The 230,686-nt window shown below is 27.3% G+C and carries 260 protein-coding genes, 4 riboswitches and 2 other annotated features; of the genes, 47 read left to right on the top strand and 213 right to left on the bottom strand.

Features of this window, described 5'->3' with window-relative positions:
- Nucleotides 1–41 precede the first annotated feature (41 nt).
- Nucleotides 42–929, bottom strand: a complete 888-nt coding sequence (locus tag Q3223_RS05325; RefSeq protein WP_231300850.1) for a LysR family transcriptional regulator — start codon at nucleotides 927–929, stop codon at nucleotides 42–44.
- A 118-nt stretch (nucleotides 930–1,047) separates the two neighbouring features.
- Here Q3223_RS05325 and Q3223_RS05320 point away from each other — a divergent pair, with 118 nt between their 5' ends.
- On the top strand, nucleotides 1,048–2,247 hold the full coding sequence (locus Q3223_RS05320) for a coenzyme F420-0:L-glutamate ligase (protein ID WP_167640351.1): 1,200 nt from the start codon (nucleotides 1,048–1,050) through the stop codon (nucleotides 2,245–2,247).
- Between the two features lie 172 nt (nucleotides 2,248–2,419).
- Here Q3223_RS05320 and Q3223_RS05315 read toward each other — a convergent pair whose 3' ends face one another.
- The 5 genes from Q3223_RS05315 to Q3223_RS05295 form a co-directional block, all read right to left on the bottom strand.
- Nucleotides 2,420–4,975 carry an FtsX-like permease family protein gene (locus Q3223_RS05315; RefSeq protein ID WP_407811736.1) on the bottom strand — a complete coding sequence of 852 codons (2,556 nt, stop codon included), beginning with the start codon at nucleotides 4,973–4,975 and terminating at the stop codon, nucleotides 2,420–2,422.
- Nucleotides 4,972–5,658: an ABC transporter ATP-binding protein gene (locus Q3223_RS05310; protein ID WP_054270384.1), complete on the bottom strand. Its 687-nt coding sequence runs from the start codon at nucleotides 5,656–5,658 to the stop codon at nucleotides 4,972–4,974. Before Q3223_RS05310 ends, Q3223_RS05315 begins: the two co-directional genes overlap by 4 nt.
- A gap of 77 nt (nucleotides 5,659–5,735) precedes the next feature.
- Nucleotides 5,736–6,644 (bottom strand): sensor histidine kinase KdpD, encoded by a 909-nt coding sequence (locus tag Q3223_RS05305; RefSeq protein ID WP_054270385.1) that lies wholly within the window; start codon nucleotides 6,642–6,644, stop codon nucleotides 5,736–5,738.
- Between the two features lies 1 nt (nucleotide 6,645).
- Nucleotides 6,646–7,317, bottom strand: coding sequence for a response regulator transcription factor (locus Q3223_RS05300; protein WP_054270386.1), 672 nt, complete (start codon nucleotides 7,315–7,317; stop codon nucleotides 6,646–6,648).
- A gap of 123 nt (nucleotides 7,318–7,440) precedes the next feature.
- The gene (locus tag Q3223_RS05295) at nucleotides 7,441–8,088 is read right to left on the bottom strand and encodes a TetR/AcrR family transcriptional regulator (protein ID WP_074178190.1); all 648 of its coding nucleotides are present in this window, start codon (nucleotides 8,086–8,088) and stop codon (nucleotides 7,441–7,443) included.
- Nucleotides 8,089–8,380: 292 nt separating this feature from the next.
- On the opposite strand from Q3223_RS05295, the gene Q3223_RS05290 reads away from it, so the two are divergent.
- The 5 genes from Q3223_RS05290 (at nucleotide 8,381) to Q3223_RS05270 (ending at nucleotide 14,488) form a co-directional block, all read left to right on the top strand.
- Complete coding sequence (locus tag Q3223_RS05290; RefSeq protein ID WP_054270388.1) at nucleotides 8,381–9,445, top strand: 4Fe-4S dicluster domain-containing protein; 1,065 nt, start codon at nucleotides 8,381–8,383, stop codon at nucleotides 9,443–9,445.
- Between the two features lie 158 nt (nucleotides 9,446–9,603).
- Complete coding sequence (locus Q3223_RS05285) at nucleotides 9,604–10,290, top strand: response regulator transcription factor (RefSeq protein WP_407811735.1); 687 nt, start codon at nucleotides 9,604–9,606, stop codon at nucleotides 10,288–10,290.
- A complete protein-coding gene (locus tag Q3223_RS05280; RefSeq protein ID WP_407811734.1) occupies nucleotides 10,280–11,311 on the top strand; it encodes a sensor histidine kinase in 1,032 nt (343 codons plus the stop codon). Before Q3223_RS05285 ends, Q3223_RS05280 begins: the two co-directional genes overlap by 11 nt.
- Nucleotides 11,312–11,392: 81 nt before the next feature.
- Nucleotides 11,393–12,058 (top strand): ABC transporter ATP-binding protein, encoded by a 666-nt coding sequence (locus Q3223_RS05275; protein ID WP_074178191.1) that lies wholly within the window; start codon nucleotides 11,393–11,395, stop codon nucleotides 12,056–12,058.
- Between the two features lie 12 nt (nucleotides 12,059–12,070).
- On the top strand, nucleotides 12,071–14,488 hold the full coding sequence (locus tag Q3223_RS05270; protein ID WP_407811733.1) for an ABC transporter permease: 2,418 nt from the start codon (nucleotides 12,071–12,073) through the stop codon (nucleotides 14,486–14,488).
- A gap of 56 nt (nucleotides 14,489–14,544) precedes the next feature.
- Here Q3223_RS05270 and Q3223_RS05265 read toward each other — a convergent pair whose 3' ends face one another.
- The 17 genes from Q3223_RS05265 to Q3223_RS05185 all read right to left on the bottom strand — a co-directional run bounded on the left by Q3223_RS05265 (nucleotide 14,545) and on the right by Q3223_RS05185 (nucleotide 33,959).
- Entirely contained in the window at nucleotides 14,545–15,936 is a 1,392-nt protein-coding gene (locus Q3223_RS05265) for a hypothetical protein (RefSeq protein ID WP_407811732.1), read from the bottom strand.
- Nucleotides 15,937–16,102: 166 nt separating this feature from the next.
- Nucleotides 16,103–17,401 (bottom strand): acyl-CoA thioesterase/bile acid-CoA:amino acid N-acyltransferase family protein, encoded by a 1,299-nt coding sequence (locus tag Q3223_RS05260; RefSeq protein ID WP_167640345.1) that lies wholly within the window; start codon nucleotides 17,399–17,401, stop codon nucleotides 16,103–16,105.
- 310 nt (nucleotides 17,402–17,711) lie between these two features.
- A complete protein-coding gene (locus tag Q3223_RS05255; RefSeq protein WP_054270395.1) occupies nucleotides 17,712–18,587 on the bottom strand; it encodes a hypothetical protein in 876 nt (291 codons plus the stop codon).
- 181 nt (nucleotides 18,588–18,768) lie between these two features.
- On the bottom strand, nucleotides 18,769–19,455 hold the full coding sequence (locus Q3223_RS05250; RefSeq protein WP_223153028.1) for a DUF554 domain-containing protein: 687 nt from the start codon (nucleotides 19,453–19,455) through the stop codon (nucleotides 18,769–18,771).
- A gap of 49 nt (nucleotides 19,456–19,504) precedes the next feature.
- Entirely contained in the window at nucleotides 19,505–20,044 is a 540-nt protein-coding gene (locus Q3223_RS05245) for a prolyl-tRNA synthetase associated domain-containing protein (RefSeq protein WP_054270397.1), read from the bottom strand.
- A 52-nt stretch (nucleotides 20,045–20,096) separates the two neighbouring features.
- On the bottom strand, nucleotides 20,097–20,729 hold the full coding sequence (locus Q3223_RS05240; protein WP_054270398.1) for a cyclase family protein: 633 nt from the start codon (nucleotides 20,727–20,729) through the stop codon (nucleotides 20,097–20,099).
- Between the two features lie 86 nt (nucleotides 20,730–20,815).
- Entirely contained in the window at nucleotides 20,816–21,898 is a 1,083-nt protein-coding gene (locus Q3223_RS05235) for an SIR2 family protein (protein WP_074178196.1), read from the bottom strand.
- Nucleotides 21,899–22,032: 134 nt separating this feature from the next.
- Nucleotides 22,033–23,379: a M20 family metallopeptidase gene (locus tag Q3223_RS05230; RefSeq protein WP_407811731.1), complete on the bottom strand. Its 1,347-nt coding sequence runs from the start codon at nucleotides 23,377–23,379 to the stop codon at nucleotides 22,033–22,035.
- Between the two features lie 68 nt (nucleotides 23,380–23,447).
- Nucleotides 23,448–24,728, bottom strand: a complete 1,281-nt coding sequence (locus Q3223_RS05225) for a methionine gamma-lyase family protein (protein ID WP_054270401.1) — start codon at nucleotides 24,726–24,728, stop codon at nucleotides 23,448–23,450.
- A 126-nt stretch (nucleotides 24,729–24,854) separates the two neighbouring features.
- Complete coding sequence (gene hfq / locus Q3223_RS05220; protein WP_003428780.1) at nucleotides 24,855–25,115, bottom strand: RNA chaperone Hfq; 261 nt, start codon at nucleotides 25,113–25,115, stop codon at nucleotides 24,855–24,857.
- 113 nt (nucleotides 25,116–25,228) lie between these two features.
- A complete protein-coding gene (miaA, locus tag Q3223_RS05215) occupies nucleotides 25,229–26,164 on the bottom strand; it encodes a tRNA (adenosine(37)-N6)-dimethylallyltransferase MiaA (RefSeq protein WP_054270402.1) in 936 nt (311 codons plus the stop codon).
- A 37-nt stretch (nucleotides 26,165–26,201) separates the two neighbouring features.
- A complete protein-coding gene (mutL, locus tag Q3223_RS05210) occupies nucleotides 26,202–28,166 on the bottom strand; it encodes a DNA mismatch repair endonuclease MutL (protein ID WP_407811730.1) in 1,965 nt (654 codons plus the stop codon).
- A 10-nt stretch (nucleotides 28,167–28,176) separates the two neighbouring features.
- On the bottom strand, nucleotides 28,177–31,020 hold the full coding sequence (mutS, locus tag Q3223_RS05205; RefSeq protein ID WP_407811729.1) for a DNA mismatch repair protein MutS: 2,844 nt from the start codon (nucleotides 31,018–31,020) through the stop codon (nucleotides 28,177–28,179).
- Between the two features lie 165 nt (nucleotides 31,021–31,185).
- Complete coding sequence (locus Q3223_RS05200) at nucleotides 31,186–31,920, bottom strand: ABC transporter ATP-binding protein (protein ID WP_200908109.1); 735 nt, start codon at nucleotides 31,918–31,920, stop codon at nucleotides 31,186–31,188.
- A complete protein-coding gene (locus Q3223_RS05195; protein ID WP_167640341.1) occupies nucleotides 31,889–32,902 on the bottom strand; it encodes an ABC transporter substrate-binding protein in 1,014 nt (337 codons plus the stop codon). The genes Q3223_RS05200 and Q3223_RS05195 overlap by 32 nt, the downstream gene beginning before the upstream one ends.
- A 21-nt stretch (nucleotides 32,903–32,923) precedes the next feature.
- Entirely contained in the window at nucleotides 32,924–33,694 is a 771-nt protein-coding gene (locus Q3223_RS05190; protein WP_407811728.1) for an ABC transporter permease, read from the bottom strand.
- Nucleotides 33,669–33,959 (bottom strand): MTH1187 family thiamine-binding protein, encoded by a 291-nt coding sequence (locus tag Q3223_RS05185; protein ID WP_003424145.1) that lies wholly within the window; start codon nucleotides 33,957–33,959, stop codon nucleotides 33,669–33,671. The genes Q3223_RS05190 and Q3223_RS05185 overlap by 26 nt, the downstream gene beginning before the upstream one ends.
- A 128-nt stretch (nucleotides 33,960–34,087) precedes the next feature.
- A riboswitch (TPP riboswitch) is annotated at nucleotides 34,088–34,187 on the bottom strand.
- A gap of 449 nt (nucleotides 34,188–34,636) precedes the next feature.
- Nucleotides 34,637–34,726: riboswitch (cyclic di-GMP riboswitch) on the top strand.
- Nucleotides 34,727–34,778: 52 nt separating this feature from the next.
- Between Q3223_RS05185 and Q3223_RS05180 the strand changes: the two genes are divergently transcribed.
- Complete coding sequence (locus Q3223_RS05180; protein WP_054270407.1) at nucleotides 34,779–34,955, top strand: hypothetical protein; 177 nt, start codon at nucleotides 34,779–34,781, stop codon at nucleotides 34,953–34,955.
- Nucleotides 34,956–35,069: 114 nt separating this feature from the next.
- Here Q3223_RS05180 and Q3223_RS05175 read toward each other — a convergent pair whose 3' ends face one another.
- Complete coding sequence (locus Q3223_RS05175; protein ID WP_003428797.1) at nucleotides 35,070–35,426, bottom strand: helix-turn-helix domain-containing protein; 357 nt, start codon at nucleotides 35,424–35,426, stop codon at nucleotides 35,070–35,072.
- Nucleotides 35,427–35,681: 255 nt separating this feature from the next.
- Here Q3223_RS05175 and Q3223_RS05170 point away from each other — a divergent pair, with 255 nt between their 5' ends.
- From Q3223_RS05170 to Q3223_RS05160, 3 genes are all read left to right on the top strand, one after another.
- Nucleotides 35,682–36,602 carry a PhzF family isomerase gene (locus tag Q3223_RS05170; RefSeq protein WP_167641083.1) on the top strand — a complete coding sequence of 307 codons (921 nt, stop codon included), beginning with the start codon at nucleotides 35,682–35,684 and terminating at the stop codon, nucleotides 36,600–36,602.
- A gap of 229 nt (nucleotides 36,603–36,831) precedes the next feature.
- Complete coding sequence (locus Q3223_RS05165; protein WP_021384775.1) at nucleotides 36,832–37,443, top strand: CoA pyrophosphatase; 612 nt, start codon at nucleotides 36,832–36,834, stop codon at nucleotides 37,441–37,443.
- Between the two features lie 96 nt (nucleotides 37,444–37,539).
- Nucleotides 37,540–37,878, top strand: a complete 339-nt coding sequence (locus Q3223_RS05160; RefSeq protein WP_407811727.1) for a DUF3784 domain-containing protein — start codon at nucleotides 37,540–37,542, stop codon at nucleotides 37,876–37,878.
- A gap of 278 nt (nucleotides 37,879–38,156) precedes the next feature.
- On the opposite strand, the gene miaB is transcribed toward Q3223_RS05160, so the two are convergent.
- From miaB to Q3223_RS04890, 54 genes are all read right to left on the bottom strand, one after another.
- Complete coding sequence (miaB, locus tag Q3223_RS05155; RefSeq protein ID WP_167641081.1) at nucleotides 38,157–39,593, bottom strand: tRNA (N6-isopentenyl adenosine(37)-C2)-methylthiotransferase MiaB; 1,437 nt, start codon at nucleotides 39,591–39,593, stop codon at nucleotides 38,157–38,159.
- Between the two features lie 161 nt (nucleotides 39,594–39,754).
- A complete protein-coding gene (locus Q3223_RS05150) occupies nucleotides 39,755–40,030 on the bottom strand; it encodes a hypothetical protein (RefSeq protein ID WP_407811726.1) in 276 nt (91 codons plus the stop codon).
- Nucleotides 40,017–41,279, bottom strand: a complete 1,263-nt coding sequence (locus tag Q3223_RS05145; RefSeq protein ID WP_407811725.1) for a hypothetical protein — start codon at nucleotides 41,277–41,279, stop codon at nucleotides 40,017–40,019. The genes Q3223_RS05150 and Q3223_RS05145 overlap by 14 nt, the downstream gene beginning before the upstream one ends.
- Nucleotides 41,280–41,292: 13 nt before the next feature.
- The gene (locus Q3223_RS05140) at nucleotides 41,293–42,273 is read right to left on the bottom strand and encodes a phage tail protein (protein WP_243193798.1); all 981 of its coding nucleotides are present in this window, start codon (nucleotides 42,271–42,273) and stop codon (nucleotides 41,293–41,295) included.
- Between the two features lie 83 nt (nucleotides 42,274–42,356).
- Nucleotides 42,357–42,611, bottom strand: a complete 255-nt coding sequence (locus tag Q3223_RS05135) for a hypothetical protein (RefSeq protein ID WP_243193799.1) — start codon at nucleotides 42,609–42,611, stop codon at nucleotides 42,357–42,359.
- Between the two features lie 9 nt (nucleotides 42,612–42,620).
- A complete protein-coding gene (locus Q3223_RS05130; RefSeq protein WP_223153021.1) occupies nucleotides 42,621–43,259 on the bottom strand; it encodes a discoidin domain-containing protein in 639 nt (212 codons plus the stop codon).
- 69 nt (nucleotides 43,260–43,328) lie between these two features.
- On the bottom strand, nucleotides 43,329–44,591 hold the full coding sequence (locus Q3223_RS05125; protein ID WP_407811724.1) for a hypothetical protein: 1,263 nt from the start codon (nucleotides 44,589–44,591) through the stop codon (nucleotides 43,329–43,331).
- Nucleotides 44,592–44,604: 13 nt separating this feature from the next.
- The gene (locus Q3223_RS05120; RefSeq protein WP_243193801.1) at nucleotides 44,605–44,979 is read right to left on the bottom strand and encodes a hypothetical protein; all 375 of its coding nucleotides are present in this window, start codon (nucleotides 44,977–44,979) and stop codon (nucleotides 44,605–44,607) included.
- Nucleotides 44,980–44,983: 4 nt separating this feature from the next.
- The gene (locus Q3223_RS05115) at nucleotides 44,984–46,126 is read right to left on the bottom strand and encodes a hypothetical protein (protein WP_407811723.1); all 1,143 of its coding nucleotides are present in this window, start codon (nucleotides 46,124–46,126) and stop codon (nucleotides 44,984–44,986) included.
- Nucleotides 46,127–46,145: 19 nt separating this feature from the next.
- On the bottom strand, nucleotides 46,146–48,449 hold the full coding sequence (locus Q3223_RS05110) for a hypothetical protein (RefSeq protein WP_407811722.1): 2,304 nt from the start codon (nucleotides 48,447–48,449) through the stop codon (nucleotides 46,146–46,148).
- A complete protein-coding gene (locus tag Q3223_RS05105) occupies nucleotides 48,436–48,612 on the bottom strand; it encodes a hypothetical protein (RefSeq protein ID WP_407811721.1) in 177 nt (58 codons plus the stop codon). Before Q3223_RS05105 ends, Q3223_RS05110 begins: the two co-directional genes overlap by 14 nt.
- A 12-nt stretch (nucleotides 48,613–48,624) precedes the next feature.
- Nucleotides 48,625–48,972 carry a DUF6711 family protein gene (locus tag Q3223_RS05100; protein ID WP_223153016.1) on the bottom strand — a complete coding sequence of 116 codons (348 nt, stop codon included), beginning with the start codon at nucleotides 48,970–48,972 and terminating at the stop codon, nucleotides 48,625–48,627.
- 11 nt (nucleotides 48,973–48,983) lie between these two features.
- Nucleotides 48,984–52,184 carry a hypothetical protein gene (locus Q3223_RS05095; protein ID WP_407811720.1) on the bottom strand — a complete coding sequence of 1,067 codons (3,201 nt, stop codon included), beginning with the start codon at nucleotides 52,182–52,184 and terminating at the stop codon, nucleotides 48,984–48,986.
- A 15-nt stretch (nucleotides 52,185–52,199) separates the two neighbouring features.
- The gene (locus Q3223_RS05090; protein ID WP_235626737.1) at nucleotides 52,200–52,565 is read right to left on the bottom strand and encodes a Gp15 family bacteriophage protein; all 366 of its coding nucleotides are present in this window, start codon (nucleotides 52,563–52,565) and stop codon (nucleotides 52,200–52,202) included.
- Nucleotides 52,534–52,854: a hypothetical protein gene (locus Q3223_RS05085; RefSeq protein ID WP_223153014.1), complete on the bottom strand. Its 321-nt coding sequence runs from the start codon at nucleotides 52,852–52,854 to the stop codon at nucleotides 52,534–52,536. The genes Q3223_RS05090 and Q3223_RS05085 overlap by 32 nt, the downstream gene beginning before the upstream one ends.
- Nucleotides 52,855–52,879: 25 nt before the next feature.
- The gene (locus tag Q3223_RS05080; protein WP_021384770.1) at nucleotides 52,880–53,332 is read right to left on the bottom strand and encodes a phage tail tube protein; all 453 of its coding nucleotides are present in this window, start codon (nucleotides 53,330–53,332) and stop codon (nucleotides 52,880–52,882) included.
- A 7-nt stretch (nucleotides 53,333–53,339) separates the two neighbouring features.
- Nucleotides 53,340–53,729 carry a minor capsid protein gene (locus Q3223_RS05075; protein WP_219673962.1) on the bottom strand — a complete coding sequence of 130 codons (390 nt, stop codon included), beginning with the start codon at nucleotides 53,727–53,729 and terminating at the stop codon, nucleotides 53,340–53,342.
- 1 nt (nucleotide 53,730) lies between these two features.
- The gene (locus Q3223_RS05070) at nucleotides 53,731–54,138 is read right to left on the bottom strand and encodes a minor capsid protein (RefSeq protein WP_407811719.1); all 408 of its coding nucleotides are present in this window, start codon (nucleotides 54,136–54,138) and stop codon (nucleotides 53,731–53,733) included.
- 42 nt (nucleotides 54,139–54,180) lie between these two features.
- Nucleotides 54,181–55,125 (bottom strand): hypothetical protein, encoded by a 945-nt coding sequence (locus Q3223_RS05065; RefSeq protein ID WP_407811718.1) that lies wholly within the window; start codon nucleotides 55,123–55,125, stop codon nucleotides 54,181–54,183.
- Between the two features lie 59 nt (nucleotides 55,126–55,184).
- The gene (locus tag Q3223_RS05060) at nucleotides 55,185–55,505 is read right to left on the bottom strand and encodes a hypothetical protein (RefSeq protein WP_407811717.1); all 321 of its coding nucleotides are present in this window, start codon (nucleotides 55,503–55,505) and stop codon (nucleotides 55,185–55,187) included.
- Complete coding sequence (locus tag Q3223_RS05055; protein ID WP_021384765.1) at nucleotides 55,506–55,868, bottom strand: hypothetical protein; 363 nt, start codon at nucleotides 55,866–55,868, stop codon at nucleotides 55,506–55,508. It lies immediately after the preceding gene.
- A gap of 11 nt (nucleotides 55,869–55,879) precedes the next feature.
- On the bottom strand, nucleotides 55,880–56,056 hold the full coding sequence (locus Q3223_RS05050) for a hypothetical protein (protein ID WP_021384768.1): 177 nt from the start codon (nucleotides 56,054–56,056) through the stop codon (nucleotides 55,880–55,882).
- A 10-nt stretch (nucleotides 56,057–56,066) separates the two neighbouring features.
- Nucleotides 56,067–57,026, bottom strand: coding sequence for a major capsid protein (locus Q3223_RS05045; RefSeq protein ID WP_407811716.1), 960 nt, complete (start codon nucleotides 57,024–57,026; stop codon nucleotides 56,067–56,069).
- 21 nt (nucleotides 57,027–57,047) lie between these two features.
- Entirely contained in the window at nucleotides 57,048–57,644 is a 597-nt protein-coding gene (locus tag Q3223_RS05040; RefSeq protein WP_407811715.1) for a phage scaffolding protein, read from the bottom strand.
- A 124-nt stretch (nucleotides 57,645–57,768) separates the two neighbouring features.
- Nucleotides 57,769–58,089: a hypothetical protein gene (locus Q3223_RS05035; protein ID WP_223153008.1), complete on the bottom strand. Its 321-nt coding sequence runs from the start codon at nucleotides 58,087–58,089 to the stop codon at nucleotides 57,769–57,771.
- A 102-nt stretch (nucleotides 58,090–58,191) separates the two neighbouring features.
- Nucleotides 58,192–58,506: a hypothetical protein gene (locus Q3223_RS05030; RefSeq protein WP_223153007.1), complete on the bottom strand. Its 315-nt coding sequence runs from the start codon at nucleotides 58,504–58,506 to the stop codon at nucleotides 58,192–58,194.
- Between the two features lie 553 nt (nucleotides 58,507–59,059).
- Nucleotides 59,060–59,305, bottom strand: coding sequence for a hypothetical protein (locus Q3223_RS05025; RefSeq protein WP_407811714.1), 246 nt, complete (start codon nucleotides 59,303–59,305; stop codon nucleotides 59,060–59,062).
- Nucleotides 59,306–59,713: 408 nt separating this feature from the next.
- Nucleotides 59,714–59,971, bottom strand: a complete 258-nt coding sequence (locus tag Q3223_RS05020) for a hypothetical protein (RefSeq protein WP_223153005.1) — start codon at nucleotides 59,969–59,971, stop codon at nucleotides 59,714–59,716.
- A 30-nt stretch (nucleotides 59,972–60,001) separates the two neighbouring features.
- A complete protein-coding gene (locus Q3223_RS05015) occupies nucleotides 60,002–60,289 on the bottom strand; it encodes a scaffold protein involved in DNA repair (protein WP_223153004.1) in 288 nt (95 codons plus the stop codon).
- On the bottom strand, nucleotides 60,286–61,980 hold the full coding sequence (locus Q3223_RS05010; protein WP_407811713.1) for a phage minor capsid protein: 1,695 nt from the start codon (nucleotides 61,978–61,980) through the stop codon (nucleotides 60,286–60,288). The genes Q3223_RS05015 and Q3223_RS05010 overlap by 4 nt, the downstream gene beginning before the upstream one ends.
- Nucleotides 61,981–63,486, bottom strand: coding sequence for a capsid protein (locus Q3223_RS05005; protein WP_223153002.1), 1,506 nt, complete (start codon nucleotides 63,484–63,486; stop codon nucleotides 61,981–61,983).
- Between the two features lie 4 nt (nucleotides 63,487–63,490).
- On the bottom strand, nucleotides 63,491–64,816 hold the full coding sequence (locus Q3223_RS05000) for a phage terminase large subunit (RefSeq protein WP_223153001.1): 1,326 nt from the start codon (nucleotides 64,814–64,816) through the stop codon (nucleotides 63,491–63,493).
- The gene (terS, locus tag Q3223_RS04995) at nucleotides 64,809–65,519 is read right to left on the bottom strand and encodes a phage terminase small subunit (RefSeq protein ID WP_223153000.1); all 711 of its coding nucleotides are present in this window, start codon (nucleotides 65,517–65,519) and stop codon (nucleotides 64,809–64,811) included. Before terS ends, Q3223_RS05000 begins: the two co-directional genes overlap by 8 nt.
- A 45-nt stretch (nucleotides 65,520–65,564) precedes the next feature.
- Nucleotides 65,565–66,449: a hypothetical protein gene (locus Q3223_RS04990; RefSeq protein WP_223152999.1), complete on the bottom strand. Its 885-nt coding sequence runs from the start codon at nucleotides 66,447–66,449 to the stop codon at nucleotides 65,565–65,567.
- An 87-nt stretch (nucleotides 66,450–66,536) separates the two neighbouring features.
- Nucleotides 66,537–67,241 (bottom strand): hypothetical protein, encoded by a 705-nt coding sequence (locus Q3223_RS04985; RefSeq protein ID WP_407811712.1) that lies wholly within the window; start codon nucleotides 67,239–67,241, stop codon nucleotides 66,537–66,539.
- Nucleotides 67,242–67,863: 622 nt separating this feature from the next.
- Nucleotides 67,864–68,070, bottom strand: a complete 207-nt coding sequence (locus Q3223_RS04980; RefSeq protein WP_227482460.1) for a helix-turn-helix domain-containing protein — start codon at nucleotides 68,068–68,070, stop codon at nucleotides 67,864–67,866.
- A 420-nt stretch (nucleotides 68,071–68,490) separates the two neighbouring features.
- Entirely contained in the window at nucleotides 68,491–68,991 is a 501-nt protein-coding gene (locus Q3223_RS04975; RefSeq protein WP_407811711.1) for a hypothetical protein, read from the bottom strand.
- Between the two features lie 18 nt (nucleotides 68,992–69,009).
- Nucleotides 69,010–69,426 (bottom strand): DUF1064 domain-containing protein, encoded by a 417-nt coding sequence (locus Q3223_RS04970; protein WP_407811710.1) that lies wholly within the window; start codon nucleotides 69,424–69,426, stop codon nucleotides 69,010–69,012.
- A 26-nt stretch (nucleotides 69,427–69,452) separates the two neighbouring features.
- On the bottom strand, nucleotides 69,453–69,620 hold the full coding sequence (locus Q3223_RS04965) for a hypothetical protein (protein ID WP_407811709.1): 168 nt from the start codon (nucleotides 69,618–69,620) through the stop codon (nucleotides 69,453–69,455).
- A gap of 22 nt (nucleotides 69,621–69,642) precedes the next feature.
- A complete protein-coding gene (locus Q3223_RS04960) occupies nucleotides 69,643–69,768 on the bottom strand; it encodes a hypothetical protein (RefSeq protein ID WP_407811708.1) in 126 nt (41 codons plus the stop codon).
- Between the two features lie 4 nt (nucleotides 69,769–69,772).
- Complete coding sequence (locus Q3223_RS04955; RefSeq protein WP_407811707.1) at nucleotides 69,773–70,012, bottom strand: hypothetical protein; 240 nt, start codon at nucleotides 70,010–70,012, stop codon at nucleotides 69,773–69,775.
- 108 nt (nucleotides 70,013–70,120) lie between these two features.
- A complete protein-coding gene (locus Q3223_RS04950; protein WP_243193333.1) occupies nucleotides 70,121–70,453 on the bottom strand; it encodes a hypothetical protein in 333 nt (110 codons plus the stop codon).
- The gene (locus Q3223_RS04945) at nucleotides 70,437–70,571 is read right to left on the bottom strand and encodes a hypothetical protein (protein ID WP_285891509.1); all 135 of its coding nucleotides are present in this window, start codon (nucleotides 70,569–70,571) and stop codon (nucleotides 70,437–70,439) included. Before Q3223_RS04945 ends, Q3223_RS04950 begins: the two co-directional genes overlap by 17 nt.
- The gene (locus Q3223_RS04940; protein ID WP_243193334.1) at nucleotides 70,571–70,936 is read right to left on the bottom strand and encodes a hypothetical protein; all 366 of its coding nucleotides are present in this window, start codon (nucleotides 70,934–70,936) and stop codon (nucleotides 70,571–70,573) included. The genes Q3223_RS04945 and Q3223_RS04940 overlap by 1 nt, the downstream gene beginning before the upstream one ends.
- Before the next feature lie 23 nt (nucleotides 70,937–70,959).
- On the bottom strand, nucleotides 70,960–71,763 hold the full coding sequence (locus tag Q3223_RS04935; protein WP_021386654.1) for a hypothetical protein: 804 nt from the start codon (nucleotides 71,761–71,763) through the stop codon (nucleotides 70,960–70,962).
- Nucleotides 71,764–71,776: 13 nt separating this feature from the next.
- Complete coding sequence (locus Q3223_RS04930; protein ID WP_243193335.1) at nucleotides 71,777–71,974, bottom strand: hypothetical protein; 198 nt, start codon at nucleotides 71,972–71,974, stop codon at nucleotides 71,777–71,779.
- Between the two features lies 1 nt (nucleotide 71,975).
- Nucleotides 71,976–72,608: an ERF family protein gene (locus tag Q3223_RS04925; RefSeq protein WP_021386652.1), complete on the bottom strand. Its 633-nt coding sequence runs from the start codon at nucleotides 72,606–72,608 to the stop codon at nucleotides 71,976–71,978.
- Nucleotides 72,608–72,874, bottom strand: a complete 267-nt coding sequence (locus tag Q3223_RS04920) for a hypothetical protein (protein WP_243193336.1) — start codon at nucleotides 72,872–72,874, stop codon at nucleotides 72,608–72,610. Before Q3223_RS04920 ends, Q3223_RS04925 begins: the two co-directional genes overlap by 1 nt.
- Nucleotides 72,875–72,950: 76 nt before the next feature.
- Complete coding sequence (locus Q3223_RS04915; RefSeq protein WP_021386650.1) at nucleotides 72,951–73,202, bottom strand: hypothetical protein; 252 nt, start codon at nucleotides 73,200–73,202, stop codon at nucleotides 72,951–72,953.
- A gap of 19 nt (nucleotides 73,203–73,221) precedes the next feature.
- Nucleotides 73,222–73,449: a hypothetical protein gene (locus Q3223_RS04910; RefSeq protein WP_021386649.1), complete on the bottom strand. Its 228-nt coding sequence runs from the start codon at nucleotides 73,447–73,449 to the stop codon at nucleotides 73,222–73,224.
- Nucleotides 73,450–73,467: 18 nt separating this feature from the next.
- The gene (locus Q3223_RS04905; protein WP_021386648.1) at nucleotides 73,468–73,668 is read right to left on the bottom strand and encodes a hypothetical protein; all 201 of its coding nucleotides are present in this window, start codon (nucleotides 73,666–73,668) and stop codon (nucleotides 73,468–73,470) included.
- A 16-nt stretch (nucleotides 73,669–73,684) separates the two neighbouring features.
- A complete protein-coding gene (locus tag Q3223_RS04900; protein WP_407811706.1) occupies nucleotides 73,685–74,164 on the bottom strand; it encodes a hypothetical protein in 480 nt (159 codons plus the stop codon).
- Between the two features lie 46 nt (nucleotides 74,165–74,210).
- A complete protein-coding gene (locus tag Q3223_RS04895; protein ID WP_223152984.1) occupies nucleotides 74,211–75,014 on the bottom strand; it encodes a phage antirepressor KilAC domain-containing protein in 804 nt (267 codons plus the stop codon).
- A complete protein-coding gene (locus Q3223_RS04890) occupies nucleotides 75,007–75,174 on the bottom strand; it encodes a hypothetical protein (RefSeq protein WP_223152983.1) in 168 nt (55 codons plus the stop codon). The genes Q3223_RS04895 and Q3223_RS04890 overlap by 8 nt, the downstream gene beginning before the upstream one ends.
- 154 nt (nucleotides 75,175–75,328) lie before the next feature.
- On the opposite strand from Q3223_RS04890, the gene Q3223_RS04885 reads away from it, so the two are divergent.
- Entirely contained in the window at nucleotides 75,329–75,517 is a 189-nt protein-coding gene (locus tag Q3223_RS04885) for an Arc family DNA-binding protein (RefSeq protein WP_223152982.1), read from the top strand.
- Here Q3223_RS04885 and Q3223_RS04880 read toward each other — a convergent pair.
- The 3 genes from Q3223_RS04880 to Q3223_RS04870 all read right to left on the bottom strand — a co-directional run bounded on the left by Q3223_RS04880 (nucleotide 75,495) and on the right by Q3223_RS04870 (nucleotide 76,839).
- Nucleotides 75,495–75,635 carry an Arc family DNA-binding protein gene (locus Q3223_RS04880; RefSeq protein ID WP_223152981.1) on the bottom strand — a complete coding sequence of 47 codons (141 nt, stop codon included), beginning with the start codon at nucleotides 75,633–75,635 and terminating at the stop codon, nucleotides 75,495–75,497. The two genes, Q3223_RS04885 and Q3223_RS04880, sit on opposite strands and share 23 nt — an antisense overlap.
- Nucleotides 75,636–75,793: 158 nt before the next feature.
- Nucleotides 75,794–76,615 carry a phage antirepressor KilAC domain-containing protein gene (locus tag Q3223_RS04875; protein WP_131066228.1) on the bottom strand — a complete coding sequence of 274 codons (822 nt, stop codon included), beginning with the start codon at nucleotides 76,613–76,615 and terminating at the stop codon, nucleotides 75,794–75,796.
- A gap of 26 nt (nucleotides 76,616–76,641) precedes the next feature.
- Nucleotides 76,642–76,839, bottom strand: a complete 198-nt coding sequence (locus tag Q3223_RS04870) for a helix-turn-helix transcriptional regulator (RefSeq protein WP_131066229.1) — start codon at nucleotides 76,837–76,839, stop codon at nucleotides 76,642–76,644.
- Between the two features lie 153 nt (nucleotides 76,840–76,992).
- Between Q3223_RS04870 and Q3223_RS04865 the strand changes: the two genes are divergently transcribed.
- Nucleotides 76,993–77,340 (top strand): helix-turn-helix transcriptional regulator, encoded by a 348-nt coding sequence (locus Q3223_RS04865; RefSeq protein WP_223152980.1) that lies wholly within the window; start codon nucleotides 76,993–76,995, stop codon nucleotides 77,338–77,340.
- Nucleotides 77,341–77,456: 116 nt separating this feature from the next.
- On the opposite strand, the gene Q3223_RS04860 is transcribed toward Q3223_RS04865, so the two are convergent.
- Nucleotides 77,457–77,582 (bottom strand): hypothetical protein, encoded by a 126-nt coding sequence (locus Q3223_RS04860; RefSeq protein WP_284959378.1) that lies wholly within the window; start codon nucleotides 77,580–77,582, stop codon nucleotides 77,457–77,459.
- 189 nt (nucleotides 77,583–77,771) lie between these two features.
- On the opposite strand from Q3223_RS04860, the gene Q3223_RS04855 reads away from it, so the two are divergent.
- From Q3223_RS04855 to Q3223_RS04845, 3 genes are all read left to right on the top strand, one after another.
- Nucleotides 77,772–77,987, top strand: coding sequence for a helix-turn-helix domain-containing protein (locus Q3223_RS04855; RefSeq protein WP_021386639.1), 216 nt, complete (start codon nucleotides 77,772–77,774; stop codon nucleotides 77,985–77,987).
- 206 nt (nucleotides 77,988–78,193) lie between these two features.
- Nucleotides 78,194–79,324 (top strand): type I restriction endonuclease, encoded by a 1,131-nt coding sequence (locus Q3223_RS04850; protein ID WP_021386638.1) that lies wholly within the window; start codon nucleotides 78,194–78,196, stop codon nucleotides 79,322–79,324.
- Between the two features lie 396 nt (nucleotides 79,325–79,720).
- A complete protein-coding gene (locus Q3223_RS04845) occupies nucleotides 79,721–81,400 on the top strand; it encodes a recombinase family protein (RefSeq protein ID WP_407811705.1) in 1,680 nt (559 codons plus the stop codon).
- Between the two features lie 79 nt (nucleotides 81,401–81,479).
- On the opposite strand, the gene Q3223_RS04840 is transcribed toward Q3223_RS04845, so the two are convergent.
- The 6 genes from Q3223_RS04840 to Q3223_RS04815 all read right to left on the bottom strand — a co-directional run bounded on the left by Q3223_RS04840 (nucleotide 81,480) and on the right by Q3223_RS04815 (nucleotide 87,324).
- A complete protein-coding gene (locus tag Q3223_RS04840) occupies nucleotides 81,480–81,653 on the bottom strand; it encodes a hypothetical protein (protein ID WP_407811704.1) in 174 nt (57 codons plus the stop codon).
- A gap of 216 nt (nucleotides 81,654–81,869) precedes the next feature.
- Nucleotides 81,870–83,309 (bottom strand): cell wall-binding repeat-containing protein, encoded by a 1,440-nt coding sequence (locus Q3223_RS04835; RefSeq protein WP_054270411.1) that lies wholly within the window; start codon nucleotides 83,307–83,309, stop codon nucleotides 81,870–81,872.
- A gap of 848 nt (nucleotides 83,310–84,157) precedes the next feature.
- The gene (locus tag Q3223_RS04830) at nucleotides 84,158–84,709 is read right to left on the bottom strand and encodes a tryptophan transporter (protein WP_054270412.1); all 552 of its coding nucleotides are present in this window, start codon (nucleotides 84,707–84,709) and stop codon (nucleotides 84,158–84,160) included.
- Between the two features lie 149 nt (nucleotides 84,710–84,858).
- Nucleotides 84,859–85,122, bottom strand: a binding site (T-box leader).
- Nucleotides 85,123–85,234: 112 nt separating this feature from the next.
- Entirely contained in the window at nucleotides 85,235–85,837 is a 603-nt protein-coding gene (locus Q3223_RS04825; protein WP_167641152.1) for a TetR/AcrR family transcriptional regulator, read from the bottom strand.
- 248 nt (nucleotides 85,838–86,085) lie between these two features.
- Nucleotides 86,086–86,484: a hypothetical protein gene (locus Q3223_RS04820; RefSeq protein WP_167641164.1), complete on the bottom strand. Its 399-nt coding sequence runs from the start codon at nucleotides 86,482–86,484 to the stop codon at nucleotides 86,086–86,088.
- A gap of 351 nt (nucleotides 86,485–86,835) precedes the next feature.
- On the bottom strand, nucleotides 86,836–87,324 hold the full coding sequence (locus Q3223_RS04815) for an SH3 domain-containing protein (protein ID WP_054270415.1): 489 nt from the start codon (nucleotides 87,322–87,324) through the stop codon (nucleotides 86,836–86,838).
- A gap of 84 nt (nucleotides 87,325–87,408) precedes the next feature.
- A riboswitch (cyclic di-GMP riboswitch) is annotated at nucleotides 87,409–87,502 on the bottom strand.
- Nucleotides 87,503–88,016: 514 nt separating this feature from the next.
- Between Q3223_RS04815 and Q3223_RS04810 the strand changes: the two genes are divergently transcribed.
- The 3 genes from Q3223_RS04810 (at nucleotide 88,017) to Q3223_RS04800 (ending at nucleotide 92,066) form a co-directional block, all read left to right on the top strand.
- The gene (locus tag Q3223_RS04810) at nucleotides 88,017–90,347 is read left to right on the top strand and encodes an FtsX-like permease family protein (RefSeq protein WP_407811703.1); all 2,331 of its coding nucleotides are present in this window, start codon (nucleotides 88,017–88,019) and stop codon (nucleotides 90,345–90,347) included.
- A gap of 10 nt (nucleotides 90,348–90,357) precedes the next feature.
- Nucleotides 90,358–91,119, top strand: a complete 762-nt coding sequence (locus Q3223_RS04805; protein ID WP_167641025.1) for an ABC transporter ATP-binding protein — start codon at nucleotides 90,358–90,360, stop codon at nucleotides 91,117–91,119.
- Nucleotides 91,120–91,220: 101 nt separating this feature from the next.
- The gene (locus Q3223_RS04800; protein ID WP_223195912.1) at nucleotides 91,221–92,066 is read left to right on the top strand and encodes a DUF3887 domain-containing protein; all 846 of its coding nucleotides are present in this window, start codon (nucleotides 91,221–91,223) and stop codon (nucleotides 92,064–92,066) included.
- Nucleotides 92,067–92,470: 404 nt separating this feature from the next.
- On the opposite strand, the gene Q3223_RS04795 is transcribed toward Q3223_RS04800, so the two are convergent.
- The 6 genes from Q3223_RS04795 to Q3223_RS04770 all read right to left on the bottom strand — a co-directional run bounded on the left by Q3223_RS04795 (nucleotide 92,471) and on the right by Q3223_RS04770 (nucleotide 96,027).
- Entirely contained in the window at nucleotides 92,471–92,635 is a 165-nt protein-coding gene (locus tag Q3223_RS04795; RefSeq protein ID WP_054270419.1) for a hypothetical protein, read from the bottom strand.
- 523 nt (nucleotides 92,636–93,158) lie between these two features.
- Nucleotides 93,159–93,374, bottom strand: a complete 216-nt coding sequence (locus Q3223_RS04790; protein ID WP_243193722.1) for a carboxymuconolactone decarboxylase family protein — start codon at nucleotides 93,372–93,374, stop codon at nucleotides 93,159–93,161.
- Nucleotides 93,375–93,750: 376 nt separating this feature from the next.
- Nucleotides 93,751–94,392, bottom strand: coding sequence for an SdpI family protein (locus Q3223_RS04785; RefSeq protein WP_407811702.1), 642 nt, complete (start codon nucleotides 94,390–94,392; stop codon nucleotides 93,751–93,753).
- Nucleotides 94,373–94,666: an autorepressor SdpR family transcription factor gene (locus Q3223_RS04780; protein ID WP_021384784.1), complete on the bottom strand. Its 294-nt coding sequence runs from the start codon at nucleotides 94,664–94,666 to the stop codon at nucleotides 94,373–94,375. The genes Q3223_RS04785 and Q3223_RS04780 overlap by 20 nt, the downstream gene beginning before the upstream one ends.
- Nucleotides 94,667–94,927: 261 nt before the next feature.
- Nucleotides 94,928–95,062 (bottom strand): hypothetical protein, encoded by a 135-nt coding sequence (locus tag Q3223_RS04775; RefSeq protein WP_407811701.1) that lies wholly within the window; start codon nucleotides 95,060–95,062, stop codon nucleotides 94,928–94,930.
- A gap of 212 nt (nucleotides 95,063–95,274) precedes the next feature.
- Nucleotides 95,275–96,027 carry a TSUP family transporter gene (locus Q3223_RS04770; RefSeq protein WP_284181951.1) on the bottom strand — a complete coding sequence of 251 codons (753 nt, stop codon included), beginning with the start codon at nucleotides 96,025–96,027 and terminating at the stop codon, nucleotides 95,275–95,277.
- 628 nt (nucleotides 96,028–96,655) lie between these two features.
- Between Q3223_RS04770 and Q3223_RS04765 the strand changes: the two genes are divergently transcribed.
- From Q3223_RS04765 to Q3223_RS04755, 3 genes are all read left to right on the top strand, one after another.
- Entirely contained in the window at nucleotides 96,656–96,802 is a 147-nt protein-coding gene (locus Q3223_RS04765) for a hypothetical protein (protein WP_243193344.1), read from the top strand.
- 190 nt (nucleotides 96,803–96,992) lie between these two features.
- Complete coding sequence (locus Q3223_RS04760; protein ID WP_255615882.1) at nucleotides 96,993–97,121, top strand: hypothetical protein; 129 nt, start codon at nucleotides 96,993–96,995, stop codon at nucleotides 97,119–97,121.
- 244 nt (nucleotides 97,122–97,365) lie between these two features.
- Nucleotides 97,366–97,542: an AbrB/MazE/SpoVT family DNA-binding domain-containing protein gene (locus Q3223_RS04755; RefSeq protein ID WP_054276791.1), complete on the top strand. Its 177-nt coding sequence runs from the start codon at nucleotides 97,366–97,368 to the stop codon at nucleotides 97,540–97,542.
- 44 nt (nucleotides 97,543–97,586) lie between these two features.
- On the opposite strand, the gene Q3223_RS04750 is transcribed toward Q3223_RS04755, so the two are convergent.
- The 45 genes from Q3223_RS04750 to Q3223_RS04530 form a co-directional block, all read right to left on the bottom strand.
- Entirely contained in the window at nucleotides 97,587–98,381 is a 795-nt protein-coding gene (locus Q3223_RS04750) for an N-acetylmuramoyl-L-alanine amidase (RefSeq protein WP_054276798.1), read from the bottom strand.
- Nucleotides 98,381–98,647, bottom strand: coding sequence for a hypothetical protein (locus tag Q3223_RS04745; protein WP_021426475.1), 267 nt, complete (start codon nucleotides 98,645–98,647; stop codon nucleotides 98,381–98,383). Before Q3223_RS04745 ends, Q3223_RS04750 begins: the two co-directional genes overlap by 1 nt.
- A 45-nt stretch (nucleotides 98,648–98,692) precedes the next feature.
- Nucleotides 98,693–98,863: a hypothetical protein gene (locus tag Q3223_RS04740; protein ID WP_227434936.1), complete on the bottom strand. Its 171-nt coding sequence runs from the start codon at nucleotides 98,861–98,863 to the stop codon at nucleotides 98,693–98,695.
- A gap of 26 nt (nucleotides 98,864–98,889) precedes the next feature.
- Nucleotides 98,890–99,207, bottom strand: coding sequence for a hypothetical protein (locus Q3223_RS04735; protein WP_407811700.1), 318 nt, complete (start codon nucleotides 99,205–99,207; stop codon nucleotides 98,890–98,892).
- 3 nt (nucleotides 99,208–99,210) lie between these two features.
- Nucleotides 99,211–101,547 (bottom strand): hypothetical protein, encoded by a 2,337-nt coding sequence (locus Q3223_RS04730; protein ID WP_407811699.1) that lies wholly within the window; start codon nucleotides 101,545–101,547, stop codon nucleotides 99,211–99,213.
- Nucleotides 101,548–101,581: 34 nt separating this feature from the next.
- Nucleotides 101,582–103,552, bottom strand: a complete 1,971-nt coding sequence (locus tag Q3223_RS04725) for a phage tail protein (protein ID WP_407811698.1) — start codon at nucleotides 103,550–103,552, stop codon at nucleotides 101,582–101,584.
- A complete protein-coding gene (locus Q3223_RS04720; RefSeq protein ID WP_407811697.1) occupies nucleotides 103,552–105,771 on the bottom strand; it encodes a hypothetical protein in 2,220 nt (739 codons plus the stop codon). The genes Q3223_RS04725 and Q3223_RS04720 overlap by 1 nt, the downstream gene beginning before the upstream one ends.
- Nucleotides 105,772–105,788: 17 nt before the next feature.
- Nucleotides 105,789–106,094 carry a hypothetical protein gene (locus Q3223_RS04715; RefSeq protein ID WP_021426484.1) on the bottom strand — a complete coding sequence of 102 codons (306 nt, stop codon included), beginning with the start codon at nucleotides 106,092–106,094 and terminating at the stop codon, nucleotides 105,789–105,791.
- Nucleotides 106,081–108,840: a phage tail spike protein gene (locus Q3223_RS04710; protein ID WP_407811696.1), complete on the bottom strand. Its 2,760-nt coding sequence runs from the start codon at nucleotides 108,838–108,840 to the stop codon at nucleotides 106,081–106,083. The genes Q3223_RS04715 and Q3223_RS04710 overlap by 14 nt, the downstream gene beginning before the upstream one ends.
- Before the next feature lies 1 nt (nucleotide 108,841).
- A complete protein-coding gene (locus Q3223_RS04705) occupies nucleotides 108,842–109,597 on the bottom strand; it encodes a distal tail protein Dit (protein ID WP_054276802.1) in 756 nt (251 codons plus the stop codon).
- 157 nt (nucleotides 109,598–109,754) lie between these two features.
- Nucleotides 109,755–109,913: a type I toxin-antitoxin system toxin gene (locus tag Q3223_RS04700; protein ID WP_054276803.1), complete on the bottom strand. Its 159-nt coding sequence runs from the start codon at nucleotides 109,911–109,913 to the stop codon at nucleotides 109,755–109,757.
- 134 nt (nucleotides 109,914–110,047) lie between these two features.
- The gene (locus Q3223_RS04695) at nucleotides 110,048–115,801 is read right to left on the bottom strand and encodes a phage tail tape measure protein (RefSeq protein ID WP_407811695.1); all 5,754 of its coding nucleotides are present in this window, start codon (nucleotides 115,799–115,801) and stop codon (nucleotides 110,048–110,050) included.
- A gap of 70 nt (nucleotides 115,802–115,871) precedes the next feature.
- Nucleotides 115,872–116,243 carry a hypothetical protein gene (locus Q3223_RS04690; protein ID WP_407811694.1) on the bottom strand — a complete coding sequence of 124 codons (372 nt, stop codon included), beginning with the start codon at nucleotides 116,241–116,243 and terminating at the stop codon, nucleotides 115,872–115,874.
- A gap of 483 nt (nucleotides 116,244–116,726) precedes the next feature.
- The gene (locus Q3223_RS04685) at nucleotides 116,727–116,942 is read right to left on the bottom strand and encodes a hypothetical protein (protein ID WP_407811693.1); all 216 of its coding nucleotides are present in this window, start codon (nucleotides 116,940–116,942) and stop codon (nucleotides 116,727–116,729) included.
- Nucleotides 116,917–117,393: a hypothetical protein gene (locus tag Q3223_RS04680; RefSeq protein WP_054276806.1), complete on the bottom strand. Its 477-nt coding sequence runs from the start codon at nucleotides 117,391–117,393 to the stop codon at nucleotides 116,917–116,919. The genes Q3223_RS04685 and Q3223_RS04680 overlap by 26 nt, the downstream gene beginning before the upstream one ends.
- Nucleotides 117,394–117,448: 55 nt before the next feature.
- Nucleotides 117,449–118,255, bottom strand: coding sequence for a hypothetical protein (locus Q3223_RS04675; protein ID WP_021365403.1), 807 nt, complete (start codon nucleotides 118,253–118,255; stop codon nucleotides 117,449–117,451).
- A 5-nt stretch (nucleotides 118,256–118,260) separates the two neighbouring features.
- Complete coding sequence (locus tag Q3223_RS04670; RefSeq protein ID WP_021408083.1) at nucleotides 118,261–118,605, bottom strand: hypothetical protein; 345 nt, start codon at nucleotides 118,603–118,605, stop codon at nucleotides 118,261–118,263.
- 7 nt (nucleotides 118,606–118,612) lie between these two features.
- A complete protein-coding gene (locus tag Q3223_RS04665) occupies nucleotides 118,613–119,047 on the bottom strand; it encodes a hypothetical protein (RefSeq protein WP_021426494.1) in 435 nt (144 codons plus the stop codon).
- Nucleotide 119,048: 1 nt separating this feature from the next.
- Nucleotides 119,049–119,411 carry a hypothetical protein gene (locus tag Q3223_RS04660; protein ID WP_021426495.1) on the bottom strand — a complete coding sequence of 121 codons (363 nt, stop codon included), beginning with the start codon at nucleotides 119,409–119,411 and terminating at the stop codon, nucleotides 119,049–119,051.
- Nucleotides 119,408–119,662, bottom strand: coding sequence for a hypothetical protein (locus tag Q3223_RS04655; RefSeq protein ID WP_021408084.1), 255 nt, complete (start codon nucleotides 119,660–119,662; stop codon nucleotides 119,408–119,410). The genes Q3223_RS04660 and Q3223_RS04655 overlap by 4 nt, the downstream gene beginning before the upstream one ends.
- Before the next feature lie 24 nt (nucleotides 119,663–119,686).
- Complete coding sequence (locus tag Q3223_RS04650) at nucleotides 119,687–120,655, bottom strand: major capsid protein (RefSeq protein ID WP_021408108.1); 969 nt, start codon at nucleotides 120,653–120,655, stop codon at nucleotides 119,687–119,689.
- A 17-nt stretch (nucleotides 120,656–120,672) separates the two neighbouring features.
- Nucleotides 120,673–121,308 carry a phage scaffolding protein gene (locus Q3223_RS04645; protein WP_054276809.1) on the bottom strand — a complete coding sequence of 212 codons (636 nt, stop codon included), beginning with the start codon at nucleotides 121,306–121,308 and terminating at the stop codon, nucleotides 120,673–120,675.
- 135 nt (nucleotides 121,309–121,443) lie between these two features.
- Nucleotides 121,444–121,620: a hypothetical protein gene (locus Q3223_RS04640; RefSeq protein WP_407811691.1), complete on the bottom strand. Its 177-nt coding sequence runs from the start codon at nucleotides 121,618–121,620 to the stop codon at nucleotides 121,444–121,446.
- 29 nt (nucleotides 121,621–121,649) lie between these two features.
- Nucleotides 121,650–121,865 (bottom strand): hypothetical protein, encoded by a 216-nt coding sequence (locus tag Q3223_RS04635; protein ID WP_407811690.1) that lies wholly within the window; start codon nucleotides 121,863–121,865, stop codon nucleotides 121,650–121,652.
- Complete coding sequence (locus Q3223_RS04630) at nucleotides 121,866–122,105, bottom strand: hypothetical protein (protein WP_262052576.1); 240 nt, start codon at nucleotides 122,103–122,105, stop codon at nucleotides 121,866–121,868.
- 31 nt (nucleotides 122,106–122,136) lie between these two features.
- Nucleotides 122,137–122,313, bottom strand: coding sequence for a hypothetical protein (locus Q3223_RS04625; RefSeq protein ID WP_021365393.1), 177 nt, complete (start codon nucleotides 122,311–122,313; stop codon nucleotides 122,137–122,139).
- Entirely contained in the window at nucleotides 122,306–123,724 is a 1,419-nt protein-coding gene (locus tag Q3223_RS04620; RefSeq protein ID WP_407811689.1) for an ADP-ribosyltransferase, read from the bottom strand. The genes Q3223_RS04625 and Q3223_RS04620 overlap by 8 nt, the downstream gene beginning before the upstream one ends.
- The gene (locus Q3223_RS04615; RefSeq protein WP_243193360.1) at nucleotides 123,724–125,205 is read right to left on the bottom strand and encodes a phage portal protein; all 1,482 of its coding nucleotides are present in this window, start codon (nucleotides 125,203–125,205) and stop codon (nucleotides 123,724–123,726) included. The genes Q3223_RS04620 and Q3223_RS04615 overlap by 1 nt, the downstream gene beginning before the upstream one ends.
- Before the next feature lie 10 nt (nucleotides 125,206–125,215).
- Complete coding sequence (locus tag Q3223_RS04610; RefSeq protein ID WP_194687215.1) at nucleotides 125,216–126,478, bottom strand: PBSX family phage terminase large subunit; 1,263 nt, start codon at nucleotides 126,476–126,478, stop codon at nucleotides 125,216–125,218.
- Complete coding sequence (locus tag Q3223_RS04605; protein WP_054276814.1) at nucleotides 126,471–126,911, bottom strand: terminase small subunit; 441 nt, start codon at nucleotides 126,909–126,911, stop codon at nucleotides 126,471–126,473. The genes Q3223_RS04610 and Q3223_RS04605 overlap by 8 nt, the downstream gene beginning before the upstream one ends.
- Nucleotides 126,912–126,984: 73 nt before the next feature.
- Complete coding sequence (locus Q3223_RS04600) at nucleotides 126,985–127,497, bottom strand: hypothetical protein (protein ID WP_054276815.1); 513 nt, start codon at nucleotides 127,495–127,497, stop codon at nucleotides 126,985–126,987.
- Between the two features lie 39 nt (nucleotides 127,498–127,536).
- Entirely contained in the window at nucleotides 127,537–128,484 is a 948-nt protein-coding gene (locus Q3223_RS04595; RefSeq protein WP_054276816.1) for a DUF6731 family protein, read from the bottom strand.
- Nucleotides 128,485–129,075: 591 nt separating this feature from the next.
- The gene (locus Q3223_RS04590) at nucleotides 129,076–129,252 is read right to left on the bottom strand and encodes a hypothetical protein (protein ID WP_021365388.1); all 177 of its coding nucleotides are present in this window, start codon (nucleotides 129,250–129,252) and stop codon (nucleotides 129,076–129,078) included.
- 408 nt (nucleotides 129,253–129,660) lie between these two features.
- Nucleotides 129,661–130,161, bottom strand: a complete 501-nt coding sequence (locus Q3223_RS04585) for a hypothetical protein (protein ID WP_288769782.1) — start codon at nucleotides 130,159–130,161, stop codon at nucleotides 129,661–129,663.
- Nucleotides 130,162–130,179: 18 nt separating this feature from the next.
- On the bottom strand, nucleotides 130,180–130,596 hold the full coding sequence (locus tag Q3223_RS04580; RefSeq protein ID WP_407811688.1) for a DUF1064 domain-containing protein: 417 nt from the start codon (nucleotides 130,594–130,596) through the stop codon (nucleotides 130,180–130,182).
- A gap of 30 nt (nucleotides 130,597–130,626) precedes the next feature.
- The gene (locus tag Q3223_RS04575) at nucleotides 130,627–130,821 is read right to left on the bottom strand and encodes a hypothetical protein (protein WP_021426507.1); all 195 of its coding nucleotides are present in this window, start codon (nucleotides 130,819–130,821) and stop codon (nucleotides 130,627–130,629) included.
- 279 nt (nucleotides 130,822–131,100) lie between these two features.
- Complete coding sequence (locus Q3223_RS04570; protein ID WP_255612772.1) at nucleotides 131,101–131,235, bottom strand: hypothetical protein; 135 nt, start codon at nucleotides 131,233–131,235, stop codon at nucleotides 131,101–131,103.
- Nucleotides 131,235–131,597 (bottom strand): hypothetical protein, encoded by a 363-nt coding sequence (locus Q3223_RS04565; RefSeq protein WP_054276819.1) that lies wholly within the window; start codon nucleotides 131,595–131,597, stop codon nucleotides 131,235–131,237. The genes Q3223_RS04570 and Q3223_RS04565 overlap by 1 nt, the downstream gene beginning before the upstream one ends.
- Nucleotides 131,598–131,626: 29 nt before the next feature.
- A complete protein-coding gene (locus Q3223_RS04560) occupies nucleotides 131,627–132,046 on the bottom strand; it encodes a single-stranded DNA-binding protein (RefSeq protein WP_169469000.1) in 420 nt (139 codons plus the stop codon).
- A 19-nt stretch (nucleotides 132,047–132,065) separates the two neighbouring features.
- On the bottom strand, nucleotides 132,066–132,956 hold the full coding sequence (locus Q3223_RS04555; protein ID WP_407811782.1) for a DnaD domain protein: 891 nt from the start codon (nucleotides 132,954–132,956) through the stop codon (nucleotides 132,066–132,068).
- 18 nt (nucleotides 132,957–132,974) lie between these two features.
- Nucleotides 132,975–133,613, bottom strand: a complete 639-nt coding sequence (locus tag Q3223_RS04550; RefSeq protein WP_169468996.1) for an ERF family protein — start codon at nucleotides 133,611–133,613, stop codon at nucleotides 132,975–132,977.
- Nucleotides 133,600–133,866 (bottom strand): hypothetical protein, encoded by a 267-nt coding sequence (locus Q3223_RS04545; RefSeq protein ID WP_407811687.1) that lies wholly within the window; start codon nucleotides 133,864–133,866, stop codon nucleotides 133,600–133,602. Before Q3223_RS04545 ends, Q3223_RS04550 begins: the two co-directional genes overlap by 14 nt.
- 86 nt (nucleotides 133,867–133,952) lie before the next feature.
- A complete protein-coding gene (locus Q3223_RS04540; RefSeq protein ID WP_407811686.1) occupies nucleotides 133,953–134,201 on the bottom strand; it encodes a hypothetical protein in 249 nt (82 codons plus the stop codon).
- Nucleotides 134,202–134,363: 162 nt separating this feature from the next.
- On the bottom strand, nucleotides 134,364–134,507 hold the full coding sequence (locus tag Q3223_RS04535) for a hypothetical protein (RefSeq protein WP_021419503.1): 144 nt from the start codon (nucleotides 134,505–134,507) through the stop codon (nucleotides 134,364–134,366).
- Nucleotides 134,494–134,886: a helix-turn-helix domain-containing protein gene (locus Q3223_RS04530; protein ID WP_095903886.1), complete on the bottom strand. Its 393-nt coding sequence runs from the start codon at nucleotides 134,884–134,886 to the stop codon at nucleotides 134,494–134,496. The genes Q3223_RS04535 and Q3223_RS04530 overlap by 14 nt, the downstream gene beginning before the upstream one ends.
- Before the next feature lie 170 nt (nucleotides 134,887–135,056).
- Between Q3223_RS04530 and Q3223_RS04525 the strand changes: the two genes are divergently transcribed.
- Complete coding sequence (locus Q3223_RS04525; protein WP_021365377.1) at nucleotides 135,057–135,293, top strand: hypothetical protein; 237 nt, start codon at nucleotides 135,057–135,059, stop codon at nucleotides 135,291–135,293.
- Here Q3223_RS04525 and Q3223_RS04520 read toward each other — a convergent pair.
- The 3 genes from Q3223_RS04520 to Q3223_RS04510 form a co-directional block, all read right to left on the bottom strand.
- Nucleotides 135,251–135,433, bottom strand: a complete 183-nt coding sequence (locus Q3223_RS04520; RefSeq protein ID WP_021365376.1) for a hypothetical protein — start codon at nucleotides 135,431–135,433, stop codon at nucleotides 135,251–135,253. The genes Q3223_RS04525 and Q3223_RS04520 overlap by 43 nt on opposite strands.
- 47 nt (nucleotides 135,434–135,480) lie before the next feature.
- Nucleotides 135,481–136,260: a phage regulatory protein/antirepressor Ant gene (locus Q3223_RS04515; protein ID WP_407811685.1), complete on the bottom strand. Its 780-nt coding sequence runs from the start codon at nucleotides 136,258–136,260 to the stop codon at nucleotides 135,481–135,483.
- A 188-nt stretch (nucleotides 136,261–136,448) separates the two neighbouring features.
- Nucleotides 136,449–136,658: a helix-turn-helix transcriptional regulator gene (locus tag Q3223_RS04510; protein WP_332851075.1), complete on the bottom strand. Its 210-nt coding sequence runs from the start codon at nucleotides 136,656–136,658 to the stop codon at nucleotides 136,449–136,451.
- 150 nt (nucleotides 136,659–136,808) lie between these two features.
- On the opposite strand from Q3223_RS04510, the gene Q3223_RS04505 reads away from it, so the two are divergent.
- Nucleotides 136,809–137,045, top strand: coding sequence for a helix-turn-helix domain-containing protein (locus Q3223_RS04505; RefSeq protein ID WP_263346982.1), 237 nt, complete (start codon nucleotides 136,809–136,811; stop codon nucleotides 137,043–137,045).
- A gap of 202 nt (nucleotides 137,046–137,247) precedes the next feature.
- On the opposite strand, the gene Q3223_RS04500 is transcribed toward Q3223_RS04505, so the two are convergent.
- Entirely contained in the window at nucleotides 137,248–137,463 is a 216-nt protein-coding gene (locus Q3223_RS04500) for a helix-turn-helix domain-containing protein (RefSeq protein WP_074073292.1), read from the bottom strand.
- Between the two features lie 180 nt (nucleotides 137,464–137,643).
- Here Q3223_RS04500 and Q3223_RS04495 point away from each other — a divergent pair, with 180 nt between their 5' ends.
- The 5 genes from Q3223_RS04495 (at nucleotide 137,644) to Q3223_RS04475 (ending at nucleotide 141,468) form a co-directional block, all read left to right on the top strand.
- A complete protein-coding gene (locus Q3223_RS04495) occupies nucleotides 137,644–138,189 on the top strand; it encodes a helix-turn-helix domain-containing protein (protein ID WP_407811684.1) in 546 nt (181 codons plus the stop codon).
- 97 nt (nucleotides 138,190–138,286) lie between these two features.
- Nucleotides 138,287–138,850, top strand: coding sequence for a helix-turn-helix domain-containing protein (locus tag Q3223_RS04490; protein WP_407811683.1), 564 nt, complete (start codon nucleotides 138,287–138,289; stop codon nucleotides 138,848–138,850).
- A gap of 55 nt (nucleotides 138,851–138,905) precedes the next feature.
- Nucleotides 138,906–139,517, top strand: a complete 612-nt coding sequence (locus tag Q3223_RS04485) for a helix-turn-helix domain-containing protein (protein WP_407811682.1) — start codon at nucleotides 138,906–138,908, stop codon at nucleotides 139,515–139,517.
- Between the two features lie 75 nt (nucleotides 139,518–139,592).
- Nucleotides 139,593–140,099, top strand: coding sequence for an ImmA/IrrE family metallo-endopeptidase (locus Q3223_RS04480; protein ID WP_243193373.1), 507 nt, complete (start codon nucleotides 139,593–139,595; stop codon nucleotides 140,097–140,099).
- A 238-nt stretch (nucleotides 140,100–140,337) separates the two neighbouring features.
- A complete protein-coding gene (locus tag Q3223_RS04475) occupies nucleotides 140,338–141,468 on the top strand; it encodes a tyrosine-type recombinase/integrase (RefSeq protein ID WP_407811681.1) in 1,131 nt (376 codons plus the stop codon).
- Nucleotides 141,469–141,669: 201 nt separating this feature from the next.
- Here the strand turns inward: Q3223_RS04475 and Q3223_RS04470 are convergent, their stop codons facing one another.
- The 3 genes from Q3223_RS04470 to Q3223_RS04460 all read right to left on the bottom strand — a co-directional run bounded on the left by Q3223_RS04470 (nucleotide 141,670) and on the right by Q3223_RS04460 (nucleotide 144,313).
- Nucleotides 141,670–143,325 carry a helix-turn-helix domain-containing protein gene (locus tag Q3223_RS04470; protein ID WP_223195910.1) on the bottom strand — a complete coding sequence of 552 codons (1,656 nt, stop codon included), beginning with the start codon at nucleotides 143,323–143,325 and terminating at the stop codon, nucleotides 141,670–141,672.
- 11 nt (nucleotides 143,326–143,336) lie between these two features.
- Complete coding sequence (locus Q3223_RS04465) at nucleotides 143,337–143,699, bottom strand: metal-dependent transcriptional regulator (protein ID WP_223195909.1); 363 nt, start codon at nucleotides 143,697–143,699, stop codon at nucleotides 143,337–143,339.
- 299 nt (nucleotides 143,700–143,998) lie between these two features.
- The gene (locus Q3223_RS04460) at nucleotides 143,999–144,313 is read right to left on the bottom strand and encodes a MerR family transcriptional regulator (protein WP_223195911.1); all 315 of its coding nucleotides are present in this window, start codon (nucleotides 144,311–144,313) and stop codon (nucleotides 143,999–144,001) included.
- A 203-nt stretch (nucleotides 144,314–144,516) separates the two neighbouring features.
- Here Q3223_RS04460 and Q3223_RS04455 point away from each other — a divergent pair, with 203 nt between their 5' ends.
- Nucleotides 144,517–144,933: an aldolase/citrate lyase family protein gene (locus tag Q3223_RS04455; RefSeq protein WP_231300832.1), complete on the top strand. Its 417-nt coding sequence runs from the start codon at nucleotides 144,517–144,519 to the stop codon at nucleotides 144,931–144,933.
- A complete protein-coding gene (locus tag Q3223_RS04450) occupies nucleotides 144,911–145,312 on the top strand; it encodes an aldolase/citrate lyase family protein (RefSeq protein ID WP_231300831.1) in 402 nt (133 codons plus the stop codon). The genes Q3223_RS04455 and Q3223_RS04450 overlap by 23 nt, the downstream gene beginning before the upstream one ends.
- A 146-nt stretch (nucleotides 145,313–145,458) precedes the next feature.
- Here the strand turns inward: Q3223_RS04450 and Q3223_RS04445 are convergent, their stop codons facing one another.
- The 4 genes from Q3223_RS04445 to Q3223_RS04430 all read right to left on the bottom strand — a co-directional run bounded on the left by Q3223_RS04445 (nucleotide 145,459) and on the right by Q3223_RS04430 (nucleotide 150,165).
- Nucleotides 145,459–145,887, bottom strand: coding sequence for a flavodoxin (locus Q3223_RS04445; protein ID WP_231300830.1), 429 nt, complete (start codon nucleotides 145,885–145,887; stop codon nucleotides 145,459–145,461).
- A gap of 520 nt (nucleotides 145,888–146,407) precedes the next feature.
- The gene (locus Q3223_RS04440; protein WP_054270465.1) at nucleotides 146,408–147,346 is read right to left on the bottom strand and encodes a S8 family peptidase; all 939 of its coding nucleotides are present in this window, start codon (nucleotides 147,344–147,346) and stop codon (nucleotides 146,408–146,410) included.
- Between the two features lie 335 nt (nucleotides 147,347–147,681).
- The gene (gene ilvD, locus Q3223_RS04435; RefSeq protein ID WP_219673942.1) at nucleotides 147,682–149,337 is read right to left on the bottom strand and encodes a dihydroxy-acid dehydratase; all 1,656 of its coding nucleotides are present in this window, start codon (nucleotides 149,335–149,337) and stop codon (nucleotides 147,682–147,684) included.
- A gap of 528 nt (nucleotides 149,338–149,865) precedes the next feature.
- The gene (locus tag Q3223_RS04430; RefSeq protein ID WP_407811680.1) at nucleotides 149,866–150,165 is read right to left on the bottom strand and encodes a hypothetical protein; all 300 of its coding nucleotides are present in this window, start codon (nucleotides 150,163–150,165) and stop codon (nucleotides 149,866–149,868) included.
- 262 nt (nucleotides 150,166–150,427) lie between these two features.
- On the opposite strand from Q3223_RS04430, the gene Q3223_RS04425 reads away from it, so the two are divergent.
- The gene (locus tag Q3223_RS04425) at nucleotides 150,428–151,105 is read left to right on the top strand and encodes a VanZ family protein (protein ID WP_222153466.1); all 678 of its coding nucleotides are present in this window, start codon (nucleotides 150,428–150,430) and stop codon (nucleotides 151,103–151,105) included.
- A gap of 116 nt (nucleotides 151,106–151,221) precedes the next feature.
- Here the strand turns inward: Q3223_RS04425 and Q3223_RS04420 are convergent, their stop codons facing one another.
- Complete coding sequence (locus tag Q3223_RS04420; RefSeq protein ID WP_054270469.1) at nucleotides 151,222–151,476, bottom strand: hypothetical protein; 255 nt, start codon at nucleotides 151,474–151,476, stop codon at nucleotides 151,222–151,224.
- Between the two features lie 391 nt (nucleotides 151,477–151,867).
- Between Q3223_RS04420 and Q3223_RS04415 the strand changes: the two genes are divergently transcribed.
- Nucleotides 151,868–152,239, top strand: coding sequence for a helix-turn-helix domain-containing protein (locus Q3223_RS04415; RefSeq protein ID WP_054270470.1), 372 nt, complete (start codon nucleotides 151,868–151,870; stop codon nucleotides 152,237–152,239).
- On the opposite strand, the gene Q3223_RS04410 is transcribed toward Q3223_RS04415, so the two are convergent.
- The 3 genes from Q3223_RS04410 to Q3223_RS04400 all read right to left on the bottom strand — a co-directional run bounded on the left by Q3223_RS04410 (nucleotide 152,236) and on the right by Q3223_RS04400 (nucleotide 154,259).
- On the bottom strand, nucleotides 152,236–152,376 hold the full coding sequence (locus Q3223_RS04410) for a hypothetical protein (RefSeq protein ID WP_065388392.1): 141 nt from the start codon (nucleotides 152,374–152,376) through the stop codon (nucleotides 152,236–152,238). The genes Q3223_RS04415 and Q3223_RS04410 overlap by 4 nt on opposite strands.
- 376 nt (nucleotides 152,377–152,752) lie before the next feature.
- Nucleotides 152,753–153,223, bottom strand: a complete 471-nt coding sequence (locus tag Q3223_RS04405; RefSeq protein ID WP_054270472.1) for a methylated-DNA--[protein]-cysteine S-methyltransferase — start codon at nucleotides 153,221–153,223, stop codon at nucleotides 152,753–152,755.
- A 139-nt stretch (nucleotides 153,224–153,362) separates the two neighbouring features.
- Nucleotides 153,363–154,259 carry an AraC family transcriptional regulator gene (locus tag Q3223_RS04400; RefSeq protein ID WP_167640970.1) on the bottom strand — a complete coding sequence of 299 codons (897 nt, stop codon included), beginning with the start codon at nucleotides 154,257–154,259 and terminating at the stop codon, nucleotides 153,363–153,365.
- 141 nt (nucleotides 154,260–154,400) lie between these two features.
- On the opposite strand from Q3223_RS04400, the gene Q3223_RS04395 reads away from it, so the two are divergent.
- Nucleotides 154,401–155,825, top strand: coding sequence for an MFS transporter (locus Q3223_RS04395; protein WP_407811679.1), 1,425 nt, complete (start codon nucleotides 154,401–154,403; stop codon nucleotides 155,823–155,825).
- Between the two features lie 218 nt (nucleotides 155,826–156,043).
- On the opposite strand, the gene clpB is transcribed toward Q3223_RS04395, so the two are convergent.
- The 3 genes from clpB to Q3223_RS04380 are packed head-to-tail and all read right to left on the bottom strand — an operon-like array spanning nucleotide 156,044 to nucleotide 159,632.
- Nucleotides 156,044–158,638 carry an ATP-dependent chaperone ClpB gene (clpB, locus tag Q3223_RS04390; protein ID WP_054270475.1) on the bottom strand — a complete coding sequence of 865 codons (2,595 nt, stop codon included), beginning with the start codon at nucleotides 158,636–158,638 and terminating at the stop codon, nucleotides 156,044–156,046.
- Between the two features lie 36 nt (nucleotides 158,639–158,674).
- The gene (locus Q3223_RS04385; protein WP_054270476.1) at nucleotides 158,675–159,271 is read right to left on the bottom strand and encodes a hypothetical protein; all 597 of its coding nucleotides are present in this window, start codon (nucleotides 159,269–159,271) and stop codon (nucleotides 158,675–158,677) included.
- Nucleotides 159,272–159,287: 16 nt separating this feature from the next.
- Nucleotides 159,288–159,632, bottom strand: coding sequence for a replication/maintenance protein RepL (locus Q3223_RS04380; RefSeq protein WP_054270477.1), 345 nt, complete (start codon nucleotides 159,630–159,632; stop codon nucleotides 159,288–159,290).
- A gap of 421 nt (nucleotides 159,633–160,053) precedes the next feature.
- On the opposite strand from Q3223_RS04380, the gene Q3223_RS04375 reads away from it, so the two are divergent.
- The 5 genes from Q3223_RS04375 (at nucleotide 160,054) to Q3223_RS04355 (ending at nucleotide 164,625) form a co-directional block, all read left to right on the top strand.
- On the top strand, nucleotides 160,054–160,428 hold the full coding sequence (locus Q3223_RS04375; protein ID WP_021384840.1) for a GntR family transcriptional regulator: 375 nt from the start codon (nucleotides 160,054–160,056) through the stop codon (nucleotides 160,426–160,428).
- Nucleotides 160,425–161,288, top strand: coding sequence for an ABC transporter ATP-binding protein (locus Q3223_RS04370; protein ID WP_407811678.1), 864 nt, complete (start codon nucleotides 160,425–160,427; stop codon nucleotides 161,286–161,288). The genes Q3223_RS04375 and Q3223_RS04370 overlap by 4 nt, the downstream gene beginning before the upstream one ends.
- Nucleotides 161,288–161,926 (top strand): ABC-2 transporter permease, encoded by a 639-nt coding sequence (locus Q3223_RS04365; protein WP_407811677.1) that lies wholly within the window; start codon nucleotides 161,288–161,290, stop codon nucleotides 161,924–161,926. Before Q3223_RS04370 ends, Q3223_RS04365 begins: the two co-directional genes overlap by 1 nt.
- 616 nt (nucleotides 161,927–162,542) lie before the next feature.
- Nucleotides 162,543–163,760, top strand: coding sequence for a M20 family metallo-hydrolase (locus Q3223_RS04360; protein WP_054270480.1), 1,218 nt, complete (start codon nucleotides 162,543–162,545; stop codon nucleotides 163,758–163,760).
- A gap of 166 nt (nucleotides 163,761–163,926) precedes the next feature.
- Nucleotides 163,927–164,625 (top strand): amino acid racemase, encoded by a 699-nt coding sequence (locus Q3223_RS04355; protein ID WP_167640667.1) that lies wholly within the window; start codon nucleotides 163,927–163,929, stop codon nucleotides 164,623–164,625.
- A gap of 191 nt (nucleotides 164,626–164,816) precedes the next feature.
- Here the strand turns inward: Q3223_RS04355 and Q3223_RS04350 are convergent, their stop codons facing one another.
- From Q3223_RS04350 to Q3223_RS04315, 8 genes are all read right to left on the bottom strand, one after another.
- Nucleotides 164,817–165,434 (bottom strand): hypothetical protein, encoded by a 618-nt coding sequence (locus tag Q3223_RS04350; RefSeq protein WP_407811676.1) that lies wholly within the window; start codon nucleotides 165,432–165,434, stop codon nucleotides 164,817–164,819.
- 125 nt (nucleotides 165,435–165,559) lie between these two features.
- Nucleotides 165,560–166,582 (bottom strand): ornithine carbamoyltransferase, encoded by a 1,023-nt coding sequence (gene argF, locus Q3223_RS04345; RefSeq protein WP_054270482.1) that lies wholly within the window; start codon nucleotides 166,580–166,582, stop codon nucleotides 165,560–165,562.
- Nucleotides 166,583–166,683: 101 nt separating this feature from the next.
- Nucleotides 166,684–167,871 carry an aspartate aminotransferase family protein gene (locus Q3223_RS04340; RefSeq protein WP_054270483.1) on the bottom strand — a complete coding sequence of 396 codons (1,188 nt, stop codon included), beginning with the start codon at nucleotides 167,869–167,871 and terminating at the stop codon, nucleotides 166,684–166,686.
- Nucleotides 167,872–167,922: 51 nt separating this feature from the next.
- The gene (gene argB, locus Q3223_RS04335) at nucleotides 167,923–168,783 is read right to left on the bottom strand and encodes an acetylglutamate kinase (RefSeq protein WP_054270484.1); all 861 of its coding nucleotides are present in this window, start codon (nucleotides 168,781–168,783) and stop codon (nucleotides 167,923–167,925) included.
- 14 nt (nucleotides 168,784–168,797) lie between these two features.
- The gene (argJ, locus tag Q3223_RS04330; protein WP_074178217.1) at nucleotides 168,798–170,015 is read right to left on the bottom strand and encodes a bifunctional glutamate N-acetyltransferase/amino-acid acetyltransferase ArgJ; all 1,218 of its coding nucleotides are present in this window, start codon (nucleotides 170,013–170,015) and stop codon (nucleotides 168,798–168,800) included.
- Nucleotides 170,016–170,055: 40 nt separating this feature from the next.
- Complete coding sequence (argC, locus tag Q3223_RS04325) at nucleotides 170,056–171,090, bottom strand: N-acetyl-gamma-glutamyl-phosphate reductase (protein ID WP_407811675.1); 1,035 nt, start codon at nucleotides 171,088–171,090, stop codon at nucleotides 170,056–170,058.
- Between the two features lie 250 nt (nucleotides 171,091–171,340).
- Nucleotides 171,341–171,554 (bottom strand) — a binding site (T-box leader).
- 80 nt (nucleotides 171,555–171,634) lie between these two features.
- Complete coding sequence (locus tag Q3223_RS04320; RefSeq protein ID WP_054270487.1) at nucleotides 171,635–172,135, bottom strand: GNAT family N-acetyltransferase; 501 nt, start codon at nucleotides 172,133–172,135, stop codon at nucleotides 171,635–171,637.
- Nucleotides 172,136–172,375: 240 nt separating this feature from the next.
- The gene (locus tag Q3223_RS04315) at nucleotides 172,376–173,140 is read right to left on the bottom strand and encodes an N-acetyltransferase (RefSeq protein WP_074178218.1); all 765 of its coding nucleotides are present in this window, start codon (nucleotides 173,138–173,140) and stop codon (nucleotides 172,376–172,378) included.
- A 294-nt stretch (nucleotides 173,141–173,434) separates the two neighbouring features.
- On the opposite strand from Q3223_RS04315, the gene Q3223_RS04310 reads away from it, so the two are divergent.
- Nucleotides 173,435–173,911 carry a GNAT family N-acetyltransferase gene (locus Q3223_RS04310; protein WP_407811674.1) on the top strand — a complete coding sequence of 159 codons (477 nt, stop codon included), beginning with the start codon at nucleotides 173,435–173,437 and terminating at the stop codon, nucleotides 173,909–173,911.
- 298 nt (nucleotides 173,912–174,209) lie between these two features.
- On the opposite strand, the gene Q3223_RS04305 is transcribed toward Q3223_RS04310, so the two are convergent.
- Nucleotides 174,210–174,767, bottom strand: coding sequence for a TetR/AcrR family transcriptional regulator (locus tag Q3223_RS04305; protein WP_074178219.1), 558 nt, complete (start codon nucleotides 174,765–174,767; stop codon nucleotides 174,210–174,212).
- 325 nt (nucleotides 174,768–175,092) lie between these two features.
- On the opposite strand from Q3223_RS04305, the gene Q3223_RS04300 reads away from it, so the two are divergent.
- On the top strand, nucleotides 175,093–175,725 hold the full coding sequence (locus tag Q3223_RS04300; RefSeq protein WP_227832538.1) for an alpha/beta hydrolase: 633 nt from the start codon (nucleotides 175,093–175,095) through the stop codon (nucleotides 175,723–175,725).
- 380 nt (nucleotides 175,726–176,105) lie between these two features.
- Here Q3223_RS04300 and Q3223_RS04295 read toward each other — a convergent pair whose 3' ends face one another.
- A complete protein-coding gene (locus tag Q3223_RS04295; RefSeq protein ID WP_284182018.1) occupies nucleotides 176,106–176,594 on the bottom strand; it encodes a DUF2975 domain-containing protein in 489 nt (162 codons plus the stop codon).
- A 143-nt stretch (nucleotides 176,595–176,737) separates the two neighbouring features.
- Here Q3223_RS04295 and Q3223_RS04290 point away from each other — a divergent pair, with 143 nt between their 5' ends.
- Nucleotides 176,738–177,205, top strand: a complete 468-nt coding sequence (locus Q3223_RS04290; protein WP_054270492.1) for a DUF2975 domain-containing protein — start codon at nucleotides 176,738–176,740, stop codon at nucleotides 177,203–177,205.
- 10 nt (nucleotides 177,206–177,215) lie between these two features.
- Nucleotides 177,216–177,431, top strand: a complete 216-nt coding sequence (locus Q3223_RS04285) for a helix-turn-helix transcriptional regulator (protein ID WP_054270493.1) — start codon at nucleotides 177,216–177,218, stop codon at nucleotides 177,429–177,431.
- Between the two features lie 48 nt (nucleotides 177,432–177,479).
- On the opposite strand, the gene hcp is transcribed toward Q3223_RS04285, so the two are convergent.
- Nucleotides 177,480–179,138, bottom strand: a complete 1,659-nt coding sequence (gene hcp, locus Q3223_RS04280; protein ID WP_074178220.1) for a hydroxylamine reductase — start codon at nucleotides 179,136–179,138, stop codon at nucleotides 177,480–177,482.
- Nucleotides 179,139–179,731: 593 nt separating this feature from the next.
- Between hcp and Q3223_RS04275 the strand changes: the two genes are divergently transcribed.
- Nucleotides 179,732–180,049, top strand: a complete 318-nt coding sequence (locus Q3223_RS04275) for a hypothetical protein (RefSeq protein WP_074178221.1) — start codon at nucleotides 179,732–179,734, stop codon at nucleotides 180,047–180,049.
- Nucleotides 180,050–180,159: 110 nt separating this feature from the next.
- Here Q3223_RS04275 and Q3223_RS04270 read toward each other — a convergent pair whose 3' ends face one another.
- The 15 genes from Q3223_RS04270 to Q3223_RS04200 form a co-directional block, all read right to left on the bottom strand.
- On the bottom strand, nucleotides 180,160–180,387 hold the full coding sequence (locus Q3223_RS04270) for a hypothetical protein (protein WP_054270496.1): 228 nt from the start codon (nucleotides 180,385–180,387) through the stop codon (nucleotides 180,160–180,162).
- A 285-nt stretch (nucleotides 180,388–180,672) separates the two neighbouring features.
- A complete protein-coding gene (locus Q3223_RS04265; RefSeq protein WP_021384859.1) occupies nucleotides 180,673–180,948 on the bottom strand; it encodes a heavy metal-binding domain-containing protein in 276 nt (91 codons plus the stop codon).
- Nucleotides 180,949–181,113: 165 nt separating this feature from the next.
- Nucleotides 181,114–181,905 carry a bifunctional 2-polyprenyl-6-hydroxyphenol methylase/3-demethylubiquinol 3-O-methyltransferase UbiG gene (locus tag Q3223_RS04260; RefSeq protein ID WP_054270497.1) on the bottom strand — a complete coding sequence of 264 codons (792 nt, stop codon included), beginning with the start codon at nucleotides 181,903–181,905 and terminating at the stop codon, nucleotides 181,114–181,116.
- Between the two features lie 31 nt (nucleotides 181,906–181,936).
- On the bottom strand, nucleotides 181,937–182,524 hold the full coding sequence (locus Q3223_RS04255) for a TetR/AcrR family transcriptional regulator (protein WP_054270498.1): 588 nt from the start codon (nucleotides 182,522–182,524) through the stop codon (nucleotides 181,937–181,939).
- 253 nt (nucleotides 182,525–182,777) lie between these two features.
- On the bottom strand, nucleotides 182,778–183,125 hold the full coding sequence (locus Q3223_RS04250; RefSeq protein WP_054270499.1) for a DUF6054 family protein: 348 nt from the start codon (nucleotides 183,123–183,125) through the stop codon (nucleotides 182,778–182,780).
- A 57-nt stretch (nucleotides 183,126–183,182) separates the two neighbouring features.
- Nucleotides 183,183–183,437 carry a hypothetical protein gene (locus Q3223_RS04245; RefSeq protein WP_223153391.1) on the bottom strand — a complete coding sequence of 85 codons (255 nt, stop codon included), beginning with the start codon at nucleotides 183,435–183,437 and terminating at the stop codon, nucleotides 183,183–183,185.
- A 160-nt stretch (nucleotides 183,438–183,597) separates the two neighbouring features.
- Nucleotides 183,598–183,744 carry a phage tail assembly chaperone gene (locus Q3223_RS04240; RefSeq protein ID WP_265327126.1) on the bottom strand — a complete coding sequence of 49 codons (147 nt, stop codon included), beginning with the start codon at nucleotides 183,742–183,744 and terminating at the stop codon, nucleotides 183,598–183,600.
- Entirely contained in the window at nucleotides 183,741–183,995 is a 255-nt protein-coding gene (locus tag Q3223_RS04235; RefSeq protein ID WP_407811781.1) for a phage tail assembly chaperone, read from the bottom strand. The genes Q3223_RS04240 and Q3223_RS04235 overlap by 4 nt, the downstream gene beginning before the upstream one ends.
- A gap of 534 nt (nucleotides 183,996–184,529) precedes the next feature.
- Nucleotides 184,530–184,655, bottom strand: coding sequence for a hypothetical protein (locus Q3223_RS04230; RefSeq protein ID WP_284182020.1), 126 nt, complete (start codon nucleotides 184,653–184,655; stop codon nucleotides 184,530–184,532).
- Between the two features lie 49 nt (nucleotides 184,656–184,704).
- A complete protein-coding gene (locus tag Q3223_RS04225; protein WP_074178224.1) occupies nucleotides 184,705–185,106 on the bottom strand; it encodes a hypothetical protein in 402 nt (133 codons plus the stop codon).
- Nucleotides 185,107–185,385: 279 nt separating this feature from the next.
- Nucleotides 185,386–185,952, bottom strand: a complete 567-nt coding sequence (locus Q3223_RS04220; RefSeq protein WP_219673932.1) for a hypothetical protein — start codon at nucleotides 185,950–185,952, stop codon at nucleotides 185,386–185,388.
- Between the two features lie 469 nt (nucleotides 185,953–186,421).
- A complete protein-coding gene (locus Q3223_RS04215; RefSeq protein ID WP_255646262.1) occupies nucleotides 186,422–186,553 on the bottom strand; it encodes a hypothetical protein in 132 nt (43 codons plus the stop codon).
- A gap of 313 nt (nucleotides 186,554–186,866) precedes the next feature.
- Nucleotides 186,867–187,739, bottom strand: a complete 873-nt coding sequence (locus Q3223_RS04210; protein WP_021384902.1) for a MurR/RpiR family transcriptional regulator — start codon at nucleotides 187,737–187,739, stop codon at nucleotides 186,867–186,869.
- Between the two features lie 400 nt (nucleotides 187,740–188,139).
- A complete protein-coding gene (locus tag Q3223_RS04205) occupies nucleotides 188,140–188,721 on the bottom strand; it encodes a class I SAM-dependent methyltransferase (protein WP_054270503.1) in 582 nt (193 codons plus the stop codon).
- 42 nt (nucleotides 188,722–188,763) lie between these two features.
- Nucleotides 188,764–189,480 carry a pseudouridine synthase gene (locus Q3223_RS04200; protein ID WP_074178226.1) on the bottom strand — a complete coding sequence of 239 codons (717 nt, stop codon included), beginning with the start codon at nucleotides 189,478–189,480 and terminating at the stop codon, nucleotides 188,764–188,766.
- A 191-nt stretch (nucleotides 189,481–189,671) separates the two neighbouring features.
- Between Q3223_RS04200 and Q3223_RS04195 the strand changes: the two genes are divergently transcribed.
- On the top strand, nucleotides 189,672–190,757 hold the full coding sequence (locus tag Q3223_RS04195; protein WP_054270505.1) for an AI-2E family transporter: 1,086 nt from the start codon (nucleotides 189,672–189,674) through the stop codon (nucleotides 190,755–190,757).
- 161 nt (nucleotides 190,758–190,918) lie between these two features.
- Here the strand turns inward: Q3223_RS04195 and Q3223_RS04190 are convergent, their stop codons facing one another.
- The 7 genes from Q3223_RS04190 to Q3223_RS04160 form a co-directional block, all read right to left on the bottom strand.
- A complete protein-coding gene (locus Q3223_RS04190; protein ID WP_054270506.1) occupies nucleotides 190,919–191,575 on the bottom strand; it encodes a tetratricopeptide repeat protein in 657 nt (218 codons plus the stop codon).
- Nucleotides 191,576–191,779: 204 nt separating this feature from the next.
- Nucleotides 191,780–193,072, bottom strand: coding sequence for a diaminopimelate decarboxylase (lysA, locus tag Q3223_RS04185; protein WP_054270507.1), 1,293 nt, complete (start codon nucleotides 193,070–193,072; stop codon nucleotides 191,780–191,782).
- A 17-nt stretch (nucleotides 193,073–193,089) separates the two neighbouring features.
- Nucleotides 193,090–194,283 carry an aspartate kinase gene (locus Q3223_RS04180; RefSeq protein WP_054270508.1) on the bottom strand — a complete coding sequence of 398 codons (1,194 nt, stop codon included), beginning with the start codon at nucleotides 194,281–194,283 and terminating at the stop codon, nucleotides 193,090–193,092.
- Between the two features lie 81 nt (nucleotides 194,284–194,364).
- Nucleotides 194,365–194,533, bottom strand: a riboswitch (Lysine riboswitch).
- Nucleotides 194,534–194,643: 110 nt separating this feature from the next.
- Nucleotides 194,644–195,261, bottom strand: a complete 618-nt coding sequence (locus tag Q3223_RS04175; RefSeq protein ID WP_054270510.1) for a hypothetical protein — start codon at nucleotides 195,259–195,261, stop codon at nucleotides 194,644–194,646.
- Nucleotides 195,262–195,431: 170 nt separating this feature from the next.
- The gene (locus Q3223_RS04170; RefSeq protein WP_223153390.1) at nucleotides 195,432–197,132 is read right to left on the bottom strand and encodes a hypothetical protein; all 1,701 of its coding nucleotides are present in this window, start codon (nucleotides 197,130–197,132) and stop codon (nucleotides 195,432–195,434) included.
- Nucleotides 197,133–197,439: 307 nt separating this feature from the next.
- Nucleotides 197,440–198,003, bottom strand: coding sequence for a hypothetical protein (locus Q3223_RS04165; protein ID WP_223153389.1), 564 nt, complete (start codon nucleotides 198,001–198,003; stop codon nucleotides 197,440–197,442).
- Between the two features lie 160 nt (nucleotides 198,004–198,163).
- Nucleotides 198,164–198,877, bottom strand: a complete 714-nt coding sequence (locus Q3223_RS04160) for a DUF2140 domain-containing protein (RefSeq protein WP_223153388.1) — start codon at nucleotides 198,875–198,877, stop codon at nucleotides 198,164–198,166.
- A gap of 292 nt (nucleotides 198,878–199,169) precedes the next feature.
- Between Q3223_RS04160 and Q3223_RS04155 the strand changes: the two genes are divergently transcribed.
- The gene (locus tag Q3223_RS04155) at nucleotides 199,170–200,834 is read left to right on the top strand and encodes a glutamine--tRNA ligase/YqeY domain fusion protein (RefSeq protein ID WP_054270514.1); all 1,665 of its coding nucleotides are present in this window, start codon (nucleotides 199,170–199,172) and stop codon (nucleotides 200,832–200,834) included.
- 106 nt (nucleotides 200,835–200,940) lie between these two features.
- Here the strand turns inward: Q3223_RS04155 and Q3223_RS04150 are convergent, their stop codons facing one another.
- The 4 genes from Q3223_RS04150 to Q3223_RS04135 form a co-directional block, all read right to left on the bottom strand.
- Nucleotides 200,941–201,840, bottom strand: coding sequence for a YegS/Rv2252/BmrU family lipid kinase (locus Q3223_RS04150; protein ID WP_054270515.1), 900 nt, complete (start codon nucleotides 201,838–201,840; stop codon nucleotides 200,941–200,943).
- 26 nt (nucleotides 201,841–201,866) lie between these two features.
- The gene (locus Q3223_RS04145; RefSeq protein WP_054270516.1) at nucleotides 201,867–202,505 is read right to left on the bottom strand and encodes a lactate utilization protein; all 639 of its coding nucleotides are present in this window, start codon (nucleotides 202,503–202,505) and stop codon (nucleotides 201,867–201,869) included.
- Between the two features lie 334 nt (nucleotides 202,506–202,839).
- Complete coding sequence (locus tag Q3223_RS04140) at nucleotides 202,840–203,838, bottom strand: DUF4003 domain-containing protein (RefSeq protein WP_054270517.1); 999 nt, start codon at nucleotides 203,836–203,838, stop codon at nucleotides 202,840–202,842.
- A 97-nt stretch (nucleotides 203,839–203,935) separates the two neighbouring features.
- The gene (locus Q3223_RS04135) at nucleotides 203,936–204,511 is read right to left on the bottom strand and encodes a hypothetical protein (RefSeq protein WP_054270518.1); all 576 of its coding nucleotides are present in this window, start codon (nucleotides 204,509–204,511) and stop codon (nucleotides 203,936–203,938) included.
- Between the two features lie 317 nt (nucleotides 204,512–204,828).
- On the opposite strand from Q3223_RS04135, the gene Q3223_RS04130 reads away from it, so the two are divergent.
- Entirely contained in the window at nucleotides 204,829–205,092 is a 264-nt protein-coding gene (locus Q3223_RS04130; RefSeq protein WP_054270519.1) for a hypothetical protein, read from the top strand.
- A gap of 593 nt (nucleotides 205,093–205,685) precedes the next feature.
- Here the strand turns inward: Q3223_RS04130 and Q3223_RS04125 are convergent.
- On the bottom strand, nucleotides 205,686–206,063 hold the full coding sequence (locus tag Q3223_RS04125) for a BlaI/MecI/CopY family transcriptional regulator (RefSeq protein WP_054270520.1): 378 nt from the start codon (nucleotides 206,061–206,063) through the stop codon (nucleotides 205,686–205,688).
- A 343-nt stretch (nucleotides 206,064–206,406) separates the two neighbouring features.
- On the opposite strand from Q3223_RS04125, the gene Q3223_RS04120 reads away from it, so the two are divergent.
- Nucleotides 206,407–207,519 carry a site-specific integrase gene (locus Q3223_RS04120; protein ID WP_054270521.1) on the top strand — a complete coding sequence of 371 codons (1,113 nt, stop codon included), beginning with the start codon at nucleotides 206,407–206,409 and terminating at the stop codon, nucleotides 207,517–207,519.
- A 241-nt stretch (nucleotides 207,520–207,760) separates the two neighbouring features.
- Here Q3223_RS04120 and Q3223_RS04115 read toward each other — a convergent pair whose 3' ends face one another.
- The 18 genes from Q3223_RS04115 to Q3223_RS04030 all read right to left on the bottom strand — a co-directional run.
- A complete protein-coding gene (locus Q3223_RS04115) occupies nucleotides 207,761–208,237 on the bottom strand; it encodes a hypothetical protein (RefSeq protein WP_223153387.1) in 477 nt (158 codons plus the stop codon).
- Nucleotides 208,238–208,548: 311 nt separating this feature from the next.
- The gene (locus Q3223_RS04110) at nucleotides 208,549–210,174 is read right to left on the bottom strand and encodes an ABC-F family ATP-binding cassette domain-containing protein (protein WP_407811673.1); all 1,626 of its coding nucleotides are present in this window, start codon (nucleotides 210,172–210,174) and stop codon (nucleotides 208,549–208,551) included.
- 336 nt (nucleotides 210,175–210,510) lie between these two features.
- Nucleotides 210,511–211,530 (bottom strand): molybdopterin-binding protein, encoded by a 1,020-nt coding sequence (locus tag Q3223_RS04105; RefSeq protein ID WP_054270524.1) that lies wholly within the window; start codon nucleotides 211,528–211,530, stop codon nucleotides 210,511–210,513.
- On the bottom strand, nucleotides 211,527–212,096 hold the full coding sequence (mocA, locus tag Q3223_RS04100) for a molybdenum cofactor cytidylyltransferase (protein ID WP_054270525.1): 570 nt from the start codon (nucleotides 212,094–212,096) through the stop codon (nucleotides 211,527–211,529). Before mocA ends, Q3223_RS04105 begins: the two co-directional genes overlap by 4 nt.
- A 105-nt stretch (nucleotides 212,097–212,201) precedes the next feature.
- The gene (gene yqeC, locus Q3223_RS04095) at nucleotides 212,202–212,924 is read right to left on the bottom strand and encodes a selenium cofactor biosynthesis protein YqeC (RefSeq protein ID WP_054270526.1); all 723 of its coding nucleotides are present in this window, start codon (nucleotides 212,922–212,924) and stop codon (nucleotides 212,202–212,204) included.
- 183 nt (nucleotides 212,925–213,107) lie between these two features.
- Nucleotides 213,108–214,385 (bottom strand): RNA-guided endonuclease TnpB family protein, encoded by a 1,278-nt coding sequence (locus Q3223_RS04090; protein WP_054270527.1) that lies wholly within the window; start codon nucleotides 214,383–214,385, stop codon nucleotides 213,108–213,110.
- A 138-nt stretch (nucleotides 214,386–214,523) separates the two neighbouring features.
- Nucleotides 214,524–216,830, bottom strand: coding sequence for a xanthine dehydrogenase family protein molybdopterin-binding subunit (locus Q3223_RS04085; protein ID WP_054270528.1), 2,307 nt, complete (start codon nucleotides 216,828–216,830; stop codon nucleotides 214,524–214,526).
- Between the two features lie 2 nt (nucleotides 216,831–216,832).
- On the bottom strand, nucleotides 216,833–217,618 hold the full coding sequence (locus tag Q3223_RS04080; protein ID WP_054270529.1) for an FAD binding domain-containing protein: 786 nt from the start codon (nucleotides 217,616–217,618) through the stop codon (nucleotides 216,833–216,835).
- A 108-nt stretch (nucleotides 217,619–217,726) separates the two neighbouring features.
- Nucleotides 217,727–219,085, bottom strand: a complete 1,359-nt coding sequence (locus Q3223_RS04075) for a uracil-xanthine permease family protein (protein WP_054270530.1) — start codon at nucleotides 219,083–219,085, stop codon at nucleotides 217,727–217,729.
- Nucleotides 219,086–220,438: 1,353 nt separating this feature from the next.
- Entirely contained in the window at nucleotides 220,439–221,224 is a 786-nt protein-coding gene (locus Q3223_RS04070) for a hypothetical protein (protein WP_223153386.1), read from the bottom strand.
- Between the two features lie 258 nt (nucleotides 221,225–221,482).
- A complete protein-coding gene (locus Q3223_RS04065) occupies nucleotides 221,483–222,568 on the bottom strand; it encodes a dihydroorotate dehydrogenase (RefSeq protein WP_054276878.1) in 1,086 nt (361 codons plus the stop codon).
- 35 nt (nucleotides 222,569–222,603) lie between these two features.
- Nucleotides 222,604–223,917 (bottom strand): amidohydrolase family protein, encoded by a 1,314-nt coding sequence (locus Q3223_RS04060; RefSeq protein ID WP_223153385.1) that lies wholly within the window; start codon nucleotides 223,915–223,917, stop codon nucleotides 222,604–222,606.
- Complete coding sequence (locus Q3223_RS04055) at nucleotides 223,918–226,209, bottom strand: xanthine dehydrogenase family protein molybdopterin-binding subunit (protein ID WP_054276880.1); 2,292 nt, start codon at nucleotides 226,207–226,209, stop codon at nucleotides 223,918–223,920.
- Nucleotides 226,199–226,993 (bottom strand): FAD binding domain-containing protein, encoded by a 795-nt coding sequence (locus tag Q3223_RS04050; protein WP_223153384.1) that lies wholly within the window; start codon nucleotides 226,991–226,993, stop codon nucleotides 226,199–226,201. Before Q3223_RS04050 ends, Q3223_RS04055 begins: the two co-directional genes overlap by 11 nt.
- Nucleotides 226,994–227,031: 38 nt before the next feature.
- The gene (locus Q3223_RS04045) at nucleotides 227,032–227,478 is read right to left on the bottom strand and encodes a 2Fe-2S iron-sulfur cluster-binding protein (RefSeq protein ID WP_219673789.1); all 447 of its coding nucleotides are present in this window, start codon (nucleotides 227,476–227,478) and stop codon (nucleotides 227,032–227,034) included.
- A gap of 73 nt (nucleotides 227,479–227,551) precedes the next feature.
- Complete coding sequence (locus Q3223_RS04040; RefSeq protein WP_054270537.1) at nucleotides 227,552–228,958, bottom strand: amidohydrolase family protein; 1,407 nt, start codon at nucleotides 228,956–228,958, stop codon at nucleotides 227,552–227,554.
- Nucleotides 228,959–228,975: 17 nt separating this feature from the next.
- Nucleotides 228,976–230,346: a dihydropyrimidinase gene (gene hydA / locus Q3223_RS04035; RefSeq protein ID WP_223153383.1), complete on the bottom strand. Its 1,371-nt coding sequence runs from the start codon at nucleotides 230,344–230,346 to the stop codon at nucleotides 228,976–228,978.
- A gap of 96 nt (nucleotides 230,347–230,442) precedes the next feature.
- The coding region (locus Q3223_RS04030; RefSeq protein ID WP_131067128.1) for a M20/M25/M40 family metallo-hydrolase at nucleotides 230,443–230,686 on the bottom strand (244 nt) is incomplete at its 5' end.

Raw genomic sequence — 230,686 nt, 5'->3', positions numbered from 1 at the left:
TCCACTTTGTATATCAACACACTTGTTATATACATTCTAAATTACATATTATTTGAAATCATACTTAAAAATTCTTTCGTTGCTAAAGACAAGGAGATATCCTTTAAATGACAGTACCCTATACTTCTCTTAGGTATTGGCTCTTTTATATCCAATTTAAATAATTTTTCGCTTTCCAAATAATCTATACTGAATTCTTCTATAACACAAGATACGCCAAGATTTATGTACGCAAATTCTAAAAGTAATTCATGAGAACCCAATTCTATATCTGGGTTTAGTTTTATACCTTTTGATAAAAAATATTCATTTACATACAACCTTGAATTTGCTTTATTTTCCAACATTATCAAAGGCAATGTATTTAATTCTTCTAAGGATATTTTTTTACCTTTATATTCTATGTAATCATCTGCACATACAAATATATCATGTATTTCAATACACTCAACAATATTTAGTGAATCATCTTCTATTGGCATATTTATAATTGCTATATCTATATTTCCATCTTTAAGTAGGGATATAAGTTCTCTACTCGTTCTATTTATTGTAGATACATGTATATGTGGATACTTCTTATGAAAGATTTCTAAATACTTTAATAAGAAAAAACGTGCAGCAGTATCTCCTACTCCTATTTTTAAAGAACCATATTCTAATTTTTTAAATTTATTTATTCTATCTTCTCCAGATGCTATTAGCTTTAATGCAGTAGTTACATGTTCACTTAAAATCTTTCCCTCTGGTGTTAATTTTACACCTTTATTATTTCTATAAAACAGTATAGTGTTCAATTGTTCTTCTAATTGTTTTATTGACTGGCTTACAGCTGGCTGTGACATAAATAATTCTTTGGCAGCAAGAGAAAAACTCTTATTACTTGCAACTGCATTAAAAATCCTATATAGTTCAAGTTTTATATTCATATATAATTACTCCTTATGTCAAATATTAGTATTATTTATTTTACTTATAATCATATTTGAATTATAATATACATGGTACTAATATGACAATATTAATTCTTTAGGAGGATTTTGAATAATGAATAGATTAGTTGGGACTGTTTCAAGAGGGGTTAGAGCGCCTATCATAAGACAAGGAGATGACTTAGTCAAAATAGTTGTTGATTCTGTTTTAAATGCGTCAAAAAGTGAAAACTTTGAAGTTAGAGACAAAGATGTAATTGCAGTTACAGAAGCTGTTGTAGCTAGAGCACAAGGAAATTATGCTCATGTTGATAATATTGCGGCAGATGTAAAAGATAAATTTGGAGATGATACTGTTGGTGTTATATTCCCAATTTTAAGTAGAAACCGTTTTGCAATATGTTTAAAAGGAATTGCAAAAGGATGTAGAAAAGTTGTATTAATGTTAAGCTACCCTTCTGATGAAGTTGGAAACCATTTAATAAGTATTGATGAACTTGATGATAAAGGAATAAATCCTTGGTCAGATGTTTTAACAGAGGAAAAATATAGAGAGTTATTTGGATATAACAAACATACATTTACTGGCGTAGATTATGTTGATTATTATAAGAATTTAATTAAAGATTGTGGTGCAGAAGTAGAAATTATATTTGCCAATAATCCAAAAACTATTCTTGACTACACAACAAGTATTTTAACTTGTGATATACATACAAGACAAAGAACAAAGAGAATTTTAAAGCAAAATGGTGCTAAGAAAGTGTATTCTCTTGATGATATAATGACATCAAGTGTAGATGGTAGTGGGTATAATGACCAATACGGACTTTTAGGTTCAAACAAAGCTACAGAAGAAACAGTAAAATTATTCCCTATAAATTGTGATGAGGTTGTAAACAAAATTCAAGGTGACATAAAAGAAATCACAGGTAAAAATGTAGAAGTAATGGTTTATGGAGATGGAGCTTTTAAAGACCCTGTAGGGAAAATATGGGAGTTAGCTGACCCAGTAGTATCTCCTGCTTATACAAAAGGTTTAGAAGGAACTCCAAATGAAGTGAAATTAAAATATTTAGCAGATAATGATTTTGCTGACTTATCTGGTGATGAATTAAAAGAAGCTATTTCTAAATACATAGTTGAAAAAGATAATAAATCTGATGATTTAACAGGAAATATGGTTTCTCAAGGTACTACTCCAAGAAGATTAACAGACCTTATAGGTTCTTTAGCAGATTTAACATCTGGAAGTGGAGATAAAGGTACTCCTATTATTTACATACAAGGATACTTTGACAATTATACAAAATAATTTTTTTAAAGAGGATTTTATTTCTCTATATTAAATTTAAAATTTATTAAAACCTCTTAATTGATACATTTTACTATGTATCAATTAAGAGGTTTATTTAATGACTCTAGAAATGACTAACTCTAAGGCATTTTTAGATTATATAAACATTCTTATTTAGATTTATACAATTCTAGCTCTTGCTTATTTCTGATATAATATCATTTTTTAAAATTTGCTTTACTGGAATAATAACTGCAACGATGCTGATAATAATATTTAAAACAATCATGCCTATATAGAGAGGTGCATTTACTTCAAAGATTGGATTTATATATAAATATATGCGTTTTACCATAAAATAAATCATAAATTGTCCAATAATACTTCCAATTATCATTATAATACTTGCATATAATCCATATAAGAAACCTTCTCTCATCATCATAAGTAAAAACCTATTATCCGTAATACCCATAGCTCTTAAAATCCCAAATTCATGTCTTCTTGAAAAAACTAAGTAACTTACTGTATTGATAATATGAAACAGACTTATTGCTAGAAGTACAAATACAATACCATATATAAATAAAAGTTTTTGATTTAAATAGGTATTATTTTTTTCAATAGCTATGGTATAGTCTGTTACTATACATCTCTTTATATTATTTACAACACTTTTTATATTTTCAGACAACTCTACGCTATTACTTTCTTTTGTCTTTTTTATACTTACTGAATTGTAATTTTCAATATTAAAGTTATTCTTCATTTGTTCATTTGTCATAACTATATCCATACCATAGTCGCCAATAAAATATATGTTATTAGCCATTACACGTTTTACAGTAGCAGCAACTACAAATTCTTTTGTTACATAATCATCCTTATTTTCTTCTTTAAATTTAACAATTTCACCTGTTGGTTTCATTGTTTTTGGTACTTTAACCTTTATTGTATTTCCTGGTTTTATATCCACTGCATCATACATACCAGTCCCATCCATAGGTAATCTAACTATAACTTTATTATTTTTGACCATATCATCATGATTAACTTTTCCATCTATGACATAAGAATTTAGCCCTTCTAACATTCCATTGTTATATCCATATATATTGGTTTTTAAAAGGTATCCACCTTCACTTTGTTTTGTACAAATACCATTAAAAAAATTCTTTATTCTATAATCTTTCTCAAGAGGTTTAAAGAAGTCTTTCCAAAATAATTGTTTTTCTTTAATTTTTATAGCTCCAAACAAATACTTTACTGGATAAACTCGTGATAATCCCTCAACCTCATTGAGTCTTGAAATTTTACCTTTAGGTATACCTATATCAAAATCGGTTGTTTGCATAGTTACTTGGTAGTCAGAATTTAAACCATCATCAGCTTTCATTGTAAGTTCATTATTATTTTTAGTAAGCTGTATAGAGTAACTGGAACATAGGAAAATAATCCCACCAAGTGACAATGAAAATAAAATACCCACAAACATTCCCTTTTTTTGAGTCATGTATTTATGAGATAGTACCTTTGTCATATTAGAATGTCTTACACTTTCTAAAGTCCTTTTTTGCTTATTAGTGACCTTAAAATTTTTCATGGATTCTATACTAGAATATTTATTTAATTGATGCACAACACGCACAGTAATTAAAATTAACAGTAATAAAATAAATAAGAATCCCAAATAAATAGATTTTTCGCTTATAAAAAATGCTCCTGGAGTAATATCACTGCTCAAAAATATATGTGGAAATCGTTCATATATTGTAGATGCTACTCCAATACCCAATATACAACCTATAGGAAATCCAATAATAAAAAGTAAAAATAACTCTAAAAATAGTAAGAATAAGAGTTGTTTATTATTGGCACCTAATACTTCTAAAACTCCATATTGTGATATTCTCTGAAGTATTGAAACGTGGAAAATACTATATACTGCTGCTGTGCCAAATACTCCAACAAGTAAGATAATTGCATTTGTATTTAGCTCTAGATTTTTTAAGAACTCAAATATATTATATTTTTCTATGCCTTTTGGAGGCTTTACTCCAAATTCAATTGATAAGTGCCAATTTACACGAGCGTTTTCTTTTGATATATTGAATTTTTTTATAAATTTAGAGTTTTGCTTATTTATATTTTTATTTTCATCATACTTTACATAAACTAAATAAGAATTATTTTCTTTAGGTTGTGAATAATCATTTACAAATCCTTGCATATCAGTTTTGGGATTTGTAAGATTTGATAAAATACCACATAATTTATAAGTTTTACCATCTAATTTAATTGTCGTTCCAATCTCTTTTTTTACATTTAAATTATTTAGTGAATATGTGTCAAAAGCTATCTCTCCATCTTTACTAGGAAGACTTCCTTGCAATAATTTTCTACCTGTCATATCTAGGTATGATGAATCTGCATTTAAAAATTCTATAATAAAAGGTTCATCTATATGAGATTTAGCATTTGTAACTCCAAGTTTATCTATAGTGTATTTTTTTGATTTTTTATTTTCTTTAATTTTTTTTAGTTGTTTCTCGTTTACTTTATAGTAAAAATGATAATTTCCACTATCTTCCCTTATTTTTTCGATTGCACTTTTATTTGCACTATGAACTAGAGAACCAATTCCTGTCAAGAGTGCTACTGATAATACTATGCTTAAAAATATAGATATAGATTGTTTTTTATAATGTTTAATATATTGAATTGCAAACTTTATCAAAGACATCATAGTACTCCACCACCATTATTTACTACAATTCCATCTTCAATATGTATAATTGAATCACATACTTGTGCTATATTTTCATTATGTGTTACCATCAGTATCGTTTGATGAAATTTTGCACTACTTTCTTTTAATAAACATACTACTTCCATTGTGGTTTTACTATCAAGATTTCCAGTTGGTTCATCTGCTAATATAAGTGCAGGTTTATTTGCTAAAGCCCTAGCAATTGCTACTCTTTGTTGCTGTCCACCAGAAAGCTCATTTGGAAACTTTAGACGCTTATCCCAAATCCCCAATGTATTCATCAACATTTCAATATATTCATGGTCTACATTATTTCCTCTATCTAATGTAACAGGAAGAGTTATATTATCATAAGTGTTCAGTACTGGTATTAAACTGTAGTTTTGAAATATAAACCCTATATTTCTTCTTCTAAATACTGTTAAATCTTTTTTTCCTATTTTAGATATATTCTTTCCTTTAATTATTACATCACCTGATGTTGGATTATCTAATCCACCTATAATGTTTAATAATGTGCTTTTACCAGAACCAGAAGTTCCAACTATAGCAGTAAACGTAGCTCGTTCAATTTCTATACTTACTCCATTTAAAGCTTTGACTTTAGTCTCATCTTTTCCATAGTGTTTTACTAAATTATTCGTCATTAATATACTCATTTAATTTCTCCTTTCAGTACAGATATATGTTCTTATAAGATATTGTAAATGACGATAATTACACTCATCCTACAAAGTTAATTTAAACTCTTACAGTTTTGTAAGAAGATACTAAAACAACTTCCATTTCCTAACTTAGATTCTACTATAATATTCCCATTTTCTTTTTCTAAAATTAACCTTGCAAGATATAGACCAATCCCTGTTCCATTTTGATTTTCTACATTCTTGCTTCTATAAAACCTTTTAAAAATATCATTTAACTCTTTACTATCAATGCCTATTCCTTCATCTTTAATAGTGATTTTAGTATACAATTCCATTTTTATTATAGAGACAGTAATTACACTATTTGATGGTGAGTATTTTATTGCATTTTCTAATACATTTACAATTGCTTCTATAGTCCATTTTTTATTATGGACTAGCTTTACATCTGAAAATGGTTCTAGACTTATCCTTATATTTTTAGCCTCTGCTTTATTAAAAACAGTACTAATACTTTGCAGAATAGTATCTTTTATTAACAGTTCCTCTACCTCAAAATTAATGACTCCATCTTCTAATTTAGTCATCTTAAATAGAGATTGTAATAACCAATCAATCTTAAAGGTTTCATTTTTCATCTTTTGTAAAAACTCCTTTTTCTGTGATGTAGAAATATTCATATTCTCCAGAAGTTCGCAATAAATAGTTATATTTGAAAGTGGAGTTTTTAATTGATGTGACATATTTGAGATTAAACTTTTAATTGCTTCTTTTTCTAATTTTGACTGTTCTACTTCTATTTCTATCATATCTTTAACTTTTTTTACTTGGTGAGAAATTTTTGATAATCTTGTATCTTTAGTATCTGAATAAGTAATTTCTTTACCTTCCAATATTTGATTTAACATTAAGCTCAATTCATCATATCTATTTTGATTTTTTTTAGTGATTATGATACATATAGCTACTATACATATCATAAAAGCTAATACCATCATCTTATTCTACCTCGTTCCATAGATACCCCATTCCATAAGCTGTTTTTATATATTTTGGATTAGATGGATTATCTTCTACTTTTATTCTAAGTCTTCTTATATTTACAGATACAATATTCTCATCAACATAATTTTCTTCACTATCCCAAATATGATGTAAAATTTGTTCCTTTAATAATATCTGACCTTTATTTTCAATTAGGTAACTTAGAAGCTTATATTCTACAGAGCTAAGTTCTAAACATTCTTCATTTTTATATACTCTAAGTAAGTTTTGGTCCAATTTTATTCCATTAGAATATATTACTTTATTATTTAATTTTTTTCTTATTGCTACTTTAACCCTTGCCTTTAATACAGATAAAGAGAATGGCTTTGTAATGTAATCATCAAGTCCTATTTCTAATCCTTTTACCTCATCAATTTCTGAATCTCTTGCAGTAAGCATTATAATTGGTGTATCTGACTTTTCTCTTATTAACTTACACACATCAAATCCATTTCCATCTGGGAGATTACAGTCCAAAATTATAAGGTCTATATTTTTATTATTAAATACATGCAATCCTTCTTGTACTGTGTAAGCCTTAAATACATTAAATCCATCACTTTCAAACGCATAAAAAAGGCCTTCGTTTAAGTTTATATCATCCTCAATAATTAATAAGTTCAATTTTACACTCCTTTAAATTTTAATTATTTTTGTCTTGTTATAGTTTTAATATACATTTATTTCACTAAAAAGACTGTAATTAAATTTGTTTTTCAAATCTAGTTACAGTCTTATATCTTGTACTTACTCTTCATTCTTAGAATATGCCTCATAAAATATTTTGATTGAATCTAAATTATCATCAGTTATAATAGGTACGCCACTTGCACTTAAAAACTCAGATAAAAATTCAATACGCTTGAAATATTTTTCTGTACTATCTCTAAATAATATTGGGTCTAGCCAAATATTAATTAAAATTATGAATACTTCAGATACTTCATCTGGATAATCTGTTTTAAAAATACCTTCTTCTACGCCTTGCTTTATTAGACAAGATAATAAAGGAGTTATTTCAATAGTAGATGCTCGTATATTCTTTATAAAAAAAGTTGGTTTTTTTTGACTGCACATATAATCAATCAATTTTTTTCTTATTTCTGAACTAGATATATATAAAATAAATTCAGATATTTTTTCTCTAACAGTTAACTTAGGATTGTTTAATAATGACTTTAGATTTTCAACTTCTACTCTTAAACTATTTAATACTATCTCTTCAAATAGCATTTCCTTGTCTTTAAAATGATAATACACAGCCTCTTTAGATATATCAAGAGTATCAACGATTTGTTGCATAGTTACATCATCATAATCTTGCTCTTCAAATATTTTCCATGCGACTTCTAGTATCTGATTTTTTATTTTATCAGAGTATTTATTTCTTGACATATAAATTCACTTCTTTCTTTATTAGTTTATACTAATCATTAGTACATTAATTATAATAAGATTCTTTACAATATGTCAACACACTCCATTTAAAGACAACAAAACGTATTTGCTCCTAATTTTTTTAATATTAATATAATTTCCTTATAAAAATATTATAATTAATTATGTAGTTATACATTTCTCAATTTAACTACACTTAAATTGAAAATACAACGTTGTTCTTATATAATTAAATTATACAACAATAATGATATATTTTTTAAGTATATTTTTACTAGGGGGAATAGAGATGAAAAGGGTTGATGAAAGAAATACTATGTTTGCAAGGGCAAATTATAAAAAGGATAGTACTGCTTATAATGACTATTATAAGCAAAATCCTGAGAAAAAAGAAATTGATGATAGTATAAGAAGCAGACCAAACTTATGTAGCGAAGGAACAATGACTTACAACAAAGTAAACTCTCCAATGGCAAGTAGTGCATTTGATTTTTTATCTGATATAAAGTCCTTATGTGAAGGAAACGTTTCTGACACAAAAGTAGATGTAGATGCAAAATCAATGACAAAAAAAATAAAAGGTTTTGCAAAGCAATATGGTGCTTCTGTAGTTGGTATAACTAAATTAAAAGACTATCATATTTATACAAATAGGGGAAGACATGAAGAAAATTATGGAGAAGAAGTTAATCTGACTCACAAGTATGCTATTGTATTTGGATGTGAAATGGATAAAGAAATGATAAATAGAGCACCAATGATATGTGAAGTTATAGAAACATCAAAGTGTTATGTAGATGCTTCTATTGTTGGAATGATTTTAAGTTACTACATAAGAAACTTAGGATATGATGCCAGAAATCATATGGATGCTAACTATTTAGTAATGCCTGTTTTTATAGCTCGTGATGCTGGTCTGGGCGATATAGGAAGAAATGCTATTCTTACAAATAAAGATTATGGTTCTAGACTTAGATTAGGTGTTGTTACTACAGATATTCCACTTTTAGAAGATGAATATGTTGATTTTGGATTAGAAGATTTTTGCAAGGTCTGTAAAAAATGTTCTTTTAACTGTCCTTCTCACTCACTTTCTAATGATATTAAGATTAGTGATGATGGAAAGTATAATTGGGTAATTGAACATGAAACATGTTATATTAAATGGAGATATTTAGGTACAGATTGTGGTATGTGTATATCTGCTTGCCCATTCAGCCAAAATCTTGAAACTATAAAAAATACCACTTCTTTTAAGGGTAATAATGAACTTATTGAAAAAGCTTTAGATGAGTATACTTCAAAATTTGGTAAAAGAATATTTGTACCTGGCAACCCTTCTTGGTTAAAATAGTTCTACTTAGTCAAGAGTCTGTCCTATGATGAATTATAGGACAGATTTTTTATTAAATACATAGATTATAAAGGATTTTTTCTTGATTATAACAATTCAGCAATATTTTAAATTTATAATTGACCTTATAAAATGTCAAACATAAAGGGAGTATATATATGGAAAAGATATTGATTGTGGAAGATGATACTATATTAAATAAAACTCTGTCATATAACCTAACAGAAGATGGATATTTGATTACTTCAAAATTTACAGCTATTTCTGCATTAAAGTCTATTATGGAGTATAAATTCGACTTAATCATTTTAGATGTTAATTTACCAGATAAGAGTGGATTTGAATTATGTAAAGAAATTAAGATGAATTGTGATATACCAATAATTTTTTTAACAGCTAATGATATGGAATACGATATGATTAAAGGTTATGAGCTTGGAGCTTTAGATTATATAACAAAACCCTTTAATATAAATGTATTTAAGCAGAAAGTAAAAGCTCTTTTAAATCATATTACAATAAAAACAAAACAAGATTGCTATGATGATGGATATCTTGAAATTAACTTTTCTGAGCTATCAGCCAACATAAATGGAAATCAAATTATATTTACTCCATTAGAATTTCGTACATTGAAGCTATTTACTGAAAATCCTAAAAACATATTAACAAGAAAAATACTTTTAGAAAAACTCTGGGATATAGATGCTAACTTTGTAGATGAACATACCTTAACATCTGTTATAAGTAGAATTAGAAGTAAGATTGAAAAGGATAATTTTCAATATATTAAAACAGTATATGGTATGGGGTATATGTGGTTGGGTGAAAGAAATGAAATTTAAAAAATTTTCTTTTAGCTCTATTTATTTAACAATTGCCATTGGTCTAATTTTTACAGCCATTCTATTTAATATAGTAATTTATGTAATAACTGATGATATAAAACTAGTTGTATTATTATTAATATATACAGTAATACTTTGTGGATTTATGGCCCTAATAGTATTTTTACTTCATAAAAAAATAACTATGTTTTGTTCTGAAATATGTCATACTTTAGATAGTATGATGAATAGTGAAGACAATATTGAAATTGTATTAGAAGAAGAAACTATTTTATCACGTATCAATCATAGATTAGTTAGAATGTATGAAGTTATTCAAGAAAATCGTCATAATGTTGCTATGGAAAAAGCTAACTTACAAGAATTAGTTTCTGATATATCTCACCAAATTAAAACTCCTATTGCAAATTTAAAGATGATTAATACTACTCTACTCAATCAAAAATTTAAAACAGAAATTCAAAATGAGTTTTTGATGGATATGGAAGGTCAATTAGATAAATTAGATTTTTTGATGCAGTCTATGGTGAAAACATCTAGATTAGAAACAGGTATAATCACACTATCTAAAAAGAAAACTTTAATTTATGAAACAATTGCTATAGCACTTAGTGGAATTTTATTTGATGCTGAAAAAAAGAACATTGAAGTTACAGTCGATTGTGACCCTAATTTATATATAGTTCATGATAAAAAATGGACTTCTGAAGCTATTTTTAATATATTGGATAATGCAGTAAAATACACGAATGCTAATGGGAAAATACATGTATCTACAGAATGTTGGGTTATGTACACCAAAATAGATATCACTGATAATGGAAAAGGAATATCAGAAAGTCATCAAGCAGAAATATTTAAAAGATTCTATCGTGAGGAAGATGTACATGATATAGATGGTATTGGAATAGGTCTATATCTTTCAAGAAAAATTATATCTCTTCAAGGTGGATACATTAAAGTTACATCAGATATTGGAAAAGGGGCTACATTTTCTATATTCTTACCAAATAAATAGCTCTTTAAATATTTTATTTGTGATAATTCTGCAACATTTTGATTTTATACTGTTCTTATAATATATTAAGGAGGTTTTATGATGAGTATTTTACAAGTAATTGATTTGAAGAAATATTATGGTGAAAATTCAAATATTACAAAAGCTCTCGATGGTGTAAGTTTATCTATTGAGAAAGGTGAGTTTATCTCTATTGTAGGTACATCTGGAAGTGGTAAATCAACATTATTAAATATGATGGGAGGATTAGATAATCCTACATCTGGAAAGGTTGTTATAAGAGATAAAGAATTATCAAATATGACTGACGAACAACTTACAATTTTTAGACGTAGAAACATAGGTTTTATATTTCAAAATTATAATCTTGTTCCTTTGCTTAATGTATATGAGAATATTATTTTACCAATAGGATTAGATGGAGAGACCATAGATAAAGATTTTATACACGAAATTATAAGTATGCTTTCTCTAGAAGAAAAACTATATGATATACCAAGCAATCTTTCTGGAGGACAACAACAACGTGTTGCTATAGCTAGGGCACTTGTAACAAAACCTGCTATTATACTAGCAGACGAACCAACAGGTAATCTTGATAGTAAAACGAGTACAGATGTGTTAGCTTTACTGAAAATGACAAGTGAAAAATTCAATCAAACAATTGTAATGATTACTCACAATAATGAAATTGCTCAACTAACTGATAGAATTATTCGCATTGAAGATGGAAAAATTGATAATTAGGAGGTGTAATATATGTTTAAAAATAACAATCGTGCTTTTATAAGAAAAATAGCTTTAAATGATTTGAAAATTAATAAACTCAAAACATCTCTTTCAGGTATTATTATAATGATTTCTACATGTTTACTGTTAACAGTAGCCTTAGTTTCATATAATGGTTCTGTAGATTTAGTTAATTCATCTCCATATCATGCTATATATAAGTCTGTAAATGAAAAATCAAAAAACATATTATATCGAGATAAAAATTTTAGTGATGTAGGAACATACAAGTTAATTGGCAGTAACAAGAAGACAGATTATATGATGTCAACTATTTATGCAGATAATATAGCAATCAAACTTATGAATTTTCAACCAATGAAAGGTACTATGCCTACAAATAAAAATGAGATTGCTATTTCAGAAAAATACTTACAGCAACTTTCTTTAAATAAAGACATTGGAGACAGTATTAAATTAACTTATCGTGATAATATGACGAATAAAGAAATACAAAGAGATTTTGTTATTGTTGGCCTTTTAGAAAATTATTATCAAGATAATGCTAAACAATATTATACAGTTGTTTCAAATGACTATTTTAAGAACACAATTTCTACATCTTTACAAAACAAAAGTAGCAATTTTGATGATACAAGACCTAACGATGTAGATGTATTAGTAAAATTATCAGAAGAAAATACAAAGAAAGATTCAGCTTCAATTAAGGCACAATTAAAAGATATTGGCTTTTCTTTAGGGATTAAAAAACATAATATATACTTAAATGATAAATATATTGAATCAAATTTAATCGATAGTGAACAGGTTGTTACAGTTTTGGCAGTTGGAATAGTTATTCTTTTTTCTAGTATTTTTGTTATATACAGTATTTTTTATGTTTCAGTTGTTAATTCGGTTCATGTGTATGCTAAGTTGAAATCTTTAGGAATGACTTCTTTTCAGTTAAAAAAGATTATTTCTCTACAAGGAAATTTTTTATCGATTGTTTTTATTCCATTAGGTATCATTATATCGTGTATAATTGCTTACATAATTCAACCATTGGCATGGCAGATAATAGATGATTCATTTATAATCTTAATTTTATCACTAGTAATGTACTTAACTGTTAGAATTTCTCTACATAAACCTGCTAGAATTATTTCCAAAATATCTGCTATTGAAGCTATGCAATACACAGAAATTAAATTTAGAAAAAAAATAAAAAACTTTAATTATATAAATATTAAAAATTTAGCCTTAAAAAATATTGAGTCAAATAAAAAGAAGAACTTAATTGCATTAATCTCACTAAGTATTAGTGGAATTTTATTTATTTCAATTGCTAATCTTGCTAATTCGATAAATTTTAAGAAACAGTTGTCACAACAATTTGTATATAACGAAAATTACCTTGTTAGCATTAAGAGTGATAATTTATATGAACGCATTACACAAATTCAACAAAACAACCCATTAACAGATTCCCTTAAAAATGAGATTGAATCTATTCATGGAGTAAAAAAAGTAATTGAATCTAAATCAATTAAAGGTAATCTTATAGAGCCTTCTATCAAAGATAAAGATGAAAAACAATTTACTACTTTAATTAAAGGTCTTACACCTGAACTTTTAAAATCATTTGAAGAATATATTGTAAGTGGAAAATCAGATTATAAAAAACTTAACTCAGATGATTTAATTGTAAATAAGTATAGAGCAAAATCCTATGGATTAGATTTAAAACTTGGAGATACAGTTACATTTGATATTTTTAGTGGAAATAATATTATTAAAAAACAAATGAAAATTAAAGGAATTATTGATAATTCTAATACAGGTAGTATGTTTTTTGCTTTGGATAAAACCTTAGAATCTCTAACTCCATATAATACAAGCTTAGATTTTTCTATTTTGGTAGATAAAAAATATTCTAAAGAAGTTGAAGAAAAGTTGCTAAGTATCATTCAGGAACATTCTAGTTTAATGCTTTATTCATATGAGGATGATTATAAAATGATTACTAGAGCATTTAAGTATATAGTTGTAACTTCATACATTTTTGTTGGTTTAATTTCTTGTTTTGGTATACTAAATATGACCAATATTCTAATAAATAGTGTTTTAATCAGAAAAAGAGAATTTGCTTTACTTCAAGCTGTTGGAATGACAAAAAAGCAACTTCGAAATATGCTTTACAGAGAAGGTTTAAATATAAGTATTAAAGCTGTATGTATTTCAAGTTTATTAGGTTATTTGGGTTCAAGTTTACTTTGTACTTTTATAAAAGATGTAGTTAGAGTAGATTTTATTAATTTTAACTTTTCTATATTTACTATTTTAATTTTTTCTTTTGTATTAATTGGAATACAAGTTTTAACAACTGAATTACTTGTAAGAAATATAGAAAAAAAATCACTTACAGAACGCTTGCGCTCTCAATAAAAAAATAGGAGTTACAATTAATCTATCAGTAGATAGTTGCAACTCCTATTTTAACTTTAAATACTTTTCTTTTTTTCTAATATTTCATATATACAATCTTCTGTTGAGTTACTATCTTTTTCTCTTCTCTTTTTAGAATCGATTAAAACAAAATACAGTATAAATCCTACAACAAGTCCCCATGTTCCACCTTTAGCAGCAATCACACCTCCCATAAGCCCAATTAATCCCTTCTCTACACCAGTATTACATAGTTCCATTGACAACTTTGTACATAAATAACCTTGAACTAAGAGTGTCACTGAAAGTGCTAATGGTATAAGAGGAGTAGCAATCTGAGCAACTGGATAAAAACATATAAAAATAGCTGAAACCCACACTAATGTACCCATACCACTAAAAATGGACTGCATTGATTCCTTTCCAACCTTATATCTTTGAGCAACACTTCCAGTAAGTGTCGCAGCTAATGGACCACACATTGGTATATATGGAGAAATAACTGCCATAACAATATTTCTTATACCACTTATAATATTAGACCTATTTGAATTGAAATCTATATATTCATCTTTTCTGTTTTCACTTTCAGAAAGTACTAAATTTTCACCTGTTATAAAATCACCAAATGCAATTATATATATCATAAAAGCCATTGGTAACCCTTGTATAAATAACATCATGTTTGGAAAACCTATTCCAAGAGGAGATACTGTATTTATTAAATTTTTTAAGTCTACTATGTAAATTATTTTATCAAAACTCAAACTAGGAATTCCTATTTCTTTGCTAAATATACCTACAATTAAACTCACTAAAATAGCTGATACTACTCCATATTCTCCTAAATGAAATAGAAATTTATTTTTAACTTTTAAAGTGTCAAATCTTTCAGAAAACATTACAAAACAGGCAACCAAAATTCCTACTGTTATAGCTATTGGATAAGAATCAAATCTACCTTTAGGACTAAATTCTGATATTACAGTAGAGATACCAACACCCATTAATATCCCACCTTTAATAGAATTTGGTATTTTACTAACTAACTTTCCAGCTACTCCAGTTATTCCCATCAAAATAAATATGATTCCTAAATCTATTTGTAAAGCTGTTAATGCTTGTATTCTTTCAATGCCCATGCTAAACTTTAACAAATATGCAGTTGTAAGAGTTATAGAAGCCGTAATCCAACCAGGTACAACTGGGTCTCCCATAAAAACATGTAAGCAGTATAATATGGAGTTGATTATAGCCATACTCCATGCTACTTCATAAGGTAATCCCAAAATTTGTGTACTAAGACCAATAGTTCCTAAACTTGTCATACTTGATATTATTCCTTGAATAGCTTCTGGTTTCTCAAACCTGTAATGTATAAATGGAATTCGTATCTTGAACAATCCAAATTTTATATGAGGTTGCTCTATTCTAGTGAGTCTTTCCATAATTTCACTCCACCTTTCGATAACTCTTATAAATTTACAACCTTATAATTGTTTATAAATTATCAATGTCGTTAAAACTAGTATATAACATGCAAATTGCATAAACAATAAATTAAATTTATAAAATTGATAGATTTTGTGCATATATGGAAAGACATCTTCATTTTTATTTGTTTATATCACTTGATAAAGGCTCTTTATAAAACTCAATGGTTCTTTTCCATGATTCAAATTGCCCTTGTGTATTTCCTTCTATCGTTCCTCCTGAAGAAAAGATACCTCCACCTACATTCATACATAAGGTCTCTTTTAAAGGTATAACATATGGAATTGGTAATGGATGCCCCATATTATTATATGTTAATAATTCTACTTTACATGGATAATTGTTTTCTTTAAGTATTTCTAATGCCTCTAAACAAGCATCATAACTATTCCATATATTATCTTTTTTCCCAGCAATCATAAGTATGTCTGCTTTGGAATTTTCTATTCTTATTCTAGCTTCATTTCTATTATTCGCTCTTTCAAGATTTTTTTTATAAGAATTGGCAAATCCAAATGGAATTCCTTTTGAGATATCTTTCTTTTGTTCTTCAAGAAAGATATCATCATCTAAGTGGATATATGAAAATGGTTCCCCTTTATACGACCATGATGAAGTATCTTTTCCATTCTCCAATCCATTAAGAGCTTGGAAACAATAAGTATGTGGAGCTGATACTACAACTTTTTTAATCTGTTCATATTTTGAGGCAAGTAAAAGTGCTAACTCTCCACCCTTTGATGTTCCATGAATAAAGATTTCTTTAGTATTAGTAATTTCATTTTCACTAATCCATTTAAATACTTTTTCAAAATATTCTAATGGAACTTCTTCTAATTTATCTGGTAGACCCTCTAAGGCAAAATAAGCAACTGTTAGTACATTGAATCCCCTAGATGCAAGTGGAGCTGCTAAAAGGTCTAGAGCATCTAAACTTCCATCAGAACCACCCAACATTAGAATTGTTTTATTATTAGAATTTTGTTTATAAAATAATTTTCCTATAAATTCATCAGATATGTATTTTGTAGTAATATCATGTGATTTAAATAGTCTTTTCAGTTTAACTTCTTTTCTTTCATTAGAAGATTCAAATATCATATTCATGATTATTGGCTTATCTATAGATATATTTTCTGCAAAATTATTACCTTCAGTTTTAGATTTTTCCAGCGAATAAATTAATCCCATACAGTCAGGATTTTTATAAGTACCTTCTATAGGTTCAACTGAATCTAAATCTACTTCTCCCTTTTCATTTGAAGAAAATACTCCATAAGAAGAGAATTCTTCTCCCTTACACCATGGAAATTCCATTTTCATACTTACTTTAAGTTTAGTATTTGGAGTCAAATCTGAAACTATAATCTTAAGTCTTTCATCTACAAACGATTCTAAATTGTATACATTTACTTTCATAATCCATTTCTCCTTATAATATTAGTGATTTATATATTTAAAATAACTTTATCCAATGTAATATGAATCCTCTAAATTAAGACATCATATTGACTATTTTATTGTATCAACTCATCAACTTTTTGTCAATATGATGTCTTTTTATTCATTTTAAATTATCACTAATATACTCTCTCTATTTAATATCATCATAAATAAAAACCACTCTTTCTAAAGAATGGTTTTTGATAAATGTTATTTTATATTGACAAGTTTATCTTTTAATTTAAATTTATATAATTAGATATTTTTTATTTAATATCTAATTATATCATGCATTTGCAAAAGTATATATGGCATTAATTCTTGCTATATATAAATTTTCATCGCTACATCCAATATATTTAGCATATTTCTCTATCTTTTCTTTTGCATTTTCAACATCACTTTCATCACTCTCCATTAACTCATTTATATAAATATCCATTAATGAAGCTTTATAATCTTTTATATCATAACCTAAAAATTCAGTTAATCTCTCAATTTCCTTATTGAAATCTCCATCTTCTTTCACCAAAAATTCGTATACATCTTCTCTATATGGATTTAAGGTTATTATTTGTTTTACAACCTTACATTCATCAGCTTTTCCAATAAAGCCATCTTTATAATTATTAAATAATGCATTAGATTTTTTTATAGATTCTTCATCAATATAAGAATGTACCTCAGTTACCCTATTTTCTATAAGAGCATCCACTACAGCATAATGAATTTTAAAACAATCATTATATAAATAATTACTCATTTTTTTTACTGTTGATTCTATTTCTAAAAAACTAGCATGACCATTTTTTTTATTTTTATTTGGAATGATAAAAGTTTTATTCAAATTATTAAAAAGTCTCTTAAAATCCAAGTATTTTTCGCAATAAACACTTTTAAAGGTATCGATATCTATAGTTATAATTCCAAAACTTACTATAGTCTCAATGCCTTTCTTAAAAGATTCCTCTATATATTTTTCTCCTAAATTTAAACCTCTATCTGATATTTGTTTTAAATTTTGAAAATTATTTAAACAATCTCTTTCAAAGTTTTTAGAAATTTCCAAAGCGTATAGTTTAAAGATTTTCCTTATCTTATTATAATTATTTTTCGTATCATCAAATCTGATAATAGCTCCATTTACATCAAAAGTAATCATTGAGTTTTAACCTCCCCATTAGTTTCATCAATAAAATAAATTTAATATAAACTTTATAATCATAATATTAAACTTATTTATACTATAATTATTAATTTGATGATAAAAGCTATTTTCCTTCTAAATAAAAAATTTGTCTAAAGTTTTTAAAAAAATTAGACAAATCTTAGACTATTATTCTTTAAATTATTCCAAATACTCCAAATAATATTGGTATAAATATAGCTGGCAACAAATTTGCTACTTTTATATTTGTTAGTTTAAGTACATTTAAACCGAGACCTATAATCAGTAAGCTTCCAGCTGCTGTCATCTCTGTAACTACAGGGTCACTTAAGAATCCATTTAAAAACGATGCACCTAAACATATAATACCTTCATATAAAAATACGGATATTGCAGAAAACATTACACCTATACCTAAAGAAGCAGTGAATATAATAGAAGCTATTCCATCTATTACAGATTTTACAAATAATGTATCATGACTTCCTGTAAGTCCACTTTCTAGTGCTCCAACTACTGCCATAGCTCCTATACAAAATAATAAACTAGATGATATAAAACCTTCCGCAATAGAATCTTTTTTATTTCCTTTAGAGAATTTACTTTGTAAAAAAACTCCTAGTTTGTTTACCCATTTATCTATATCTATTAACTCTCCTATTAAAGCACCTATAGATATAGATGTTATTGTTACTAACGTATTTTTCCCCTCTAAAGCTCCTGATATACCGATATACAATACACATAAAGCAATTCCATTCATTATAGTATCACTTACTCTTTGAGGTAGTCCTCCTTTAATTATAAGACCTACTATACATCCACCTGCAATTGCTAGACTATTTGCTATTACTCCAAACATTTTTTCTCCCCTCGATTAGCTAATTAAAATTTACTCATATTATCAAAACTTAAACATCAATAGTTTGTAGTGGATATTTTAAATATTCCAAAAATTCTTCAAATCCTTTTCTAGATATATTTACAGTTTTAGTATTTATATTTGGATGAAAATTTAAGAAATCTTCTTTAATTACATCCTTGTCTATGTAAAGCTCCACTTTTCTTTCTGTGTCATTTATCAATGAAAAAGGATTTACACTTCCTGGAAGAAGTTTAAGTACATTGTATAATCTTTCAGGCGAAGCAAATGATAACCTAGAACTTCCTATCTTATCTTTAAGTGAGTTTAAATCAACCTGCTTTTCTCCTTTAACTACAATAAGGTAATACTTATTTCCTTTAGCATTTCTTAAAAATAAATTTTTACATTGGCATCCTTTTGTTATTTCATCCAAAATTACTAGTTGTTCTGCTGTATATACAGCTTCATGCTCTACTACATCATATTCAATATTTAATTTGTCCAAGACACTATATATTTTAGTTTCATTAATTCTCACTTCATTTTCGTCTTCTTCTTTCATAACTTTATCTTTCAAATCATTCATATTTCTCTTTTCTCCTTAAACACTTTGTTATTTCTATACCCTCTTTAAGATATTACTCTACAATAGCTATTGCTCTTACTGGAGCACCATCAGCGTCATTATACTTAAATGGAGCTGCTATAAATAGAAATTTTTCTGGAACATTTTCTAGATTTGTAAGATTTTCTATTATTATTTTACCTTTTTCAAATAGAATATGATGCACTTTAAAAACTGATGTATCATATCTATCAACTGATAGCATGTCTATGCCTATACCTTTTATATTAGTATCAGCTATATAATTTGCAGCTTCTTCTGTTAATGTAGGATAACCTACATAGTACTGCTTTTTATCCCAAAACTTTGACCAACCTGATTTAAATATTATAAAATCACTACGTTTTATTTCATCTTCATATTTTTTTAGATATTCTAGCTCTATATTCTTATTTCCTTTTTCAAGTTCCAATACATAAGCTTTTCCAACAAAATTTTCTATATCCAATTTGTCTAGGGTCTCACCTTTAGTATACATATGTCTTGGTGAATCCATATGAGTTCCATTATGAGAAAATACACTAATAAGTGTTTCTTGATAACCATTTTCTTCAATAATTGCTACTTTTTTGATATCTGGTCTGTTAGGCTCTGCATATACAGGCATGTCGTTATGTGTTACATGAGTTAAATCAAAAACCTTCATTTTTATATACCCCCCTATGTTTTATTTTCTATTATATACCTAAATTCACTTTATTTCTATCAGTTTTTATTCCATTATATACCATACTAATATATAGTTTTTATAAATTTCAAGGGATTTACAGAAAAATCTTGAAAAGAATTATCAGTAAATATAACATCTTCTCCTAAAAAACGTTTGTATCTTCCTTCTTCTTTTTTCAATGTAATTCTTTGTTTCTGTGAATGATTGTTAAAAACCATTATTTTAAGTGGAGCTTTTTTTCTATTTGTCTGAACTCTTTTTAACATGTATTTTATATGCATATCAGCTTCAGGAAATGAATATCCACAAAATATTAAAAGGTCAGTATCTCTTAACGTTTTTTCTGTTTCATTCCAAACATTACTTAAAAATATATTTGACATATTCTTAAAATATGTTGGTGGGACTATAATAGGTTCTGTCAATTCACCACATTCTAGACATTTTGTTTCTGAACTATTTTCAATAAGTTTCATGACACCACCTTCATGCGGGGTAAGAGTTACACTATTACAAATAGGGCAATAAAGCCAATTTAGTGACCCATGTACCTTATATAATTTTATTAGTGGTTCTTTTGGTTTTCTCCAATTTATTTCTTCCTTAAAATTAGTAAATTCCACACCATAATCAAGCATAATTGGAGAATCATTTTTGTCCCTTAAACCAGTGACTGTATTGTCTATATGTATATCATAATTTGCACTAATAAAAGTGGTATCAAGAAGTAAATCATTTTCTAAAAGGTTTTCAACTAAAAGTTTATGATATTTATTATCTGTTCTAGGTGTATTATGAATTGCTTCAGCCATTAATAATATTAAGTATTGTCTCAAAAAACGTATACTATCACTTCTATTATTTAGATTTTCTAGACCAAAGTTTCTAAAGGCCTCTCTTCTTTGTTCTGCTAAATCCAAAAGACCTAGAACTTCCTCAAATGTAGGAAAGTTTGCATTATCTAGATTATCTTTTACTATATCAATGTTGAACATCTGTTTAAAAAAATTGTATAATTCTCTATTCATATTGGTATTATAGTTTTTAGGATTTAGTTTTTTAAAATATTCACTAAAAAGTTCATTTTGAATAGGTAGATTTTCTGCTGCTGAAGCTCCTGCTCCTAAAAATATAGCTATTTTCATATGATTCCTCCTAATATAAATATTACTACTGTTTTTTATATCTATTAAATATTCATATCATATCTTTAATAATACAACAATAAAGCTGTCCCTTCCTAGAAAAAATCCTATTACAAGACAGCCTTATATTTATATTAAATCTTTAATAATTCATAAATAGAAAGAGCATATATTTGAGTAGCCTTTACAATATCCTCTACTATTAAATATTCATTAGCTTGATGTTCTGTTTCTGGTTTTCCTGGGAAAATAGCTCCAAATGCAACACAATTATCTAAAGCTCTTGCATAAGTTGCTCCTCCAGATGAAAGTGGTGTTCCATCAAGACCAGTTTCTTCTTCGTATACTTTTCTAAGTGTTTTTACAAGAAGTGTATCTTCTGGAACATAGATTGAATCTAAGAAATCATACTCCTTATAAGTTAAATTGTACTTATCTGTCATTTTCTTTAATTCTTTTACAAAGTCATCTTTTTTGTATGTTACTGGAATTCTTATATCTATTCCAGCAAATTCTTTTTCACTATCAATACTTACTCTACCTATATTTACTGTTAGCTTGCCAGATACATCATCCTTACAATTAGGAATTATATTATTACCATTAGCATCCTCTCCAATGACTTCTGCTAAGAACTTAATTATATTAGAATCTATACCTATATTATTAAGAGCTATACAAAGTCTAGCTACTGCATTTATACCAGTATCACTTGCTGCTGAATGGACACTTTTTCCTATTATACATATTTTATTTCCTTCAACAGTATATTCAAAATTTAACTTATCAAGTTCTTTTTTTAATTTATCAGAATATTTTCCAATATAAATCGCTTTTCCCGGAACCGCATTTAAGGCTTTTCCAACTGACAATTCTATATCACTTTTACTATCACAAGTTAAGTGAACTTGTAAAAGACCTTTTTCTGCATTTGTTATTGGAAATCTAGAATCTGGAGTAAATCCGTAATTTGGTATTTCTTCATTATTTTCTTTATATTTATTTATACATCTCCAAAGATTTTCTTCATCAGCTCCAAAAATAAATCTTATTCTCTTATTAAAGTCTACCTTTAAATCCATAAGAGCTTTTACTGCATAAATTGCTGATATTGTAGGACCTTTATCATCTTGTGTTCCTCTTCCATATAAATTACCATTTTCTAGGACAGCTTCAAATGGAGGATGATTCCAACTTTCCAAATCACCTTCTGGAACTACATCAACATGACCAAGTATACCTATCATCTTTTCGCCTTGTCCAATTTCAGCATATCCATAATATCCATCCTTATATACTGTCTTAAATCCTAGAGATTTACATAAGTCTAATATACCTCTTAAAGCCTTATCTACATTTTCACCAAATGGACAGTTTTCAGTTGCGTCAGATATAACACTAGGTATTTTTACACTTTCTTGTATAGAAGAAATCATTTCATCTTGTAGAGAATTTACTTTTTCTTTAATTTGCTCTTTCATATTATCACCCTTCAATTTTCATCATAATATACTAATAAATATTTTGACCTTTTTAAAAAAAAATATGCTTATTTTTTCAGTTTTTTTATAAATTCAATCGCTTTTAAAGTCCCCATTTTAGAATGGTCAAATGTAAGTCCACCTTGGAAATAGACGTTATAAGGAGGTCTTATTGGAGCATCTGCACTTAACTCTATAGAAGAACCTTGGATAAAAGCTCCTGCTGCCATTATGACTTCACTTTCATATCCAGGCATGTCCCAAGGAACAGGTTTTACATAAGAATCAACTGGTGCAGCTTCTTGTATCCCTTCACAAAAACTTATTACCTCATCAGCATCATTAAGTCTAATACATTGAATAATATCACTTCTTAAATCATCGTATTTTGGCAATACATTATAACCTAACTTTTCAAAAGCTCTTGAACAAAATATGGCTCCCATTACAGCCTGAGACACTATATAAGGTGCCAAGAAGAATCCTTGAAGTACATTTCTAGTAGTTCCAAAAGTAAGACCACATTCTTTTCCTATTCCAGGAGAAGTCATTCTATAAGATATAAGTTCAATTAAATCTTTTTTACCAGCAATATATCCACCTGTTAATGCAAGACCACCACCAGGATTTTTTATTAGAGAACCAGCCATAACATCTGCTCCAACATCAGTAGGTTCTTTAGTATCTAAAAACTCACCATAACAATTATCAACCATTACGATAACTTCTGGTTTAACAGATTTTATTACATCAATAGCTTCTTTTATATCACTAATTGAAAGCGATTTTCTCCAAGAATATCCTTTTGACCTTTGTATCATAACAAGTTTAGTTCTATCATTTATTTTATTTCTAATTCCTTCTAAATCTAAATTCCCATTTTCTAAAAAATCTACATCATCATATGTAACACCATACTCTTTTAATGAACCTTTTTCTTCTCTTATCCCTATAACACCTTCTAAAGTATCATATGGTCTACCAGTAACAGACAAAATCTCATCTCCTGGTCTAACTATACCTTGTATGCACAAAGTAAGTGCATGTGTTCCATTTACAATTATTGGTCTTACAAGAGCATCTTCTGTATTAAAAACTTTAGAATAAATTTCTTCTATTTTTTCACGACCAATATCATTATATCCATATCCTGTAGTCCAGTTAAAGTGCATATCACTTAGTTTAGACTCTTGCATAGCTTTTAAAACTTTATATTGATTATATTCTCTTATTTCCTTTATTTCTTCAAACTTGTCCTTTATTTCTTCCATTACTTCTTGCGATAGTTTAAAAGTATCATCATCTATCCCATAGTAATCTTTTAATAATTCTTTTGTCTCATTAAGCATTTTATCACCTGTCTCTTTATTATTTTATTTAAACATGTCAAAGGAGACTATTTTACTAAAACAAATAAATCATAGTTTATAGGTTAGTATAAGTCTCCTCTCAATCATCTTAAATTAAATTATTATCTATCTGTTGTTATTATTGTTATTGTTTTGATTTTGATTTGTTAGATTAATATACTTTCCAGGTTGTATAGTTGAAACAGCATGTTTATAAATCATGTTTTGCTGTCTATTATCTCCTTCTATTAATATTATATAACTATCAAATCCTTTTACAAGCCCTTTAACTTGTACTCCATTAACTAAGTATATAGTAACAGGTATCCTTTCTTTCCTAGCATTATTTAAAAACAAATCTTGTAAATTTAAAACTGTATTTTTCATTAGATTTGTACCCTCCCAAGATTAAATTGAACTTCTAAAATATTCCTACCTTATATTCTATATAAGTTATGATAAATTTTCAATATTAAGTTGTATACTTAAAAAATTATATATTATTTTATAGAATCTTTAATATATAAGATTATTTCATTTTTTAATGTATCTATGCTTTCATATTTATCTAAATCAAACCATTTTGCTATTTCATATCTTTTAAACCAAGTTATCTGACGCTTTGCATACCTTCTAGAATCTCTTTTGATTATTTCGATAGCTTCTTCGTATGTATATTCTCCATCTAGATACTTTAATATCTCTTTATAGCCTATACCTTGCATGGATATCATGTCTTTTTTAAATCCCATACTTAAAAGTTTTTTGACTTCTTCAACCAACCCATTTTCAAGCATGATGTCAACTCTCATATTTATTCTTTCATATAAGTGTTCTCTATTTCTATTTAATACAATTATTATTGGTTCATACTCTTCATTAAATTTTAAATCACTTGAAAAGTCATTCATTTTCTTACCGCTTAGACAAACTTCAAGTGCCCTTATAACTCTTTTAGTATTGTTCTTATGAATTCTATTAGCAGCTTCTTCATCGAGTGATTTCAATCTATCATGCATGTAATCTATTCCCTTTTCAGCAAGCTGATTTTGAAGTTCATCTCTCAATTCATTATTGGCATCAGATTTTGCAAAATCCATATTATATATTAAAGAATTTAAATAAAGCCCTGTACCTCCAGTTACTAATACAGATTTTCCTTTTTGATTTATTTCATATATATACTTTTTTGCCCTTTGTTGAAACTCTGAGACTGAAAATGGATAGTCAGGCTTAACTTCATCTATAAGATAGTGCTTTACTCCCTGCATCTCTTCTTCTGTAACTTTTGCACTTCCAATATCCATATATTTATATATTTGCATAGAATCTGCTGAAATTATCTCTGCATTCATGTCTTTTGCTAATTTTATTGACAAATCTGTCTTTCCAACAGCAGTTGGACCTGTAAGTATTATAAGTGGTATTTTTTTCATAATATTCCTTTCCATATATTTTAACTATCCAAATATTTTACATGATTCTTTTAAACATTTTTTCTATTTCTGTCTTAGATATTTCGACCATTATAGGTCTTCCATGAGGACATGTAAATGGATTTTCACAATCTTCTAATTGTTTTAACAGACTTTTTATTTCAATATCATATATTTTATCATTTGCTTTTATAGCAGACCTACATGCCATAGATGCAAATCTTTCTCCCTTTAAATCATAATTACTTGTAATCTCTTCTATATTATCAACTATCTGAAGAATGAACTTTTCAGTTTCAGGAACTCCAAATATAGTTGGCACACATCTTATCATTATATGATTATTACCAAATACTTCTAATTCAAAACCAAATTTCATAAATAACTCTAAATTATTTTCAATTTGAAGCATATCTACATTTGATACTTCAATTACCACTGGGTCTAAAAGTATTTGCATATTGATATCTTGTCTATAAAACTTTTCCATATATCTCTCATATAATATTCTTTCATGTGCAGCATGTTGGTCCAACAAATACATAGAATCATCTTTGCTTAAAATTATATAAGTATTAAACACAACACCAATTACAGAATATCCATATAGAGAAAATTTATCTTTTGAACTATATAAATACTCTTCTTCACACTCTCTAATGCTATCAATATAACAGTTACCATCGCTTCTTGAACCATCAACTTGAAATTCTTCTTGTATATTGTCATTTACAGTATCTTCACTTAGATACTTAGTGTTTTTTAATTCATCCTCTACACTTTCATTTAATACTTCACTTACCGATTGAAATTCATTTATTGGTCTTTCACTCGATAAAGTTATAACCTCAATAGCTTCATCTTTTTCTTTAGTAATATTGTTATTTTTAGAATCATCTTCTAATAAATTATTATTTTTCAATTCAAAACCTGTACTTTTTTCTCTATTATTAATAGCAATTCTAGGTTGTGTTTTTTTATCTGAATAAGTAGCATACTTTCCAATAAGATTTGAATGTATCAGTTTAACCTTTAGAAAATCTCTAAGTTCTATATAGACTTCTTGTTCTTTTTCAAATTTAATTTCGAGTTTATTAGGATGTATATTTACATCGATACATGATGGTTCCACTTCTATATTTAAGAAACAAACTGCATGTTTACCTATTGGAATTATAGACTTATAACTTTCTGTTATTGCATCTATGATTATTTTGCTTTTTACAAATCTTTTATTTATATAGATATGTTGTAAATTTTTATTGGAACGATATATATTGTTATTACCTATATATCCATTCATTTTAAAGTGATTACATTTAAACTCCACATCTATTATATTTTCTGTTATTTCTTTTCCATATATGCTTCTAATGGTATTTACGAGTTTACCATCTCCTGGAGTATTTAACATTTGTTTGTTATTATTTGTATATTTAAATTGAACACTTGGATTACCTATTGCAAGTTTATTTATTAAATCACTTATATTTATAGTTTCTGCATGAGTAGACTTTAAAAACTTCTGTCTTGCTGGTGTATTAAAGAAAATATCTTTTATAATGATTGTAGTCCCATTAGTAGAACCAATTGGTTCTTTTGATATTATTTTTCCACCCTCAACGTATATTTTAGTTCCTATAATCTCATCCTTTGTTTTAGTAGTCATCTCTAATTTGGATACAGCTGAAATAGATGCTAATGCCTCCCCTCTAAAACCAAGAGAATATAAGTCGTACAAATCATCAATTTCTTTAATTTTACTAGTAGCATGTCTTAAAAATGATTTCTCAACTTCACTTGAAGGTATCCCTATTCCATTATCTGTAATCTTAATTAAACTCTTGCCTCCATCAACTATATCTATAGAAATTTTGCTTGCACCTGCATCGATAGAGTTTTCAATAAGTTCTTTCACTACAGAAGAAGGTCTTTCTACAACTTCACCTGCTGCTATCTTATTTATAGTTAAATCATCTAGGATGTTAATTATATTTTTCATTTGCACACCTCTAAGATTTTATTTCTTTTGCTTTTTTTTGAAGATTATAAAGAGAATTTATCGCATCCAATGGAGTCATATTTAGGATATCTAGATTTAAAATTTCTTCTGATAGTATGTCTCTCTTTACACTGTCAAAAGATATTTGAGTTAATGCTACTTCTTTTACAGAATCTTCTTTATTGGTTTTCTCCATATCATCATTTTCCTTTATTAAAGCAACTTCATCATTTAGTAACTTAAATTTAGAATTTAATTTATCATAATCCTTTTTTATATGCTTATAGTCTTTTACTATAAGTTCATGTTCTATTTTTAGAGATTCATATTTATTCTTAAAATTGCTTTGATTTACCTTAAGCAATTCTTCATCTAAATTAATGCTAGTCGCATTAGTTTTTTCTTTATCACCATTTATCGCTACACTGTTATAGACATGATTTTTTTCCAAGTCTTTAAGTATATATTTTGCTCTTTCTATGACTTCATCTGGTAGTTTAGCTAATTTAGCAACATATATTCCATAACTCTTATCTGCCCCTTGAGGAATTATTTTTCTTAAAAAGATTATTCCTTCTCCATCTTCTTTGACTGCTATTGAATAATTCTTAACCTCTTTAAACTCCTCTTCTAAATCAGTAAGTTCATGATAATGTGTTGCAAATAATGTTTTGCATCTAATATTCTTCTGAATATATTCCACTATTGACCATGCTAAACTTATACCATCATAAGTGCTGGTTCCACGACCTATTTCATCTAATATAACTAGACTTCTCTCTGTAGCATTTTTTAGTATAAGAGATACTTCATTCATTTCCACCATAAAAGTAGACTGCCCTTGAGATAAGTCATCACTAGCTCCAACTCTAGTAAATATTCTATCTAAGATTGGAATATCAGCATATTCTGCTGGTACAAATGAACCTATATGTGCCATAAGTGCTATTATAGCAGTTTGTCTCATATAGGTTGATTTCCCAGACATATTAGGACCAGTTATTATGTTAATAATGTTTTCTCCACGGTTTAGATATGTATCATTTGGAACGAAATTTTCCTCACCTACTATATTTTCAACAACTGGATGTCTACCATTTCTTATATCAAGTTTATTATTTTCATTTATTGCTGGCTTTACATAATTATTTATGTGTGCAACTGTTGCCAGAGATACAAAAACATCTATATTAGCTATAGTTTTAGCTACTTTTTGTATTCTATCTATATTTTTGTATATAGTATCTCTTATACCTACAAATATCTCGTATTCTAGAGACTTAATTTTTTCTTCAGCATGTAATATCTTTTCTTCTATTTCCTTTAATTCTGGAGTTATATATCTTTCTGCATTACTAAGTGTCTGCTTTCTTATATATGTCTCATCTAGTTTTGCCTGTTTAAAGTTGGCTTTTGTTATTTCTATATAGTAACCAAAAACTTTATTAAAACCTATTTTTAATGATTTAACTCCTGTCTTTTCTCTTTCTCTATTTTCTATTTCTTTTACAAGAAAAGCTCCATTTTTAGAAATATCTCTTAATTCTTTAAGCTCATCACTAAAATCAGACTTAATTATATTTCCATCTTTTATAGTTATTGTAGGTTCTTCTAAAATAGCTTCATCTATTAAATTGTATATATCATCCAATTTATCCATTTCTGAAACATACTCTTTTAGTATTGTTGCATCTGATAAATCTATTGTGTCTTTTAAATTTGGTAATTTTTCTATTGAATTTTTTAAGTGAACTAATTCTTTTGGTGTAACCCTTTCAAATGCTATCTTTCCACATATCCTTTCTATATCGTATATATTTTTAAGTATATCATTTAAATCTTCTCTTAATATAAAATCATCTTTTATCTCTTCTATTACATCTAATCTATTTTCAATTTTAGATTTATTTATCAAAGGTTCTTCAACATATTTTCTTAAAAGTCTACCTCCCATTGCTGTAGAAGTTTTATCAAGAACATGCAATAATGAACCTTTCTTCTTATTGCCTCTTATAGTTTGAGTAAGCTCTAAGTTAGTTCTAGTAAACATATCTAAAACCATGTATTCTGATGAATTGTATATATTTATATTATTTATATTAGATGTTATTTGTTTTTGAGTATTATATATATAATTCAGAAGAATTGATAAGCTTGACTTTATAAGACCTTTATCATCAAACTTTAGTTTTTGTAGATAAACCTCTGGAAAATATTCTCTTAATATGTTTATATCCAAATAGTTATCGCTAAAACTTTCATTTATGTATATATTACTTACAGTAGCTATATCTCTAAGCTTTTCTATAAAGTCTAAATCATTTATAATTATTTCTGTAGGATGGATTTTTGCAATCTCTTCAATTACTTTATCTTCATTTAAACAAGTTGCATTAGTTTCTCCAGTACTTATATCGACATAAGTTAGCCCTATATTAGAACCATCCTTATATAAAGACAACAAATAATTATTTTTTTTATTTTCAAGTAAATTTCCATCTAAAACAGTTCCAGGAGTGATGACTCTTATAACCTCTCTTCTAACAATTCCTTTTGCAGTAGATGGGTCTTCCATTTGTTCACCTATTGCTACTTTATATCCATTTTCAACTAATTTTGATATATATGAATTGGCTGAGTGGAAAGGCACACCACACATAGGAGCACGTTCTTCTAAACCACAAGCTTTTCCTGTTAATGCTATTTCAAGAGCTTTTGAAGCTACTAATGCATCTTCAAAAAACATTTCATAAAAATCTCCCAATCTAAAAAACAGTATACAATCTTTATATCGGTTTTTTACTTCAAGGTACTGCTTCATCATAGGAGTCAATTTATTCATATCTATTTGCATTATCAAACCTCCTTCTTTTCTAATTAAATATTATATCATAGTAGATGATTATTATTAACATAATATATAAAATTTTGACGTATAACTAAAAAACAATCCAAAATGTATAATTGCATTTTGGATTGCTAGGTTTAATACTCTTTGAATAAAGCATATATATAATTTTTACAACAAAGATATTATTTCTTTCTTAAGTTTAATGACATTTTCAAGGTTATCTTCATTCAGTTTTTTACTATCAATAATAAATTCTTTTTTTATTATTGATGGCTTTTTTGAAATGACATAAATTCTATTTGATAGCATTATAGCTTCATCAATATCATGGGTTATAAGAAGTATTGTTGAATTTACCTTTTTCTTAACATCTAAAAGCCATTTTTGCATAGATGTCTTAGTCAACGAGTCGAGTGCTCCAAAAGGCTCATCTAAAAGCATTATGTCATTAGAATTTACAAAGGTTCTCAGGAAATTTGCTCTCTGTCTCATTCCTCCAGAAAGTTCAGATGGATATTTATTTTCATATCCATTTAAACCAAAAACCTCAAAATAATGTTTTACCATTTCCCTTGCTTTACTCTTTTTTTCTTTTTTTAAGACTAGTGGTAGTGACACGTTATCTATTATAGTTTTATATGGTAAAAGTAAGTCTTTTTGGTACATGTAACTGTATTTTCCATTTATATCTACTTTACCACTATTATAATCTGTAAGTTTAGTTATAATATTAAAGATAGTACTTTTACCACATCCACTTGGTCCTAATATAGAAACAAATTCGCCTTCATATACATCAATACTTATATCTTTTAAAACTTCAACTTCTTTATATGTTTTTGATACATTTTCTATAGATACTTTTATTTTTTTATTGTGGTAAGAATTCATTTGTGTAAGCATCACTTGCCTTCATATCCTTATCTATTAATTTATATTCTTTTAAGAATGATGTGTAGTTATTCCATACACTGTCTTTCATTTCTCCCCATCTAGGTGCATCGTCTTTATATTTACTTGCTAGATATTCTTGACTCTTTAATGCTAATTTTTCATCTACCTCAGGTGCATGTTTTACTAATATTTTTGCTGCATCTTCTGGATTTTTAATTGCATATTCGTAACCTTTTGTTGTAGCCTTTAAGAATTTCTTAGCTAGTTCTGGATTATCTTTTAGTACAGTTTCATTAGAAATTATAAGTGGTGTATAATAATCTAATCTTTCATCTAAATCTTTTACTGGTATAAAGTTCAAATCATAGTCAATTAAACTTGCCTTAACTGCATCCCAACCTTCAAATATCCATGCAAAATCTACAGTTTTCATAGCTGCAAAGAAATCATCTTGACCAGTATTAACTATTTTTAATTTGTTAAAGTCGGCTCCATTTTTCTTCATAACTGCTTTAAAAACAGCTTCTTCTGATGGAGAACCCCAACCGCCATAAGTTTTTCCCTCAAAATCCTTAGCTGTAGTTATATTTTTTTCTTTTGGTGATGCAAACCCGGAAGTATTATGTTGTATAACAGCTGCTACAGCTTTTATTGGAAGTGGATCTTCACTAGTCTTTGCATAGGTAACTTGTTCTTGATAACTTATACCAAAGTCCGCTTTGCCTGTTGCAACTAAAGTCTCAGCTCCACTTTCAGGTGGTTGCACTATTTCAACATCTAAACCTTCTTCTTTATAATAACCTTTATCAAGTGCTACAAATAATCCAGTATGATTTGTATTTGGTGTCCAATCAAGCACCATAGTCACTTTTTTAGAAGAATCATCTTTAGTACTACTTTTATCCTTATCATTATTTGAAGAACATCCAGTTATTGTCACTAATGTAAAAACACTTACTAAACCTAATATTCCTAATTTTTTGAAATTCATAATTTCCTCCCTCAAATACAATTAATCTGCTAATCTATGTCTTATAACAATTTTTTTTACTACTTGTACAACTCCTACAAATATTAAACTAAATATAACTACCAATATAGTAGATGCAAATACTTTATCAAGAGCATATGCACTTTTTGACCTTAGCATATAAACACCAAGACCTTCGGTTCCACCTAACCACTCTGCAACAGTCGCTGCCATTACAGCATAGGTCGCAGATATTTTAAGCCCAGAAAAAAATTTATCCATTGCCATAGGAAATTTAAGATGAATAAATGTATTAATTTTATTTGAATCCATAGTCTTAAATAAATTTAAATAATCTTTATCAATATTCTCGATTCCATCTACAAAACTTATTAATATAGGAAAAAAACAAGTAAGCGTTACCATCAATATTTTTGGCATTGTCCCAAAGCCAAACCATATCATAAAAAGTGGAGCTATAATTATTGTAGGTATCATTTGAGTGACCAACATAATAGGATAAAGACACTTTTTTATTATCGACACAAAATCCATCAATACACCAATTATTAATGATATTATAATTGCAACTATAAAACCAAGTATTGCTTCTCCTATAGTAACTACAGCATGCATGGATAAATTTTGAGAGTCTTTAAAAAATACATTAAGTATATCTACCGGCGTGGGTAGTATATACTGTGGGACTTTTAAAACTTCTACCACAGATTGCCAAAGAATAAGTATAAACAAAAATGTTGCTATTGGATATATACTATCTTTAACTTTATCTATGATTTCTAAGTTTTTCATCTATAGTCAAACCCCCAGCTTTTTCATCTACTCTAGCTACTGTTATAACTCTTTCACATCCAAGGTTAAAAGGGATTTTATGTACTTTCTTCAATAATTCAAAAACTTCATCAAAATCACCTTCAACAGTCGTACTCATTGCACCTATTTCACATTTAAGACCACTTTTTTCAATTTCAGCAATACAAGCATCTACTACTTTATACATTTCTTCTTCACCTTTGTAAGGTCTTAGTGGCATTACTGCTATGTCTGCGATTACCATTTAAATCACTCCTTTAAAAATAATTAATACCTACTAGGTATATTTTGCTTTTTATTAAAAATTTTACTTCTAAAAGATAATATATTTAAATAAAATAAAAGTCTTATCCACAATAGGATAAGACTTATTTTCATCTTTACTGGTCTCCCTACACTGGCATTATCCAAACAGGTTCAAAGGGTCGAGATAAAATCTCCTCTCAGCACATTAGCTCCCCGAAATATATTATATCTTTTCTACTTGATTATACTACACTTATCATATTTTAACAAATTTTTTATTCATATTATATATTTTATCTATTTTAAAATATATAATACCAAAATAGTATTTTTTAGTATTTTTAAAAAAGTATATTGCCACAATACCTACTCATCATAATTTATTAGAGTTTGATTAAATTTTAAAACTTAGTTATAAAAATATACTATTATAATGATTTTTCTTTATTTTATTAACCATTTGACTTTATTTAGCTTTATTCTACTGCCTCAAATTAGTTCAATTTAGGTTAATAATAAAAACCTCTTATTCTGATTTGTATATATAAACTATATAATGTAATTATTTTACCTAATTTATTTTTGAAAAATAAATTATTTTTTTTAATTTTTAAATTTTTTAATATGTACCTTGAAAAATCAAACGTTTTCCTATATGATTGTAATTGTAGAATAAAACTAAATAGGCAAAACTAGAGAAATTTAGTGACGCAAAGCTATAGGGACTAAGACTTATGAAACGAGTTATGTCAGCCAGTTGCCAAAAAGATATTTTCTTTTTGTTTTTATGAAAGTTTTTTAGGGGGATAAATGATATATGTTTATAGATAAAATGGATAGATGTACGCATATACTAACTGCATATATATGCAGTTCATACGATTACTGCAATTTTATAGATACACAATTAAATGACTTTATACTAGAATATGGAGAGAACGTGGTAGAATCTTGTTTGCATCAAGTGATGGTATTGGTAAGCAGATATAATTAAAGAAATTTTATTTTCTAGAAAACCCTTTTTAGTTTTATCTACGTTTTATAATACATTAAAGAACTAATTAAAATAAGCTTCATTATCTATTTTTCATGAAGTAAACAGTTGAGTTTATCTCATATACTGTTTACCCCAATTACATAATTCTAATAATATCGATTCCAATGATTTACCACGTTTAGTAGACAAATATTCAACTTTTGGAGGAATAGTCGGATAAGAAATCCTCTTAATAAGTCCATCTCTTTCAAGATACTTTAATTCTTGTGACAGTATCTTATGACTTATATGAACAACTTCTTTTTTTAATTGACTGTAACGTATTGGCTCTTGTTTTAAAATATGCCATAAAATAATTGCCCTCCATTTACTTCCTATCACAGTCATGGTAAAACCAATTGAACAATTAAAATCTTTTTGTCTTTCTTCAATATTTGGAAATTCTTCAAAATTATTATCTATATCCATCCCAATCCTCTCTTTCAAAATAGTAAGTATCTAACTAAAAAGTGCATTCTTGTTTAGCATACTAATTCGTAATATAATCTTGATTGTAACATAGAGCCTTACATAATACTACTTTTTTAGATGTATACGTTTAAATTTTAATATAGACATATACTGTTTTATTAATTTTATTTAAATAGATAATAATAAGTAATAACTTATCTAAAGTTTTCTATGTACACAAACTACTCTAATATTTAGAAAGGATTATATAATATGAATAAAACATTTCGTCTTTATCAAGTTGACTCATTTACAAAAGAAAAATTTACAGGTAATCCAGCTGGTGTAATTACAAATGCTGATGGCTTATCTGAATCACAAATGCAAAAAATAGCAAGAGAATTAAATAATTCAGAAACTGCTTTTATTTTCAATAAATTTATTAAAAATCATCAAGAAAATTATGATGTACATATCAGATTTTTTACACCAACTAATGAGGTTCCTATATGTGGTCATGCTACTATTGCTGCCCATTATGCTAGAGCAGTAGAAAACCAACTCAATAGCACAACAGTATTTCAAAAAACTGGTGCTGGAATATTGCCAGTTGATATTATAAAAAAAGATAATGATTATGAAATAATTATGACACAAGGAAAAATTGAAGTATCTCCACCATTAAAACAAACATATCAAGAAAGATTACTTAATGCATTTGGTATTTTAAAGGAAGATATTCATACAGATTGTCCTATTGCCATAGCATCTACAGGACATTCAAAGGTTATGATTGGAATAAAGAGATTATCAACATTAAATAATTTATCTCCAAATTTATATGAATTATCGAAAATAAGTCAAGAAATAAAATGTAATGGATATTATATTTTTACATTAAATAATAAAGAAATGCTACAGGTTCATGGAAGGATGTTTGCTCCTGCAATTGGTATTTCAGAAGACCCTGTTACAGGAAATGCTAATGGGCCTTTAGGTGCGTATATTGTACATTATAAAGTAATACCTATACCTAACACACAGTTTATATTTGAAGCAGTTCAAGGAGAAGCAATAAAACGCAAAGGAAAGATGTTAGTAAAAGTAATTATTTCAGATAATAAGCCCGTTGAAGTAAAAATAATTGGAAAAGCTATAATTGCATTCTCAACAAACATAGAAATTGAATTATAGAATACATCTAAGTAAAATTTTGAACTTTTTAATTCTAATTAATACTAATTTAATAACAAACTAATTTATATACAAATTAATTTTTTTATTATTTGTTAATATATATTTATCATTATATTATATAATAATATAGATAGTTACTATATCTTAAATTAGATAAATCATAATTATATATTATTGTCAAAACTCAATTATATAATTTTTAATAATATTATTTTAGGAGGAAAAAATGATAAACGATATTAAAAATAAGTTCAAAGATTACAAACCATATATAAATGGATATAAAAATATGAAAAGAGCATCTGTTTTAATTCCAATAGTAGAAATAAATAACATACATCATATATTATTTGAAGTTCGCTCAAAGAATTTAAAGCATCAACCTAATGAGATTTCTTTTCCTGGTGGCAAAATAGAATCCAATGAAACTCCATATAATGCTGCTATCAGAGAAACTTGTGAAGAACTAGGCACTTTTAGTGACAATATAGAAATCATATCTAGTCTAGACCTACTTATAACACCTGTAAAATTTATAATACATCCTTATTTAGGATATATAAAAAACATTAACAATTTAAATATAAATAAAGATGAAGTTGACCATACTTTTTTGGTGCCTATAAAATATCTTTTAGAAAATCCTCCAAATACTTATAATAATACTGTAAAAGTTTTTCCTGATGAAAATCTACCCTATGGATCAATTCCAAACCAAAAAGATTACAAGTTTGAAAGTGGAAGTTACCCTATTCTATTCTATAAATATAAAGATTATGTAATATGGGGTATGACAGCAAAAATACTAGAAAACTTTTTAAACTTCTTATCAGAATAATACTTGTAAGTGAATATTCAAAATTTTAAATGTAATAATTCTAAAAAATATAAGAAATTAGTAAACTGTAAGTCAAAGTATATGGAGGTGCTTATAATGTTTGCAGTAGGATTTATAGTTATATCCGCAATTGCCCTTTTCATTTTAAGTATATTGTTATTTAATGGAAAAGCAAGTATGCTATTAGCAGGTTATAATACTATGAGTGATAAAGAGAAAGCTAGGTATGATAAAAAAAAATTATGTAGAAGTTCTAGCATTGTTACTTTTATTGTATCTATAATGTTGTTTATTATGGCATTTCTTGGTTATAAAGTAGAGAGTGGACAAATGGGTGAAAAAGAAATGCTTACATTTGCTGTGATATTTATAATCGTTATACTTGCTAGTGTGTTTTTCAATATCTATTATTCTAATAAGAAATGTAAAAAATAATATTTAGTAAGCTAAGCAGTTAATTAAAGATTAACTGCTTTTTATGTTTATTCTATAATATATTAGTATATAATAAGGAAATATTAATATATAGTTGGGTAAAACTTGATAAAATAGAAATAGATGTACTATCAATTTACATTTTATATCAAATTTATTTATAATAAAAACTGAAATTAACATAACATATGTAATGTATGTTTTTAAAATTTGATATATTTTGTTTTATAGTACATCTATTTTAATAAGTTTACATAATTTTATTATATTGTACAATATTAATCATTTATTAGTACTCCATTTAATGAAAAAGTTCTAGGTTCAGTAATTCTAACCATAACTAATTCCCCAATTAAATTATCATTTCCGCCTTCGAAATTTACAAGTTTATTTTGTCTAGTTCTACCAGCAAATTTATTTTCATTATTTTTACTTCTTCCTTCAACTAAAACTTCAACTATTCTATTTTTATATCCATTATTTATATCTGCTGAAATCCTATTTACAGCTTCTAACACTCTATTAAATCTCTCATGTTTTATTTCTTCTGGTATTTGATTTTCCATTTTGGCAGCAGGTGTTCCCTGTCTTTTGGAATAAATAAACGTAAAAGCTGAATCATATTTTACTTTTTCAATTACATCTAAAGTATCTAATAAATCTTCTTCTGTTTCTCCTGGAAAACCTATCATTAAATCTGTTGAAAAAGCAATGTCTGGTACTTCTTTTTTAGCCTTTTCTATTATTTCTAAATAATATTCTTTTGTATAATGTCTATTCATTTTTTTCAAAAGACTACTACTTCCACATTGTATTGGTAAGTGTAAAAATTCACATACCTTATCACAGTCTCTAATTGCATATATTACTTCATCAGATATATCTTTGGGATGAGATGTCATAAATCTAACCCTTTCAATTCCTTCTATATCATTTACTTTTCTTAGAAGTTCTGCAAATGTAACTGGATTTTCAAGTGTCTTACCATAAGAGTCAACATTTTGTCCAAGTAAAGTTATTTCTTTTGTTCCATTTGCTACAAGTTCTTTTATCTCATCAATTATATCTTCAGGTGTTCTACTTCTTTCTCTGCCTCTTGTATATGGAACTATACAGTATGTGCAGAAATTATTGCATCCATACATTATATTTACAAATGCTTTTAATTCAAATTTTCTATTACTTCTAAGCCCTTCTATTACCTCTCCATCTACATCCCAAACATCTACCAACATTTTGTCAGAATCCATTGACTCTGTAAGTAATTGTGGAAATTTATATAGATTATGTGTTCCAAATATAAGGTCTACATGTTTGTATTTTTTTCTTAGTTCTTCTACAACATGTGGTTGTTGCATCATACACCCACATACAGCTATTTTCATATTTGGATTTTTTCCTTTTAAATGCTTTAATTGTCCTAAGTTGCCATATACTTTTAGTTCTGCATTTTCTCTAACTGCACATGTGTTATATATTATTAAATCACTTTCTTCAACCATCATTGACATTTTGTATCCCATTTCTTCTAGCATTGAACATAATTTTTCTGAATCATGTTCATTCATTTGGCATCCAAAGGTTTGAGTAAACACGAGTTTTCTCTTTCCAGTTCTGTTAAAGTATTCTTCATTTTGTCTGTGTATTTGTTCTATATATTTATCTTGTTCTTGTATTTTCTCTATAGGTATTGTTACTTGTTTTCTTTTGCTCACTTCTATTCCTCCTAGTTAATTTCTTATATTACACATAACCTTAATTATATCAAATAAGAAAAATCTTTTAAAGTTTTAAAATAAATATAATTATTAATAATTTGGACAATAAAAAAATACGATAAATAGCATATATAGACACTTCTTCATTTATCTACTCTTTATGGTGTTGTATTTATGTCTACCAAGACTTCATTTATACAATTATTATTTTTATCATAAACATACTTTAAACCTTTACTCTTTGTAATTTCTCCTTCAAAGTTATTTATATCATTAAACAATATACCTATATTAGTCAACTCTTTTTCAGTTTTACCAAATCCTTCAATAACATCAAATGGAAAATGATAAATTGATTCTATCTCTCCATTTTTAATAACTGCAAATTTTCTTTTATCTTCTTCATATCCTTTTATATTTTTATTCAAAGTCATACTTTTCATCTCCTGTAATTGAATATGTTAGTGCTGCACTTTCAGAAAAATCTGTTGGTTGTGCATTTTTGGATATTTTATAATCATTAGGTTTTTCATTATAAAAATAGAATTTATCTCCATGTGCTCTATCGATTTCTAATGAGTCGAAAGAGCCTAAATCAATATTTTCTACTATATATTTAACTATCTTACTTCCATCATTTAAAATTTTATAAATGGAATCATTTACACCTACATAAATATCATCTTTACTATCTACCCTTAACACACATGGAGTTGTATTAATTTTTATTTTCCAAACAAGTTCCCCCTCTGGTGTTAGCTTTGTAATGGTTCTATCCCAACATCCTACACATACATAATCTTGACTATCTGTTACAATACTATAAATTGGACTTTTAAAATACCCCTGATAGTGCCACAACATTTTACCTTGTGGAGATATTTTTACCACTCCCATAGGAGGAGTAGATCTATAGCCATATCCAGCTATAATAGTATTTTGCTTACTATCTATATATATTGCAGTTATATAGTTTGTAAATCCTGTGTATTCCCAAATTAATCTTCCATCTGGAGAAATTCTTTGAGCTATTTTATCATATCCACCAGATGATATATAACCTAAATCATCTGTAGCGATGCATTGAATCGGTTGAGAACCCTTAATACTTAATTTCCATATTTCATCTCCATTTGCATTCAGTTTTCTAATAGATGGGTCATTGTTAACATCATTTTTTATTATGATTCCTTTATCTTTTTTATCATATTTAAGATAGGTATAAGCGTATTTTACGCCTGTTTTCTCAAAGATTAAATTACCTGAGGAATTATATTTTCTCAAACAATTATAGTTTGGACATACATACAAGTTTTCATTTTCATCTATAACCATCCCTATTACAGCATTTCCATTTTCTGTAATTGTTAATGGATAAGTTTTTAGAACATTGTCTTTTGCAACTGCTTCTATTTTTTTATTATTATAAACTAAATATATACAAGACTCTTCTTTTGAGATTAATATTTCATCAGCTTCTCCAAAATACTCTTTTATAGTCTTTATTGACATTATTTTTTCAGATAGCTCACTTAATAAACTTTGTTGTGTTACTTTTGCACCCTTTAATATCAATGCTTCTATTATATCTTTTTTTACGTTTTCAATCTCTACAACTCCATTTTCAAATGCAGTTATTAATTGTTTAAGATTTGAATCGCTTTCTAATTTTTCAATTGCCATTTAATAGCCTCCTTTATAACATATCTGCTAGTTTATTAAATGTATCTACACCTTTTGATATTTCACCAGTTAGTAATTCTTCAACTTTTCCAACTTCTTCTTTTATTGTGTTTTGTATTTTTTCAGAAGACCATGTAGTATTTTTTCCTATTCTACCATCATCTACAGTAGCATTAATAAAATGAGTTTCAGCATTTCCATTTATGACATATACATCAATTTCTGATTTAGATTCATTTCTAATTTCTATATTATTATCATCAATAATCTTATACTTTTGTGCTATATTTTCTTTAGTTAATGCATCTATAAGATTTACAACAATTCTTTGTGTCAAAAGATTATGATTTATTATCGCTTTATAATTTCCATTCTCTGTTTCTGTCCAATCATCAACTTTTGTTCTATATGTATATGCTACATTAAAACCTCCTGCAGTTAATTGGTCGATTTTTATGTTTTGCTTATTATTCTCTTCGTCAATTTTAGTATTTAAATCTTCCTCAATTTCTTCTACTTTATCATCTAGATTTTGAATATCCTTAAGTGTAGCTAATATTACACTTGGATCAACTTTCAATTCCACACTTGATGTATTAGAAACAGCTAAAATAATTCTTATAATTAAATCCTTTACACTACCAGAATTAACAGCAGGTTTATATGTCTCTGGATATTTAGATATTGCAATCATATTATTTTCTGAATCAAATATACCAACTTCTCTTATCATAAATCCACCAATATTTCCAGGTACTATTGTTTCTATAACTATCCAATTTGGATTATCTTTGTCGACCTTTACATTACTTATGGGGCATTCCCAAACAACTTTTTTAAGTTCAGCTTGATTTTCTGTTGGATTATACTCTGCCCCTGCACCATCGCCTAATTGAAGCTTTACTAAATTAACTTTGTTACCAAGAGCAGCTGCATTTGCGACAGATGCTTTACCTATTTTAGTTAAGATAGTATAATATTTTTGTTCTTCCACTGAATTACCTCCTATTTACAAGTTTATATTTTATAATTTGATATATAATCAACTTTTTAAGGTAGCATTTTAAGTTGTATATATTATTTTTGTAACATGCCTTCGATATCTAATACCTTTTCTTTTATTTCTTGTACATCTATCTTCATTATTCCCATTTCTATTAATACATTTTTATTAATTTCTTGTTGTTGTGTAGATAATTCGATAAAGTTTTCCACTGTCTTTTTATACATATCTCTATCTTCTTTCTTCTCTTGCATTGTGTTTTTGAATAAAAGGGCACATAGTATTCCTATTGCTCCCAAACTACTTAATTCTGTTACTAGCTGTTCCATAGTGTCCTCCTATTCTAACTGATATAAATTTAATAAGGTTATTTTAACTTCTGTTGCTTCTGTACTAGTTACTATTCCTTTTGATATGGTTTGTGTATTAAAAAACTCAATTCTATAATATTGGTATTTATTATTACAAGTTACCTCTATAAATTCAGCATCTGAAAAATCATACTTAGAAATATCATTCTTCCACTTGCAGAACAAATCTGGATTACAACTTTCACAATTATATAATTCTGTAAAACTAGAACCATCATTTGAGCCTAGCAGTTTAAATTTAAATGGAACTTGTGCAGTATCTTGATTTGATATTGTTGTTCTAAAATGCATTTTAATAGCCCATATTCTTATATCTTTATCTAGTTTTATTTGAACCCACTGACTTGAGTTTTGTTTTAGACCAGTTAAGTTTAAGTCATCTTCTAAAGTTTCAGTAAATGCTCTATATGCTCCCCAAGTGCTTTGACTTGATGTTGCTTCAAAAGGTTCTGGTTTATTATTAGCTGTTAGATATACTCCATAACGTTCAGTATGTTTAATTTCTGTATTATTAGAATAAACGACTATACTACCTAAGTGAATTTTATCTACATTCCTTTCACCTAAATATATTTTATTTAATTTTCTATTTTCCAATTCTATCATGCTATTTATCCTTTTATAAAATTCTCTTAGACAAAAAAAGACTATATTATAATAGTCCTACTCTTTGTCTTACATATCTGTTATTGTATATATTATTTTCATTGTTTTATCAGAAGTTTTTTCAATTGGTATAGTTAAATTATTTATTGTTGTTAACATAGCATTCAAATGATATACACTCATATATGTGTTATTTCCTGTATAAAAAGTTACAAAATAATTATTATATGTGTAAGTTGTATTATCAATATTAACACCATAAGGTTCTCCAATATATTTTTTTATTTTATCATTAATTACAACCACTTTTTTAGAGTATAAACTTCCTCCATTAGAAGAAAATTTTAGATATCCATTGTTATCAAATTTAACAACTCTATCACTTTCCAATAATTTAATAGTCTTATCTAAAAAATTATATTTATAAAATGAATATGCATCTTTTGTAACTAGGTATACAGAACTATTATTTACAGGAAAAAAACTTACTGCTCCTATAGAAGCATATAAAAATGTATTTTCTAGAACAACACTTTCTTCTGTATAACTAAAGTCTTTTTCTGATATTTTAATTATATTAAGAGTTGCATTTCCTGTACTATTTCCTAAAGTACTAAAACCATATATATAACCATCTCCACCACTTGAAAAATTTATTGATCTTTTTATCATACCTATTTCAGTTCCAGATAAGACTTTAGTTTCTAATAATTTAAAAGAATTAGGCTCATCATTAATACCAAATTCTAAAAAGTTATGTTTATACCTTGATATTTTTATATCTCCAGTTGAATTATTATTTTCACATGTATATACATACCCTTTCTCAAAATCTGCAGAAACTATAGTAGGTATATTTTCAAAAGACCTATAAGATGAATAGCAAGATGTCATTACTGAATTAAGTAAACCATAATTTCCAGCATCCTTATGAGTTAAACAAATACACTTTATAGTCCCATTCGCTTGTGTCTTGTCAAATTCCCAAACAAATTTATACCCATTATCTAATTGTTCACATTCTTGTAAAATTGGTGACCCTCTTAAAATATTATTAGCATCTTCATTAACTTCTTCTCCTGCATGGCCTATTAAATTTGCTCCAAGTGGCAAAGCAGTAATTTCAGGATTTTCTTCTATATTGTTGTCAAATAATAATATTCCTTTAAAAAAAATATTCAAAGGAAAAAATTCATTTGGTAATATTTGAGCATTTAAATTTACACTAATCAAATCTTTAACTGCATTTGTAACTATATTATTTTCTTCATATATTTCTAAATTTCCTGAACTATCTATAAGTTCTATTTTAGCATGACCTTTTGCTGGCACTTTATCACCTCTTTTATTTTACCTTTATTCCTAATGTAGTACTTTTCGTATAAATACCTGTAAATCCTGTACTTTTTGAATTTAATTCATCTGAAATATATTCATCATCAAGATTTTTAACATCCATCCTTGAAATAAGAATTTTATTCATTCCTTCTAAGAACTCTACAATGTTTTTATTATTAACATCTATTATGAACTTATCATTCATAGTTTTTACATTATTCCCTATTCCATTTGTTGATTTAAATTTACCATTTAATTCTACTTTAATAAGTGAAGTAATTTGATTTTTAGAATAAATTAAGTAGTCTCCTAAATAAATCTTATTTAATTCTTTATCACCTAGAAATATATTTTTTGCCTCTCTATTGTTTATATTAAGCATCTTATCACCCATTTATTATGTATAAGGTATTAGAATCTTTTGTCACTATATTATCATATTGTGCTTGCGTTCCAGTCCAAAAATTTAATCCTGTTATTGCTTTTGAAGTTAAATTTGGCTTATTTGTTAAATTATTATAATCACCATTAAATAGAATTGGTTTATTTGTTAAACTCTCATAATTACCATCAAAGCTTGTTTTAGAATCCCAACTTATCACTTTTTCCTGTGTAATTTCATCTAAGACAGTTTTATTGTTATGAGCATGATTTTGTGATATGTCTATGTCTGAATTTGTTATATATCCTGCATCATTTTCAAAATCAGATACTTTAGTTGGCTTATTTGTTAAGCTATTATAATTTCCATCGAAATTTGATTTAGAATCCCAACTTATCACTTTATCTTGTGTAATTCCATCTAAAACTACCTTATTTGTATGAACATGATTTTGTGAACTATCTATGTCTGAACTTGTTATATACCCTACATCATTTTCAAAATCAGATACTTTAGTTGGCCTATTAATTAAGCTATTATAATCTCCATTAAATATCTCCAGTGCTACACGTTCATCTACTTTTGTAGCTAACTCTGATATATCATCTACTAGATTCTCCTTAGCAATATTAATATCTTGAGTCATTAAATCTACAGAACTATCAATCTTACTAGTTAAGGTACTTATATTAGTATTTATATCATTTATTAAATTTTCTTTAGTGTCATTTATATCATTTATTGAATTTGTAATATCAACAATTGCTTGGCCTAATACATCCCATTGAGGAGTTGATTCTATAGCATTATCTTTGTCTAATGATTCTTCGACTTGTATTTTCATCTGAAAAGTAGTTACTATCTCTTGATTTTTTCTAAATTGAAATTCTACCTTAATTAATCCAGGCAATGCAAGAATATTGTTATCTAAAATAGCCTTTACAATGTTACTATTTATAATACAATTCTTTTGAATTAGTACTTTATCATTCTGAAAAAATGCTAATGCTGTATATCCCTCCAAATCTACCTCCTTGCCATCTTCAACCAATCTTATTGAAAAAGGTATTAGATTATCAAATTGTTTATATATTGGAACAGAATATACTTTCGTATTCAAATCAACTGTATAAGTTTTATCTCTCACTTTTTACTCACCTACCTTTTTATAATGATTGTATCCAAAAATCTTTTACATATAGATTACATTCAATATTTCCATAAAAGGTTAAACGATTACGAAAATATATACCTGTATTTGAGTATCCAGATGATTCTAGTTCAAGAACAACATTTTTCCTTTGAAATGTACCAAAATCGAATGTTAAATTTTTTTTAGCAATTTCTTGACCTACATATACTCGTATCTCGGGGGCAAATGTATTCGTCCAATCAGAAGAAGGTGGTAAATATCCGCCAGTTGCATATGCACAAGCTATATCAAAAATAATAACTAATTTAAATTTTTGATATTTTAACAAATTTAAGCTAAAATATACGTAAGGTACAATCTCAGTACCACTAGAACGCCCGTCATAATAAGAATCACAAATATTTTTGCCATTATCTGTTAACCAGAAATATCTTGAATCCTGATTAGTGATTAATCTTTCACGATTTTTTACTATATAAAGAGCATCAGCGGGTGGCTCGACTACTTCGCCACCAGAACCGCCACCAGAACCGCCACCGCCACCAGAATCACCCTCTAATAATATTCTCTTTTTAACTCCTGCATTTTCATAATATATTCTATCTTTTTCAAAAGAGATTTTCCCATTTACAGTATCTATAAAACAAGAATTTCCATTATTACTAAATTTGAATACTTCGTATTCTGGATAACCACTCTGATACAGTCCGAAAGAATTTTCTCTAATACATAGATAATTTTCATCGTCTCTTTTATACCTTAAAGCGTTGCCTATTCCTTCGTTAAAACTCGCTGTAGCATCTATTGCACATTTTATGCCTTTTTCTTCATTTACAAATAGATGAATAATTGGATTATCTGTGCTTGATTTTAACTTATCAACAGACAAAGTATCTGTTATTATATTGCTACCATTTATTCTAGTTTCTCCCTCATCTTCAAGAGAATTGAAAGTAACATATCCTTCTAAATCAATATTTATTGCAGACATCTCTATCTTTTCTGCTGATTGATTAATAGTTGATACTATGTACTCACCATCTATTTTTTTAGTTACTTCCATGACTATTTTTTCAGTATCAATAACAATTTTTGATACTGCTTCATCAACTGTACTTTGTACTATAGCTTCTATACTACCAGACAATATCTCAAACTTAGATTCTAAAGTTTCTTGTTTATCTGTAATTTCTTTTACATAGAGTTCTATGCTTTCATTTGTCTGAATAAAACCACTCTCAAGTTTTTTTAAATTACTATCAAGCCTTTGTATAGTCCTTGATGCACTTCTTACTTCCTCTTTATCTATCTTTGCTTTAACTGTAGAACTAAGGCCACCATTGTAATTTATCTTATTATCACTTATAAATGTAGCCTGTGGTATATCATCTTTATCATAGATAATTAATTTATCACCTACATCAAGTCCAAAATCACCCTGCCAATCCATACTAAAACCAGTATAAACAAAATTCTTGTATTTATTTAAAATGCTTTGTGCGACTTTTCTTATCTCACTTTCCTTATTGTAATCAAGTAATAAAATACTTAATTGTAATCCATTTTCAAAAGGGTCTCCAGCAACTACTCCATTTATGCCAACAAAATTTATTTTATTAGATTCACTACCTATAGTTACATCAAACCAATTATTACCTGTGATTTGTACATCTGTTTCTATTAAGTCTAAAAATTCTATTTTACCATATTTAACAATCAAAAAAGACCCTGCAATGACTGCACAGTCCATCAAAACTTGTCTATATGTAGCTTCATCTGAATTTGGTTTATATTCTATAAGTAAGTCATTATTATCGAATCTACGTTTTACTATCTTGTCACTTAATTTTAGATTTAAAATGTTCGCTATATCTGCGACTATATCATAAACAGTTGCTGGAAATCCTATATTTGGTTTGTAGGCTTTATCAGTTAATATAAGGGTATCATAACATTCAAGTTTTATTATTTTTCCACTTAACTCTGTTTCAAATATATAGTATTTTCCAAAGTAAATTTCTTCTATTCTTGATTGATATTCATTTATTGCTATTTCTATATAAAAATACAGGTCAAACCATTTATTTTTAAATTTATAGTCTTTAAATTTGTTAGAATAGTTATTTATTTCTACGTTTACTGATGTAGCTATTCCTCCACCAAGTTCAAACTTTTCATTATTTAAAATAGATTCTTCTATATTTATAGATATTATATCTTCATCAGTATATTTTTCATCATTTATTATAATTCTAGAACTTATAATCCTTGAATTTTCCAATATTGCTTTTTTATATTCTTGACTAGTTTCTTTCATTATTATCACATTCTTCAAACTCAGCTAATTTTTCTTGTAGTTCAATAATATAAGTATCTTTTTCATCATTAATAGCTTTTTGTATAATTAAATCGTTTTGAAGTTTTACAACCTCATTTAAAGCCTTTTGATAAAGTAATTTATCACTTATTTTTATATCCATGAATATACCTCCTTACTTTTCTATAAAATTCATTTTTAGACTTTGCCAAAATATATTATTATCTTTTTTTAATGCAACAGGCATAGACCTATCTCCTACATAAAAAGTCTTTGTCTCTATGTGCCCTAAAACAGGATCTGGATATGTTATTTTAAAAAACACATCTTTTACTTGATTTAGAAGTATAGATATTTCACTTGAATCTAAAATACCCCATTCACAACTTAACTTTCTTTTAGTTGCTATTCTATCTCGACACATCTCTCCTTTTGCATTTCTATTACTTTCTCCATCTATATCAGTTAAATCTACTTGAAAAACTGTAGGAGCAATTATGTCTACACCATTTATAGATAACATATCACCACTCCTTATAATTCTAATATTGTTTTGCCTGTTTTTCTTTCCATTTGTCTAAACGCTTTTATTACAACTTCACCCATTTTATTTCCATCCATTTTTAATTCTACTGTCAAATCTCCACTGGTATTATTATTTTTTCCTAATCCATTCATTCTTTCCATAATTTTGTTAGCTAATAAATCAAGTCCTTGCGTATTATTTTCAAGTGGTACTACAGCTTCTGTTCCTCTTTCTCCAACCATACTTAATGTTGGTTGTTCAATGATACCTCCTTTTGCAAGAAGAGGTATTTTAGGTATTCCAAAAGAATTACCTCCAAGACCAGGAACCCAATCTGGAATATCAAATTTAAGACTTCCTAAGCTACTATTAAATAATTTTATAACGGCATTAAGTGGTGCTTTTACTATATTTACAAGACCATTAAATGATTTTTTAAATACACCTGGTATGGCATCTATGACTGATTTTATCTTAGTTCCCATTGAATTAAAAAATCCACCAATGTTACTACATACTCCACTTATAAAATTCTTCATATAACCAAATATTTCTGAAGCTTTCTTTTTTATTGTGTCCCAGTTTTTATATAAAAGCACTCCTATTGCTATAAGTGCTCCTATTGCTATTACAACTATACCTATTGGACTTGTTAAAAAAGTTATTGCTGCTCCAAATGCAGTTGTCAAACCAGTTGCAACTATACATATAGCATTCCATGCACCAGTTGCAACAGTTAATGCAACTTGAGCTCCAGTATTAATTACAAATTGTGCAGCTTGTTTTACAAGCTCTAATGTTCCTCTAGCTATATTTACTATAAAATCTTTTGCATAAAGTGCAGTTATTGCCATAGTTTCTATTTTATCTGCTATCTTAGCAAGTGTACAAGCTTTTAGAGCACTTCCTATATTTCCTATAACACTTATAAGTCCACCTGACATTTCTATAAAACCTAATAATTTAGTAATTTCCCATGCAACAAAAAATGATGTTACCAATGCGATTATAGTATCTAAAACAGGTTTACCATCATTTAGTAACCAGTCAATTATATTTGTTAAAGTATCTAGTAAATATCCTAAATTATCTAGAATAAAAGAAATTGCTGGACCCAATATATTTATTAATCCATTTGCAAAAGGTGCTATAAATTCTGTTATTATGTAACCAATTAATTCAAATAACTTTGCACCTAATTCTATTAGCCCTTGAAATAAATGACTTCCACCTTCATCCCAAACTAATACAAATTTTGATGATAAATTTTCAAGAACCCCTATAACCGAATTAATTACTTCAAATGTATTTGCTACATCTGTACCATTATTCCAAGCTTCTCTAAAAGACTCTCCTATATGCTTTATCAGTGTTAATAAATTACTTATAGTATTACAAATACCTTGAATAATCTGATTACCAATATCTCCATTTTGCCATGCTGTTCCAAAAGCATTTGCTATATCTCCTATAATACCAAAGATGTCTGTTAGTATTTGAAGTATCAATGTATTTATTTCTACCCCTGTGCCATTATTCCATACCTCAACAAAAGTTTGACCTATATTATTTATCAACTCTAAAATAGAATTTAGCATATCAAATGTGGTTTGTATTAATATTGTTCCTGTTTCATTACTCTTCCAAGCTATATCAAATGCACCTGCAATACTTCCTATAATATCAAATATTGTTCTAAGTAAATTAAGTATATTTGTACAAAATTCAATACCTGTACCATTATTCCAGACTTCTATAAAAGAGTTACCTATATCCCTAATAATCCTTAAAACATTTAATAAAGCATCTGATATACTTTGAATTAATTGAGTTCCTAAATTGTTAGATTCCCAAGCTACTATAAAAGCATTGTTAATATCTCCTATAATATTAAATATGTTTTGAAGTATCTGAAGAGTAGTAGTCAATATTTCTGTTCCTGTACCATTTGTCCATACTTCTTTAAATGAGGAACCTATTGATTTTATTACATCTTTTATACTTGTAAATGCATATTTCATGCTATCAATAGTTGCTTGACCCTCTTTACTCCAAGCATCTTGAAATGGTTTAAACATATCAGCTAACATTTTATTTAGTTCTTGATTTACTTTTGATAAATTTCCTGTATCTATATTAGGGCTAATAGGGGAAGTTACATTTCCCATATCTCCTAAGCCCTCAGTATCTGAATTTTTAGTTAGTGTATTTATCTCATCAAAACCACTTATTAATCCTTTTATTTTTTTTGCTGCATCTTTTGATGCATCACCAATACCATTTATTGAATCACTTGCACCATCAGAGTTATTTCCAATTGATTCAATATCTTTGGGTATAGAGCCAAAACTACCAGATGATGCATTATCTCCAAAAACAGATTCTGTGAAAGCTTTAAATTGTTGTGCTGCAACTTGTAGTTTAAGTATAAGTGTATTTAACATTTTTACAACTGGTGTAAGCATATTAATAAGAGCTTGACCTAATGTAGCTTTTAAAACATTGAATTGCTCTGAAAGTATTCTAGTCTGATTTGCCCAAGCTCCTTGAGTCCTGACAAAATCGCCCTGTGCATCTTTTGTAACACTTAGTAAGTAATTGTATCTGAGTAAAGTTTGTTCTGATTGACTCATATTTTGATATGCTTTAGTTATTCCTTTTGACATTGCATATGCCTCTAAGTTAGCAACTGACATATTAATACCTAATTGTCTTAATGGTTCTATCTCTCCTGCTATACCACTTCTTATTTTATTAAAAGATTCTTCTGAATCAAGATTATAAAATGAAGACATATCTGCAGATAATTGTGTTATAGTTTTAGACATATCAGCAGCTTGCTTAGTTGATAATCCAGAACTTTTAAGCATAGCTCCCATAGTTCCAGTATATCTTTTAGCAGCTGTTTCTGACATACCCATTTGAGTTATAGAAGTTTTAGCAAAATCATTAATATCCTGTGCCATACTTCCAAAGGTAACATCTACCACGTTCTGTACTTCGTTTAAATCAGAGCCTAAATCAATACATGATTTACCAAATGCAGCTATTGCAGTTACACTTAAAGCTACTCCTACCATTTTACCTACTCCACCAAAAGCACTTCCAATTGTTGATTTAGCTCCATTTGCTATACCACTTAATTGCTTATTAAAAGTTCCCTGATTTATATTTAAGCCTAAATTTATAGTACCTACACTAATACTCATCTATGCACCTCCCTTCTAACTAAAGGTTTCCTTACACCAATTTTGAAAGTTATTTATATAAGAAGAATAATTATTTTTATCTTCTCTAAGCTTTTTATTACGTTTTAATATCCAATCATTTCTTATCTTTCTCTGTTCTTTAGTAAAACCTTTTAATATTTTAGGGTCTTTTTCAGCTCTAATTGATACAATTTGACCAAGAGGTGTTTCTGGCATAATTCCAGATAATAAAGAACAAAACTCCGACCAAGACATATCAATCTCAGTTCGGAGTCTTATTCCATATTGTTTTGCAAAACTTGATTCTATTAATTCCCAATCTTCATATAAATCATAAAATCCATCAGATTTATTTTGAGTTTTGAAATCGACTTTCTGTATCTTCGTAAGTTTCTCCTGATATAGCAGCCATAACTGCTATAAATATAGTTTTGTAATCTACAAATGAAAGCTGCATTGAATCTATTTCCTTAAATGCCTTTTCCCCAAGTAATAGTTTCAAAGCATCATCTATAAGCTCAATTTCATTTGAATTATTCTCAGACATTCTCTGATTTACTATAAGAACAGTATTTTTACTGTTATTTACAGTATATATTTTACCTTCTGATATTTTTATTTTTGGTTTTTCGTTTGTTAATTTCGTTGATATATCTATTATATTTGACATACTTTAACTCCTCTTATTAATATTTCTAACTTTCACTAGAACCTGATGCAGGTGTATATATTGGTTTCCCATCACTTAAGGCTTCCCACTCTAATGCATCTGTAGCAGTAGAATCTCCACCCATGCTAGTTACATTTATTATACAATCAAACTTAAGAGTTGCTCCATCTGGAAAATTAATTGAAAAGACACTATTACAATCTTGTCCATTTTTAAAAGCAAGTCCTGCTATATAATCATTGCCAGGGTCTCCATAATTTCTTTTTCCTCCCATAGATACTGATAAAGACTTAGATGTCATTAACCTTCTTGTCCATCCGCCTTGATCCATAGGATTCCATTCTTCTATATTTCCATCAATACTAACACTTAATGATTCTGCATCCTTAACAATAGTATCTGCATCACCAGTTCTACCAGTTGTATTGACTCCAAATGTTAAGTCATACACAGGTACTACTCCACTTTTTCCTGCCATTTAATCACTACCTTTCGTAAATTATATCTAAATCAATTACATATTCATAAATTCCATTTTCATCAGTACCTAAAAATACTGGTTCATCATTTTTCATAATAAAAAAAGCACTTACTTTATTAATGACAACGGTTTGTCCATTAAATAAATCATAAATGCATCTAGAGATCTTTTCAGTTGTGTCACAATTTTTATCCCAATGAATTAAAATTGTGATAGCTTTAGTAGATGTTGATGTACTTGCAAGTCCACCTACAGCTATTGTGTTATTGTTACTATTTTTATTATATATACCTATTACTTTTTCTTTATTAGCATCTATCTTACCAATATAAAATGCAATGTTTTTATCACTTATGGTCTTCTTTAACCATTCTTTAATATCCTTAAGATACATTTTACACTCCAGTTAACTTTTTATAGCATTTATAATATGCTTTTTCTGAGAAATCTTTTTTATTTCCTTCTGTAAAAACTTCTAACCATCTACCTTGTGCGTTCTTATTTTTGTCTTTTCTAAAATTATACTCAGGATGATAATATAAACGTCTAGCATATGGTGTATCATATGTTATTTTAAGCTGTCCCTTATTAAGTAACTTCAAATTTATGCTTACAGATTCTTCAAGTACTCCTGTTTGTTTTGGCACAACTTGCATTGTATTAATTTCTGTTTTTAAAGCTTCTGCTGTCATTTTAGCAGCTTGTCTTTGAGCTTTTTTAAGTTTATTAATTTTAGTATTATTTATTTTTATATCAATACTTAATTTACTTCTAAATGGATTTTTAATTATAATCAACTCCAAAATAAAAAAGTACTTGATATAACAAGTACTCTTTAATAATTATTATGCCCAAAACTGTTTACCACATTTTAGACATGTAACTCTAACTTTTTTAGCATTTGCATTTCCAGCAATAAGACCAATCCCTCCAACTGCCCATGCTCCAACTACTGCTTTTCCTATACCAAAACCCTTTTTATGTGCTGATAGAGATGTTGATCCACACTTAGGGCAACGAGCTGTTTTTTTGTCCTGTTTCATAGCCTTTTTTTGTTGTTTTATATTTAGTTTTGTATTTTTAATTTCAAGTTTGAGTTGTTCTTCTTGAAGTTTTTTCATTTTATTATTATATTTCTTTTCATCATCAATTTTTTTGATTGATTCATATTTTTGTATACTACCTAAACTATTATTTCTAAAATAATCATCAACTATCTTTTTACACTGAGTTAAACTCAAATTGGTTAATTGATTTATTCTTTTTATAGAATTAACCTTATTATATTCACATTCTTCTATAATAGAAGCTATATCTAAATCTGCTATTAATAACTCTTCCAATGCATTTTCTTCTTCTATATCCTCTTCTAACTCAGATATAATATCTAGATCATTTTGATATTTTTCTTCATTCTTAAAATGCTCTAACTTCAACACATCTAAATTTTCATTAGTTATTCTTTTTATTGAATCAACTAATTTATTTATATTTTTTTTACTTTTTATTTTTAAACTCACACTGTACTTATATTCATTTTCTTTAAATTCTATTAATATTCTATCTTCTGATGTATAAATTTTTAATATGTTTTCTTTTGGAATAAAAAGTTTTGGATTCATTACTGCATCAAACAACAACCCTCGTTCTATAATAATTGTATTTCCTATAGCTCCAATTTTAACCCCTTCTATCCCACAATAATGTTCAGACATAATGCAGCAAATATATTTAAATATGCCACCTGATTCTTTAACTATTTTATTGAATTTGTCTTTAGAAATTATCATAAAAATCTCCCCCTTTTAACAAAATAATAGCACATATTAAGACAAAATGAGGGCTTTTTTTAAATTAATTCTATTTCAGTAGAAAAAATTGAGCCATCTGGATTCCTAGGTTTTGATACTCTATAAATATCTCTTTTATTACCTTGTATTTCAATATATCCTTGCAATATTTTATTTGGATAAATATCACCTTCACAAATAATCTTTCCAACTAAAGTTATAAGTTTTCTTTCTTTATCTAAAGTTTGTTTAGTTTTTTCAGAATAGTTACACATATCATCAAGTATCAAACTTTCAATAGGCTCTCCATCTTCACTTATATAAGTACTATATATCTTAACAGGTGTAACTAAAATCCATTTAGGAAATGGTAGTTTCATCTATATCTTCCTACAAGTAAGACCTGTTTGAGATAAATAGTTAATTATTTCATTTGTAGTAGTTATACCATTTATAGTACTTGCATTAAAGCTTAAAGATATGTCCCCTGCTGAATACCCACTTAAAGGCATATCAATATATTCTCCATACTTATATATGAAATCCGCTTGTATACACACAGCTTTCTTTATTTTATCTCTTTGAAACTCTGTTAAACTATCAAAACCTATAGTAACAATTCTATTAAATGTTAAAACATCTATTTGGTCAGATGCTCTTTCTAATTTACTAATTAACTTTTCATCTTCTATAAGATTTCCACCATAATCGTTTTTATAGTATTCTTCTGTCGCATAAGGCACTTTATCACTTCCTATTTACGTTTTGGTTTAGTTATTTTTTCTTCTAATCTATCGTTTATTATCTTATAGCCATGTTCATTAAACCATTCAATCAAAATGGGATTAGTGGTTTCACCAATCCCATTTTGAAAATATACATTGGCACTTAAACCATTATATTGACTATTTGGTGCTATTACTTTAGCCATCTAATCCTCCCTATTTAACTTTTATATTTCTAAAAACTCCAGCTGCTTTTGATGCTTTTAAAGCTATTGCTGCACTCATTTCAACTTCTCCTGTTTTTACTGCTCCAGAAGTAGTGAAATCTGGTAACCATGTTTGCACAGGTGATACACTAGCCATTGATACTCCATGTAAACCATCTAAACCAAGTCTTGCAACATATAATGATGTTGTTCCTTTTGTAGTATCTGTAGCTACTACATCATCATTTGTACCAGGCTTTGCTCCTAAATCAACAAATGGTACATTTCCGTATGATTCTATTTGTTGGCCAAAACTATTTAGTTGTGTTTGGTACATGCTTGCTCTTCTTGCACATGCTCTTAACTTAGATATCAATTTAGTATTTCCTGCTATAAATGATGGAGTTCCATCTAGACCTGTTAAAAACTCATCCAACATATCTAAAAATGCCATATAATTTGTTGTAATAGCTTGTGAAGTAGATAAGTCTATTGAACTGTCACCTAAATTATATTCTGTTGAACTTCCAGCTAGAGCTTTCTCTAAACCATCAAATGCTTTTGAATCTACTGCACTATCTCCATTTATAAATGTATCATTAAAAAGTGCTTGAGCTGCCTTTATTTTTTGTGCTTGTTGAAGCTCAACTTCTGATACAATACCACCCATATTAGCTATAACTCTATCTATTTGGTAGCTACCTCCAAATACCTTTAAATCAACAGAATGTCTTTCTTTAGTTACTTCATGTGGTATATATTCTTTGTTTATTTCTCTAAATGCTGCTGTTGGCTGAGTTTTAAGTCTTGTATAAGAATAAGTAAGTGTAGACCCTCCTCCTGTTGGTGAAACAGCATCATCAAATGTTAAGTTATCTAAAATCCAGTTTGACTTTCTAAATTCATCTATAACACCTATTTGTAAATCATCTTGTACATTTTTACTAGCTTCTTCTAATGTAATTGCCATATTTATTTTCCTCCTTTAAAATTACTCTTTAGCCATTTGAGACTGTATTTTTGCTTGTATAGCATCTTTCATACTCAATTTACTTGGTTGATTAGAGTTATCTATATTATTTCCTCCATCACTACCAAATTTAAAACCTAATTTAGGACTACTTTGTTTCTCTTCTTTAAATAAAAATTTCTTTGATTCTTGAATAGCTTTTAGTTGTTCTTCTATTCCAGCAACTTTTCCATCATCACCCAAAATTAATTTTGATTTGTCAAATAAACCTGCTGCTAACTCTTCATCATGAACTTTACCTGATATTGATAACTTAATGGCATTACTAAGTTTTAAATCTTGTAATTCTTCTTGATATTTAATATCTTTATTTTTATTTTCTTCTTGTAATGTTTCAATTTGCTTTTTTAATTCTTCTGAATTTCCACTATTTATTTTTAAGTTTTCTAATTGTTTATCTCTATCTTGTATATCATTTTCAAGTTGTTTTTTAGCTGTATTTTCTTCATCAAATCTTGTTTTAGGTATGTAATTTTTAAGTTCTGAAAGTGATTCTGATTCTGCTTTTTTAGCAAGTTCTTCTGTTAATCCTAATGCGATAAATTGTTCTTTATTCATTTTATCTTTCTCCCTCTTCATCTTCATTTTTTAACCTGGTCTTGCCCAGTGATGAGTTTATAGTTAACGCCCAAAACAACAAAATGGCGATAAAAAAAGCACCTACTTAACTTTAAGTAAATGCTTAATTTTTTTGTATAGCTTTCTCTGCCCAATGAATGTCATCCTTTAAATCGGAATTGGGATACTTTTTTTCAAGTTTTTTTAAGATTTCAATAAAACCTTCATTTTGAAAATTATATGAAATATCTTCAAAATATCCACTTATAAACCAAATTCTATACTCATTACATTCATTTAATAAAAATTCTTCAGTATCTTTTAAATCTTTGCTAAGTATATCAACAATTTCATACCAATGTTTATCTAAATTAGGAGATGCTCCATTTTGTGTCATGGACTCTATATAATCTATATTACTATATATTTTATCTTTATCAATCAATGTAATCACTTCCTAATATTTTTTGCCTTTTATTGAAAAAATGATTCTTTTCTTCTTAATTAATTTATTTAGTATTCACAAGTCAATCTTATATCAAATAACTTAATCTTCTTGTATGGCTTGTTCTGCCCAATAAATACTTAGTTCCATTTTTATATTAGGAAACTTTTTCTGTAAACTCTTAATAAACTCTACAAACTTGTAACTTTGTAGTCCACTTGATATTTCTTCAAAAATTTGACTCAGACAATGAATTTCCTCTTCATTGCAATCAGTTAAAAATTCTATAGTCTCATTTACATCTTCTGTGAAAATTAATGGAAATTCGTCCCACCATTCACTGGGAGGTTCACCACCACAAGCAGAATGCCATTGTACACATTTTATCATAAATTCAACTTTATTTCTATCAATCATTATAATCATCCTTTTAACAGTATTCAATTTTTATTAAATTATATCAAAGTTACAATTAAATCTATTTTTTACTTTAGATAAGTAACTAATCTTATTATAGATACATGTGAAGAATAGTAGTTATATATTCTTTTCAGTTAATTCTAATAAAATTTGATAAAAATGACCCTCTTTATCTTGGATAAACTCTGAGTAATAATAAAAATTTATAATTATTGTATTTCTCAGATGATAGTATTAAATATGATGTGAGAGATTTTTCCATTTAATAATATTTGGTTTTTGCAAGCTCTACATAGTGATATTCCTGTCTCAACTATTCCTTAACTACAATCAAACCCACTTCCTACTTTTGCTGGTTTAGCTATCTTATGTCTGTATTCTTCTCTCTTATTCACATTACCCCCTCTTGTCCAAATAATAAATACATTTTCTTTAATTCTAATTTATAACTCAACTCTTTTAAAAATTTCTATTTAGGGGCAAAACCATGAAATAAACATAGAAAAGTATATACTTTAACTTAATTTTTAATTTAAATTTATTTATTTTTTTAAAAAAACTTATCTATTTCTTTTTTTACAGAAGGATACCAACAAGACTCTTTATTTGGTGTAAAACTTGGACAATCATAACTTTTACTTTCAATATATTTCTTGGGAATTTCTTCATACATAGAACAACTCAATTCATTATTTTTCAAAAACACATTTTTACAAGCACTGCATAAAGGAGGATCTAAGATAACTGCACCAAAATCACAGTCAAATCCACTTCCTATTTTAGGTAATTTACTCATTTTATCACCTCTATGTATAAATATTATTAGTTACTTTTTTCTTTCCATCAAATACAACAAAATTCTATAAAAAACACTTTCTTTATCTGGAATAAACTCTGAACAATAATAAGATTCATAATCATTATATTTCTTAGGAACATTAGTAAATATAACATAAAAGAATTTTCCATTTTCTAGTCTTTAATTACAAGCAAATCTACTTCCTATTTTTATTAGTTTAATTATCTTACATATGTATTCTTTTTCTCATTCTTCTCTTTTATTCACATTACTCCATCTTCATCCAAATAATAAAGGCATTTTCTTTAATTCTAACTCAACTCTTTTGAAAATTTCTACTTAGGAGGAAAAACAGTGAAATAAACACAAAAAGTATATACTTTAACTCAATTTTTTAATGTAAACTTATTCATTTTCAGAAAAAAACTTATCTATTTCTTTTTTTACAAAAGGATACCAACAAGTTTCTTTATTTGGTATGAAATTTGGACAATCATAGCTGCTACACTCATTATATTTATGAGGGATTTCTTCATATATATAGCAACTTAACTCATCATTCTTTAAATACAAGTTTTTACAAGCATTACATAAAGGAGGATCTAAAACAACTGAACCAAAATCACAGTCAAATCCACTTCCTACCTTTGGTAATTTACTCATTTTATCACCTCTATACTTAAATAATATTAATTACTTTTTTCTTTCCATCAAATCCAACAAAATTCTATAAAAAACACTTTCTTTATTTGGAATAAACTCTGAACAATAATAGGATTCATAATCATTATATTTTTGAGGTATAGTGTTAAATACAACACAGGAAAATTTTCCATTTTCTAATCTTTCATTTTTACAAGCACGACAAACTGGCATATCTACAACTACGCCTCCCAAGTTACAATCAAATCCACTTCCTAACTTTGGCAAATTATTAATCTTATCTTCATATTCTTCTTCTGCCTCTTCTATTTTATTCACATTACTACCTCCACATCCAAATAATAAATATTATTTTCCATTTTAACACCTGTCACTTTATAACTCAATCCTTTTGTAAATAAAACTTCTTCTTGATATTTATATTTATCCTTTGCTATATTCTTTATATACATAGCACCATGATATCCTTTTGGAACTTTTATCTTCATAAATATATTTCTTCCAGGATAGTCAAATGGATTTAAGCTTGTTGAGGTGAACCCTTTATTAATTATTTTAAGTCCAATTAATCTTTCTATATCCCTATAACTTATTCTGTCATTCTTAGAAAATATTCCCATGTACTGTGGGATAGTTTTTCTATATACAACTATATCTTCATTAATAACACCTTTAGCCAAAGCCTTATCTAATATATTTATCTTATCTTTTAGAGCTTCTATTCCTTTACCTGTTGTTAAAGCAGTATTAATTTTATTGGCTCCAAATCCTGTATAATACCTAATTACTTCTTTTTCATCATCAGTTAACTTTTCTAATTCTTTTGATAAAACTTGTTTTAATTTATTATTTCTAGAATCTAAATATTTTGATGTACTAATTATATCATCATTTCTTAATTTTTCTCTCCAAGAATCTCTTCTTAAATAGCTATGCTTTAATAAATGCTCCTTCATTTGATTTTGATATAATTCTAACTTCTTATGTGCATCTTCAATGTTAACAATATCTAGGTTGCCAGCTTCTATTCTTTTCCATCTTCTTATATTTCTCTCAATTTCTCTTTGTTTCTGCTCAACATTATATCTTTCAAGAGCATCTTGTTTTTCTTCTTCTGTCAAAGGTTTAGGAATTTCATTAATTTCAGGAAAAAATGTAGTTGGATGATGTCTACAGTTTGGGTGTAAAAAACCTAGAGCCATAGCTTCACTTAATAAAGGATATCTTCCTTCTTTTGAACTTCCTTTACTATATACATCATCAATTAATACTCTTCCTTGCCAAGGTAAACACAGTGGACAAGTATTTGTATGATTTGATGTTATGACTGTATGTACTCCATACTCATCTCTTTTTATACCTTCCCCCATTAGTGTTACACGCTGATTAGCTGTTCTTATACTCATTTCTGCATAACTAGATATATTTACTTTTCTGCCATTTTTATATGTAATACAATTTATTCCTTTGTCTAAAAAATCTTTAGTAGCCATATCTACTGCTTGATTTACTGTCATAGCCCCATTATTTACATACATTTGAGATTTGAATATTGTTTGTCTATAGACATCATCCATTTTTCTAAGTGCAGCATGATTTGCATTATGTAAATCACCTTTAACAGATTTAATAAGACTAAAAACTTTATCTTCATTTATTTTAAAAAAGCTTTTTTCTTTAGGCTCAAACATGTTTTTAAATTTAGAACTTACTTTATTTAGCGTCTTACTAATAAAATTTTCTGACCTTTTAGACCCATTTTTAAAACTAGATTTTAGTAACTTATCTGTTTCTCCATCAATTATCTTTTGATAATCTTTTATTATACCTTTATTTCTCTTTTGAAATTTCTTTATTTCCCTTAATTTAGTTTTCTGCCACTGTTCCCACTTAAAACCTTCTTTTAATTCTTCTGACTCATGCAGTTTCATGTTTTGTTTCATTGACTTCACTAAATCAAGTTCCATATCGCTATAAATAGATGATATATCATATGGATTTAAAGCCAACTAGACCACATCCTCATTGACTACATCATCATTCATTCCATCTATATTAGTTGCTGGTTCTTCTATGTCCATTAGTCCATTTTCTTCTTTTATCCTAAGAACTTCTTCTGCTTTCTTTTCATCACTCATAGTATCACCATAAAGCTCATCTACAGCCATTTCTGTGCTCATTATTCCATAACTTTTAGCTTTACCTACTGTATCAACTACTGTATCAAAACTTGGTGTTGAGTATTCACCAAAACTTATAACTGGATTATATTCTCCTATAGTTCTTTCATACAATAAATCATTAACTTTAAGTACAGTTGATACTATCTCTGGTATAACTTCATTTAAAACATCTATTATTTTACCTCTAGTATATAAAGTTGTTTTTTCTTTTTCTCTTTGTGATTCTGCACTATCCGTTTTCTTCAAATCAATACCAAGAGTAGCAGGTGATATAATACCTTGTAAACACATATCTATATTACTTGCATAGGTATTTACATATGCTTCATAATTAATTGATGGCTGCTGAATTTCTATTGTATTTTGAGAATCTTCAGCTAAACTAGATGCTATAGCTATATATTTATTATCAAATGAATTAGATTTAATAATTTCTCCTGTTACTGGATTTTTAGGAAGTAAACTTTCTGGTATATATTGTTTAACTCTTCCATCTCTAATAGCATCTACCCATTGACTTATAGTTTCATCTAAAGCATCAAAGCTGTCTGACTTACTATCAAATATACTTTTCCCTCTACCTAACCATTTAGGTGATTTAAAAAACATCATAGGTACAGACATTAAAAAATCACCTTCATAGGTGATATCTTTTAACTCTAGTGTTTCATCTAAAGTACTTAATGGAACGTCTTGACCTCTGCTATCAATCAATTTATTTATTATGTATCCTTTTCCAAATATCTCAATTAAAGTGTATGTTGAATTATCCTTTGAATATTCTGTAAGAAAGTGTACTTCAGATAGTCTACCTCTTTTAAATTTATAATCTACTCTTTCACCACTATAATATTCTATAATTGGATTAGTAGTTATATCTGTATCTACTGTTATTTTAAAAGCTCCATCTCCTGTTACTAAAGTTTCAATAATAGACTCTCCAATAAGTTTATTAAAATGATTATCTTTACTTATATAAGTCCATAAATTAGTCAATTCTTCTGTATCAAGTTCTATTTTATCCATATCAGCTACAACTATATCTGCCAATCTCTCAGCAATCATAGCAGGAATACCTGAATGTACTTTTCTAACATTAAAATCAGAACTAGGTACAGCTGCCCAAAATCTAGACTTACTTACTAAATCATTGGCAGTTTTTTTAAAAAATTGGTCTAATTCAGAAGGTTCTCCTCTATACCAAATTCTATTTTTCATTATATTACCATTAAATCCCAACGGCTCTTTTATTGTAATTTCCCTATCAATAGCTGGTTGTATATTAAGTAACTTTATAGCTGTTTTAGTAGCCATATCTTTTAACCACCCCACATTCTTAAACCTCCAATCTCTTTTTAAATGGTTGTATCGAATACTCTGAACTATCTAGGCAATCAACAGGATAGCTTCCATCATCAACACGAACCCAATTTCCCTTTGATTTTTCATCATCATCCCATATTGCATTTTCAATAGCTTCTACCCATTTATTTAAATGTTTCATAATCTTATATCTACCTTGATTTATTAGTATATTTACAAGCCTTATTCTATCTACTATCCCATCTTTTTTGTAACTTGGTGTTACTTGTATATTTATACCTCTTCGTTTCAATTCATTGCTTAGGGCTTGTCTAAATAACTTGTCTGCACTTTCACAGAATATGTATGTAGAAAATAAAAAATGAGGATAGGTATCTGACCACTCCTCAATCTTATCGACTATTTCTTTTGCATACTTGTCATGTGTATAACCATGATTTTTCCCTTGTTTATGATAATATCCATCTAACTCTATAATCTCATTATAGCCTTTAGTAAAACCTGTTAGAGTTGCTACAGTTGCATCTGTACCACCAATATCTATGCCTATACTAAATTCAATAAATGTTATATTATTATCTTTTATATAGTTTCTATCTATAACAACTTCACTCTTTTTATATCCAGTATATATTCTTCCTGTTGCTGCTACTCTTCTCCCTAATATATCAGCTTGATACCAAAGTGATGTTTTATCATAGGTTCTTAAAACTTCCTTTAATACATTATTACTTATGCTCAAATTATCTTTTATAGTGAAATGTGAATAATTATATCCCTCATTCTCTCCACTATTTTTCAATTCATCTTGATAATCTAATATGTCTCTATAAAACCAATGACTTGGTGAAAATGGATTTAAATCAAAGAATAACTGTCTTTTACTACTTGCTAGAGTTCTATCAAAAACCTCTTGTACAAATGATTGGTGACACTCATTTACTTCTGATATATAGACTGTTCCATATGAGTTACCTTTTATTCTTGCTGCATCATTTGCTTTTCCTCCACCTGCAATAATAACAATCTTCTCTCCAGTTAAAGTTTGAATATATAATGCATCCCTATTTTTATATTCACCTTCTCTACATCTACCTTCAAATAGATACTGCAAACCAAAACCATTACTATCTATAATGTTCATCTTAGCAGCTCCTAGTGAAACACCTGCTACTAAATGTAATTTATCTGGATGAACCTCTAAACACATAGAATAAGCTATCAAATTTATAATATTCTTACCAGCTCTTTTCCCACCCTCTAGAACATTTAACCAACTACCTTTACTTTTCCTTATGTACTCTGTTTGTCTTATTGTTAGTGGAGAATAGTTAATCATTTTCTATAATCCTTTCGTCTACTGGATTATTTATCAAATCTGCAAGAGCTGTTATTTGTGAATTGATATTAATAGCATCTTTATTTGGTATTTTAGATTTTAATATTTCAATTCTTTGTTTTTGTTCTTCTGTTGCTAGATTCCAATCTTTATGAATCATACTATCATACTGCTTTATAAGGCTTCTAAGTTCACTCATAGCTCTACTCTGAGCATTAAGAAAAGAAGCTTGTCTATCCCATGAAAATTGAAATTCATATTGTATTTCTTCTCCAAACTCTGTTGTTTTTTCTTTTTTGACTTCCTTTATCATTTCTGCCTTATCTTTAACATACATTATCTTTTGTGCTCTTATTATTGCCGCATATTGAATTATTATCTGTTCCCAAAGAATATCAAACTTATCTTTATTTTTTATCTCATTAATTAATTCTTGGGTTTCTTCAGGTAAATACTTTGAGAAGAACCCAAATTTCTCAGCATTCTTATTCTCTTTTGGAGCACCATGTCCAACTGAATTTTTATTATAAAAAGGTGCACCTTTTTTGTTTATAGGTGCACCTTTCCTTTTTTCACTAACCCAGTTGTATCTTTTTATCCATGACTTTAGAGTGTTTAAACTAATGTCATACTTTGCTGATATTTTCTTTTGTTTCATACCTTCTAGGTAATCTTTTTTTACCTTTTCTTTAACATCTTGCAAATCACCACCTCTTTATTTGTTTGTTTTGAGAATAAAAAAAGAACTCTATTTATTGAGTTCTTTATCAAGGAAAGTTTTTTTTGCATAGAAGAAAACTTCCTTCATTTTATTAAATCTATTTTTTAAATTATCTAAAAAAATCTCTTTACCACTTATTTGTGTAATGGTTACTATAGTTAAAAAGCTATTATTGAATATACTATAGACTTTACCCATAATTCCATCAATATATAAATATCCGTATATATTCATCATTACAAATAGAATAATATAAATTAATGTTACTATATTTGTAAATAATCGATATGAATATTTTTTTCTCTCTATAACATTATAGAAAATCTTATTAATTATTTTTACACCAAAGTAACCAATTGGCAAATATAATATTAACTCGAATGTTGTAATACCATATATAATGCCATAAGCATACTTATCAAAATTAGGTAAATAATCTTGGGCAATTTCTAAAGCTACTAAAAATATTGGAATAGCTACTATAGAATAAAACATAAAAGTCATAAATGTAATAAATATTTCCCAAAATTCATACACAATCATACAACTCAACACTAAAATAAGAAAAAATGGTAAAAATAATTTTATTCTATCATCCAATAAACATGAACTTATTGAAAATATACTTAATATTATCTTTATGTATTTATTTTTTAAATTTAAATTTATAACAATCAGAATAAGCCCAAAAAAGAACATTCCAGATAGATATAAAAATTTATTATTTTCATTCAATAGAAAAAACTTTTTATCAAATAATATATATGAAATAATAACTAAAAAAAATCCCAATCCTAAAGTAATTATATGCCCTGTCTTATTCATTTTATAAATTAAATTTTGTTCTTTACTAAGGTTAATTATTCTATTGTAAATATCTATAAATATTTTTTTTATTCTATTTTTTGTCATCTTTATCTCCTCCAAAGTATAAAATTCAACTTTAAAGGTCAATATCCTTCAACAATCATTTAACAACTACAAATATATCTAAATTCATTAGTATGATGTAACAACTAATTTATTTAATTCATTGACTATTTCTTCAATCTTAGGTTTTCCTACCTTTGGTCTTATATGATAATAACATCCATCTTTATTTTTTATGCCAACAAATTCTATCCCCTTTTCTTTTATATAATCTGTCGCTTTACTAATAATATCTTTTAAATCCTTATGACTATCAACACCCCAAGCAAGTATTACTGGTTTTTGAGTATCAATAAATAAATTTATATCTTTTCTATGTTTAGAGAAAATTGAATGTATATCTGGAAGCATATAAAAGTCTTTTCTAAATTTCTTTTCTTCATCAAAGAATTTTCCAGAATTAGGATTCTTTATATCTGACAGATTAATTATATTTACATAGTTCCAATTCATTTTATCCATAATTTCCATAATACAAAACTGAACTGGGTCTGCCTTAGAACATCTAAATTTACTTAAAATTCCTTTTTCTAAAATATCATAACAAGTATAATCAGAGATACTATCTTTATTACTTTCATCAATTAATTCACAACTTCCAGGATTCATCATTATGAAAGTTGCATTTAACTCAGATTCTAGATTATTCTTCCTCTTTATATTTGCAACATTTCTGCATCTAACACTATGACCATTTACTCCATCTTTTATATTGTAAAAATTTCCTTCAACATAAAATTCTCTTTGATAATTACTTGCAAAATAAATTCCCATACTCCACTCTCCCTCTTGTGAGATTTAATATTTAAAACCCCTTTTTAGGATAATATTCTACATCTTTAGTCAATATCCTTTTAATCTATTTTATTTTAAAAAATTGTCTCTCAAGATATACTTTTAATTTCTTTTTTATGTCTCCTCAATCTAATTCATTTAATACATTTTGCACATACAAAGCTAACTTTTAAAATATAAGAATATAAAAGACCTAGAAATTAATCTAAGTCTTTTTAATGGGGGATACATATTATATATTTAAAGGAATAAGTTCTAGGAATTGAACCTGGAATTACGCACCAGCACTTATACATTGAGTGAGGTTACCAAGCCCCACTCTTTTAGACACCTGAATTAAGATACAAAATTGTATGAGATTTTAATCTAAATTCAACTGCTACATATAGTGTATTAATAAAAATATTTTGAACATAGTAAGAATTGAACTTACAACATCCTCATGCCCTGCCTAGTCTGTTCATATAAGCTAGGTGAATCCCTTAACCTAGCTCACATATATATTTAGTTTTGAGAGGGAAATATTCATTTCCACAATACTATTATCTCACATTTTAAATTATAAAATCGGCAGAAAAACGGCAATTAAAAGACCTAGAATTTAATCTAGGTCTTTCATTATACTATCTAATTTTCCATATTCTCTTTCCATTGCTTCAATAGTCACTACCCAATCACGACCAAATTTTTTACAATCAATATTTTCAACTAATTTTCCTGTTGCAACTGCTTTTCTAAGTGTAGAGTCTTTCAAGCTCCATAATTTTGTTGCTTCTGCAAAGCTATAAATGCCCTCAAATCGATTCATAAAATCCCCCTTAATCATTACTATAAAATTGAGTTAATAACATAATATAACAAGATTAATGCTCCAATCAATTTAATAGTGTCATACAGTAATTTCAATAATTCAAATGTTAACTCTTTATACTTATTCATTGTGTTTTCAGTGACTATGTTTTATAATTTAGTTAAGAGGGAAGGTGCAACTTCCTCTCTTAACGTTTTACTAATGTAGGCTATCTATTACCATTTTGATGACTGCTAATAGTGTGCCAACTTCGAGTACGAGTTCAGTTAATTCTTTTATGAGTTTTCTGAACTCTTTTATTTTCTTAGCCACTTTCTTTTCACCTCCTTTCTATACTTTAATTATATCACGTATGCGTGATATTATCAATAACTTCCATATATCTTTTTCACAAAAAAATAGACAGTTATTAACTGCCTATAAATCTAACATCTTAAATAATGGTTCTTGCTCTATTAGTGCTTTTTTACCAAATAAAGCTATTGATATTGAACTAATAGCTTGATTAGCTCTTTCTCTTAATTGTCTTTCTTCTAAGTATACTTTATCAACTATTAAACTCCATTCTAAGCCTTCTATATACCTATGCCTTATAATTTGTTTATGTATTGGTTTTAGATTATTTATAGCCGAATCTATTGTATATTTTAGTGCTTCCATTTCATATAGTTCTATCTGTTTTTCTATTATCTTTTCTTCAAGAATAATTAACTCATTTTCAACTTGATTACTTATTGAATTAGTCTTACTTATAGGAATGCTGTCATAGCTTAAACCTTGCATAAAATCACCTAAATGGCACTCTTTAAGATTTTTTATTTGAAGTTTTAGACTTTCAATATTAATATATAATTGTTTGTAGTTCTCAAGGTGCTTTTTAGTTGCCATAAAAAACTCCTTTTTAACTTTACTTGCCATAACATCACCCCTATTTATCTAAGCTACTTTCTTTTTATTTTCCTTTCTTTTTTTCTTAAGTTCACTATATTCTATCCAACCATCTACCCCATACTTTTTACTCTTAGAAATCCATATAAGTATTTTATCTTGATACTTATAGTCAAAAAGCTTTTTTCTAAGTTCACCTTGTTGTGTACTATATCCTTTCACATCTATATAAACAACTTCACCATTCCATTTATATATGGCAAAATCAACTGTATATGTAATAGCCCTATAGCTTTTTCCATCTTTTTTAAATTTAGGTTGTAGTTCAAACTTTTGTTGAAGTCCAAAATCTTTTATTTCTCCATTTGCCTTTCTTTCTTTTAAATATAAATAATACTCTGACTCATCTTTACTATCAAATTTAATTCCATCAATTATAATTTTTTTATTATTGTATTTACTCAATCAAATACTCCCTTTATCACTTAAAATTACTCATACTTATTAATACTATTTATAAAGTTATAAACCTCATGTACACTATATCCAAACCTTTTAAATCCTTTTACATATATTCTTATTGAACTTGGTATACTTCTACCTACTCTACAATTTTCGTATCCTTGCCATAAATTCTCTTTTTCCTCTTGCTTTATCATTTGAGAAACTGCTTTTTGAAATTTATTTATCCTCTTTACTCATAGCCCTATTAGCCTTATTCCTACATCCCTTACAACAATAAATCTCCTTAGATTTTTCATCAAGATAAAATAGTTTGCCACACCAACTGCATCTTCTTCGTTTCATGAAATCACTCCTTATAATTCCTAAATGATTCAACTAACATTTCAGTGTTTCCACAAGTATCTTCTACAAAGTCTATTTGTCTCCCATTAAACTCTCTTATATAATCTGCTATATCATATATTCTTTGACACTTTTGTTCTATACAGTTACAAATATCATTTATATTTATTTCGTTTGGAATTTCAACCATAACTTCATGTTCTAAAGTTACTTTTTCCTCAAACTTAATTTTATATTTTTTCATTTTAAATCCTCCTTTATTTCGTTTTTGAGAGTCGCAAGACACTTCAACAGTAATTTATATTAAGATACATTTTGAAACTCTCTAAACTGTTTTTGTTAGATATTTCTTCTATCCAAATATAAGTTCTTCGCTATCAAGCCACTTTTTAATACCATCCTCACAATCATATTCAATGTCATCCTTCTTACAGTCATAAATACAACATTCACACACCTGTTTATTATGTAAAAAATCTATCAATCTATTAATAAATAGTGACTCCTTTTCTTGTACTTTCTCTTTAAGAATTTTATTTTCTTCTCTTAACTCACTAATTTCATTAAAAACATCTAAAAGCAACTTTGAGTCTGTCTCATTATCTTCATTTGAAATTCTGTATTCATAAATCCTACCAACCATAAAACTAGTTACTATTAATGTAATACTAGTTAAAATATTCACTTTTAACCATCTCCTCATACTCATCTCTAGCTTTATCTATTGCAGTAAATATATTTTCTCCATTGTCATATAATTCTTTTGCTCTTTTAATTGTGTATTCTATTCTTGAAACTTCCATTATTCCTCCTCAACATATTCAGCTTTCCATCCACTTCTAGTTTTACTCTTCTTTTTAATTGTTTGGTAAACTGCTTGATGTTTCAATCTTAAAAAACAGGCTGCACTATCTAATGATTCAAAAACTTTTTCCTCACCAGTTGCAACATTAGTCAATTTTATTGGTATATCTTTTTTCCTTTTTTTCATTCTTCTTTCAATACCAAACTCTATTAACATTTTTTCAGAAGTTGGATATATCTCTTCTCCATTTCTTGTTACTCCAATTATGCAACAGTACAATGCAAGATAGTTTTTAAGTGTTAAATCATCTTCTATAATATTATTTATAACAGAACCACTAAAATATCTTTCTACTTTAAACACAGCTTATATATCCCCCTATCTAACTATTTTTTAAACTTTTCTTTTTGACTTTTTTTGATTATTTCATCAAGTTCACTAGATGTATATTTAATATATGTTTCTGTAAAGTTAGCAAATTTGGTTTTAGTAACTTGACCAGCATCATTACTAATAAAGTTCCTATTATCCTTATATATCTTTTCTAAAAAATTGAATACCTCACCTTTCTTATTTATAAAGATATATATAGCTTTTAATAATCTATCTTCATCCCAATTTACTACTTTCTTTTTCATATTCTCACTTAGTTTTAAGTGTGTATTTTCTTCAATTATTTCTTTATTTTTATTTACTACAGCACTTGTCTGCGTAGTATAGTTACAAGGTATAGTAGAAGGATATAGTAGATGGGTTTTTCGTTCCGGATTTATATCCGTTTGGGTCGGAAATATATCCGTTTGGGTCGGATTTAAATCCGAGCAGTCGGATATATTTCCGACATGTGGATAACTTTTAGTGTTACTAATTAGCTCTATATATCTATATCCTAATTTATAGTAACTCCATGTTCCTCCTTGTTTTAAAGTAGCATGTTCAAGTATATCTAATTTGTCCAACTTCTTAAGTATTCTATATATTGTGTCTTGCTTTTCTGTATAAAGTATTGGCAGTTCTTCTATCACTCCTGAATAATCAATCCAATAGTATTCAATTCCTTCAATCATCTTTCTTGACATTCTTCCACTTCCTAAAAAATCTACAAACCATCTTAATATAAGCAAATCTCTTATATTGAGACCTAATTCTACTGCTTTTTTCTGACTAAATCCTAATATTGTATATTTCAAGGTATTCACCCTCTTATCTAACTAATTCCATCTCTTCTGTTATATAAATTAAACAATCAAAACATACTTCTATAAAGCTCTTTCTCCCAATCATTATATTTACATCTTTATCATACTCACAAGACCTCAATACTGGTATTGTTACAAGTTCTAATTCACTATTAACTCTATTTTTACATCTATCACACTCATAAACTAAATAACTAGCCATTTTACACCTCTCTTTTTTCTACATTTTCATAAGCTTTACAAATCATGTCATATTCTTCTCTATTTAAATCTTTGATTTCTTTGCCTAACTGCTTAAAAACCTTTTCTTTCAACTTTTCTTTACTAACACCAGCATTATAAGCTATTGCATACAATCTACTTAATTGTTTAGTAGACAAAAATTTAACCTCATTACTTCTATTTTCTTCATCAAATTTATTTAAGTTAGTATTATTTTTAAACTGCTCTTTACCACTTATTGCATCAAAACTATCATTTTCAGTTATATTAAGTAACTGAATATACAAATATCTAGTTTGATAGGTTTCTATACCTCCTAGTGCTTGTAATTCATTAGAGCCTTTAAGTTGTAAGTCTCGCATTGGAGAAGTGAATGTAATCTGCTCTAATGGGTTTTCTCCATTTATCAATGTTAATGTTGCATACTCATTTGTAAAAGTCACTATAGGGCATAATTTAGCTTCTTCCAATAAATCTGTTGCTTGAGGTAGAAAGTCTGCTAACTCAAAATACTTGAAGTTAGCAAACTTATTTTGACCACTCTTTTTAATGTCTAGTTTATTAAATCTGACTCTTACATCCATTAATTTAATATATATATTTTTGTTATCCATCAATCTCCCTCCATATATTTTATGTTTTGTTCTAAGATTTTCATAAAGCCATCTATGTAATCACCATAAAGTTTTTTTAACTTATTATCTTCTAAATGTTGCTTAAACTCTTCTAAAGTCCACTCTTTTTTATGTTTATCTATACAAGATTCTAATGCTGATACTTGTCCAAATTTTAAATCTAAATCTACTTCATCAACTGTTGTAAAATTTAATAAAAATAATTGTTCTTCTAATACTTGAATTATTTCTTCTCTACTTTTCAAAATAGTCCCCTCTATGTTATAATTATATTGATATTATGATGTTTTTTTGAATTGAGCCTTTGCAGAGGCTCTTTTCTTATATCTGTACATTTAAAGGTCTCTCCCTTTCTAAATATTCTTGATACATCATAATTTCCCTAAAATCATCAGATGCTTCTAATTCAATATCATATTCAAGCATTTTAAGTATATTTTCACTGGCTATTTTTACACCTTCCCACCAATTTAATATATTAATGTTACTAGTCTCATTGTTATCTTTTAACCTTTCAATTTCTATATTAGCTCTTTTAATTTGACTTATTGCAAATATTTTAGCTGTATTCACTTACACTCACTCCTTTTATTTAATGTAAAAATCTAATATTATAATCGCCTTGTTGAATATCTTCTATCGTTAATAATTGATATTGTATGCATCCTCTATATTTATCAAAATAAGCTAAATTTAATTCATCACTAGTAGCTACTATTACAATACAATCTCCTTCAAAATTAATTTTTCTTGAGCTTATTTTTATTGCCTTACCTACTTTGAATTTACTTAAATCAAATTTTAATACTAATCCTTCCATACTAATTTTCCTCCTTGATTAATGTCCAAACATTTCTTTTCTAATTCTATATATTTCATCAAAATCTAATGGTGTAACCATATATGATATATCTATCGGTGGAATATTTTGAAATGCTCTTTCTGCTTCTTCCATTGTATAAATTCCACATTCATTCAATGCTTTCCATGTCCTTTTTAATTGTGCCTGAAATTCTTCTTCTGTTTTGTAATTCATCATAATTTATCACCTCCTATTAAATGTTTTTTCTAGCCCATAAATCAGTTTCTTGTGCTAATTTTGAAATTTGCTTTAATGTGTCTAATACATATTTTTTAAAATCATCTTTTTCATATTCTTCTACTGAACCTTTTTCAGATATATCGAGTAATATTTCAGTCATTTTTTCAAAATCATTTCTAGTTGCTAAAATCTCAATGGTTAATCTATCCAAACTTTTTAGTTCTAAGTTTTGTGCATATCTAATTCCTATTGAACATTGATTCTTACAGTAATAATTAATTAGTTCTGGTGCATTATATACACTTGAAATTTGTAACACTTCATCAGCTCTAGGTGTGATATTTCCTAATTCAATTCTTGCTAATTTTGTACAATCCATTGATAAATACTGTGATGTGCTCTCTCTACTCCTCATATCTTTATTTCTTTCTGCACATTCTAATCTAGCCTTGTAGTAAATACTGTTTAACGCTTTTGTTGCTATCCTTGCCATATACTTTCCTCCTTTTAAGATAAACTTAGATTATTTGTAATCTATTTTAAAAAACTAATTTAATTTTATTATCTGATTTTAGCTTGTTTATAAAATAAACTTGTCCTTTCCCAGTGATTTTTACTGTTCTAGTTACTTTAGTGCTTCCATCAGGGTTATTTATTACTCTTTTTTTAACTTCCATTATTCCTAAATTCATACTTTTTTGAGTTGGTATATTATAATCCTCACCTTTACGCTTAATTAAATATCCATTATCTCTAAGCCAATCAAATAGTCTATTTTGACCTGTATCTACACCATTTTGTTTTAATATTTTTGCTAGTTCACCAACTAGTATTGAATTTTCAGAACCTAGAACTGCATCAGCAAATAATACTTTTGGTTGTTGTAATTGAATCACTTTATCTTTTTCCTCTATTTCTATACTTTTCTTTTCTATTGTCTTTTGGGCTACCTGTAATGCTCTTGCCATTATTTCATCATCTGACATATCTTCTGTTGTATGTATATATCCTCCAGTTTTACGAATTTCTTTTATTATCTTTTTAACTTCTTTTTTAAATTGTTTAGCAATTTGTTTTCTACTTTGCATCAAAACCTCATACAATCCATCTTCTGTTAAAAATAATTTATTTCCACCACTATTACTATTTGTAATAGTCACTTTTTCTTCTTCATCTATACTCATTAGCATTTTAGAAGTATTATAGTATCCTTCGCTTGTCTTACTGTAATCTATCCATTCAGCTACATCCCTAGCTAAAAATAGTGGATTTTCTAAAGTTCCATAAACTCTAAATTCTTTACCTAATAATTCTTGTTCTTTAATTATTTGTAAATTATTCATACTTACCAACCTCCTCACTCTCAATTTCTTTTATGTAATTCCAAAGTATGTGTAATATTAAAGAATTCTTGGACATTCCTTTTTCTTCTGCTATTAGTATTAATTTTGTATTTAAATCATATGGAATTCTTAAGCCAGTTCTTACTCTATTTCCTAACATATTTTCCTCCTGTTTTGTTATCTATGTGTTGCCTATCTTTAATACAAAGTATAACACCTTTTTATTATGTTGTCTATGTGTTGCCTATATATTTTTTATATTTATTTTTATGATATAATTGTTGCCAAATAGACTACATAAAGGAGTTGATATTATGGCTAAAATGGGTACATATAAAAATCCTCATTTTGCAATTAGAATACCAAAGGAAAAACTTGATAAACTTAAATATATAGCTGAATACAACGCTCGTTCGGCTAACAAAGAAATAGAGTTTCTTGTTACTAAACATATCGAAATATTTGAAAAAGAACATGGTTCTATAAGTTTGGACTCTGAATAAATTCTTGTAATATACTTAATAGAATACTATTAAAACTTCTTCCTTTTTTACTTGCCTGCTTTTCTAACTTTTCTTTAAGTTCTTTAGGTAGGCGTATTGTTGTTTGTTCTCTTTGCACCTAATCACCTCTTTTATATTCTATATTCAAATTTCAAAATATTTCTTTCTGCATATTCTAACCTAGCTTTGTAGTAAATACTGTTTAACGCTTTTGTTGCTATCTTTGCCATATACTTTCCTCCTTTTAAGATAAACTTAGATTATTTGTAATCTATTTTAAAAAACTAATTTAATTTTATTATCTGATTTTAGCTTGTTTATAAAGTAAACTTGTCCTTTTCCAGTAATTTTTACCGTCCTAGTTACTTTAGTGCTTCCATCAGGGTTATTTATTACTCTTTTTTTGACTTCCATTATTCCTAAATTCATACTTTTTTGAGTTGGTATATTATAGTCCTCACCTTTACGCTTAATTAAATATCCATTATCTCTAAGCCAATCAAAGAGCCTATTTTGACCTGTATCTACACCATTTTGTTTTAATATTTTTGCTAGTTCACCGACTAATATTGAATTTTCAGAACCTAGAACTGCATCAGCAAACAGTACTTTTGGCTGTTGTAATTGAATCACTTTATCTTTTTCTTGAATCTTTAATTGATTTGCTTCTTGTTCTTCTATCCAACGTTTAGCACGTTCTATTGGGTTTTCTATCAAATAACTATCATTCGATTGTGAATTTACCATATTATATGTACCAGTTTTACGAATACTAGGCAATATATCATTAGTAACCCAACGTTTAAATCCTTTTGCATTTGGTAATTTAGAACTTAATATTAAAGAATAAAGTCCACTTTCATTGATAATAGGAGTTCCTTTTGTTCCCACATCAATAAATCCTAATTCCTTCAAATCGTTAAATGCGATTTGCTTTTTGTCATCTTCATCAACATGTTTTATCAAAGCATCACTTATATTCGAATAACCTAACTTTTCTGCAACATCTTTTCCTACAAAATAAATTTCATCATAAATTTCTAGTACTCTAATTTCTCCAAAAGCTGTACTTTTAAATACTTTTAATTTCTTCACCATAAATGCCTCCTCATACACATATTGTGTTATATATTTTCAAAAAAAATTTCATCTATATTCACATCTCTAAAAATCAGTTTAAATTTCCTTAAAAAATTGTAACTTGGATTTCTAATGCCAAGTTCAATCTTAGAGTATAAAGTTAGTGTTATACCTAATTTTTTTGCCATTTCTTTTTGAGTCATTTTTTTATAATTTCTAAAATCAACTAAACTATTGTGCATTTAACCACCCCCTATTTACTACACGTTTTGTGTTCTTATATTTCCATAATATACTACACAATACGTGTTGTCAAGTTTTTTTTATACTTTTTGTGTAGTAATATTTTTTTCTACACTTTTTGTGTTATTATAATTCAAAAAGGAGTTTTTCCGATGTTTGCAAAAAGATTAAAAGAACTTAGAATAGATGCTGGTTTAAAACAGTCTGAATTAGCCAAAAAACTGGATATATCGCCTAGTACAATAGGTATGTATGAACAAGGTAGAAGAAGTGCTGATCAAGAAACTTTGCTAAAAATATCAGATTTCTTTAATGTATCTACAGATTATCTTCTTGGAAAATCAAATGAAAGAGAAATAAATGAATTTATTGAAAAATTAGATTCCCCAAAAGATATAAAAAATATGTTAAAAATCTTTACTGAATTGAGTGAAGAAGCACAAGATAGGATGTTGAGCATAGCAAAAGTGTTTTTGGAGGAAGAAAAATTAAAAAAATAATATTTACTTATATAAATTTAAAGAGATGTTTTAAAATAAACTAATTATTTTTAAACATCTCTTGTTATTTAAAAATATTAAATACAATTACCTTTTAATTATAATTCATAGTTTATTTATTCATCTCTTTCATAAATAGAGAGCAATATTTCAAAATATTCTGTTATTTTTTCTGAATTAAGCTTATCTAATTCAATTAATATTTCATTTAATTCTAATACCTTTATTTCTAAATCCCCCATTTAAAGTATCCCCCTCTATCATGTATTAAAAATTCTAGCTACTCTTTATTTTCACACTCTATTCACATAGAATTTTCTTAATTACATTTTAGCACATATTTTTACTCAAAAATGTCGCTATCACCGTCATTTACTTTACAATTCTACAAATGTCAACATGTATAAATTAAAGTAAAGGGAGGTTTTAGTATGTTAAAAGAATTAAGAAAAAAAAGAAGATTAACACAAAAAGATTTGTCTGAAAAAGCAAATTTAAGTAGAACTTACATTTCAGAGCTAGAAAGGGGGCTATATAAGAATATAAATATAGATGTAATTATTGATTTGTCACTTGCATTAGAAATAGATTGTCTCATTCTATGTGAGTACTTTATTGAAGAAAATTTGAAAAGAAGGAAAATATAATAGTAAATATTTTGATAGCATAAGAATAGAACAATTACAAACTACTCTAATTTTATGTTATTGAATTAATATGAAGGTTGTATAATAAATCAAAAATAACTTGTTTTACATATAAAAGTAGACTTTTCCATAAAATATATTGATAAATAGGTTACTTTATGTATATTATTAACTATATATGTATATTTATGATATGGGGGGTTACTATGGATTTTTCAGATAAAATAAATCAATTTAGTAAGAGGATAGAAACATTAAAAAATAACTTAACCACAGAGGAAGCAACAAAAACAGCATTAATAATGCCATTATTTCAAATTTTAGAATATGATATTTTTAATCCATTAGAGTTTATGCCTGAATTTATAGCAGATGTAGGTGTTAAAAAAGGTGAAAAAGTTGATTATGCAATATTAAAAGATGGCAAACCATTGATTCTAATAGAAGCAAAATGTGCAAGTGATAAATTAAAAAAACATGATGCTCAACTCTTTAGATATTTTACAGCAACAGAAGCAAAATTTGCAATACTTACTAATGGAATAATTTATAAATTCTTCACTGATTTGGAAGAAAAAAATAAAATGGATGAAAAACCATTTTTGGTATTAAATTTATTAAATATGGATGACAATAAAATATCTCATCTAAAAAAATTCACTAAAAATTCTTTTGATATAGATACAATCTTTAATATCGCATCAGAATTAAAATACACTAGTTTAATAAAAGCACAATTAAATATGCAATTAGAAAATCCATCTGATGAATTTGTTAGATTCATAATAAATGATTTTTATAATGGAATTAAAACTCAAAATGTAGTTGAAAAATTTAGACCTATTGTAAAAAGGTCATTATCTCAATTTGTTAATGATTTTATGAATGAAAAATTAAAGCTCCTATTAGAGAATGACAATGAAGATTATGAAAAAAAGAAAGTGAAAGATAGCAAAAAGAAAGAAAAAAATAAAATAGATAATGATATAACAAAAAAACAAGATGAAAATAATCTTCCTAAACCCGAAATCGAACCTAAAAATAATATATTATTAACAGAAGATGAATTAAAAGCAATAGATATAGTTCAAGACATTTTAATAGAAAATGTATCTAAGGATGAAATAAGTTATAAAAAAGTAAAAGATGATATATTTATATTATATAAAAATGATATTAAAAATTGGATATGCAAAATAACGCTAAATTCATCTAATAAAACTATCTCTCTTCCTAATGGTGAAAATGATTATTTAGAATACAAAATGGATGAAGTGATAGATATAAAAGAATTAAAAGATGATCTAATTTTCATCATAAAAAAATACATAAAATAAGATTATAATTCTAAATATATTTATAAAAAATAGCATGTACTATAAATATTACATTTCCTTTGTACAAAGATAAGATGGCTTTAGGCTACTCTATTTTTGTACAGGTTATGTAATACGCTTTATTTTAGAACATTTTATTCTAATGTTTGAGTGTTTTAGAAAATTTATATAGCCTTACAAACAAAACTGTAAGATTAGCTATAAATATTACAATAATACTTTCTTTTCTACTTCACTCAGATCAAACTTATTCTTCCATATTACCCATCTTATAATATTTAACTAGATTTTATTGTAGTATCATGAAAATAATTAAATTGTATCATTTCATCATGCTAAATATACTATTTTAAACAAATTTCAACTCTTATAAACTCTACTTAGAGAGGTGATAATATGAAATCTGCACTATATGTAAGAGTAAGTACACACTATCAAGTAGACAAAGATTCCCTACCATTCCAACGCCAAGAGCTTATAAACTACTCCAAATATGTACTTGGAATAGACGACTATGAAATATTTGAAGATGCAGGATATAGTGGCAAAAACACAGATAGACCAGCTTTCAAAGATATGATGAATAGAGTAAGAAATAAAGAATTTACTCATATACTAGTTTGGAAAATAGATAGAATATCAAGAAACTTACTTGATTTTTGCGATACCTATGAAGAAATAAAAAAACTAAATGTAATATTTATCAGTAAAAATGAACAATTTGACACTAGTTCAGCTATGGGTGAAGCAATGTTAAAAATAATACTTGTATTCGCTGAACTTGAAAGACAACTTACTGCAGAAAGAGTATACTCAATTATGCTTTCACGAGCTGAAAAAGGATTGTGGAATGGTGCTAATTGTCCTATTGGTTATACTTATGATGAGGAAAGTAAGTTCCCTCAAATCGACACTCAAGAATCCATAATAGTAAAAATGATATATGATAAATACGAAGAATTAAAATCAACTTCAAAAGTTTCATCTTATTTAAACAATAATAATATAAAAACAAAAAGAAATGGAATATGGACAAGTAAAACAATTTGCGACATTATAAGAAATCCATTTTATAAAGGAACTTATCGTTATAATTATAGAGAAAGTGCACGAGGAAAAATAAAAGATGAAAAAGAATGGATTATAATAGATAATAATCATAGTAAAATAATATCTACTGAACAATGGCAAAACTGTAATGACATAATGAATACAAATGGTTCAAAAGTTTCAGCATCCTTTAGAAAAAATGTTATAAATACCCATATATTTGGTTCATTTCTAGTATGTGGATGTTGTGGTAATAGATTTGTATCAAACCTTGATAGACCTAGAAAAAATGGCTATAAACCTTCATCATATAGGTGCTCAAGTAAATTTAAGGATGTTTATTGTAATTCTAAAATTATTACAGATATAACTCTAGGTCCATTTATTTTCAACTATATACTAAATCTTATAAAAGTACACATTTATGGAGTTAAGAATATAAAAGAACTTGAAAAAAGACTCCTTCAAGGTAATACATTTAAAAACATAGTTGGAATAAAACAAGATGAGCTTGAAAACATGTACATTTGTATATATGTTTCAAAGAATCAAAAGATTAGGCAGCTAAATAGAAATAATATTAAAAAGAAAAACAGTAATATGAAAGATACTACTATTAAACTTTTATTATCAGAAAAAGAAAAGTTTGAAAATGCTCTTAATAAACTTGAAGATTTATTTTTATTCTCTAAAGATATGTCAAAAAAACAGTATCTTTTAAAAAAAATTTCACTTAAAGAAAATTTATCTGCAATTAATAATAAATTGGAGATTGAATCTAAAAAAGCAGATAATAACTCTTTACCTAATGATATGTCCTTCTTAAAAACTGCAAGTAATTTTTTACTTTCATTTAATTTATTGAATGAAAAAACTGTTGACTATAAAGGATTAGTTATGAATATGGATAAACAAATTTTAAAAGATTTTATTGAATCTATGATAGATAATATAACAATAAAAAATGGCATAATACATAGCATAAAGTTTAAAAATAATCTTACAAATACATTTATATATAAATAATAAAAATAAGCTATTCATGAATCATTGAATAGCTTATTTTATATGTTAATAATAGTAGTGAGCATATAACCATGTTAACTTACACTAAAGGACATCCAAAGGTTTGAGTAAACACGAGTTTTCTCTTTCCAGTTCTGTTGAAGTATTCTTCATTTTGTCTGTGTATTTGTTCTATATATTTATCTTGTTCTATATATTTATCTTGTTCTTGTATTTTCTCTATAGGTATTGTTACTTGTTTTCTTTTGCTCACTTCTATTCCTCCTAGTTAATTTCTTATATTACACATAACCTTAATTATATCAAATAAGAAAAATCTTTTAAAGATATTATTATTTTTATATGTGTGTTTTGATAATAATTTAGATATAGTATATTGCTAAAAAATAAAAAAAGATGTTTTAAATTTTAATTTAAAACATCTTTCTTATATTAAAATGTCCTATTTCCTACTGAATTATAATTAAACCTATTTATTCTCAATCAAATAACAATTATTTAGTATTAAATATTGTCCTTCCTCAACTGTTATATATCTGTTTCCTGAGAAAACATCATTAGTAACTATTCCATCCACATCACCCAAGCTATCATCTCTAACTTCATAATATGCATCAGAAGAATTTGAAACTATAGTATATTCTCCAGCAGGAATTTCTAGTCCAATTTTGTACATACCATTTCCAAATTTGCCATTCTTGGCCTTTTGAACTTTAGCATACTTGGCTAATATCATTGTTGAATCCTCAATTTTAATGTACTGCCCATTCTCTAAAGTTATGTATCTAGTTCCACTAAAAATATCATTTGAAAGTATACTATCAGCATTTCCTGTACTATCACTTGTAACTTCATAATAAGAAGCATAACTTCCTGAATTTGAAGTTATTAAGTATTCCCCTGCTGATATATCTTTTCCAACCTTATACATACCAGCTTTTATAGTCTTTGTAGTTGGCTTAGCATCATCTTTTATAATTCCAGTATTAATATCTCCAAGTCCATTTGTTACATTTAGACATTGTTGAATTATAGTTGAATTTATATACCCTATAGAAGTTATCTTTTTAGCATTCTTTAAGACGCTTTTATTACTGCCATTATCAACTAATACCATTGGACTATTTTTTGATAAAGATGAACCTACAAGAGCATTTGTTAATTCATATGCTCCAGCTATATAAAAATCTTTAGCATCTTTGTAAAATTTATCTATTATTGCTTTATTAGTTTCAAAGCGAGTACTTCCTCCCAATCTAGTAGATTTAGTCTTGTTTACTAAAGTAGTACTCATTGAAGATGTTCCACCTATTACATAAGATTTTAAGCCACTAGTTGAAAAAGGTATACTTCGCCCATTAGTAAGAATTATTGGTGTACTATCTCTTGCAGCTACAGATGCAATACTTATAGCATCAGCTTCTCCTTTATATGCATTTGTTAACATTACAGTGTCAACTTTTTTTATTGAGTTTATTTCTTTTGCAACATTATAACTTGTTTTTATTCTGTCACTTCCCTGAATTCTTACAACTTTTATATTTTTAGCTTTTAATGAATTTTCTACAGCTGTACTTATAGAATATGTTCCTCCAATTATATAAACTTTTGATACATTTTTTAATCTTGCAGATGTCTCAGTTGGTATAGTATTTTTTTCAGTTAATAATATAGGTGCATTTAAAGCTCCCGCTAATCCACTTGCACTTAGACCATCTGCTATAGAATTATTAGTATTAATTAGTATAGCAGTCTTATATGCATTTTCATCTGCTACATTACCTGCAATTTCATACTTATTATTTCCTTGTATCTTCTCTACAGATGATATTGCATTTACTAGTTGAATATTTGCAAATGCAAAAGAAATACTCAAAGTCAATGTTAACATTCTTTTACAGAATTTCATAATAAAATTATCCCCCTCATAATAAATTTTTAATATATGAATACATTCTCTTAATTAGGTTATGTACTTAACAAACTTATGTAAAATCGTAAACTACATTAGATTGTATTACTAATAATCACCAATGTAATTATTCATATAAATATAATTGTATTTACATTTATATTAAAAATCAACTAGATTTATATAAATACTTATAATCTTATTTTTATTCTTAATATTTTTTTTATTATGTTATTTTAATAGATTTATTTTTCTTTTTTAAGTATATAGATATATTTCTCAAAATATTCTATTTCTATTATAGTTACACATATTTTATTTGGCTAAAGTATTATTTAAATTTAGAATTTTCTATTTTATATTAAAAATATATTTTACAGATATAGTTTTATAAGTTTTAACTAAATTTCATTTTATATTACGAACTATATATTTTTTTCCTAATCAAATTTAAATAAGTTTTTCACAAAAAATATGCTTTTATTATATTTTTTAGAAATTTATAAATGGAAATATATACAGATTAAATTAAGTAGAAATTTTAGTATATTTAAATAGCTGATAAATCAGAGAAGATTAATATACAAATTTATCTTGAAAAAGCAAATTAAAATAAATTTTATATTTAATAACTACAAATGAGATACATCTAAGAAGATTAACATAGGTATGATAATTTATCTGTTAGGTTGAAGATATATTACTATTATATAAATATTTTATTAAAAACAAAAAAATATAATGCTAAATCTTTAAATAATATAAGAATAGAGTAGATATAACTACTCTATTCTTATATTGCTTGATTATTATAATAGTTTATAAAGTAAAGTATTATTTCATATTTAAGCTTGATAACTAACTCTTCTTATTGATAGGCTAACAATCTTGAATAAAAATAGTCCTGCAACTAAATTTATTAAAACAGCTGGTAATACTACTGCTAAAAATAAAGCTGTAAATGAAGCACCTGGAAGACCAACTATAGCTTGAGCTGCTAATAAGAAAATTGTTCCACTTACAAGTGTTCCTATTGGCATTATGATTGTAACTACTATAGTATCTTGCGCCTTTTTAGCTAATCTTTTTATAAAAGGCATTTTATAACTAATGTTCATTAATAAAAATACTACATTTGCTGTAAGAGTTTTATCTATTACATTAGGAATTTGACCTCCTGGAAAACTTGATGTAAGAGCTGTAAATATTCCTGTTACTATACCTGCTATTAAACAAGTTTTATAATCATCTCTATTTAAAACTAATATTACAAATAACATTGCTAGTGGTATATCTGGTTTCATTGGTAGTCCTATAGCTGGTGTAATTTGATGTATCAATAATCCCATCGCTAAAAGTATTGCATTTAAAGTTAATTTTTTTGTATTTGTTTTCATTTTTGTATTTCCTCCTATTTTTTTAATTTTCAATTTATTTTTTTGCCAATTTATTATATCATCATCTTTAACGCTGGAAATTCATAACATCTTTTTCACCACCTTCTATATTTAAATTTTTCAGTAAAATAAAAAACTCCGTCCTAAACTAATAGGACGGAGATTATCCGCGTTGCCACCTAAATTATATAAAAACTAATACAAAATTTAATTTTTATATATCTCATTATCAGGTACTTACATACCTTATTCGCTATAACGTGCGACTGACGATAAAGTCTACTCTCAAAACTATGATTTCAATTTACTCCTCTAAGGGCCATTCATTAAATTTTTTCTTGCTAAGATTCCACCATCCTCAGCTCTCTATAATGAACCTAAATTTAACTACTCTTCCTTTTCATAGGATTTAATTTACTTTATTAAATTTTGTCGTTGAAATAATAATATTATTTTTTCTAAAAAATGTCAATATGTTTTTATAAATTTCAAAATATATTTTTCCTAAAAAATAGTAAAATAAGATTATGTATTTCTTTTTATATCCAAAATCCTGTGAATAATTCCTTTGATAATCTGTTTTTTTTGCTCTAATTCTTTCTCTGTTAATTCAGTTAGTGAGTCTTGATGTAATATTGCAAATGATGAATAAAGAACAGCATTTGCAAGCTCTAAATCCGTTTCAATTGCACAACTCCCAATCTCACCTTTATCACGCATATAGTTTATATATTTTGCTATATGAGGAACTAAACTTTTTAAAGTTAATTGATTGAGTGCAATTTGCATACTCCAATGAAATTTACCTAATTTAAATGTCTTATACTTTAAAAGAGTTTTTTGTAATAACTCAAATACCACATCGATTTTAAGATTATTTGGTATACAATCATCATATAAAACATCAGAAAAACTTTTTTCATACTGAGCTAGAAATAATTTTATAACTTCATTGAATATTTCATCTTTTGATTTAAAATAGTGATAAAACATACCAACTTCACCACCAACACTATCTAAAATCATTCTTATAGAAGTATTTTCATACCCATATTCTAAAAACAAATTAAGTGCATTCTCAATAAGTTCATCTCGTTTACCACCATTTAATATTCGTTTTCGTGCCATTTTTGTATCTCCTTTTAAACAGAATATCATTCTGCTTAAATTATATCATGCTATAAAATAAACATCAATAATTAGCAAAACGCTATTCTTTAAATTATTATCTAATGAAGAACAAAATCATAACAATATACTTCCAACTAAACTATAAAATAGTTATTCATAAAAAAACTTAAAATAAGATGAAAAGCAATATTGTATATAATACAATAAAATCATATAATACAACTATGTAATTTTTATTCTTGTATTTAATAAAATTTCTTCTTCTTTCTTCTAATAAATATTATCCCAATTAAAACTATAACAATAAATACAACTATTACTGAAAGTATCAATTTTGAAAGAATATTATATATTCCTATGCTTTGACTTTTATGTTTATCTAAATTTCTATGTCCATAATTTTTAGTTCTTATAGTTCTTTTCTTCAAATTAACTCTGCTTTTTCTAGATTTACTACGTTTATGCTTACTTTTAGATTTAATAGTTTTAAATCTAGTATTATTAGATTTATAATTTTCTTGTGCTGAAGAAATGTATACACTAGAATCAATAATAGCTTCAGCCTCAACTTGCAATGGATTTATAGTGCTGATTATAAGCAAAAAAGATATAGCTATTCCAATCAATGTTTTCTTTTTTTTCATATTTTCCCCCTCATAAAAATCTTATATCTAGTTTATTATAATATATATAAAACTAAAAATTACAAAATTTTTCAAATTTCTTATATCTTTTCTTATCTTTAATATTATTTTTATCCTATCAACTTTCTTTTTTATTAAAATTTTCTAAATCAATCTCAATTCATGGCACCTAAAATACAAATCATAAGTTAAATCTATTTTCAATTAAATCTTCGATTTACAATTAAAAAGACCTAGTTAATTTATTATATTTAATATTATAATAAGTTTTTTTACAAAAGAAAAAGAATCCCATGAATAGGATTCTTTTTCTGAAATTTATTAGTATATTTAAAGCTTACTAGTATCCAATTATGATAAACTTAAACATTCTTCTATATATTGACTATATACATATCCAGAATATTTTTTTCCATTTCTATCAATATTAACCCTTGCCCATTTGCCAACACTATAACATACTTCAACTTTAAAACCATCAGGAATTGTAGTTATAATTCTAGAGTCTAATGTTCTATCATTTCTAAGTTCTAAACTTAAGCCATTCGTTCTTATATTTCCTACATAATTCTTTTTTCTATTTTTTACTATACCATTACTATTGCTTTTAGCATTGCTTAATTTTTCTAAATATTTATAAAGTAACCAACCTTTGTCATAATTACTTTCAACTTCTGCCCATATTCCATCGACACATTTTAACTTAACAATTTTACCTTCTGGTATACTTTTCAACTTCATACTATTTATGTCTGGTCTTTCTCTTAAATTTAATTTAATTTTAGTCTTAAAATTGATGCTAGATTCGCCAAAACTTTTCAACATTAATTCAGATATCATCTTAAGCCCTCCTCTTGCCAAATATTAAGTTATTAAAAATATATAACTTTAAAAAATACTTTCAACAAAAAGAATTATTATCTTTTTGGCAACTGGCTGACATGACCTTTATTATATAAAGATTTTAGTCCCTATAGCTTTGCGTCATTAGATTTATCTAATATTGCCTATATCTGAATAATAACATAATTTAAACAATTTAAAAATAATATTACATCAAATTTTATATTAATTAAATATAAATTAAATTTTTAATTAATAATAACCAAAAAATATCTTTATATTTATTAATTTAATTATTCTTCTTCATAATTCATCTGAAAAATAGTAATTTGTATATGATATTACTACTTTTAACAAATCTTTTTCAATAAATATTAATATATAAAAATAATCGATAATTTTTTACATCCTTAATTAATATAAAAAATTAATGATTAATAAAAACCTAAAGATAATTTGTATTAATTATTCTCTTTTAAAAATTTTTACTACTCTATCTATGCTAAATCCTCTCTATACACTTTATCATAAGATGTATATATTTTACTTTTTAAATGACTTGACAAACTAATGATATTATAATATTATCATTATAGACCGACGGTCAGTTTAAATCTTATATTTATACCACTACTATAAAAAAATTCTAAAATTTTTAATACAAAATTTTTAAGAAATGAGGATTATTTATGCTAAAAAGAATATTATTAAAGGATTTAACACGAAATAAAGTAGTAACAATTACTCTATTTATTTTTATTTTACTTGCATCAATGCTAGTATCTAGTTCAATAAATATCATTGTAGAGCTAACTGATTCAATGACTTCCTTGTTTCAAAAATCTCATACACCACATTATGTCCAAATGTATTCTGGGAAATTACAACAAAAAGAAATTGATAAGTTCTCAGCTAAAACTCCATATATAAAAAAACAGCAAACTTCCGAACTTCTAAATGTAAATGGAGCTAATATTTTTCTAGGAAATAAAGTAGAAAATCAAGCTAATAGTGTACTAGAAAATAGTTTTACAAAACAAAACGATAAATTTGATTTTTTATTAGATATGGACAATCAAATAATGCAAATAAAAGATGGAGAAATAGGTGTTCCTGTATATTATATGAAACAATCCAATTTGAAAATTGGAGATACTATAAAAATTATTAATGGTAATTTCTTTATGGAATTTACAATAAAAGATTTTATACGTGACTCACAAATGAACCCTTCACTTGTTACTTCAAAGCGTTTTTTAATCAGTGATAATGATTGGAACACGTTAAAATCTAATATAGGAGAAAGCGAATATTTAATTGAATTTATATTAGATGATATAAATAAAATTAGTGAGTTTGAAACGTTATACCAATCAACTAAGCTCCCTCAAACAGGTACATCAGTGACTTATTCTATTTACAAATTACTAAATTCTTTGTCTGATGGGATTGTAATTACTATTATCATCTTAATTAGTATTCTTCTTATTACAATTTCTATTTTATGTTTACGATTTACTTTAATTACAACGATTGAAGAAGATTATCGAGAAATTGGTGTTATGAAGGCCATTGGTATTAAAAATGGTAACATCCAAAACTTATATTTAATAAAATACTTGTTAATTGCATCTTTTGCAAGTTTTCTTGGTTACATACTCTCATTATTTATAGGCCCTCTTTTTACAAAAAATATTTACATTTATATGGGAGCCATAGACAAAACCATTTTTAGTATTCTCGTTCCATTTATAGGTTCAGTTCTTGTATTTTTAAGTGTTGTATTCTTTTGTAAAGTTATACTTAAAAAATTCGAAAAAATATCAGTAATTAATGCATTAAGAGGTAACCGTTCTACTAACTCTGTAAAATATGGATTCAGTTTTCAAATACACAAAAATAAAATAACAAATACTAACATACTTTTAGGATTAAACGAAGTGTTTAAAAAAATTACAGTCTATGGATTGCTTTGTTTTGTATATACGATTTGTATTTTTATTATGACTGTACCAACTAATTTTTTAAATACTATTAAATCACCTGAATTTATCACTTATATGGGTGCTGGCAAGAGTGATATTCGTATTGATTTGCCTCAAACAAAACAAACTAAGCATCTTTTTAATTCTATACTAGAAAAAATTAATGTTGACAATGATGTTAAAAAGTATGAATCCTTTACAACAAGTTCATATAAAATAAGAAATAAAGATGGCAAGATAGAAAATATTAAAATAGAAAATGGAAACTTTAAAACTTTCCCACTGACATATGTAAAAGGTTCTGCACCAATGAAAGAAAATGAAATTGCATTGTCTGTCATAAATGCAAATGAACTAGAAAAAAGCATTGGAGATAATTTATCAATTTTCTTAAAAGATAAAGAGTTGATTTTAACTGTTAGTGGAATATATCAAGACATTACCTATGGTGGTAAGACTGCAAAAGCTATGCTACCATCTAGTGAAGATAATATACTATGGCATATTGTAAATTTGAATTTAAAGCCTGGTGTCAATGTAGCAGATAAATTAAAGCAGTACAGCATAAATTATTACCCTGCTAAGATTACTGATATGAATAATTATACAAGTCAAACATTAGGTTCTGTTATCAGCCAATTAAGACTTGTTATAAAATTAGCTGTTGTTATGTCTATTGCAATTTCTTCACTAATTACTGCGATGTTCTTTAAAATGCTCATTGCTAAGGATACGCCACAAACAGCAATTATGTTTAGCTTAGGATTTTCTACTAAAGATATACGCATTCAATACATTACTAGAGCTTTATTGATACTTATAATTGGAACTGTTTTAGGAGTCATTATAGCAAATACACTTGGACAAAAAATATCTGGATTACTACTTTCTGGTATCTCAAATCTCCAGTTTGTAATAAATCCATTAATTGTATATGTGCTTTATCCATCAGTTTTAATTCTCACAGTATTAACTACAATTATAGTAATTAGTAGAGCAATTAATAAAATAAAAATTATGTCTATTATAGAATAAGGGGTATGTTATGAATAATATTATAGAAGCTAAAAAAATTATTAAAGAGTATACTATTGGTAAAGGAAATGTACAACAAGTTTTGAAAGGAATAGATTTGTCAATTCAACATGGTGAATTTATATCTATTATGGGTTCTTCTGGCTCTGGTAAATCAACACTACTACATAACATAAGTGGAATGGATAAATTAACTTCTGGTACAGTCAAATTTTCGGGTGAAATGATTTCTAATCTGTCAGAAGAAGCATTATCAAAACTTCGATTAAAAAATATGGGATTTATATTTCAACAAAGTAATTTACTTAAAAATTTAAATATATTTGATAACATAATTATTTCTGCTTACTTAAGTAAAGAAAAAAATCGTCAAATAATCAATGAACAAGCAACAAAACTTATGGAAAAAATGAACATTCTAGAAATAAAAGATAAAGATATTACTCAAGTCTCTGGAGGTCAACTTCAAAGAGCTTCTATATGTCGTGCTTTAATTAATGATCCGAAAATTTTATTTGGAGATGAGCCCACAGGTGCACTTAACTCCAAGTTAACAAATGAAGTAATGGATATTCTTATAGATATTAATCAATTAGGTACAGCTATTATGCTCGTAACTCATGATGTAAAAGTAGCACTAAAAACAGAACGAGTACTATTTATGTCTGATGGTATGATTGTTGGGGAAATTAAATTAGGTAAATTTAATAATCATGATTCAAAATACCGAGAAAATAAACTGATGAGTTGGCTATCAGAGTTAGGTTTTTAATTTTACTAAACTATTCACTTTATGTACTTTAAAGCTAATGACTTATTCAATGTTTGATGCTAAAATATAATTAATAAAATTTAATTATAGGTGATTGCATTATGAATATTACTAAAGGCATAACTTTACTCTTAACATTATCAATTGTAATATCAGTAGTAGGATGTTCCCCAAAAGAAAGTGCTAGTGAAGTAGCAAAACAATATATTGATAGAGTTAACTCTGGTGACTATGAAACAGCATATAGTTTATTAAGTAAGGATAGTAAGAAAAAAATTAGTATAGAAAATTTTGAAGAATTTCAAGATATTTTAGTTAATACAAAGAGAGTAATTAATTATAAAGTAGGTAAAGAAAAAACTATAAAAAAATATAATTATGATGGAAAAAAGTATAAAAATGTAGTTAAATTAGAAGAATCTTTTGAGATAAAAAATATACTTTATAAAAGAAATGATTCTTTAAAAGTTTATCGATATTTTGTAATTGAAAACAATAAATACAAACTATTATTACACGAAAGTTTTAAAAAAGACTTTGCTATCAATAGTATGTATCTCGCTCAACTTAAACTTGATGATTACAAATTAGAAACTATTAAAGAAGTTGAAACCCTACTAAAAAAATCAATTTCTCTTAATCCTACTAATTCAGACCTATATTATGCACAAGCATGTAATTATATGCGTTTTGATGGATTTCCTGGCTCTTCAGATGCGATAAATAATGCTTTTGATTCAATCAATAACTCTTTAAAGTACTTAGATAAAATAGATTCTGATTACAAAAAAAAGATGAGCGACATATACAATCTAAAAGGAGTTATACTTATGGCTAATAAAAGATTTGATGAGGCAAGACAGTGTTTAAATAAGTCATTATACTTTAATAAAGATAATGAAGATCCAAAATCCAATCTAAATTCATTAGAGAGTCAGATAAACTAACTATTTAGTTTTTTATCTATAAAAAACATTTAATATATATTATTCAATGGTAAATAACAATATTTCTGAAACTAATTACAATTTTAAACTATAAAAGACTTATTGTTATAAATTAATACTTGTAATAATAAGTTTTTTATTTAAATTGAAAAACATAACTATTAAGATCTCGTTGTAAAAATTCAAATTAAAAACCTTAATAATTTTTCAATTATATTATTAATAAGATATTAACTAAATTCACACATCTAAACCTAAACACTGTTTATTAAGTGCCCTACACTATGTATATAAAAGCATCTAAATACATTATCTCTATAATAAATTAAACATTAGAATACTCTAAAATAATAAAAAAAAAGGTATAAAGAGCTACCCTCAAGCTCAATATACCTTATAAATGTCTAAACTTCATTTTTTACTAATTTTTCTATATCTTTGATAATATGTTCTTTAGATTTTTTTCCAGCTATAGCATCAAAAATTGCAACAGCCTTTTTCTCTCCAAATTTTTCTGCTACATCATTAAAATCTAGAAATCTAACACTTTCTTTTTGTTTACCAAACATATAACACCTCTCATACACTTTTATATACTTATTATAACTTCTATATATTTATTTTTCACCAATAAACGTTAGACAAATTAGTTCCTTTATTTTTTCAGTCTGATTCTATTTTCAAAATTCCTAACAAAAACAGTTTATTCTACTCTATAAATAAAAATAGACAATTTAATTTGTAGTAAATTTGATAATAAAATACAATGAACAAAATTTTATTTATTGTACTTTCAAAAACTTTTTATTAAAACTTATATGAGTTATAAAAAATATATTACTATATGAAACATAAATATGTAAATATAATTATCCCAATATTCAATTTATTTAAAACAATAAAAAGTATAGTATATTGAATAGCAACACTATACAATTCTCAATATAATCTGTAATAAAAAATACTCTAAATTTTTAATTTTTTGTATACAATTATAAAAAATCAATAAAAATATATAATTATAAGAATAAAATTTAGCACAATTTTAAACAACTAAATGCTACTAATATAAATAAATTATTGATACTAAAATTATACATTAAACTCTTCTAGAACCTTTATTGCGAATCTTGCGTTTGGATACGTAATAGACCCACCACCAATTACACCTATTTTTATTGCTTCTATAATTTCATCATTACTCGCGCCAGAATTAATACAACCCTCAATATGATAACAAATACATTCATCACATCTACTTAAAATAGAAATAGCTAATCCCATTAATTCTTTATTTTTTTTGCTTATAGCTCCTTCTGAATAAGCCTTATCATCAAGACTTCCAAATACTCTGAAAAATTCATCTGTATCACTTAATTTTTATTGTAAAACTTTCTATATTCCTTCATTTCTTTAGTATTCATGTTCTACCTCCTATATTTATAAATAATTTTTTATAATAGTAGCACACTATACTTATGCTTTCAACATTAAATGCAAATTTTTAAATCATATTCAATAGATTAATTAATATAAGTTCTTAAAATTTTCAATATACCATATTAATTTCATTAAATAATATTTTTTCAGAGCTAAAACAAACATCTTAGTACATTTTAAATTATATATTTTAGCTCTGAAAAGTATTGCATTCATTTAAATATTATGATGATTATTGATTGTATTAGTTATTTTTCATTGAAACTCTGTATATCAAATAAGAATATATAAATGGTAGTATTACAATTACAAAAATTACAAACATATTATAAAAAGGTATGTTAATAAAAGCATTAATAATTAACAATATCCCACCAATAATCCAAATCCATCCAGCTAAACGATGTGTCTTATTCCAATTGTCTTCATCATTAAGAGTCCATGGTGAAATTATTCCCATAGAATAATTTTTCTTACATTTAGGAAGATAATTTCCAAATAAAATAACTACTATCCCCAAAATCAATCCTGTATAAAAATTAAACTCCAAACTAATTCCTGTTGAATACAAAACCATCATTATTTGTAAGATGACTGCAAGTATAGCGACTCCCCATTTTGATAAATTTTGCATGACATTTGAAAAATTAGCCTTTTTAGGTTCATTTTCAAGTCTAAACCATGTATACAAATGAACACATAGCATTAGTAATGGTACCCCAAAAGCTGCTATAAATTTTGGAGCATAATTATCTGGATTTCCATAAGTATCAAAATGAATTGCAACTTCATTTGGTAGTCTATTGTAAAAATATATTGATACAATAAATGGTATAAAACATATTAATGTAGATAAAATAAATTGTTTATTTATCGCTTTTTTCATTATCTTTTTCTCCCTTCTCCATAAATTGTGAAAACCAAAGCATAACCTCTTCAAAAACCGAAATGTTTATTTCATAGAAAATAAAATTTTTATACTTTGTCTCAAATATGAGTCCTGCCTTTTTTAATTGAGATAGATGATAAGAAATTGTGGCATTTGTCATATTAAATTTTTCACTAATTTCTCCTGCTGACATTTTATTCCCCCTTAACATAAGTAATATTTCTCTTCTTACAGGGTCTGAAAGAGCTTTAAACGTTTCTGGAAAACCCAACACCATCACCTCTCTATTTAGAATTTCATCTAATTAGAATATAGCATAGGTATTATTATATTTCAATATCTATTTAGAATTTTTTCTAAATACTTATTTTAAATTATCAAATAAAGTTTTTATTTTCTTTTAATAAGTTGATTTTACTTACATTTTATTTCTATTCAAATATCTTAACTTCAAAAAATAAAAGAGCCTAGAAGTTAACTCTAGACCCTTATATTTTATATATTGCCTATATTTAAAATATAATGCATACAATTATGTAACATATTCATATTTTGCTTTGTATTCTCTCATTGCATCATTCCAAGCTTCTTGTACTGTTACACCTTTTTTATTAGCGATTTTTTGTGCCAATTCGATTATCTTCATAGCTCTTCTTGATATATTCATAAACAACTCCTCCTACAAATTATTATATATATCATATAAATAAAATTAAAATTATATTTTTTTGATATATAATCTTTCTATATATAATATTACAATTTATATGTGTATTACATATGAACTATATTAGAAAATAATTAGAACTTTTAAAAGTCATTTGATATATTTTAATATAAGAAAATCACAACTACTTATAAAATTTAAAAGTTAATCAATTAAAATAACGTTTGATACACTAATTTTGTGACCATAAACAATGCCATTACTAAAAATATTGGTTTTATCATCTTTGAACCTTTTTTTATAGCAACTTTAGCACCCACATAAGCACCTATTATCATTACTAATGCAAACACTATAGCAATTTTGTAGTATACTTGACCATTTATCACAAACAATAATAATGATGTTATGTTACTTGTTAAGTTTAATATTTTTGTATTTGCAGAAGCATGTAAAAAATCATATCCATATATTTTTATAAATCCAAAAGTTAAAAAAGTACCTGTACCAGGTCCAAAAAAACCATCATAAAACCCCATTATAAGAGCCATAATCATACCTAATCTTAGATTTTTCTTATTAATACCTTCAAAATTATCTTCTTGACCTAAGTTTTTAGAAATAAAAGTGTAAATAGCCACTATTAAAATCATTATTACAACTAAAACATTTAATATATCTTCACTTATTGATAGTACACATCTTACACCTAAAATACTACCAATAATAGTAAATGGTACTAATTTCTTTAAAAGTTCATTATTAGTTTTACCAGATTTTGAGTATCTATAAGCACTACTTATACAGCCTGCTGATGCAGCAAATTTATTTGTACCAATAGCAAGATGCACTGGCACTCCAATCGCCATAAGAACAGGCATACTTATGAGTCCGCCCCCTCCTGCTATAGAGTCTACAAAAGCAGCTAAAAAACCTCCTATGCATAAAAAAATAATTACAAGCATAAAACTCCTCCACATATTCTATCTCAATTTTATTAACAACATATATCTTACTTATGTTGTAATATTATTCTATTTTATTTGTTTATTGTTGTTATTTTTTACAAGTCTTGGTATCTCAATGTTTTATTAAGGTCAGTTTTGTTGTTTATGTTTTATTGTGCTTAATTCAAATTTATTCTATTCTTTATTTTCGGTGGCAAGATGGTGGCAAGTTGGATTTTGTCACCATTTATTTTTAAGAAATATAGTTCATTAATATAAATATAGAAAGGAGGTGAAAAGATAGATAAAACAAACTCGCCAAAATTAAAACTGCTCTCTATATCTTACCTATTTTAATAAATTTAATTGATAAACTAATTAAGTTATTAAAAGATTTATAGTTTTATAAGCTAGGAAGAATTTAATCTTCTTCCTAGTAATTTCTTCCTAGATATTATAACACATTTTCTATAAAATATAAGTGATAAAGTTTACAAAATCTGTATTGTCATAGTTGCTATAACTATAGTAATAGACATAATACTTTTATTTTTGCATTTTAATACTAGCAATATAATAGGATTAATAATAAGCATTTTATTGTTAATATTTGTTACATTACAATATAAAAAAAGAGGGAAATAGTTTGGAGCAAAAAGAATCTGAAATAGTTTATAGTAAAGGTGGCTCAGGTACTTATTCTGCCAAAATTTCTTTACCTTTAAGCCAACTTGAAAAAATGAGATTTACAAGGGAAAAACGTAAGGCAATAGTTATTTTTGATGAGGAATAATTTTAAAATAAGTAGGTGTAATGTAAGCATCTACTTATTTTTATTATATTTTGTATTTCATATTAATAGATTTTATAAATTTATTGAAAAATATGGATAAAAGTGTTGCATATTACGCCCCGTAATGTTATAATATATTTATAGATAAGGAGGTGACAAAATTAAAAACTAAGAAAGGAGGACAAAGAGAGTGGGGAGATTAGAAAGAAGAAAAAATAAAAAAGAGAACAAATTTAATATACTTAAAAAAGTTCTCTCTTTTATATTATTAATACTAAATATAGCTCTTACAGTTTTAAGACTAATTAAAGAACTATAAGAGTTAAGCCTAGAAGGAAATGCACTTCCTTCTAGGTGGTTTCTTTCTAATATTATAACATACTTTCTAAAATACCATGAATAGAAAATTTTACAAAATATGTATTGCTGTTGTTTTGATAACTATAGTATTTGATGTAATACTCTTAATAAAAAGTTTTGATATCTGGAATATCATTGGCTTATTAATAAGTATCTCACTATTAGTTTTCTTTACAAAAGAATTAAAAAAGGATGGAAATTAAATGGAGCAAAGAGAATTAAATATAAGTTTTCATAAGAGTGGAAATGGATACACTACCACTAGATTATCTTTACCTATCAATTGGGTTAAAGAATTGGGTATATCTCAAGATGAAAGAAAAGTTATAGTTACACTAGAAGATGGTAAAATAACTATTGAAAAAGCTGAGAATGATTAAAAAAAGGAGGTGGTAACTATTTTAGTTGCTACCTCCTAATCAGTTTATTTGTTTATAAAATCTAATGCTTTATAAAGGGTGTCAAATCTATCATTACCCTTTATCATAGTATATTTTTCTGTCGTTATGGAACTTATCTTATTACATGCTCCTCCTCCTACAACATATAGATTCTCGGTTTTGGAGGGTTTATAATCTTTTATATCACAAACTAAGCATTCTTCTTTTTTATATCCCCAACCAATTACAGTCGCAGCTATCTTATCAACTTCGCCATCGTAAACTATTGTATATTTATACATGATTTTATCCTCATTATTTATATTTTTATTTAATATGCCTTCTGCAATTAATCTCGCTACTGTATTTTTGTATTTAATATAATAATCTGTATCAGCCTTACTATCTACAAAACAAGTTTCAATTAATATTGCTGGTGCTTTTGTGTGACTAAGCCAGTAAAGACCTCTTACATCTGTTTTTGCACCCCTATTTTTAAATACAGTTGATAATTTTGAATTAACTCTCTCAGCATATGTTTTACCATTATTAGTTTTATATATTGTTTCTGTACCCATTGGATTTAAGGTTGTACTATTTGCATTAAAATGAATTTGTACTGCTAAATCTACATCTTGTCTGTTGGCTATTTGACATTGTTCTGCTAAGTAATTATTGGATTTATCTATCTTACCTGTATATACAGTTGCTCCACCCTGTTTTAACCATTTTACTATTAAGTCAGTTAGTATTCTATTTTCTTTTCCTTCATCTATATAACCTACTGCTCCAGTTCCTTTTCCTGTTAGAGTATGCCCTGGTACTATTGCTACTTTCATCATTTATCACCTTCTTTCTGTAGCATTACCTTTATATCTGTTACATCTTCCTTTATTTCCTCCACATCAGTTTTCATTGCTCCCATTTCAACAAGTATATTTTTATTGATTTCCTGTTGTTGTGTAGATAGTTCGATAAAGTTTTCTACTGTCTTTTTATACATGTCTCTATCTTCTTTTTTCTCTTGCATAGTATTTTTGAATAATAAAGCACATAAGATTCCTATTGCTCCTAAACTACTTAATTCTGTTAATAATTTTTCCATGATGACCTCCTACTAAAATTGATATAAAAAAAGAACCTGTGTATTTTAGATAATAGGTTCTTTTGGTACTTCTTCTTTATTTATCATGTTTGTTAATTCTGTATATTCATTCTCTTTAATTCTATTTAATGCATAGAATACATCTAACTTGTTTTGCAACTCTTCTTTAGTTTCATAATTTTTTTGTTCAATCATTCTTTTTAAAATATTATACATATTCTTACCTCCAAATTTTTATAACTTTATAGCATATTATTTGTGTTAAGTTCTAACATAGCTATTCTATAAGCATTATCTATTAAAAGATTGTCTTGCTCTTTCTGATTTTCTATTAAAATTGTACTTTCATCAAGTGGTTGTTCTGGTTTGACTGGATTGTTTTGTAATTCTAACCACTCATTATAAGACTGTTCACCTGTTTTAATAATTTCTCCTTTGCTTATTAAAGGTGTCCACAATTGTCCACTATCTGTAATAAAAAAATTATCAATTCCTATATTGTCAATTTCTTCTTTTGAGAAATTATGCTCTTTTATTATTTTAAATTTCATTTTATCCATACTTTAAACCTCCAAATTTACAACAACACTAATTAAAATTCCTTTATTCGTAATATCATGACCTGGAGTTAACATTAGTATAGTATTATTTACACAAGCTATCCCTACAGTGTCAACTTGTTCACAAGAAGAATTCATAACTGGACAAGAATAGTTTTGTCTTGATATACCTAAAGGTAATTTAATTATTGCTTCTTCTAAAACAGTAGATGATGTATTTTTTGTCACAATCATGTTTACAAATAAGTACTTTCCTATATTTGTAATAGTAGCTGATTGCCATACTTTATCCCATCCATTTATAAATTTAAAATCAATATTATTTTCAGTTTTAATTATCGATGTAATTTCTTTTAAATTTTCTCTAATAACTTCTATATGACTACCTAAATTTTGTGTACTTTCAAAACTAATATTTGGAGTTATAGCCCCAGCATTACAAATAAATCTAGTTTGATTATCATATTGTTCTAAATTTAATGATGTCAATTCAATTTCTCTTGGTGTTTCTAATTCATAAATTATTTTTAAAGGGTTTTTCTTTAATTTTTCTTTAAAATTAGCAATACTAAAAGGAGATATCAAAGTATCTACTATATCTATTACACCTATTCCATTTTCTGTTGATATAGATAATGCTGATTCAGTTTGAACATTATATATATAGTCCACATAAGATTGCTTGTACAAGTTAGTTACAAACTTAGACATATCTAATCTTAATACAGATATATCTAAATTTAATCTAAACTCATACATTCCATGAACTTCTATCCAATTTTCATTACCATTAAAAACTATTTCTTCACATCTTTGTATTAGTTTATATGAACCATTTTTGTAGACTATTTCATCTCTTATTCCATTTGGTAAGCTTCTTAATGTGTATGGAATTACCTTTTTATCATATTTATTTCCTTTAGTTATAATTGTTTTATTACCATCATCATGCAAATCTTTTATTATAGTAACTTTTAGATATTTTGCATTTTTAGGACTTCTAGCAACATAAAAAATATCTTTATCTCCTATTATTCTTTCATTTAATGGTGTTGGTATAAAACTCTTATTTATATCATACCAACAAATATTTCTACTACAATTATAAAAAGTATACTCTGTATTTGGTTCTATTTCTATATAGTCTAGCGTATATTTATGATTCCTAGCTTCAGAAATAAGTTCCTCTCCATTAAGATATTGTAAAATATAATTATCTTTAAAATCGGAATTCTTATTAAAAATATTAATTCCACTATATTGATAACTTAAAAGTTCTATTTTATCTCTTTGCCCAACACTTAATAGTTCATTAGAGTAATCTATATTAATATCTGTATAATCTCCTTCTAATATGGTAATTTTCAAACTTACTTCATAACCAGATGCAAGTGTATCATTATCTAAAACACTCCTTAAAGCCACATTACAATCACTTAAGTCTGATATTGTTGTGAATGTATATCTGAATTTACCAATCACTCCTCCTAATATAGCTATATTTGTCAGATTAGGAATAAATACTGAATTTTCTTCTCCCAAACTATGAATATATATCCCACTTGTACTAGGTAAAGTATTTTTATCAACATCAACTATTATTGTATATATAGTATCTGGTTTATATAAAATACAGTTGGTTGTAAAAAAATTAGAATATCTTATATCATTTTCTGTTAGTATGTTTATTTTTCCATCTAAAAAAGTTGCTTTCCATAAAGAAAAATCTGAACTAGTTTTTCCCCATAAATCAATTAGTGTCTTTCCTTGTATATTAAGATTAGTTAAATACCCTTTCTTACTGTTTTCTATAGTGTATTCTCCTGTATCTGTTCTACATTTTATATTGTCAACTTCCTTGAGATTTTCTATATCATCAATTTTATTTTCTAAGGATTTTAATAAAGCTTCTATCTTTATAGAAGAATAAGTGGTTGTTTTGGTACTTCTATTATCATCAATAGTTGCTGAAACCATATTTATGGCTGAGTTTCCATTTACAACTATACATTCAAGTTCATTGTTTGATTCATTAAAAACTTTTATCCTATTATCATCTAAAATTTGATATGAACAAAATATATTGTTATTGGTAGTCTTATCTATTAAACTTACAAGTACTTTTCTAGTTACAAGATTATGTTCAACTATAGCTGTATATGTACTTTCTTCTAATATCCAATTATTTGTTGATATATCTTTAGATATAGCTACATTAGCGCCACCTTGAATTAATTTATCTAAATCTTCCTTGCTAGCTTTCTTACTAAGTTCTAGGTTAATATTATCCTGCTCATTATTTAGTTTATTAATATTTTTTACTACATCTTCATTTAACAATTAATCACCTTCTTTTAATAAAAGTTATTGTATACTATTTAGCATAAGCCATGCATCCCCATGCTCCAGAATCTGAACTCTCTGTAAACTTACATCCTCCTACACATATATATTGTGCAGTTGCTCCTGTTCCTTGATGAATAGGTCCTGTTGTTGTTGTTCTTGTTGCAACTTGTGAACCAGTTTGTAAATGACTTATTGTTCCTGTTGTACTAGTGCCATTACTCCATGAACCTATTGTTAAGCATATAAATATACATTGATTTGGTGTTGCACTGCTTACCATACCTCCTGCATCATTTGAATTTCTATTACCACTATCTATTACAGCATTAGAACCTTTAGCAAAATATGTAGTATTTTGAACAGAAGTATTAATATTGCTATAATTCGTTTGTAAGTAACTTGAATTAGCCAGATTAGTTCTTCCAATCTCAGTTTTAAGTATTTTGTTAAGCGCAAGCGGGCTTTTAGAAATAGATAACATGGCTGTCGAGCTACTTGCGATGGCAGACATGGCTGTCGAGCTACTTGCGATGGCAGACATGGCTGTCGAGCTACTTGCGATGGCAGACATGGCTGTCGAGCTACTTGCGATGGCAGACATGGCTGTCGAGCTAGAGATTACTATATTTAAGAATCCCTGATTATTTATTATTGTGTTTACTGCTATTTGTGAGCTTGCCACAGCATTCATTGCTATTTGTGAGCTTGCCACAGCATTCATTGCTATTTGTGAGCTTGCCACAGCATTCATTGCTATTTGTGAGCTTGCCACAGCATTCATGTATTTATCACTTCTAGCTAACGCATCCGAAGTGTTGATATTTATATTGTCTATCCCCGCTAGCTTCGCTGCGGTTTTTGCTATAGCTAAATCAATTTCCTTGATAGAATTGAAAGCTACTTCGTCACTTGATAAAGCTGTTATAACACTTAAATTATTTTCTATGCATTGAAATATAGCAATTATATTATTTTTGTCTAAGTTATTATTTGATAATAAATCTTTTACACTTATAAAATTAGTATTCATATTTTCAACTATAGGAAAAATCTTATCTTGGTATTCTATGTTAGTTGAATTAATCATACTAGTCATATTTGTTATTAAAGTATTTATATCTAACTTAAGTATACTATTATGAGTTTCTAAAATCTTTGTAAGTACAAGTCTAATAACATTTGCATTTGCTAAAACTAAATCTAATGTATCTTGATTAGATAATAGTAGCTGTGTAGCTTCTAAATTCTCAAATATCATCCTAACTGATTCATGATTTGTTGCTATATGAGTCATTGCTTCAGTACTATTGATTATAGCTTCTCTAATTACATTATTTTTTAAAATTGCCCTTATAACTGCTGGCTCTGCTGTAACTTTTAAAATGTATTGTCCTAACAAATCCATAGCATTACTACTTGCCACAACAGCTTCCATGCTTGATTCACACATAGTTAAAGCTACTATTGCATTACTATTATTAAGTATCACATTAGTAGCTTTTGTATTGGCTAATATTTCATCTATAGTTGTAAGACTTTCTAAATCAGCATTATTAAGACTAAAAGCGGAATTAAACCATGCGCCTATAGTTGTTTTTTCCTGCTCTCTAGTAACATATCTATCATAACCGTCTTTAAATTTTTGCTCTAATGAATTGTAATATTCTATAGTCATTCCCTTTACTACATTATCAGCATTTCCTAAACTAAATATATCTGTTCTATAAAAAGCATTTAATTGTTCTCCTAGCTTGGTACTTTTATCAAATAGATTATCAATATCCGTTTCTGAAAAAGCTGCATATACTACTTCTCTAATTCCTCGATTAGAAAATAAGTATAGACTATTTAAATATAGCTCTTCCCATATTCTAATATTACCATCATAAAGTACATAACTGTCTAGCTCATTTAGTTTTAAATCATTCAAATAGTTTAAAAAATTCAAAGGTTCGCCTTGTATGTCACTGTTTACCTTATATACCTCTGACCAGCTCATTAAATCACCCCTTCACTTGTAACAGATTCTTGTATCATTCCATTTTCAAAATTAGTTATTGTTGTACTGATTAATATATCATTTATATACTTTTCTTTTGATATAGAACCATTAGCATTAAACTTTGTAATATACTTGATATTATTATCTAATACCTCTGTTATAGAGCCATTCGTATTAAATTTTGTCTCTTTATTTTTAAAAGTATCTAATTCAGAAAGTTTTTCTTTTTCTTCAGTTGTATAATCTTCTGTAGAAAGTCCTTTTCCTTCTACTTTCTCAACATATATATCATGAACATGTTCTAAATTGGCTTTTTTATCTAATCCATCTTTTAATAGTCTTTTTATCTCTATGCTAGAGTAAGTACTTTCAAGAGATTCTATATCATCATTAATAGTGAATTTTATAAGTTCAATAGTTGAACCACCATTAACTACAGTAATTTCAATATCTATAGCAATTTCATTAAATAATACTATATTATTATCATCTATAATTTTATAAGATGTAATCAAACTTTTCTTGTTAAGTTTATCTATAGAAGATACTAGTATTTTTTGAGTAACAAGATTATGCTCTACTGAAAGTTCAAATCCTCCATCAACTTCAATCCATTCAGATGTATCATATGATTTATTAAATGCTACATTTATTCCACCAGCAATAAGCTGCTCTATTTTTAAATCTAGTTTATTAAAATCATAAGTTAATCTCTCTTTTAAAGTATCTTTTATCTGACCATCTGTTGTTTCTTTTGATTGTAATATTTCTCCCGCTGTATCTAAATTTTCTAATTCATTGAACCTTTTTTCAAACTCAGTTATTTTATTGCTAACAGTGGTTGTCATATCTGTTTTAGCAGTATCTACTTCAATTATTTTATTATCAACCTCATCTACTTTATCATCTACTTTTTTCTGCATATTAATTATAGATGTTTGCCTAGTTGATTCATTTAATTCTCTAGTTTCCTCATTACTTTTTCTAAGTTCTTCATTCTCTTCTCTTTTAGTTTCTGAACTTTGTCTTGTTATTTCATTTGCTTTTCTTGTTTCTTCATTAGTTTCTCTTGTTGTTTCACTAACTTTTCTAGATTCTTCATTAGTATTTCTAGTTTCTTCACTAGCATTTCTTACTTCTTCACTTGCTTTTCTTGTCTCTTCATTTATATTTCTAGTTTCTTCGCTAGTATTTCTTACTTCTTCACTTGCTTTTCTTGTCTCTTCATTGCTTTTTCTTAGTTCTTCATTTTCTTCTCTTATATCTTCATTACTTTTTCTTAGTTCTTCACTTTCTTCCCTTTTAGTTTCTGATTCTTGCCTAGCTACTTCACTAGTAACTCTTGTTTCTTCACTAGTGTTTCTTACTTCTTCACTTGCTTTTCTAGTATTTTCATTTGATTCCCTTGTTTCTTCACTAGTTTTTCTTATTCCCTCATTTGATTCTCTAACTGTCTCATTGTTTTCTCTTGTTTCTTCATTTGTATTTCTAGTTTCTTCACTTGACTCTCTGACTATCTCATTGTTTTTTCTTATCTCTTCATTAGCTTCTCTTGTTGTTTCATTTGTCTTTCTAAGTTCCTCATTCGCTTCTCTAGTCGTTTCACTTGTCTTTCTAGTTTCTTCATTAGTTTCCCTAGTAAGCTCTTGCGTTTTTCTTATTTCCTCATTATCACATCTTTCAGCTTCATTACCTTTTCTTTGATTTTCACTTTCAATTCTTATATCCTCATTGCCAACTCTTACATTTTCAGAACTTATTCTAATTTCTTCATTAGATTTTCTTACATTTTCATTTTCTTGTCTTTCTTCTTCATAACTTAATACATTCAATATGTCTTTTATTATATCCCAACTAGGCTCATCCTCTATTGCATTTCTATTTATACTTTTTTCAACTTTTATTATTGTAGAAAATGTAGTAACTACCTTGTCATCTTTATATAAAGTTATCTCAGAAGCAACATCACCTTCCTCTGAAAGCTCTATATGACTTAATTCAGTATAAACAGTTGAACCTTCTATAGTACAATTCTTCTGAGTAACTCTTCCACTTGGTAAACTAAAAAATGCTAATGCTGTATATTCAGTTAAATCAACATCTATAGAATCTTGTACTATCCTCATGTTATAAGATACATTATTATCATTTTGCTTATATCTAGCTATTTGATACATCTTTGTATTGATGTCTACAATATAAATTCTATCTCTCAAGATTTATCACATCCTCTCTATGCATCTATTCCTCCATTAAACTCTTCAACACTTTCTTTTAACCAATTGTAGCAAGCTTGGACTTGATTTACTCCACTTATATCCAGCGTATTTGTATCTAAATATAAAGCAAAATCATCTTCCTTCATCATATAGTTTTTAACAATTATTGGTTGCTTATTATCTAATCTTCTTTGCTCATCTTTATATCCAGCAATAAATACATTACACTTTTTTGCACCATAACTACTATTTATTGTTGTTATCCTCCAATAGTTAGCAGTTTGACCCATTGCATTTGTTATATCCTTAGAAATTGCCATGTTGTTCTTCTCCTCCCATTATTGAAAAATATTCATGTTCTTTATCAATTCTACTTCCCTTTACACTAAAGTCTACTTTCCCAGTATATCCAGATACTTTAAAATATCCATTCTGCTTTTCTACAACTTCAACTTTTCCATTAGAAGGAAATACTGCATATCTTGAAATAGCTTTAGCATAAGTACTGTCTAATTTAACTATAGTTCCTGTTTCTTCTACTTCTACATCAAATAAAATATCTTCTATTAATGTTTGAGGACTGTCAACTGGTGACATACCAAAAATAGTCCCATCAATTTCAATAGAACCTCCTTTTTTAGTCCCATCATCATAAAAAGCGTGTCTTTCTCTTCCATCACAATAAATTGCAGCAGTTCCATCATTCCATGCTACAAAACCAGTCTCTTCACTCTCTGTATACAGTCTTAAAGCTCCAGACATATCAAAAACTGCACTATCCCATCTAATTTCATCTTGATAAAAATAAACTTTTGAACGAGAAAAGTTATTATAAATAGTTGTACTACCTATATAAAAATTTACCGAAGAACCATCTACAGCTACATAATGACTTCTATCATACTGAAATCTAATTGATTTACCTATACCAACCCCATTTAATGCAGTAGCATCTATTGCACATTCAGCTCCATTACCTGAAAAAAGTAATATTCTTGGGTTTGATGAACTAGCACCTATTCTGTCACATAAAATAGTACCTGTATCTATATAATCAGCATTTATATATAATCTACTTCCACTTAAATATATTCCACAATTTCGATTCCCTGTTAATGCATCAAATACTGCTTTTTGGTCACTAGTTAAAACACTTTCATAGTTGTTTTTATCACCTATAGACAATTCATTAGCTCTTATATTAACTTTTCCATTGCTATCCACTTGTAAAGTTATATATCCATCATTATCTCTCACAGTTAAATTTCTACCATTTATAAATTGCCCCTCTAAAGTACCAGTTCTAATGTAACTTGCATTTAAATATAACTCATTCCCAACCATATATAGTCCTTTAGCAAGACCATTATTAGTTAATTTGTTAAATATCTCAAGTTGAGTTATATTATCTATTTCTCCTCCTATAATTGACTCTAGTGACTTCCCTTTTAATGTAAATGTTGTTGCACCTATATGAACATTTCCAAAACTGTCTATATTTAAAGTTGTTTGGCTGTTTCCATCAACCACAACTAAATTTTTAGCTTCAATATACTGCCCTTTTACTTTTCCTACATTTATCTTATCTGCATCTAAATCTCTTATAACTGCATGACCTATAGCTGCTTCTTCAAAATATTCAGCTGCATCACTTAACTTCCTTGTTGTTGCACTAACTTCATTTGAAAATTCATTATAGTTATCATGTGTATTTCCAGCTCTGACTTTGTAATACCAAGTTTGCATAGGTTTAACTTCATGTAGCAATGAACTCGCTTGACCCACATATATCCTATTTGTATATCCTATTGTATCTGGTTCAAATCCTTTTATTTGGGATGCATATACTTCATAGTTATAATATAGTTTATTGTCAAAAGTCCAATCTAACTGAATCATACTCCATAACCCTAGTGCTGTTACATTTGATGGCTCTGGAAGTGTATCTGGAAAATTATCACTTTCAATTACAATATTATCTACATTATTTTGAACCTTATCTATTTTTTCTTCTAAATCATCTATTCTTTCATCTTTAAAATGATTTACTAAGTCACCAATTTCAACCGAATTGTATTTCTTTAATACTGGATTATATTCAGTTTTTACTACCCTTGCAGTAGCATTAATACCTAAGTTATAATCTCTAACTATTATTTCATCATCCATATTAACAGTCTCAAGCATCTTATAACTTTTATACTCTTCTGTAGTTGATAAATCTACAAATTCAACTTTGTAAGTAACTTTAGGTAAATCAACACTATTTTTAACAAAATAATCTTTGCACTTATTCCTTAAGCTTTCTTCATTTTTCACATCATCATCTGTAAAATCAACTGCAACAATTCTTTGAGTTGGATAATTATTTATATATTTGCTTTCTATATATTTTTCTGATAGTGTAATTTTCTTATTTTTACCACTTTTTTTAGTTGCATATGGATATATCTTAGTTATGACTTCCTGTGTATCATAAGTTGCTGTAAGACCTGTTATATTTTTCCTATATGCTAGTAATACATTATTGCTTTCTCCAATATTATTTAATAAACTTATATTAAAATTATCTCTCTTTAATTTAGATTTGTTGTTAAATAACTCTTTAATATCAGATATAGCATTGTGTGGACTTACACATGATATTGAAAAATCTTTATTTCCAGTTATATCTGAATATCCTACAAATCTATTTTCTTCAGTACAGGACCTAAATATTTGATTAAGAACCTCTTCACAAGTAACATTTTTAAGTTCTAAAGTCTCTATAAAATTATTTAACAAGTCATAACTAATATGTTCTGCTTTAACTAATATTTTTCCATCAAGTTCTTTAGAAATATAGTAAATCCTAAATAACTGATTTTTAAGTTTTGGAGAAGCATCAGCCATAACTATTTTATTATAATCAATTTCATCAAATAAAAAAGAGCCCACATAATATGTAAACTCTAACTCAAACAACCCATTTAATTCTTCTGTAATCTTTGCTTCAACTGCATCTTTTAATATTCCTAATCCATTATTTTTAAAATTTGTTTCATTTGCTTTATATAACCTAAGCAATCTATAACACCACCCATCTAGGTTCTATCTCTATTTTTTCTACATCTCCAGTGTATGTTATTATATTTTCACCATGTTCAAATGTTGGAAAATCTCCAAACATTCTACTATTCTCATTAACTATATCATTTGTATGAATATCTACCTTATAAGCATTCATAAGTTCACAATCAATATATATATGTCCCTGAACTTCTGTAAGTTCTATTATTTCATTATTTATTTTTAATTCTATATCACCATTTCCAAATACTTTTATAAGAGGATACGAAGCCATTCCAGTATTTATTAACTTAGAATTTGATTCATTTATTGTAATTAAATTACTAATTAGCTGTTTTTTGAGTGGTTTACATTCAAATGTAATCTTAAAATATCCTAAATCCTTTATAACTTCTTCTAAATCAAGTTTATTAATACAAACTGCTTCTCTATAATAGTTTGGGTCACTACTTATAATAAGATTTTTATATGAAAAGTCTGTTTGTAACCACATCTTTATTTCAGATGATAGTATGTTAATATCTTTACCATCTACATCTATATAACATTCTATTTCAAGATTAAAATTACTATAACAACCTTCATCTAAAATAAGACTGCCATTCCTTCCTGGAATCTCTATTCTTTCAAATCTCCGTTCTGGTGATGCAAGTTCATTAATATCTGTAATTACAATACCAAAATCTCTACTATTTATCTCACCATATTGAAAAGAAACTAGTTCATTTTCACTGACACAATATTGTAAAGCCAAATTATCACCTCCTATACATAAAAAAAAGATGCTTCAAATTTTTCTTTTGATACATCCTTTTCTATTTACTTTGCATATTTTTATCAAGATATGATATAATAAAAGCAAGAAGAACTACAATCTATTGTCAGTAGAGTGGAGTTCATCATAAATGATGTTATTTGAATTTATGGAATTTGATTTTTAAATCAAACTCCCAACCACTCTTAGTGCCAGCTTTGAGTGGTTTTTTACATTTTCTAAATAACTTACTTATCAAGTAAACTATATAGCTAGCTAAAATACTAGCTAGTACACCTTGTAAAAAATTATCCATACATAATCACCTCCCTTCTTAATGTTGGGAGGATAATCCTTTGTTTGTATGAATTCCACTCTTAGATTATAGGTTACATCTTCTTGCTAAAATCATTATACCATAATCTGGATATTGAAAATATATTTGTCACACTAAAACTTTAATTTTCGATTTGTAATAAATGCTATTTCAGAACCTATTTGCTCTACGTCTTGTTTAGTATTATTTATAAACTTTTCTATATGTAAAGTCAACTCAACTCTCTTATCACTACTTTTTTCATTATCAACTTTACTATTATTATTTATATTAACAGTTGCATCCTTCAGTAAATTATTTGAGGCTATCCCTCTTGCCAGAGTATCTGAGTATGCTATACTTTGTAAGTTTTCTATTTCATTTCTAAACCTTGCTGCTTCTTTTCTTCCTCCTGTAGGTATATTTACATCTTTAAATCCTATATTAGAAAGTTGTTTATTTATAGAATTAACTATGTCACTTAAAACTTTACCCAATGCTCCTTGCATAGATTTAATACCATCTATCATGCCCTGCATAGAATCTTTACCAGTTTCCATAAACATAGCTGGTACTACTCCAAATTTATCCTTAAAACTTTCAATTTGTTCCTCTATACTTTTTTGCATTTCTTGACCTAGTTTTCTATATTCTGCATCATAAGTTTTTTTCAATTCTTCAATTTCTTTTTCTATTCTATATTTTTCATCTTCTGTATCTTCTTTGGCTCTTCTTTCAGCTATTTTCTTCTTTTCTTTGTATAATCTTTCGTATTCTTCTAGTTGCTCTTTTGACATCTTGTTGATGGCTTCTATTTCATTATGAGCTTGTGGTCTTTTAGCTAATAGTTCCTCATACAAATCTTTACCTACTTTTGTAGATAAATCTGCCATATCAGTGTCCCATTTTCTAAGTACATCAACTTGCTCTTCTAGGTTTTCCATTAACTCATCATTGTCAATTTCTTCAAATGTTACAGAAGAAAATAAGTCTGTATAATCCATTAAAGATTTTACTCTTGAGTCATATATCTTTTGATATTCTTCATTTAGTTTCTTTTGGTCCTCAATATATTTCTTATCTAAGTTTGCTACTTTTTCAGCATAATCTTCTTTAATATCATTATATTTTTTATTGAAATCTCTTTCAGCTTTTATTTTTTCTTCTCTAAGTTTTTGTAGTTCTTCTTGATGCTTTTCAGTATCTTCTTTTTCTTTTTTATCATACTTTTTATTAATTTTTTCCAACTTTTCTCTGTATTCTTCCTGGTCTTTTACAGATTCCTTATTATACTTATCTTTTATTTTCTTTAAGGCTGCTAACTTTTCTTTTTTATTCTTATATTTCTTTGCTTCTGCTTCCTTTATATCTTCGTTTTCTTTTTCATTTCTTTCTTTTTGTTTTTTCTTATGTTCTTTATCTAATTCTGCTATTTCTTCAGCTTTTTCTTCTTGTAGCTTTTGAACTTCCTTATTAAACTTTTTAATTTCTTGTGCTTCTTTTATGTTTCCATTACCTATTATTGCTTGGACTGTTCTAAGTGTATTTGTTAATCCTTCTTCTATGTTTGACAATCCATCTAAATACGCTTTTGCTGAGTTTTCTCCTGCTTTTTTAAATTGTGAGGCTATTCCTGATGAAGAACTACCTATACCTTTTGTCATAGTATTAGAAAGTTTGCTAATAGAGTCTAGTATACTTCCTCTACTTGATGTAAAACCTTCCATTGATGCTCTAAATATCCTTGATGTTGGTAACATATCTTGCTGAATAAAATTATTGCTATTTTGAGGAATCATAGAACCACTTCTAAAAAGTCCACTTACTTTATCTTTTATTCCATTTATTTTACTTGTAATTCCTCCAAGTATACCGCTTATTGCTTTTTGTGCGGCTTTAAATGGAGCTGTCAAAATATTAGATATTGTACTAAATACACTTGAACATACTGATTTTACTGCATTTGCACCATTACTTACTGCTGTTTTTATATTACTCCATACATTTGATATTGCTGTTTTTATATTATTCCATATAGTTGTAACCGCTGATTTTAAGGAATTAAACCCTGATGTTGTTGTATTTTTTACATTTGATACTGAGCTTGTAGCACTCGATTTAATATTATTCCATGCATTTGATACTGCTGTTTTGATTCCACTCCATATCGAAGATGTTATATTTTTTATTCCATTCCATGCACTTGACACTACCGACTTGACCGCATTCGACACACTACTAGCAATTGATTTTATTCCATTCCATGCGTTTGTTACAACTGTCTTAATTCCATTCCAAATTGTACTTGATATGTCCTTTATACTATTCCACGCATTTGTTACAACTGCTTTTACAGCATCTACTGCACCCATTACATATGGTTTTATTGCATCCCAAACACTTTGTATTACGCTTTTTATACCTTCCCATATCGATGAAGTTATATCTTTTATACCTTGCCACGCAGCTCTTGCTAATGCTTTTACTATTTCCACGCCAAGTCCTATAATTGCCTTTATAAAATCCCAAACGCTCTGTATTATATCAGAAATAGATTGCCATATAGTTGTAGCTGTTTCTTTAATTGATTCCCATGCCATACTTATCATTTCGCTAATGAATGAGATAACTGGACTTAAAAATTCTATTATACTATTCCATGCATCTGTTACTGAACTAACAATACCATTCCATGCGTTTGTAGCCATTTCTTTAATACTTTCCCATAACTCGCCTAAAAAACTTGTTATATTAGTCCATATAGTTGTTGTCCATTCTAAAATGCTATTCCACACATTGCTAACACCTTCAGATATACTTGTCCACAAACTGTTGCATCCTTCTGTTATACTGCTCCATGCATTTGATAAACTCTCTGTTATGCTATTCCAAGCATTTGAAACTGCTTGAGTTATTTTATTCCACGTATCAGCGAATCCTTTGTCTGTATTACTACACCAAGTGTCGAAATCGCTTTGAGATGTATCAATATTCTTCTTGATTTCATCTCTTAATACTTCCCATCTCGATTTTATTTCTCCTGTTGTCCAATCAATTTTTTCCACTTGACCTTCTGCTTGTTTTTGAGCTTCTGAAACAATTTCTTTGTGCATTTCTTGTGCTTTTTTTACTGCTTCATCTTTTTGTTTTGTAGCTTCTTGAATTACTTTATTTGCGAGCTCTTCATTTTCTTTTCCACCCTCGGCTCTAAGTTGAGCTGCTAACTTGAGTCTCTCATTGTACTCTTCATTTGCTGATTTTACAGTTTCATCTCTTTGCTTTATAGAATTTTTTACAACATCTGCTGCTTGTTTTGCTGAGAGATTTGTAGCATTAACTCTCATTCTTTCCATTATCGCTGCTTGTTCTGCTTCACTTTCAGACATGACATTTACAGCTGTATTTAACATTTCTGTTTTAATACGATTTATTTCATCTGCTTCAGATTGCGTCAGACTTCTATTTTCTTCACTTGCTTTAGTTAAAATTTCTTTTACTCTAGCTGTACTTTCTTCTACTTTCTTTTCTTTGTTACTATAAGCTTCGTCAGTATTTTTTATTAAAGCTTCTTTTTCTTTGTCTGATAAAGTGATTGAGCTAACAAACATTTCTTGTAATGTTGCTTTACTGCTTTCTTTTGTTTCATTTAACTTTGATGTTATTTGACTAGACATAGAATCAAAGTTACTTATTAAAGTATCCTTCATTTCAGTCGAAACAGTTTCTCCAGACCACAACATTTGGTTTAAGGTTGTTGTTGTTTGTTCTTCCAAATCCATAAAAGCTCCAACCGCTTTTTGTGTCCCATCTGATATGTTTTTTCCAAACCTTTCTGAAACTTGAATTGAGTCTTGTGACATGTGTTTATTTAAAGCTACAAAAGCCACTCCTAAAGCTACTATCCCAGCTACTACTAAACCCACGGGGCCCATTAATGCTGTCATAGCCTTAGACATTTTTATCATTCCTGCACTTGCTCCTACACTTGCAGGTGTTATTATTTCTCTTGCAATAGCAAAACTTGTGGATAGAAATGTAAATGCTTTTCCTGCTGTACCGATTGCAGCAATGGCCTTAGGTATTGTGATTGCCATTGTCCCAAGGACTACTAATAAAGGTCCTATTGCTGCGACTACAGCTCCTATCGATACAATTATTCTAGCGAAACTAGGATTACTCTTTGCCATTTCGCTGACACTTTTCATAAAAGCAGTTGCCATTTCAGCCACTTTAGCAACCACAGGCATCATAACTTCACCCAAATCAGACATCATATTTTTCGCTGAATTCAATGCATCTTCAAGTTTAGTCTTTGTAGTATTATCCAGTTGCTCAAACGCTTTATCACAAAGTCCAGTAGAATTTTTCATATCTCCCAGCATTTGATTAAATGAATCAGCACTCTTTGTCCCTTCAATTATTTCTCCTGTAGTTTCATTAACTGCGTCACCTAGTAAAACATTAGCTGCCTTTGCACCTTCTGCTGAACCAAATAAGTCTGACAGAGATAAGCTATTTTTCTTTGCATAATCATTTAATATTAATAATACATCTGCTGTTGATTTACCTTCTTTTTGTAAATCAGCAAATCCTTTGTCTGTTAATTTTTTAAGTATCTTATCAACTTTAGTTCCACTCTTTCCAAGTTCATTATACATTGCATTCATATACGTTGTAGCTTCCGCTGATGCAATTCCCTTTGCAGTTAATATAGCATATCCGGCTCCAAGTTGTTCTATACTGACATTCATACTTTTTGCAGTTGGAATTATTTTACCCATAGAACTTGCAAGTTCATCCACCGTAATCTTGCCCTTATTTTGGGTCTGTATAAGTACATCACTTACATGAGCCATATCTTTTTGCGACATGCCATATGCATTTTGAATTGTTGTTAAAACATCTGTAGCTTTTGCTAAATCTGTTAAACCTGCTGTTGCTAGTTTATCTGCTTGTGCTAAAAATTCTGTTACATTTGCTTGTTTTACACTTGCAGATATAGCATTATAGGCAGCATTAGCATATTCATCATAAGCCATTCCTATTTCATTAGCACCTTCTTTTAGAGAGTTTGCATAAGCATCCCACTCACTTTTTCCACCCTTAACTTTTTCTGTATTTAGTTGTAGTATAGAGTTAACAACTGACATTGCTTGTTCTGTGTTTGTAGCTGCTGTTACTGCTGCTGTTCCCATTGCAATTAGTCCAGTTGTAACTGTAGAAGTTAGTGTTTGACCAATATCTCTCATTTTACCACCAATAGCATCAAATGGCATACTTCTTAATGAATCACTAAGTCTATTAGCTTCTGCCTCTGCATTATTCATAGCTGTTCTCATATCAGTTAAAGAATCTTCTCCATTTTCGATTTCATTACCTAATTGAGTCTGAGAATTTTTAAGTCTTTCAATAGCTTCTCTATATCTTTGTGACTGTTCTGAACTTTCTCCATACATACTATTACAACGTTCTAATTGTTGTTCATATCTTTCTATTTTGTTTCCTATTTCAGTGTACTTTTGCTTTGACTTATCTATTTCACTTGTAAGTTTAGATATACCTTGAGCATATGCATCGATTGTGTTTCTAGCTGTTTTTAGTTCATTCTCAGTCTGTTTTATAGAGTTTTTTAGTGATGAAAATGGTCCACTTGAAGTTGATGCTATCTTATTTAATTCGGATGCTGCTAATGCTGATTGCCTCCCTATTTGTGTCAAAGAATTTGCTGTATCAGAAATTTGTTTTCCCATTGCTGTCATAGCAGTACCAGTAGACTTAGTGTGTGAATTAAATTGACTAAGTTGTTTAGCTGCGTCAGCAAGAGCTTTAAAAAACTTCCCTCCATCTAGGTCTAAATAACCAACTGCTGTTCCTAATTCTAAGGACATATTTTTCCCTCCCTTCCTCAAAATTCCACATAAAAAAACACCTACTATTTAAGTAAGTGTTATTTTCAATTTATTCTTTTTTATCTTCTATAAGTTTTTCTATATTGGTATTCAACTGAGCTAGCTGTCTAATTATCATCCAATTTTGTTCTGTTAAAGCACTAAGGTATCCTATTTTTGCTTGTTCCTTTGCATCAGTAAAGCTTAAAGCCATTCCAGTCTTAATAAGACCATTACCAAACAAATCACTTGCTATTCTCTTTAACACTATTAAATCTTTTTCATCTAAATTTTCTAACTGATATTTCTTCATAAATTCTTGAATTTCATACTCTTTTTTTTCTTCTTTTGTCATATTTTTAAGTCTTTCATAATACTTTGCAGTTTCTTCTCGATTTTTCTCTTTTTCTTCTTTTGTAATTTTACTTCCAAATAACGACATAAAATACTCCCTCTCTAACTCAAATATATTTTTTAATTTAATTGTACAATACATAGTTAATATAATATAAATCAACAGATGTACTTAATCAATTTAAAACAATTTTTACATACCACTTAGTTAATATAATACTAGAAGAGGATGAATTAATTAAATATCTTGTTTATATCTTTACATACCACATAGTTAATATAATAAGGTAGCTGAATAAGTTTTTTTATCCATTTTAGGCAGCTTTACATACCACATAGTTAATATAATAGCCTAAAATAAATTGAGCATTTTAAATCCTTACACATATAAAACCATATTAAAATTGCAGTGAGTAACCAGTAGTGTTTTTGATATATCACAAAATATGCTTATATCGTAGTAATTTCAATGATTACATCCAATGTATATAAAAAATCAGACACTGCAAAATATCTATATTATCATTATATCATAAATTAACATTAATTTATTCTATCCATCTAGAATATTTTACCTATTATTTTTTTTCTTTTTCTCTAATGCTATTTGGACAAAAGTTTTTCTCTCATTTTTATCTATAGTTTTCTTTTCATCATTTTCAAATTTAAGCTTTTTATCATTTTTTATAGCATCTACTAAAAACATACAAGCTTCATCGAAACAAAAAGAAGTATATTCATCTTTAATTCTTAATATCTCACTAGGCATCTTGTTGTACATTATCACTTGATTTAGAATCCTCAATATCTGTGGACTCTTGATGAAAGTTTTCTAGTGACTTTGTACCTCCTTGAATACGATTAAATAATGTTAATCTTTGTTCAATAGAAAGTTCCAATCCTATTTTTTTAATCTGAGCATATGTAGGGTTAACTAACACTTCTTTAGCCACTATATCCATCATTTCAAACATTTCTTTTGAGAAATTAGACTCATCATTCATCTTCTTTAGTACTTTTTCACCTGTACTATCTTTACTTTCCTTCTCTTCAACTAAACTCATTGATGCTGACATTAGGCTGTTTGGTATCTTACCAGCCATTGCAAGAGCCATTAAGTCAGGTTGCTTTACTTCTGCAACTAACATAGTTCCATCTAAAAATCTTCCAACTTCTATTACCTCAGTCAATTTTATTTTCTTTAATTCTTCTAAACTTGTTACTTTAAGTTCATTCATATTTGTGTCCCCTTTCTAAAAAAAGCTCTAGTTAATTACTAGAGCTTTAATCCATTTATATACTTACACTAACTTCTTCAACCTTATATGTTTCTCCATTTGTTAATCCTATTATCTCTGTTCCTGTTAATGCTGCTTTATCAGACTCAGTATCTGTTAATGTTCCATCTGCTAAAGTATATTTTATATTACTATTAACTGTAACCTTATATATTTTACCTGCTGTTAATCCTGTTATCTTTTTATCTCCTGCTGTTGCTCCTGATACAGATGCACTATCTAAAAATACTTTTGTAGCTTCATAACCATTAGGCAACTCTTCTACTATTTCAACCTCATAAGGAGATTGCCCTGTATTAGGTCTACTATTTATAACATATTCATTTGAATAATATTCTCCATCTTTAAAGTTAAGTGGAACAGATTTTCCTTTACAATTTGGGAAAGTAGTCTTAGCAAATTGTCCAGTATCTCCTCCTGGTCCAACAACAGAACTATATATTATTGTTTTAAAAGATTTCTTAGAAAAAGTCTTTCCTACTTCAGGAGCTAAGTATCTCTTAAAGCTACCATCTTCCTCTTTTTCTATTGTTCCACCTTGCATTATTTGAAGTATTTCTGGACAAAACACATTGTCTTTTAATGTTAAATCATATCCTAAGCTTGTATCTTCTGCTGCTCTATTTGCTATTATTTTTTTCTTTATTTTTAATGTTAATTCTTCACCTTCAGAAATGATTTCCTCTGTCCCTATCTCATCAGATGTATCAAATGTATATGTAACTGGATTTTGTTCAACTGTTTCAATTTGAACTAATACAACATCTGTAAGTGGGTATTGATTTAATATTTGTACTGCCATATTTATTACCTCCTAATTTGTTTGTTTTCATAATAACTTAATCTTGTAAAATAAGCTTGTTTCTCATCATCTATAAGAATAGGTAAAGCTTCATAAGCTTGTTTTATTCCTACTATTTCATCCATTACATTTTCAATATTTGTCTTGTATTCACTTACTTTAGAATACTGTCCAATTGGATAAAATACATATATCTCAAATAAATCTTTTATTATATTTTTTTCTGTTGTTTGTAGTGAACCTTTTTCAAATATAACTAAAAAAGGCTCTATGCATAATCCTTGATGTTGCCCAATTGAATACACATTAAAACCTTTATTTTTTAAATGTTTATATATTTTTTTAAACATGTTTCACCTACTTTAAAATCACATCAAGACCCCTTATAATACTTGGTCCACATTTCTCTATAGTTGGCATTATAATTGGATATGGTCTACTTCCTGGATGATTAACTTTTTTAACAGGATGTGATGCTCCATCCCAAAATAAGTAACTTCCTGGTCTTGCTTCTATAACATGTGGTCCTGTACCTTTTTCTAAGTATAATCCATAGTCAACTCCATGACTAAGTGCTATCCTTATAGTATCTCCTTGCCATTCCCAACTACCATGTAGCCTGTTTTTAGCCTCATGAGTATGGTCTTTCCATGGTCTATCATTTTTAGCATTACTTTCTAGTAACTGAGATGAAGTATCTGCATAAGCTCCTAGTGCAGCTTTGGTTTTCATTTCTCTACTTACTAAGGCATTAAGTAGTTTGTTAGCATCAAATTTAAATCCATTGCTCATACTATCTCACCTTTCCTAACTTTAAATCAAAATAAATATTCATTCTATTTTGATTTCCAAGGTCCTGTATAACAAACTTATTATTATCCAAATACATAAAATCACCTTGTTTTATTTTTATTGTATCTTCATCATAAACAACCATTAAATATTGCTCTTTATCTTTTATAACAACACCTTTATCCTTTGTTATTTGACTTATGGAGCTACTTCCTTCATGATATAAGCCTATTACATTGCAAATTATATTCTCTTCATCTGAAGGCTCTCCAAACTCATTTACTCCAACTCTTTTTACTATACCTTCTGTTGGCATCTTATTTATAGCCTTAATTATCTTTGGCTTTACTTTCTGAGCTATCATAGACATCTACTTCCATTTGTCTTATATTTTTTTGCTAAATTTAACCAGTATAATTTATTTTCTGGCATGCTTAATCCTCCAGGTAAAGTGATACTATCATTTTCAGCCTTTAATATACATAACTCATACATAGTACTTTTAAAATCTTGATTGTTTTTATTATAGTAATAAGTAATTTCATCATCAGAAAAAAAAGGTGATTGTTCTTCTCTAAGTTCTATTTTTATATTTTTTAAAACTTCTAAATCCATACTATCACCTACTAAATCTACATTTTATAATTTATGCTTAAATTCAACTATTCTTATTTGTTTAGGTTCATAAACTCTTGTCCAGTTTTCACCTTTTGCTAACTCTAATCTTGAAGGTCCTTCTGTTTTAGCTACACTTGCATTAGTAAATTTTATACCTCTTGGATGTAGTATATATGTTTTTCTATTGATTAAATAATCTACTCCAGAACCTTTTTTCTTATCTCTATCTATCTCAGTAGCTACAAATCCTACTGGATTACCATTTCCTAAAGCTATTGCTCCACTACCAAATAGATAAGAAGTATAAACACCTTCTTTTGTTACAGGACAACCATCATCAACTATAACTAATTTATCTTGATAAACGTCAAAGTCTGGACCTGCATCTGGTCTAATAGTTTCTATTAAATTTTGCTTTTTAAGTGCTGATTTTGTAGCTGAATGCATTGCTATAGCCTTTAATTGTTCTTGTGCATCACCTAATAACTGTTGTGCATCTATAAAAGCTGCTGGTGACCATTTTGCTGCATTTCCTGTTGCGGCTGATATATCTAATTTATTTGTTGTCATATTTGCAGATAAGAATATACCATTTAAAACTGCTATAAGTTCTTTTTGCATATCTCTAGCCCAGAAGCTTCCAACTAAGCTTGCTATTGCTGCCATTGGGTCTTTTCCTGCCATAGCTGCTGATAAATCAGTAGCTGCCCACATTTTCGCTCTTCTTAATATAGCTGCTGCATCTTGACTTGAAGTAATTTTATTTGGTGTTAAATCAGCATCTTCTATTATTTGTTCTGATTCTCCACTTAAATCTTCAAAGAAAGGCATATTTACAACTGGTGCAGCTTGAGAAGCTAAAGCATTCAAACTTGCATCATTTGTAATTATTCCACTTTGATATAGAGCTGATAACTCCATGCTCTTGTTTATTACATATGGGTTAAATAATTCTGGTACTATTACATCACTTAATTTTGTTACTGCCATTTAAATCACTCTCTTTCTTATAAATTTATTCCTGCTTGAGCTGCAAATTCTTTAGCTTTATCAGGGTTTTCTTTTAATAATTTTCCTTGTTCTGTTAAATTGAATGTTTCTTTTATAAAAGGATTATTGACTACATTTGATTTTCTCGGGAAATTACCTGGTGAACCAGTATTACTTGGAGTAGAACTTTCAAACCATTCTTTATATGTTTCTGATATGTTTTTAAATTGTTCATCTAAGCCTATAATTTCTCCAGTATCTTTTACTTCAATCTTATCAATATCAAATTCTTTGCATAAGAGCTTCTTATATTTTTCATTTACTCCAGATAATTTAGAATTTATGGCATAGTCTATAGTCATATTTTTTATTTTGGCTTTACTCGTGCTATCAAGTTCGTTATATTTATTTTCCCATTCTTTCACTTTTGCTTCTATATCTTCACTGTTTTTACTATTTTTCTTCAAATCTGATATAGTATCATTTGCACCTTTTATTTGCTCTTCTAAGGCTATTTTTTGTTCTTTCAACTTATTGTATCTTTCATCTATGTTTTCTTCCTTAGAAGTGTAAATTTTATCTTTTTTCATACCCTCAATTATGTTTTTTATGTCTGTATCTTGGTATCCTAATTTTTTTAATAATTCTTCCATTATTACCTCCTACACTACGCTTTTATACGAGTTTTGCTTCTCTAGTATAGTTTGCTATTTATTTCTTTTACGCCTACATATAGCTAAAAAAGGCAATAAAAAAACACCTACTAATTTTTAATTTCAGTAAGTGCCTTAATCTTCTTTTATTACTCCAATTTCTTTTAATTTCTTTCTAAATTTTGTTCTTATTTGTGCTTGTTCCTCTTCAGTTCGATCTACTTCCCTAATAGTCTCCCCCCACGGAATGTCTTTCCATCTTGGATGGCTGAAAGGTTCTAAGTACTTATCATCTTCAAATTTATTACACATTTTATAGCTCCTTTGACTATTATAAATATTTACTCTTCCATTACACCTATTTTCTTGAGATGCTCCCTAAACTTCTTTTTGTTCTTAATCCTATCTTCTTCTGAGATTTCTTCATGATCTATCACTTCAAATCCAATTGGTGAATATTGTGTTCTCCATAAAAACATATCATGAGGAGATAATTCTTTATAAGCATCTCCTTTTTCTTCATCAGATAGCTTTATAAATTCTTCTATTGTTAGCATTTAATTCACTTCCTCTAATAAAATATGAATTGTTCCCTTAATTCTTTCAATTTCAATAACTCTAAACCTTGAGCCTCGTTTATATAATACTTCTTGTTCTTTAGGGTTATATTTACTTACATCTTTTCCTTTTTGTGAATTTAATATATACATCTGTACTTGACCCTCAGGATTATAAGTACTTCCTTTTGTTGTTGAAGTATAGTCATAATTAGTAACTATCTCCCCCAACTTGTACATACTTACGAATCTTTAATTTAAGTAAGTGTCTTTAATCTTCTTTTAATACTCCAATATCTTTTAGATGTTCTCTAAGTATTTTTTTATATTTTTTTCTTTCTTCTTCTGGAATGTCTCTATATCCTATAGTTTCACCCCATGGTACATCTTTCCATCTTGGATGACTAAATGGTTCTGAATACTTATCATCTTCAAATTTATTATCCATTGCGTTCCTCCATTAATATATAATATTTTCCATTCATTTCTTCTAACTCAATTATTTCAAATTTAGAATTTCTTCTATACAAAACTTCTTCTTCTTTTTCATTGTACATACTTATATTTTTACCATTCTTAGAATTGAATATATATATTTCTACTTGACCCTCTGGATTGTAGGTTTTTCCTTTTGTGGTTGAAATAAATTCTGCGTATTGTATAGTTTTTCCAATTTCATGCTCAATTAAAAAAGCTTCTAAACTTTCTTTATTATAAAAATATAATGACCTTGTAATATCCCCTTCATAATTTGGCATTTTATCTAAAACTCTATCTAAGTTATTTATAAACCATTCATCTTCTTCTGTCAATTTAATATTTCTTCTTAACTTCTCATTAATTTTATAGGCATCTCCACCCATATATTTATATAAAGCTAACATTTCATCTTCAGTTGGTTCTTTATTCTTATTAACTTTTCCTTCTATTCCTGCAAACTCTAATCCATATTCATCAAACCATTCATCAAGTTTAGAATTTTCTTCTCCATCTATCCAGTTTCTTAACTCTTTACCTATATCCTCCATACTCATTGGAATATCATATTCAAATGTACACTTTCCTAGAGGATGTTCTAATGGTAACTCTTCTGGAATGTATGTTTTTCCATTTCTATCTGCACAAACTTTACACATTCTAGGATGATGTGACGACATCCATTTAATTCCTTTAACAAATGGATTCTTCTTACAGCTTTCTTTAGCTGTCTTTTGATATGCATGAGTTATATATGTGGATGCCAGTCTATAGGCATTAAAATCTATCTTTTTATTATTTTTAGGGTATACCTTTGACCAATCATAATCTTTCTTTACCTTTGGATTAACATACTTTTCTAAATCTTTTGCTATATCATAACTACCTCTTTTTTCTGCTAATCCTCTACTTACAATGTAGTCTAAATCCTTCTTAGTTTTATCTATATTACTCCAAATTCTATCACTTAATTTAATTTTATCTTTGTACATACTACCAGATATAACTTGTCTTAGTACATCTTCATGAACTTTACTAAACATATCAGTGAATTGTGGCTTTAAATTAACTGAATAGTTATCACATATGTTATTGAAAAAGCTTAATTGTTCATCTGTAGTAGTTTTTATTACTTTTGATATTTCACTTTCAATATCTTTTTTTAGCTTCTTTCCTAACCTATCATACTCTTTACTTAAATAAATTATACTTTCTCTTAAATATTGTTCAGTTAATGTGTTAGAGTTAACTTTATTTAATTTTTTTGCATACTCATTAGCTATATCTTTATATAATTGTCTTATCTTCTTAGTAGTTTTATTTGAAGATATATCTCTGACTCTTTCAGCATTCTTCATAGCCTTATTAAACTTATTTGTCATTAGTCATCAACTACTTCTTTTGGTTCTTTTTCAGCAGTTTCTTCCTCTGATTCTTCTATATCTGTAGCTTCTGATTCTTCTTCCAGATTGAAGCTTTCTTCTAATATTTGTCTTTCTATTGACATTTGTTGTAATTCTTCATCTGCTATATCATCATTAGTATCAGTCCACTTCTTAATGAAAGTTTTCCTAGACATTGCTTGAGCATTTACTTGTTGAATATCAAGTAATTTCTCAGAATCCTCATCCTCTTGTAATGGATACTGATTTTCAACTAGCACTTCATAGGAATCTGCATCTAATTTAGGTATTTGAGCTATGTTATATACTTCTATCATCTCTATCATAGCTCGTATTAACCATTCAAGAGCTGGACCCCATGATTTCATTTTTTCTTCACATCTAGTTATTAGTTGCCAATACAAAGCCTTCATTGATTTGCCTGATGTCATCATACCTTTAAGGTCTTGATTATTTATAAGTGGTATATTCAATACCTCATGCATATCTGACTTAATTCTATTAAGTGAATTTTCTATTCTGTTATCATATCCAAAGTCAGTAGGAATTGTATTAATTTGTGCCTGTTTTTGGTCAGCAGTTTGAGATGTTTCTACATCCCAATAAGCACCTGGCTTTATTTTGAAATGTTTACTTGACTCTTCTTCAACATCAACACCATATATAATACGATTCATTCCTTTTTTAAGAGTATCTATATCCTCAGAAGCAAGCTTATTATAAGCCATCTGATTATCAAATATCTCTTCTATATCACTCTCACCTTTTAAATCACCAAGTAAACCATCATTAAGAATTACATAACAAGGTATTCCACTAAGTTTTAAATCTGTATCACTTACTATTTCTTCTATACATAATCCATAACCATTATAGATACCTTCACTTAATATACATTTTCCATTAACCATTTCATATTTTTGTTTCCAAATTCTCTGTTTATCTTTTTCCACTTCTTGATTTGTTTGATGGAAAAATACGATTTTCTTAAGTTCATCAAATTGGTTATCAAAAGGCTCATATATAAACTCTAAACTGGGTACAAACATTATCTTTAAACTCTTGCTTTCTTTATCTGCATGTAGTTTTATAGCTATTCTTTTACCAATAAAACAATCTCTAGCTGCCTTAATTAATTTATCTGAAAATAAATTTCTCTTTAGAATTTTGTTAATACATTTGTTTATTTCTTCTGCTTTTTCTTTATCTAAGTCATTTTCTGGGCTAATTGTAAATATTGGTGTCTTTCCAAATAAAAACCTTGCTTCTTCTTTAATTAGCTTCTTAATGTAATTTGTTCTTTTTCTTGTTTGCTTATAATCTTGTTCCTCTTCTATCCAATGTTGTCCTGTACCTTCATACTTATCATACAGCCTTATAATTTCACCCATTTCTCGTATTACTTCTTGACCATATAAGCCTGTAAGTTCCATCTGAATTATATCTATCAAATCTAACATGTTACACCCCCTATCTACTGTTATATTGTCTTTCTCTTCCATGTGTTTTCATATCTAACTCTAGTGCATATCTTGTTGCATCAATTGAATGATTGTCTTTATCTTCTAATTTAGCTCTTACATTTCCATCTTTATCTGTTTGATAATCTATATTTTCAAATTCTCTAGCCACATTTGGAGTTCTGTTTGGGTCTATTACTATTGCTTGCAAATCATCTAACCAATTCTCTCCAAATTCGATTGAACCAGGTCCTTTTTTAGCTTTTAATGCTCTTATTCCATACTCTCTAAGTTCTGCAATACTTCTTGGTTCTGCACTATCACAAACAACATTAAAATCGTCATACCCTTTTGATTTAATCTTAGAAGCTAATTCTCTTATAGACATTTTCACTCCAAATATTTCATCTATAAAATATATAATTCTTTTCTTTTTATCATAATGAAGTCTTACGAATGCCATAGGGTCTGTTGCATATCCAAAGTCATTACCTTGCCTTATGTTATCAAAGTGAAGTATTTCTTCATTTGTTATTGTTTTAAACTCTAAATTAGAAAAAGGGACTACTCCAGAACCAATAGGCTCTCCTAAGTACTCCCATCTATATTTAAACTCATTTCTTATTTTAATTTCATTAGCTTCTTCAATAAAAGCTTTTGATATATGAGGATTATCTAAATAAATACTGTGATGAACATACGTATTTTTAGGTAATGTATGTGTTTCAAATTTCTTATTAACCCATGATTGCTTTCTTTTTGGAGGATTGTATGATAAAAATATTTTATAATTCAATTTATCTGGTAATTCTCCACGTAACACTGAATTAATTACCATAGATAGCTCATCTTCTGTTTTTATTTCTGCTACCTCTTCAAACCATGCAAAAGCAATTGGATATTTAGCTGACTTTATAGATTTTATCTTTTGTGGGTCATCAAGACCTCTAAATATAAATTTATTTCCTCTTGGAATAAAAATAATTTCCATTGGAGATTTTTTAAACTGAAATAAATGTGTTAAACCAAATATCTCTATAGTTTCTTTTAATTGCTCATAAACACTATCCATGATTGTATTACCAACCTTTCTAAAGCAAACAGTATTTACAGGATATTTAACCATAGCTAAAGTTAGCCAAAAGGCTATATGAGTTGACTTTGCTGAAGCTCTTCCACCTTTTAATACATGATATAAATATTTATTACTATTACTTACTTTCCAAAATTCATAGAAATTTTTATTTATTATTTCAGATAATTTTTTATTCATCTTCTACATTACCTATATCATCAATTATGGTTACTCCAACATTTCCATCTAGGTCAACTTTTTCAGTCCATAAAGCATATCTTTTCCCTAATAATTCAGCTGCTTTATTTCTGTCTTTTATACTTACATCTTTTTTTATTATTTCAGGACCATTTTCAGATACTACTATAACTTCTTCTTTCTCTTGATTTCTTAATATTTTTGTTAAGTACTCCATAACTTCTTTGGCATCTGCAATTCTCCTTGATTCAAAACTTTTCAGCCTTTCATCAATATAGTTTTTAACCTCATCATTACTCAACAGTCTACTTCCACTGCTTTCTGAGGTTCTTTGATTACTGTTTTTATATGCTTTTTTATATGCTTCTGTAGCATTACCAGTTTCAATATAATAGTCACAAAACCTTTTTTGTTTTTCAGTCAAATTTGCCATACCACCACCTCTTTATTTGCTTTATAAATAAAAAAAGAACTCTTTTCAGAGTTCTAACTTTCAATTGGATAGTTTAATTTTTTTTTGATGTTTTAGATTTAAACACAATTTCTTCATTATCTAAAAAAGTTTGTTCCATAATATGTTTTACTAAAAAAACCAAGAATTTACTCTCTCTTATAAAAATAAACAAATTGTTTAGTGTAATCCAAATGATAATACATCTTAATAAAATTATATTAAAGTCTAAGTTCACATAAATAATTCCTATTAATGCTAATGATATAATACCTGATAATAAAGCTCTTTTTATGCTCCTTAGCACTATATTTGTTTTTCCAAACCTTTTTATTATAACCATTATTCTTTTATCACACATAGACACTAATACAGTTGCTATAGTTGCTATAAATCCTATAAATACAGCTAATATGGTTGCTGAAATTGATAATAAATCCTTAAAGTTATATCCTGTTGTATTAAAACTTATATAGAGAATTATATTTTTTTCAAAAGAGAGATACTTTGACAAAATAATAAAAAAAATAATAAAAATGTTAAAAAGTATTATTTTTTTGTATTTCATAATTTAACATCCTCCTCTCTCTTCTGATATTCTTACTATTTAAACATATACTTCTTCCATAACTTTATTACAATCATCCAAAGTTTCTTCTACAGTAACATCAAAACACTCAGACATAGGCAAAAAAATCTTTTCAAATGTTTTTACTTTATTTTTTGTTACTGTTATAGAAAATTCATCATATAGTTTATTCTCAATTAAATCTATAACCCTTATTTCATCTTTATCATAGTCATAAGATTTTACTTTTATACCTCTAGTTAATTTAGGATGTCTCTTAAAAAAACTTACGATTTCTCTTAAGTTTATTTTTTCTAAAAATCTATTTTTACTCCATCCTACACTTAATTCAATTTTTCCACTAAGTGCCTCTAGATTATTTGACATTTTAGCAATTGATTCAACTGACTCAATTGATTCTTCTCGTGCTAACATTTTAATCTCTGATATATCTAAAAAGCTTAATGATATACTTTTATAATTGATTGTATCTAAGTCTGAAATGTTACTATACTCAGGTTTTAAGGTTATTGGATAAAGCTCTATATTCTCTCCATTATGATACTTTTCAATAAATTCATTCATAAAAGAACTTATGTTCTTAAATGATACACTTTTTCTATTATTTTGTAAAGATATAACACCTGTTTCTTTGTCATATATCATACAACACTCTTGACCTATAAATTCATCATCATCTAATGACTCTGCTTCTTTTACAACTTCTTCTAACTTAGACTTAAAAATACTATCTTTACTATTTTTTAAAAATCCAAGTTTCCACTTATTTTCATTCTCTTTTTCTATAAGCTTTAATTGAATGTTCTCTTCATCTGTTAACTTAAATACTCTATCCTCTACATTTAGATTTTTTAATTTTTCTAAAACTGAATTTAAATCATATAAAATAATCCTTTCCTTTCTGAAAGTATCTACAGTTTTAATAATAGGATAATAGTAAAAAACCTTTATTGTTTTGCTCCCCATGGTTAGTTCCTCCAAAATCTTTATTCTACAAATTTATATTCTACATATTTCAATTCATTCCTCTAACAATCTTTCGACAATTACATAATTCCTCATAATTTGATTAAATAAAGACATTGCTTTAATAAATATGTACCAATTTCATAAATTAAAATCAAAAGCTTTGGATACAAAATAATAAACATATAATTTATTAAATTGAAAAAGACTTAGAATTTAATCTAAGTCTTTTTTTGGGGATACATATTATATTTAAGGGAGCAAGTTTTAGGAATCGAACCTAAGATTACACACCAGTACTTGCAAATTGAGTGAGGTTACCAAACCTCACTCTTTTAGACATTTGAATTAAATTCGGATTTAATCCAACATATCTACATATAGTGTATTAATAAGTTTGAACATAGTAAGAATTGAACTTACAGCATCCTCATGCCCTGCCTAGTCTGTTCATATAAGCTAGGTGAATCCCTTAACCTAGCCCACATATATATTTAGTTTTGAGAGAGAAATATTCATTTCCACAATACTATTATCTCATATTTTAAATTGTAAAATCGGCAGAAAAACGGCAATAGAAAGACCTAGAATTTAATCTAGGTCTTTCTTTTTAATCCTAATTTCATTATTTTCAAAATAAACTTCAACTTCTCTTTCCTCTTGTGTTATATTCATTTCTTTAATCCATGTGGCTGGTAAACTTATTTTAGGGCTTAGTGAACCAGAGCCACTTTTTGATAAAAGTACTTTCAATATTCTTTTCTCCATTTCTTTCTCTCCCTCTAGGAAAATAAATATTTTATAGCAAATATTAATAATGCTATTGCACCAATTAATTTAACTATTCCAAAACTTAATTTCCCTAATTCTGTAATTAATTCCTTATATTTTCCCATTGTATTTTGAGTGGTCATGTATTATTATTTAATTAGAAGGGAAGGTGCTGACTTCCCTTCTAAAGTCTTATAGGCTATCTAATACCATTTTTATAACGGCTATTAGTGTACCTATTTCAAGAACAAGTTCGGTAAGGGCTTTGATAACTTTGCCGAACTCTTTTATTTTTTTGACCACTTCTTTCACCTCCTTTCTATATTTATAGTATATCATGTCGTACCGATATAATCAATACATTTTTCCTTTTTTTAGTAAAAAAAATAGACAGTTGTTAACTGCCTATAAATCTAACATTTTAAATAATGGTTCTTGCTCTATTAGTGCTTTTTTACCAAATAAAGCTATTGATATTGAACTAATCGCTTGATTAGCTCTTTCCCTCAATTGTCTTTCTTCTAAGTATACTTTATCAACTATTAAACTCCATTCTAAGCCTTCAATATACCTATACCTTATAATTTGTTTATGTATAGGTTTTAAATTGCTTATGGATACATCTATTGTATATTTTAGTGCTTCCATTTCATATAGTTCTATCTGTTTTTCTATTATCTTTTCTTCAAGGATAATTAACTCATTTTCAACTTGATTACTTATTGAATTAGTCTTACTTATAGGAATGCTGTCATAGCTTAAACCTTGTATAAAATCACCTAAATGGCACTCTTTAAGATTTTTTATTTGAAGTTTTAGACTTTCAATATTAATATGTAATTGTTTGTAGTTCTCAAGGTGCTTTTTAGTTGCCATAAAAAACTCCTTTTTAACTTTACTTGCCATAACATCACCCCTGTTTACTTAAGCTACCTTTTTCTTATTTTCTTTTCTCTTTTTCTTAAGTTCACTATATTCTATCCAACCATCTACTCCATATTTTTTACTCTTAGCAATCCATATCAATTTTTTATCTTGATATTTGTAATCAAAAAGCTTTTTTCTAAGTTCACCTTGCTGTGTGCTGTATCCTTTCACATCTATATAAACAACTTCACCATCCCATTTGTATATGGCAAAATCAACTGTATATGTAATAGCCCTATAGTTCTTTCCATCCTTCTTAAATTTAGGCTGTAATTCAAACTTTTGTTGAAGTCCAAAATCTTTTATTTCTCTATTTTCTTTCTTTTCTTTTAAATATAGATAATATTCTGATTCATCTTTGCTATCAAATTTAATTCCATCTATTATAATTTTCTTATTATTGTATTTACTCAATTAAATAATTCCTTTATCTCTTAAAAATTACTAATACTTATTAATATCATTTATAAAGTTATAAACCTCATGTACACTATATCCAAACCTTTTAAATCCTTTTACATATATTCTTATTGAACTTGGTATACTTCTACCTACCCTACAATTTTCGTATCCTTGCCATAAATTCTCTTTTTCCTCTTGCTTTACCATTTGAGAAACTGCTTTTTGAAACTTATTCATTGCTATTCCTCCATAGTTTTATTGATTTAAAATTAATTTTGATGCCCTCTATTGCTTTTATTAGCATTTTTCTCGCATTTTTTACAACAGTAAATTCTTTTAGACTCTTTTGGAATGTAAAATAACTTACCACACCAATTGCAAATTATCCTTTTATTCATAAAACCACTTCTTTCTTATTTTTCATGATACTTATTCTCACAGTTTTCGCACTCTTTTAGATTTAATCTATACTCATAAACTCTACCAACTATAAAGCTGCTTATTATGAGTACAATACTAGTTAAAATACTCATTTCTTAACATCTCCTCATATTCATCTCTAGCTTTGTCTATTGCAGTAAATATATCCTCTCCAGTGTCATATAATTCTTTTGCTCTTTTAATTGTGTATTCTGTCCTTGAAACTTCCATTATTCCTCCTCAATGTATTCAACTTTCCAGCCACTTCTAGTTTTACTTTTCTTTTTAATAGCTTGATAAACTGCTTGATATTTTAATCTTAAAAAACAGGCTGCACCATCTATAGACTCAAATTCCTTTACTTCTCCTGTATTAACATTTCTAATTCTTACTGGTAACTCTTTTTTTATTTTTCTATCCTTCTTCACTCCAAACTCAGCTAGCATTTTTTCTGGCTTAGGATATACTCTTTTTCCATTTTTTGTAATACCTAACAAGCAACAATATAATGCTAAGTAGTTTCTACATGTAAGGTCATCTTCAATAAGGTTGTCCACTACTGAGCCACTAAAATACCTTTCTACTTTAAACATTTATTTCACCTCATATTTAATTTTTCAGATTAAAATGGTAACTCATCATCATCTATAATTTCAAATCCTTGAGGGTCTAGTCCTATTGTTCCATCTTGTACACTCTCTTTATATGAATTACTTGATTTACTCTTACTTTCTAATGACTGTACTGATTTTGTACTTACTTTTGTAAATGTTCTTTTTTCACCTGATTGAGTTTGATAATTATCAACTCTTATATTTCCTTCTAATGCTACTAGCTTACCTTTTGTTATATAATTTGCACAGTATTCAGCTGATTTACCTATTACCTCTATTGGTATAAAGTCAGTATCCCTTTTCCCATCTTTATTTATATAATTTCTGTCTACAGCTATTGTAAATGATGCTACTGCTGTGCCTGTTCCTGGTATGTATTTTAGTTCTGGGTCTCTAGTTAATCTCCCAACTAATACAACTTGATTCATTTTAGTACCTCCACTATTATTATTTAAATTTAGCCTTTTGGCTTTTCTTTATAATTTCATCTAGTTCTTTGTTACTATATTGAGTAAATGTTTGTTCAAAATTAGCAAACTTATTTTTATTTGTTTGATTACTAGATTTTCTTGATTTTTTATTTTCATGTTGTAATTTATATAATTCTAATTGCTCATATGTAGTTATGTTTGCATCTTTCCACTTTTTAAGAATGCCTTTTAAATATGATAAATTCATATTCATTCTTTCAGCACATATCTCTATAGCTCTTTTAAATACTTTTACATCTACTTCATTAGATACTTCTAATAACCATTCTGCTGTAACTGGATATACTACTCCTATGTTTTCTTCATATAGCTTCTTAAATTCTTTTAAATTGTTATCCACAGGCTTATCTATATACATACTATTAAAACTATTAATATTAATACTATTAATATTAGTGTCCATATTTTCCGTGTCCGGCTGAGTCGTGTCCGGAAAAGTAGGACATGGTTCCATGTCTATATTTTTAGGACATGGCTTTTTTTTCTTTTTATCTTCTTTTGAACCTCTATTAAAAATACATTTTTCTATATGAGTTCTATCAAATACAATTTCATATATATTGTTTTGCATCTTACCTTGTTTAGATTTATTTTTATGAATTTTTATATAACCACTAGTTTCTAATTCTTTTTTATATTTTGTAAAAGTGTCTTTTGATATATTTAACTCATAACAGATTAAATCCCTAGTTGGAAAACAGGTTCCAGTAGTTCCTGCAAAGCTGGATAAATAGGAATATAACATTCTAGCACCAACAGTTAACCATCTATCTCTAGCTACTAATCTTGGCATGAGACCGTATCCATCACTTAGTATATTTCCCTTTTCTATAATAACTTTGTCCATATTATTCAAGAGATTCACCTACTTAATTAACCCTTTTTCTCTTTGTAATTTTTCATATCCAACACATATCTGGTCATATTCTTGCTTACTTAAATCCTTAACTTCTTTATTAAACTTATAATATACTTCACTTTTTACTCTATCTGCATCTTTTCCTATAGTATTTGCTATTGAAAAGAGCCTTTTTATTTGATTTTGATTTATTTTTATTTGACTATTTTCATTTCCTTTACTAGAAAAATTCCCTAAATCATTTCTCTTATAATCCTCTTTTCCACTCGTTGCATCAAAAGTATCATTCTCTGTAATGTTTAATAATTGTATGTATAAATATCTTGTTTGATAAGTTTCAATTCCTCCCAATGCTTGTAACTCATTAGAACCTTTTAGTTGTAACTCTCTCATTGGAGATGTGAATATTATCTCTTCTGTTGGATTTTCTCCATTAATCAATGTTAGTGTTGCATAGTCATTTGTAAAGGTCACTATAGGGCATAATTTGGCTTTTTCTAATAATTCTGTAGCTTGAGGGAGAAAGTCTGCCAACTCAAAATACTTAAAATTAGCAAACTTATTTTGACCACTCTTTTTTATATCTAATTTATTAAACTTAATTCTTACATCCATTAATTTAATATAAATATTATTTACTTCCAATAATCTCACTCTCCATTTCTCTAATATTTCTTTCTAAAACAGACATAAATCCATCTATGTAATCACCACAACCCCCTTGTAATTTGTATTCTTCCAAATGCTCTTCAAATTGTTTCAAAGTCCACCCTTTTTTATGTTTATCTATGCAAGATTCTAATGCTGATATTTGTCCAAACTTTACATCCCAATCTACTTCATCCACTGTCATAAACTTTAATAAAAATAATCTTTCTTCTAAATTTTTTATTTGCATAATATCTCCATTTTGATATATACTTAAAGTAACTTTATGTTTACTTTAAGTAGTTTTTGAATTGAGCCTCTGCAAAGGCTCTTTTCTTATATTTGAACATCTATTGGTCTATCTCTTTCAAGTTCTTCTTGATACATCATAGCTTCTCTAAAGTCAATAGAAGCTTCTAATTTAATATCAAATTCTAGTCCTTCTAAGATATTTTGACTGGCAAACTTTACAGCTTCCCACCAATCCAAACTACCAGTTTCAAATTCTCCTAATTCCTTTAATTTATTTATTTCCTTTTCTGCTTGTCTAATTTGACCTATTGCAATTAATCTGGCTGTTTCCATTTAAACCCCTCCCAATTTATTACTACCTATATAAACTACATTCTAAATTTCTATATTACACATTAAACCTTTTAGAATGTTACATTACCTATTCTAAATCCATTCTTTTTGTGCTATAATTTGTTTGTGTTATATTTTATTTTTTATTTTTTTGTGTGTTGGTTATTTGACCAGCACTTTTTTATTTAATATTCCAACTGATATTTTCTTACCAGTTTTAATATCTTTAAATACTATATCTGCTATAACTTTTCCATCTTTTTTAAGAGTTACTATATTATTCTTATTAGTATTAAGGCTTAACAATTTCATCCCCTCTCTCTACTGCTTTTAAAAGTTCATCCAAATTTTTACCTTGATTTCTTTCAATAAAATCATCAACTTCATATCTTGAAATTTTTCTACCATCACCTCTAGCCAGTGATTTTATCAAACCTGTGCTCACTAACCTACGCATAAAAACTGTATCTAATTTTAAAATTCCCCTTGCTTCTTCTACTGTTATCAAGTAATTTGGATAGCCTCTTTTTATTAAAACAACTATATCTTTAGGCTCTAGTACTTTTACCTTTTGTTCAACTGTTTGGCTCTTAACTCTATTTGTTTCTTGTTTATTTATCTCTATTTCTATTAAACTTTTTAAACTATCACTAAATTGTTTTGCTATACTTTCAGAAATATCCATGTGAAAATTCTCTCCCCCTCTTTTTAATGAAATATATAAAATTAATTTTATATCTACGCATTATTACCAAAATCCTATATATATTATTTTCAGCTCCATACCTCATGTTATAATTGACTCAAGAAGTATTCCCACATACTTCCAATACATAAGCAAAGGATGGTGAAAATATGAATAAGGACGAGTTAAATAAAATTTGCGACGAAGTGTACAACAGAATACTAAAAAGTGAATATTCAGATGAAACACTTCTTAGGAATAAAATTAGTGAATTTATTTCCCTAAAAGAAAAATCTGCTAGTGAAATAAGTAATACAGAGCTTTGTATGTTTTTTTATTTTGAGAATATTGCATTTACTAAAAACTATGTTAAAGAAGTCTTATCTGAAATTCTTTTAGATAAATAATCACTTATTTCATCTATTTTTATTGGCTTTGTTTTTTCTTCAAGCAAAGCCAATCTTTTCCCTATATCAGACTCTTTCAGAAGATAATCAGTAATATAGTGTAAATCTTTTTCTGTAATCTTTGTATCCTTTTCATTCATTAAAATACACCTCTCTTTTATATATTTTGAATCTAATTTTCTAAGTACTAACCCAACATTGAAGTTTGATAACTATACTCTTTTTCTATATCTGGCAATATATTATTTACTTTTAATAAATCATATAAAAACAATCTTCCTTTTTGAGTCCATTTAGTTGTCATTTTTACATCAGTCATTCCATCACTTCTAGTTATATCTATTGTTTCTGAATGAGTATATCCCTTGCCTTGATACTGTTTATATAAAAGCCATTGCCCACTTTGTTTGTATTGGATTCCTCTTTCATGAAGTATTTTATTCATTTCTTTTCCACTCATTCCATAGTCTTTTGCTATTTGAGTTATAGTGACAAGACCTTTGTTTTTTAATATCATATCTGTGTAATCTGCTTTTGGTTTTAACTCTTTTATTACTTGGTCTTTCATTTTACCTTCTAGTTGCTCTATAAGATGTTGTAATGCTTCTTTATATGTAGTTGGTAATTTAGGCTGCTGTTCATTTTTTAATACTTGCTCCATTTCTTCAAACTTAGCCACATAAACAGCAGTAAATATAATTCCTTTTTCTCCAGTCATTTTATTAGCAACCATATCACAACCTTTTTTAGTCAATAGATAGCAAGGTTGAGTTTTATTTTGAGCATTTACATAAGTACTTTCTATAAAGAAATCTTGACTCTTCAAATTTGATGAGTCCTCTATAATCCTTTTATATCCTCTTATATCTCTTAATAAGTTATCATGTTTCTTTTCTATTAACTCTGCTACATCTCTACTTTCGACTAAAAATTGATTATTTTTATTGATTATTTTTAACTCATTCATCTTAACCAACTCCCTTTTTTATTTATGTTTATATGCCTTTTCTTTATTTGCTTGAAATTCAAATTTAATAAAATATCTTAATATTTCATTTTAAAACACTCTTATAATTTTTATCTAATTCATTAACAACGATTAGATTATTTATTATTAGCATTGCATTTTCTTCTAATATTTCTGCTTCTACTAAATTATTCATAAAACCCTCCTTCATATATTATCTCTACTAAATCTGCATCTAAAGCTTTGACTAACTTACACAATGTATCTATCTTCGGAATATATTTATCTTTTTCCAAGTCACTTATTGTTGTTTGTGCTATTCCTGTAATCTTACTTAATTCCATTTGAGATAGCATATTATTTTTTCTATAATGTTTAAGCTTGTATCCTATTGACATTAAATCACCTACCTCTTGTTAACTATATATCGTTAATTAAATTATATATTTATTTTTTGCCACTGTCAACGTTTTATCGTTAATTTTTTTCATAAAAATATGTTATTATTTGTTTAAACGATTTAACGTTGAAATATAGGAGGTTTTAGAATGGACTTATTAACAGCAACATCAAAACGCATATTAGGTTTATGTAAAGAAAATGATATTACAGTAAATAAGCTTTGTACTTTAGCTGGAGTAACACAGTCTACAGTAGATAGTATTTTAAAAGGTAAAAGTAAAAATCCAGGTATATGCACTATAAAAAAACTTTGTGACACTTTAGAAATAACAATAATTGATTTTTTTAATAATCCTTTATTTGAAGATTTAGATATTGATTAATTATTAAAATTTATTACCTACCTGCTTCTTTAACTTACTATTAGTTTTACGTAGCAGGTATATTATTTCTTAAAGATTCCAACTATCTAATTCTTTCTTCGAGCATTAGAGCTATATCCCTACTGTCAGTTGTTAGTTTATTATTAACTTTTACTATTTTTAAATCTTTTATATTTACAAACTCCTCTCTATAAAATGCCCATCATTTTATTGCCATTTTAGCAACTAAATCTGAAAAAAAATAGTCTGTTGATACTCCATATAATTCAGACAACTTTTTTATTTCGTTTGCTTTGAACTCATTTTTACCATTAAGTTTAAGCCTAAAGCCAAATAAACTAAGACCTAACAAATCTGCAACAAATTTTTGCGTATGTTGATTTTCTTTCATTAACCCTTTCAATCTATTGACATACATTTCTTCACCCTCTAACTTTTTGCTATGTAAGCAAGTTCTTGTTTATATAATAGCAACAAAAATGTTAAAAGTCAATATTTTTGTTGCTTTTTTGGCAATTTTAATTGTAATAGCAAAAAAAGTTGCTATAATGTAAATAAAAGTTGCTATAATGAAAACTACAATAAAGGATGATTTTATATGTTTAGATTAAAAGAACTGAGAGAAGAAAAAGGAATATCTTTAGATAGATTAAGCATGGATTTAAATGTAAATAAATCCACTCTATCTAGGATTGAAAATGGGTTAAGAGAGCCAAAGCAATCTTTTATTGAAGACTGTTCAAATTATTTTGATGTATCAACGGATTACTTACTTGGTAAAACAGACATAAAAAATCCTAATCAAGTAGTAAAATCTTTAAATCCTATTTTCTCAAAAAGATTAAGAGAATTAATAAAGGAAAAAGGTGTCGCATTAAATATATTAGGCAAAAAATTAGAAATAAGTACTGATTTATTGTCTAAATATGAAAATAATATAATTTCACCTAAAAGTGATGATATTATAAAGCTTGCTCATTATTTTGATGTTACAACAGATTATCTTTTAGGCACAACACTTGTTAGAAATCATATAGATACTGTAGCTGCACACAAAGCAAATCCACATGAGGATTTACCTGAGGAAGCACAAGAACAGCTTAATGATTATATTGAATTTTTAATGACTAAATACAAGAAATAAAAGTTACTTGATAGCCAATATATCAATCTATATTCTTATCAATTAACTAAATGGTTAGAATATATATTAAATGTAATCCATTTTAAGAGGTGAATATATGAGTGTTTTATCAGATAGATTAAAGTTGCTTAGAGAAAAGAAAGGAGTAATGCAAAAAGAAATTGCCAACTATCTTAACATAACTACTAGTGCATATGAATTTTATGAACAGGGTAAAAGGACACCTACCCCAGAAATATTATCTAGTTTAGCTGAATATTTTGGCACTACTGTTGATTATTTAATAGGTAGGTATGATAATAAAGCAAGTAGTATTTCTAGTAAAACTTCTTGTAATAATACATTATTTCAAAAAAGATTAAAAGAACTTAGAGCTGAAAAAAATATGACTCAAGAAGATGTTGCAAATAAATTAAACTTAACCAAAAGTGCTTATGGTTATTATGAACAAGGAAAGACAGTTCCTGATGCTTATATGTTATCTAGCCTTGCTGAAATATTTAATGTGACTACTGATTATTTATTAGGTAGGTCTATTGTAAAAAATGATATAGATACTGTAGCTGCACATAAAGCTAATCCACATGAGGATTTACCAGAAGAAGCTCAAGAACAACTTAATGATTATATTGAGTTTTTAATTAATAAATACAAAAAATAAGTGTTTATACCTTAATAATTTTATAATACTAGATATTTTAAAAGAGGTAAGTTAAATGCAAACATTAAAAGAAATTATAAAAGAATATAGGAAACTAAACAAATTATCTCTTAGAGATTTTTCAGATTTATGTGACCTTAGCCACACTTATATTGATAAGATAGAAAAAGGTAAAGACCCTAGAAATGGGAATCCAATTGAACCTACACTGGATTCCCTAGAAAAAATAAGTTTTGGATTAAATTTAACACTAGAGGAACTATTAGTTAAATTAGGAAAAATAAAAGAAAATGAAAATCGAATAGAATCTGAAAAATCTAATTCTACAAATCACCTGTTAAATTTAGTTCTCTCTAAAAATCTTAAAGATTTAAGAATAAAAAAAGGTCTCACTCAAGAACAAGTTGCTAAAGATTTAATGACAACAAAAGTATCCATTAGTAGATATGAAAATGGAACTAGAGAACCTAAAATTGAAATGTTAGATTCTCTGTCAAATTACTATAATGTGTCAGTTGATTATCTACTTGGTAAAACCTCAATTGAAAATTACACAACTACTGATGAAATATCCAAAATAATTAAATCTTATGAAAGTTTACCTAAAGAAGCTCAAGAACATATTAATAGTTACATAGAGTTTTTAGTTGATAGATATAAAAAATAAATATTTAGAGCAGTTCACACCTGCTCTTTATATATAAAAAAATCAAAAATACATTCTTTTTATAGGGGGATTTCCATGAAAAAACTAGACGCACTTTTAGACTTAGCAAAAAATGAAGAAATAGAAATTTACTACACTGACAAAATAGCAGATGACATAAAAGGATTGTATATAAACAAGCAAGGGTTAAAAATTATATCATTGCTTAATTCATTAAAACAAAATAATACTAAGCTAATAGAGATACTAACAGAAGAATTAGGACATCATTTTACCAGTGTTGGAAATTATGTATCCTCAAAAAACAGTTACAAAAACAAAATATTGGTAGATAAAACTGAGGACAAAGCCCTAAGATGGGCAGGTGAATTTCTTATAACAGAAGAAGAAATAATACATGTTATTAATTCACATGCAACAAATGTATATGAAATAGCTGAAGAATTACAAGTTAGTGTTGAATTCTTATTAAAAAGATTAGAATTTCTATCAAGAAAGAAAAATATGTTAGACTTGGGAAACAATAGATTCTTAGTATTAACTAATTTACCAAATTTCTACATATATGAGGATATTTTTTAAACTATTTCATTCTACTTTTATAGATTTCCATTTAATAAATACATATTTCAATATCACTATAATAAATCAAATATAAAATCAAAAAAATTGTAAGAATATTAAGAAAATAGCTCATTGCAAACAAGATAAACAAAATTAAAATAATATTGTACACAACAAAAGTATATAAAGAGCAGACTAACTGCTCTTTTATATAAACATAAAACAAACATACATTCTAAAAAAAGGGGGTACTATTATGAAAGGTGGAGTAAGAAAAAGAAGTAACAAATGGTATTACTACTTTGACCTAGGCATAGTAGATGGAAAAAGAAAAAAAGTAGAAAGAGTTGGTGGCAATACAAAAAAGGAAGCAGAAAAAGCACTAAGAGAAGCACTAAATGAATATGAAAACTCTGGTATAGTATTTGAAGAAAGCAACATAAGTGTATCAGACTATTTAGATTTTTGGTACAAAGAATATGTCTTACTTAACTGTAAATACAACACACAAGAAAGCTATAGAATAAATATAGAAAAACATATAAAACCAAAACTAGGAGTTTACAAAGTAAAAGCTTTAACACCTGCGATACTACAAAGCTTCATAAATAAAAAATACAAAGAGAATTATTCTCAAAATACATTACAAGTATTAAAAAACATATTACATAGGTCATTAAAATCAGCAGTCTATCCTTACAAACATATACGAGAAAATCCTATGCAATATGTAAGTATACCAAAAACTAAGACTAAAACAGAATCTAACAAAGTTAAAACTATTACATTAGATGAATTTAATCAAATACTGAATATATTTCCTCAAGATTCATTTCAGCGTATAGTCCTACTAATTGGATTTTATACTGGCATGAGAAGAGGAGAAATTATTGCATTAACATGGGATGATATAGATCTTGATAACAAAACTATTACAGTAAAACATACACTGATTAAAAAGAAGAATGGAATATTTGAATTAAGCCAACCAAAAACAGAAAGTTCTTGTAGAACTATCTTTACAGGAGATACTTTAATAAGGATACTAAAAGAACATAAACTACATCAAAAGAAAATGAAATTAAAATATGGTGAATTTTACTTTGATAGCAACTGGGTATGTACTAAAGAAAATGGTCAACAAGTAAACACCCACACTTTAGACACTATAGTAAAACAAATTCGAGGAGCTTTAAACAATGACTTCCATTTTCATTGTTTAAGACATACACATGCTACCCTATTATTAGAAAATGGAGCTAACATTAAAGACATACAAAACCGTTTGGGTCATAGCCAACTATCAACTACAATGGATACCTATTCACATGTAACTGATAAAATGAAAAATGAAACTGTAGATATATTTGAAAAAATTACAAATTAGAGTTTGCCACCCAAAAGTATAATACGGTGGCAAATGGGTGGCAAAATCTAATTTATCTATTTTAAAAGACAATATAATCAATTTTATATAATCAGCTATATCTTTGCAATTTCAATACTTTAGAATTTATAATATATATCATTCATACAAGATATTAATTATAAATCTAACCAATAAAACTTATATCTTACATAATACTATCTAATCTCTATCGTCTAGCATATTTTTTCTATACTCATTTGGACTCATATTATTGAACTTCTTAAATATTTGTGAAAAATAACTACTATTATTAAAACCTACTTTCTTACAAACCTCTCTAATACTCATATTTATATTTAATAGGTATTTCTTAGATTCTTCTATCCTAAGAAGATTTATATACTCAGTTATTGATACTTGGTTTTTTTCATTAAAAATAGAGCTCAAATAATTTGGACTTATAAAAAATACCTTCGCTATACTATTTAAGTTTATATTATCTTTATAATATTTTTGTATATATTCATTCACATTTTCAATCAAATCTCTCTTATCTTGTTTCCAAAATTCTCTATTCTTATCAATACACTCTTCAGAAAATTGTAATAATATATCCCACAAATCTTCATCACTATTTGTAAGTGATATTTTTTTATTGTATTTATTTCTTAGATAAGATATAAACTTTAAATCTTCTAAATCTCTAAGCACTGTTCTAGATAATACAAATATCATTTCTTGAATAATATCTCTAACATCATTATACATTAATTTATTAGCATCTATCAGATTATAAATCCCTTCTAAATTCATGTCTTTTATTTCTTTCTCTATAGAAAGTTCTAATTCAAAAGGATATTCTCGTAAAACATTATTGAATAAATCGATTGGATTGATAATATACTTTTCTTCTAACAATTTAATATTTGCTTTTTTAAGTGCTTCTTCAAGCTTTATATTTTTCTTTCTATTCTTCAATATCTCCTCATCTTTTATACTAAGTTGATTTTCAAAAAAATTTCTCTTAGCTATTTCCTGAATAAATTCAGACATCATTAATAAATTTTCTTTTAACACATATAGTCTACTCTTTGGAATTAATGAAAGTTCATTGTAGATTTTACTTATGTATTTTACATCAATATCTGAACTACTTGACAATTTAGATAAATTTTTATCTGTATCACTAGATTTATATATTATAAAATTACCACACTCTATAAAGCCAACTATATTTTCTTCTAATACTATCGGTATTTCCAAACTAGAAATACCATACTCACATTCATACATTTTTTCAAAATTATCACCATTTATACTCTTATCAAGTTTTCTATTGCACACTTTTATACTTTTACAAATATCACAAAATCTAGTTTCTTTTTTAGTATCAAATATTTCTTTATGTTTTGAGTCATATACAGATATTCTAAGTTTCAATATATTAGATATTTGATTTGCAATATTTTCAATTATATTTACATTAATTAGCTCTTGTATAGTATTTTCAGAAAATACTATAGGTAGTTGTTTCAAGCTCGAAAATTTATGAGGGACATAAGTGATTAATATTACTAAATCAATTTTACCAGTATTTATAATTTCGTGTTCTGAATATGGTGGGCAATAAACTATTGATTTTTCCTTTATATTGACCTTTTTACCATCAATAATTTGTAATCCTTCCCCCTGAATTACATATAAAAGCTGTTCTTCACTTAAATGAAAATGTTTTTCTTGGCAGTTTTTTGGAAAAAATCTTACAATTCCAGCACTAAGCCTATTAAATTGTGTTTTTGATGGTTCATGTATCCATGTAACTTCTCCCCAATCAAATTTTTGTACTTCATTATTCGACTCACTAAAATACTCCATAAACTCACCTCTTAGTTTTTGTCTAAATATTTTTTTATCCCTTCAAATGTCTCTTTGCTTATAATATGTTCTATCCTACATGCATCTTTCTCAGCTATATCAAATGAAATTCCCAATATATTTGCTAAAAATTTAGTGATTAAAATATGTTTTTCATAAATTTCCTCTGCTTTTTTTCTACCTTCTTTAGTTAAAATAATGCCACCATCAACTTCCATTATAATAAGGCTATATTCTTTTAGGATTCCCATAGCTCTACTTACACTTGCTTTACTATAATTTAGCTTTTTAGCTATATCAACAGATTTTACAAGTCCATTCTTCTTTTCTAAAATAAGTATTGTCTCCAAATAATTTTCTCTTGATTCATACATTCCAATAGCCTCCAAATTTAACAACTCTATTATAATATTTTAATTATAATAATTAGAAAAATATAACTATATATTCAAAAACTTATAGTATTTAAAAATACTAATATTTATAAATTAGGATATTTTGCCACTTACATTAATATATATTATCATAATTTTCTTTTTTATTACATAGAGAAATAACTATATAGAACATAGTTCTATTATATGTAAAAATACGTCTTGAAAACAATAAACTTAAATAGTTCTAACTTATTCTTTATATTAAAGAAATTAAAAGTTTAATTATTTTATAAGAATTATTTTTTACACATCTTTTTTTCATTTAAATAACATATCTTCTCATCTATTTTATCCATACAATCTTCTAGTTCCTGTATTTTATTTTTAATGTTTTTCTTGTACTGTTGGAAAAATTGGATTCTTTTATCTATAGTATCGTCTCCCATATCACAAAAATGAAAACATTCATGGATATCTTTAATAGATAAACCAGCATTTTTTAAATCTTTTATAAATGTCAAACGCTCTATATCTTCTTCACAGAAATAACGAACACCACTTGGTTTTCTACTGATAGGAAGTAGTAAATCCTTTTCTTCATAAAATCGAATAGCCTATGAAGAAATGTTCGTTATTTTTGATACATCAGTCATGGAATATTTCATATTTTTTCCTCCATAAAATTTTATATGAATAAGAACATTATAAAAATCCATTATGCAATAGTCAATAAAAAAGTATTGACTTCAAGCTAGGTTGAAGTTGTATTCTTTGAAGTGTAAAAATAAATTACCGAAAGAAAGGAATAATATAAATGGAAAAATACACAACTATGATTAAAGAAAAATTAAATAAAGGAAAGGTATTGTGTGGAGTGGCAGTTTCACTATCTGATTCATCTGTAAGTGAATTAATTGGTCTATCAGGATATGATTTTGTTTGGATTGAAGGTGAACATGGTGCTTTGGACCGTAAAGATATTCAGCAACATATGATAGCTGCACATGCTGGTGGCGCTGCTTCTTTAATTAGATTAGCAAACAGTAATCCTGACATTGTTAAACCTATAATGGATATGGGAACAGATATTATAGGTTCTCCATTTATTAATACAGCACAGGATGCAGAAAAAGCAGTATCAGCTTGTACTTATCCTCCAGATGGTTATAAGAGGATGCAATCCTCAGAGAGCTTCCTATTATGGAAATATGAGTTATTTAGACTATGTTAAAAATGCAAATAACGAAACATTAAAAATAATGTTAATTGAACAGAAAGCAGGTTATGATAACATTGAAGAAATAGTACAAGTCAAAGGTGTCGATATTATAGCATTAGGCTCTGGTGATTTATCTTTAGACATGGGATTTTCTGGAGATATGAATAGAATTGAAATAAAAGATATGATTTCTCAAGCTGCTAAAGTATGTAAAAAATACAATATGCCCTTTATTACCTTTCCTTCAATAGAAAAGAAAAGTATTGAAACATGGATTAATACAGGAGCAAGTATGCTCTGTTTTGCACAAGACACAACATTTATAACTTATGTTATCAAACAATTATTGTCTTTCTATGATGAGATTGTACCAGATAAAAAACGACATTAATTTATAAATTTGATTTATACTAAAAGAGACTAATATTTTATCTATTTTTATTAAGGATATTTTCTTATGTATTGTAATATTAGTCTCTTTTAGTATTATATAATGTTGTTATTATTAGTTATATATAATTACTATAGTATATAAACTTATTCAGCTAACATTTTACCTAATTGTACACATTCATCTTTTGCTTCTTCATCGGGTTCTTCCATTGAAGTAATTCCTTCACCACCTATAATTGTCGCACCAGCATTTTGCATACGTTCTTCCCATTCTCTCATCCATTCACAATTTCCCCAACCATATGAACCAAATAATCCAATCTGCTTACCTGATACAATAGATTCTAATTCTGCCACAAATGGCTCCATATAACCCTCTTCTAATTGTTCTGCTCCCATAGATGGGCAACCTAATGCAAATTTATTTTCTTCTTTTAAGTCACTTGGTTTTAATAAGCTTACATCTATAACTTCTGGTGTTTTACCTTTTAACTTCACTCCTTCAGCTACAAATTTTGCCATTTTTTCAGTATTTCCTGTTCCACTCCAATAAACAATATATATTTTACTCATCCTTACCTCCTATAATATCTTTAATTAATAGTTACCTATAGCTAACTAGAATCTAAAAAATAAAAGATTTCTTTATTTGAAATCTCTTCATTTTCTTAAATATAGAATAGCATAATTGAGTTTGAAATTCAATAGTTATTGATAATATTTATCATTTAAATTTTGTATATTTTTTTATGTTTAAAATTACTCCTTATACCTAAATCTTTAATGAGGATATTTTTCATATCATTTTATTTATATTACAAATCATCTTATATATTCATATATATTAGCCTTAATTTAGCTTGTATTTCCTATATTTAAATTTTTGACTATACAGATATATAGAAAAACACACCTTTTCTAAGATGCGCTATCTATAATACTGTATATTTTTTATAATTATTAGTTCTCTGGCATATCTATAAATTTTATTACTCTATATTTTCGTCTATCTCTATGAAATTCTATACTTAAAAACTCGTCAACATTTACATTAACTACATAGAATATCTGTATTTTACTGTCAAATTATAAATTATCTTTTTCCAGTATTCTTGTATTTATAAAGATTTAAATATAGGTACCCATTCCCCTGTTCTGTTCTAGGTATTCCAAGTGCTCTTGTACATTTTATTAATTGTGCATATAACTCAGCTTCATCTAAATCTCTCTCAAATTCTTCTCTAGCCCATTCTTTAATTAGTGCTAGTGACCCTGATACATATGGTGCACTCATACTAGTGCCACTCATAATAGCAAGTTTATTATCCATATAAGTTGATATAATATTTCTTCCTGGAGCTACCAAATCTATTGTGGTATTTGAATTACTAAACTTTTCAACTAAATAGTTTTCATTTATTGCACCTACTTCTATTACCTCAGCATAACTGGCTGGATAACTATACTCACTTGTACTAGAATCTCCATCTCCATTATTTCCTGCTGCACACACTACAGAAATATTATTCTTTACTGCTTGTAAAACTACATTTCTTAAGTTTTTGTCATCTTTATTTCCTCCAAGAGACATAGATATAATATCAACTTTGTTATTTATAGCAAAATTAACAGCATTAATTATACTTTGATATGTCCCAACACCATCTTTATTTAACGCCTTTGCTATTAATAATTTACAGTCTGGAGCTACACCCATAACCTCATTATTATAATTAGATGCAGCTATAATTCCTGCTACATGAGTTCCATGTCCATTAAAATCCTCATATATATTTTTATTTCCATTACTATCATCACTAAAGTTTGCGCCACCAATTATTTTACCTTTTAAAAGCGGATGAGAGCTGTCACAGCCTGTATCGATTATCCCAATTAAAATATTTTTCCCAGTATATCCTTCATCCCACATTCCTCTGGCATTCATTTGTTTTATTCCATAGGGAAACTTATTCTTTGCTCCTCTTAGATTTTCATTTATTTCATAAGGAATTAGTTTCATTCTTTTATTCATTATATATCCTCCTAAAAATTTTATTACTTATAAATATTATAAATTTGCTTTCATGATAAGTTTATAAATCAAATTAACAACTTATATCTACTTATTTATATTTATGATGTATTTTTTATTTTTAGGAGTCATATTTTATTGTATATAAAATAATATTTAGACAATTATATTAAAAGTAAAAATTTACTTATACTTATATTCTAAAGCGTAAGAAATTCAATATATTTATAATGATTTAAATCTTTTATATATCAGATAAAAAGGATATCTTATTAGTACTGGAACATTTAGATATCCTTTTTATATTTTTACTTAACTCTCTTATACATAATCTACTACTTCAACACTGCCCCTGTATTTGCTGATGTTACCAGTTTAGCATATCTACTTAAGTACCCATGTTTTATTTTAGGCTCTAAAGGTATAAATTTTAATCTTCTATTTTCTATTTCTATTTCATTTACTTTTAACTCTAATTTTTTTTCTGGTATATTGATAGAAATTATATCACCTTCCTCAACTATTCCAATTAAACCTCCTTCCATAGCTTCTGGAGAAATATGACCTATGGATGCTCCTCTAGTTGCTCCTGAAAAACGACCATCAGTAAGAAGTGCAACATGTTTATCAAGTCCCATTCCTGCAACTGCTGAAGTAGGAGATAACATTTCTTTCATTCCTGGACCTCCTTTTGGTCCTTCATATCTTATAACTATAACATCGCCTTTATTTATTTTTTTATTAAATATAGCACTTACAGCTTCTTCTTCTGAATTAAAAACTCTTGCTGGCCCTTCATGAACTAACATTTCCTCTGCAACTGCTGATTTTTTTACAACAGCTCCGTTTGTAGCAAGATTTCCTCTCAAGATTGCAAGTCCACCTTGTTCACTATATGGTTTTTTTAATGTATGTATTACTTCCTCATTTTCTATTTTACAATTTCTTATATTTTCTCCTATAGTCTTCCCTGTCACAGTTTTACAATTTAAGTTTATTCCTTCTATCTTAGAAAGTTCATTCATTATAGCTGGAATTCCTCCTGCCATATGTAAATCTTCAATATGATGTTTCCCACTTGGACTCAATTTTGTTAGACAAGGAGTTTTCTCACTTATTTCATCAAAAAAGTCTAAGTTAAGTTCTATTCCTGCTTCATAAGCTATTGCAGGTAAGTGAAGTACTGTATTTGTAGAACCAGCCATTGCCATATCCACAGTTATTGCATTTTTAAATGCATCTACTGTTAAAATATCTCTAGGTTTTATATCATTTTTAAGTAGTTCCATAACATACATACCTGCATATTTTGCTATTCTTTTTCTTTCTCCAGAATGTGATGCGGCAGTACCATTATATGGAATACCCATACCTAATGCTTCTGTTAAACAATTCATGCTATTTGCTGTAAAAAGCCCAGAACATGAACCACATCCAGGACAAGAGTTCATAGCTAATTCTTCTAATTCTTCTTCACTCATTGCTCCATCTTTACATGCTCCAACACCTTCCATAGCAGAGTTAAAATCGTACACTTTTCCATTTTTTCTGCCTGAAAGCATAGGGCCTCCACTCACAACAACGCTTGGTATATTAAGTCTTGCAGCAGCCATTAACATTCCTGGAACTATCTTATCACAATTAGGTATAAGTACTAAAGCATCAAAACCATGTGCCATAGCCATAGCTTCTATTGAATCTGCTATTAATTCTCTTGAAGCAAGTGAATAATTCATTCCAACATGTCCCATGGCTATACCATCACATACTCCTATGGCTGGAAATTCTAATGGTAACCCACCACTCATTCTAACACCAGTTTTTGCTGCTTCTGCTATTTCATCAAGGTGGAGATGACCAGGAATCACCTCATTTTGTGCATTTACTATACCTATTAAAGGTCTTTCAATTTCTTCTATAGTAAGACCCATTCCATACATTAATGCTCTCTTTGGAGCTCCCTCTATTCCTTTTTTTATATCACTTCTCATAATATTACCTCTTTCCCACTTTTTTAAATTTTCATAATATTATTATAATACATTTTTCTATTAATTAATTACGAAAAATCTAAAAAATATTAGTATCTACTAATGCAAAATTATTACAATTTACTATAAATATATTACACAATTGGATTATATAATTATATTTTTAATAAATTTTGAAAATCATATAGTAAGATTATTTATTCTATGAAACAGAATAAATAATCTTAATAGATAAATATCAGTATTTTCTGTTTTATTAGAATCTAGTAAATTCAATTGTTTACAAGCTATGAATATATATACTTTCGCTTTTATGTGTTTTGATGACAATTTTTATTTTTCTAGTATAAGAAACTGACAATCATGTTATCCAATTAGATTTATACTTCTTTTATCATATAAAGAAAACAGCCAATCATTTTGATTGACTGAATTACTTTAAGTATATTAAATATATGCACTCTAAAAAATCTTTTTGTTTTGCATATTTAAACTCTTTAGTATTTGTATTTTTTAGATACTTTTTTATTAATCAAATCTAATATTTGAAACTTTATTCCAATTAATCTCTCTTGAATAATCTTCTGGATGTGACAATTTAACTATATGTGTTGAATCATTACAATTATAATAAATTGTAGTAGTACCATTGATTGGGTTCTGCTTATATCCTTGATATACTGCACTTTTTGGAACCTTTTTTTCAACAAAATTATATGCAGATGAAGTGTCAATCGATTTTACTTCACTAGGAAATATTAGCATCCAAAAAGCTACAAATATAAAAATACATATACATGTAATACTATACCATTTAATCCATTTCATAGAATCCCTCCTATTTTACCAAAATATACTATTATTATTTCCATATATTTATAATATTTATGCATATGATAAAATTTTTTAAACATCCATATATAAGTATAGGAACTTTGGTTTTCTATGCTTTATTAAGATTAATAAGATATTTTTATAAATTAATAAATTTGTAAGATTTTATTAAAAGATTTTTAAAACTTAAAGCTTAATATAAATATAGTAGTTATATAGCTAAAACATAAATTTTGAAAGGAGATAAAATACAATTATGTGGATACTTTATTCATTTCTTTGCGCTATACTACCATGCTTGATATATCAAATAATTGTTATCAAAAGAAAAAACTTGAAATGTGAAAAGAATGTAGTAATACATTTAGTATGGGTATATATCTTTTTACTATATATTTACTTAGCACTTAGTAAAGCTGGTATTGGTAGCATCTGGGATATAGGAAGGTATAGAGAAATTATTAGATTTAATGAAATAAATCTAATACCATTTAGCTCAGTTGGTGCTTTAACATATATTTTAAATATAATTATGTTTATGCCTTTAGGATTTTTACTTCCTTTAATTTGGAAGGAATTTAGAAATATTATTAATGTATCAATAACTGGATTAGGTTTCTCATTATCAATTGAATTTTGTCAATTATTTAATCTTAGAACTACAGATATTGACGATTTAATGATGAATACATTAGGAGCTATTTTAGGATATTTAATATGGATATGTGTAAATAAGTTATTTAATTTGATGAAGAAAAATACTATTTTAGCACCGATATGTAAAAATATCATTCAAGATGAAATTGCTATTACAATCGATGATGAAATAAATAAAAAAACTACCCCTCTTTATAAAAATGAAGCTATCATATATTTAATATTGACTGTTTTAGGAGAATTCTTGTTATTTAATTGGTCCTTAATATACTATTGAATAATCTAAATAAAAAAACAAAAATATTTCAATATTCATAAAGATGTAAAGCCTTCTTTTCTATATTCTATATAAGGAAAGAAGGCTTCCATTCTTAAACATAAAATACACATTCACTATTTAATTGGCATCTGAAATATTTTATTAATATTATATCTAACTTTGTTAGATGTTATATAATCATATTTTGTTCCATTCTCAATAAAACTTTGTATATTATCCAACACTTGTATAGCTCTTGCATTGCTTTCATAAGTTCCTATTTTTTTAGTATTAAGATTTTCAAATACTACATAAATTCGACTATCATTTATTTTAATTTGATTAACTTGCATTAAATCAGTTTTATCTTGACTTCTAATTATTATCACATTAATTCCTCCATCTACTCAACTTATTTTAATTTATAAGAAGCAATATCATATAATTTATTTCTAGTATATTTAAACATTTAAATTTATTGAAACATCAAACTATTTATACTATAGCATCGTTTTATACATTTGGTAATTTCATTGTTAAAATATTTATTTATATTTAAATAAAATGTATCTAGATAGTATATATTTATTACTTATTTATGTTCTATTTTCAGAATATCACCTCTTTATCAATTACCATTTGTATAATTCATATTATACATATACAAATGGTAATTTTCAATATATTTTATTATTTTAATCTTTTTTTTTTATATTTTTGGTAATTTTATTTTACTTTTTATAAAAATAACTTATAATTTCGGTAAGGAGTGATGTACATATGGAAAGTTTAGGAGATAGAATAGCAAATTTACGAAAAGAATTGGATATAAATCAAAAAGAACTTGCTACTAAAGTCGGTATAACTGAGGCGAGTTTATCACGTTATGAAAATAATTTACGAGAACCTAAAAGTGAAATTATAGTAAGATTGGCAAAAGAACTGAAAACATCCACTGATTATTTACTGGGTGTAAATGAAAGTACAAAGATGAGTAAAGAAGATAAATTAATCATAGAAAACTTATCAGTCAGTGAAAAAACAAAAAAACTATTAGAAAAAATATATTCACTTGAAAAAGAAGATAGAGAAGCTATAGAAAAAATGATTGATAATGCTTATCTAAAAAGATTTCTCAAAGAAGAGAATTAATTCTCTTCTTTTTCTTTATTCAAAACCTCAAGTAATAATTCATAAAAAGTAATATCTTCACTCAATAAATAATCTAATTTCATTCCTGTATCTTCAATTTTTTCTTTTCTTGTAACAGTAGTATTTGATTTTTCCACATACACCATCCCCCAGCAAACTTACGTTCTTAATGTTAGTCAGAAATTCCAACAATTTTTTAATAAAGTTTATGTATTTATATTTTATAAAATATGTTATAATCATCCAAAATTTTCCTAGATAATTATCTTAACTATATAATAATACTTTTATTCTACAGATGCAATAAAAAACTCGTAATAATAACAAAAAAATCTATTATTGTAGAATCTTGTATATTTTTTACATTTTTATATATTTTTTAAGATATTTTTTATTATAAAACTTTTTATAAATATATAAAATTTTTATATTCATTTAACTTATTGTAGTTTTTTAGATAGAATTTAACTTTTCTCTAATAATCATTGTCTTTAAACTTTTACTTTGCATGTATTATTTATTATCTTTTTCAAGTTTCAACAAATATTCCTTTACCTTTATTCCTCCTAGATAACCTCTTAAACTGCCATTAGAACCTATTAGTCTATGACAAGGTATAAAGATAGAAATAGGATTTTTGCTATTTGCCATCCCTACTGCTCTGTATGCTTTAGGATTATTAATTATGTTTGCTAGTTCTATATAAGTCATTGTTTCTCCATATGGAATTTTACAAAGTTCATTCCAAACTTTTCTCATAAACTCACTTCCAGACAACTCTAAAGGTAAATCAAACTCTTTTCTATTTCCATCTAAATATTCTTTTAGTTGTTTATTTGCTTCTATTATAATTTTGGTTTCTTTGACTAAATATTCTTTAGAATCTAAGCTAGATGTGTCAAAAAACAGATTTGTAATACAACTATTTTTTTCTGCTATTCCTATTTTACCAATTTTAGTTTCATAATAAAAAATATTTTTCATTAGGTACAATATCCTTTCATATTCATTTATAACTTTAATTTTATTAATAATTTTACTCTTTTATATCATATATTTTATCAATCTTTATAAAAACTCAAAAACTTGAAATACTATACTTTCTATAAAGTATATTTATAAGTTATTCGTTATTATTTTTTAAGAGAATACTGCAAGCATCTCTATGTTCATGTCTATATTTAGTTGGAGATATATCATAATTCTTTTTAAATAAACGACTAAAATAATTTATACTATCAAAACCACATCTCATAGCAATTTCTGTCATATTTAAATCTGTTTGTTTTAAATAATATATAGCCTTATCAAGTCTTACTCCATTTATATAATCAGTTGTAGTCTTACCAGTTATTTGTTTGAATGTTCTACAAAAATGGTGTGTGCTCAAATTCATATTGCCAGCAAGTTCTTTTAATGTGATTTTATCCATGTATTTTTCTTCTATCAAATCAAATACACCTTCAAATTTTTCTAAAGAATATTTTCTTTCTATAAATTCTTCTTCAGAAAAGATTTTGTCAACATGATTTCTTAACAAAAATACTATAAATTGATAAATATTAGCTTTTATAGATAACTCATATCCAATTTCTTTATTGTCATATTCGTCAAGTATATCTTTAATATATTTTAAAATAAAAAAATCGTTTTGAATTAAATTCTTAAATACAATACGATTTAGAGTTATTGGTGCTAAGTACTTAGTTTGTAACAAATCAACTTGATTACTAAAAAGAAAACTAGGTTCAATACGAATAGTATAAAATTTTAGATTATCTGATAGACTTTCTAAATAATGTAATTCATTACTATTTGCTATTGCAATATTTCCAGATACTACTTTAAAATTACTCAAGCCACATTCTAAGTATGCTATACCATCAACAAAATAATATATTTGTAGATGCTCATGCCAATGTCTTTTAAAATTTTCTCCCTTTTTAATATCCTCTTTTAAAAAAATATCTATGAAACTTTCTTGACTTTTTCTGTCAAAATATTTGTTTTTATCATTCATTATTTACCTCTTATCAAAATAGTGCTAATTATAAGCAATATCGTTGTTGTATTCATTATTTCATATCGATATTATATAAAATGTAATTATTATTGTAAACATTAAAATAATACTAGTAATTATAATAAGGAGGTAATAAAAATGACAAAATTTTTTAAAGAAAGTGAAAACAAAAAAAGTATAACAGTTTTATTTGTAGTTATTGCAATGACTTTTATGGCAACATTAGATTCTAGTATTATAAATGTAGCACTTCCTGTTCTTGCAAGTGAATTAAATGTCTCTCTATCATCCATTGAATGGATAATAGCAAGTTATTCAATTATTATTTGTTCAACACTATTATTTTTCGGAAGACTTGGAGATATCATTGGTAAACCTAGAATATTTCAAGCAGGCACTATTCTTTTTACAACAGCTTCATTATTGTGTGGATTAAGTAATTCTTTAACTTTACTTATAATTTGCCGTTTTATTCAAGGAATAGGTGCTTCTGCTTACATGGCAAACAATCATGGAATCATTACAGAGTTATTTCCAAAGGAAAGTAGAGGTAAAGCTCTAGGAATTTTGGTTACTGCTGTTGCTATTGGCAATATGGTCGGACCATCTATAGGAGGATTTATTTTATCAATGTTTAATTGGAACTTTATATTCTTTATAAACATTCCAATAGGTATTATTGTAATATTTTTAAATACAAAATTTCTCCCAGACAGTAAAATAACTTCAGAAAAAATGGATAAGGCTGGTGCTATACTTCAATTCTTAGGAACAACATTATTTTTTAGTGCTCTAATTATTGCTCAACAAACGGGATTACTAAATCCATATATATTAATTACACTATTACTATCAATTATTTTTATTATATTATTTTTGATATTAGAAAAAAATCATCCTCAACCACTTCTTGACCTTGAAATTTTTAGAAACTTAAAATTTTCATTGAATTTAGTTTGTGCTCTTACATCATTCATTTGTATTGCATCATCTAGTATTTTAATTCCATTTTATTTACAAAATACTATGAAACTTTCCCCAATTCAAGCAGGTTTATTTATGATATTATCCCCTTTGATTTTAGCCATTTTTTCACCGATATTTGGGAATATATCAGATAAAATTAAGTCAGAAAAAATTATTTTAATTGGTCTTATTTTTATGAGCTTTGGATTTTTCTTAATGTCAAGATTAAAAGAGAGTTCTATCCTTATTTTATTCGTGATTTCTGTATCAATAATATCAATAGGACAATCTGTGTTTCAACCTGCCAATAATGCTTTGATAATGTCAAATTGCCCCAAAAGTAAGTTGGGAGTTGTCGGAAGTATAAATTCTCTTGTAAGAAATTTAGGTCAAGTTATAGGTATTACCATTTCTACAACACTTTTATATAATTTTATGAGTATTAAGGCTGGGTATAGGGTTAACGACTATATAATTGATAATGATAAAATATTTGTATTTGGAATGAGAAATGTTTATATTATTATTACACTTCTTTGCCTAATAGGGGCACTATTAATTGGCTTTTATTTATTTAAGTATAATAAAAATGAATAATAGTTTTTTACAATTATCTTAAAGTTATAAGTATCTTAGAACTATGAATATATCATAGAGAACTTATTAAAATACTGACTTTGAATCAGATTAGTTTTAATATATTGATTTAAAAGTATTTTTATTAGTTTGACAAAACATATATTTTATTATAGTTTATAAATCAAAAAGAAACAGGGTAAAATCTTTAACATAATTATACCCTGCTTCTTTTTTAATTATTTAACTAAAACTTCAATATTTTCATCTTTTCCATCTATAACTATAGTACATCCATCATATACTTCTCCAGCAATAAGTTTCTTTGCAATTACAGTTTCTAATGTATTTCCTATATATCTCTTAAGTGGTCTTGCTCCATATACAGGGTCATAACCCTCTCTCACCATAACATCTTTAGCTGAATCTGTAACCTCAATAGTAATATCTTTTTCTTTTAATCTATTTTTTAAATCTGTCATAAATATATCTATAATTTTCTTGATATTTTCTTGGTCTAGAGGCTTGAACATTATAATGTCATCTACTCTATTTAAAAACTCAGGTTTAAATCTGTGTTTCATTTCATTCATTACTAAGCTGTTAGTAGTCTCTGTTATATTTCCTCCTGCTTCTAATAGATAATTGCTTCCTATATTAGAAGTCATTATTATAAGAGTATTTTTGAAGTCCACAGTTTTACCCTTATTATCAGTAAGTCTACCATCATCCAATATTTGTAAGAACATGTTAAATACATCCTCATGTGCTTTTTCTATCTCATCAAATAGTATTACAGAATAAGGAGCACGTCTAACTGCTTCTGTAAGTTGTCCTCCTTCCTCATATCCTACATATCCTGGAGGAGGTCCAACTAATCTCGATACAGCATGTTTTTCCATGTATTCAGACATATCAATTCTAATTATATTATCTTCACTATCAAATAAATTTCTAGCAAGAGTTTTTGCAAGCTCAGTTTTACCAACACCTGTAGGTCCTAAGAAAATAAATGAACCAATTGGCTTTCTTTCATCTTTTAGACCAGCTCTTGCACGTATTACTGCATTTGAAACCGCTGTAACTGCTTCATCTTGCCCTATAACCCTTTTGTGAAGCTCTTCTTCTAGTTTAAGTAATTTTTCTCTTTCACCTTCAACTAGTTTAGTTACCGGTATACCTGTCCATTTTGATACAATACTAGATATTTCTTCTTCAGTAACTTCTTCCTTTAAAAGTGAATTTTCAGAACCATCTTTCATACTTTCTTCATAGTTCTTTATTTGTTCTTCTAATTTAGGTATTTCACCATACTTAACCTCTGCTGCTTTATTGAAATCATATTCTCTCTCATATTTTTCAGCTTTACCTTTAGCTTCATCCAATTGAGATTTTAAGTTTTTAATATCTAATATTTGACTCTTTTCTTTTTCGTATTTAGCAGTCATTTCATCATTTTTAGATTTTAATTCCGCTATTTCCTTTTGAATATCATCCAATCTTGATTTACTCTTATCATCATTTTCTTTAAGTAATGCTTCTCTTTCAGTTTCTAGCATAAATAACTTTCTTCTTACAACATCCAATTCTGTTGGTAACGAATCTATTTCACTACGAATCATAGCTCCTGCTTCATCAATTAAATCAATTGCTTTGTCTGGTAAAAATCTATCTTGTATATATCTATGAGAAAGTTTTGCTGCTGCTACAATAGCATTATCATGTATTCTTACTCCATGGTGTATCTCAAATCTTTCTTTTAAACCTCTAAGTATAGATATTGTATCTTCAACAGTAGGTTCTTCTGCAATTACAGGCTGAAAACGTCTTTCAAGTGCCTTATCTTTTTCTATATATTTTCTATATTCATCAAAAGTAGTTGCACCAATACAATTTAATTCACCTCTTGCAAGCATAGGCTTAATAAGATTACCTGCATCCATTGAACCTTCTGTCTTACCAGCTCCAACTATAGTATGAATTTCATCTATAAATAATATAATCTTTCCATCAGAACTTTGAACTTCTTTTAAAACTGCCTTTAATCTTTCTTCAAATTCACCTCTATACTTTGCCCCAGCAATTAATGCTCCCATATCAAGGGAAAATACAATTTTGTCTTTTAATCCTTCTGGTACATCACCTCTTACAATTCTCTCTGCTAATCCTTCAACAATTGCAGTTTTACCTACACCTGGCTCACCAATTAATACAGGATTATTTTTAGTTCTTCTTGATAAAATTCTTATAATTCTTCTTATTTCTTCATCTCTTCCAATTACAGGGTCTAATTTATTTTTCTTAGCTAAATCTACTAGGTTTGTTCCATATCTAGCAAGTGCATCATATGTCCCTTCTGGGTCTTGTGTTTCTACTCTTTGGCTCCCTCTAACTTGTGATAAAACATTTAAAAAGTCATTTTTATTTATATTATATTGTTTTAATATTTTACCAACAATTGATTTTGATTCTGTTTCCATCATTGCAAGCATGACATGCTCTACACTTATATATGAATCTTTAAATTCTTTAGAAATACTCTCTGCCTTTATAAGTACTTCATTTATTTTTCTAGTAGCTGATACTCCTTGTGAGTCAGCGCCTTCTCCATATACTTTTGGAAGCTTATCCAGTTCAGAATTTACAGTATTTCTCAAAGAATCAATTGATATATTCATTTTTTCGATTATATTTGGTATTAATCCATCTTCTTGGTTAATAAGTGCTGAGAAAAGATGAATTACATCTACTTGTTGGTTGTGATTTTTTACTGCTTCATTATAAGCCTCATTTAAACTTTTTTGAACTCTTAAAGTCATTTTTTCTACGTCCATATAAATCCCTCCATTTTAATATTATATCCAAATAAATTAAATTCTCTCATTTATGATTATTGATTTCCTAAGCTCCAAAAGACTATCGAGTAAATTCTCATTTTTTTGCATGTCAAAACTTAACGTTAGATTAAAAGTTTCATCTGAATTAAAAAAATCAAATACTTCTTTTGATTTTGCCCTTAAGTATAAATCTTCATCTATAAGTCTTTTTTCACCAATTAATAAATATTGACATTTATCTATAAAACTCTTTCTAAAATCAATAGTATATAGATTTTCTAAAATATTATATTGATAAATAGCAATATTGTTAAACACTTTTAATATGTTTGAATTTACAAAATTGTAAATTTGATTATCGTTATACAGTGATATTTGTTCATATATATACTCCCTAAATAAAGGATGAATGTTTTGTTTAAGTTTTAAAGTGACTTCGGCTGGTATTTCAAAATAAAGCTTCCAGTACCTAGAATTATTTTTTTCTAATATAAAAGCTACTCTATTTAAACTAGCACGACTAATCTCTTTTAGTGTACAATCAAAATTGTAGTGTCTTAAACTAGTTTTTTCATTCTCAAATACATAATCAAACCACTGTAGAACATTTCTATCAAGTTTTAAACTCATATAAAAACCTTCTTCCTTATTTACTAACCTTACTAGGTCTTTTTATCTCATTATATTCTGCTAATAAACTTTCTTTATCAGCTCTACTACCTTTATAAGCTATATGTGGATTTATCATATACTCCCCATTTTTCACTCTCTGTAAAAAATCCATTTTTTTCAATTCTGTAAACAATGAAGATAAAGAAGTTTTTGGATATTCAAGTTCACAAGATAATTCATGTAGTGTTTTTCTAATCTTATTATTTTTATCCATAGAGTTTATTAATTTTAATGGAATTAAATCTCTTTTAGTATACATTCCTTCTACTACTTTAATATAATTTTTAAAGCAAATATTCATATATTTACTTTTATTCATAACTAAATCTTTACTCTCTGTATATTCCTGATTTAGGTCTTTTTTTAATGTCTTATCTAAATTAAATATCTCTTATCACTCTCCTTACCTCTAATTGATAATATAAATATATTACAAAAAAATATGTATGTCAAAAGTAAGAATGCAAGAAGTTTAGCTCTATACTAAACTTTTGTTTACCTATAAGCTAAACTTTATTACGTTTTTAAATTAGCATTTCCAATTTATTGGTAACATTTTAGAACAATATTTATAAATTTTTTTTAAAATTTTAATACATCAAAAAAAACTAGTATCTTATAAAATACTTTTTTCAAATATATATATTTCAAATTCCTTTTTTTCTAAAAACAGTTGACATATTATATATATATTTATATAATGTGTATATACTATATATACACTTTAAGGAGGTGTTTTGTTGAATATAGTTATTAGTAATTCAAGTGGAAAGCCAATATATGAACAAATTACTACACAAATTAAAAGTATGATTATAAGTGGAGAATTACCAGAAGGGTCAGCTCTTCCAAGTATGAGACTATTGGCAAAGGAACTTAGAATAAGCGTGATTACTACAAAACGAGCATATAGTGATTTAGAACGTGATGGATTTATTGAGACAGTTACTGGTAAAGGTAGCTTTGTATCTAGTAAAAACATGGATTTTGTGAAAGAAGAGCAATTTCGTTTAATTGAAGAGTATCTACAAAAAGCAGTTGATACAGCTAAAAGTAGTGGTATTACATATGACGAACTAAAAGATATTTTACTTTTATTATATAAGGGAGAATGATAATTATGGATGCAATAACTATAAAAAACTTAAATAAAACTTATAAAGATTTTAGTCTACAAAATGTATCTTTTTCAGTACCAAAAGGAAGCATAATGGGATTTGTAGGTGAAAATGGTGCAGGAAAAACTACTACATTAAAAGCAATTTTAAATTTAATTTCTTATGATAGTGGAAATATAGAAATATTTGGTCTTGATAACAAAAAAAATGAAAAAGAAATTAAGGAACAAATTGGTGTTGTATTTGAAGGAAGTAATTTTCATGAAAATTTAAATCTAGATAATGTATCAAAAATTATGAGTAAAATCTATAAAAATTGGAATCATGCATTATTCAAAGACTATTTAAAAAAGTTGAGAGTTCCAGAGAATAAGCTAATTAAGGAGTTTTCAAAGGGTAACAAAATGAAACTTAGTATTGCTGTAGCTTTATCACATAATCCAAAATTATTAATTCTAGATGAAGCAACTAGTTCACTTGACCCTATTGTTCGTGAAGAAATATTGGATATATTTTTAGATTTTATACAAGATGAAGAACACTCTATTATTTTATCTTCACATATTACAAGTGATTTAGATAAAATAGCAGACTATATTACATTTATACATAAAGGTAAAATAGTCTTTAGTGAAAATAAGGATGAATTAATTAATAATATGGGAATTTTAAAATGCAAACCTACTGATTTTGATAATATTTCAAAAGAAGATTACTCATATTATCGTAAAAGCCAATTTGGATATGAAGTACTTCTTAATGATAAATATAGATTTATAACAAAACATCCAAACTTTGTAGTTGATAATACGTCTATAGAAGAAATTATGTTATTTTATGTGAGAGGTGATAAATAATGAAAGGCTTAATTTTAAAAGATTTAATTAATTTAAAAGGCAATATAAAATTTCTACTTTTATTTGTAATTATGTTTGGGCTTATATCTTCTTTTGGAGGAGGAGATGCTAATAATCTTGTGGGTATTATTGTAGTCCTATGTACAACAATGATTGTTTCAACATTCTCATATGATGATTTAAATAAATGGGATAGTTATGTACTTACAATGCCTATTAAGCGTAATGATATTGTACTAAGTAAATATTTGACTATGTTAATATTTAGCTTTGTAGGTGTATTGGTTTCACTTATACTTAGTATCATTATTGGTTATTTTAAACATAATTTTATATTAAGTGAAACTCTACTTATTAATGCATTAGTCTTATCTATTTCAATATGTTTTGGTAGTCTTATCTTACCACTTGTTTATAAATTTGGTACAGAAAAAGCTCGTATATTAATGATTTTATGTTTTTTAGTTCCAACATTACTTTTATTAGTTTCTAAAAATATTCTAGAAACTATTAGTTCACCTCTTTCACTAGAAATTATATTTAATACACTATTATATTCTCTTCCATTTATTGCTATATTGCTATTTGTAATTTCATATTTTATATCATCAAAAATTTATAGCAAAAAAGAAATATAAAATATTTTATATGGGTTTTTATTTAAACTGTTTAAGTAAGATTTTATTAAAAATACTATCAATTTTGTTTTGATAGTATTTTATTTTTATGTCTTATATCTACTCGGTATTATATTTTGAATATTTATCTTTAATAATACTTTACTCTTTTATCAGTATATTCATTCAACATGATGTTCATATAAATTTAATTATTAATTACATTCTTGAATCTAAAAACAAGACTCTGTTTAAAAATAATTCTTATACACAGTAAATTAAATTATTTTAATACTTAATTCCCAAAATCACTAAATTTATTAATCATTATTAATAGAATTAAAGCTCTATTTTGTTTTTAAAAATTTTAATCTTGATAATATAAAGTTAAAAATAAATTTTCTTAATTTGACATCAGCATAAATGACTATTAGAATAATGTTAAACTAGAGTATTTCAATTGTTCTAGATAAAAAATGAAAATAAATAAAAGATTGTATAAGGAGACAGTTCAAACACGGAATTAGAAATTACAGAAAAAGTAGAAAAGCAAGATGAGGATGTTATTTTTCAAGGATTATTAGAATATAACCTTACTAATCTTGAAAATAAAAAAATACATATTTAGGAGGTACACATGCTAGGTCAAAAATGTATGAATTATCTGCAAACATTAGGAAAAATAAGTTCAACAACAAATGGTCTTACAAGACTTATATTAACTGATGAACATAAAAAATCTATTGATTTAATAAGTTCATGGATGAAAGATTTGAATCTTGATATTGAAATTGATGATATTGGAAATGTCATAGGTACATATAAATCTAATATTCCAAATGCCCCTACATTAGTAGTTGCATCTCATCAAGATAGTGTAAAATGTGGAGGTATATTTGATGGTATGCTAGGAATAATAGTCCCTTTAATTGGACTTGAAGAGTCAAGAAACAAGAATAAATCTTATCCTTTCAACATTAAGCTAGTTGCCTTCGCCGAAGAGGAAGGAACTAGATTTGAAACATCTTTAATGGGAAGTAAAGTTTTTGCTGGCACTTTTAAAGAGAATCTTCTTAAATCTGTTGATGAAAATGGAATTACACTTGAAGAAGCTGTAACAAAGTTTGGATTTAATACTAAAAACTTAATAAATTTACATCCTAGAAAAGATATAGATGCGTATTTAGAATTTCATATTGAACAAGGACCTGTCTTAGAAAATGAATCTCTTCCTGCTGGAATTGTATCAAGTATTACAGGATTTAAAAGTTTTAAGATATCAGTAAATGGTAAATCTGGACATGCTGGTACACTACCAATGGATATGAGATTTGATGCTGGATGTTGTGCTTGTGAATGTGTGTTAGCCATTGAAAATATAGCTAGAATGACTACTAATTTAGTTGCTACTGTTGGAAAGATGAATTTCTATCCATCTTCATCAAATGTAGTACCTGAAAGGGTTGAATTTACCCTTGATGTACGTTCTTGTTCTCAAGAAGTTCTTGATAGTTCAGTAGAAAAGATATTCAACGAAATATCTCATATATGTGAGGATAGAAAGCTTAATTATACAAGTGAACTTTCTTTTGAAAATGTTCCTGTACCATGTTCTGATAAAATAACTAAAACTATAGAAAAAAGTTTTATAGACTTAAATCTTAATCCTTTTTATATTTACAGTGGAGCTGGTCATGATGCTCAAGAAATGGACAATATAACTGATATTGGTATGGTATTTATAAGATGCGCTGGAGGAATAAGTCATAATCCTGACGAAAGTGTTTCTGTAGATGATTTAGATATTGCTGTAAAAATATTTTTAAAAATATTAGATAATCTCGATTTAAAATAATTTTATACCAGAAAAAATACACAATTAAAGCATATTATCATTACTTACCTTATGCTATATAATTGTATTATATTATCTATTATAAAAGCAGACTTTTATACTATTATATAACCAGTTTTGATATTTTATACCTAAGATAAATTTGTACATTAAGGAGATAATTTTTATGGATGAAAAATTAATTGGAATTTTAGCTGGAATGGGCCCAAGGTCAACTGCACCATTTGTGGATTTAGTTATTGATGAATGTCAATCACAATATGGAGCAAAATATGATGATGAGTTCCCAAAGATGATGATATATTCCTTACCTACTCCATTTTACATTGACCGTTCAATAAACCATGAACTTATGAAACAAACTATTATTGATGGTTTGCAAAAACTTGAATCAATTGGAGTAAATTTTATTGCTATGCCATGTAATTCAGCACATATATACTTTAAAGAATTAAAAGAATCAATTAATATACCACTGTTAAACATTGTAGAAGAAACCATTAAGAAACTTCCTACTGTCTCACAAAAAGTAACCCTTTTTTCAACTAAATCAACGTTTGAATCTACAATTTATCAAGAGGGCATACTACATAATGGGCATGAGTTTATATTTAAAGATGAATGGCAGAAAAAATTAAATACTCTTATTCAAAATATAAAAACAGATAAAGGAAACCCATATAATATTGATATTTGGAATGAACTTATTGAAGATGTGAAAAAAGAATCTATTAAAAATATAATAATTGCTTGTACTGATTTAAATGTAGTTTTAGAAAAATCTCATTCTTCAATTAATATTATCGATTCATCAAAATGTTTAGCTGAAGCAGTTATCAATAAATATCTAAAACTAGCTAAATAAATTTTTAGATACTATATTTTAGAAAAGATACAAGTTGTTTGTTTAGTTAAAAAAATATAAACCTATAGTTTTATATTTTAGTTCTTTGATGATATAAAATTTAACTATATATTATAGTATTTTAATAGAAAAGGATACCAAGATTGGTATCCTTTTTAAATATTTTTCTATTTATTACATTTAAGATTATACTATTGAATAGTACCCATAGAATTAGATAACTCTTGTCCTGCTGTAACAAGATTAGATAATAATACATCAGCTACTGCATCATTAACTGAACTTATTATCCATTTGTTATCTTTTTTAGAACACCCAAACTCTACAGTTTTTGTTACATAAGTCTCTTTAACACTTTTTTGTTTTTCTTTCATAATTGATACTAGCATTTCAGTTGTTTTTTCATCAGTTAAGTCTTGTCCTGAAAAACTCATACCAAGCATCTTTGTAAATGCTTCAGCTACTATCTCTTTAAGTAATGGTGTTGAATCTACAAACTTACACTCTACTTTTACTGTCGCCTTATTATCTTTAATCTCACTATCTTTTATTGTATATGTGATTTTAGATGCATTCTGTTTTAGATAATCTAAAGCATACTGTGCATTTGGGTCTTTTGTATCTAGTTCTTTTAATACATCTTTATATTTTTCGTCATTATTCTCCATTACCTTATTCATGCCTTCAAAGTCAAACTTCTTTGCACTGTTAAAAAAACTATCGATTGTATCTTCTGGTTTTGCACTTGAACATGCTGTTAAAGATATTGCTAATAAAAAAGTTGTTAAAACTAATATGATTTTTTTCATATCTCAAATCCTCCCTCTTAATTTGTTGATACATAAGTTATTTTAACATATAATAAGAGTTTTTGAATAATATATTTAGAATATTTATGCATTTTCCTTAAAATAAGGCTTAGGATAAAGGATATCTATACTAAACTGTTATTCATGTCTACATCAGTCATAGTAGAAACCATAACCGCTTTTATAGTATGCATTCTATTTTCAGCTTCTTCAAATACCTTTGAATATTTTGAATTAAATACCTCATCTGTAACCTCTAGCTCTGATAATCCAAATTTTTCATAAATTTCTTGAGCAACTTTAGTTTCTAAGTCATGGAATGCTGGAAGGCAGTGTAAAAATATAACATTTTCATTTTCAGTTTTCTTTATCATTTCCATATTTACTTGATAATCCTTAAGTTGATTTATTCTTGTTTCATATTGTTCTTCTTCTCCCATAGAAACCCATACATCTGTATATATAACATCTGCACCTTTTACATCATTAATATTCTCAGTCAATATTATATCTCCCTTAGATTTCTTAGCTATCTCCTTCATATCATTCACTAACTCTTCATTTGGCCAAAGTTCTTTAGGTGCAAGTGCTACAAAATGGATTCCCATTTTAGCACATCCTATCATTAATGAATTTCCCATATTATTTCTAGCATCACCAACATACACGAATTTGACTTTATTCAAATCCTTATCTACATTTTCAATCACTGTTAAAAAATCTGCAAGTATTTGCGTTGGATGGTATTCATCTGTAAGTCCATTCCAAACAGGTACACCAGAATATTTAGCCAAGCTTTCAACTGTTTCCTGTTTAAAGCCTCTAAACTCTATTCCATCATAAAATCTGCCTAAGACTTTTGCTGTATCAGATACAGACTCTTTTTTTCCCATATGGCAATCATTAGGGCCTAGATAAGTTACATGTGCTCCTTCATCATGGGCAGCTACTTCAAATGAACATCTAGTTCTTGTTGATGTTTTCTCAAATAATAAAGCTATATTTTTCCCTTGTAGTAAATCTCCTTTTATGCCGACCTTTTTCTTAGTTTTTAAATAACTAGATAAAGTTAATAAGTATCTGATTTCCTCTTTTGTAAAATCCTTTAATGTTAAAAAACTCTTTCCCTTTAAGCTTATATTATTCATATTCATTCTCCCCTTTTTGTAAACTTTTTAAATTCAGTTAAATTTGCGAGTTATTTATTTTATATATCTTAATTCTTTATTTTAATTATTTTTTTGAATATTTAGTTAATTTCTAGTAGTATGTCTTTTAAAATTTTAAGAGCCTCATCTATTTCTTTGTAACTGACTGTTAATGGTGGTAAAAATCTTAATACATTTTTACCAGCAGTCAAAATAAGCAACCCTTTTTTTCTAGCTTTCTCTTCTATAATGCTAGATTCAACACTAGTTTCAATTCCTATCATCAAACCAAGACCTTTTGTGTTTAGTACTACTTCACTATTAAAATCCTCAATAGATTTTCTTATATAAGCACCTTTTTCTGTTATATCATTATAAAAACCTTCTTTAGATATCTCATCTAATACAACTGTAGCTGCCACCATAGCCAATAAATTACCTCCAAAGGTTGTACCTTGGTCTCCTTTTCCTAGTACTTTTGAAAGCTTTTCATTTACTAGTACTCCACCTATTGGTATGCCTGCTCCTAATCCTTTTGCTACTGTAACTATGTCTGGTTTTACATCAAAGTATTCATATCCAAAAAGCTTACCAGTTCTTGCTATACCACATTGGACTTCATCAAAAATCAACACTATATCTTTTTCTTTGCATATTTTTGCTAGTTCTAAAACATAATCTTTTTCAAGTACATTAACTCCACCTTCACCTTGGATTGCTTCGAGTATTATTGCACAAACACTTGAATCTATGTTACTTTTTAAATCTTCAATATTATTTCTTTCTATATACTTAAAACCTTCAGGAAGTGGATAAAAGTACTTATGATATTTATCCATACCAGTTGCCATTAAAGACATCATTGTTCTACCATGAAAAGAGTCTTTTAAACTTATAATAGTTCCTCTACCTTCACCATATTTATCACTACTATACTTTCTTGCTATTTTAAATGCTGTCTCATTTGCCTCTGTTCCAGAATTACAAAAATATACTTTATCCATTCCACTTATATTAATTATTTTCTCTCCAGCATATAATACTGGTTCATTAAAATATAGATTTGAAGTATGAAGTAGTTTATCCACTTGTTCTTTTAAAGCATTTTTTAGACTGTTATTACTATATCCAAGAGAAGATACTCCATATCCACTTGTAAAATCTATATACTTATTACCATCAATATCAAAAAAGCAACTTCCTTTACCATAATCTATAACAAAATTAGGTTGATTATATGTATCTATAAAATATTCATTCCATTTTGAGATTGTACTGTTCTTATTCATTCTTATCATCCCCTCTTAAATTCATAATTTTCTTATATATTATTTTCGTTTCTATTCATTTTCTTTTCTTATTAATGTTCCTATACCACTATCAGTAAATAACTCTGTTATTATAGAATGAGGAACTCTTCCATCCAAAATATGCACTCTATTTACTCCATTATTTAAGGCATCTACACAACCACGTATTTTAGGTATCATACCTCCAGTAATTATTCCTTCTGCAAATAATTTATCAACATTCTCTAATATAACTTCTGTTATTAATGATTTTTCTTCATCTGGATCTCTTAATAAGCCAGGTACATCTGTAAGAAGTATCAATTTATCTGCATTTAATTCCTTGGCTATAGCAGAAGCTGCTGTATCTCCATTTATATTATAAGTTTCGCCATCCTCTCCAACACCTATAGTGGCAATTACTGAAATATAACCTGACTTTAAACAAGATTCTATAAGCTCCACATTTACTTTTTTGATTTCACCTACAAATCCTAGCTCATAATTTTTATACGGGTCGCATAAAAGCATATTATTGTCTATTCCACAAAGACCCACTGCTTTTCCACCTTTCGTATGTATTTTATTCACTAAGTCTTTATTTACTTTACCAGCAAGCACCATTTTTACAATTTCCATAGTCTCTTCATCTGTATATCTAAGTCCATTTACAAATTTACTTTCTATATCTACTTTTGCGAGCATCTTATTAATTTCTGCCCCTCCGCCATGTACTAGAACTATATTGATTCCAACATAACTCATTAGTACAAGGTCTTCCATAACAGATTCTTTTAGACCATCTTTTTTCATTGCACTTCCACCATACTTAACCACAATAGTCTTACCTTGATGTTTTTCTATATAAGGTAAAGCTTCTATAAGTGTATTTGCTTTTTCTATATTAATCATTAAAATATTTCCTCCTAATTTCTATAGCTTCCATTTATTCTTACATAATCATAGCTTAAGTCACATCCCCATGCATTTCCTCGAGCATTTCCCATATTTAAATTTACTAATATACTTATTTCATCATCTTCAAGAATTTTTTTTGCTTTTTCTTCATTAAAATCTAATCCATTTCCATTTTTACATACTTCAATATATCCCTTCATACTTTCAAAAATAATATCCACTTTTTCCATATCTATATCTTCACCTGCATATCCTAAAGCACACAGTATTCTTCCCCAATTTGCATCAGCTCCAAATACAGCTGTCTTTACTAGCGAAGAAGATATAACTGTTTTTGCTAATTTTACTGCATGTTCTTCACTTAATGCTCCATTTATATAACATTCAATTAATTTTGTACATCCTTCTCCATCTTTGGCAACCAATTTAGCAAGTTCTATACAAACATATGTAAGTGCACTCAAGAATACTTGATAATGTTCATCCTTTTTACTCATCTTCTCATTCTTTGCTTTTCCATTTGCTAGAATCATTACCATATCATTAGTACTTGTGTCTCCATCTACACTAACTCTATTGAAACTTTTATCAACAGCCACCTTTAAAGCTTCTTTTAACAAAACTCCATCAATATTTGCATCAGTAGTTATAAATCCTAAAGTTGTAGCCATATTAGGGTGTATCATACCTGAACCTTTTGCCATACCTCCAATAGTTATCTTTTTATCCCCATACATTATTGCTACTGCTATTTCTTTTTTTATAATGTCAGTCGTCATAATTGCTTCTCTTGCTCCAATATGACCTTGCTTGCTTAGATTATTCACTAATTCATCCATATTTTCTTCTATTAAGTCTATATTTAATGGCTTTCCTATAACACCTGTAGATGCAACTAAAACATCATTTTCCTTAATATTTAATTTATCACTAGTGAATTTAGCCATTTTATAAGCATTTATAAGTCCTTCTTTTCCATTAAATGTGTTAGCATTGGCACTGTTTACTATAATAGCCTGTGCTTTTCCATTTTTAATATGTTCCTGTGTTACATAAACAGGATTTCCTTTTACCTTATTTTGAGTAACTACCGCTGCTGCATCACATAAAACATCTGAATAAACCAAGGCTAAATCTCTTTTTTCTTTATTTTTTCTCAAGCCACAGTGAATTCCAGAAGCAAAGAATCCTTCTGAAACTGTAACTCCACCCTTTATAATTTCCATCTTTATCCTCCTACCTATATGAGTTTAGTATTTTTTATTCCTAAAATGATGGTGCTATATTTTTTAAACCTGTAGTTTCATCAATACCGAACATTATATTCATATTCTGTATAGCTTGCCCTGCTGCTCCCTTAATCATATTGTCTATAGCTGAGCAAATTATCAATGTATCTCCATTTTCATGTAATGATATTGCACATTTATTTGATAACTTAACATTCTTTAAAGAGGCTACTTTTCCCAATGGAAGAACTTCTATAAATTCTTTATATTCATAATAATCAGTCAATTTTTCATATATCTGATTTATAGAGATATTATCCTCTTTTGCACAATATATAGTTGATAATATCCCTCTATTTACTGGAATTAGATTCGGTGTAAAAACTACATTTATTTTTTCTTTATATGCTTCACTTAAATTTTGTTCTATCTCTGGAGTATGTCTATGTTTGCCTATTTTATATGCAGTTATATTTTCATTAACCTCAGTAAAGTGGCTACTAAATGACAATTCTCTACCAGCCCCTGTAAGACCTGATTTAGAGTCAATGATTATATTATTGCATTTTATTAACTTAGAACTCAATAATGGTATTAATGGTAAAGAAATACTAGTAGGATAACATCCTGGATTTGCAATTATATCTGCATCTTTTATATCACCCTCATATATTTCACTTAATCCATAAACAGCTTTTTTATGTAAAGTCTCATCTATAAATGATACTCCATACCACTTGTTATATATTTCTTCATCTTTTATTCTAAAATCAGCACCTAAATCTATAACTTTCTTTTTAGATTCAATTGCTTTTATTGCAAACTTTTCACTAACCCCATGTGGGAGAGCAGTGAACACAACATCACACATATCAATAACTTTTTCGTTTTCTATACATATCATGCTATTTTTATAGCCTATACTCGGGTATAGTTCAACTATATCTTTTCCTACATACGAATTTGAACCTATTGCTGTCACTTCAACTTTATCATGGTTTATTAATAATCTTAGTAATTCTACTCCAACATATCCAGTTGCGCCAATAATCCCAGCTTTTATTTTACTCATTTTATTCCCTCCATTTTATATTAAAGCAATATTAGAATTCTATTTTTATTTCTTATCATATAATAATCATTTGATAATACATAGATTAAAACCTTCTAACTAAAATAAAAGCCCCTTAGTATTATAAATACTAAGAGGCGAATTTCCGCGGTACCACTCTTATTGGTAAAATTATAACAATCTCTACAAATCAAATTAAAAAGTATCTGCAAATGAATTCTTAAAATTAAAAAAGCCTCTTGGTCAAAGACCAAGAGACGAATATACACCCGCGTTACCACTCTAATTGATAAGATAATCTTACCCACTCTAATCTCTTAAGGCGAGACTCACCAATTACCATACTATTAATTCTGGTAATCTTCTCCAAAGCTCTATTCACAATAAAATTCATTACTAGGCTTCCACCATCCCCAGCTCTCTATCAATTATTTTTATGCTACTCTCTTTTTCATAGAATTTCAATTTATTTTCTTATTGTTTTATATGATAGTTTATTTTTTTAACTTTGTCAATATAATTTATAAAATTTTGGAATTTTTTTCTATATGCTTAATTTCCACCATTTTGTATTCGAATTTCGATACAATTTAAATCCACATCGTAATAAAACATTTTGTGAAGCGATATTTTCAATATCAGTTTCAGCTATTACAAAAGATACATTTGGTTGATTTAATCCCCAGTCACATATTTTTTCAACTGCTTCTGTCATATATCCTTTTTTTCTGTAATTATCACCTAAACCATAACCAATCTCAATTTCACCATGAAAATTTGGTACATCTTTAAAATCAACTAGGCCTATAACTTTACGATTTTCATTTAACATAATAAACCAAAATGTATAAAATAATATATTTTTTTTATCTTTATTAGCAATATTTATTTGTCCTTTTACAATATCATAGAAAAATCCAGTTACTGGTTGTGCACAATAAGTACAATTTAATTCTCCTTCTAATTTTGAGTTATCGAAAATCCAAAGCTCAAGTTGACGAAGTGATAGTGGAATTAAAGTTAATCTTTTTGTTTTTAATATCATTTTTTCTCCTTTTTAAGAGAAAGATTATAATTGTTATCAAAAAAACACCTAAACAGATACAATAACAATCTTTCTATTATTATTTATATATATTTTAATCTGTTTAAAGAGTCTTTTCATATTCATCACCTCCTAATACTATTCTTTTATATTATCATATATCAATTTAAGAGACATCTAAAATATATTAAATTATAGAATACTGCAATTTCAGATTGCAATATTTATATCATTTTTTAGTTATATATTTTGAACCTTACTATCTAAAAATTTTTCAATCTTTTTCTCAGAAAGTATCTCATTAGTCATAAATTCACCATTTAAAAAAAGACTGTATGTAGTAAATGGTGCAGGAGCATTTTGAGCTTCTTTTGCTGTTTCAAATTTTATGAGATTTACATCTATACTTCTAGAATCTGCAATTTTCTTCAAAATAGAAGCATATTTTTCTGTGTGTGGACACTGGTTACTATAATATAAAACGATGCTATTTCCATTTAATTTTCTTTGCTTCACACAATCCTTAAAACATGGAATAGGAGCATTATCAGTAAATGGAAGATATAATAACTCATAATTTGGTTCTGATGTATCTGCTAAACAAAATCCCTTATATTTTAGATATTTAGCATCAGATAAAAACGGCATTTTTTTACTGGATGAAAGCACAACTAATCCATATTTTCCTTTTGATTTTGCATCATCAATACATTCCTGTAGCAATAAATTAGAATATCCTTGACCTTTGAATTTTCCAGATAACCAAAAACAGTTAATAAACATATAATTATCTGCAATAATAGGAGACCATGCATTTTCTGCTGGAATATATTCTATAAAAGCTTTACCTCTTACATCAAGTCGTTTAAAAACAAGACCTTTATCAAAATGATTTTTCATCCAAAGTTTTTTAGAAAGAGCACAATTTTCTCCTTTTTTTTCAGAAATTGAACAGCATATATGTTCATTGTCAATATTATTTATATTTATATCAATAATTTTCATACTTTTCTCCTTTTCTAATTATATAATAGTTTATAAATATCATTTATATATTTTTATTTTAACATTTTAAATACGACAATATTATGTCATATTTATATTTTTTAAATAATGTCATTTTAGACTTATTTAAACTACTAAATTGTATATATTTAAGTAAATTTTATAGTATATCTCTATTGTATATAAATTACATATTATCATAATATTCTAAATTTATAAAATAAATCGTATTGACTTAAATATATTTAAGATATATACTTATAATAAAATTTTTTAATAATAGAGGTGTTGCTTGTGATAAGTAAAGAATATTTAATAAGAGAATTAAAAGAACAGGACATTATGAATGCATTAGATTTAATATGGAATGTATTTGAAGAATTTGAGTCTCCAGATTATTGTGATGATGGAATCAAATCATTTCATGAATTTATAGAATATAACTCTATTATTGAAAAAGTCCAAGAAAAAACACTCTTCTTTTGGGGTTGTTTTGATTGTAAAAAATTAATAGGAGTCTTATCTATTAGAGATTTAAATCATATATGTATGCTATTTGTAGATAAAAATTATCATAAACGTGGTATTGCAAGAAAATTAATGAATACAGGTATAGAATATTGTACTAATAACAAAACCAATCTAACAGAAATCACTGTAAATTCATCACCTTATGCAGTTGAAGTTTACCACAAATTAGGATTTAAAGATGTTGATATTGAGCAAACTGTTGATGGTATACGTTTTACACCTATGAAATTGACAATATAATAACTTAAATAAAAAGCAAAGTCTCTTAAATATTTTATAGTAGCTTTGCTTTTTATTAATGCTTAAAAGTAATTATACCTTTTTTATTTTTGATAACACACTTTAAAAATCTTACTAATATGGAGCTTTGATTTATTTTTTATATCTTTTTTGTTAATGTATCAATCAAATTAATTATTAAACTATTAACTTTATATAAACAAGAGATATTTTTTATTATTGTATTTTTACAATTTACCCACTAGATATATAATATCAAGCATCTATTGTATTAACATACAGCCCTAATAGTTTCCTACTAATCATACTTTTTATGAATACCTAATAGAACAGTATCAATGGAATCAGCTAGACCTTTTATAGCTTCTTCTTGACTTACAAGTGCTTTTCCAAGTTGTAAAGTCGAATAACCATGCAGTACACTCATTATCAAATTTAACACTTCATCTGTGTTTTTTATTTCTAAATTACAAGAAACAATAAGTTTTTCTAATAAGGTTTTATATTCACCAAATACCTCTAATGTTTCATTATTTCCATGCCAAGTAGCCCATTGTATTGTTTCATAGACACCAGGATGAGAAATTACAAAATTAAAATATTCTATACTTATACATTTTATAGCTGTGTCTCCAGACTTACCAATAGCAACCTTTTCCATCTGATTATTCATTTTTCGCATTCCATTATGTGCCACTTCAAGTAGCAGGTCATCTAAACTTTCTATATGATTGTATAAAGATGGTGTACGTATACCTAGCTTTGCTGCAACAACTTTTAAAGAAACCTTATTAAGACCATCTTTATCAGCTATATCTGATGCAGTTTGTATAACTATTTCTCTACTAACACGCATAATTCTCCTTCTTTCATTTTAAATTAATTACCTTATTAGTTTAACTAATCTAATTAGTTACGTCAATAATTGAAACTTAGAAAATATTTTATACTGTTATAAAGTATTGACAATTTGATTTCAATTCAATATAATACTAATTGCATTAGTTTTTAAGCTAATATAATTAGTATTATACTAATTTGTTTCATTGCAATATTATTTTATAATTTGCTTAATTATAGAAATAACTACTATGTCAAACTGAGAGGAGACTTTTATGCAAAAAAAATATTTTAAAATTCATGGGATTCCTTCAATTCTTTGGGGAAATCCTTCAAATCAATTGTATATTTACATACATGGACAATCAGGTTATAAAGAGGAGGCTGAAGCTTTTGCCAATATCGCTGTTTATCATGGATATCAGGTTTTAAGTATAGATTTACCTGAACATGGAGAGCGTGAAAAAGAAAATAATTCATTTGACCCCTGGCATGTTGTCCCAGAGTTATCAACCATTATGGAATATGTAAAATGTCATTGGAATCAAATTTCTTTATATGCAAATAGTATTGGAGCATGGTATAGTATGTTGAGCTTTGAAAGAGATACATTAAAAGAATGTATTTTTGTTTCTCCAATTCTTGATATGCAACAGCTCATTTCAAATATGATGCTTTGGGCAAATGTATCAGAAGAACAACTTAAACATGAACTAGTTATTCCAACTTCATTTGGGCATACTCTTTCTTGGGAATATCTATTATATGCAAAAAAACATCCTATTACTAAATGGAATGTACCAACAAAAATATTATATGGCAGATATGATGAACTTACTGAAATCAGTGTGGTAGAAAAATTCGTACAAAAATTTGGTTGTAGTCTAACTATTCTTGAAAATAGCAAACATTGGTTTAACACGCCAGAAGAACTAAACGCATTAGATGAATGGATAAATGCCTCATTTAAATAAAAAATAACAATATTATTTTCATGATTACATTGTCTATAAGCCTTTAATTAATTTTGATGTTATTTAAGGTAATTAAATAGACAATAAATTAATTGTTATTTAAAAACTTTAAAAGTATACAAAATCTTAAACAAGCACTAATAATTAATTGACATAGAGAGAAGAAAGATAAATATTATCTTTCCCTCTCTCTTCTATACAGTATACAGTTTTTACTTGTTGTTATCAATAAACTGTATTTATGTACAAAACTCAATCTTTTATCTCTTACTAATATATGCATATTTATTGTGACATTAAGGTTATGATATTAAATAAATCTAATAAAATTAATTATAAAAAAATAATAATAAAATATTATCACTCAAATTTTAAGTCTACTATATAGTTTTATCATTTTCTTCTTTTATTTCAATAATCTTCTTAAATAAAATTGATAAAACTAAAGTCAAAAACCCTATAGATAATGAAACAAATGACACTATAACTGAAGGTATTATAGTAATTGCATATAAATATACATCATAAAAATAATATAATATTATCACTACAAAATTAAATATAAAAATCTCACTAAATGCACATACAGATATTTTTCTTAAGTCTTTAGGTATTTCTTTTGAAAATGGTTTATTGATTGCTAATAATTTGCATAATTTTTTTAATATAAACAATGACACAATATATGGGATAGCACATATATATATAGCTACTGATATCACAGTTGGCATGTTCGTATCTGTAATACCCACACCACTTTTAAAATATGCAGTCAATACTAATGGCACTAAAATAAGTGATAATAAGGTCAAAATTATTCCGACCAATACAATATTATTTAATATTTTAGAACTTAAATTCTTTTTCATATAAACTTACCACCTTATACATTCTTATTTTTAATATATATTATAATAGTTTTATATGTTATGTCAATAATTTATTATTGAAAAACAATAAATTATATATTATAATCAATAATATAGTCTATGTTAAGGAGAGAATATTTTTTATGATTACAAAATTTTTTAGTAACATTTTATCAATCTTTCTATATTTTATATTATTAATTTTGGGAGTTGCTGGTATAACATTTTTGTGTATGATACCTATGTTTTTGTATGATTTTAGTTCTGATAAATTAATTACTTTAATTGCAAGAATACTATATTTTTCTGACTACTTTATAGTCATTTTATTCTTAATATTTATAATTAATAGCACTAAATACTCACCTTTTATACTTGAAAATGTAAAGAGATTTAAAATAATGGGATATTGCTTGTTAGTCAATACCATGATTGAATGTATCAATGGTTACAGTTTGAATACAAACAATCTAATAATTTTTGGAAGCGACAATGGTGGTATTTCACCACTTATGATTATTTCTTTTATATTCGCACTAATGTGTTTTGTAATTGCTGAAACATTTGATAAAGCTATAAAAATAAAAGAAGATAATGACTTGACAATATAGAGGTGATGTTATGGCAATTATAGTTAATCTAGATGTAATGATGGCAAAAAGAAAAATATCACTTAAAGATTTGGCTGAAAAAATAGATATTACAAATGCTAATTTATCAATATTAAAAACTGGAAAAGCAAAAGCCATTAGATTCACTACTTTAAATGAAATTTGTAAAGCTTTAGAATGTCAGCCAGGAGATATACTTGAGTATGTAGAAGATGAAGATGATTAAAAAAGAGTGTTTAAAACACTCTTTTTTGATTATAATCTAAAATTTTTATTACTTTGCTGGGATATTTAAGCATGTTGCCAAGTCCTTTTCAGGAGTACTAATAGGTATTAAATTAAATGTATCAACTAAATACTGTAGTACATTTGGACTTATAAATGCTGGTAAACTTGGTCCTAAATATATATTTTTTATATCTAATGATAATAATGCCAACAAATCTGCTACTGCTTTTTGTTCATACCATGACAATATTATTGAAAGAGGAAGGCTATTCACATCTGTGTCAAATGCATCAGCTAAAGCTAAGGCTATTCTTACTGCTGAGTAAGCATCATTACATTGACCAACATCTAACAGTCTAGGTAATCCTGCTACTTCCCCAAAATTCAACTTATTAAATCTATATTTCCCACATGCAAGAGTTAGAATTATACAATCTTCTGGTACTTGTTTAGCAAATTCTGTATAATAGTTTCTACCAGGTCTTGCACCATCACATCCTCCAATCAGGAAAAAATGTCTTATCTTTCCAGATTTAACTGAATCTATTATTGCAGGTGCATTACTTAATGTAGCTTTATGCCCAAAACCAACTAATATTTCGTGCGGCTCTTCACTTTCCTTAAATCCACCTAATTCTAGTGCTTTATTTATTATTTCACTAAAATCTTTTTCTCCATTTTCATTTTTACCTATATACTTTACTCCATCCCATCCAACAACACTAGTCGTAAAAATTCTATCTTTATAAGAATCTCTAGGTTTCATCAAACAATTTGTTGTCATTAATATACATCCTGGTATAGAATCAAACTCTTTTTGCTGGTCTTGCCACGCTCCACCAAAATTACCTACTAAATGAGAGTATTTATTTAATTCTGGATATCCATGACAAGGAATCATTTCTCCATGAGTATATATATTTATTCCTTTTCCTTCTGTCTGTTTGAGTAACATTTCTAAATCTTTTAAATCATGCCCCGATACTATTATAAAAGGTCCTTTTTTTATTTTGACATTTACCTTATGAGGCTCTGGATTTTTATAAACAGTAGTATTAGCTTCATCTAGTTTTTGCATTACAGCGACACTCATATCTCCAGTCTTAAGAGTCAATGTTATTAAATTTTCTAAAGAAATATCATCATCTGTAATTGCTGATAGTGCTCTAAAATAAAATTCATCTACTTGATTATTATAATATCCAAGTTCTCTAGCTTGATGTCCATAGGCACTTATACCTTTTAACCCATAAAGTATTGTCATTCTAAGTGAACGTATGTCAGGATTTAAACTTTCATCAAACATTATTCCAGCTCTCTTAGCATCTTCTAACATTTGACTTCTTGTATCACTCAAATTATATTCAGTATATTCATTACTTTTAATAGATTCTTTAATTCTTTCTCTTAATCTCTGCTTTATTTCTTGTGATTTTCTAAGCATTTCTTCATGAGCATCACCATCAAAATTAACATTAGTTAGAGTCGTAAACAGACTATTTTCTACAAAAGAAACTATTTCTTTATCTATTTCTTCTCCATTATCTATAAGAACTTTAGCATAACAACTTATACCTTTTAATTGATAAATTAATAAATCTTGAAGTGCTGCTATTTCTGGTGTCTTACCACAAACCCCTATCTTTGTACATCCTTTTCCACCTACTGTCTGTTCACATTGGTAGCAAAACATAGAATTTTCCATTTGCTTATACCTCCTTTTATCTCATTACATAGTTTATCCAAATATGTTATAGAGTATAAAATTATATTAAAGTTTTTAAACAATATAGGTATTCTTTTACAAAACATGCAGTACCAAAGAAGTATATAGTAATTTGAGCAATATAAAAAATAACTGATTTTCAATATATGACAATCAGTTATTTTATATCCAGAATATCCATCAAGTATATTATGTTTATTGTATGTCATATTTACAACTAATTTTTTTGAAATGTATTATATCATTATTAATTTTCACTGTATATATTTGTAATATTTTAGACTCTTTTTATCTATATACTACTGCTATACTTTAATTAAGAAAAACAAATCTTATACAAGCTGGTGATTATATGAAAAGAAAACTTTTAATTTTTTTCCTATACTACATATTAGGCATACTTATTTCATATTTTATACTTATTTCTATATTTAAAAAGAAAATAGAAATTCACACTATAGTTGGAATGCTAACAGGTGCTTGTATATTTTATTTTTTGGCACATTTATTTACTAAAAAAAATAAAATTTAACTCAGCTCTATTTTATTAAATTTTAAAGGAGGTACCTACTATGAGTTTTAATAATATCAATCTTATACTTATTGGAATAGGTATTATAATAGGGACTACAATAAGGTATTTAATTAAACGGAAAACTAATTTTTGTAGTGAAAGATATTTCAATAAATTAGAATTAAAATATGGGAATATAGATAGAAAAAAAACTGTTAAACTAGATATATTTTATAGCTATTTAATAAGCTTTGAATATATAACAATGGGTTTATTCATAAAAAAATCAGAGAGTACAATAATAGTAATAATAGTAGTAGCAATTATAACAGCCGTATTGTATTATTTAATTAGAAAAAGATATATCGTTCTATAAACTTTGAATTTATTAAAAAAGAAGGTAACAACTAACTCTAGCTGATACCTTCTAATCATATATATTAAATAAAAACTTCTAATTTAATTTTCAAAATTTCTCCCATATAACTATTTCATGCAAGCGACTCCTAAACAATCTAAATATCTTTTGCTATATTCTGGTTTAAATTTATGCACTGAATAAGAACCTTGAAGTACAAATATTTGCTTACCTAACTCTGGCTCTAAAGTAAAACTTTCATATTTTTTTAATGTTAATTTTTTTCCCGTTGTTATAGTGTTCCCTTTTCTAGTTAAAAATGTAATCTTACCTATTATTCTTGCTGGTATTGTCAAACCAGTAAATCACTCGATAGACCAACTACTAAATTATTCTCTTTTGTCATTTTTATAATATAAATCCTAATATGTATACTTATAATCACCACTGTACATTATAGTGCCTTTAAGCATATTTTTTACTTATACATTATCATTTATATTTTTATTTAATGCTCCTTCTGCTATTAATTTTGTAAATATGTCTTTATGCTTTACTACATAGTAATTATTTTATATATTACCATAATATATAAAATAGACCATCGATTAAAGTGACCCTTTGAATTAATCTATATTTCATTATAAAGTTTTTACAGCTGTTCCATACGCAAATATTTCAACAACTTGTTTTTTGCTTGCAAATCCATCTGCCACAGCAATACGATATTCAAATTGGCAATTAATTACAGCATTTCCACCTAATTGTTCACATTTTTTCTTTAATTGTTCTTTTACTCCTTTAAATGCTGAGTTTGGGTCTGCACCTCTAAAAATTCCTTCCTTATGAGAGTCTATTGCAAATATAGCATCTATAACCCCATATTCTTCTTTAATATCTCCAGTACTTATAATCATATCTATATCCTCCAATACCTTTTCTTTAATAGTAGTCTAAATTATGTAGTATTTCAACAAAAACAATTATACTTTTATAATACTTTCAAAACTACATTAGTTGGTATAAGTTCATAAATAACAACCATCAATTTATAAAATATCTCTAAATTTAAATCCATATACTTATTTTCTGAATATATCAATCGCATGACTTGTAACCCCCAATAAATCTTCACGTTCACAAGTAGCAAAATGATATTTCAGATATAATTCAAATGTGTCATTGTCCATTGTATCTACTGCTTCACGCATAAATAATGCACATCCATCTGATGCTACATAATGCAATCGGGTTACAGGAAATATGGACATTAAATTATCAATATCTTCTTTACGTACAAGTTCAAATAAATCCTTTGACTCGGATTTGGTGTCAAATGTCAGAGAATCGATTAATCCTTTTTCAACATATTCAGCAACATTAATATTACTGCGTTTAAACCCTTCATCAAGAAGACATCCATCAGATATGACATATGCAGCGAAAATCACTCCTCCTTGTTTTGTTACACGAATTGCTTCACGAAGAGCTTGTTGTTTATCTTCTATGCTATAAAGATGGTATAGTGGACCTAATAGCAAAGTCATATCATATTTATTGTCAGGAAAAATAGATAAGTCCTTGGCATTACCTTGAGTGATGGTTATATCTTCATCAGATTGTGTATTTTGATTGAAAATCTCTATATTATGCTCTACTAACTCCACTGCATCAACTGTATATCCTTGACGTGCCAACGTATGAGAATATCGTCCAGTTCCAGCCCCAACTTCAAGAACATGGTCGTTAGGTTTTATATATTTCTCAATATAACGCATAGTTGTAAAAAACTCAACTAATCCATGCTTTAATCTCAGTCTACTATCTTCATCATAATTATTATAAAAATCAATTAAATATTTGTTTGTTTTCATATTATACTCCTTCTATATTAATTATTAAACATCAAATAGATAAATTCCAATCTGGTTTTTCTTGTATTATAAAAGCTGACAATATCTTTCTTACCATTTTTTCAGCACTATTTCTATCTAATGTTAATTTTTTCGTTGCCACTAAGACTGCTATACCATGTGTATAAAGGAATAAATCCAAGAATATTACTTTTGCACGTTCTAATTCTATTCCAATGATTTCTGAAAAATCTCTTGCCCTTTTTTCATTGTCAATCTCATTGTAAAAATCCTTTGCCTCTGTCATATTCAAATCCATATCATTTATAAATAATAACTTAAATAAATGTATTTCTTCTTGAGCAAATTCAATATATGAAAGAGGAAGAATTAAGTAAGGGCTAACATTTACAGAATTACTGTAATTAGTGACATACTGCTTGTAGTATTCATATGCAAAAGCAAGAAATTCGTTTTTTAATTCATCCATATTTTCATAGCAAGTAAAAATCGGTCTAGTAGAACATTGTAGTTTGTTTGCTATACTCCTTGCATTTACAGTCTCAAATCCTGTTTCCCTTGTAATTTCCAATACAATATTCAAAATCATTTTTTTTGTTATTTTTGCTTTAGGTGGCATTAAATTTCACTTCCTTATTAGATTTTCAGATTACTAACGTTGTATAACTATTGTTTCATATCAAATTAACTATGTCAAGGGAGAGTTTTTAATTTTTTACACTCTTACTTTTTCTGTAACTTAAAATGTTCCACTTATTATAGTCTAGACTAATTTCTATGAAATTTCTAATAGCTTGACTTTAAGTTTTATTGCTTTTTCCTATCTTTAAGAAGTTATAAGATTATTATTCGTATACACAATAAGTACAGTTTTAACCTTTATTAATATTAATTACACCTATAATATAATCACTAAGAATATTTTTTACTCTTTTAAGCAAATTATTTCCTACTCCCCAATCAATTTGAAGAAGTCCTATCGAACTTCCAGTTGAAGCAATTTTAACAAGAGTTTTTCCAGTTGTATTTTCACAAATCACCACTAACCCTGAATTACTATTACTTCTTGCATAATATTTGTCGAAAGTTGTAATTAGTATAAGTTTACCATTCCCTAAGCTATACATATCAGAAAAAACTATATCTGCATCCAAATTCTTTTCTACCATTCTCTGTGCTTCTACTGGTGTAATTTTTACAGTAAACACTTCTCTTGACATATCATTCATCACATCCTTAATAAAGATTAATTTTTATCTTAATAAAAACGTACTTTTTTAGTATTTTCTAACACTTTTATCACACAGTATTCCTATTCCTCCTAATAAAGCCAATATAGAACCAAAATTTCTATACTGTGAAATAGATTGTTCTAAATATATATTGTATTGGTTGGTATCCATTGCTCCACCATTTTGTCGCATAATACATTCTATATTAAATTGCCCTAAACCTATACAGCAAAATAACACTATTATTCCAATTACAAAAGCAAATATACATATTGTAAGTTTAATATCCTTATTTTCCATAAATACACCTCTAATAATTTAGATTTCTTTGTTATTTTTTACTTAGTGATATATTATCTACATTATACTATACAACATATATATCCATCTATTTCCAAGATTGTAACATTTTCATATATTAGTAATGTGACTATGCCAATTTAATCTCTAGTTTTAAGTTCTACATTCTTCTCCATCTCGAATTAGTTTTTGCTTTTCCTATGTTATCTTTAAATGAAGTGTCAAATCCATTAACCTCATTCACTTTTACTGTGTAATTTATATATTCTCCTGTTGTAAGCATTATTTTAATAGCTGAAATTCTCACATTCCTCCATAACTATTTTGTAAATCATCATTCTTTAAATCAAGAAATACTGTTGATGCTACACATAATTCAGCTACATAGCTATTGTAGTCAATTTCACTTGTATATTGCCTACAACTTTTAACCCTTTTAGGACACTTTCTTCTTAAGGTTTCGTATTCCTCAGAAGATAAAAATCTTAATTTCCATTCAACTGATTTTCCTTCTTCATCTAAGAATCTATCATCTGCTACATATTTTACATTGTCAATCTTTGTCGTATTTCAGACTAAAAAGCACTTGAATTACTCATATTATTTTAATCTCTTCTTATTGTATATTTTATATTGTACCTGATATTAAATTGAACTTTTTAACTAATTTCCAATACTCACATGTAAAGCTCATATCTTCATCCAAATACTCACCATTCCGTTATCCAATATTCATATTTAGCCATATAACCATCTCATTTTTGTTTGTTTTGAGAATAAAAAAAGAGCCCTTTTTAGGACTCATACCTTTCATATATAGATGTTATTTAATCATAAAGCTATTTTCTTCTTCTATTCCTTTGCTTAAATTCTTAAGCTCTTTTCCATTTTTTCATAACAAATACATCATAAGAATCAAAACTATTATTGTTATGAGTATGGAAAATGAAGCTTTGTTTAAAACTTGTATGGATAAACTATCTATTTCAATAAACAAAGTCAATTCTGTATAAAACCATATCAACATATTATTTCTAGCATTTAAATCTACTACAGTTATATTGTCCTATATATTTATTTTTTCTATTATTATTAAATTATAGTTTCTTCTTTACTCTTCTTACCTTTTAATTTCTCATAATAAAATAAATATTCTTTTAAATACTCTTCATCCATATTAATTTCTTCCAAAGTATAAAATTCAACTTCAAAGGTCAATATCCTTCAAAAACTATTCGACAATTACAAAATACTCAAATTTTCGCTTTTAAGAATTATTTTTTATAGAGTTTATTCCATCCAATAGTACTTTAGAATCTATTTTTAAATATCTAGAATACATCCAAACAACTGGACTACGAATCCTACCTTTAGAACAAGCAATTATTATCTTTTTACTATTGTTATCACTAATAGATAGGAGTTTATCTTTTATATTTTTGCGATTTTTTATTAAACCATATAAAACAATAATTCCTGCAATAGGTTTATTCCTGTGCAGAAAGTCATATTCTTTTTCATCAATAACAGAGATATTATGTTGTAATTTAGTTATACTACCATATTCTGTTGGTGTACGTACATCAACAGTTACTTCATCAACGATTTCACTATGTTTTATTAGATACTGTGGACATAATTTTTTCATGTATACATCTAAGGTTTGCATAAGTATCTCTCCTTAATTTTCTGAATAATATATTAATTTATTATACTATAAAACAAGTGTACTCTTACAGTCATTTATTAATATAAATTTATAATTATTCTAAAAATATTTTAAATATATAATAAGATTTATACAAAGATTTTACTTGAGTTTAATTGAATCTTTAAAGCATTATTTTCATAAGGTCTTATATATTCTAAATTTAAATACACAACTTCTCCTTTATTCATTTACTGCCTCCAATTCATTAAATAAAAAAAGAACACTTACTAGTGTTCTTTAATATACTTTTATTGGTATTCTAAATTCCTTTGTCTCCATATTATCAGCTGATAATACTACCTCTATATAAACGTCTTTTTTAAGCATAACACAGTTTCTAAAATTAAATTGCTCTATTCTAAAATTTATTCCTTTATGGATTGTAGTATTATCTTTTGGATGCCATCTAAGCTCACTATTTATTTGTTCAAAGTTATTATTTTCTTCAATCTCTACTTCCATATTAATAAATTTCAAACTTAATATAGGGCTTTTTGCAACAATTTTACTTTTGTTTTCTATTACAAAATCAACTAAGTTATTACTACGAATCTTAGTATAGATACCAGGTTTATCATCTATCTTATTAGAATCAAGTCTAATATATCCATTACCATTTTCATAATAATCACCAGCTATATTGTTCTCATTATTTCTTCTATATTTTAGTATCAATTTGGCTTGTTTATTAGATTCCATAAAAGCTATAATTGATATAATCAAGGCTGCTATTGATGCAAATGATGCAATTACAGAAATTATATTTATATAGTTACCAAGAAATTCATTAAACTGATTAAACATATCTTTTTCTCCTTAAAAACATTACTTTATCTTATTATAGTTGTATAATATTTTTTACATTTATTTTTAATTTATTACACAAACTTCTTACATAAAAAAAGACCATCTATAAAGATGATTCTCTAGACTAAGTATCTATGTTTTTGTTTATACTCTGTAACAGCATCATTTCATGCTTCTTGCTCTCTTATTCCTTTTTCTCTAGCAATTCTTTGTGCTATCTTTCTAACTAATTCAGCACTTTTTAATATTCCTATACTAACCACTTCCTTATCTCTATTTTATATTATATCATATAATAAAGAATAAAGCTAATTATTAGCCAACAGGTACTAATATTAGTTTAGATAATTTCTATTAATTCCTTAATCTTTTTATATACTTCTTTAAATTTAATAACTTCATTGTCCTCTTAATTTATTGTATAAAAAAAGAGCATCTATAAAGATAGTCTAAATCCTATATATTTTTATTTCTCATCTTTACACCAATTCCTGTCAGTCTTACCATTTATATAAGTTCTCACTATTTCACCACAATCTAAGCATAAGTCAAAATATGTTTTAGATACCTTAGAGGAAAATTTTGTATTGTATTCCAAACATCTTTTCCTAGAGTATTAAATTCCTATTCTAAATATGAAAGTGGTTTCTGAAAGGTTGGGTCATACATATATAAAAATAACTATGAATAGATATTCTATTGTTTTAGAGGAAATGGCCAAAGAAGTCTCTAACAATTTAAGCAAAACATTATTCAGATAAACAAAAAACTGACTGTCAGTTAAATGTCAGTTAGACCTAAAAAAGGAATTTGTCAGTTAAGTGTCAGTCAGTTTTTTTATAATATCTTTGTTTAAATAGGGCTAGATTTGAACGTTTTAACCCTTGAAACTATTTATTAATATACAAAATTTACTCATATACAGAATATCTTTTCCAAATTTGTTCTAAATCATCAAAGTGTTGTTTAATATCTTCTTTCTCTTTCATTCCAACAGATATAGCAAGAGCATTTGAAATACTAAGTGCTGGAACTAAAGAATCTACAAATGAAGCCATATTACTTTTAACTAAAAGAGTATTATCTGCAAGTGATGCTACTGGTGCAAACAAACTATCTGTTAATGATATTACATGTGCTCCCTTTTCCTTAGCATAATCGACAATTTGATAAGATTTTTTTGAATAACGAGGGAAACTAATTGCAACTATAACATCTTCTTCATTTATTCTTACAATTTGCTCAAAAGCATCTCCCATATCCATTCTAATTATATGAACATTGTCAAGTATTATATCTAAGTAAAAACCTAAATATTGAGCTACTACAAAAGAACTTCTCATACCAAGTATATATATCTTTCTGGCTCTTAAAAGTTTATTAGAAGCTTCTTTAAATGCTCTTTCATCAATTTCTTCTAATGTGGACCTTATATTATCTATATCACTCTTTAAAACTTTGTTTAATATTGCAAAATCATCAGAATAATCATGTGCCATTTCAACTCTTTGTACTGTAGTTAGCTTATTTTTTATGAGTTCTTGAAGTGCTGCTTGTAATTTAGGATATCCACTATAACCTAAGGCATTTGCAAATCTTACAACAGTAGACTCACTTACACCTACAGTTTCACCTAATTTACATGCAGTCATAAATGCAACTTTATCATAATTATTTAAAATATATTGTGCTATAAGTTTTTGACCTTTACTCAATCTCGTATACTGAGATTGTATATTTGATATCAAATGTTTACTGTCCTTCATTTCATTTGTTTCTTCCATTTTTTTCTCCTTTTAGTTATACAAACTATTTTGTTTTTGTTAATATTGTCTTTTTCTGTAAAAATTCTATTATTTTGTTTTTATCTCAACTTCATATTAATTTTTATTATAACTTCTTAAACTCATAAAATTCTAACTTTTCTGTACCTTATACATCACATAGTATTTTCGATTAAATTTATTATACCATCTTTCCTTGCATTTTTTAATATTTATCCAATATTTCTTTTAAATTTTTCAATTTTTACTCATTTAAAAGTTTCCTATCTTATTTTGCATATTTAAGTATATATTTTATTTTAAAAGCAAACTATCGTATGCTTATTATTTAAAGTATTTTTAAGAGGTCACAATATATATATTAACTCTTAATAGAATCTTGTCAAGTTTTTTTTAGTATTTATTGTGATTTTTTCTTTTCAATTAAAATCAATTGTGGTGGGTTATTGACTTGATTTAAAAATCTAGATTCTAAAACATTAAATTCATCCTGACTTAAATTATTGATAAGATTATATATACAATCTCTTTCCTCTTGACCTCCATCATGCCCTGTATATATAGCAATACTTATTACTCCATTTTCTTTTAACATTTTTAAACTCAACTTTATAGCTTTTAAAGTTGTATCTGGTTTGGTTATAATTGAATGTTTTGCTCTTGGAAGATATCCTAAATTAAATAAAACACATGAAACTTCTTCTTTTATATATTTATTCATATTTTCATGACCATCTAATATTAGTTTTACTCTGTCTACATAGCCTTCTTTTTCTATTTTTTTACTTGTAGACTTTATTGCTTCTTCTTGTACATCAAAGGCATATACAAACCCTTTTTCTCCAACCTTTTCAGCCAGATACATTGTATCATATCCATTTCCCATAGTAGCATCAATTACTATATCACCTTTACTTATAACCTTTTCTAAATAAAATTTATTTATATCTGTAATTTTAGTTAAATATTTTGCATATGCCATAATACTATCTCTCCCTACTGTTAACCTTATTTCATTGTTATCTTATTTTATTGACTTTAAATATTTTATTTCATCTTCTGTTAAGTATCTATATTCTCCGACTTTTATATCTTTTAATTCTATCTTACCTACAGAAATTCTTCTTAAATTTAAAACTGGATGATTTATAGCCTTACACATTTTTCTCACTTGTCTATTTCTTCCCTCATGTATAGTTATTTCACATACAGAATAATTCTTTTCTTTATTTTCTTTAGTTACTCTTATTTTAGCAGGTGCTGTTGTGTAATCTTCTATGTTTAATCCTCTTTCAAACTTTCTTATTTCATCATTACTTATAATTCCCTTCACACTTGCTACATATGTTTTGTTAACCTCATGTTTTGGGTGAGTAAGTTTATATGTTAAGTCTCCATCATTAGTAAGTATCAATAATCCACTAGTTTCATAATCTAGTCTACCTATTGGATACACTCTTTCTTTCACATCTTTAAGTATATCTATTACACTTGGTCTATTAAACTGGTCTTTCACTGTAGTTATATATCCTTCTGGCTTATTTAACACTATATATACATGCTTTTCACTTGGCTTTACTTTTTTATTATCAAATTCCACTATATCCTTATCTTCCTCAATATTAAATGATAACTCTTTTACTACATTTCCATTTACCTTTATTCTTCCTTCAAGAATAATTTCTTCTGCTTTTCTTCTAGATGCAATCCCACAAGAAGCTATATACTTATTAATTCTCATACATAATCCTTTCTTATCTTAAATTATATGTTATTTGATATTTTTATCAATGTTAATTTTGTTACATTATTATACTATACTAGACCTTGATTAAAAACAAGCTAAAAAATTATTTAATTTTCCTAAATAATTGTAATTTCTTTTCACATACTATTAATATGTAATAGCTGACTAAACACTATTTTAAGGAAGTGATTATTATTTCAAAAGAAAATGTAAAATACTATTTAATAGTCGTGTTTATTGGAATTTTATTTTTTAAATTTGTTAATACTCCATCAGATTTTATATCTAGTATTGAAGGATTCTTAAAGTTTTTTGGCCCATTTTTTCTAGCTATTTTGCTTGCTTTACTTTTAAATCCATTAGTAATGCTTTTTGAAATAAGATTTAAAGCACATAGGCTTTTAGCTATTTTTATAGCTTATATATTTATAGGTCTTATTTTAGCTTTTGGAATTAGATTGTTAATTCCATCAATCGCCAATACATTAAACAGGTTAATAAGTGAAATGCCTATGTACACTGATTATATAAACAATTTTATAGAAAAAAATATGTCAAACATAGATTTTTTAAAGACTTTAGTTCCTCACATACAACATAGCTTAGATAATGTGTTAAAAGAGGCAAATGATTCCATTAGTAGAATTCCTAAAAACTTATTAGTCTATGCACTTAGTATATCTTCTATGTTATTTAATATGACAATGGGATTTATACTGTCTATATATATTATATATGACAAAGAAAAAATTGCATTGGGGTTTAAAAAATTACTATACTCTTCTACTGATAGAAACAAAGCAGATGATATTATAGAATTCTTTAGAACTACTCATGACATTTTCTATGATTATTTGATTGGTAGAATATTAGACTCTCTTATTATTGGTATAATTGCATTCTTAGGATTTCAATTTGTTATCAGAATAGAAAATGCTTTATTTTTAGCTTCAATAATATTCTTAGGTAATATAATACCGTATTTTGGTCCTTTTATTGGTGCAATACCTCCAATAGCCATGACAATCTTATATAGCCCACAAAAAACTATCTGGGTTGTTATATTCATATTTATATTACAACAACTAGATGGAAACTTTATAGAACCAAAAGTTATGGGTAATCAAGTTGGTATAGGAGCTATATGGGTAATTTCTGCAATTTTAATAGGTCAATCTCTATTTGGTTTTATAGGTGTTTTCCTTTCAGTGCCAATAGCAGCTGTTGTAAAAACTTATGTTGATAAATATATAGATAATCGGCTACAATAACTTATATTTATTGTATATACTTTTAAATTTTTAATTTCAAATTTAGTTGCTTTTTATTGAACTATTTTATAAAAAATTAGCCCTTAGCAAAAACAATTTGCTAAGAGCTAATTTTTTATAATGCATATTTTATTTATTAAAAATATATGCACATTTTATATTTATTGATTATTTGAACTTTGAGAATTTTCTCCACTCTCTGCTCCACCACTAGTATCTGGAGAAGGTGGTGTTGGTGCTGGATTATTATTTGGTTTTTCTTGATTCTGAGAAGAGCTACTATTATTATCAGATTTATCATCATCTGATTTTTTACTGTTATTTTTAGAACTAGATTTATTAGTTTTACTATTTCTACTATAAGAAGTTTTTCTTGCGTCTGATTCTACTCTGTACCTATCTTCTCCTGCTGTATCTTTTGCCTTTTTCTTTCTTTGCTCTTCTGCTTCATTTTGTTCTTTTTCTAATTTAGTTAATTCTTCTTTCTTTTTAGTTGCTTCTTCTTTAATAACAGATGAACCATTTTTTATTTTCTCTATAAGCTTAAGTTCCTTAATTGCATCCTCATAATTTTTCGCTTCTTCAAACTCAGTCATATTTGACATTCTCATAGCTTGCATATACATAGCCCTTGCATTCTCATTAGTATTGTCTTCTTCTAATGCAGAGGACAATGATTCCATAGCTTTTTTATAGTCATGTTTTTCTAAGTATGTTTTTCCTTGCTCAGTTAAATTTATTTCATCTTTATTATTAAATGAACATCCTACAAGAAATATAGATAATATCGATATTAATAAAATTACTCTTCCTCTCATTAAACCCCTCCTTGTTATATACTTTAAATTTTATCATAATTAGGAAGTTTTTAAAATATTTTATATTTATTACAAGAAATTTGTTAGTAAAAGAAAAAAATAAGTAGATATGCTATGTATAACTACAACAAACTAAAAATTAATTTAGAGCCATATATACCTTAGTAAATCTACTTATAATAAACTTAATATTTAATTTTCATTCTATACTTCTAAAGCTAATAAATCTTCATAACTTTGTCTCTTACATATTACCTTATCATTTCCATCAAATACTGATACTACTGCTGCTCTTGGTATTTTATTATAATTTGAAGACATTGAATACCCATATGCACCTGTTGATGTCGTTATAAGTATGTCTCCACTTTTAATATCCATTATATCTATATCCCCAATCAATATATCTCCACTTTCACAACATTTTCCAGCTATTGTTACATGATTCATAGTCTCATGGTTAATTTTATTTACAATACTACACTCATAACTAGCTTGATACAGAGAAGGTCTTACATTATCTGTCATACCTCCATCTACACTTACATAAACTCTAACATCTTTTATATCTTTTATTGAACCTACTGTATACAATGTGCTTCCTGCATTTGCAACTATTGATCTTCCTGGTTCTATTACCAATATAGGTACTTCTATCCCAAGCTCTTTACATGAACTTTCCGCTTTAGCAATTATAGTCTCACAGAATTCTTTTATAGTCTTAGGCTTATCTTCTTTACTGTAATAAACCCCTACACCTCCACCTAAGTCAATTTCTGTTAACTGTATATTGAATTTTTCTTTTATCTCTTTTACTAAGTTCATCATTATGTCCACTGTATCTATGTATGGCTCTACATCAAATATTTGTGAGCCTATATGAGCATGAAGACCCACAAGTCTTATATTCTTGTATTCACTCAATTTCTCTATTGCTCTAAATAAATCTCCATTCACTAAGGCAAATCCAAATTTAGAATCTATCTGTCCAGTTTTTATATAATCGTGTGTATGAGCCTCTATTCCAGGTGTTATTCTAAAATATATTTCTTGAACTTTACCTTTTTCTTCACATAACTTTTCAATCAAATCCAATTCATAAAAATTGTCTACTACAAACTTACCTACACCTAAATCTAATCCCATATTTATTTCTTCTTTAGTCTTATTATTTCCATGGAAGAAAACTTTTTCCATAGGGAAATTTGATTTGTAGGCTGTATATAATTCGCCTCCTGAAACTACATCTAGGCACATTTGTTCTTCATTTATAAGATTACACATATAAATAGGTAAAAAAGCTTTACCTGCATAAGCAACCTTGTTTTTTCCATCTTTGGCTTTAAAATATTCTACATATTCTCTACAGTTTTGTCTTACCAAAGCTTCATCAAATACATAAAGTGGAGTTTGATATTTTTCACTAAGCTCTAAACAACTCACTCCTCCAATATATAATTCATTATCATTTACAGTCATAGTTCCATGAAGTTTCATAATATCCTCCCCAAATTTTATATATTAAATACTTCTGCTATTTTTTCTATAGCTATTTGCTTATCATCAGAATTTATAGCACATGTTATACGAATTTCTGATGTAGTTATAAGTTTTATCATTATACCATTTTCATTGAATATCTTAAATACCTTAGCAGCAACTCCAGAAGTATTTTTCATGCCAAGACCTACCAAAGAGAATTTAGTGATATTATTATCAACCACTACATGTTCTTCATCTGTGTACTTAGATACTATCTTCTTACATTCTCCTAATTCTTCTTTTGGAACTGTAAATGATACACTTATTTTATCTAAGATAGGTGCAGTCTGACTTATCATATCTACACTTATCCCTATAGTTGCTATATCTTCAAATAAACTAGATATATTTTCTGCTTTAAAATCTTTGATTGTTATAGAGCTATCGTCATCACTAGTAGCTAATCCTGTTATTACTTTATCCTCTAATTTCATATCTTTTCCCCCTCTTATATATGTTCCTTTTACTGTACCACATGTACGTCCAACATAAATTTCAACACCATATTTTTGTGCAAGTTCTATACTTCTTGAATGCATTACTTGTGCTCCTAAACTTGCTAACTCAAGCATTTCTTCATATTCAATCTCATCAAGTTTACTAGCCTTTGAATATTTTCTTGGGTCTGTAAAATAGATTCCATCAACATCTGTATATATCTCACATTTCCCATTTAATTTAACTGCAAGAGCCACAGCAGATGTGTCTGAACCACCTCTCCCAAGAGTAGTTACATCACCATCTTCATTGATTCCTTGAAATCCAGTTACTATTACGACATTTCCTTCATCTAAACTATTTTTAATTCTATTTACATTTATATCATCAATTTGAGACTTCCCATGAAGACCACTTGTTTTTATATTTAGCTGATAAGCATTATAACTTACAGCCTTACATCCAAGTGCATTTAATGCTATTGATAATAAAGAAGCTGAAATCATTTCTCCAGTAGACATCAAAGCATCCAATTCTCTTTTACTAGGTTCATTACTCAATTCTTTAGCCAACTTTATATATTCATCAGTGGATTTACCCATGGCAGACACAACTATTACCATTTGTGGATTTTCTTTTCTTCGTTCTATTATGTTTTCTGCAATTGATTTTATTTTATCAGTATCTGCCACCGAACTTCCACCATATTTTTGAACAATTATACTCATGCTTTTTCCCCCTCAAGTTAAATTTTGATAAATAAAAACGCCCAAAGGTATACTTTGGACGTGTAAATCTCATAGACCAAGTAACCTTGTAGCTCATCACTTTAAAAGTGACAGCCTTATACATATTCTGCATAAGTCCAGAAAATCCATCCGTCAACAAATTTTCTTCGGCTATAGACCCTTTCATCAATCATCAACACTTACCAGCTCCTATTGAATACTATTGAATATAGCTACCTCTACCCTAGGCTCATTATTTTTAATTAATTTATTAATATAGTTTTATCACATTCTATATAATATTGCAACAATTATTTTACAAAATGTGGCAAATCTATAATTCTCTTTTTTAAAATTAGGTTATATACAATTAAATAGTTTATTTAATCCTAAATCTATAAAATTTATACTATACTCACTATCATATCTCTCTAAATCATTTAATTCAGATAGATTATCTGGTGTAACTACCAAAACGTTTGGCACTTTAAAAAATGGAATTGTAGATTTATCTATCTTTCTAGAAAGATTTTCATATTTAGAAATATCTATTTCATTATTTAAATCAACATCTACTAGAACCTGTTTTATATTACCAAATTGGTCTGTATATTCAATAAATAAATCATATTTCATATCATCCACACTAACATTTCGGTAGAATCTTTTTACATCACAACCTGCAGTATTGATTCTAACAACTAATTCTGACCCTACTAGAGCCTTTATTAAATCATCTCCCTTAAAAAGTTTACTACCATTCAAATAGTATACGTATGAGAGGTCTTTGTAATTATAATAATCTACATCACAAGGATATTTTTTAAGTGTATACTCACTACACATTTTTCTCAAGGTTTTTTTAAAGTTTTTTTTATTATATCTCTTTTGGTCTCCATAAATTTTTCTAAATTGAGCTTCTGTAACACATCTAACCCTGCTAATTAAAAGCAATATCTCTTTTTCCATATTAGTCATAGTACATTCTCCTTGAAGTATTATTTGCAAAGTTGTACTAATATTATATTAATTTTATGACATTAAATTTACAAAGAATTAAAATAAAATAGCTAGTTTTTATAAAAATAAATTTTATAAAAACTAGCTATTAATATATTAAATACTATTTTCGATTTTTTTAAGTTAAACTATACATTATCTTGATTCTCAGAACCTTGAGAGTTTGTATTTTCGTCAGTTCCTGTTCCCTCTTTTGCTTTTTTATCTTCAAAGTTTGCAATATTTAGGTTATCAAATTCTGACATTTCAATTACACCAGATAATTCTTTTGAATATGATATTTTGACTTTATCTCCAACTTGAGTCAATGGCAATTCACTAGATACTTTTGAAGTAGCTTTGAATATTATCTCTTTATTTGAATCTAAAGTCACATAATAATTAGTATTTCCACCTCGTACATCTGGACTTATTCTTGTCACTGTACCTTCTATGACTTCATCTTTTAAATCATTATCCAGTTTTAAATCATTACCCTTAGATTCTAATGAATCTTTATAGTTTCTCAATGCTTCGTTTTTATCTTCACCTAAACCAAGCACATTATAATCTTCAACAGATACAAATGCAACTCTCTTTACAAGACCAGCCTTATCTTTTAACGATGATACATATGTTGGTTGACCTAATATATTATACATTACAGGGAATGTTGCTTCATAATTCTTTTCTTGAACATTACCTTCAGCTGATTTCATTGCAGCTGTCTCAGTAGCTCCTGGTTGCTTATATAATTTAGCTTCTTTTGTTCTAGAGTCAACTAACATAAATCCAATTGTAGATTCATCTCCTCCTGAAGATGTTATACCTGTATACCAATAAGACCTATTATCATTTCCATAAACTAATGATGTTCCTTCTGTTGGCACTAGTACTCCTTTTTCTGATATAACAGAATTTAAAAATCCATTAACATAAACTCCCCAGTCTTTAATCTGGTCTGTTATAAATTCTTGTGGCTGGATTCTATCCACCCATTTAGGTGTATTTTTAACATTGTAAACATTTATTTTTCCAGTTTCTGCATCAACAGTAGCTATTCCTGTAGCATTTGCTCCTCCATAACCAATTTTATGCTCATATAAACTTACAACCCAATAAGGTTTCCCTTCATCATTTATTTCAAGGGTAAAATCTGTCATACCAACATTTACCACACCATGTATGTATAAATGTCTCTGTAAATCTTGATGCAAGTAAGCTTCTGGTTGATATACTATCTTTATTGGTTTTCCATCTATTTCTTGAACTAATTGAACATCTTGAGGGTTACTTGCAGATACTTTTACATAACCACTTGAACCACTTAAAGATGTTACCCACTTAATTATGTCTCTATGAACAAGAGGTGCAACCCAGTACAATTCTCCATCCACATTTTGTATATGGAATTTTCCTAATTTTGACACACTACCTATAGCTGGAACTTCTCCAAGCTTTTTATCTCCCAATTTCATGGCCATATCTTCATCTACAAGACGAATGTCATTTACACTGACAGGACTAATGTCGTCAGTAAATTTACTTTCAGTTACTTTTCCTAATAATTCTTTATATGCCTTTGCATGAAATACAGGTGTAGAAGTTATAAAAGGTACAACTACAATATACACAAGTAAAGCTATTGCTATTGAAAAATTATATTTAGCAAGTTTAGATGTTCTTTCATTTCTATCTAACATCATATCTAGTATTCCTGCCACAACAAAGAAAATTATTCCTACTGAAAATAAAGATGTGAAATCTAATCTAAGTACAGGTAATTTAATAAATGCATAAATTGCTACAATTATTATTGCAACTCCATATGTTTTAAGATATCGTTTCATTTAATACTCCTCTCTACAAAATGTTATTATTACTATTATATCCATATATTTACAAAAAATAAATATTTATCATATTTATTTATGTGTTAAGATATCTTTATACATTTATATAGATATTTTATTCAATTATATCTTATCTATATACCCCAAAAATACTGTAAAAATACAGATAATCACTAAAATTTAAAAACTGAAGAAAGTATTCTAACTAAGATTTACGAATTCTTAATCCTCTCGAAGTTAAACTACTATCTTCAGCCTAATTATCTAGCAATAGTTTTTATATGATAAACTCTAAAATAAATTTTTAGATGTTTGCGATTTTTGATACATAAGAATGTTGTCTAGAATTATATTCTGATAATAAACCTTCATATTCTAAGGTTAAACCAGGTAAATTATAAAAATCATTTGGTGTTACTTCAAATGATTGTTTATTTAAAATGTCTATTTCACTTTTTTCTAACATATCAGCAACAAAGTTTGAACATACATATTTATATTCAGATTGTCTATGAATATTCATTGGCAAATATATTAATGCCATTGTATCATAATAGTAATCTTCTCTATAATCACTAATTAATTTTATATTTTTAAATAGATTTTCATATTGTAAATTATCTACTTCTAATGAATATACTCTACACACAGTATTTTTTCTTATAGCATATAATCCTTGATTTATATTTTCTTCAACAAATCCCCCAATAAACGGATTTCTCGGATTTAATCTCCCAAAAGAATACATTGGCTTTAAATTTTCATTTAGTGATATTGACACATGTGTATACAGTTTTTTACTTATATTCCTTATTAAGTAAGATAATACAGTTCCTGTATATGTTGTTACAATATAGACTTTATTCATCATTTCCCCCCAATCTAGTAACTAAATAATATTACGTATTTACAACTTAATATCATAGAACATTCTAACACAATAAATGTTATTTTACAAATTTTGATTTTAAAGTACTCCAATGTTATATGAAATATAATAAAAATATAAATATAAGTTTTCTATATTTTTAACCAACAGCTGTTTTCTTTAAATTAATCAAATGATTTAGTATATCCTGAGCCTTTCCAGAATCCTTCAAATATCCTAATGCCCCATTTATTTGTGACTTCAAATCTATTTCTACTTCCATATCCAAATCAATATTTCCTTTTTTTATAGATATATTTTTAAGAGTTACTGGATAAAGATAACTTTTCTCTAAAGTAACCTTATTTCCATTAACTTCAAATGGAACTTTTTTATTATAGTTACTTAGTATTTTCTCTAACATCTTATCACTTATCTTGAATTTACCAAGTTTTACATTTTCAAGGCTTACAATTAGATTCTCTCCTTTTAAAGTAGGTCTCAATTCAAGTTCATATTGGCTATTTATTAATCCAAATACCTTATATGGCCCTGCCACTTTTATTTTTCCATCTTTCATTTCAACAAAATTATTTTCAAGCTCTTTAATCCCATGCTTATGCATTAATGTATATATTAAATTTCTAAACTCATCCTCTGAAACAGACACTTTCCCAACCATTCTAAGTGGATTTTTTACTACTTCCATGGAATTTATATATGAACCTTTTGATAAGTATTCTTCATCTATAATTTCATTATTTTGTGAACTGACATCATATCTTTCTTTTGGTGTCAAAGTGTATACAATAATCCCTGTAAACACTAGAACAATAACAATTAAACTCAATAAAATTTTTGCAACCTTTCCCATAATCGTCTCCTTTACAAATCTGTCAACAGATTTAAAATAAATTTAGATAACTAACTTCACATAATATTCTTAACAATATACATATTATAATACAGCCTTTTAAGGATTAATTCAACAAATCTCATTTTTTGTAAATAAACTGTAAAAAACATGTTTTTAGTATAAAAGTTAATATTTTGCATAATACTCTTAATTACACCTTTATTTTTTTCTAATCTTGGATTAAAATTAATATTATGCAATACAGTGTAGTGTCCTGTATTATAAGCAAATTAAATAGGAGGTATAAAATATGTCAAATGAAACGAACTCATCTAACTTTATAAAAAATATTATTATAAATGACCTAGAAACAGGAAAACACGACAGTATAATAACTCGTTTTCCACCTGAGCCAAACGGATATTTACATATTGGTCATGCAAAAAGTATATGTCTTAACTTTGGACTAGCTAAGGAGTTTAACGGAAAAGCTAATTTAAGATTTGATGATACAAATCCATTAAAAGAAGATGTTGAATATGTAGAATCTATAAAAGAAGATGTTAAGTGGTTAGGGTTTGATTGGAACGAGTTAAATTTTGCATCTAACTACTTTGATGAAATGTACAAGAGAGCTTTAATATTAATAAAAAAAGGTAAGGCTTATGTATGTGACTTGACACAAGAAGAAATGAGAGAATATCGTGGTACTTTAACTGAGCCTGGAAAAGAAAGTCCTTATAGAAATAGGTCTATTGAAGAAAACCTTGATTTATTTGAAAGAATGAAAAATGGTGAATTTAAAGATGGTGAAAAGACATTAAGAGCTAAAATAGATATGTGTTCTCCAAATATAAACCTTAGAGACCCAATTATATATAGAATATCTCATTCAACACATCACAACACAGGAGATAAATGGTGCATATATCCTATGTATGCTTTTGCTCATCCAATTGAAGATGCAATTGAAGGGATAACTCACTCTATATGTACTCTAGAATTTGAAGACCAAAGACCGCTTTATGATTGGTTTGTCAAAGAGTGTGAAATGGAAAATGTACCTAGACAAATAGAATTTGCTAGACTTAATATAAACAATACTGTTATGAGTAAAAGAAAATTAAAACAACTTGTAGATGAAGGTGTTGTTGATGGTTGGGATGACCCTCGTGTTCCTACAATATCTGGTATCAGACGTAAAGGATATACTGCAGAAGCATTACGCAATTTCTGTAGTGAAATAGGGGTATCAAAAGTTAACTCTACAGTAGATAGCCAAATGCTTGATTATTTCCTAAGAGAAAATCTACAACCAAAAGCACCTCTTGCTATGGGAATTTTAAGACCTTTAAAACTAGTTATAACTAATTACCCAGAAGATAAAATTGAAATGCTTGAAATAGAAAATAATGCTAAAGATGAATCTCAAGGAAAGAGATTAGTTCCTTTTTCTAGAGAGCTATATATAGAGCAGGATGATTTTATGGAAGAACCTGTTAAGAAATATTTCAGATTTTTCCCAGGAAATGAAGTTCGTTTAAAAGGTGCTTATTTCGTAAAATGTACTGATGTAATTAAGGATGAAAATGGAAATGTTATTGAAATACATGGAACTTATGACCCTGAAACTAAGAGTGGTTCTGGCTTTACAGGTCGTAAGGTAAAATCTACAATACATTGGGTGGATGCTAAATCTGCTATACCATGTGAATTTAGATTATTTGAGCCATTAATTCTTGATGATGTTCCTGAAAATGAAGGCAAACATTTCCTAGAACAAATAAACCCTAATTCATTAGAAATATTACAAGGTTTTGTTGAACCTACACAAGTAAAAAATGCTAAACCTTTTGATAAATTCCAATTTGTTAGAAATGGATTCTTTAGTATAGATAACAAGTATACAACTGATGAAAAACTTGTATTTAATAGAATAGTTCCTCTAAAAAGTTCTTTTAAACCAGCTAAATAATCCTACAATAAAAAAATGAAGACTTAAAATATAAATTACTTCTACTATATATAACTTTAGTTAGAAGTAATTTTTTATTTGAGTCTTCACAATTTACTCTAGATTATTAACTTTTTTCACTACTAATTCCCATCACCTCTATCCCATCTTTTATACATTCTATGCTAAGAGGAAAATCTGGACCCTTTTCTCCATCAATATCCGTTATAAGGGAATCTTCACATTCTATATATACTTTTTTGGTTTTAAAGTACAGTATTTCATTTCCATTATACTGATCTAAGTAATCACCTCTAAGCACACTTATCAAAACTGGTATTGATTTTGGAATTGGCATTCCTTTAAAAATAATTACATCCAAATAACCATCATCTATTTCAGCTTTGTATGCTAGATTTATATTTCCTGCTGTTTTGCCATTAAAAATCAACATAAGATACATATCTCCATCATAATACATTTCTTTAGAAGATACTTTTATCTTAAACTTCCTCATATACAATGCTTCTTCTATTCCCTTTATATAATAAGAAATTCTTCCAAATGAATTTTTTAAGTCTGTGTTTATCCTTTGTGATACATCTGTAAACATACCAGCACTTGCCACATTTATAAAGTACTTATTATTAACTTTCCCTATGTCTATTTTTCTCGGCTTTAAATTTATGATTTTCTTTATAGCTTCTTTTATATCGAATGAAATTTGAAGAGCATTTGAAAAATCATTTGCAGTTCCTGTAGGTAAAATTCCAACTGGGATTCTTATGTCTAATTCTTTCATTGCATTTACCACTAAATCTATGGTACCATCACCGCCTGCTATTAGTATATGGTCATAGGAACTATCCACTTCCTTAAATGCATTCTTTACAGGTTCTTTAATATTCAATCTATAGGGTATCAATAAATAATTTCTCTCCTGATATAATTCTATAATTGTGTCCAAATTTGATAATATCTTTTTTTCACCTGAATTAGGATTGTATATAAGTTTTACTTTTTTCATTATTTCTCCCTACTTATTTTATTCTTTTAATATCCAAAATCTTCGTTTAAGAAAATTACATGTATTCTTTCTGGTGCTAATTGTCTCTTTATAAGTGTATAATTACAACATATTCTTCCTGGGCTTGAACAATCTATACATATGCCAGTAGTCTTACATCCAGTATTTGTATTTAATCTTTTGCAATTAGCTGGAGCAGCTATCGTTTTTGTTCTTTTTATAGCTTCATCTACATCCTTAACTATTTTATTTACTCCTGCTATAACTATTACTTTGTCAGGTCCATATATCATAGCAGCTACTCTATTTCCATTTCCATCTACATTGTAAAGCTCTCCATTCTCTGTTATTGCATTAGTACTTGTAAAATAAGCATCTGCAGAAAAAGATTTTCTATATATTTCCTTCATTTCTTCTGGTTTAATGTCTTTTGCATATCTATCAAGAAAATCATACTTTTCTCTTATAAAATCAATTACCCCTGTTTCAAATAAGGTCATAGATCCTCCACATCCTACTAGAGAACCTGCTTTAACTATTTCTTCAATTTTTTTTAGAAGTTCTTCTTTATTATTTACTAAATGCCCTCTCATATTATTATTTTCTAGAGATTTTATCGTTTTTTCTATTCTTTTTTCATTAAGCCAATTTAGATTTTGATCCATTTTAACTTCCCCCTTGTTTGTAATAGTATCAATTAGTTATAAATTTTATTTTCTTTATAAGTTTATTTTAGTACATCTAAAAAAAAATACAATATAAACTTGAATAAGTTTTACATAAATTTATTCAAATTTATAATCAAAAAAGGAAAGCAGATACATTTCTTCCACTTTCCCTATATTGTATGTAGTATTATATATTTATTAAAATCTATATATTAATTATATGTTTCATATCATCAAATATCACAATTAGTTTAAAAGTAATATTATATTCTTTTTTAAACATATAAATTGTATTATTAAATTTACAATCTTCAACTCCAACAATATTTTATTAATTTGATGAAGAAGATGCTATAGCTGCACTTGTTGCTGCCATTACACATGCAATTTGTATAGCAACAACAATATTTAAAAATATATTATTAGTTATAGAGTCTATGTTGTTCTCAGTTTGTATAGAATCTGCATAAATAGAAGCTACAATAGCAGAACTAATCATCACTCTATTACTTTTTCCTAAAGACCAATTTCCAAAACCTTTTTCTTCTTTAAGTTTATTTGATACATTTTTTATCTTTTCTATTATTTCATCTTCTCTATAATCTAATAATGAAATTGCTCCTATTATTGGATATCCATAATAATTCATTTTACAATCATTTTCTTTAAATGCTTTTTTAAGTTCAATAGTTTTTTTACATTTAACCATACTTCTATCATCACTAAATAAAAGAATTTGAGATAATGCTTGTAAATCATTTCCTTTATAAAAACCATTTTTATTTAGAAATTCGTAACATTGTTCTATATACTCTAAATCTTCTTCTAAATTTTTTGAATGAATTGCAATAAGTGCTATATTACAATAGTCATCACTAGATGTTAAAAATGGATGTTTTTTTCTCATATATTCATATATTGTTTTCATCTTTGATATACATGTAACATAATCCATTTTTTCTCTATTCTCGTAGACTATTGATGCTGTAAGTGGTAAATATGTATCGCCCCAAAACTTTTCATTTTTAAGTTCCTTATATATTTCCAAAATCATCTTAAAACTACTTTCTGGATTTGATTCAAACGAAAGTAGTGTTGCCATATAAAATATATTATATCCTCTAAAATTAGAGAATAATCCAGTATTCTTTTTAATAAGCTCTATTCTCTCTTCTACTAATCTAGGGCTTATTCTTTTATTCTTAAGGGTAAATGCAAGTGCACAACTATGTTGGATTAACCCCATTTGCCAAGAACCTTTAACCTCATTTAATGCCTTATAATTTTCTACTAATAAGTTTGCTTTTCCATTTATAAAAGATTCTTCCATATTGTCCTCCCAGTAATATATTTCATTGTATTAATAGTTTTATATTCATTATATATTTATTAAGCGATACAATCAACACATATTACTTTAAGAAGCATCATTCTTCAACAATAATGTAGCCTTTTTTATAATGTCTTCCCATATTATTAACTCTATCATAGTACTCTGATTCACTTTCATTACTCCATTTGGGCACAAATACATCTATTGCATTAGAATTACTAAAATACTTACTAGACCCCCTATCCATAACAGTTTTTAATTTCCCATCTACAATAATCTTAGTTCCAAAACTCAAGTGATTATTTGCCACAAAACCATCTTCTAAATCATCTCCTGTAGCTGTTATAGCTCCATATCCATTTTCTTGGTTAAGACTTGTATAATAACTTACTTCAAAAGTTATGGGTACTAACTTTTTTATTTTAATTCCTAACTGATTCTGTAGCTTCTCTTTTTGTACTTTTAACTTATACTCATCACTATTTTTATAGTCTTTCATACCTTGATTATATTTGGAATTAAAGCTTTTACCAGACTTTACTATAGTATCAATATTTACTATAGATTCTTTACAATGATCTGCATCTATTTTCGTTTCTCCATTTACCAATAATGGACTTAAACATACACTACATACAACACATGTAATCAATGCTTCTTTAAGCTTCATAAATTCCCCCCTTATTATTTTGATATATTAGCATATTTAATATTATATGTCTACATTTAGATTTAAATACCACACCCATTTGCTTTAAGAAGTTGTCTTCTATTTAATTCACCTTAACTCCTTATAAATCCTCTATCTTAGGTTTATATAGAATAGAGCTTTTATGCTTAAATATATTTTATTAATCTTTTAATACCTAAAATCAGTTTTATTTAATGATTCTATTTTTTAGAATTTAAGAATTAAAATTCTATAATTTTAAAACATATTGATTTTATTTTTTTGAGATGATATAATTTTTTTAAGAGGTGAATAATATGATAAAAAATACAAAACAAATTACAGTAGAAGTTAATGAAATTCTAGTACAAGAAATATCTAAGATAACTAATGATGAAAATAAGATTTTGACAGATTTGATAAATGAATCAATTGTAAACTATATTCTTGAAAATAAGAAAGATAACATTGAAAATAAAGATTTAGAGGAAGTGATTAACTTTTATAAAAAAGAAAATACTGAAAAACAAAAGAGTACAGCAAGAGCTATTGCTGAAGCAAAAACTCACACTTTATATTAAGTAAATAAAAAAGTTCCTAAAACTAGGAACTTTTTATTTTAACAATTTCTAATATGTATCTAAATATTTATCTCAAATTTATAAATATAAATATATTTAATATAACCCAATATATACTTTAAGCTCTACAAGTAATTAAAATAAAAATAAAATTATACCTTTTATATATCTAAAACAATTAATTTACACAATTAATGAACAAAACTTCTGACTTATAAATTAATACTTAGTATCAGGTTATGCTAATATTAACTATAAGTCTAGTATAAAATTAAGTTCTAATAGGTTTGATTTTACACCAAACTTATCAAATTAACATTGTAATAACAAAATAAAAATACTTCTAAAAAATTATACTTTTCACATAACACTTTACATTATATTCATTTAACTGATTATTATAAAAACTATTTATTTTATGACAATTAAATTCATATCAAAAGCAGACAAAACATATAAATTCTGTCATGACATTATCAACCCATTTATTTTTATATATTCAAATATATAAAATATGTAATTTACTTAAAATTATGTAATCTTATTCTTAATAAAAATATATACCCAAAATTATTATAATTGACTACATTAAATTATTCATCTTTTTTAATATTTTTAACCCATTCTTCAACAGAATTTAATTCATCCTCATTTACCCCCTTTTTGAACAATGATTTCATAAAGCTCTCAATAGAACTACCATGCATATTATCTAGAAAAGTTTTTGTTTCAAAATGCAAATACTCTTCTTCACCAATAAGAACTGTATAGTGTGTATGTCTATCAATTTTTCTTGCACTTAAGAATTTCTTATTTACTAATCTTGATAAAAGTGTTAATGTTGTAGTTTGTTTCCAATCATATAGTTTTTCCATAGCTTCAATGACATCTTTTGATGTTACTGTAAAATCTGAACTCCAAATAAATTTCATGACTTTTAATTCTGCTGGTGGTATCTTAGTAATAGTCATATGATTTTACACTCCTCTCAAACTTATATATAATTAAATACTATATTAATAGACTTTTAGAGTCAAAGGTTTTATTTAAAATATTCAATCCAATTTTATTAATATAAAAAATTTATATTTTCAGTATAAATCAAACATATAATCTATTAATATAAAAATTAAATATCTTTTCTCTATAAGTATAACAGATTATTAAATTAAAATTCTAATATTTGACATAATATATACATTTTATAATAAATATACATGATATTTTATAATAAATGTAACTTTATTTCAGAAACTATTTTTGAGTATATATATGTTATAATAAATGTATAAAATTTTGATTGGTGGGTTATATATGAATGCATTTATTAGAAAAAGAAATAAGAACTATATTGTTTATCTTGAATTTGCAGATGAAGATACTGGCAAAAGGAAGCAAAAAAATATGGGTACCTTTGATAAAAAAAGAGAAGCAAGTAAAAGACTAAATGAGGTAAAGGAAAGCTTATATAAAGATGGTTTCTTAGTTCCAAATGAGATTACCGTTTCAGAATTTATGTTAGATTTTCTAAATAAATACAACGAAAATATTTCATTAGCTACATACAATAATTACGTTGGTATTTGTAAAAATTACATTAATCCATCTATTGGTAAATATAAAATACAAGACTTACATCCTATTCACATACAAAATTACATAGATAATCTATCTTATAAATTAAATCCTCAATCAATTAAGATTCATATAAATATATTGAAACTTGCAATAAGGAGAGCTTATAGACTCAAATTGATAAAAGAAAATATTATGGATAATATAGAGACTCCAAGATATAAAAAATTTAAAAGTGAAATTTATGATAGAGAGCAAATGATAAAATTATTAGATTTAGCAAAAGATACAGATATGGAGTTACCTATTAATTTGGCAATTGGATTGGGTCTGAGAATTTCAGAGGTTTTAGGTCTGACTTGGGACAATATTGATTTTGAAGAAAATACAATAACAGTAAACAAGATAACATCTCGAATTAATGGTTCTGTAATTCTTAAAGAACCAAAGACAGAAAACTCTGTTAGAAAAATATCAGCTCCAAAAGAATTAATATCTTTGTTAAGAGAGCATAAAATAAAGCAAAATAAAAATTTATTAAAATCTTCTACTAGAAATAGTAGTAATTTGTTATTTTTTAATAAGAAGTGTGAACCTATTGCTGAAGATGTTATGAGTAAAAGATTTAAAAGATTTTTAGAAAAAAATGATTTACCTCATATTAGATTCCATGATTTAAGACATTCACATGTTACTTTACTTATAAATTCTAAGGTACCTATAAAAGTTATATCTGAAAGAGTTGGACATTCAAACATAAATACTACCTTAAGTGTTTATTCTCACGTCCTTAAAGAAATGGATAAAGAAGCTTCTGATAAAATTTCTGAAAGTTTATTTAATGCTAATTAAGATTAAATTAGCTTAGTCTATTGAGATAGATTCATTAAAATATCAATTGATGAACTAATACAAGTTTTATTATCTTCATTTTTATAATATTAAATGTATCTATCTCTAATTGACAACATCTAAATAATTTTTTTGTTTCACTTTATTAAAATTATCAATAATACTTTTTCTATAAAAGTTTATATTTTTGTAATAAAAAATATACTTTCTTATAAAAGATGTCTTTTAAAATACTATTTTATTATATGCTAGTTAACATTGGAATATCTAGCATCTTCTTCATTACATCATCTACCTTTTTCGCTTTGTATTCATTATGTCCAGTTAAATATCCTTTTTCATAAGCATTTTTTAAAATTTCTTTTTCATATGTATTATCAGGTTTGAATCCTGCAAGACCTAAATTATAATTTCCCTTGCACCCATCTTTATAACCTTTATTATACCCTTTTTCTGCAACATAATTTTTATGATTTTTTCCATTATGTACTGAAGATGTTGTTGCTTCATAATTTCCTTCTATACTAGCATAAGGACATGCTCCATTATTATGTAGGTGTGCTGAATGTCCTCCGCAATAATAATGTCTTAATTCAGCTTTATTTTTGTTATGATGATTTCCTGATGAACTATGTCCTCCTGAATGAGCATATGAAAAATTACCTACACTAATCATAGCTAAACTCATTACTATAGTTACTAATTTTTTCTTAAACATAATATATCCCCCCTAAAACATTTTTTATTTTTATTATAGCATCTACTATAGTATATTTAAACTCTTAAGATACAAAGAAATACATTATTCTAATAACAAACACAATTTATAATCCATTTATATATATTTAATTGAGTTCATACTTCTCTTTCTGACACTATACTTTTATTGTTTCATATATTTTAATAACATAAAAAACCTCCTAATATTTGATTAAAAACTTACACACTTGTACATAGCATGTTCTCAAATATTAAAAGGTTTTATACTAACAATTAAATTTGTAAAATGATAATATTTACATTAATAATTTATTTACTTTTTCCATACATTTTAGCTAATTGGTCTTGTATTTCTTTACTTTCTAAATACTCATCAAAGTCCATCTTTCTATCCATTATTCCGTTTGGAGTTATCTCTATAATTCTATTTGCTATAGTAGATATAAACTCATGGTCATGAGAAGTAAATAAAAGCACTCCAGGGAACTTCTCAAGTCCTTTATTAACAGAAGTTATACTTTCTAGGTCTAAGTGGTTAGTAGGGTCATCTAGAACAAGTACGTTTGCATTTGAAAGCATTAGCTTACTAAGCATGCATCTAACTTTTTCTCCTCCAGATATAACTTGAGCTTCTTTTAAAGCTTCTTCTCCAGAGAATAACATTCTACCTAAAAATCCTCTTATAAAGCTCTCACTTTTTTCTTCAGAGAATTGTCTAAGCCAGTCAACTAAGGAATATTCTACTCCATCAAAAAACTTATTATGATTCTTTGGAAGATAATCTTGAGAAGTAGTTACTCCCCACTTATACTCTCCACTATCTGGTTCAAGTTCTCCCATAACTATATTTAAAAGAGCAGTAGTAGCTATTTCATCACCCATAAATACTACTTTGTCATCTCTATCCAATCTAAATGATACATCATCAAGAACTTTTACTCCATCTATAGTTTTAGTCAAATTGTGTACTTCTAAAACTTCATTACCAATTTCTCTAGCAGGTGTAAACCCTACATATGGATATCTTCTTCTTGATGGTTGTATATCTTCAACTTCTAATTTATCCAATTGTTTCTTTCTTGATGTAGCTTGCTTAGCCTTTGAAGCATTAGAGCTAAATCTAGCTATGAATTCCTTTAATTGAGCTATCTTTTCTTCAGTCTTTTTATTTTGGTCCTTAGCAAGTTGTAAAGCTAATTGACTTGATTCATACCAGAAGTCATAGTTTCCAACATACATTTGTATTTTACCAAAATCTACATCAACTATATTAGTACATATTTGATTTAAGAAATGTCTATCATGCGATACTATTATAACTATAGACTCTTCTAAATCCATAATAAAATTATTTAACCAGTTTATTGATTTAAAATCTAAGTGGTTAGTAGGCTCGTCCATTAATAGTATTTCAGGCTTACCAAAAAGTGATTGTGCTAACAATACCTTAACCTTTTCCCCACCAACTAATTCTTTCATTTGCTTGTAATGCATATCTTTAGTTATACCAAGACCCATAAGTATTTTCTCAGCATTAGTTTCTGCATCCCATCCATCAAGTTCCGCAAACTCTCCCTCAAGTTCAGCAGCTTTGATTCCATCTTCTTCATTGAAATCTTCCTTCATATATAAGGTATCTTTTTCTTTCATTATGTTCCAAAGTCTCTCATGCCCTCTTATGACAACATTTAACACAGTTTCTTCTTCATATTCGAAGTGGTCCTGTTTTAAAACTGACATTCTTTCTTTATCAGTTATAGATATACTACCTGTATTTGGCTCTATCTCTCCTGATAATATTTTTAAAAAAGTAGATTTTCCCGCACCATTAGCTCCTATTATTCCGTAGCAATTCCCTTTAGTGAATTTTAAGTTAACATCTTTAAATAATTCCTTATCACCAAATCTAAGTCCAACACCTGTAACTTGTAACATTAATATATTTTCCTTTCTTTTTGCTCATAATTTATTTTATCATAAAATTTTGATAACACTTTTATTATCTATTATCACTTAAACAGTATATTTTTTATACTAAGTTAGTGAAATATTTATTTAAGGTATACTACAAGTTGTAAATTTATAAAAATTAACAATCTATTATATTATACTTATAAAGAAATTAAATTGCAACTTTATTCATTCTTTTACATACTGTAATTACTTTATTATAGCTTATAAACCAATTATACTTTTTATAAAGTATTTTAGTTTGTTTTGTTTCATATTTAAAAAGAGTACTTAATTTGTAAATACTCTTTTCTAATATCTTTATATTTTAGCAAAATTACATGCAGGGTAAGTACATACATCACAGTTCATACAAAGTCCTCCATGACCATATCTAGCTATATCATACTTATCAAGTTTTTCATCAATCAAGACTCTAGATAGAACTATGTCAAATACTGTAGTTTTATGATACATTGCGCACCCTGGTATACCCATAATTGGAACTTCTCCATAGTAAGCAAGTAAAAACATTGCTCCTGGCAATATTGGTGACCCATATGTTACCAAATCAGCTCCAGTTTCTTTTATTGCTGTTGGTGTGACATCATCTGGGTCTACACTCATACCACCAGTACAGCAGATAAGTTCTGCCCCCTGACTTATAAATTCTTTTATTGCATTTTTTATAATTTCTTTATCATCTGGACATATAGTTTGTCCTATAACCTCACATCCAAAGCCCTTTACTTTTTCTTCTATCACTGGTCCAAATTTGTCAACAATTCGACTATAGAATACTTCATTTCCAGTAGTAACAATCCCTACTTTCTTAGGTTTAAAGGGCACTACATTTACTATTTTTCTATTTCCAACTACTTTTCTTGCCTCTTCTAATTTTTTCTCATCTATGACTAGAGGTATAACTCTTGTTCCAGCTACTTTCAGACCTTTATTTACTATAAAATTATTATGAAGAGTAGCCATCATTATTTCACCGACACAATTCAAATCAAAAAGTGCATCAACATCTATCTTTAAAAGCCCATCACAGGCAGCTATAAAATCTATCTTTCCTTCTTTTATTTCACTAAAATTTAAATTTTCTCCAGCAGTTAATTCTTTTAAAAATAGTGCACCTTCATTTTCATGAATCATGCCTTCTGATTTTTCCCATACATACAAATTATCTTTACCAAGAGATAATAAAACTGGAATGTCTTCTTCTTTTACTACATGACCTTTTTTAAACTTTCTTCCTTTAAATTCTCCAGGTATTATTTGAGTTATGTCATGACATAAAACTTGTCCAATAGCATCTATAGTTTTTATTAACTTCATAATTTACCCCCAATTCTTTCATAGTCCGTTTTTGTATCAATATCTAATAATATTTCTCTAGGAACTTCTACATACTTTATTTTTGATGCATTTTTTAAAACGGTTTTACCTTTTTCATCTTCTTTAAGTGCCAATAATTCTTCTTTTTTGCTGTATGGGAATATAACTGGATTTCCACATACATCTTTACATCGTGGAATTACTATAAAATCTCTATCTAATTTAAAAGTATTTATAATTTTATCTATATATAAACTATCAATAAATGGCTGGTCTCCTACAAAAAACATGTAGCCATCACATTTTGAACTGTTTAAAATACCTAATTTTATGGATTCGCTCTGACCTATATTTGCATTTTTATTATCCACATATTTAAAACCATATTTATTACACAACAATGAAACTTCTTTGTATTGACTTACAACTACAACTTGATGAAAATTAATTTTACTAACTGCTTTTAATACATGTTCTATTATAGAACATCCTTTATAATCTAATAAAAGTTTATTCGTTCCCATTCTTCTGGCAAAGCCCGATGCCATTATTACTGCATTTATCATATATATCATCCTTGGTATTTATAATGTATTGATAGTTCTATGATTTTATAATATCACTATTGATATTATCTATATATATAATATCATATAAACTATTTTAATACTTCAATATCTTGTACAAAACTTTTGTTTTATACTTCCATAAAATATCTCCATTTTACTTTCATCTTCTTTAATACTTTTTATTAATTCTATAGCTAATTTTTTATATTTTTCATCTTCAACTTTATTGATGAATAATATTTTTTCTCCACAATAGTTTTTAAATAAACCATTTGGATTTAATACTATATTTTTTAAATTTTCGAGATTTACTGTAGAATCATTGTTAGTATTATATGTATCTAAATTTACTATTTTTTTAAATAGGTCTAATCTGTGTATGTTTTCTTCATTAATATTCATTCCAAATGAGGTTATATCTAATATTCCTACAGTTTTTGTAGTTTTGTGATATACTACTGGTTCATTATCATTCCAACCTTTAAGTCTTTTTTTCTTTGAACCATCTCCCTCTATTAAGACTATATCAAATTTATCTACAATTTCATCCAAAATAGATGAATCAATACCTACTATTTTATTTTCATTATTTATATAGCTTCCACATACTGTTACTCCATGACAAATAGATGGAATAACAGTTCCATCTATTGTCATAATTATATTTTCATAATTATCTGGTACATATATTTTAGTTGTTGTTGTAAGAAGAACTCTTAATTTACATCTATAAAAATCTGCAAAATAGTTTATAAATGAAGTTTTACCTCCTGCTCCAACTACAGTTATTATTTCGTTCTTTCCTATTATATTTGATAATTCCACACTTTCACCTCTTGTAACTAATTTTTTAATCTCTTAATTTTTTATAATTAAACTTTTTTAGTAAAAGTGATTTTTGAAATTCCATAAACTCGAAAGTAAATAGATTCTGTTGTAAACAACAAGGCGGATCCAATTCGCCGCTAAGCTGTAAGCCTACGCTATCAGTTTATCTTTTAAATATAATTAAGATATTCTTATTCTTTGTGGTTGTTTTAATATTTGAGGATTATCCTTCAACTTGGATAAGTCAACTATTTGTGATTTTTTTAATATATTAAGACTAGCATTTACATCTGCATTTATAATCATACCAACACTGGATTTATATTGACCTCGAGTTATTCTTTCTCCCTTAAAATCATATTTTTGTGCATTATCCAAATTGATATCAGGCAGAAAATCATCAGCAAAAAAGTCAGATTTACTAGTATAACTTTCTTCTTGTCTAATAAAATTAATATTTTTTATTTTGCATAGATATTCTAACTTTCCTTTTATCTCTCCAAAAGGAATTCTTATAAAATTTCTATATATTTTCCTCTCCACATTATCACTTTTCTCTAATTTAGCATTATATCCTACTATTAAGTTTCCAATATTATTTTTTATACAGTAATCAATTATGTAAAAACAAGTTTTATTTACATAATCCTTAACTTGATTATTCCTTTTATTCCAGACTTTAAATTGCTTTCTTGTAATTGCTGTTACATTCTTTTTTAATTTTAAAGCTTCTATTTTATCATTCTGTTTATTTGCCCATTGATTCACAGATTTAAGCCTTTTTCCATCTATGATAAAACTATCACCTAAATTTGTAACACATGTACATAAGTTTTCTAAACCTAAATCTATAGCTAGTGCATTTTTTTGATTTGAAACTTCCTCTGATTTCGGTATCTCATAACAATACTGAATTTCAAAGAACCTAGCCTTATGTTTAGGTATTATTCTTATTTCTTTAATCTTTTTTTCTAATATATTTTGAGGAACTTTTATACTTACTTTCCCATATAATTTTTTAAATGCTGGAGACATGGGTATATTTAGAATGCCATCTTCTTTAATTCTTATTTGACCTATTATTATACTAAAGAATCCTTCCTTATCAAGGTATTTAGGTGATTTTATTCCTCTAAAATCATACTTACCTTCTTTAGCTAATTTGATTAATCCAAAAAAAGACCTAAACGAACTATCAACTTCTTTTAATATCTGTTGAGCTATATTACTATTGAGAAGCTTATAATTTTCATTTTCTTTACATACATGATAGTTGGCTTCATAGTTAAGATGTTCTCCTTGATTAAAATAGTGTTGTCTAACATTGTATGTCCCAACATTATATAAGTTTTTTGCTAAGAAGCACATCTCTCGTAGAGCTTGATATTCTTTTTTAGTTAAGTTTTTTAATTGTTGTCTTTGAGTTCCATAGTGTATATTTTTTATTCTACTTGGCATAAACTCACCTCCTTTAGAATATACTCTACTAGACATTATATATGGTATTTTTACAAAACGCCATATATAATGTCTATTTAGTTACTTTATTTTACAAAATAATTTAAATTTACATATTTTTATATATTATATTACATATTATAATGGTTTGTTATTGTTTTTCATTCCCATATAAACTTTTTCAAATGTCATAGGAAGCTCTCTCATACGAACTCCAGTAGCATTGAATATTGCATTTGCTATTGCAGGAGCTGGTGTATGTATTACTATCTCTCCTAATGATTTAGCACCATAAGGGCCTCCTGGGTCGAAATTGTCAGCAAAATCTACCAATATATTTCCTACTTCTTTTTTTGTAGGAACTTTGTATTGTAAAAAACTATCTGTTAATAATCTTCCATCTTTATCAAATCTAGGGTCTTCATACATTGCAAACCCTATACCCATCATTACTCCACCTTCTACTTGTATTCTAGCTAAAGTTGGATTTATAACAGTTCCACAATCAGGTACACATGCAAAATTTATTACCTTATATTCACCTGTATTTTTATCTAATTCTATCTCTGCAAATCCTGCTATAAATGGTTTTATTCTTTTTAACATACCAAAAGACTCTGTCGCTTCCAAGACTACTGGCACATCATCACTAGCAAAGCCTATGCCTCCTACTGATTCCCTACCTAATTCTTCCAATAACACAAATTTACTATTATCATTTTTAACAAAAACTCTATCTTTTCCCAACTCTAAATCTTCTTTTTTAAATCCTAGCTTTAATTCTGCCACTGAAAGTAATATTTCTTTTAATTTATTTGCTGTCTTTATAGTTGCATTTCCTGTAACTGTTGTTGTACAAGAAGCAAATGCTCCTGTATCATATGGACATAAATCTGAGTCCCCCGTATAAACAGATATTCTATCTACAGTAGTATTCAAAGTTTCAGCAGCAATTTGTGCTTGAATTGTATCAGCTCCTTGACCTAAATCAGCAAGACCAGATAACAACTTGTATGTTCCATCTTCATCCATGCGTATAGTCACTGTTGCCATATCTACACGTGGTATACCAGAACCATGATTTGCAACTGCCATACCTACTGCTCTTACCTTGTTATTTCCTATATCTTTACATGGATACTTAGCATCCCAATTTATTAATTTTTTACCTTTTTCTATACATTGTTTTAACTCACAACTTAATATTTCTTCTTCAGCTGCTTTTCCAGTAGTGTATCTATCTATTATATTTTTAACTCTAAATTCAAGCGGGTCCATTCCAATCTTATTGGCTAATTCATCAATAGCACTATCTATTGCAAATATTCCTTGTGTAGCACCATATCCTCTAAGAGCTCCTGCTGGTAACCTATTAGTATAAACTGTTCTAGCATCAAATCTAACAGCATCAATATCATTGTATATTGGTAATGTATTATGTCCAGATTCGGAAGAAACAGAAACACCATTACCACCATAAGCACCCGTATTATTTAATGATTTTAATTCTATTGCCTTTAAATTTCCTTCTTTATCTGCACCCACTCTAACATCAAAAAACATTTCATGTCTACTATTAGAGCCTACAAAAGTTTCACCTCTTGTAAAAACGAATTTTGCCGGTCTACCAGTTTTCATAGTAACGAATGCAGTGAATATATCTGTAGCTGCTATATTCTTTCCTCCAAAGCCGCCACCTATTCTAGGCTTTATCACCCTTATTTTTGAAGATGGTATGCCAAGTACTTTTCTAAGTATTCTCTTTACATTATGTGGTGATTGTAATGATGAAACTACAACAATCCTATCATTTATATCCTTGTATGAATAAGACCTATGAGTTTCCATCATACAATGCGATTGACTTTGAGTTTTATATGAAGCTTCAACCACAAAGTCACTTTCTTCAAGTTTTGCTTCAACATCTCCAAATTCAAAAAACTCTTTAGATACTATATTATTTTTTGCATCCAATCCAAAAGGGTATGGCTCTACTATATCGTCTTCTGGATGTATAACAACCTCATTTCCTTCTGCTTCCTTTGCATTAAACACAGGTTTTAAAATTTCATAATCTACCTTTATCATCTTCAACGCTTTAAGTGCTGTTTTTTCATCTTCTGCTGCCACTAATGCCACTTCATCACCAACAAATCTAACTGTATCTTCAAGCAAAACTCTGTCATAAGGAGATGCTTCTGGCTCTGTTTGACCTGGAACACAATATCTAACTTGTGGTACATCTTTATAAGTATAAATGCCCACAACACCTGGAATTTTTTCAGCTTTTGATGTATCTATATTCTTTATTTTTGCATGTGCATGTGGACTTCTAAGTAATTTTAATGTCAAAACATCTTTATGCATGATGAGGTCTTCAGTATATAGAGGCTTCCCTGTAACAATGGCTGTACTATCTATCTTTCTTATCCCCTTAGTAATCATTATTAGTTTCCTCCCTCAATAACATTATACATCCTTTTAACTAGTGCACTTGCCATGTCTATTCTATAATCTTTACTAGCTCTCATATTACTTCCATAAGTTAATTCCTCACTTGCAATAATAGATGCCTTATCTATATCTTTTTCTTCACTTAATATAGTACTTGCTCCAAGAGCTATTTTTGCCCTTTGAGGTCTCGCTCCAATTGCTATTTTGTAAGTATTATTTTCTTTCAACATGGCTGAGTTTAATATAGGAAAATCTCCTGTACATTTTCTTATTGAATCAAAAACAGCTATTGCATCTCTTTTTGGAAGTATTACCTCAACTAATATGTCTTTACTTAACTTATTATCTAAAAACTCATTTAATTCTAAGACTCCTTCTTTGTATAATCTTACCTTTGCTCCAACAACTAAAAGTGCTGGTATTAAATCAGAAAAACCGTACTTTGAAAATACACTAGCACCAATTCTAACACCTTGTCTAAATTGAACTCCTACTATATTAGAAACAGCACTTGAAACTATTCCACTACAGTAATTTTTAATAGTTTTATCAATTTCTAAACTTCTAAGAGATGTATCTGCACCTATAAGAATATTTTTCTCATCTTCCCTTATATAATTTAGATTTATCGCCTTTAAATCTATGGCTGTTCCTATATTCTTATTACTTAATTTTATAAATCCGCACCCACCTAGAATAACATTATTCTTTTTAGAAGTTAAAATTTTATATGCTTCTTCTAAGCTTTCTGGAACTGTATATTCTTTTATAGTAACCATCTTATCCCCCTGTCATCATACTTATTAAAAATTGAAACTTTTAAATCTATCTTTTAATTTATATCAATAAATGTGATATGTCTGATTCACATTTATTAACTCTTTACATTATAAATTTTCCTTTTTATCTTCAACTTTGTTATTCCTACTTTTCGGAAATTTTACCATATACAAAGCTTGAACTATTATGGCTACCATTGCTCCTGAAACTACACTTGAATCTGCAAATAAGGTTTCTATAAACTTTGGAAACTTTTCAAGAACTTGAGGAGCCACCATAAATCCTATGCCAGAAGCCATAGAAAGACCTAATATCATGCTATTTTCTTGATTGAACCCATCCATACTAACAAGTCTTAAACCAGATGTTGTAAGGGTTGAAAATATAACAAGTGTTGCTCCCCCAACCACACAAGGAGGAATGGTTCTTATCAAATTAGCTAGCAAAGGTGATATTCCTGCCAAAAATAGCCCAATTCCCCCAATAGCCAATACAAATTTACTTACAATTTTCGTATTGGAAACGATTGCAGAATTTTGACCAAACATCCCCATTGGAGTTGCAGAAAATAATGCACCTATCGTAGATAGTACTCCATTTCCTAAAACAGCAGAAGAAAGTTCTTCATCTGTTACTTGTCTATTGAGTCCCCCTACTGCAGAAAGCGTACATGCACCCATAATATCTGCTATTTCAACCAAATATATTATTGAAAACATCACTACAACTTCGATTCTTATATCTAGACCAAAAATAAGTGGTTTTGGAAGCGCTACCAAAGTAAACTCTTGAATTGAAGAAAAATTTACAATACCCAAAATTAGTGATAAAATGTATCCAAAAATTATACTAACTAATATTGATGCATCTTTAAACAATCCTCTTCCATACTTGTTTAATCCTAATATCATAAGAGATACAGAGATTCCAACTATAAAATTAATTGGCTGTCCAAAAGTTTCATTTCCCATACCTCCAGCTAAGTTTTTTATAGCTATTGGAAAAAGTCCAAGACCCATACATGCGACTATTGTTCCAGATACAACTGGAGTAAATATAAATCGTATTTTTTTAAGACCAAAACCAATTATAATTATTACTATTCCAGCTATTATTTGAGAACCAAATAAGACTGGCAACCCATACTTTCCTGCAACAGAGACTCCAGCTCCTATAAACATAGCTGTAGCTCCCATTATAACTGGTATCCCTCCCCCTAATTTAAATCCTTTAAATAGAGGTATTGGATATAATTGTAATAAAGTTGATATTCCTGCAAAAACTAGTGCTGCTTGAATCAAGAGTGTTGACATTTTATGATCAAGCCCAGCTGCATTTGCAACCAATATAGCTGGTAAACAACTTCCTATTACCATCGCCATTAAGTGTTGTAACCCTAAAGGTACGGCTTCCTTTAGTGGTGGTATTCCGTCTAATTCAAATTTTGATGTACTTTTTGCTTTCATAATAAAAACTCCCGTTACATAAAACTTATTGAATTATATAAATACTTAAAAATCTAATATATTAAATTAAATGACGTTTATAAATTTTGATTACACTTCCTTATACATTTAAGTCTTTACTCTTAAAGAATACGTACAATAAATTTAATTATTAACAAATAAACTTATTCTATCATTTTGTATATGTTATTATACAGTAGCTTACAAACATAAGAATATTATAGCTATGAATTTTTAATTTTTTACAATAAATTTAATCCAAGTTAAATCTTTCAATCTTAATAATTATAAGTTATAAGTTTTCATAAGTATTTATATTTTGTAAGTTTTAAACATTTACCTATAAACGCTACTTTATAGATGCCACTTTAAATCCAGTGACCTCATACTTTCATATGAGCGTAGACTATTTCTTCATCTTCAGCATTACCTGTTAAGAGCAACCCGTTTCCACTATCAATAGCTTATAGTGTACTCTCTCTCGAGATAGTCGTTTGACCTTCCTATTTCTAGGCTTGGCGACCAAATGTCCATTATTAAGTACTTAGGCTCTCACCATATACCATCCTTACTATTGTTTCTGGTTTTCACCACATTCATAAAAGTTTCTTTCTATCTTTTATTGTAGTTGCAAGGCTTTAGGATTTACTGGTTTTAAAGTTGTGTCCTACATAGATTTCTCCATGTACGGGGCCAAAAGTACAACTCATTTAATATACTTTGCTTTACCCCCTGTAAATAATATTATTTACTCTTTCACTGTTTTTGTTATTAAATTAATTAAATGATAATTAATCTAAGCATAAAATAATTTTTTAATTTAAACTCAAAATATTTATGAATATTTTATAATATAATTCTCATAAGACAGAAAAACTTAATAAGCTATGTATCTCAGTTGTATCAATGTACTCTCCTTTACTATATTTGTACCTGCAACATAAAACATACAAGTTTCTATCTATTTTATAGATATATATTAATATCTATAATTAAAATAGTAATATTGTTTGTGTAATAAGAGCTTTATTTACATTACTATTTATAGTTTTTATAGAGCAATTTTAATGCCAATATTTACGTATATTTATTTGTTATAAAATTTTTGTAATTTTATTGATAAAATTTTACTTATTTCAACCGTTCTATCAAATTTTCGCATTTAAATTTTAAGTTTTATTTTTATAATTTCATTATATCTACATAAAAAAAGACCTTAAAATAAAATTTTAACGGTCTTTTCTCAAATTTTTATTTTCATTTCTAAAATTTATAATAAATAACAGTAACATTATAAGCCTTTTTTATATAATATTTTTTATTTTGTGGATGATAAATTAGTGAATTAAGATATTATCTGACTGATTTTAGTTTAACAATATCACTCCAATTTTTACTAGTAGCTAACTCTACTAAATTTAAATCTCTTCTTATTTCAGAAACATCTTCTTTTATAGCATTTGTATCACCTTTTATATATGCTATATTATGCTCCATACTATCATGAGTAGCTTTATTTATTTCAGAATTATGTAATAAGCTTCCTAAAATATTGCTCTGCTCTTCCTGTATCTCTTTCATTGATTTTTCTTCACGTTCTAGAACATCAATCTTTACTTCAATTCCATATAATTTCTCATTTGCTGTAGATATTTCGTCCTTAATTCCACTCATATCTTCACTAATATTATTTATTTTGCTTTGCATAGAGTTCATCTCTGATTTAACTCCAGATATATCTTCTTTCATCGCAATCATATCTTGTTTTACATCAGACATATCTTCTTTTACCATACTTGTCTCCTGTTTTAATCCAGTTATTTCTTTTTTCATTAAATTTACTTCTTGCTTCACTTCAGACATATCTTCTTTTAGAACAGTTATCTCTTGTTTTACTTCAGATATATCGCTCTTTAATACAGTTATCTCTTGTTTCATTTCAGACATATCGTCCTTTAACATTGTTATCTCTTGTTTCATTTCAGACATATCGTCTTTTACCACAGTTATTTCTTGTTTTACTTCAGACATATCGCTCTTTAATGCAGTTATTTCTTGTTTTACTTCAGACATATCTTCTTTTATACTAACTACATCTTTATTTATAATATGTAATAATTCTAAAATCTTATCTTGCACTTACATCACCATCCCTATTAATTATTATAACATTTTATACAAATGCTATACAATGTTAACATATCTATAAAACAATTATTAATAATTAATCAAAATATAAAATAATTTCAAATAAACCTATTTTTCATTGTTGAAATGATGAAAATATACTTAATTTCATACAAAAAGGGTGCCTCATGAACTAAAAAGTTCATCTTGAGACACACCCTTTTATTTCTATATAAAGTTTTATTTTTTAATTATTCTTTACAAAATAACCTATGCATTCAATTCTGAACATGAAATTTTTCTTCCAAGTGCTTTTGGTTTACAAACTGATATGCAAAGACCACAGTATCTACACTCTTCTTCATTTAACTCCATCTTATCATTTAATTTTCTTGCTTGATATGCACATACTCTCTCACACATCTTACATTTAGTACATTTTTCTTCATCATAAGTAAATTCAAAGCTAAGTCTTTCATTTACGTCGCCCATATGCTTATGTACTATACCACAAGCATTTTCTATAGTATTATACCCTAGTCTATTAAGATTAGATTTTAAGTCATCATGTATTTTAGATATTACTTGTGCACCTTTTAAAATTACCACTGAACATATACCAACAAAGTCAGCACCTGCCATAATCATTTCTAATGCATCATCTCCACTAACACATCCACCTAAACCAATTATTGGTATATTGACTTCTTTTTTTATTTCATAGATTCTTTGTAAAGTTATTGGCTTAATAGTTTCTCCACTTAGATATCCTATTCCGTTTCCACCTAATAAAGGTTGACCAGTTTCTATGTCTATTCTAAATGCTGGTCCTACAGAATCACAAGCAGTTATTGCATCTGCTCCTGCTTCTTCTAATTTTTTAGCAAAAGCTCCTATTTCATCTATCATAGGAGGAAGTTTAACTATTACTGGTATATTTACTTTTTCTTTAGCATCTTTAAGCATTGGTATCAAATCTCTATAGTCATAAGATACTAATTCAATAAAGTCAGCTCCTGCATTTGCAACTTTCTCTACTAATTCACTGCTTTCTTCGATTGTATGACCTATTGAAGCTATACAGACAGTCCCATCTTTTTTCATTTGTGGTATTTCAAAATCTATCCATTGTTCTGGTTCAAAATCTGTCCATTTCTCATTATTTAAAAGAGCATTAGTTGTATTTCTAACCATATGTGGTGCTGGATTTATAGCTCTTTCTTTTCTTATAGTCTTAGTAACAACTGCCCCTGCTCCTGCATCACTTAATATTTTACATCCAGCTGCACTATATGTTAATGGTCCTGAACCTATTATAAGTGGTGATTTTAATTCTTTACCTAAAAAATTGTACATTATCTGCTTCCCCTTTTCATTTATATTTACATTCATTAAAATTTCCAAAATTCACAAGCAACTTCTTTCATCTCTTTAACAATAGCTTTTTTATCTAAATCAACTAATTGTTTTTCTTTTAAAATATGTCTACCATCTATGTATACATTTGATATAAATTCTTTTTTACCTTGTACTACTATCTGGTCAAATATGTTATCAAGAGTTACAGGAGTTTTGAATTCATCTTCCATAACTATTATATCAGCCTTATTGCCAGCTACTATTTTACCAGATTTTTGAAGACCTAGTGCATGAGCACCATACTCTGTTGCCATTTTAAAGACCATATTTGCTGGCATTACAGATGCATCTTCTTCGACTGATTTGTGCATTAAGAATGCACCTCTCATAACTTCAAAAAAATCATTTATATATCCATCTGTACCAAGTGCTACTTTTATACCTTTTTTAATCATTTTTGGTACTGGAGAAAAACCTCCACCTACTTCGCAGTTGCTAAGAGGCATATGAACCACTTTTACGCCTTTTTCTTTTAATATCTCTATCTCTTCATCATTTACTTTTACACACTGAGAAGCTAATACAGTTTCATCCAATATCTCTAAATCATTATAGTATTCAACAGCTTTTTTACCAAAATGTTTTTCAGCATAGTTTGGTTCATATATACTCTCACATAAATGGAATTGCATTGGCGCATCTAATTTTTTTGCATCTTCTTTAGCTTGCTTAATAAATTTATCTGAACATGTAAAACTTGTATGAGTACACATTATTCCATTTATTAATTTACTATTTTCTCTACTCCACTTTATCAAATTAGAATTTTCATCTAAACATCTAAGCGCATTTTCATAACTTATTCTCTCGCAACTTTCTAGGGATAAAACCGCTTTCATCCCTATCTCTTCTAATATTTTACCTTGCTCAATTAAAGTTCCTACCTCTGTATTTGGAGCCTCTAGAGTATCACAAAAAGCTACTACACCAGATTCTATAAGCTCTATTGCTGATGCTTTAGTTGTTGCCTTTACTTCTTTTAATCCTATTCTGTTTTCTATAAATGGCCACCAATAATCATTTAAAAAACCTTCAAAATCAGTAAAATGTACGTTTGCAGGTATTCCTCTAGAAAGCACTCCATATTGGTGCATGTGACCATTAATGAATCCTGGCATTACTATAGCATCCGATTTATCTATTATTCGTTCAATATTTTTGTACTTTATTTCAACTTCTTCATTTGGTAATATATCTTTTATAATGTCATTTTCTACTACAACAGCATAATTTGTATATATTTCATCAGCAGAAGATATTAAGTATTTACTTTTTATAGCAATCATTTATTTTCCCCCCTGATTTAATTTTTTCATAGCCATATAAACTTTCTCAGAAGTTATAGGAAGTTCTCTTACACGAACTCCAGTAGCATTATATATTGCATTTGCTATTGCTGGTGCTGGTGTATGAATAACTATTTCCCCTAAAGATTTAGCTCCATATGGACCTGTTGGATCATAACTATCTACAAAATCAACAAATATATTTCCTATATCTTTTTTTGTTGGAACTTTGTATTGTAATAAATTAGAAGTCTGAAGCTTTCCATCAGAACCATGTCTAGGGTCTTCATACATTGCAAGCCCTATACCTTGAGTTACACCACCTTCAACTTGTATTCTAGCAAGTGCAGGATTCATAACTGTACCACAATCAGTAGAACAGGCATAATTTATTACTTTAAACTCACCTGTCGTTTTGTCTAACTCAATTTCAGCAAATCCTGCTAAGAATGGTTTCGCACTCTCTTGTATTCCATATGATTCAGATGAATATAAAACCTCTTGATTTCCACCACCAACAGATTCTCTTCCTAATTCACTTAACAATACAAACTTATCTACATCTTCACTATAGCAAACTCTGTCCTCATATAGTATTAAATCATCTATTGGTAAATCTAGTTTCTTCTGTGCTACTTTTAATATCTTTTGTTTTAAACTTTCAGCAGATTTTATTGTAGCATTTCCAGTTACATAAGTAGTACAAGAAGCATATGCACCAGTATCATATGGACACATATCTGTATCTCCTGTATAAACAGAAATTCTATCAATAGATGTATTCAATGCTTTTGCAGCTATTTGAGCAAGTATTGTGTCAGAACCAGTTCCTAAGTCTGAAGACCCAGAAAACAACTTATAAGTTCCATCTTCATCCATTCTCATATTTACTATTGCCATATCTATGTTAGCTATACCAGAACCATGAGTTCCCACAGACATTCCAACAGCTCTTACTTTGTTGTTTCCAATCTCTCTGACAGGATATTTTTCATCCCATCCAATAAGTTTCTTTCCTCTAATTATACATTCATCAAGTGCACAACTTCTGATTGGAAAATTCATTATTCCGCCTTCAGTTTGCTTTTTTATAATATTTTTCAATTTTATTTCTGTTGGGTCCATATTAAGTTTATGTGCTAATTCATCGATTGCACAATCAAGTGCGAATGTACCTTGTGTTGCTCCGTATCCTCTTAATGCTCCCCCTGGAACTAAATTAGTATACACAGTTCTTCCATCAAATTTTATTGCAGGTACATTGTTATATGTTGGAAGTACATTATGCCCTGATTCAGAACAAACTGAAGGTCCATTATCTCCATAAGCACCTGTATTGTTCAAGGCTTTCATATCTATAGCTTTTATATTTCCTTCTTTATCTGACCCAATCTTTATATCAAAAAACATCTGATGTCTAGTATTAGTCATTGCAAAAGTTTCTTCTCTAGTATAAATAAGCTTTGCTGGTCTTTTTGTCATCCAAGTCACAAATGATGCATATATCTCCGTTACAGCTATATTTTTTCCACCAAAACCTCCACCTATTCTTGGTTTTATTACTCTCACTTTTGAAAGAGGTATTCCCAATGCTCTAGAAACCTGTCTTCTCATATGATAAGCTGATTGATTTGCAGAAGTTACTACTAATCTACCATTCGTATCTATATACGTATAAGCTCTATGAGTTTCCATCATACAATGGGCTTGTGATTGAGTCATATAAGAATGTTCTACTATTACATCACTTTCTTTAAACTCTTTTTCTACATCCCCTTTACCCATTTTTTCTCTTGATACAATGTTTTTTGTAGCATCTAATCCAAAATCAAATGGACAAAACAAATCATCTTCTTCATGGATTAAGGTTTTATTTCCTTCTGATTCTCTTGCATCCAATATAGGAGTCATTACTTCATATTCTACTTTTATAAGTTTCATAGCTTTAATAGCAGACCTTTCATCTTCAGCAGCTATTATAGCAACCTCATCTCCTACATATCTAACTATATCTTCAAGTATTAATTGGTCATGAGGTGAGGCTTCTGGATATGATTCACCAACCATTGAATATCTATAATTTGGCACATCTTTGTAAGTGAATATATCTACTACACCTTTTACTTTTAATGCATTTTTTATATCGATGTTTTTTATCTTTGCAAAAGCATGTGGACTTCTAAGAAGTTTAATAGTCAAAACATCTTTATGAAAGATTAAATCTTCTGTATATATTGGTTTTCCAGTAATAATGGCTTCACTATCTATTTTTCTTACTTCTTTATTTACCATCACACTCACCTCCAATACTATTATACATTCTTACTACTAAAGCTTTTGCCATGTCTTTTCTATACTCTTTACTTCCTCTTATATTGCTTCCAAATGAAAGTTCTTCACTTGATACTTCTCCAGCTTTTTCTATATCATTTTCTAAGCTTAATATTTCACTTGCTTTATAGGCAATTTTTGCTCTTCTTGGTCTAGCTCCTATTGCAATTTTATAAGTACTTCCTTCTTTTAACATTGCTCCATTTAATACTGCAAAATCACCTGTACATTTTCTTATAGAATCAAATACACCTATAGCATCTTTTTTAGGTAATATAATTTCTATTAATATATCTTTTTCAAGTTCACTTTCTAAAAAATCAGCTAAGTTCATAACCCCTTTTTTATATAACCTAACCTTTGCATCTACTACTAGTAATGAAGGTATTAAATCTGAAAATCCATACTTAGCAAATACGCTAGCTCCTACTCTAGCTCCACTTCTAAATTGAACTCCTACTATATTAGAAACAGCATTTGAAATTACTCCATTACAGTAATTTTTAATAACCTTATTTAATTCTAAAGTTCTTAAACTTGTATCTGCTCCAATTAATATGCTATCATCAGTTTCATTTATATAATCCAAAGCCAAGTCTTTTAAATCTATTGCTAAACCAATATTTTTATTACCTAACTTTAAAAATCCGCAGCCTCCAAGTATTATGTTATTTTTTCTTGATATTAGCAGTTCATAAGCTTCATCTAAACTTTTTGGAACTACATATTCCTTTATAGTTATCATATTCTCTCCCCATATCAATTTAATTTTCACTTAAAAACTTAAGTGTTCAAATATTTATGTATTGCTCTTAATTGACCTTTATATCCTGTGCATCTACAAAGGTTGCCATTTACATAATCTATAACTTCTTCTTCAGTTGGATTTTGAAGTTCTCTTTTCATAGCCAAAACCATCATTATAAATCCAGGAGCACAAAATCCACATTGGTCAGCTCCTTCATCTGCAAGAAAATCCCCAAAGTTCTTTGCTTCATCCAAAACACCTTCAAGCGTTGTTATATGTTGACCATCTACTCTTGCAGTAAGATAGTTGCAAGAAAGTACTGCCTTGTCATTCACCATTACTGTACATAGTCCACATGAACCTGTATCGCATCCTTTTTTAACACTTACATACCCATTTTCTCTTAGTGTATCTGCTAAAAAATCATCTGGTCTTATACTTAATTCTTTTTCTTTATTATTTATGGTACATTTGATAATCAAATAAATCACCTCAAAACTCATATTTTTAAGCCAAAGTTTTTATTCTACTTCTTTATGAATAAAATCAAATTTATTAATAAAGGCTATTCCATTTATGACCTTCCATTCTATTCTTTATAGTTCCTCTTACACAAAGTCTCTCAGCTGTATCTTGAGCATCTTTTAATGCTTTCTCTTCATTAGCTGTTAATATTTTTGAATCTTCCATTATTATATTTCCATCTACTATAACTCCCTCTATATTTTTCATACTAGAAGAATATACTAATGTAGATACTGGATTATGCATAGGTATTGCTTTTGGTGAAAGCATTGGATTAAATATTAGTAAATCTGCTTTCTTACCTATTTCTAATGACCCTATCTCATCTTCCATTCCAATAGCTCTTGCCCCATCTATAGTTGCTAACTCAAGAACTTTTTCTGCTGACATTGCTAATGGATCACACTTATTAACTTTATGTTGAAGTGCTGTTAATTTCATAAGTTCAAGCATATCTTGAGAGTTATTACTAGCAGCTCCATCTACTCCTAAACTAACTGTTATTCCTTTTTTAAGCATTTCTGGTACTGGTGCAACACCTGAAGATAAGTACATATTACTTGCTGTATTATGAGATACTTTCATGTCATATTTTTTAGTAAGTTCCATATCTTTTTCAGTTAAATACACACAATGTACCATAAGTACATTTGGTCCAAGTATTCCTAATTTTTCTAAAACATCTATGTCATATTGCCCATGCAATTCTTTTGCAGCTTCTCTATCAAAAGGAGTTTCTGATATGTGTACTGTAAATAAAGCATCATCATATTCTTTTACTACTCTCCATAGCATCTCAAGCATTTCTTGAGAATTTGACCATATTGCTGCGGGAGCTACTCCTATTTTGATTCTTCCATTTTCTGTATTATGGTGTTTTTCAAATAATCTTCTTACATCTTTTTCAACCGTTTCTACATCTTGCATTATTCCAGGATGAACTCCAAATTGAGCACCTGTATTCATACATCCTCTTCCAAGTATTCCTCTTATTCCTAATTCTTTATAAGCATCTATTATTCCATCGCAAAGACCTGGTTTACTGTGAGGATACATATAGTCAACCATAGTTGTTATACCACTTCTAAGTCCTTCAATACATCCAAGCATTGCAGCATCATAAGTATCTTTTGGTTCTAAATAGTTAGCTGCTGGAAAAGTCATAGTTTCTAACCAGTCTTTAAGTACCATATCATCTCCCAATCCTTTTAATAAAGTCTGGAATAAGTGATTATGTGTATTTATAAAACCTGGGAATAGAACTTTACCCTTAGCATCTATTACCTTTTTAACATCTGTATATTTACTTTCTATTTCCTTAGAATTCCCAATATCAGCAATCTTGTTATCCTTTACTACTAACGCCCCATCAAAAATAACTTCTCTCTCTTTATTTACAGTTACTATTATGGCATTCTTAATAAGTATATCCATCATTCTTATTTCCCCCCGCATTATTTAGTAATTTTTCTTTTAATGTATTGACCCATTGCTTGTTCTTTAATATTACAACTTTGTACTACATGGTTTCCTCTCAAAAACACATCTTCTACTTTACATTTGATATTAAACCCCTCATATGGAGTATAATCTACATTTTGTTTTTGAGTTTGATAGCTAATTGTTTCTTCTTTATCAGTATTCAAAATAACTATATCTGCATCACTTCCTACAGCTATTTCGCCTTTTTTAGGATACATCCCAAATATTTTTGCAGCATTTGTTGAAGTGACTTCTACAAATTTATTTGCACTTATCTTATTTTCTAAAACTCCATATGTATATAAAAGAGATAACCTATGTTCAACACCAGGTGCCCCATTTGGTATCTTACTAAAATCATTAATTCCCAAATCTTTTTGACCCTTAAAATTAAACGAACAATGGTCTGTACCAACTGTTTGTATGTCTCCATTAGCTAAACCTTCCCAAAGGTAACTTATATCTTCTTTTTTTCTTAAAGGAGGAGACATTACATATTTAGCACCCTCAAATTCAGCCTTATCATATAAATCATCTTCTAATAGTAGATACTGTGGACATGTTTCTACTATCATATCTATATTTTTTTCTCTAGCAAATTTCACAGTCTCAAGTGACTCTTTACAACTTAAATGAACTACATAGGATTTTGAGTTTGATAATTTAGTTATATCAGCAAGTCTTGAAACAGATTCTTTTTCAACTATATTAGGTCTGGTAAGCGGATGATATTTGGGTTCTAAATTACCATTTTGTATGTTTTCTTCTATCAATACATCTAGTAAATCACCATTTTCACAATGAAATTCAACTATACAACCTAAGTCTTTAGCTTTCTTTAAAACTTTGTATATAGTTCCATCATCTACTTTCATGCCATCATATGCCATATACATCTTAAAAGATACTATTCCATCTGAAATAAGCTTTTCCATATGAGCAAATGTATCTTTATCCAGACATGTAATTGTCATATGAAATCCATAATCACAATAACAATTTCCACTTGCTTTTTTATGATATGTTTCTACCCCTTGCAGCAGATTTTCACCTTCACTAGCTTCTGCAAAATCTAGTATAGTGGTAGTTCCTCCAGCTATAGCTGCTCTTGTTCCTGTTTCAAAATTGTCAGCAGTAATAATAGAACCTGCATTCATATCAAAATGAGTATGTGTATCTATCCCTCCAGGAATTACAATTCTCCCTGTAGCATCAATAACCTTATCATCATTTATTTCTAGATTATTTCCTATTTCAACTATTTTCTCATCTTCTATCCTTAAATCACTTATATAAGTTTTATCAGAGGTAATTATAGTTCCACCTCTTAGTATTGTTCCCATATATACCTCCTAACTTTTAAGCTTTAAAGTATTATCTAAAGGTGCTATATTAAGCACCTCTAGACTATATTTAAATAATTTATTGTGAACTAAATATTATTTTCCATATACAGATTTTAATATTCCATAGTAGCCTTCTGTTCCTATAAATAATTGTTCTTGCTCAATATATTCATCTATTGTATGAGCAAGATTTTCTTTAGAAGGACCAAATCCTATTGTCTTTATTCCAGCTTCACCTGCATAGTGGCTTCCATTTGTACAGAATGAGTATTGAGTTATTTCTGAATCTATTCCAGCTTCTTTTAATCCTTTATATGCTGCTTGAACAAATTCATCC

Source organism: Clostridioides sp. GD02367, assembly GCF_045900275.1.
Lineage (GTDB): Bacteria > Bacillota > Clostridia > Peptostreptococcales > Peptostreptococcaceae > Clostridioides > Clostridioides difficile_A.
Note: the sequence above shows the minus strand (reverse complement) of the source record. Positions and strands in the feature narration are given on the sequence as shown.

Coding starts and splice junctions, on each gene's coding strand:
- Q3223_RS05325 (WP_231300850.1), bottom strand. CDS start 929: ATGAATATAAAACTTGAACTATATAGGATTTTTAATGCAGTTGCAAGT.
- Q3223_RS05320 (WP_167640351.1), top strand. CDS start 1,048: ATGAATAGATTAGTTGGGACTGTTTCAAGAGGGGTTAGAGCGCCTATC.
- Q3223_RS05315 (WP_407811736.1), bottom strand. CDS start 4,975: ATGATGTCTTTGATAAAGTTTGCAATTCAATATATTAAACATTATAAA.
- Q3223_RS05310 (WP_054270384.1), bottom strand. CDS start 5,658: ATGAGTATATTAATGACGAATAATTTAGTAAAACACTATGGAAAAGAT.
- Q3223_RS05305 (WP_054270385.1), bottom strand. CDS start 6,644: ATGATGGTATTAGCTTTTATGATATGTATAGTAGCTATATGTATCATA.
- Q3223_RS05295 (WP_074178190.1), bottom strand. CDS start 8,088: ATGTCAAGAAATAAATACTCTGATAAAATAAAAAATCAGATACTAGAA.
- Q3223_RS05290 (WP_054270388.1), top strand. CDS start 8,381: ATGAAAAGGGTTGATGAAAGAAATACTATGTTTGCAAGGGCAAATTAT.
- Q3223_RS05285 (WP_407811735.1), top strand. CDS start 9,604: ATGGAAAAGATATTGATTGTGGAAGATGATACTATATTAAATAAAACT.
- Q3223_RS05280 (WP_407811734.1), top strand. CDS start 10,280: ATGAAATTTAAAAAATTTTCTTTTAGCTCTATTTATTTAACAATTGCC.
- Q3223_RS05275 (WP_074178191.1), top strand. CDS start 11,393: ATGAGTATTTTACAAGTAATTGATTTGAAGAAATATTATGGTGAAAAT.
- Q3223_RS05270 (WP_407811733.1), top strand. CDS start 12,071: ATGTTTAAAAATAACAATCGTGCTTTTATAAGAAAAATAGCTTTAAAT.
- Q3223_RS05265 (WP_407811732.1), bottom strand. CDS start 15,936: ATGGAAAGACTCACTAGAATAGAGCAACCTCATATAAAATTTGGATTG.
- Q3223_RS05260 (WP_167640345.1), bottom strand. CDS start 17,401: ATGAAAGTAAATGTATACAATTTAGAATCGTTTGTAGATGAAAGACTT.
- Q3223_RS05255 (WP_054270395.1), bottom strand. CDS start 18,587: ATGATTACTTTTGATGTAAATGGAGCTATTATCAGATTTGATGATACG.
- Q3223_RS05250 (WP_223153028.1), bottom strand. CDS start 19,455: ATGTTTGGAGTAATAGCAAATAGTCTAGCAATTGCAGGTGGATGTATA.
- Q3223_RS05245 (WP_054270397.1), bottom strand. CDS start 20,044: ATGAATGATTTGAAAGATAAAGTTATGAAAGAAGAAGACGAAAATGAA.
- Q3223_RS05240 (WP_054270398.1), bottom strand. CDS start 20,729: ATGAAGGTTTTTGATTTAACTCATGTAACACATAACGACATGCCTGTA.
- Q3223_RS05235 (WP_074178196.1), bottom strand. CDS start 21,898: ATGAAAATAGCTATATTTTTAGGAGCAGGAGCTTCAGCAGCAGAAAAT.
- Q3223_RS05230 (WP_407811731.1), bottom strand. CDS start 23,379: ATGAAAGAGCAAATTAAAGAAAAAGTAAATTCTCTACAAGATGAAATG.
- Q3223_RS05225 (WP_054270401.1), bottom strand. CDS start 24,728: ATGCTTAATGAGACAAAAGAATTATTAAAAGATTACTATGGGATAGAT.
- hfq (WP_003428780.1), bottom strand. CDS start 25,115: ATGAAAAATACAGTTTTAAATTTACAAGATTTGTTTTTAAATAATGCT.
- miaA (WP_054270402.1), bottom strand. CDS start 26,164: ATGAAAAAAATACCACTTATAATACTTACAGGTCCAACTGCTGTTGGA.
- mutL (WP_407811730.1), bottom strand. CDS start 28,166: ATGAAAAATATAATTAACATCCTAGATGATTTAACTATAAATAAGATA.
- mutS (WP_407811729.1), bottom strand. CDS start 31,020: ATGCAAATAGATATGAATAAATTGACTCCTATGATGAAGCAGTACCTT.
- Q3223_RS05200 (WP_200908109.1), bottom strand. CDS start 31,920: ATGCTTACACAAATGAATTCTTACCACAATAAAAAAATAAAAGTATCT.
- Q3223_RS05195 (WP_167640341.1), bottom strand. CDS start 32,902: ATGAATTTCAAAAAATTAGGAATATTAGGTTTAGTAAGTGTTTTTACA.
- Q3223_RS05190 (WP_407811728.1), bottom strand. CDS start 33,694: ATGAAAAACTTAGAAATCATAGATAAAGTTAAAGATAGTATATATCCA.
- Q3223_RS05185 (WP_003424145.1), bottom strand. CDS start 33,959: ATGGTAATCGCAGACATAGCAGTAATGCCACTAAGACCTTACAAAGGT.
- Q3223_RS05180 (WP_054270407.1), top strand. CDS start 34,779: ATGTTTATAGATAAAATGGATAGATGTACGCATATACTAACTGCATAT.
- Q3223_RS05175 (WP_003428797.1), bottom strand. CDS start 35,426: ATGGATATAGATAATAATTTTGAAGAATTTCCAAATATTGAAGAAAGA.
- Q3223_RS05170 (WP_167641083.1), top strand. CDS start 35,682: ATGAATAAAACATTTCGTCTTTATCAAGTTGACTCATTTACAAAAGAA.
- Q3223_RS05165 (WP_021384775.1), top strand. CDS start 36,832: ATGATAAACGATATTAAAAATAAGTTCAAAGATTACAAACCATATATA.
- Q3223_RS05160 (WP_407811727.1), top strand. CDS start 37,540: ATGTTTGCAGTAGGATTTATAGTTATATCCGCAATTGCCCTTTTCATT.
- Q3223_RS05150 (WP_407811726.1), bottom strand. CDS start 40,030: ATGACTTTGAATAAAAATATAAAAGGATATGAAGAAGATAAAAGAAAA.
- Q3223_RS05145 (WP_407811725.1), bottom strand. CDS start 41,279: ATGGCAATTGAAAAATTAGAAAGCGATTCAAATCTTAAACAATTAATA.
- Q3223_RS05135 (WP_243193799.1), bottom strand. CDS start 42,611: ATGGAACAGCTAGTAACAGAATTAAGTAGTTTGGGAGCAATAGGAATA.
- Q3223_RS05130 (WP_223153021.1), bottom strand. CDS start 43,259: ATGATAGAATTGGAAAATAGAAAATTAAATAAAATATATTTAGGTGAA.
- Q3223_RS05120 (WP_243193801.1), bottom strand. CDS start 44,979: ATGCTTAATATAAACAATAGAGAGGCAAAAAATATATTTCTAGGTGAT.
- Q3223_RS05110 (WP_407811722.1), bottom strand. CDS start 48,449: ATGAAAGAAACTAGTCAAGAATATAAAAAAGCAATATTGGAAAATTCA.
- Q3223_RS05105 (WP_407811721.1), bottom strand. CDS start 48,612: ATGGATATAAAAATAAGTGATAAATTACTTTATCAAAAGGCTTTAAAT.
- Q3223_RS05100 (WP_223153016.1), bottom strand. CDS start 48,972: ATGTTATCTATAAATGGTGTAGACATAATTGCTCCTACAGTTTTTCAA.
- Q3223_RS05095 (WP_407811720.1), bottom strand. CDS start 52,184: ATGAGTATTAGTGTAGGTACTATAAATTTAGGCTTAAATATAAATCAG.
- Q3223_RS05085 (WP_223153014.1), bottom strand. CDS start 52,854: ATGTCAAATATAATAGATATATCAACGAAATTAACAAACGAAAAACCA.
- Q3223_RS05080 (WP_021384770.1), bottom strand. CDS start 53,332: ATGGCAGGAAAAAGTGGAGTAGTACCTGTGTATGACTTAACATTTGGA.
- Q3223_RS05075 (WP_219673962.1), bottom strand. CDS start 53,729: ATGTATCTTAAGGATATTAAAGAATGGTTAAAGAAGACCATAAGTGAT.
- Q3223_RS05065 (WP_407811718.1), bottom strand. CDS start 55,125: ATGATAATTTCTAAAGACAAATTCAATAAAATAGTTAAAGAATCAGGT.
- Q3223_RS05060 (WP_407811717.1), bottom strand. CDS start 55,505: ATGAAACTACCATTTCCTAAATGGATTTTAGTTACACCTGTTAAGATA.
- Q3223_RS05050 (WP_021384768.1), bottom strand. CDS start 56,056: ATGGCTAAAGTAATAGCACCAAATAGTCAATATAATGGTTTAAGTGCC.
- Q3223_RS05045 (WP_407811716.1), bottom strand. CDS start 57,026: ATGGCAATTACATTAGAAGAAGCTAGTAAAAATGTACAAGATGATTTA.
- Q3223_RS05040 (WP_407811715.1), bottom strand. CDS start 57,644: ATGAATAAAGAACAATTTATCGCATTAGGATTAACAGAAGAACTTGCT.
- Q3223_RS05030 (WP_223153007.1), bottom strand. CDS start 58,506: ATGATTGATAGAAATAAAGTTGAATTTATGATAAAATGTGTACAATGG.
- Q3223_RS05025 (WP_407811714.1), bottom strand. CDS start 59,305: ATGAGTAAATTACCTAAAATAGGAAGTGGATTTGACTGTGATTTTGGT.
- Q3223_RS05020 (WP_223153005.1), bottom strand. CDS start 59,971: ATGAGTAAATTACCAAAGGTAGGAAGTGGATTTGACTGTGATTTTGGT.
- Q3223_RS05000 (WP_223153001.1), bottom strand. CDS start 64,816: ATGATTAACTATTCTCCACTAACAATAAGACAAACAGAGTACATAAGG.
- Q3223_RS04990 (WP_223152999.1), bottom strand. CDS start 66,449: ATGACAAAAAATAGAATAAAAAAAATATTTATAGATATTTACAATAGA.
- Q3223_RS04985 (WP_407811712.1), bottom strand. CDS start 67,241: ATGGGAATTTATTTTGCAAGTAATTATCAAAGAGAATTTTATGTTGAA.
- Q3223_RS04980 (WP_227482460.1), bottom strand. CDS start 68,070: ATGAATCGATTTGAGGGCATTTATAGCTTTGCAGAAGCAACAAAATTA.
- Q3223_RS04975 (WP_407811711.1), bottom strand. CDS start 68,991: ATGGCAAGTAAAGTTAAAAAGGAGTTTTTTATGGCAACTAAAAAGCAC.
- Q3223_RS04965 (WP_407811709.1), bottom strand. CDS start 69,620: ATGATAAAGCAAGAGGAAAAAGAGAATTTATGGCAAGGATACGAAAAT.
- Q3223_RS04960 (WP_407811708.1), bottom strand. CDS start 69,768: ATGAAACGAAGAAGATGCAGTTGGTGTGGCAAACTATTTTATCTTGAT.
- Q3223_RS04955 (WP_407811707.1), bottom strand. CDS start 70,012: ATGAAAAAATATAAAATTAAGTTTGAGGAAAAAGTAACTTTAGAACAT.
- Q3223_RS04945 (WP_285891509.1), bottom strand. CDS start 70,571: ATGGAAGTTTCAAGAATAGAATACACAATTAAAAGAGCAAAAGAATTA.
- Q3223_RS04930 (WP_243193335.1), bottom strand. CDS start 71,974: ATGGCTAGTTATTTAGTTTATGAGTGTGATAGATGTAAAAATAGAGTT.
- Q3223_RS04925 (WP_021386652.1), bottom strand. CDS start 72,608: ATGGATAACAAAAATATATATATTAAATTAATGGATGTAAGAGTCAGA.
- Q3223_RS04910 (WP_021386649.1), bottom strand. CDS start 73,449: ATGGAAGGATTAGTATTAAAATTTGATTTAAGTAAATTCAAAGTAGGT.
- Q3223_RS04905 (WP_021386648.1), bottom strand. CDS start 73,668: ATGATGAATTACAAAACAGAAGAAGAATTTCAGGCACAATTAAAAAGG.
- Q3223_RS04900 (WP_407811706.1), bottom strand. CDS start 74,164: ATGGCAAGGATAGCAACAAAAGCGTTAAACAGTATTTACTACAAGGCT.
- Q3223_RS04895 (WP_223152984.1), bottom strand. CDS start 75,014: ATGAATAATTTACAAATAATTAAAGAACAAGAATTATTAGGTAAAGAA.
- Q3223_RS04890 (WP_223152983.1), bottom strand. CDS start 75,174: ATGTTAGGAAATAGAGTAAGAACTGGCTTAAGAATTCCATATGATTTA.
- Q3223_RS04885 (WP_223152982.1), top strand. CDS start 75,329: ATGGCTAAAATGGGTACATATAAAAATCCTCATTTTGCAATTAGAATA.
- Q3223_RS04875 (WP_131066228.1), bottom strand. CDS start 76,615: ATGGTGAAGAAATTAAAAGTATTTAAAAGTACAGCTTTTGGAGAAATT.
- Q3223_RS04870 (WP_131066229.1), bottom strand. CDS start 76,839: ATGCACAATAGTTTAGTTGATTTTAGAAATTATAAAAAAATGACTCAA.
- Q3223_RS04865 (WP_223152980.1), top strand. CDS start 76,993: ATGTTTGCAAAAAGATTAAAAGAACTTAGAATAGATGCTGGTTTAAAA.
- Q3223_RS04860 (WP_284959378.1), bottom strand. CDS start 77,582: ATGGGGGATTTAGAAATAAAGGTATTAGAATTAAATGAAATATTAATT.
- Q3223_RS04855 (WP_021386639.1), top strand. CDS start 77,772: ATGTTAAAAGAATTAAGAAAAAAAAGAAGATTAACACAAAAAGATTTG.
- Q3223_RS04850 (WP_021386638.1), top strand. CDS start 78,194: ATGGATTTTTCAGATAAAATAAATCAATTTAGTAAGAGGATAGAAACA.
- Q3223_RS04845 (WP_407811705.1), top strand. CDS start 79,721: ATGAAATCTGCACTATATGTAAGAGTAAGTACACACTATCAAGTAGAC.
- Q3223_RS04835 (WP_054270411.1), bottom strand. CDS start 83,309: ATGAAATTCTGTAAAAGAATGTTAACATTGACTTTGAGTATTTCTTTT.
- Q3223_RS04830 (WP_054270412.1), bottom strand. CDS start 84,709: ATGAAAACAAATACAAAAAAATTAACTTTAAATGCAATACTTTTAGCG.
- Q3223_RS04825 (WP_167641152.1), bottom strand. CDS start 85,837: ATGGCACGAAAACGAATATTAAATGGTGGTAAACGAGATGAACTTATT.
- Q3223_RS04820 (WP_167641164.1), bottom strand. CDS start 86,484: ATGAAAAAAAAGAAAACATTGATTGGAATAGCTATATCTTTTTTGCTT.
- Q3223_RS04815 (WP_054270415.1), bottom strand. CDS start 87,324: ATGATATCTGAATTAATGTTGAAAAGTTTTGGCGAATCTAGCATCAAT.
- Q3223_RS04810 (WP_407811703.1), top strand. CDS start 88,017: ATGCTAAAAAGAATATTATTAAAGGATTTAACACGAAATAAAGTAGTA.
- Q3223_RS04805 (WP_167641025.1), top strand. CDS start 90,358: ATGAATAATATTATAGAAGCTAAAAAAATTATTAAAGAGTATACTATT.
- Q3223_RS04800 (WP_223195912.1), top strand. CDS start 91,221: ATGAATATTACTAAAGGCATAACTTTACTCTTAACATTATCAATTGTA.
- Q3223_RS04795 (WP_054270419.1), bottom strand. CDS start 92,635: ATGTTTGGTAAACAAAAAGAAAGTGTTAGATTTCTAGATTTTAATGAT.
- Q3223_RS04785 (WP_407811702.1), bottom strand. CDS start 94,392: ATGAAAAAAGCGATAAATAAACAATTTATTTTATCTACATTAATATGT.
- Q3223_RS04775 (WP_407811701.1), bottom strand. CDS start 95,062: ATGAATATATCAAGAAGAGCTATGAAGATAATCGAATTGGCACAAAAA.
- Q3223_RS04770 (WP_284181951.1), bottom strand. CDS start 96,027: ATGCTTGTAATTATTTTTTTATGCATAGGAGGTTTTTTAGCTGCTTTT.
- Q3223_RS04755 (WP_054276791.1), top strand. CDS start 97,366: ATGGAGCAAAGAGAATTAAATATAAGTTTTCATAAGAGTGGAAATGGA.
- Q3223_RS04750 (WP_054276798.1), bottom strand. CDS start 98,381: ATGAAAGTAGCAATAGTACCAGGGCATACTCTAACAGGAAAAGGAACT.
- Q3223_RS04745 (WP_021426475.1), bottom strand. CDS start 98,647: ATGGAAAAATTATTAACAGAATTAAGTAGTTTAGGAGCAATAGGAATC.
- Q3223_RS04740 (WP_227434936.1), bottom strand. CDS start 98,863: ATGTATAATATTTTAAAAAGAATGATTGAACAAAAAAATTATGAAACT.
- Q3223_RS04735 (WP_407811700.1), bottom strand. CDS start 99,207: ATGGATAAAATGAAATTTAAAATAATAAAAGAGCATAATTTCTCAAAA.
- Q3223_RS04725 (WP_407811698.1), bottom strand. CDS start 103,552: ATGAGCTGGTCAGAGGTATATAAGGTAAACAGTGACATACAAGGCGAA.
- Q3223_RS04715 (WP_021426484.1), bottom strand. CDS start 106,094: ATGGCAATTTCTAAGGATATAACAAATGCAATGGGTCAAACTGCTAAC.
- Q3223_RS04700 (WP_054276803.1), bottom strand. CDS start 109,913: ATGGATAATTTTTTACAAGGTGTACTAGCTAGTATTTTAGCTAGCTAT.
- Q3223_RS04695 (WP_407811695.1), bottom strand. CDS start 115,801: ATGTCCTTAGAATTAGGAACAGCAGTTGGTTATTTAGACCTAGATGGA.
- Q3223_RS04690 (WP_407811694.1), bottom strand. CDS start 116,243: ATGTCGTTATTTGGAAGTAAAATTACAAAAGAAGAAAAAGAGAAAAAT.
- Q3223_RS04680 (WP_054276806.1), bottom strand. CDS start 117,393: ATGAATGAACTTAAAGTAACAAGTTTAGAAGAATTAAAGAAAATAAAA.
- Q3223_RS04675 (WP_021365403.1), bottom strand. CDS start 118,255: ATGGCAGTACAAATATTAAATCAATACCCACTTACAGATGTTGTATTA.
- Q3223_RS04670 (WP_021408083.1), bottom strand. CDS start 118,605: ATGTTTAAAAAAATATATAAACATTTAAAAAATAAAGGTTTTAATGTG.
- Q3223_RS04665 (WP_021426494.1), bottom strand. CDS start 119,047: ATGAGCAATGGATTTAAATTTGATGCTAACAAACTACTTAATGCCTTA.
- Q3223_RS04660 (WP_021426495.1), bottom strand. CDS start 119,411: ATGATAGCTCAGAAAGTAAAGCCAAAGATAATTAAGGCTATAAATAAG.
- Q3223_RS04655 (WP_021408084.1), bottom strand. CDS start 119,662: ATGGATTTAGAAGTTTTAAAAAATATAAAAATAGAACTTAGAGAAGAA.
- Q3223_RS04650 (WP_021408108.1), bottom strand. CDS start 120,655: ATGGCAGTAACAAAATTAAGTGATGTAATAGTACCAGAATTATTTAAC.
- Q3223_RS04645 (WP_054276809.1), bottom strand. CDS start 121,308: ATGGAAGAATTATTAAAAAAATTAGGATACCAAGATACAGACATAAAA.
- Q3223_RS04640 (WP_407811691.1), bottom strand. CDS start 121,620: ATGTGTAATAAATTTGAAGATGATAAGTACTTAGAACCTTTCAGCCAT.
- Q3223_RS04635 (WP_407811690.1), bottom strand. CDS start 121,865: ATGCTAACAATAGAAGAATTTATAAAGCTATCTGATGAAGAAAAAGGA.
- Q3223_RS04630 (WP_262052576.1), bottom strand. CDS start 122,105: ATGTACAAGTTGGGGGAGATAGTTACTAATTATGACTATACTTCAACA.
- Q3223_RS04625 (WP_021365393.1), bottom strand. CDS start 122,313: ATGGATAATAAATTTGAAGATGATAAGTATTCAGAACCATTTAGTCAT.
- Q3223_RS04620 (WP_407811689.1), bottom strand. CDS start 123,724: ATGACAAATAAGTTTAATAAGGCTATGAAGAATGCTGAAAGAGTCAGA.
- Q3223_RS04615 (WP_243193360.1), bottom strand. CDS start 125,205: ATGTTAGATTTGATAGATATAATTCAGATGGAACTTACAGGCTTATAT.
- Q3223_RS04610 (WP_194687215.1), bottom strand. CDS start 126,478: ATGAATAAAAAATTATCTGAAATAATAAATAAAAATTTCTATGAATTT.
- Q3223_RS04605 (WP_054276814.1), bottom strand. CDS start 126,911: ATGGCAAATTTGACTGAAAAACAAAAAAGGTTTTGTGACTATTATATT.
- Q3223_RS04600 (WP_054276815.1), bottom strand. CDS start 127,497: ATGAAATACAAAAAAATAATACTTTTTAACATTTTTATTATTTTTTTT.
- Q3223_RS04595 (WP_054276816.1), bottom strand. CDS start 128,484: ATGGGGAGCAAAACAATAAAGGTTTTTTACTATTATCCTATTATTAAA.
- Q3223_RS04590 (WP_021365388.1), bottom strand. CDS start 129,252: ATGGAGAAAAGAATATTGAAAGTACTTTTATCAAAAAGTGGCTCTGGT.
- Q3223_RS04585 (WP_288769782.1), bottom strand. CDS start 130,161: ATGGCAAGTAAAGTTAAAAAGGAGTTTTTTATGGCAACTAAAAAGCAC.
- Q3223_RS04575 (WP_021426507.1), bottom strand. CDS start 130,821: ATGAATAAGTTTCAAAAAGCAGTTTCTCAAATGGTAAAGCAAGAGGAA.
- Q3223_RS04570 (WP_255612772.1), bottom strand. CDS start 131,235: ATGGAAGTTTCAAGGACAGAATACACAATTAAAAGAGCAAAAGAATTA.
- Q3223_RS04565 (WP_054276819.1), bottom strand. CDS start 131,597: ATGTTTAAAGTAGAAAGGTATTTTAGTGGCTCAGTAGTGGACAACCTT.
- Q3223_RS04560 (WP_169469000.1), bottom strand. CDS start 132,046: ATGAATCAAGTTGTATTAGTTGGGAGATTAACTAGAGACCCAGAACTA.
- Q3223_RS04555 (WP_407811782.1), bottom strand. CDS start 132,956: ATGGACAAAGTTATTATAGAAAAGGGAAATATACTAAGTGATGGATAC.
- Q3223_RS04545 (WP_407811687.1), bottom strand. CDS start 133,866: ATGCAAATAAAAAATTTAGAAGAAAGATTATTTTTATTAAAGTTTATG.
- Q3223_RS04540 (WP_407811686.1), bottom strand. CDS start 134,201: ATGGAAACAGCCAGATTAATTGCAATAGGTCAAATTAGACAAGCAGAA.
- Q3223_RS04530 (WP_095903886.1), bottom strand. CDS start 134,886: ATGGATATTTCTGAAAGTATAGCAAAACAATTTAGTGATAGTTTAAAA.
- Q3223_RS04525 (WP_021365377.1), top strand. CDS start 135,057: ATGAATAAGGACGAGTTAAATAAAATTTGCGACGAAGTGTACAACAGA.
- Q3223_RS04520 (WP_021365376.1), bottom strand. CDS start 135,433: ATGAATGAAAAGGATACAAAGATTACAGAAAAAGATTTACACTATATT.
- Q3223_RS04515 (WP_407811685.1), bottom strand. CDS start 136,260: ATGAATGAGTTAAAAATAATCAATAAAAATAATCAATTTTTAGTCGAA.
- Q3223_RS04510 (WP_332851075.1), bottom strand. CDS start 136,658: ATGTCAATAGGATACAAGCTTAAACATTATAGAAAAAATAATATGCTA.
- Q3223_RS04505 (WP_263346982.1), top strand. CDS start 136,809: ATGGACTTATTAACAGCAACATCAAAACGCATATTAGGTTTATGTAAA.
- Q3223_RS04500 (WP_074073292.1), bottom strand. CDS start 137,463: ATGTATGTCAATAGATTGAAAGGGTTAATGAAAGAAAATCAACATACG.
- Q3223_RS04495 (WP_407811684.1), top strand. CDS start 137,644: ATGTTTAGATTAAAAGAACTGAGAGAAGAAAAAGGAATATCTTTAGAT.
- Q3223_RS04490 (WP_407811683.1), top strand. CDS start 138,287: ATGAGTGTTTTATCAGATAGATTAAAGTTGCTTAGAGAAAAGAAAGGA.
- Q3223_RS04485 (WP_407811682.1), top strand. CDS start 138,906: ATGCAAACATTAAAAGAAATTATAAAAGAATATAGGAAACTAAACAAA.
- Q3223_RS04480 (WP_243193373.1), top strand. CDS start 139,593: ATGAAAAAACTAGACGCACTTTTAGACTTAGCAAAAAATGAAGAAATA.
- Q3223_RS04475 (WP_407811681.1), top strand. CDS start 140,338: ATGAAAGGTGGAGTAAGAAAAAGAAGTAACAAATGGTATTACTACTTT.
- Q3223_RS04470 (WP_223195910.1), bottom strand. CDS start 143,325: ATGGAGTATTTTAGTGAGTCGAATAATGAAGTACAAAAATTTGATTGG.
- Q3223_RS04465 (WP_223195909.1), bottom strand. CDS start 143,699: ATGTATGAATCAAGAGAAAATTATTTGGAGACAATACTTATTTTAGAA.
- Q3223_RS04455 (WP_231300832.1), top strand. CDS start 144,517: ATGGAAAAATACACAACTATGATTAAAGAAAAATTAAATAAAGGAAAG.
- Q3223_RS04450 (WP_231300831.1), top strand. CDS start 144,911: ATGAGTTATTTAGACTATGTTAAAAATGCAAATAACGAAACATTAAAA.
- Q3223_RS04445 (WP_231300830.1), bottom strand. CDS start 145,887: ATGAGTAAAATATATATTGTTTATTGGAGTGGAACAGGAAATACTGAA.
- Q3223_RS04440 (WP_054270465.1), bottom strand. CDS start 147,346: ATGAATAAAAGAATGAAACTAATTCCTTATGAAATAAATGAAAATCTA.
- ilvD (WP_219673942.1), bottom strand. CDS start 149,337: ATGAGAAGTGATATAAAAAAAGGAATAGAGGGAGCTCCAAAGAGAGCA.
- Q3223_RS04430 (WP_407811680.1), bottom strand. CDS start 150,165: ATGAAATGGATTAAATGGTATAGTATTACATGTATATGTATTTTTATA.
- Q3223_RS04425 (WP_222153466.1), top strand. CDS start 150,428: ATGTGGATACTTTATTCATTTCTTTGCGCTATACTACCATGCTTGATA.
- Q3223_RS04415 (WP_054270470.1), top strand. CDS start 151,868: ATGGAAAGTTTAGGAGATAGAATAGCAAATTTACGAAAAGAATTGGAT.
- Q3223_RS04405 (WP_054270472.1), bottom strand. CDS start 153,223: ATGAAAAATATTTTTTATTATGAAACTAAAATTGGTAAAATAGGAATA.
- Q3223_RS04400 (WP_167640970.1), bottom strand. CDS start 154,259: ATGAATGATAAAAACAAATATTTTGACAGAAAAAGTCAAGAAAGTTTC.
- Q3223_RS04395 (WP_407811679.1), top strand. CDS start 154,401: ATGACAAAATTTTTTAAAGAAAGTGAAAACAAAAAAAGTATAACAGTT.
- clpB (WP_054270475.1), bottom strand. CDS start 158,638: ATGGACGTAGAAAAAATGACTTTAAGAGTTCAAAAAAGTTTAAATGAG.
- Q3223_RS04385 (WP_054270476.1), bottom strand. CDS start 159,271: ATGAGTTTAAAACTTGATAGAAATGTTCTACAGTGGTTTGATTATGTA.
- Q3223_RS04380 (WP_054270477.1), bottom strand. CDS start 159,632: ATGAATAAAAGTAAATATATGAATATTTGCTTTAAAAATTATATTAAA.
- Q3223_RS04370 (WP_407811678.1), top strand. CDS start 160,425: ATGATAATTATGGATGCAATAACTATAAAAAACTTAAATAAAACTTAT.
- Q3223_RS04365 (WP_407811677.1), top strand. CDS start 161,288: ATGAAAGGCTTAATTTTAAAAGATTTAATTAATTTAAAAGGCAATATA.
- Q3223_RS04360 (WP_054270480.1), top strand. CDS start 162,543: ATGCTAGGTCAAAAATGTATGAATTATCTGCAAACATTAGGAAAAATA.
- Q3223_RS04355 (WP_167640667.1), top strand. CDS start 163,927: ATGGATGAAAAATTAATTGGAATTTTAGCTGGAATGGGCCCAAGGTCA.
- Q3223_RS04350 (WP_407811676.1), bottom strand. CDS start 165,434: ATGAAAAAAATCATATTAGTTTTAACAACTTTTTTATTAGCAATATCT.
- argF (WP_054270482.1), bottom strand. CDS start 166,582: ATGAATAATATAAGCTTAAAGGGAAAGAGTTTTTTAACATTAAAGGAT.
- Q3223_RS04340 (WP_054270483.1), bottom strand. CDS start 167,871: ATGAATAAGAACAGTACAATCTCAAAATGGAATGAATATTTTATAGAT.
- argB (WP_054270484.1), bottom strand. CDS start 168,783: ATGATTAATATAGAAAAAGCAAATACACTTATAGAAGCTTTACCTTAT.
- argJ (WP_074178217.1), bottom strand. CDS start 170,015: ATGGAAATTATAAAGGGTGGAGTTACAGTTTCAGAAGGATTCTTTGCT.
- argC (WP_407811675.1), bottom strand. CDS start 171,090: ATGAGTAAAATAAAAGCTGGGATTATTGGCGCAACTGGATATGTTGGA.
- Q3223_RS04320 (WP_054270487.1), bottom strand. CDS start 172,135: ATGATATTAAAAACAAAAAGATTAACTTTAATTCCACTATCACTTCGT.
- Q3223_RS04315 (WP_074178218.1), bottom strand. CDS start 173,140: ATGAAAATTATTGATATAAATATAAATAATATTGACAATGAACATATA.
- Q3223_RS04305 (WP_074178219.1), bottom strand. CDS start 174,767: ATGCGTGTTAGTAGAGAAATAGTTATACAAACTGCATCAGATATAGCT.
- Q3223_RS04295 (WP_284182018.1), bottom strand. CDS start 176,594: ATGAAAAAGAATTTAAGTTCTAAAATATTAAATAATATTGTATTGGTC.
- Q3223_RS04290 (WP_054270492.1), top strand. CDS start 176,738: ATGATTACAAAATTTTTTAGTAACATTTTATCAATCTTTCTATATTTT.
- Q3223_RS04285 (WP_054270493.1), top strand. CDS start 177,216: ATGGCAATTATAGTTAATCTAGATGTAATGATGGCAAAAAGAAAAATA.
- hcp (WP_074178220.1), bottom strand. CDS start 179,138: ATGGAAAATTCTATGTTTTGCTACCAATGTGAACAGACAGTAGGTGGA.
- Q3223_RS04275 (WP_074178221.1), top strand. CDS start 179,732: ATGAGTTTTAATAATATCAATCTTATACTTATTGGAATAGGTATTATA.
- Q3223_RS04265 (WP_021384859.1), bottom strand. CDS start 180,948: ATGATTATAAGTACTGGAGATATTAAAGAAGAATATGGGGTTATAGAT.
- Q3223_RS04260 (WP_054270497.1), bottom strand. CDS start 181,905: ATGAAAACAAACAAATATTTAATTGATTTTTATAATAATTATGATGAA.
- Q3223_RS04255 (WP_054270498.1), bottom strand. CDS start 182,524: ATGCCACCTAAAGCAAAAATAACAAAAAAAATGATTTTGAATATTGTA.
- Q3223_RS04250 (WP_054270499.1), bottom strand. CDS start 183,125: ATGTCAAGAGAAGTGTTTACTGTAAAAATTACACCAGTAGAAGCACAG.
- Q3223_RS04245 (WP_223153391.1), bottom strand. CDS start 183,437: ATGGAAAATAAGGATATTAAACTTACAATATGTATATTTGCTTTTGTA.
- Q3223_RS04225 (WP_074178224.1), bottom strand. CDS start 185,106: ATGCAAACCTTAGATGTATACATGAAAAAATTATGTCCACAGTATCTA.
- Q3223_RS04220 (WP_219673932.1), bottom strand. CDS start 185,952: ATGTTTAATCAGTTTAATGAATTTCTTGGTAACTATATAAATATAATT.
- Q3223_RS04210 (WP_021384902.1), bottom strand. CDS start 187,739: ATGGAAGAAACAAATGAAATGAAGGACAGTAAACATTTGATATCAAAT.
- Q3223_RS04205 (WP_054270503.1), bottom strand. CDS start 188,721: ATGGCATATGCAAAATATTTAACTAAAATTACAGATATAAATAAATTT.
- Q3223_RS04200 (WP_074178226.1), bottom strand. CDS start 189,480: ATGAGAATTAATAAGTATATAGCTTCTTGTGGGATTGCATCTAGAAGA.
- Q3223_RS04190 (WP_054270506.1), bottom strand. CDS start 191,575: ATGAGAGGAAGAGTAATTTTATTAATATCGATATTATCTATATTTCTT.
- lysA (WP_054270507.1), bottom strand. CDS start 193,072: ATGAAACTTCATGGAACTATGACTGTAAATGATAATGAATTATATATT.
- Q3223_RS04180 (WP_054270508.1), bottom strand. CDS start 194,283: ATGAGTATAATTGTTCAAAAATATGGTGGAAGTTCGGTGGCAGATACT.
- Q3223_RS04175 (WP_054270510.1), bottom strand. CDS start 195,261: ATGACTAATATGGAAAAAGAGATATTGCTTTTAATTAGCAGGGTTAGA.
- Q3223_RS04170 (WP_223153390.1), bottom strand. CDS start 197,132: ATGAAACGATATCTTAAAACATATGGAGTTGCAATAATAATTGTAGCA.
- Q3223_RS04165 (WP_223153389.1), bottom strand. CDS start 198,003: ATGAATAAAGTCTATATTGTAACAACATATACAGGAACTGTATTATCT.
- Q3223_RS04160 (WP_223153388.1), bottom strand. CDS start 198,877: ATGGGAAAGGTTGCAAAAATTTTATTGAGTTTAATTGTTATTGTTCTA.
- Q3223_RS04155 (WP_054270514.1), top strand. CDS start 199,170: ATGTCAAATGAAACGAACTCATCTAACTTTATAAAAAATATTATTATA.
- Q3223_RS04150 (WP_054270515.1), bottom strand. CDS start 201,840: ATGAAAAAAGTAAAACTTATATACAATCCTAATTCAGGTGAAAAAAAG.
- Q3223_RS04145 (WP_054270516.1), bottom strand. CDS start 202,505: ATGGATCAAAATCTAAATTGGCTTAATGAAAAAAGAATAGAAAAAACG.
- Q3223_RS04140 (WP_054270517.1), bottom strand. CDS start 203,838: ATGGAAGAATCTTTTATAAATGGAAAAGCAAACTTATTAGTAGAAAAT.
- Q3223_RS04135 (WP_054270518.1), bottom strand. CDS start 204,511: ATGAAGCTTAAAGAAGCATTGATTACATGTGTTGTATGTAGTGTATGT.
- Q3223_RS04130 (WP_054270519.1), top strand. CDS start 204,829: ATGATAAAAAATACAAAACAAATTACAGTAGAAGTTAATGAAATTCTA.
- Q3223_RS04125 (WP_054270520.1), bottom strand. CDS start 206,063: ATGACTATTACTAAGATACCACCAGCAGAATTAAAAGTCATGAAATTT.
- Q3223_RS04120 (WP_054270521.1), top strand. CDS start 206,407: ATGAATGCATTTATTAGAAAAAGAAATAAGAACTATATTGTTTATCTT.
- Q3223_RS04115 (WP_223153387.1), bottom strand. CDS start 208,237: ATGTTTAAGAAAAAATTAGTAACTATAGTAATGAGTTTAGCTATGATT.
- Q3223_RS04110 (WP_407811673.1), bottom strand. CDS start 210,174: ATGTTACAAGTTACAGGTGTTGGACTTAGATTTGGTGATAAGGAATTA.
- Q3223_RS04105 (WP_054270524.1), bottom strand. CDS start 211,530: ATGAAGTTAATAAAAACTATAGATGCTATTGGACAAGTTTTATGTCAT.
- mocA (WP_054270525.1), bottom strand. CDS start 212,096: ATGATAAATGCAGTAATAATGGCATCGGGCTTTGCCAGAAGAATGGGA.
- Q3223_RS04090 (WP_054270527.1), bottom strand. CDS start 214,385: ATGCCAAGTAGAATAAAAAATATACACTATGGAACTCAAAGACAACAA.
- Q3223_RS04085 (WP_054270528.1), bottom strand. CDS start 216,830: ATGATTACTAAGGGGATAAGAAAGATAGATAGTACAGCCATTGTTACA.
- Q3223_RS04080 (WP_054270529.1), bottom strand. CDS start 217,618: ATGGTTACTATAAAAGAATATACAGTTCCAGAAAGCTTAGAAGAAGCA.
- Q3223_RS04075 (WP_054270530.1), bottom strand. CDS start 219,085: ATGAAAGCAAAAAGTACATCAAAATTTGAATTAGACGGAATACCACCA.
- Q3223_RS04065 (WP_054276878.1), bottom strand. CDS start 222,568: ATGTACAATTTTTTAGGTAAAGAATTAAAATCACCACTTATAATAGGT.
- Q3223_RS04060 (WP_223153385.1), bottom strand. CDS start 223,917: ATGATTGCTATAAAAAGTAAATACTTAATATCTTCTGCTGATGAAATA.
- Q3223_RS04055 (WP_054276880.1), bottom strand. CDS start 226,209: ATGGTAAATAAAGAAGTAAGAAAAATAGATAGTGAAGCCATTATTACT.
- Q3223_RS04050 (WP_223153384.1), bottom strand. CDS start 226,993: ATGATAACTATAAAGGAATATGTAGTTCCAAAAAGTTTAGATGAAGCT.
- Q3223_RS04040 (WP_054270537.1), bottom strand. CDS start 228,958: ATGATGGATATACTTATTAAGAATGCCATAATAGTAACTGTAAATAAA.
- hydA (WP_223153383.1), bottom strand. CDS start 230,346: ATGGGAACAATACTAAGAGGTGGAACTATAATTACCTCTGATAAAACT.